Below are 230,686 nucleotides of genomic sequence, written 5' to 3'. Positions count from 1 at the left end.
TCAACAATTTCTTCTATATAAATAGTTGGTCCAAAGCCTTTATGATTTTGTGTGAAGTGACCAAAACCAGCACTGTATTGAATTCTAAATTTAGCCATTTTTTTCTCCTAAAAATTCTTCATAACTTCCGCGAAAATCCAAAAGTTCTCCATCTTTTAATTCCCAAATGCGATTTGCAAATGAGCTTATTAACTCTCTATCATGACTAATGCAAAGTGCCACCCCTTTAAAATTATACAAAGCTTCCCCTAAGGCTATAATACTTTCAAGATCTAAATGGTTATCTGGCTCATCTAAGATTAAAAAATTCGGTTTTTCTAGCATAAGTCGTGAGAGCATTAAGCGATGTTTTTCGCCTCCACTTAAATTAGCTGCCATTTTTTCTTGTTCGCTTCCGCTAAAGAGCATTCTACCTAAGCATTTGCGAATTTCATCTAAATCTTTAAATTTTTCACTCATAAGCCATTCGTAAAGTTTTAAATTTTCATTTATAATATTGCTTGTATCTTGTGGAAAATATCCAAGTTCCATTGTAGCACCCAAATGCACATTGCCGCTATCTGGATTTATTTCATTCATAATAATTTTAGCAAGAGTAGATTTGCCAACCCCATTAGCACCAATTAATGCTATTTTGTCATTTTTTTCTATTTTTAAATTTAAATTTGAAAATAGTTTTTTATCATAAGTTTTAGAGATTTCTTTAAATTCTAAGATTTCATTACCTATTTCTCTGCTAGTCCTAAATACTATACTAGGATCGCGTCTTGTTGAGATTTTAATTTCTTCAAGTTCTAATTTTTCTAAAGCTTTGGCTCTACTTGTAGCTTGTTTTGCTTTTGAAGCATTGGCACTAAAGCGACGAATGAAATTTTCTAATTCTTCTTTTTCTTTTAAGGCTTTATCTCTTTTAAGTTCTGCTTGTTTAGCAAGTAGGGTAGAAGCCATATACCAATCATCATAATTTCCTGCAAAATCTCTAATCTGTTTAAAATCTACATCTAAAATTCGTGTGCAAATTCTATTTAAAAAATGTCTATCATGAGAAATCACAACTAAAGTTCCCTCATGCCTTAAAAGTTCATTTTCAAGCCAAGAAATGGCTTCTAAATCAAGGTTGTTTGTGGGCTCATCTAAAAATAATACATCAGCACCTAAAAATAACACTTGAGCAAGCAAAACCTTAAATTTATCCGCACTTTTTAAAGTGCTCATTAAAGCATCAAAATCTTTTATTTTTAAAGAACTTAAGATTTTTTCACAACGCACTTCACAATCATAGTTTGGATCCTCTTCGGCACATATCATTTCAAGTTCGCTTAAGCGTTCATTGATTTCATCTGTAAATTCTTCGCTCATATAAAGCTTTTCTTTTTCTTTTAAGGCCTCATATAATCTTTTGTTTGCACACATTACTGCATCTTTGATAGTGTAATTTTCAAAGGCAAATTGATCCTGTCCTAAAACAGCGATTCTTAATCCTTCATCAAAAACTACTTCTCCACTACTAGCTTCTATTTCATTTGAAAGAATTTTTAAAAAGGTTGATTTTCCTGCACCATTTGCACCAATTAGCCCATATCTTTGCCCTCGAACAAGCTTTAAATTTACATTTTCAAATAAAAGTTGATTGGCAAAACGCATAGTAAGATTTTTTACTTCAACCATACTTATCCTTTGTTTGCTAAAAAATTTATTTGAAAATTGTAACGAAAGAGACTTGAATTTTAATTTTAAAATTAAATTTTTTGATAGTTAAAAATAAATTCCATAATTTTATTATAATTTTCTTTTTTAATTTTTTTATAAACTAAAAATAAATCAACTCCCCACCAAATAATGCCACATATTAAAAAAATACAAAAAAATACAAAAAAGATTTCAGATAAATCTGTATCTTGTTCATAATTTGTTCCTAAAATAAGAAACAATATACAAGGAAATAAGGATAAAACCAAGCGTAACGATCCTAATATATAATCTTTCATCATAAATCTATCAAGTGCTAAGAAACCTAAACATAAGCAACCACTTATTATACTAGCAATTAAAGGTTTTATAGGATCTTGAAGTTTTAAAAATACTAAATTGGATAAAATCTCTTTTTTATTTTGCAATTGTTCAAATTTCATTCTTATATTAAAGAGATCTTCTTGATTTATTTTATCTTGGATATTTAAAAGAAAAACATTATCATCCATATTTTCTCCTTTTCATGTTTAAAACAAGTAATTTATAAAAGGTAAAACGTAACTCTTTAGTTTTAAAATAATTAAAGAGTTACTACAGGTATCAAGCATTAGTTTTAATAAATGCCAATTTTGTAAAAAAGAAATAAAATTATTTTTTTGATATATTTAATCTCTTTAATTTTTAGGTTTTTGTATTAAAACACCATTTTTAAATTCTTCTTCTTTTATAATCTCTCCATTTCGATAATATCTAAAAATTCCATCTTTTTTGCCATTTTTAAAGTTTCCCTCAAATATTAGAGCACCATCTTGATCATGCTCTTTTTGTTCGCCATTAAGTTCACCATTATCATTATAATTCTCTTCTTTAGCTATTTGTCCATTAGCATAGTATTGTTTATAAATACCACTTAAACCATCTTTTTTTGATTTTGTAATGATATAATTTCCACTTTGATAAACTTGACCATTGTCAAAATAAGTTTTAAATTCTCCAATAGGTTTATTATTTGAGAAGTTATATTCTTCTTGAAGATTACCATTTGGATAAAAACTTTTATATGCCCCTTCTTTTTTACCATCTTTATAATTTGTTTCAGACGCTATTTGTCCATTATCATAGAATTCTCTTTTAACTCCATGAACTCTTGATTCTTTATTATAAGGTGTTTCACTTCTTAAATTTCCATTTGGATAGTTTGTTGATTGCACTTTTACCACTCCACTTGGTTGTCCAGGAAAATCACTTCCACAACCGCTTAATAATACTGCAATTATGCTACAAGCACTTAAAAATTTTGTCATTTTTACTCCTTTTAATTATCTAAAAATTCTACATAAATTTTTGTACCATCATCTGTGTATCTGGCACTATAACGCACACTTTCTTCTACATCACCTCCTTTAAATAAAGCTCCTTTTAAAGATCCATTTTTATATCTTTGAAACATTTCTTTGGGCATTTGGGGATAAGTAATTGTTAGGGTTGCTTGACAATAAGTGATTTTTTTGCTTTCATTTTCTTCTGTGATAAAATCACTAAATTGGGTATAAATAAATTCATTGGCATATTCTTTTAAATCAAATAATGATTTAAAACTAGCTTTTAAAACTCCTAGTGTATCAGTGGATAATAAGGCTTCTAATTCTCTTAAGTCCATGCCATTAAGACTTAAATATAACGCTTTTAAAGACTTTTCATCAAGTCCATATTCAACATAAATCCATTCATCCTTATCTAAAATTTCTTTTAAGGTTTGCAAAACTACTTCATCATTGCATTTTGGTTTAGTATCAAACCAAAATGCATAAGAAAAAGAGCTAAGGCAAAGTAAAATGATTATAATTTTTTTCATTATTATTCCAAATATCCCATACAAGCTTCAAAATTATTTTGATCAAAACTAAATTGAGTTATTCTTAGTATTAGATCTTGTATTTTTTTAATATTTTCTTGTGTTTTAGGCAAAGAGTCAGCTTCTATTAGTTCTTCTTTAAAATGATTAGCTGTTATACTTGCGGCACAATTACAAAAATTTTTCATTTTTGTATTTCCTTGCATACAATTAGTTGTAAAACCTTGCTTAAAGTCTTGCAATGTATTAGCAAAAGCTAAATTTACTAAAAAGATATAAGGGATTAACATTATAATAAGAGCTTTTTTCATTGTATTTCTTTCAATGCTTTTTCAATTTTTTTTAAAAGTTTATTGCTTTGTGTATCTATATAAGGATCAATTTCTTTCTTATTTTCAGGTGCAAACCATTCTTTGTTTTCTAAAACATCATCAAAATTTTCTTTATGATTTTCTTTTAGTATTGCCTCCCAAAATTCAATAGTATTTCCTCTGGTTCTTGTTGTTAGAATTAAAATATCTATATCTTTTTGAGAGAGTTCTAAAAGTATATTATAAGTTTTTTCACTAACTCTTTTGATATCACCACAGCTAATAAAAGCTAAATTTTTATTTTCTATATTAATTAAAGCAATAAAATCACCCGAATCTAAATTTTTAATTTTTTCTAATTTATTTTGTTCTTGCTCTAATATTTTTAAAAAAGTTCTTGTTATGGTGCTAGTTTTACCTGTATCAGCAGAACCTTTTACTTGCAAGAAATACTTAATTTTCATTTTATATTCCTTCAATAATTTTATTTATTTTTTCAAAATTTTGCTTTCTTAGTTTTTTACCTACTAAAAACATATCTACAATCCACCAAATCCAAACAGCATACGTCAATAAATTATAAATATGTAGTAAAATTCCAGTTACACCTACAATTACAACAAAAATACCAAGAATAATTGAAGCAATAACAAGTCCTAAACGCACAAAACCTAAAACCATATCCCCTATCATAAAGCGTCCAACGCCAAGAGAGCCAAAGAAAAAAGTTCCTACCCAAAAAACCAAAGCAGGACTTTGTAGCTTGATCGTCAAAAGCTGTGTTGCTACTTGTTTTTGCTTATCTTCGTTGAGACGTTCGAATTTTTCCTTTAGTGTCACTGCAGATATACCATCTTTTGGCAGTTTATCTCCAATACTAAGTAGTAAAGAGTTAAAATCCATATAAAATCCTTTATAAATATTTAGAGTCGAATTATTGCTAATAAAAACTTAATAAATATTGAAATATTAAATATTTATTTAAAAATTAATTGAATATTTCAATTGTTTTTAATAAAGAAAAATTTTTATAAAATCATTAAATTTTAAATATTAAGGAAAAGTTTTGCCTAAAAAAACCAAACGAGATATGGCGTATGAATTGGATATTGATGTTAGCACTTTGTATAATTGGAGAAAATATAAGCCTAATTTATATCGTATCGTAATGCTTGGTTTTAAATTTGATGAGTTTTTAGAGCAAAGCAAGAAAAACTATGAAGAACTTTTAAAGATAGAGCAAAAGATAAATGAAGAGCTTTTAAAATACAAATGATTTAAGAAATTTATTAAGTTTATTTAAGCTAGAATTAGCTTATGAAAGAAAACAAATATTTTAAATATTTTATTTTATTATTAGGTTTAGATTTATTGGCCCTTTTTTATGGAATTTCAACTTTAAGCATTAGCGCTGATGAAGCTAAGATTTATTTTGATAGCAAAGGCTTGCTTTATTATATAAGCCATTTTGGAACTTTTATTTTTGGACAAAATGATTTTGGCTTGCGTATGCCTTTTGTGATCATTCATATTTTAAGTTGTATTTTATTGTATTTGCTTGCCAAAAAATACAATAAAACAGATAAAGATGTTTTTTTCTCTTTGTTTCTTTTTATTTTATTGCCTGGGAGTGTAGCTAGTGCTTTGCTTGTAAACGAAGCTTCATATGTAATCTTTTTATCTTTAGCTATACTTTGTGCTTATGAATATGAGAAAAAAATTTTATTTTTTTTGCTTTTGCTTTTTGCTTTTTTTGTGGATAAGTCTTTTATTGTTTTGTTTTTGACTTTTTTCTTTTTTGGAATTTATAAGCGCGATATTTTTCTTTTTTCTTTTTCATTTTTTCTTTTTTTATCTTGTGTATTTTTTTATGGCTTTGATGTAGGAGGTAAACCCAAAGGTTATTTTTTGGATACTCTTGGAATTTTTTCTCTTTGTTTTTCACCTTTGATATTTGTTTATTTTTTTTATGTGATTTATAGATTGGCTTTTAAAAAAAATAAAAATCTGCTTTGGTTTTTAATCAGCACAACTTTTATTTTTTGTTCTTTGCTCTCTTTAAGGCAAAAATTATCCTTAGAAGATTTTTTACCTTTTTGTGTGATTTGCACCCCTTTACTCATAAAAGCCTTAATGCAATCTTATCGCGTAAGATTGCCAGAATTTAGAAGTAAATATAAGATTCTTATTAGACTTAGTGTTTTATTTTTGGTTATATTTTATTTGCTTATTTTAGGCAATCATATTTTATATTTTTTTATAAAAGATCCAAAATTACATTTTGCTTATAATTATCATATTGCAAAAGAGTTAAGCATAAAACTTAAAAAAGAAGGTATCAATGAGGTTCATACAACTTCTCCTGCTTTACAAAAAAGATTACGTTTTTATGGTATTAAAAATAGTTCTAAATTGTATTTAAAAGATGGATTAAAAAATAAGAATTTAAAAACCATTGCTATAAAACTTGGAAAACATAAAATCAATTATCAACTAAGTTATGAAAAAAGCTTTTAGTTTATTAGAACTTGTTTTAGTTGTATTTATTATAGGGATTATTTTTGGTTTGGTAAGTTTTTATAAGCCAAAAGATAGATTATTAGAAGGAGCTATACAAATTCTTAATGATATTATTTATACAAGAAATTTGGCTATGCTTCAAGGAAGTTTTAGAATAGGGGAGTTAAATATCGCAAAAAGAGAGTGGTATAAAAATAAATGGCAACTTTATTTTATAAAATCTTTCTCTGCAACAAATAATGAACAAACTTACACGATTTTTTTAGATAAAAATGGAGATGGGAATGCTAATTTAGGCAAAACCGAAATTAATCTTGATAGAGAAATTGCCGTAGACATTTTAAATCCTACAAAACTTATGAATTCAGGACAAAGTGGAGTTATTTCTAAATTTGATAAAAAAGCAAGTAAAAGATTTAATATAGAAGAACAATTTGGTATTTCTTCTGTGGAATTTAAGGGAGCTTGCAGTGGAAGTACAAGAGTAGTTTTTGATCAATTAGGCAGATTATATTCTCCGCTTAAAAATGCAAAAAACGTCTACGATAAGAGCCTTGCTAAGAAGAATGAATCTTGTATTATAAGATTAAGATCAAAAACCAATAAGCAAGTTTGTATAGTTATTGATTCTTTAAGTGGTTATGCTTATATCCCAAAATTTAAAAATCTTAATGAGCAATATGTTTTATTTAAAAACTCTTTAAAACCTTGTTCCAAAATTTAATAAATTAATTAAATAATTTTATTTTGAAAAAGACTTATAAATTTGAATTATTATTTTATTTTTAGTTTCAAAGAATTTTAAAATATATGTTATGTATTTTTTTTGAGTATAATGAGAATTTTATTTCGTATTTGGTTTAGCGTTTTTAAGCATACATTTGCCCATAAGGCTAGTGAAATTTTAGAAAGGAGTTATTAATTTAATAATTTTTATCTTGATTTTTGGATTTAGTTGAATTTAGTTTCTTTAAAATGATTTATGAGTTAAGTTGAGTCTATAAAATTTTTAAATTTTTAAGATTATGATTTATTTATAAAGGAGTTTTTATGTTCTTTAGATCTTTAAATATCGGGTTAAAACTTGTTTTGTCGGTTGCTATAGCAATCATTATAGGTATGATAATTTTAGTAAGCATTGTCTCTGTTGAAGTTGCTTCTAATATGGAAAAAGAAGCCAAAGATTCAATCTTCTTAACTTCAAAAAGATACGTAAATTATATGGAAGGCATTTTAAACGAATCAGTGGTATTAACAAAAGGTATTGCTGCTTCTTTAAATGCAATGTTTGAACAAAATGATCAGGTTGATATAGATGTTATTGAAAGCCTTATGAAAAATACTTTTGATAGTAGCGGTTATGCAGCTTATACTTTTCTTTACTTAGAAGATCCTTCAGTATTAAGTAAAACTCATACATTAGATAGTCATTTTACAAGTGATAATGGTAATACTTTTGCAATGATCTTTTTTGATGAAACTACAGGAAAAGCTGGTGGAATAAAAACAATTAAAACTCCAAATAGTTTTTCTAACTTGGCAATTATAAAAGAAATAAAACAAAAAGCTAGATATGGGGATAAAGATACTTTATTTGTAGGACCTCCAACAAAATTAAATTACAATGGAACTGAGTTTTTAGGTATAAATTTTGGTATGCCTATTTTTAGTAAAAGTGGTAAATTTGTAGGTGTCATGGGATATACTTTAGATTTCTTAGAGGTTTCTCAAACTATACTTGATCCAAAATTAGATTTTTACGAAGGTGATTTAAGATTTTTAATGACAGATAGTGGAGTTATTGTTATACATAAAAATAAAAACGCTATATTAAAAACTTTACCTGATATCAATAAAGATCCTTCTGCAAACTTAGTAGTAGAGGCTGTAAAAGCACATAAAGATACAATATTAGATAATTATATTGCTTCAACAGGAGATCCTAGTTATGCTAGTGTAACAACCTTTACCACAATGGGTGATTCAAGTCGTTGGAGTATGGTTGTCACAGCACCTAAAAAATCCGTTTTAGCGCCTTTATATAAACTACAATTTGTTTTAATTGGTATTACTATACTTATATTAATAGCAATTTTAGTTGTTGTTTATTTTTGTGTACGAAAAATAGTAGGAGCTAGAATTCCAATTATATTAAAATCTTTAGAAAACTTTTTCCGCTTTTTAAACTATGAAAAAATCGAAGTAAAACCTATTGTAATCAGTTCTAATGATGAGCTTGGAAAAATGGGAGCAATGATCAATGAAAACATACTCCAAACTAAACAAGGTTTAGAACAAGATAATCAAGCAGTAAAAGAAAGCGTAGGAACAGTTCAAGTAGTAGAAAAAGGAGATTTAACTGCAAGAATTACTGCAAATCCTAGAAACCCACAATTAATTGAACTTAAAAACGTTCTTAATAAACTCTTAGATGTTTTACAAGAAAAAATAGGTTCTAATATGAATGAAATCCAAAGAGTATTTAATAGTTATAGAGCCTTAGACTTTACAACAGAAGTAAAAGATGCTAAAGGTGCAGTTGAAGTAACTACAAATGCCTTAGGACAAGAAATTATTAAAATGTTAAAACAAAGCTCTGACTTTGCAAATTCTTTAGCAGATGAGAGTGGAAAACTTCAAACTGCAGTTCAATCTTTAACAAATTCTTCTAATTCTCAAGCAGCTTCATTAGAAGAAACAGCAGCAGCATTAGAAGAAATTACTTCTTCTATGCAAAATGTTTCTCAAAAAACAAGTGATGTTATCACTCAAAGTGAAGAGATTAAAAATGTAACAAGTATAATAGGTGATATTGCAGATCAAATCAACCTACTAGCACTTAATGCTGCAATAGAAGCAGCTCGTGCAGGAGAACATGGACGAGGCTTTGCTGTTGTTGCTGATGAAGTTAGAAAACTAGCTGAGAGAACTCAAAAATCTCTAAGTGAGATAGAAGCTAATACTAACTTACTTGTTCAATCTATCAATGATATGGCTGAATCTATAAAAGAACAAACTACAGGTATTACTCAAATCAATGAAAGTGTAGCTCACATAGATCAAACTACTAAAGACAATGTTGAGATTGCAAATGAATCAGCACTTATTTCTAATACAGTAAGTGATATAGCAAGTAATATACTTGATGATATAAAGAAAAAAAGATTTTAATATACCAAAGAGCCTTTAGCTCTTTGGTATTGGATAATTGAACTAATGTTATAGCTAGAGAGAATTTTTACCCAAATAAACCATCTCTTAGCTTTAATTTTGGAGTATTAAAAAATATTAGATTGAATTCAGTATATTAAGTAAAATAAGTATATTAAGTATATTAAGTATATTAAGTATATTAAGTATATTAAGTATATTAAGTATATTAAGTATATTAAGTATATTAAGTATATTAAGTATATTAAGTATATTAAGTATATTAAGTAATAATCTATTTCAAGAGAGTTTATAATTTCATAGATCTTTATAAACCACAACCACAAAATAATAAAATTTTTCTCAAATTAACCCCAAATTCTAAACCTCATTTAATCTCCCCTTAAGCTTATTAGGAATATAATCTCATTTCTTTTTTACATTTTACAAAAAAGCCTTAAAAGCATTTTTTAAAATAATAAAATAGTTGTATTAAATAATACTTTGATAAAAAGTAGTTTTTTATTTTTAAAATAAAAACTATGGATTATATTATTTTTAATTTTTTCACTATTTTATTTTAAGTAAAAAAGTTTTGTTCTTTTAATTTAATATTGTTTTCAAATCTTATAGTCAATCTTTGAAATCTAAATAAGTGATCGATTGAGCCAGATTATAATTATAAAAAATATAAAGATTAAACTAGTTTTTAATCAAATACTTTTTCTTTGAAGAAAAAGATTAAACTATCTATAAATTATTATGGAGAGTTTGATCCTGGCTCAGAGTGAACGCTGGCGGCGTGCCTAATACATGCAAGTCGAACGATGAAGCTTCTAGCTTGCTAGAAGTGGATTAGTGGCGCACGGGTGAGTAAGGTATAGTTAATCTGCCCTACACTGGGGGACAACACTTAGAAATGAGTGCTAATACCCCATACTCCTATTTAACATAAGTTGAATAGGGAAAGTTTTTTCGGTGTAGGATGAGACTATATAGTATCAGCTAGTTGGTAAGGTAATGGCTTACCAAGGCTATGACGCTTAACTGGTCTGAGAGGATGATCAGTCACACTGGAACTGAGACACGGTCCAGACTCCTACGGGAGGCAGCAGTAGGGAATATTGCGCAATGGGGGAAACCCTGACGCAGCAACGCCGCGTGGAGGATGACACTTTTCGGAGCGTAAACTCCTTTTCTTAGGGAAGAATTCTGACGGTACCTAAGGAATAAGCACCGGCTAACTCCGTGCCAGCAGCCGCGGTAATACGGAGGGTGCAAGCGTTACTCGGAATCACTGGGCGTAAAGGGCGCGTAGGCGGATTATCAAGTCTCTTGTGAAATCTAATGGCTTAACCATTAAACTGCTTGGGAAACTGGTAATCTAGAGTGAGGGAGAGGCAGATGGAATTGGTGGTGTAGGGGTAAAATCCGTAGATATCACCAAGAATACCCATTGCGAAGGCGATCTGCTGGAACTTAACTGACGCTAAGGCGCGAAAGCGTGGGGAGCAAACAGGATTAGATACCCTGGTAGTCCACGCCCTAAACGATGTATGCTAGTTGTTGGGGTGCTAGTCATCTCAGTAATGCAGCTAACGCATTAAGCATACCGCCTGGGGAGTACGGTCGCAAGATTAAAACTCAAAGGAATAGACGGGGACCCGCACAAGCGGTGGAGCATGTGGTTTAATTCGAAGATACGCGAAGAACCTTACCTGGGCTTGATATCCTAAGAACCTTATAGAGATATGAGGGTGCTAGCTTGCTAGAACTTAGAGACAGGTGCTGCACGGCTGTCGTCAGCTCGTGTCGTGAGATGTTGGGTTAAGTCCCGCAACGAGCGCAACCCACGTATTTAGTTGCTAACGGTTCGGCCGAGCACTCTAAATAGACTGCCTTCGTAAGGAGGAGGAAGGTGTGGACGACGTCAAGTCATCATGGCCCTTATGCCCAGGGCGACACACGTGCTACAATGGCATATACAATGAGACGCAATACCGCGAGGTGGAGCAAATCTATAAAATATGTCCCAGTTCGGATTGTTCTCTGCAACTCGAGAGCATGAAGCCGGAATCGCTAGTAATCGTAGATCAGCCATGCTACGGTGAATACGTTCCCGGGTCTTGTACTCACCGCCCGTCACACCATGGGAGTTGATTTCACTCGAAGCGAGGATGCTAAAATAGCTACTTTCCACAGTGGAATCAGCGACTGGGGTGAAGTCGTAACAAGGTAACCGTAGGAGAACCTGCGGTTGGATCACCTCCTTTCTAGAGTACTAAAGTAATAAGTCTCACAACTATTACTTCAATCAAACTCAATCATCCTTGTTTAGATTTCAAAGATTGATGAAAAGCTAATTTTGGGGAATTAGCTCAGCTGGGAGAGCGCCTGCTTTGCACGCAGGAGGTCAGCGGTTCGATCCCGCTATTCTCCACCATATAAGGGCCTATAGCTCAGCTGGTTAGAGTGCACCCCTGATAAGGGTGAGGTCACAAGTTCAAGTCTTGTTAGGCCCACCATAGGATTAAGATTTGAAAAAAGGTTTAAATCTAAAGTAAGTATATTTAAATTATATAATTTTTTATATATTTACTTTAGGTTTTACCTAAATGTTCTTTTACTTATCAATGTTAAGAGTCACAAGCAAGTTTTAAAAAACAATTTTACTAAGCTTGTTAAAGAATAAGATTTTATATTTTTCTTTAGTATAAATATTATCTAAAGTTGAGTTTTAATATTTATTTATAAGTATTAAATGCTTTCCGTCTTGAATATAAAAGACTTATTGTAAAACTTTAACAAGGAAGTGATGCGTTTTAGAATAAAAGGTAGAAGTTAGATTCTAGTCTAACTTTTATGCAAACTTCTTTTTTATAAAGAAGTCAAAAGGTAAGCTACTAAGAGCGAATGGTGGATGCCTTGACTGGTAAAGGCGATGAAGGACGTACTAGACTGCGATAAGCTACGGGGAGCTGTCAAGAAGCTTTGATCCGTAGATTTCCGAATGGGGCAACCCAATGTATAGAGATATACATTACCTTAATAGGAGCGAACGAGGGGAATTGAAACATCTTAGTACCCTCAGGAAAAGAAATCAATAGAGATTGCGTAAGTAGCGGCGAGCGAAAGCGTAAGAGGGCAAACCCAATGCTTGCATTGGGGGTTGTAGGACTGCAATATGTATAAAAAAAGCTTAGCAGAACATTCTGGAAAGTATAGCCATAGAGGGTGATAGTCCCGTATGCGAAAAGCTGACTTTAACTAGCAGTATCCTGAGTAGGGCGAAACACGTGGAATTTTGTCTGAAGCTGGGTCGACCACGATCCAACCCTAAATACTACTACCAGATCGATAGTGCACAAGTACCGTGAGGGAAAGGTGAAAAGAACTGAGGTGATCAGAGTGAAATAGAACCTGAAACCATTTGCTTACAATCATTCAGAGCCCTATGTAGCAATACAGGGTGATGGACTGCCTTTTGCATAATGAGCCTGCGAGTTGTGGTGTCTGGCAAGGTTAAGCACACGCGAAGCCGTAGCGAAAGCGAGTCTGAATAGGGCGTTTTAGTCAGATGCTGCAGACCCGAAACGAAGTGATCTATCCATGAGCAAGTTGAAGCTAGTGTAAGAACTAGTGGAGGACTGAACCCATAGGCGTTGAAAAGCCCCGGGATGACTTGTGGATAGGGGTGAAAGGCCAATCAAACTTCGTGATAGCTGGTTCTCTCCGAAATATATTTAGGTATAGCGTTGTGTCGTAATATAAGGGGGTAGAGCACTGAATGGGCTAGGGCATACACCAATGTACCAAACCCTATCAAACTCCGAATACCTTATATGTAATCACAGCAGTCAGGCGGCGAGTGATAAAATCCGTCGTCAAGAGGGAAACAACCCAGACTACCAGCTAAGGTCCCTAAATCTTACTTAAGTGGAAAACGATGTGAAGTTACTTAAACAACCAGGAGGTTGGCTTAGAAGCAGCCATCCTTTAAAGAAAGCGTAATAGCTCACTGGTCTAGTGATTTTGCGCGGAAAATATAACGGGGCTAAAGTAAGTACCGAAGCTGTAGACTTGACTTTGTCAAGTGGTAGGAGAGCGTTCTATTTGCGTCGAAGGTATACCGGTAAGGAGTGCTGGAGCGAATAGAAGTGAGCATGCAGGCATGAGTAGCGATAATTAATGTGAGAATCATTAACGCCGTAAACCCAAGGTTTCCTACGCGATGCTCGTCATCGTAGGGTTAGTCGGGTCCTAAGCCGAGTCCGAAAGGGGTAGGTGATGGCAAATTGGTTAATATTCCAATACCAACATTAGTGTGCGATGGAAGGACGCTTAGGGCTAAGGGGGCTAGCGGATGGAAGTGCTAGTCTAAGGTTGTAGGAGGTTATATAGGCAAATCCGTATAACAATACTCTGAGAACTGAAAGGCTCTTTGAAGTCTTCGGATGGATAGGAGAACCCCTGATGCCGTCGAGCCAAGAAAAGTTTCTAAGTTTAGCTAATGTTGCCCGTACCGTAAACCGACACAGGTGGGTGGGATGAGTATTCTAAGGCGCGTGGAAGAACTCTCTTTAAGGAACTCTGCAAAATAGCACCGTATCTTCGGTATAAGGTGTGGTTCGCTTCGTATTAGGATTTACTCCGAAAGCGAAGAAACTTACAACAAAGAGTCCCTCCCGACTGTTTACCAAAAACACAGCACTCTGCTAACTCGTAAGAGGATGTATAGGGTGTGACGCCTGCCCGGTGCTCGAAGGTTAATTGATGGGGTTAGCATTAGCGAAGCTCTTGATCGAAGCCCGAGTAAACGGCGGCCGTAACTATAACGGTCCTAAGGTAGCGAAATTCCTTGTCGGTTAAATACCGACCTGCATGAATGGCGTAACGAGATGGGAGCTGTCTCAAAGAGGGATCCAGTGAAATTGTAGTGGAGGTGAAAATTCCTCCTACCCGCGGCAAGACGGAAAGACCCCGTGGACCTTTACTACAGCTTGACACTGCTACTTGGATAAGAATGTGCAGGATAGGTGGGAGGCTTTGAGTAATAGACGCCAGTTTATTATGAGCCATTGTTGAGATACCACTCTTTCTTATTTGGGTAGCTAACCAGCTTGAGTTATCCTCAAGTGGGACAATGTCTGGTGGGTAGTTTGACTGGGGCGGTCGCCTCCCAAATAATAACGGAGGCTTACAAAGGTTGGCTCATAGCGGTTGGAAATCGCTAGTAGAGTATAAAGGTATAAGCCAGCTTAACTGCAAGACATACAAGTCAAGCAGAGACGAAAGTCGGTCTTAGTGATCCGGTGGTTCTGTGTGGAAGGGCCATCGCTCAAAGGATAAAAGGTACCCCGGGGATAACAGGCTGATCTCCCCCAAGAGCTCACATCGACGGGGAGGTTTGGCACCTCGATGTCGGCTCATCGCATCCTGGGGCTGGAGCAGGTCCCAAGGGTATGGCTGTTCGCCATTTAAAGCGGTACGCGAGCTGGGTTCAGAACGTCGTGAGACAGTTCGGTCCCTATCTGCCGTGGGCGTAAGAAGATTGAAGAGATTTGACCCTAGTACGAGAGGACCGGGTTGAACAAACCACTGGTGTAGCTGTTGTTCTGCCAAGAGCATCGCAGCGTAGCTAAGTTTGGAAAGGATAAACGCTGAAAGCATCTAAGCGTGAAGCCAACTCTAAGATGAATCTTCTCTAAGCTCTCTAGAAGACTACTAGTTTGATAGGCTGGGTGTGTAATGGATGAAAGTCCTTTAGCTGACCAGTACTAATAGAGCGTTTGGCTTATCTTAAATAAAGCATCACTTCCTTGTTAAGGTTTTACACCTTTAAATGAGTAAGGTTTTAAACTTGCTTTTAACATTGTTTTTTAAGTATTCTTACTTAAATAATAAATGTGTAAATTAATCATTGTCTTTTATAAATAATATTAAAGATAGAATAAAGAATATTTAAATAACAATGTCCGTGATTATACAGATGTGGAAACGCCTTGCTCCATCCCGAACCAAGAAGCTAAGCACATCGTGGGTGATGATACTACGCCTTACTGGCAGGGGGAAAGTAGCTCATTGCGGACTTGTTAATTTACTTCTTATACTACATACTACTAATTATAAATAATAATTTCAATATTAAGGTTTTAAAAAGATTATTTAGGATTGTTTGTTTAATATATTAAGTTGAATGTTTATGATTTAATTTAAATTCTAATTGTTTTTTATATTTTAGTTATTTTAGAATGTTTATTTTTAATGGTTTTTAGAATGGTTAAGATAGGTATTATCTAATGAATGAGAGGGTTAAGATTTAAATTTATTATGTTTAAAATATAATTTATAATTATGTTTTAAAAAGCTGGATAAAAATGAAAAAAGTTATCTAAATTTAATGATTATTGCTTCATTGTATAGTGTTGCTTTAGCTTTAAATCATAGTTATCATAGTAAGAAAATCTTGGTAATTTGCAACAAGAATTTATGGAAGGTAGAAGTATGACTTGTGGGAATATTTTCACAATTGTTAGCAATACATCAATACCAATATCAAGTTCGTTTTAAATTGGGTATTTGTATCGCTAAAGGCTAATTATGGGATTAGTATATTCTCAATGTTGTAATCAAGTTATTGATACAAACTTACGTTATACAGTAAAACCATTATTAAAACTTGAAGAAGTAAAACTTAAACAAGAAAACAAGGAAAAAAATATCGAAGTAAGTAAAGATATTAATATAAATGTGGATAATCAAGTAGATACTAGCAAAAAAGATAAGCTTTTAGACATATTTGTTTAATTCGTTGTAAAAAGATTTTTATAGTTTTATACTTCTTTTACTTTAATTACTCTTTGCTTATTTAAATAAAAAAGTTCTTGGGCTTTATTTTTATTTCTTTAAGCTTTATATGTCTTTGAAGTTTTTGATATTAAAAGGGGTGGATTGATTATCATTCGTTCTTTGATGGTTGAAATTTTATTATTAGCTTCGTTCGTTATAGTTGTAATGAGTTGCTACATTTCGCCAAAGCATTTATTATAAATTGATTATATAATGCTTAGTATTTTTTTAGTCTTGTAAAAAATTTTTCTTGTTCAGCTTTTTCGTGTTATACGTTTATCATTATTTATATTCAAGATAAATTCTAAGTTTGTTATTTTGTATCCTATTTTATAAGTTTTGATTTCTAGTAAAACAATATTTGATTGCTATTTATATCTTATTCGGTTGTTTAACCTTAATTAAAACGCTTGTATTCTAAAAGAGTTTTTGTTCTTTTGTGATGCTACACATTGATTTTAAAGCTTTGTTTTGTTTAAGTTCGCAAACAGGTATATTATAATTTTTATATATAAGTTGATCTCATTTGTTAGATATCGTTAAGTTTTATGGGTAAAATCTTTTTTTTGATCTAGTAAATATTATAAGACTATCATTTAGCCGATATATAGTCTTATTCTTATAAATTTAAAAAGTGGCATAGTTCTAAAAACATTTATTTCTTTCATTGTTTTTAAAATCCTCGACATAAGTTTTTTGCCATATTATCAATTAAATTAATTATATAATTATTAATTAATTTCTTTACTTCTGTTTTCTTTCCGCTACCAAACTTCAAATATTTCACTTAATGTCATTTCATGTACTTGGAATAAAACGTCTTTTAGTTATTGATTAAAAATTAAGTTCAAAATTTTAAAAATGTAAAAAATAAATTTGAAATTATTTTAATTTATAAATTTATGCAATTTTAGTATTTTTAATGAAAAGATTTTTATCAAAAATATTCTATAGATGAATTTTAGCTGGTTATAAAATTTAACAAAATATTATAATCTTGAGATTTATAGAAAATATTTAAGAATTATAAATTTTAAATTAAAAGACTTAGTGGCGGACAGAGAGGGATTTGAACCCTCGAGACCCGTTAAGATCTGCACCCTTAGCAGGGGTGTGGTTTCAGCCACTCACCCATCTGTCCTTTAAAATGGGTATTATATATAAATTTGCTTAAAATTAGCCTTAATTAAAGACTTAAATAAGCTAATAAAAAAGTGATCAAAATACCCAGCAATAGCACATAAATTTGCTTTTTTCTATTTTTTTTACTTGCAAATAAAGTAATAAATAAGCCTGAAAAATAAAGAAAAAATAATGCACATCCAAAGGCAACTGAAAGCACAGAAAAATACCACATTCCTTTATTTTTATGAAGCATTATTAAATCACCTAGCAAACTTCTTGTTTTGGTTGTGATTTTATATTCATTATCGTTTATTTTAGTAATACTTGCTTGATAATGTGCTCCACCCATATTAATACTATTATTTTTCTTATCTTTGAATAATTTTGTATTTGATGGAATGCTTAAGTTATTTTCTTTCAAAAAATTAAGTAAAAAATTTCCTTGCTCTTCATCTTTTATGTTTTGTTTGATTATATAATTTTCTTCTTTTATTCCAATATCTTGCTTAAAGCCAAAAATATATGCTATACCAGAAATAGAAAAAATGAATGCCATAGGTAAGAAAAATAAACTAATATAAATATGGATTTGTCTAAATAGCTGATTTTTGCTCATTGTTTCCCTTTTTTATTTTTTAATTTATTATAAAATAGGAATCTAAAGCAAAAGTGAAATTTAGAAGATAGAAGGGTTAAATCTATCTTCTAAATTTTTATTTTTTATCAATAACTTGATAATTATAAGGTTTAATATTTTTATCATTCTCTAAAAGATCTGATGGAGGATTTCCGTTAATATTGGAATGTTTATAATATCTTTCTCCAGTTTTATGTCCATTAAGATCTGTTTTATAATAAATTTCTCCAGGATTTAATTTTTGAATATCCTCAAAACCTAAATTAGAAATTTTAAAATTGTTTATTTTATTAGCAGTTGCAATTTCTACAAGTTTGGCTTGCCCAAGTCTTGCCATATCTACAGCTTGCAATAGCATTCTTGATGCTTCTCTAGGGTTATGAAATCCTGTTGAATTTTCAGCACCGATAAAATCTGCTCTCATTTGAGCTTTTCTATGAAGTTCTAAAACTTCTTTTAATTCATTGTTGATTTTTTGATTATTATTTTTATATTCTGGCATGTTAGATAAAGTATCTCTTAAAGTTTTGATATCTTGAATAAGACTTACGATAGCATATTCTGCAGTTCTTAGATCATAAGCTACTGAATTTTGAATATCTTTAATTTGTGCCTTTAGATAGCTTTCGCTTTGAGTATGACAAGTTTTACAAGCTGAATTTATATCTTGTAAAGGAGAGGTAATATTATGTTGAGTAAGCTTTTTAGCGCCTTTTCTAATATAAGGCATATGACAATCAGCACAGCTTACTCCATTGGCAGCATGAACTCCACCACTGTATAATTCACTTTCTGGATGTTGAATTTTAAGCATAGGCGCACCAGTTATTTTATGATCCCAATCTTTTGCAAAAATAGAACGAACTTTTTCATAATAATCATCAAACATTTCAATTCTAAATGGTTGTCCTTTTTTCCATTCAGCCCAAGGGAAAACTAACTCTAAACCATCAGCTTCAATTTCAATGGCCTGATTACCATCTCTCCAAGAGTCAAATTCATCATAAGTTTTTTGAGTTCCATCCCACCATTTTTTGGTATTATCATTTGCTATGCTTTCACCAATTACTTTTACTTTTGTTCCTGTTGGTTTAAAGTAGTATTCTACATGGCATTGAGAGCAAACAAGAGTTCTCATTTCTTCTCTAGTTGCTTTAATTCCTTGTATAGGATCTTTTTCATATCCTCTTGCAACTAAAGCATTGATAGCTGCAGGTCTAGTGAGTCTTAAGCTCATGTCATTTGGATTATGACAATCAGCACAAGTTACACCCATTCTTTTTCCGCCATGTATACTTTGATGTTCTGGTATGTTTGTTGGTGTACTCATATTATCAGGAATATTTTTAATCATAGTCCAGTATTTAGTAGTGTTAAAAGCCACCCAATCATTTTTTGCGACATTTTTTATAAGCCAAGGTGTCCATCCACTATGGCAATTCATACAAGCAGTTGGCTGACCTTGAAAAGCTTTATATCCATGTGCATTTAAAAAATCTTTATTATTTCTTGCTGTATCCATTTGATCAACTTGAACCCAAAAATGTCCTCTTTCTTCATTTGCGTCAAGAGCAAAAGGATAGCCAGCCCAAAGTACAGTTAGTTGTGGATAGCGTATAAGTTTAGAATAAGCTAAATTTCCACCATATTCTGTTGGAATTGGTTTTTCTTGTTCAACTTTTAAATACATGTCTAAATGATCTGGAAAATTCTTCCCCCATACATCAAATGTTGGATTATCATCACTTAGTTCAACGAAATTTTTACTATCAATTCCGCCCAAACTTTCTTGTTGTTTTTTGCTTATATCATTATTGAGCCAGAGAACTCCAGCAATTAAAATGACTAAAGCAATTATACCAGGGTATAAAATTTTTTTATTCATAATAATTTCCTCCTAATAGTTAAAATCCAAGTTTGTGTCCTACGCCACTATGGCAAGAAGCACAATTTAAAGCATTATTTGAATGATGATTTGTTGTTGCATTTATTGCACTTGCCGCATAATCTGCATGACAACGGATGCAATTATCTTGAACCATTTTTTTGCTCTTCTCATTAGCACTAAGATTGGTTGGCAATTCATCAAGCTTAAAAGTAAATGCATAAGCATGTCCTAGACCACTTTGAGCTTTTGCGATCCATTTGTTGATAAAATTATGTGGTAAATGACAATCAGAACAAGTCGCTCTAGGTTCACCAGCAATTTTCTTAGAATGAGGCCCTGCAAGATAGTCATTATAAACTTCATTCATAATATGACAATTATTACAAGATTCGCTAGCGTTGCTTAGATAAGAAGTTCCTTTTGCATTATAGAAAGTGTAAAAACCAATAATGAAAAAAGCTATAAGAAGAATTAAAAAAATACTAGAAAGGCTTAAAAAAGGTTTTTTATGTTTCAAAAAAATCTCCTTTAGTAAATTTGTTTAAAGAAAATGAAAATTAAAATTTTAACTAATATATATTTAATATTAATTTAAGGATATATTTACTCTTAATTAGTTTAAAAGGGTATATTATTTAAATTAGTGAAATCTTTACCAATTTATAATATTATTAACAAATTGTTATTTTTTAAATTGCTAGGTTGTAAGGAGTTTTGAATGCAAATTAATCCTAGTATGTTTTTAAACAGGGAACTTTCTTGGCTTAAATTTAATTCCCGCGTTTTAGATCAATGTTCTAAAGATTTACCTTTGCTTGAAAAATTAAAATTTATTGCAATTTATTGTACTAATTTAGATGAATTTTATATGATTAGAGTTGCAGGATTAAAACAACTTTTTTCTGTAGGAATTAATACAAGCAGTAGTGATGAGATGACTCCTTTAAAACAATTAAAAGAAATTCGTAAATATCTTCATCAAGAACAAAAACTTTTAGAAGAATATTTTATTAAAATCACCAAAGAGCTTGAAAAAGAAAATCTATTCATTAAGCCCTATGAAAAACTTGATAAAAATTTAAAAGCAAAATGTGATGAGTATTTTTTTTCTTATATTTTTTCTGTAATTGTTCCTATAGCAGTAGATGCTACACATCCTTTTCCGCATTTAAATAATTTATCCTTTTCTTTAGTAGTTAAAATTTGTGATAAAAGTAATCCTGAGCTTATTAAATTTGGAATGATTAGAATTCCTAGGGTATTACCAAGATTTTATGAAGTAAGTTCAAATATTTATGTTCCTATTGAAAGTATAGTAACCCCTCATATAGAAGATATCTTTCCAGGTTATAAGCTTTTATCTTCAGCAGCTTTTAGAGTTACAAGAAATGCTGATATAGTTATAGAAGAAGAAGAAGCAGATGATTTTATGATGATTTTAGAACAAGGTTTAAAGCTTCGTAGAAAAGGTGCTTTTGTAAGACTTCAGATCCAAAAAAATGCTGATGAACAAATTATGGAATTTTTAAATACTCATATGAAAATTTTTAATAAAGATATTTATGAGTATTCTATACTTTTAAATTTACCAGCACTTTGGCAAATTATTGAAAATAAAACCTTTACTCATCTTTTAAATCCACTTTATACTCCAAAGGTATTGCCTCCTTTTGATGAAAACACTTCGATTTTTAATGCTATAGATAAAGAAGATATAATGATATTGCAACCTTTTGAAAGTTTTGATCCTGTGTATAAATTTATAAAAGAGGCAAGCAAAGATCCAGAGGTTATATCTATAAGAATGACACTTTATAGAGTTGAAAAAAACTCAAATATAGTTCAAGCTTTGATTGATGCTGCAAGCGATGGAAAGCAAGTAACAGTTATGGTTGAACTTAAAGCAAGATTTGATGAGGAAAATAATTTACATTGGGCTAAAGCTTTAGAAGATGCGGGTGCTCATGTGATTTATGGTATTACTGGATTTAAAGTGCATGCTAAAGTTTCGCAAGTAATTAGAAAGCATAACGATAAACTTAAATTCTATGTGCATTTAAGCACGGGAAACTATAATGCAAGTAGTGCTAAGATCTATACAGATGTGAGTTATTTTACTAGTAAGGAAGAATTTGCAAAAGATACAACTAGTTTTTTTCATATTCTTTCAGGATTTAATAAAAATAGAACTTTAAAAACTTTAGCAATGAGTCCTAATCAAATTAAAGAAAAAATTCTTGAAATGATCCGTGTAGAAAGTTTAAAAGAGCAAGAAGGTGTAATTATTGCTAAAATGAATTCTTTAGTTGATCCTGATATTATTAAAGCCCTATACGAAGCTTCTATTAAGGGGGTTAAAATCGATCTTATTGTGCGCGGAATTTGTTGTTTAAGACCAGGTGAGTCTTATAGTAAAAATATTAGAGTTAAAAGTATTATTGGTAAATACTTAGAACATGCAAGAATTTTTTATTTTAAACATAGCGAACCGAATTATTTTATTTCAAGTGCTGATTGGATGCCTAGAAATTTAGAAAGAAGATTGGAATTAATGTCTCCTATTTTTGATGAAAGAAGTAAGGCTAAACTTTCTAAAATTTTACATTTACAACTTGATGATAATACCTTATCTTATGAGTTAAATAATCATGGAGAATACTATAAAATAACCCCTAAAAAAAATGAAAAACGCATAAATTCTCATACTATTTTAGAAGAATATGTGAGTAAAATTTATAAAACCTTAAAAAAAGATACGGATCAAAGTAAGGCAAAATCGTTGGCTATTAAGCTTTTTAAAAATGATTAATTTTTAAAAAGCTTAATAGATTATTACAAGCTAAAGAGATTATTTTATAAGTTTCGTCAAAATTATGCGTAAACCAAGGATCTGGAACTTCGTTGTAGTTTAATTCTTTTGCAAATTGAGTAAGTTTTAAAATTTTATTTTCTATATTTTTAAAATCTTTTAAAACATTATTAAAATTAGAATTATCCATAACTATAATATAATCATTATTATCGCACATGGTTTGCGTTAGTTTTTTACTAATAAATCCATTTGCTTGAATACTTGCTTTTTTAAGCTGTTCTTTTGTTTTTACGTGCATATCTTCTCCATCGTGATAACCAGAAGTTCCAGCGCTTGTAACTTCTATATGTATAGTATTATCTTTTTTGATTAAATCTTTCATAATAAATTCAGCCATAGGGGATCGGCATATATTTCCTAAGCATACAAAACAAATTTTTTTCATTCTTTCCCTTTTTTGATTTATTCTAATATAGCTTGGTATTTTTTAACAAGTTGTTCGAAGCTAAAATTTAAATTTGCAGGTGAGCTTGATGGAAGATTTAGAATTTGAATATCAGGGTAAGCTTCTTTTACAAAAGCTTCTTGATATTTTTTAAATAAAGCAAAAGCCTTTTTGCCTGTTATGGCTATTTTTTCAATTTTAGCTTTATCTAGAATTTGATTTAAATCATTCATCTTTGGAAAACTTATAGTTTTATCATTTGAATTTTTAATTTTACAACTTTGTAAAACGTCCCATAAAGCTATGTGATGTGTTTTTAAAAATTTTTTTTGAGCATTAATATTATTTAGTGATTTTGCTTGATATAATTTTTCTAAAATTCTCCAAAAATGATTTCTTGGATGTTGATAGTAAAATCCACTAATTCTTGATTTTATTGATGGAAAAGAACCTAAGATTAGTATTTTTGAATTTCTATCAAAAAAAGGTTCTAAAGGATGGATTATGATATCATTCATTTGCTAAATCTACAGAAATTTTTCCATTTTTAATTTCATTAATCTTAACTTTTATTTCATCTCCAATATTGAGTGTGCTTTTGATTTTAGAGCTATGAAGCAATCCATCTATGCCATTTTTAAGTTCAATAAAAGCACCAAAAGAGGTAACTTTTTTTACAATACCTGTAAATTCCTGATGAAGTTCAAATTCTGAAATATCTTTTAGGGTTTCTTTTTTCTTTCCTTTAGTGATATTTAAAATGTATTCTTTGGCTAATTTTATACATTCATTATTATTACTTGCAATTTTTATTTCACCTTTTTCTCTATCAATATCAATACAAACATCAAATTTTTCAACAATTTCTTTAATTGTTTTTCCACCTTGTCCTATAATATCAACAATTTTTGAAGGATCGATTTTAAATAATTCTAATTTTGGCAAAATTTCTTCATTGACTATAATATTTTCATTAGCTTTTTGCATGATATTAAGAATATGAATTCTTGCTTCTTTTGCTTGCATAAGAGCTTCTTTTAATATTTCTTTATTTATGCCACCAAGTTTTATATCCATTTGCAAAGCAGTAATACCATCTTTATTTCCAGCTACTTTAAAGTCCATATCCCCATCGTGATCTTCTAAACCCATAATATCGGTTAATATAGCGTATTTGTCTTTTTCAAAAATAAGTCCCATAGCAACACCTGCTATAAGGTCAATGCTTTGTACTCCAGCAGCTCTTAAAGCCAAAGATCCTCCACATACTGAAGCCATAGAACTTGAACCATTGCTTTCTAAAATTTCACTTACTAAACGAATTACATAAGGATAATCTTCATCAATACTTGGATAAAGAGCTCTTTTAGCTAAATTTCCATGGCCTAATTCTCGTCTTCCAGGTGCTTTTATAGGACTTGCTTCACCAACGCTAAATCCTGGAAAATTATAATTAACCATAAAGCGTTCATTGATAGGATTTTTTTCTGTGAGCAAGTCTATCATTTGCGCATCATTGTCATTGCCTAAAGTAGCTACTACAAGTGCTTGAGTTTGGCCTCTTGTAAAAAGGCAAGATCCGTGTGCATTTGGTAAAATATTTGTTTCTATATCGATAGGGCGTACTTCATTTAAAGCTCTTCCATCAGCTCTTTTTCTTTCATAAATAATTTGTTCTCTTATAATTTTTCTTTTAATTAAAAATAGAGTATTTAAAATTTCTTCTTGACTCCATCCTTCGTTAGAATGAAAATTTAGGATTTTTTGAGAAATTTTATCAAGTTCGCTTGCTCGTTCACTTTTTGCCATTTGATTGATAGCATTTTTGATATCATTTAGATAATTTTTTTCTATAAATTCAAAAAGTTCATTATTTTCTATTTGTTCTTTTAGTTCAATATCAATTTCTTTTTTATGTTTAGCGAAAGTTTTTTCATAAATACAAGATGCTTCATAAATTGCTTGTTGAGCCATCTCTAAAGCTTTGATTGTCTCATCTTCGCTTAATTCATTCATTTTTTGAGTATCATTATCCTTACTTGGCAAGGCTCTCATTTCTATCATTAAAAGTTCATCTTTTACCCCAGATACATAAAGATCTAAAGAGCTTTTTTGAAGTTCTTGATTGTTTGGATTAAGAATAAATTCTTCATTAATTTTTGCAATACGCACCCCGCACACTGGAGCTTTAATAGGAATTCCGCTTATATAAAGAGCAATACTTGCAGCATTTAAACTTATTACCTGTAAATCTGTTTCACAATCAGCTGAAAGTATCATTACAGTAATTTGTGTAGGATAAAGATAACCTTTTGGAAATAATGGTCTTAAACTTCTATCAATAATTCTTGCATTTAAGGTTTCTATATCGCTTGGCTTAGTTTCTCTTTTTACATATCCGCCTGGAATTTTACCTGCAGCATATGCTTTTTCTATATATTGAACGGTTAAGGGTAGAAAATCTTCTTCAACTTTTTTATCCTCTTTTGCAATAGTTGCTAAAACAACGCTTTTTCCAACTTGAAGTAAGACAGAACCTAGAGCTTGTCTAGCTACTTTGTCAATATAAAAAGTTTCTAAATTTTTATTAATTTGTATGTTGTATTGCATTTTATTTCCTTTTTCTCCAAAAAAAGTATTTGTTATTTTTTTTAAAAATGAATTAAACAAGATAATCCTTTAAATTTTATTTTCGCTTTCTTGTAAAGAAAAATCATACTTAACTCCTCCAATAGGATAGAAATTAAAGACAAAATAGACCCCGCTTTGATTTTTAGCACTAATTCCTCCGCTTGTAAGTTGAGGATCTATTTTTTCTCTATATACTAAAGAATAATTCCAACATTTTCTTTGATAAGTATATCCAATTTCCCACATATTAGGATGTGATCTTTGGGTATCAAACCAAATTCCACCAAAAACATAATAATTTTGATTAAATTTATAATTAGCCTGTGTGCTTATAAAGCTATACTTTCCATATTCATCATTTTGATAAGCATGAGAAAAATTCCAATTAAATTTTGGAACGATATTGGTTTGTAATTGACTTAAAATTTTACTAAAACGATTTTGTAAATAAGAATATTTGATTTCATTATTGAAGCTAATGTAATCATTATAATAATAAGTAAATAAATTTTCTATTTTTTCAAATTTTTCTTGACGATTTAAATAGTTTATATTAAAACGATGTTTAAATTTTTTATCTCCAAGTTGATTATAAAAATATTGCACAATATATAATTTCGAATTTTCTTCTTCATTTTCTGACTTAAGATAATCTTCTGTAATGAAACCAGATTTTGTTCCAGGCAGTAAATAATTAATTCCAAAATTTAAAGTGTGAAAGAAATTGTCATACGATTTTGATAAATCAGTATATAGATTAAATTCATGAGTATTTTTAAAAAGATGCTCTTTGTTTTTTTGAGGATCTTGAGAATAATTAACAAAAGAGGCATAAAAATTTTCAGTGAAAGTAAAATGCAAAAAATTATCAAAGAAAACATCATGATAAGAAAAAGGTAAAGTTAAATTAAGCTGATTAGCATAAGATCCTACTTGCCTGTAATAATTATGAAAAGATGCATCAAAAGAATAACGAATATTTTCTTTCCATAAAGAATTTAAGAACCTATGATATTGAAAAGAAGGGTATTCTTGTAGGGTATCTTTATTGTTAACTTTTGAAGTATCAATATAGTATTTTGCATAAGCTCCATAGAAATTATTTTCATCTGCTAAAAAATAGTTAATTTTTGATGTAACGAGTGAAGTTAAATCATTGTAAGCACTGGGGCTAAGATTAAAATAATCTATATCATTAAGATAGGTTGCATCTACCCATAAATTTTCTTGAAAATTATCTCCAAGTAATCCTTTTATAAGGTTATTTCTTAAATATTTTAATTCTATACCACCATGAGTTTGATTTTTTAAATTTTCTTTAAAATAATATTGCTTTTTTTCTCTAAAAAGACCGAAATTTAAATTTCCCATAGAGTATAAAGAATCTACAAATCTTAAACTAGAATATAAACCAAATCCTCTTTTTGCTCTAATTTGAGGATTTAATTCTAAATCCCAATTATCCTTATAGGCTATATAAATTGGTTGCTGATAATAAAGTCCTTCATTTTTCTTTAAAACAATTTGAGGGATAAGTAACCCACTTTGTCTATGTGTATCTGCACTAAAACCAAAATAAGGTAAATAAAAAACAGGAACACCTTTAACATATAATTTTGCATTATAAAGATGAACAAAATTATTTTCTCTATTAAGCCATCCGTCACTAAAACGAATTTCCCAATCTGGATTTTCAACATTACAACTTGAAACACTAGAAATCTGACTTTCAAATTTATTGTTACTTAAATAACTATTTTTACTTTGAAACCATACTTCAAGGTTGTTATTAGAAAAAAAGAAATTTTGAAATTTTGCTTCATCTGTATTAAGTTTAATTTTAGCATAGTTTGAATGAAGACGTTCATTTTGTCCTCTTAAAACGTTGACATCGCCAAAAAGTTCAACTTCTTGAGTTGTTTCATTATAAATTGCTTTATTTGCAGTGATAAAATAAAAATCAGAAAAAATCACAACATCTGTATTTGCAGTAATTATATCTTTTTCTTTTTTTACATTTAAGGCATAGATATTAATTTCAACTGCATTAAGAACAAAAGCAGTTCCCAAAAGCAAGAAAATCTTACGCAGCATTGACGACAATTGTCCTTGCTACATAATCTTCCCAAGTTTTACGTAAGTTGTTTCCCAAAGCCCATACAAAACCCAACATAAAGGCTATATCACTTATCTGTCTTATAGCAGATCTAATACAGCTTTGTTTTAATGTTGGCTTATCAAGCAAATCTTCATCTAAAATAATGATTTTACAAACCATTTTTCCTAAACTTGCACCATACATGTAGGTAAATAAGGAGTGGTAAAAAAAATGTAAAAGCATAAAGCCTAAAGAGAAATTTCCTAGGATTTGTGTTACTTCAAAAGCATCCTTTGCCATCGAAAATTGGTTATAAAATATAACAAAAACTATGCAAGATAAAATTAAATTATCTATTAAATAAGCTAAGACTCTTTTATAAAAACTAGCAATTTTTAAATTTTCACGTTCAAGTTTATCGAATAAATCTTCTTTCATTTTTTAAAAACCCAAAATCCAATATCTTTTCTAAATTGTTTTCCTTCAAAATGGATATTATCACATAAATCATAAGCTTTTTGTTTAGCTTCTTTAAGATTTTTTCCCAATCCAACACATACTAAAATACGTCCACCGCTTGCCATAAGTTGATTATTTTCTAAACTAACTCCAGCATATGAAATATGAGAATTTTCAGGAATGCTTTTAATAATAATTTCGCTTTTTTCTGAATTTTTATAAGGATAGTTTTTACTTGCGCAAACTACGCCAACAGCAAATTCATTTTTTAATTCTAATTTTATATCTTTTAAATGCTTTTGTGTTGAGGCTAAAATAAGTTCGAGTGGATTTTTGATCAAAGGCATCAAAACTTCACATTCAGGATCTCCAAAACGAACATTAAATTCTAAAACATAAGGTTCATTTTTTACTATCATTGCACCTATGAAAAGCACTCCATGAAATTCTTTATTTTCTTTTTTCATTCCTTCTAAAGTAGGTATAATGATATCTTTTTTAATTTTTTCTAAAAGTTCTTCACTGGCCAAAGGACTTGGTGCATAAGCGCCCATTCCACCAGTATTTGGCCCCTTATCTTCATCTAAAAGTTTTTTATGATCTTGTGCTACAGGTAAAAGAATAAAATCATCTCCATCACAAATAGCAAAAATACTAAGCTCATATCCTTCTAGAAATTCTTCAATAACTATAGATTTTCCAGCATCACCAAAGCTTTCACCATCAAGCATTTTTTTGCTTTCATATATTGCCTCTTCGTGTGTTAAAGTAATAATTACACCTTTACCAGCACATAAACCATCTGCTTTTACAACAATAGGTGGGGTTAGTTTTTGTATAAAATTTTTAGCTTCGTTTAAATCATTAGTAGTTAAAAATTTTGCTGTTTTGATATTATATTTGTTTAAAAAATTTTTCATAAAAGTTTTTGAACTTTCAAGCATTGCCGCTGCTTTTGTTGGTCCAAAAATAGTTAAGTTATTTTCTTTGAAAATGTCAACAACCCCTTTTGCTAAAAAATCTTCACTTCCAACTATACAAAGATCTATTTTATTTGTTTTTGCATAATTTGCAATTTCATTAATATCTTCAATATTTAAGTTTGTTCCAAGGTTTTGAGTAGCCCCATTTCCAGGGGAAAAATATAAATCTAGATTCTTTGTAGTTTGTTTTAAAGCTAGGGCTATAGAATATTCTCTTGCACCGCTACCTAAAATAAGTATTTTCATATATCTCCTTGAAACCTAAACAGTTAACTTTAAATGACTCCAAGAAGTCAAGAGAACCGCTAGATAATTTTTAAAGGCTGCAACTTCTCGTTTTAATTTAAAAAACTCAAGCGAAGCCACAGACACGGTAAATTATACATTCGCAGTTAAATATTTTTTGTTGAATCTTTAAATGCTATACTGCTTAGGCATTAAAATTATAGCGGTATTTAACTTAAAAATTTATAGTTAAATGAGTTTAAATTTCGTTTTTCCTGTTTTATCAAAATGTTTTCCTTCTAGTATAATATCTGCAACGTTGTCCCAAACGTGTTTTTCATCAATATAAACTATATCAAAAGTATTATCTCTCATTAAAGATTGATAATTAACTTTTTTCGGGGCATATTTCACAAGATAGTAAGGATTTAAAGAAAAAATTTCAATTTTAATTTTGCAAAGTAAATCAAGATCTGAAGTAACAACTAAAAATTTTTTTCTTTGCTCTTTAGAAATTTTTTGAATATAAAGCAAAAGTTTATGATCAAAAGGATTTAGTGCTGATTTATTAAGTCGACTTAAATAATGTTCAGCAAAAGATAAGGAGCAAAAAGAATTTTCTATATTGGTTCTTGTAAAATATGAATTTTTTACCCCAGATGATTTTAAAGAAAGCTTCCAAATTTTCATGTCCATAATAGTAGCACAAAGGTTAAGCCCTGTAATAATTTTAGAAAAGAGTTTTTCTTTAGATAATTTAAAAGCATTTTCAAAAATACTTAAATTCTTTTTATAAAAGTCTTCTTTAATAGCAATAAGACGCTTAAGGGAAGTTTTATAATACTCATTTTCTTTTTGAAGGCTTTCTAATCTCTCCTGTTTTGCTTTGATTTTATCAGGATTGGCATTAGACTTTGAATTAAGTTCAAGATTAAGATTTTTAATTTGAGACTCTAAGGCAGCTGATCGATTTTTTCTTGTATCTATGGTAGCAAGAAGTGCTTGATAGTGACATTGAAGAGATAAAAAGGTTTCATTAAAGATTTTATTAATATTAAACATTTTATGTTTATCTTTCATATCTGTATAAGAATTTTCAAGATGCATTATTATGCTTTTTAAGGAGCTAAATTGTGTTTGATCTATAGAATTATCCATAAAAATTAAAGTATCAAGAGATTTGTTTAAAAAACGTTTTATAATGATATAATCTAAAATGCATGGGATTTCTTTTTGATCTTGGATATTGGATTTTAAAGCTTCAACTGAGAGAATTTCTCCTGAAAAATATTTTTGTATAGCTTGAGGTATGGTAAAAGAAAGAGGAATTTTTTCTATAGTATCATAATCAGTACTACGGTAAAGTTCTGTTATATACGCACTTCTACGTGTATTTTGTAAATCTTCGAGTTCATCATCATTGTCTGTTTTCCAAAAGTCATTTTCTGTGATAAAATCACCTTCTTTAAATTCCTGAAATTTAGAAGGACGAATTCCGGTTATAGTTTTGCCATCTGAACGGAATTCAACAAGCATTCCAACACTTGGCATACTTCTTTTATCATTCCAAATTTGACGATTAAACTCAAAAAATATTTTGGCTGAATTTGTGACAGTTCCACGTCCTGTGGAATCCATATAAATTGCTATTTTTCCATGCATATTTCTTCCTTGAAAACTTTCATAAAATTCTAATTCTAACTTTATTTTTATAAAATTTATATAATAAATAAAAATTTATTTTTAATTTCTTTTAATCAATTTATAATTAATTATTTTTATTTTTAAGGAAGTAAAATGTTTTTTTATTAAAAATCCAAAACAAACAGGAGTTTTATATCTAAGCTCTAAAAAGCCATTTTCTGTAATGATTAAAAGTTTAGATCTAAATCAGGCTAAAATATAATAGAAATAAGTATTTTTACAAAAGATATTCTTAAATATAAACATCAAAATACAAGTTTTTGCAATAGATAACGAATTCAAAAATGGCGATTAAATTAGGTCAAAAATTTGAAAATTTAGATATTGAAATTTAGGTAGTGCTCGCAATATATTATCTTTTTTATCCCAAAGACAAAAGTTTAAAAAATAACAGTTATTTTGCTACTTTCACATATACTTCCAATTCCCGCAAGTATTAGATTTCGTCGCAGGATTTTTGATATTTTTAAAATATCAAAAATTGTTTACAAAAATATTCCTTCTGCTGTAGTGTATTTTTGTAAAAATAGTTATTCCCATTCTATTGTCGCAGGTGGCTTACTAGAAATATCATAAACAACACGGTTGATTCCTTGGACTTCATTGATAATGCGTCTGCTTATATTTTCTAAAATTTCATAAGGCAAATGAGAAAAAGTAGCTGTCATTCCATCGCTTGCATTAACAACTCTTATGCAAATTGCATTATCATAGGTGCGATTATCACCCATAACACCTACACTTTTAACATTTAAAAGCACGCAAAATGCTTGCCAAGTTTTATCATACCAACCAGTACTTTTTAATTCTTCAATCAAGATAACATCTGCTTTACGCAATAAATCTAAACTTTCTTTATTTACTTCACCCATAATGCGTATGGCAAGCCCAGGTCCTGGAAAAGGATGACGAAAGACAATATCTTTATTAAGTCCTAATTCAAGACCCAAAGCACGGACTTCATCTTTAAAAATTTCTTTTAAAGGTTCTATGAGTTTTAAGTTCATTTTTTCTGGAAGTCCTCCTACATTATGATGACTTTTTATAGTTTTACTTGCCCCGATAACTGAACTTTCTATGATATCTGTATAAAGTGTTCCTTGTGCAAGATACTTAACATCACTATGTTTTTTTGCTTCATTTTCAAAAACTTCTATAAAGGTATTGCCTATAATTTTTCTTTTTTGTTCAGGATCAATAACGCCTTTTAGACGACTTAAAAATATTTCACTTGCATCTATACTGATAAGAGGAATATTTAAGGTATTTTTAAACATAAATTCAACTTGTTCTTTTTCTTTGGCTCTTAAAAGACCATTATCTACAAAGACAACAATAAGTTGTTCTTTAATGGCATTTGCAAGTAAAGCTGCTACAACACTACTATCAACTCCTCCACTTACCGCACAAAGAACTTTATTTTTGCCTACTTCTTCTTGAATTTTAAGAATTTGAGATTTTGCAAAAGAGCCCATATTCCAAATGCTTTCACAATTACAAGCATATTTAGCAAAGTTTTTTAAAATACTTTTTCCAAATTCACTGTGTTGAACTTCAGGATGAAATTGTAAGGCGAAGAATTTGCGTTTTTCATCAGCAAAAACACAAAAAGGACTATTTTCACTTGTGGCCAAAACTTCAAAACCTTCTGGGAGATTTTCCACTTTATCAGAATGACTCATCCATACGGTTTGTTTTTTGGGTAAATTTTTAAATAATGCACTATCTTTTTTGATTTCTATATTTGCTTTTCCATACTCTTTGTGTCCTGCTGGCATGACATTGGCTTTAAAATGATGAGCCATAAGTTGCATTCCATAACAAATTCCAAGTATAGGTAAATTTAATTCAAATACACCTTTGTCACAAAAATAAGCATCTGTTGCATAAACACTAGCAGGGCCACCACTTAAAATAATACCTTTAGGCTCTTTTGCTTTTATATCTGCTAAGCTTACATTAAAAGGTAGAATTTCTGTATAAACACCTTGCTCTCTTAATCTTCTTGCTATTAATTGAGTGTATTGAGAGCCAAAATCTAATACTAAAATATAATCTTTTTTCATTTTACCACCTGTTTAAATTTTCATATTTTTTAATACTTTTAACGGATTTATTTTGATCATAACTAATATATGAAGGATTATCTTTATAGCCACAAGCACTTAAAAATATTAAGAAAAAAAATGCTAAAATAATTTTATGAAGAAAATTAAAAGTGTTGATACTGTTATAAATGATATGATAAGCCTTCATCATTATAAACCCTTAAAAAATTTTATCCTCTATAAAGAATTTTTAAAATTAATGAATTTAAAACATCAGCGTTTAATTTCAAAAATTTTTATTCACAATAATATTTTAAATATTGTTACTTTTCATTCTGTTGGATATCAAGATTTAAACAATGATGATACCAAAAATAACATTAAAATTCTTATAAAAATTTTCACAAAAAAATTTTTAAATACCCCGTTTGATAAAGTCGATACTATTAAAATTTTCTCCCAGCGTTATAAAGAGAAAAAAAATTTCATACAAGAAGAAAGAAAAACATCTTATATTGAGCTTTCAAAAGCTAGATTTAACAATCCTTTTAAAAATAAAAAATTATATGTACAATTTGAAGAATTAAGAGCAAAAATCAATGATTTATGATGAGTTAAAAACTTTACCCCAAAGTTCAGGAATTTATCAGTATTTTGATGAAAATGGCAAACTTTTGTATGTAGGCAAGGCTAAAAATTTAAAAAATCGTGTAAGATCTTATTTTATTTTTACACCTTTTTTTGCACCAAATCCAAGAAATTCATTAAGAATTCAAAAAATGATTAAAGAGGCAACTCATTTAGAATTTATTACCACAAATTCAGAAGCTGATGCTCTAATTTTGGAGAATTCTTTTATCAAGCAACTTCATCCAAAATATAATATTTTATTAAGAGATGATAAGACTTATCCTTATATTTATATAGATTTTAATGAAGAATTTCCTAGATTTCAAAGCACAAGAAAGCTTATTAAAAAAAGTAAAATTAAATATTTTGGTCCTTTTTTTAAAGGGGTAAAAGAGCTTTTAAATGCACTTTATTATTATTACCCTTTAAGGCAAAAAAATTCTTGTAAAAGTCCTTGTCTTTTTCATCAAATTAATCGCTGTAAAGCTCCTTGTGCTAATTTGATTTCAAAAAATGAGTATGAAAAAATTTTAAATGAAGCAACTAATGCTCTATTAAATCCTAACATTTTGATTAAAAATTTAGAAAAACAAATGATGCATCTAGCTCAAAATGAAAATTATGAAGAGGCTGCTAAGATTAGAGATCAAATTGCTACTATTAAGGATTTAGAAACCAAGGTGCAAATTGATCTTGCAAAATTGGAAGATTTTGAAGTTTTTGCTATTGCTTATGAGAATAATTTACTTTCTCTTTTACGCTTTGTGATTCAAAATGGCAAGGTGATTGGTTCAAATCATAAGATAATTGTTTTAAAAAATGATGTGTTTGATAAAAATGCAATTTATAAACAGTTTATTTTAGAAAATTTTAATTATGATATTCCTATCGTTTCAAATCAAATTTATGTTTATGAAGAATTTGAAGATTTAAAACTTCTTGAAGAATTGCTTTGTAAAAGGTTTTCAAAAAAAATTATTATTAAAAACCCAAAAATAGGTGAAAAAAGAAAAATTTGTAATTTAGCATATCAAAATGCTTTAATTAACATAAATTCATATAAAAAGAATAATTCTTTTGAAATTTTAAAAGAGCTAAAAACATATTTTGAACTTGAGAATTTCCCAAATTGCATAGAAATATTTGATAATTCTCATTTGCAAGGTTCAGCTACCATTGGTGCTATGGTTTGTTACAGGCAAGATGAGTGGGATAAGCAAAAATATAAAAGATTTCATCTTCATTATAAAAATGATTATGATCAAATGAGAGAAGTTTTAACAAGAAGGGCTAAAGATTTTGACAAAAACCCACCTCCTGATTTATGGGTTATAGATGGCGGGAAGGTTTTACTTGATTTGGCAAAAGCTATCATTGAAAGTAGTGGAGCAAATATTGATATTTTAGCGATTTCAAAAGAAAAAATCGATTTTAAAGCTCATAGAGCAAAAGGTGGAGCAAAAGATAAAATTCATTCTATTAAAGGTGAATTTTCTTTAAGTGTTGATGATAAAAAATTACAATTTTTGCAAAAATTAAGAGATGAAGCTCATCGTTTTGCTATAAAATTTCATCAAAATACTAAAAGAAAACAAGACTTAGAAAGTTCAAAACTTCTTAATTTGGGTCTAAGTGAGGCTAATATACAAAAATTACTTCATTATTTTGGTAATTTTGAAAATATTTATAAAGCAGATTTTAACGAGCTTAGTTTTGTTTGTAATAAAAAAATTGCACAGAAAATTAAAAATATTTAATTTTCAATATTAGTTCTAAAATTTATTGCTTGATGCAATGAAATAAAGTCTACATTTTCTAAATTTACCCCACTTGGGATACCTTGTGCTATTTTACTAAATTTTAAATTTAAATTTTTTAATTTTTCTTCTATAAAGAAAATCATAGTATCTGAATTTATACTATGAGTAAAAGCAAAAATAAGTTCTTTTGTATTGTTTTTTTTTATCATAGAAATAAGTTTTTGAATTTTTTCTTCTTCTAAATTTTCTAAGACAAAGTAAAATCCATTATAACTATTGCTTTCTTCGAGAATTAAAACATCTTTAGGACTTTGTATAATGCAAATTAAATCTTTTTGGCGATTTTCATCTGTGCAAATATCACAAAGCTCATTTTCGCTTAAGGCACCACATTGTGTGCAAGGTTTGATAAAGCGTAAGGCATTTTCTATATTATGTGCAAGCTTCATGCCTTCTAGATGATTGCTTGTGCAAATATAATAAGCCAAGCGAATCGCAGTTTTTTTTCCAATCGTTGGAAGACTCGCAAAGCTTTCTACGAGATTATTGAATTTTTCTATGCCTTTAATTGCCATTTTTATTTTTTTCTCCAAAAAATACCATAAAACAGTGTTTTCCTTTTTCATAATTATAAATTAATTCAAAATTATGAAGTCTGCAGACTTCATAAACTATGTAAAGACCAAGTCCCATTCCTCCAACTTTCTCATATTTTTCTCTTGAAAAAGCTTTAAAATAGTATTCAATGGGTTGACTTAATTCTTTTCCAGGATTTTTAATAACAAAAGAATCTTTATAGCATTCAAGCTTACAAGTTCCATCATCAGAGTATTTAAGCGCATTATCTAGCATATTTTTTAAAATTAAAGAGAAAATTTCAAGATCGACATTTAAAAAAGGATCAGAATATAATTTTATATTAATAACTTTATCTAAGTCATCACGCATTAGATAGACTTTAGCTTCATTTAAAATAACGCTAAATTGATTTTGCGTGATGTTAAGATTGTAGTTTTTAGAAAATAAACTTTCCATTTTTGCAAATTCATTAATTAAAAGATCAAGTCTTATAAAAATATCATTTAAACGATCTTTTTGTTTGAAGTCTTTAATCATTTCAGTAATAATTCTGCCTTTTCCGATAGGGGTTTTAAGCTCGTGCATAATAGTTCTTAAAAAAAGTTGTCTTGACTCTATGAGTTCTTGATTTTTTTTGAAAGCTTTTTCAAATTCAAAAGCTATTTTTCCTACTTCATCATCTTGATAATTTTCAAATTTAGGTTTTTTTCCATTGCTAACTTCTGCAATTTGCATACGAAGTTTTTTTAATGGTTCTAAAGACTTTAAAACAGAAAGATACATAAAAATGACTAGAAAAGAAAAAAAGAAAAATCCTGCTAATAAAAGATTATATACTCTATTGTTTGCACTTTGTTCAAATAGAGCATTAGATGAATTTTTACACTGCATATCCAAATAAAGATTGTTATTATAAAATAAAGAATAAAGATCGCAATAATCTCCATCTTGCATAAAAGCTATTTTCCCTTCTTTTCTAATAAGTTTTATGAGTTGATTGTTTTTTACTATATTAAATCCGCTGTTGATTAAATATTTTTTTAAGTCAGTATCAACTTCATTTTTATAATTATTTAACAAGCTTTTGATTAAATTTTCTTGTTTAAAACTTTCTTCTTTGTTGTAAATATTGCCTTCAATTTTTAAAAGGATAATAAAAAGAACACATACTAAAAAAAAGGTTACAACAAATAAAATAATTAATTTTGTATTAATAGAGTAATTTTTAATCATCCTATAAGTTTATATCCTATTCCTCTAACTGAAAAAATATGTTTAGGAGATTTTGAACTATCTCCTATCTTAACTCTTAATCTTCCTATAATTACATCTAAGCTTTTAGAATCTTTATCTTTTAAATTTTTGCAACGATTAACAAGTTGTTCTCTTGATATTGAATATCCATTTTGTTGTATTAGATATTCTAAGATTTCATATTCTGCTGGTGTTAAAGTTAGAACTTGATTATTATAAGTAATTTCGTGCTTTTTTTCATCAATTTTAAATACAGAATTTAAGTTCTCTGTAGAATTTTGTTTATCAATTCTTTTGGCACGACGAATAAGGCTTATAATTCTTGCATACATTTCTTTTGGATCATAAGGTTTTGGAAGATAATCATCAGCTCCAATTTGAAGTCCCACAACTTTATCACTTAAATCTCCTCTTGCTGAAGATATGATAATAGGAATATGACTTTTTTGCCTTATTTCTTTACAAATTTCTAAACCATCAATTTGCGGTAAAGTCAAATCTAAAATTAAACAATCATAATTTTGAATTCCAGTTTCTAAAGCTAAACGAGGGTTTTCAAAATTTGTAATTTTTATATTGAACTGAGCTAAATATTCAGATAACAATTGTGCAAAGTCAGGATCATCTTCTATCATTAAAACATTAATCATTGCTTTTCCTTAATTTTTTAGTGTAATTTTATTTAAATTATATTAAAAACTTGGTAAATTACTTTTTTATTTTCTAAATTATTTAATAAATAAGCGGAGATGCAATGGAAATTAATTATTATGAAATTTTAGAAATAGAACAAAGTGCTAATAAAGATACGATTAAAAAAGCTTATAGAAAGTTAGCTTTAAAATATCATCCTGATAGAAACCAAGGAGATAAAGAAGCTGAAAATAAATTTAAATTAATCAACGAAGCTTACGAGGTTTTAAGCAATGATGAAAAAAGAGCAATATATGATCGTTATGGAAAAGCAGGACTTGGAGGAAGTTCCTCTGGTTTTGATGGAGGATTTTCTGATTTTGAGGACTTGAGTGATATTTTCTCGAGCTTTTTTGGTGGAGGTTTTGCACGTTCTAATAAAAAAAGAGCAAATAATGAAAAATTCAATTCACAACTAAATATTAATCTTCATTTAAATTTTAAAGAAGCAGTTTTTGGATGTAAAAAAACTATAGATTTTGCTTATAAGAGTTTTTGCAAGAAGTGTGATGGAAGTGGCGCTAAAGATGGTAAAACTCAAACTTGTCCTAAATGTAAAGGAAAGGGTCAAGTTGGAATTCAACAAGGTTTTATTACTTTTGCTCAAACTTGTCCTGATTGTAAAGGAAGCGGGGAAAAGGTAAGTGAACGCTGTCCTGATTGCAAGGGTTTGGGTTATGAAGAGATAAAAGATAAGGTAGAAATTAATATCCCAGAAGGTGTAGATACAGGAATAACTTTAAAAGTTGCAAATAAAGGTAATATTATCAAAAATGGAACAAGAGGCGATTTGTTTGTAAAAATAATAGCAAAAGAAGATGATACCTTTATTCGTGATGGGGAAGATATCTATATAGAATTTCCAGTTTTCTTTACTCAGGCAATTTTAGGAGAAAGTATCAAGGTTCCTACTATAAGAGGGGAAGCTATATTAAAACTTCCAATAGGAGCCAAAGATAAACAAAGATTTATTTTGCAGAATGAAGGTGTAAAAAATATTCATTCTAATGAATTTGGTTCTCAGATTGTTCAAATTGCAATAACTTTTCCAAAAACACTTAACGATGAACAAAGAAAATTGTTAGAACAATTAGGTGAAAGCTTTGGAATAAAAGATGGCATGCATCATGAACAAAAAGGATTTTTTGAGAAAATTACTTCTTGGTTTAAAAGTTAGTTACAAAAAACTATATTGAATCAAGTTCAATATAGTTTTCAAAATCTTCTTCTTTTGGTGGATTTTCTTTATTATCTTGGATAAATAAGTTTATTTTCTTTTCATGAGCATTAACTACTTTTTTAAATTCGTCTAAATCTTTTTTATTTAGTTGAGTTTTAGCAATTTTAATAACAGAGTTTGGATTAATAGCTTTGTTGTTTAAATAAACTCCAAAGTGTAAATGAGGACCTGTACTCATACCCGTAGAACCTACATAAGCAATAACTTGTCCTTGTTTAACCTTTTGTCCTTTTTTAATTTTTGCAAAACGACTAAGATGTGCATATAAGGTCGTATATCCTGATGCGTGTTGTACTTTAACAACATTACCGTAGCCATTTTGTGTTCCAACAAAGATAATTGTTCCATTGCCAGCACTTTTAACTGGAGTTCCTGTAGGTGCTGCATAATCAATTCCTAGATGGGCACGATATCTTTTTAATACAGGATGATATCTTGCTGTGCTAAATTTAGATGAAATTCTTAAATAATTAACAGGTTTATCTAGTAAGAAAGATTCAACTTCTTTGCCATTTTTGTCATAATAATTTTCATTAAAATAAAATATTTCTTGAGAGTTTTTATTGATTTCTATACGAGCCATTTTGATTATAATATCACCAAAAAGCTTTCCCATTCTTCTTTTTTGTTCATAATATAAAATGATTTCATCGCCTTTTTGGATATTGCGAAAATTAATGCTTCCTCTGAAAGCTCTTACCATGGCTCTTGCCAAAGTTGCACTTTTACTTTCTTCATATACATCTTGATAAGCTGATGTTTTTACATTTATACGTAAAATTCTATTTTCTTTGTTATATAATATTGGGGTAAAATTTAGAACATATTGTTTATTGAGATCTTTATAAATATGAATTTGTAAGTCGTCACTAATTGGAATTAAAATTTGTTCTATATTGTTATTATCATCTTTTAAAATTTGATATTTTGTTTTATAAGCAATTTCTGAAGCTAGTTCTTGATCTTCTTTATCTAGGTTGTAATATAAAGACATAGGGATTGAATTTCTTTGTAGGAATTTAAGTAAAGTATCGCCATTTTCCCAAGTTAATTCCTCCATACTTACAGCAGCAAATGCTTGAATGATAGTAAAAAATAAAAATAAAATTTTTTTCATTAAAAACCTTAAAAATTAAACAATAATTATAAATTAAAAGCTATATTTTACTTTATTTTTCTTACAATTACTTAATGAAAAATGATTATAAATATGTTAAAGGAGTATGATTTTGTTAAGAATTGTTATAATGATGTTATTTTTTGCGAACCTTTATGCAGATTTTAATTTAAATCCTGTAAAAACAAATCTTATAAAAGTTGATGGGAACTATGGATATGTTAAAGATAGTTCAGAAATTTCGCTTTACTCATCAGGTATTGTAATGCATAATTTTGCAGATTCTAAAAGTATAGTTGCTAGAGCAAGTGTGATTTCTAAAGAAAATGGTTTAGCTAAATTAGAATTTAAAGTTTTTGATTCTTTAGAACAAAAGGCTCTTCCTTTGCCAAATATTTTGCCAGAGGTAAATGATGAGGTTATTTTAAATTTTCTTTATAATAGAGCTTTAATCATAGCGCCTAATGAAAGTATTTATAATGAGATTGAGCAAAGTTTTCCTCAAATTTATTTTACTCATATAGATATTTTTGGAGCACAATTGATTAGAGACTCTGTAAGCAGTCCTAAAAGATCTGATTTTAGAAAATTTTGTTCTAATAATGCTGTGGGAATTTTAATTTTTGCTCTTGATCAAAAGGCTGTTTTTGTGGATTGTCAAGATTTTAATATTTTAGCTGAAAATTCTATTTCAAAAGCTACAAAAATTCAAACACCTTTTTATTCTAGAGTGGGGAGTTATAAAAATAAATTCTTAGGTTTTTTAACCTCTGATCAAGATATAACAAATTTTTATGGGTATTATAAAGCTTTATTAGGGATTTATAAATAAATCAATGAAGCAAGAATTTAAACAATATTTTAAAGAACTTTTAGGAAATGATAATGCTTGTTTTGATGTTTTGCATCAAAGAGTTTATAGTTATGATGCAACAAAAAAACATTACTTTCCAGATGGAGTGCTTTTTCCAAGAAATGAAAATGATATTGTTCAAATTTTAAGATTTTGCAATGAAAATCATATTATTGTAGTTCCAAGGGGGGCTGGAACTGGTTTTAGCGGGGGAGCTTTAGCGGTTAATGGGGGGATAGTTTTATCTTTTGAAAAACATATGAATAAAATTTTAGAAATTGATCTTGAAAATTTAGTCGCTGTTGTGGAACCTGGAGTTATTAATTTTAATTTACAAGAAGAAGTGCAAAAGTATGGTCTTTTTTATCCACCCGATCCTGCTAGTATGCATTTTTGTTCTTTGGGTGGAAATGTGAGCGAAAATGCAGGTGGAATGAGAGCTGTTAAATATGGAACAACAAAAGATTATGTAATGGCCTTAAGAGCAGTTTTGCCAAATGGTGAAGTTATAAGAGCAGGAAAAAGAACGATCAAAGATGTAGCAGGATATAATTTAGTTGGAACCTTAATTGCGAGTGAGGGAACTTTAGCGGTATTAAGCGAGATTACTTTAAAATTGCTTCCTTTGCCTAAATTTAACAAAACGGCTATTGCACTTTTTGATGATATAAAACAAGCTATTGATTCTGTATGTAAAGCTTTATCAAAAGGTTTAAATCCTGTTTGTATAGAATTTTTAGATCTTTTAACTATAGAAGCATTAAAACAAAAATTTAAACTTAGTTATTTGACTGCTAATACAGCCTTGATCATAGAAATGGATGATAATGAAGAAGAAAATTTGCTTAAAAATATTAATTATATGAGAGATTTCTTTTTGCAGATGGGAGCAAAAGACTTTAAGATAGCAAATAATGAAAAAGAAGCTTCTGATATTTGGTTTGCAAGAAGAAATTGTTCTCAAGCTGTTACTATATATGGAAGTTTAAAGCTTAATGAAGATATAACAGTGCCTAGATCAAAGCTTGCTGAACTTTTAGAAGGAATAAGAAAAATTTCTTTAAAATATAATTTTAAAATTCCTTGTTTTGGTCATATTGGAGATGGTAATGTGCATGTTAATGTTATGCTTGAAAAAAATGATTCATATCAAATTGAACAAGGGTATAAAGCTATAGAAGAAATTTTTAAACTTGCTATTGAATTAGATGGAACATTAAGCGGGGAGCATGGTATAGGAATTTCTAAAGCAGCTTTTATGCAACTTGCTTTTAGTGAGGCTGAAATGAATTTGATGAGAAATATTAAAAAAGCTTTTGATCCAAATAATATACTAAATCCTTTTAAAATGGGAATTTAAAAATGTTCAGTAGAATTTTCAAAATTTTATTTGCACTTAGAGATAAAGAAGTATTAAATTATTCAGCGGCTTTGAGTTTTTATACGATTTTATCTTTAATACCTATTTTGTTTATTTGTTTTTCAGTTTTTACTCGAATTTCTAGTTTTAATACTTATTATGAAAAGGCTAAACAAGTTATTTTTGCTTTTTTAATCCCAGCTCAGCAAGATATAGTTTTTTCTTATTTGGATACTTTTTTAAAAAATAGTGTAAATTTAGGGATATTTGGTTTTGTGGCAATGATTTTTACTTCTTTGGCTTTTTTTTCTGGATATGATTTTGTAATTAATCGTATTACCAAAAATGAACCAAAAGGTCTTTGGCAAAGTATAAGTTCTTATTGGACTTTACTTACTTTAATACCTCTAGGTCTAGGTTTTAGTTTTTATATATCAGGTTATATACAAGGATTTTTAGATAAGTGGAAAATAGGATTTAATTTTTTTGAATTTTTGCCTTTTATTATTATTTGGACTTTGTTTTTTATTGCTTTTTCAAGTTCTTTGCATAATGTAAGAACTAAAATTCTAAGCATAGTTTCCTTTTTGACCTCTATGATTTGGTATGTTATTAAAAATTTATTTGTTTATTATGTGATTTATAGCAAGACCTATCAGAGTGTTTATGGATCTTTTTCTGCTATTTTATTTTTCTTTATCTGGATTTATATTTCTTGGATAATTTATCTTTTTGGGATAAAAATCTGTTATAACCTAAATGAAAATGAAGGGCAAAAAGTTAAGAGAAATACAAAAAAGCGCTAGTATTTTAAAACGCATGCTGAGTAAAGAAAGTAAAATATAAGCTAAAAAAATGAAAAATGGAATTTTAAAATTAATAGCATAAAGTTTAAAATTGAAAAATAAGATTAAATAATCATCTAATAATCCTCCTTCGTTGATAAAATGCAAAAATAAAACCAAAGGATAAAAGATTGCAAAAATAATGCTAATAAAAATGGCCAAAATTTGCTGATAAGAAAGGAGTGGAAAGAAGTATATCACTGGCAAAATCATAGCAAAAAATGTCCATACATTAAGCAATAAAATATTTATAAAAGGTTTGAAATATTTTGAAAAATGATGCAGGTATAAAAAAATATAAAAAACTCCAAGAATAGAAAATAAAAATCCAACACTAAATAAAAGTCTAGGAAATAAAGCTATACAAATACATATACTAAGAAATAAATTTACAAAACTAATAAGTTTGATATTTTTACTAATTAAATAAAATCCCCATAAAAGCATAATCAAAGAGCGTATATAAGAGGGGACAAAACCTATTAAATAAGCATAAATGATTAAAAAAGTAAAAATTACTATACTTAAATCGAATTTTAAATTTCTATAAGGAAAATATTTTTTTTGGAAAAAGCTATAAATAGGACTCAATAAAAAGAATAAAAAAGAAAATATAAGTCCTATATGATAACCACTAATTGCTATTAAATGGGCAATACCATAATAATTAATATCCGTTCTTAGTTCTAAAGATATGGGCAGAGCAAAAAATAAAGCTCCATATAATTCTTTAATTTTTTCGTTTTCATGTTGATTTAAAAAATAATCAATAATTTTAGGATTTTTACTAAATCCTAAACTTTTTATATTATAGCTTGGCGCATAAAAATTTTTTGACAGATAATCTTTAAAATTAAGATTTGTTGTAATTATTCTAAGCTCTATATTTTCATTTTTGCTAAGATTTAAATCTTTAAAACTTGTGGTATAAAATGTAAAATTTTTATTTTTTAATTTTAAAACAAAATAATTTTTGTTTTTTTTATTCTTTTTTTGATAAATTTGAATAATCGTAGCTTGAATTGATGGGTGTTTGTTTTCTTTAAAATTTAAATAATTTTTATATTCTAATAAAATATTAAATATAAAAATACTAATAAAAATAAAAAATACAATAAATAATTCTTTATTTTTTTGTAATAAAGAATTATAAAAAAACATTATTTCTTAGAAAAACTATGAAGATAAAACCAAATTGCTGCAACTAAACAAAGTAAAAATAAAGGTGCTAGATAAGGGTAATTACTAAGATTATTAAAGATAAAGGTGATGCTTTGTCCAAAGAGATAAGCTAAAAATCCAAGCAATAATGCCCAAATAAAACTTGAAATTGTATTGATTATAAGAAATTTCACAAAACTATATTTTGCAATCCCTGCTGCTATAGGAATAAAAGTTTTAATTCCATAGATATACTTTTGTATAAAAAGTAAAAATATCCCGTATTGTTTCACTTTAATTATAGCTAAAGCTAATTTTCGTTTATGTTTTTTAAAATAAGGTAAAATATCTTTTTTGTAATACTTTCCTAAAACAAAAAGCAAAGTAGAGCCAATTGCATTGGCAACGAAGGCAATGCTTATACATAAATACAAATCTAACTTTCCTTGAGAACACAAAACTCCAGCGGCAAGAATTCCTACCATTCCGCCACCTAAAGAATAAAAGAATAAAACAATATAACCATAACGAAGTAAAGTATCAATCATATCTTGCATAAATCTTACCTCGCATATTCAATTGCTCTTAGTTCGCGTATAACATTGACTTTGATTTCGCCAGGATATTGGAGTTTGTCTTTAATTTCATTAGCAATTTCTTTAGCTAAAAGTACAGCTTGATCATCGTTAATTAATTTTGCATTAGCTATAACCCTAATTTCTCTTCCTGCATTGATAGCATAGGCATTTTTAATTCCTTCTTTGTTTTTTGCTATTTCTTCAAGTTCCCTTACTCTTTTTAAAAAGGCCTCTAAAACTTCTCTTCTTGCACCAGGTCTTGCAGCACTTAAAGTATCAGCAGTACAAACTGCAGCCGCTTCTATACTCGTGGCTTCTTCGTGACCATGATGTGCATAAATGGCATTAATTACAACAGGATGCTCTTTGTAGCGTTTACAAAGTTCAGCTCCCAAATCAACATGAGATCCTTCAAAATCATGCGTAAGTGCTTTTCCTATATCGTGTAAAATTCCTGCACGTTTGGCTAGTTTTTCGTCTCCACCACACTCAGCTGCAATAATTCCTGCAAGATGTGCAACTTCTAAAGAATGTGCTAGGGCATTTTGACCATAACTAGCACGATATTTTAACTTGCCAATGAGTTTTATGATTTCAGGGTGAAGTTTATCAAGACCTAAATCCATAGCTATGATTTGTCCTTCTTCTAAAATGGAATTTTCAAATTCTTTACAAACTTTTTCATGAATTTCTTCAATACGAGCTGGTTGAATTCTCCCATCCTCAACCAAAAGCTCTATGACTTTTGTAGCAATGGCACGACGATAAAGATTAAAACAACTAATTATAATAGCACCTGGGGTATCATCTATAATAATATCAACACCTAAAACCATTTCTAAGCTTTTAACATTGCGTCCTTCTTTGCCTATAATGCGCCCTTTAAGTTCATCATTTTTAATATTGACTACATTAATAAGCCTTTCTGCAGCAAATTCTCCAGCAAAACGTGAAGTGGCTTGGGCTATGATGTAATTTGCTTTTCTTTTAGCTTCATTTTTAGCCTCTTCTTCATATTTTCTTACTATATGAGCTATTTCGTTGCGTGATTTTTCTTCAACTTTTTCTAAAATAATTTTTTTAGCTTCATCTTTTGTAAGGCCAGATGAATTTTCTAAAATATTAATCACTTCATCGATTTTATGTTGATATTGGTTTTTTAATCTTATGCTATCATGATGAAGATCTTCTATAATTTTTTGATTTTTATTTAATTCTTCTTCATCTTTTTTTATTTTTTCAGCTTCTAGTTTAATTTGCTGTTCTTTTTTGTGAATTTCTTCAAACTTACATTGTAATTCTTGTTGTAATTTATGAGCTTTATCTTCATATTTTTTTTTGATTTCTAATTCAGCATTTAGTATAGAATTTTTGGCATCTTTTAATATAAGCTCAGCTTCATATTCAATAGCTTTTGCTTTTGCTTTTGCTTGTTCTATAAAAATTTCGTGTTTGGCTTCATTTATTTTTTTAGCAACTAAATATCCTAATCCAAGTCCTATTAAGGTTGTAAAAACTACAATTATTGTTATCATTTATAATTTCTTTCCTATAGTATTTTTTATAAGGATTTATATAAAAATCTCCTTTAATATCATAAAAATCAGTGATATTATTATTATCAAGCATATTAATACTTTGAACAAAAATAGTTAAAGGTTTATATCCTAGATCATAAAAAAATCTATCATAAAAACCTTTTCCATATCCAATTCTTTTTAAATTTTTATCTACAGCTACAACAGGGATAATAGCTAGATCAATTTTTTTTACTTTTAAAAAAGAATTATTTGGTTCAAATACTCCAAAATTTTTCTTTTTTAAAGGTAATCTCAATTTTACTATTTTCAAACTTTTATCTTGCATAAATGGAACAAAAAGTTCACAATTTTTATTTAATAATCTTCTAAATTTAAATAAATTAGGTTCAGATTTTAAGGGAATAAAGAGCAATATTCTTTTTGCTTTATTTTTTTTAATTATTTTTAGACATTCTTTAAAAACTTGAAAATCTTTTTTGAATTTAAATTTTAAATATTCTTTTAAAATTTTTTTTGATTTTTTTCTTAAATTATTTTTTAACATATAATTTACCTAGAGTATTAATTTATGTTATAATTTTATCTTTTATTCTTAACTCAATAAGGAAAAATTTAATGACTTTTAAAAAAATTTTCTTTCTTTTTGTAATTTTTTCTTTATTTTTTACAGCTTGTGATAAAAATTCAAAAGAGAAAGATGAGCAAGGGCTAACACAAAAGAATATATCATCAAACAAAATTGAAAATACAAAAAATTCTTTTGCTTTAACAATGTTAAATGGGAATTCGTTATCAATTAAAACTCAAAATGATAAAATTACTTTTAATAACAATAACAAAATTAGTTTATTTATGTTTTTTACAACTTGGTGTAAACCTTGCATTGCTCAAATTTTAGATCTTAATAGGTTTGAAGAAAAATATAAACAAAATTTACAAATTATAGGTATTTTAATTGAAGAGCAAGATAGGCAAAATATAGAAGCTTTTATGCAAAAAAATAAAATAAAATTTGATGTTGCCATAGGAGATAATAATTATCTTTTTGCTAAAAGTTTAGGAGGTATAAATGGAATGCCGACTTTATTTTTATTTGATAAAAATAATAATCTTATAAGACAATATTTAGGTCTCATTCCTATAGAAATGTTAGAAATTGATATACAAAAGGCTATAGATTAATGTTTGATTTTTTAAAAAAAGGATTAAAAAAGACTCTTGAAAATATTGCTCAAATTAAATCAGGGCATAAGAAAATTACTAAAGATCTTTTAGAAGAAATTTTATTAGAAGCGGATGTAAGTTATGAGATAGTGGAAGAAATCATTTATTATTTACCTCCTTCTAATGAGGTAAGAAAAGAAGATTTAAGACGAGTAATGAAAACATATTTTTTATATGATCAAAAAGAATTATCTCATAGTAAACCATTTGTAGAGCTCATTTTAGGGGTAAATGGAGCAGGCAAAACAACAAGCATTGCAAAATTAGCATATTTATATAAACAACAAAATCAAAAAATTATTTTAGGTGCCTGTGATACATTTAGAGCTGGAGCTATAGAACAGCTTAAGCTTTGGGCTCAAAAATTAGATATAGAAATTGTAGCAAGTTCACAAGGACATGATCCTTCAGCTGTTGCTTTTGATACTATCTCCAAAGCTAAAGCTAAAGATTTTGATCGAGTGATTATTGATACAGCCGGAAGACTTCAAAATCAAAAAAATTTAGCATTAGAGCTTGAAAAGATTATACGTATTTGCGATAAAGCATTTAGCGGAGCTCCTCATAGAAAAATTTTAGTTTTAGATGGAACTCAGGGTAATGCTGGTATTTTACAAGCAAAAGCATTTAATGAATTTGTAAAACTTGATGGAGTCATTATAACAAAACTTGATGGCACAGCTAAAGGTGGAGGATTGTTTAGTATAGCAAGAGAGCTTGAGCTTCCTATATTGTATATTGGTGTAGGAGAGAGTATGCAAGACTTATATGAATTTGACATTGATAAATATCTTGATACGCTTTTAGATCCTATTTATAATTAAAGTCTTTTAAATGTATAGCGCAGAGCAAAAAGATCTTTTTTTTCAAAATGTATCTTCTTTAAAAAATACTTCTCTTTATAAAAAATTAACTACCACTATTTCGAATAATTTTAAAATTTTGCCAAATGGGGGGGGGGGGGATTTATTTTCTTTAAATTTAATCAATATTCACAATAAATTAAGTATTTATCAAGATGCAAAAAAGGAATTAGAGGAAAAATTAAAACTTTTTCAAACACAATATTTGTTTTATCCTGTTCTTTATTTTTATGGTTTTGGAAATGGTATTTTATATAAAATTTTACTTAAAAACACTCATTTAAAGCATCTTATTGTATTTGAGGATGATATTTCTTTGCTTTATGAAATTTTTCATTTAATTGATTTTAGAGAAGAGTTAAGAAATAATAAATTAATTATTTTACAAAGTGATGTTCTATCAAAGGATCTGGAAAATATCTTTACTACTCCGCCTTTTTTTAATTTTTTAAGGGTCTATTTTTTGCATTTGCATAGTGTTTATTATGAAATTTTTCAAGATAAGATTATCAAACTTAATAACAAAATTTCTCAGATTATTAAAACGACAATACTTTATCAAGGCAATGATATAGAAGATGCTTTGCAAGGTTTTACTCAATTTATCTTTAATAGTCCTAAAATGATTTTAAATCCTTCGCTTGATTCTTTATATCAAACACGCAAGAAAAAATCAAAAACAGCCATTATCGTCTCTACTGGCCCTTCTTTAGATAAGCAACTTCTTGTTCTAAAAAAATATCAAAATAAAGCTACGATATTTTGTGCTGATAGTGCTTATTCAATTCTTGCAAAATATGACATTAAACCTGATTACGTTTTAATGTCTGAAAGAACAGAAAAAACGGCAGATCTTTTTAAAAATTCTTATAAAAATATCGATGAAGGAATTATTTTTGTGCTATTAGCTTTAGCTCATCCAAAAGCTATAAAATATCTTGAAGATTCTAAAAGAAATTACATCTTGATTCCTTATCCTTCTTTATTTGTTAAAAAATGCATGCTTGAAGATTTTGGCAATTTTCCTTCAGGTTCTACAGTTGCCTTAAATGCCTTAAAGCTTGCTTATACTTTAGAACATAAAAGTATCATTTTTATAGGTCAAGATTTAGCTTATTCTCAAGATGGAACTTCTCATTCTAAGGATTATATGTATGGGTCAAATTATGAAAGCAGTATAAAACAAGAAAGTGTTTTAGCTTATGGAGGAAAAGGAGAAGTTAAGACCCATTGTATGTGGAATGCCTTTAGGCTTTCTATAGAAAATTTTATATATAAAAATACCAAAAATTGTAAATTTTATAATGCCACAGAAGGTGGAGCAAGCATAGAAGGAGCTATAGAAAAACCTTTTTTAGAATGTTGTCTTAATTTATTAAATGATAATGATAAAAAATTTACACAGCCTAAAATTTTAGATACAGATAAACAAAATGAACTTTTATTAAATATAGATGAAAATCTTTATGAACTTTATATCGATTGTGATAAGTTTCTAAAAGAATTAAATGAATGCTTAAAAGATACCGAAGAAGACAGTAAAAAAATATTTGATAAAAATATTATTAATAAAGTAGTTATTCAAGAAATTATTAAAAAATTAGATTCTCTTAAACTGAGAATAGACTATTATAGTAAATCAGTACTTTACGAATTTATACGATCTTTTTTAATGCAATTTGAATTTAATTTAGCAAGGATTTATGTGTTAAATCCTAAAAACGAACAAGAGTGGCTTGATAAAAATTTAACATGGATTAAAGATCATATTTTTTTAATGCAAGTTTTAATTGCCAATATTAAACTTGTAAAACAAGGGATAAGAGAAAATATTGCTCCTTTAAAACAAATTCTTTTATCAAGAAATTTAAAAAGTCTTTTTTAACTTCAAAAATATTATAATATTTAAAAATTTTTTAGGTTAAAAATGGCTAAAAGTAAAATTTTATTTGAATGTCAATCTTGTGGAAATCAACAAAGAAAATGGCTTGGAAAGTGCCCAGAATGCGGTTCTTGGGATAGTTTTATAGAACTTAAAGCTGAACAAATTAAGATTTTAAAAGAGCTAGAGCATGCAAATTCTAAAGCAAGTGAAGCTATATGTATTGATGAAGTAGAAATAGAAAAATTCAGTAGAATTAGCACTCAAGATGATGAGCTTGATCTTGTTTTAGGCGGAGGTTTGGTTGAGGGGTCTTTAGTTTTAATTGGTGGAAGTCCTGGGGTTGGAAAATCTACTCTTTTACTTAAAATTGCTTCTAATTTGGCAAATAGTGGCAAAAAAGTACTTTATGTAAGCGCAGAAGAAAGTAAAACACAAATTAAACTACGTGCCAATAGACTTGAGGCCAATGGGTCAAATTTATTTTTACTTACAGAATTGTGTTTGGAAAATATCATAGAAGAATTGCATAAAAAAGATTATTCTGTTTTGGTTATAGATTCTATTCAAACTTTGTATTCTGACAAGGTTTCTTCAGCAGCAGGGAGTATTACTCAAGTAAGAGAGATTACTTTTGAATTAATGCGTTTAAGTAAAGCTTATAATATAAGCATTTTTATTATAGGCCATATTACAAAAGATGGAGCAATTGCCGGTCCTAGAGTGCTTGAACATATGGTTGATGTGGTGCTTTATTTTGAAGGTGATGCTACAAAAGAAATAAGATTATTAAGAGGTTTTAAAAATCGCTTTGGCAATATTAGCGAAGTGGGAATTTTTGAAATGGGTCCTAAGGGTTTAATTAGTGCCAAAAATTTGGCCAATCGTTTTTTTACTAGAGGTAGGGCCACTTCAGGAAGTGCTTTAGGTGTAGTAATGGAGGGAAGCAGAGCATTGGTTTTAGAAATTCAAGCTCTTGTTTGCGAGAGTGCTTATCCAAAAAGAAGTGCAACAGGTTATGAAAGAAATCGTTTAGATATGCTTTTAGCTTTATTAGAAAGAAAACTAGAAATACCACTAGGGCATTATGATGTCTTTGTTAATGTAAGCGGTGGTGTAAAGATTGGCGAAACAGCTGCGGATTTAGCTGTGGTTGCTGCCATTATTTCAAGCTTTAAAAATCGTCCTTTAAGTAAAGATAGTGTTTTTATAGGAGAGCTTAGCTTAAATGGAGAAATTAGAGATGTGTTTCATCTTGATATTAGATTAAAAGAAGCTAAAATGCAAAAGTTTAAAAATGCTATTATCCCTTCTAAACCTTTAGAGGATATAGGCTTAAGATATTTTGTTGCTAGAGAACTTTCTCAAGTTTTAGAATGGATGTAATTTCATTAAAATATAAGTAAGATTTAGATATAATAATCCTTTTAAAATATTGTTTGAGGAAAATATGAAAGATTTATTTTTATTTAGCTCTTTTTTTGATTCAAGTCATACTTTTGCTTATTTTTTTCATTTAGGTATAGTAATTGTTATTGCTATGATTATTACTAAATTAGCAACTTCTTCTATGCAACTTGTTCCAAGAGGAATGCAGAATTTAATTGAGGCTTATCTAGAAGGTGTTTTAACTATGGGTAAAGACACTTTAGGAAATGAAAAGGCTGCAAGAAAATATCTTCCTTTGGTTGCTACTTTAGGTGTGATTATTTTTTTAAGCAATATTATAGGAATAATTCCTGGTTTTGAAGCGCCAACAGCAAGTTTAAATTTAACTCTTTCTTTGGCCTTGATTGTTTTTGTATATTATCACTTTGAAGGCATAAAGACTCAAGGCTTTATAAAATATTTTTCTCATTTTATGGGGCCTATAAAAATTTTAGCTCCTTTGATGTTTCCTATAGAAATTATTTCACATCTTTCTCGTGTAATTTCTTTATCATTTCGTTTATTTGGTAATGTAAAGGGTGATGATTTATTTTTAGCGGTTATTTTAGCTTTAGTTCCTTATATTGCCCCTCTTCCAGCTTATGTGCTTTTAACTTTTATGGCATTTTTGCAGACTTTTATTTTTATGATTTTAACTTATGTTTATTTAGCAGGAGCTACTGTAATCGAGGAAGGTCATTGATTTATCTCTTTGATTTTTTAAAAGGTGTTTCTTTAGGTTTTATCTTTTTTGGAACACTTTTTTTATTTTCAAACAATTATTTTATTTGGAATTTCATTCTATTTGGAATTTTATTGTATCTTATATTTACTCTTTTAATAAAAAATTATGAATTAAAACAAAAAATTAAAAATAGTCAAATTTGATTTTGTATACTGTTCTTTAAAGTCTTTTTGAAATAAAAGATGATACAATCGAATACAAAATTTTTAAGGAAAATAAATGTTTGAAGTAGTTATAGGACTTGAAGTTCATGCTCAATTAAATACTAAGACTAAAATTTTTTGCTCTTGTGCCACTTCTTTTGGGGAAAAACCAAATATTAATGTTTGCCCAACTTGTTTAGCTTTGCCCGGTGCTTTGCCTACTTTAAATGAGGAAGCGGTGAAAAAAGCTATTTCTTTTGGAAAAGCTGTTAATGCTACGATTAATAAAAAAAGTGTTTTTAATAGAAAAAATTATTTTTATCCTGATCTCCCTAAGGGATACCAAATTTCTCAATTTGATATTCCTATAGTTGAAAATGGAGAAATTTTTATTAATATTAATGGGAAAAATAAACGCATAGGTATTACTAGAGCGCATTTAGAAGAGGATGCTGGAAAAAACATTCATGAGAGCTCTTTTTCCAAAATAGATTTAAATCGTGCTGGAACGCCCCTTTTAGAAATTGTAAGCGAACCAGAGTTAAGAAGTAGTGACGAAGCTGTAGCTTATCTTAAAAAACTTCATTCTATTATAAGATTTTTGGATATTTCTGATGCCAATATGCAAGAGGGAAGTTTTCGTTGCGATGCTAATGTAAGCATACGTCCAAAAGGAGATACTAAACTTTATACTAGAGTTGAAATTAAAAATCTTAATTCTTTTCGTTTCATACAAAAAGCTATAGAGTATGAGATTAAGCGTCAAAGTATAGCTTGGGAAGATGGAGTATATGAAAAAGAAGTAGTACAAGAAACAAGGTTGTTTGATACAACAAATTTGATAACAAAGAGCATGAGAAATAAAGAAGTGGCTGCTGAATATCGTTATTTTCCAGATCCTGATTTATTGCCGGTTGTATTAACAGATGAATTTTTAAATGTTAAAATTCCAGAATTACCTGATGAAAAAAAGATACGCTATATCAATGAATTTGGGATTAAAGAAAGTGATGCTGAAATTTTGATTTCTTCTTTAGAGTTAAGTCGCTTTTTTGAAGAGCTTCTTTCTTATAAATTAAATCCAAAGCTTTGTGTAACTTGGTTAAATACTGAACTTATGGGTCTTTTAAGGGGCGATTGCACTATAGAAAATTCTCCAGTAAATGCAAAAAAACTTGGTGAGCTTATTGCAAAAATTGAAGAAGGTGTTATTAGTGCAAAAGCGGCTAAAGAAGTTTTATCTTTCATTTTTGAAAATCCTAAAATGCAAATTGATGAGAGCATAGAAAAACTAGGACTTAAACAAGTTAGTGATGATGGAGTTATTGAAAAAGTAATTGATCAAATTTTAAATGCCAATGAAGATAAGGTTCAAGAATATAAAAATGGAAAAGATAAATTATTTGGTTTTTTTGTTGGACAGGTTATGAAAGAAGGTAAAGGTGCTTTTAATCCGGCAAAAGTCAATGAAATTCTAAAATCAAAGCTTGGATAATGAGTATTGCTGTAATTGGTGCAGGTAAATGGGGGAGTGCTTTATATCATGCTTTAAGCATAAATAATAAATGTTATATAACTTCTTTAACTTTTAGAAATATACCAAATTTTGTATCCATTAAAGAAGCTTTAAAATGCAAATATCTTATTTTTGCTCTTAGCGCACAAGGAATTTCTTCTTGGCTTAAAGATAATTTTATCAATGAAGGGCAAAAAATTTTAATTGCGTCTAAGGGTATAGAAAGTTCTACTTGTAAATTTTTAGATGATATTTTCTTAGAATTTGTTAGTAAAGATCAACTTTGTGTTTTAAGTGGTCCTTCTTTTGCTACAGAAGTTATGCAAAAACTTCCTTGTGCTTTGATGATTAATGGTTATAATGAAATAATCTGCAAAGAATTTGCTCAGTTTTTTCCAAATTTTATAAAAACTTATATTGATAATGATGTTAAGGGTGCTGAAATTTGTGGTGCTTATAAAAATGTTTTAGCTATTGCAAGCGGAATTTGTGATGGTTTAAAGCTTGGCAATAATGCCAGAGCCTCTTTAATTGCAAGAGGGCTTATTGAAATGCATCGTTTTGGAAAATTTTTTGAAGCCAAAGAAGAAACATTTTTAGGACTTAGTGGAGCAGGAGATTTATTTTTAACTGCTTCAAGTAGTCTTTCAAGAAATTATCGTGTAGGATTTATGCTGGCGCAAAATAAAAGTTTAAAAGACATTCAAATTGAACTCAAAGAAGTGGCAGAAGGTATAGCTACATCGTATGCTATTAAAAAAATAGCTCAAAAAAAGGAGATTTATACTCCTATAGTAAATGAACTTGTAAATATTTTAGAGGGTAATAAATTAAACGAGTCTGTGCAAAACTTACTTAAACAAAACAATTTTTAATAAGGAAAAATCATGATCATTAAAAATGCTAAGATTTATGGGGAAGTTCTTAAGGACATTAGGATTGAGAAAGGTAAAATAGTAGAAATTGAAGATAATATTAAAAATGATGATCAGATTATAGATGCGCAAAATCTAACACTTTTGCCTTCTTTTGTTGATCTTTGTATCACTTTAAAAGATAATGTGTTTTCTTTAAAACATTTAGATGCGTTAGAAAAGCAATGTTTAAAAAATGGAATTTGTGCTATTGTGTTACGCGATAGTACAAATTTCGATGAACAAGGATTTGAGCTATATTTTCAAAATTTATCCCAAAGAAAAATACATATTTTTCCTAGTGTTAAAGTATTAGATTCTCAAAATAAATTAAGAAATCTTGCTATGTTTATAGATAAAGGGGCTTGTGCTTTAGAGCTTAATAGCGCGATGGATGCAAATATTTTAAAAATAAGTATACAATACGCTTTAATGAAAAATTTACCGATATTTATGCAGTGTTATGAAAAAAATTATGATAATGGGGTAATGAATGAAGGTTTAGTTAATTTTGAGCTAGGATTAAGCGGTATTAGCGAGATATCTGAAATAAGTGAAGTAGCTAAAGTGAAAGAGCTTGAAAAATTTTATCAAGTTAAAGTTCTTTATGATACTTTAAGTCTTGAAAAATCTTTATCCTTGTTAAGTAAGGATAGTTTAACACTTCTTAGCATTCATCATTTAATCAAAGATGATACAAGCTGTAGAGATTTTAATACCTTAGCTAAACTTATACCTCCTTTGCGTTCAAGTGAAAATTTGATTTCTTTAAAAAAGGCTTTAAAGGAGCAAAAAATTAGTTTTTTAAGTTCTATTCATAGTCCTTATACAAAGCATTTAAAAGATACAACTTTTGATGAAGCTGTTTTTGGGATAGATAGTATAGAAGAATTTGTTAGTCTTTGTTATACCTTTTTTATTAAAAATGATTTGTTATCGTGGAAGGAACTTTGCAAATTAACAAGTTTACATCCTGCAGAATTTTTAGGTTTAAATACTGGAGAAATTGCAGTTGGAAAGGAAGCTAATTTTATTCTTTTTGATGAAAATGCTTCTTTTGAAATTCCTTCTAACTCTTTGTATGCACAAGATAAATTATATGGAAAAATAAAGTATCATTTTATCAAAGGGGAGATGGCTTTTTAATCTTCCCCTTTTAGCATTTTGAAATTCTGCATTAAATCGATTCTTAATTGATCATTAAGCATTTGAGAATCTTTTAAAAAATCTTCAATAATTTGCTCTAATTTTTTTAAAAAATTAAAAAGTTCATTCTGCCATAACTCGTCGTTTTTTTTGCTTAAATTCATAGTCTGTATAAAGGTAAGTTCTCTGCTTAAATCCCCAAGATGTTCTAAAAAGTTATCTTTTTTATCCATATCTAAAAGTTCTAATTCATTATTTTGCACTTTATATTTTAGCTCTCTAATCTTTTCATCAATATAATCACAAAATTTGGGATAAATATCAGTTTTAATAGGTTCTAATAAGGTTTTTTCATCAATTTTTAAAGTATATTTTTTAACAGCAAAATAAAGCATTAAAAAAGATAAGGCGGCAATAAGCAAATAAAAGGCCATTTTATTTTTCCTTATAGTATGCCATCATACCACCTTCAAGATTTGTGCTAGAAAGCCCAAGTTCATCTTGAACAATCTGAGCCGCTATTTGACTTCTGTTCCCACTGCGACAAACAAAAGCTAAAGGTTTACCGTTAAGTTTTTCTTTAACTTCTTGTGAAAAATTTGGGTTAATAAATCCTTGATTATCATAAAGATAGACAAGTTCGGCATTTTCTAGAACTCCTTCTTCCCATTCTAAAGGAGTTCTGACATCAAAAATTTGATATTCATTTAATTTGGCTTTTGTGATAGCTATATTTGTAATCAAGATAAAGCCTTTATAATAATTTTATTAAGGGCTTTATTGAATTCATCAGGTTTATTTACTCCCATTCCTTCGCTTAATTTTGCCATATTTAAGATCAAAGTAGCAATATCTGGAGTAAAGGTTTCATTATCTTTTAATTTATCAAATATTTGATGTTTTGGATTTAATTCTAAAATAGGTTTAATATTTTGTTCTTGTCCCATTTGTTTAAGAATTTGTTGCATAGCAAAATCAGGTTTATTTTTATCATAAACTATACAACTTGGACTATCGCTAAGTCTTGAAGTAAGACGCACATCATCTACTTCTTCTTTTAGAAGTTCTTTAAATTTGGCAAGTAAAGAAGCAAAATTTTGTTTATCTTCATCACTAATTTCTTCTTTATTTTCTACTTGATTAATTGCTATAAATTTAAGACCCTCATACTCATCAAGCATCGGCATAACTAAGGAGTCGATTTCATCATCCATTAATAAAACTTCAATATCTTTTTTTCTATATTCTTCTAATAATGGAGAATTTTTAAGTAAGCTTTCGTTATTTCCTGTAATATAATAAATTTCTTTTTGTTCTGCTTTAATATTTTCTTTATATTCATCAAGGGTTCTTAAATTTTCGCTTTTGGTGCTTTTATACATCATAAGTTTTAATAAATTTTGTTTATTATCGCCAAAACCATATAAGCCTTCTTTTAAAACTTTTCCAAAAGTCTTGAAAAAATTTATATATTTTTCCTTATCTTTTTCTTTTAGTTTGGATAATTCGCTAAGAATTTTTTTAACACTAGCTTCTTTAACTGCTTTTAAAATTTGGTTTTCTTGTAGAATTTCACGGCTTACATTTAAAGGAAGATCCTCAACATCAATAATACCTCTTATAAATCTTAAATAAGTCGGCAAAAGTTCTTTGTCGTTATCGCTGATAAATACTCTCTTTACATAAAGCTTTAAGCCACTTTGATAATCAACACGAAAAAGATCAAAAGGTGCATTTTTTGGAATAAAAAATAAAGAATTATATTCAAATTTTCCTTCACTTTTTGTATGAAGATAAAGCAAAGGCTTTTCATTGTCGTGGAAATTTTGTTCATAAAATTTTTCATAATCTTCTTGTTTTAAGGAAGCCTTTGATAGTCTCCATAAAGCATTAGCTTTATTAATTTGAGAAATTTTTAGTTCTGTTTTTCCTTCATTTTCGCCTTCTTTAGCAGGAATATATTCTTCTTTTTCCATAAAGATTGGAAATTGAATATGATTAGAATATTTTTCAATTATACTTTCAATTTTATATGAATTTAAAAATTCATCATCTTTTAAATAAAGCGTTATGATGGTGCCTTGTTCTTGTTTGTTTGCTTCTTCTATTTCATAGCCTTTTGCATCAGAAATCCAAAGATAAGCTTTATCATCTAAGGCTTTTTTACTTAAAACTTCGATTTTTTCTGCCACCATAAAAGCTGAGTAGAATCCAACACCAAATTGTCCAATGAGCTGAGAATCTTTTTTTGCATCTCCGCTTAAATTTTCTAAAAAGCTTTTTGTTCCACTTTTTGCTATGGTTCCTAAATGATTGATTAAATCATCTTTATTCATACCAATACCATTGTCACTAATACTCAAAGTTTTTTTATCTTTATCAAGTTTGATTTCTATTTTTGGTTTAAATTGAAGGTTTTTATATGCATCATCACTAACACTTAAAAAATTTAGTTTATCAAGAGCATCACTTGCATTTGAAATCAACTCTCTTAAAAAAATTTCTTTATTAGAGTATAAAGAATGTATCATAAGTTGTAAAAGCTGATTAACTTCAGTTTGAAATTGCATATCTTTTCTCCTTAATTAATTTTTAAGGGTTATTTTAGCAAAAAAATCAAAATTAAGAGTAAATTTTAAATTTTGAAAAATTTTAAAAATCTGATTGATTTAATTTAAAATAAGGATATTTGTTTTATTATTTTTTAATCTTTATTTACTTAATTTACTATTTTAAATAATTTTGCATTCTAATAAATTTAAATATTATTTAAAAACTAAAAGACCAATCCATACAGCTAGTAGGCAAAAGCTTATACTAAAAAATAAATTAAGCACAAAATAAAAATAAGATCCATTTTGTAAAAGTAATAAACTTTGATATGAGAAACTAGAAAAAGTGGTAAAAGCACCTAAAAATCCAACGTTAATAAAATGATTTAAAAAGGGTGAAAAATGCTTATTTTGCAAGTAAGAATACAAAACTCCCAAAAAAAATGATCCTAAAATATTGACAAAAAGTGTTCCAAGATTGATAGAATGAGGCAAAAATTTATTTATCAAATCTACAAAAACCATTCTAAAAACAGCACCTAAAAATCCACCAAATCCTACAATTAAAATTGTATTTAACATATTTTTCTTTCTTTATCAAGAAGTTCTTGCATTTTCTTGCGTGTATTTTCAAGCCATTTTTCATCACTTGTATCAACTAAATCCATACAAATGATTTTGAGTATTCCGCTTTTTGCACTAAAGCTTTTAGTATCTAAAATTTTGGCCGAATCTACTAGTAAAATAGGTTGAACTTTAAGATTTAATTTATCACTTAAAATTTTAGCTCCACTTTGAAATTTAAGTAATTTTTGAGTTCTTGATCTTGTGCCCTCAGGAAAGATCGCTAACACTCTATCTTCGCTTAATCTCTGCTCTGCTTCTTTTAGTATTTTTATTAAATCTCTTGGATTTTTTCTATCTATACAAAGAAATTTAGGCTTTTTCATTGCAATTTTAAATATAGGAATTTGAGCCAGTTCTTTTTTTGCAATCCAAGCTAAATTTTTAGGATAAAGTTCCTCTAAAGCAATAATATCTAAAGTGCTTTGATGATTCATAAGTATCATAGAGGCTTGTTGGTTAAATGTGCCTTTTAATTCGATTTTATAAGGAATAATATATTTTTGAGTTTTTGCCCAAAATTTACGGATTTTCCAAAGTTTTTTTTGAGATGAAATAAAACAAAAACAGAGTAAAACCAAACTAACGCTAAAGATAAAAAAAATCCAAAAATATAAAGCTCTAATTTTTTGTAAGATCTTCATTTTTTACCCATCCTATTTTTCCATCTTTAAATAAAACTTTGACATAGGGTTTTCTTTCTCCTAAAATTTCAACTTTTTCATTAGTGTTAGCAGTATAAAAATATGTTGATAACTCAGTAGGTAAAATTTTAGCCTTAGCCTTGGCTTTTAAAATTCCTGTTTGAGTTGAAGTGTCTACTAAAAATCCAGAAATAAAACAAATTAAAGCAATGGTTAAAATAATATAATTCTTTTTAAAAATAAAAAAGATTGCCAATAAAAGAGTAATAAGCCAAAGCCCATATTGTTTATAAGTATTAAAATCTTTATTAGTGGGATTTAAATCACTTTGTGTACTAATACTATCTTCGCTAATTTTTATTTTTAAATTATAGTTTTGTAGCTTTTTTTCATCTTTGTTAAAATAAGAAAAAGAAAAAATATTTTTACTTGCAGGAAATACTGCGTAATAATATCCATTAGAAGAGTTAAAGTCTCCTCTTAAATTTTCAACACCTTGTTTTTCTATCCCTTTTAAATAAAAACTTTTAAGATTGGCATTGGTAGCATTTATTTCCATGATCATAATAACATTTTGATTGTCAAAATGATTGGTTTTGACTTTTTTAATTTCAAGTGAACTGGCAACTAGATGAGAAAAGTTATTGCTACTTGGTGTATTTTCAAATTTTATAGGATTTAGGGCAATATTGGCTTTTTGAAAAAAGACATCATTGCGACTTAGTTTAACAATAATTTGTTCTAAATTTGCATTAGAAGTTTTTGCTTCAAACCATAGCGTTGTTTCATAAATATTGTCTTTTTTTATCCATTTTGCATCAGGATTTAAAAATAAAAGATCATTATTTTTTATAAGTTCAATATGAAAATCAAAATTAGTATTTTCTGTAGTTTTGGCATAAACTGTTATAGGGAAAACTTCTCCAACAAAAATTTTATTTGCATAATTACTAGTTATTAAAACAAGCGAACTTTGCGGAATAAAAGGATCTTCGATATTTTTTTGATAGTCTTCACTTTCATCACTAGGGGCGATATTTTCATAAATTTTTTGTTCTTCTTTTGGAAGATTTTTAAATCCTATTTGTAAGTTATTATTTATATTATCTTGTGCTAGGAGTTTTATGACTATAAAAGAAACGAAAAAAAAATATTTTAAGAAGAAAGTCAAATTATAAATCCTTTTAGCATTTTAAGCCCTATATCACTTCCTAGTATATTTTCACAAAATCTTTCAGGATGAGGCATAAGACCAAAAATTTTTTTATTTTCATCACATATTCCTGCTATATCATATAATGATCCATTGGGATTATCTATATATTTTAAAAGAATTAAATCTTTATCTTCAAGCTCTTTTAAATCTTTATCAGAGGCAAAGTAATTCCCTTCTCCATGTGCAATAGGTAAAGTGATAATTTCATCTTTGTTAAAATGACTTAATAAGGCATTTTGGTTTGAAGCGACTTTTAGTTTTTGATTTTTTGAAATAAAATTAAGACTATTATTTGCTTTTAAAGCTCCTTTTAAAAGTTTTAACTCTAAAAGAATTTGAAAACCATTGCAAATTCCTAAGATATAACCACCTTTTTTTGCGTGTTCTAATATGGCTGGTATAATGGGAGCAAATTTTGCAATTGCGCCACATCTTAGATAATCTCCATAAGAAAAGCCGCCAGGTAGTACGACTAAATCTGCATCAAGCTCTTTTTCTTCGTGCCAAATGATTTGCGTTTTTGAAGCTAGTTTTTTAAAAGCATATTGAGTATCTAGGTCACAGTTAGTACCAGGAAATCTTATAATAGCTACTTTCATATAACAATCTCATAATTTTCTATAACATCGTTAACTAAAAGTTCTTCGCACATTTTTTTTACAGTTTCATTTGCTTTTATTTTATCGCTTTCATTGAGTTCAAGAATAATTTGTTTTGCTGTTTTTACATCGTCTATATTATTAAAATTTAAAGAATGTAAAGCTTTTTGTATCGCTTTTCCTTGAGGATCTAAAACACCTTCTTTTAAAAAAATATTTACAATAACTTTCATGCAATTATCCCATAATCCTTTTAAGTATTTCTTCATAAGCTATTTTAACATTTCCTAAATCTTGTCTAAATCTATCTTTATCAAGTTTTTCATTGGTATTTTTATCCCAGAGTCTACAGCTATCAGGGCTGATTTCATCGGCTAAAATAATTTCTTGGTTTTTAGAGAGGCCAAATTCTATTTTAAAATCTACTAATTTTAAATTTCTTTGATCAAAAAAATCTAATAAAATTGTATTAATTTTTCTTGCAAGTTCTTTTATGGTTTGAATTTGATTTTGATCTTTAACTAAATTTAGAAGCAGACAATGTTCATCATTAATAAAAGGATCTCCAAGTTTATCATCTTTTAAGCAAAATTCCACCAAAGCAAAAGGTAGATTTTCCCCTTCTTTTATCCCAAGTCTTTTGCTTAAAGAGCCTGCTGCAATATTTCGAACTAAAACTTCTATAGGAATAATTTGACATCTTTCTATAAGCTGCTCATTGTTGCTAATAGTTTTTACAAGATGAGTTTTAATACCATTTTTTTTCAACAATTCAAAAATTATAGTGCTAATTTTACAGTTTAACTTACCTTTTCCCTCTTCTTTTCCTTTTTTTTCTGCATTAAATGCAGTCAAGTCATCTTTAAATTCTGCAATAAATAAATCATCATCTTGTGTTTTAAAAATTTTTTTTCCTTTTCCTTCATAAAATAGTTCTTTTTTCATTGTTTTACCTTAAGATTTAGAATTTTGATTGTGTCAATCGCTGCTTTTAATTGAGAATCTTCATTGATTTGTTTTAGTGTGATTAAATTTTTATTATCCTTCTTTTGATTCTTTTGAGTTTTTTGTTTATCAAGTTTTTCAAGCTCATTTTCAAGGTGTTGCTTTAATTCACTTTCTTTGATGATAAAATTATTTTTATCGGTATTTACTTTTCCTGGAAAGATTTCAATATCTGGTTTAACTCCTATGGCTTGAATGGTTCTGCCGCTTGGCAAGTAGTATTTTGCTATAGTCAATCTTAAAGCTTCATTTTGGTTGATTGGAATGATTTGCTGAACACTTCCTTTTCCAAAAGTATTTTCTCCAACAATAATAGCTCTTTTTAAATCTTGTAAAGCCCCACTTACTATTTCGCTTGCACTTGCGCTTCCTCCGTTTACAAGTACCACTAAAGAGGCATTAGAAATTTTATTTTTAGCATCTGCTTTATATTCTTGATTTTCTTCTTTTATGCGACCTTTTTGAGAAACTATTACTCCTTGATCAACAAAAAGGTTAACAAGTCCTACTGCTTGATTTAATAATCCGCCAGGGTTATTTCTTAAGTCTAAAATAATTCCATTAATTTTTGGATATTTTTTTAGTTCTTTAGCAGTTTGTTCTACAACATTTTTATCAAAATTTGTTACCCTTATATATAAAATATTTTCATTTTCTATCACTTTAGTATAAACACTTTCAACTTTTATAATATCTCTTGTTAAAGTAACATTAAAAGGCTCACTTGTTCCTTTTCTAAAAATTGTTAAAGTAATTTGAGTTTTTGGTTTTCCTCTCATTTTATCAACAGCATCATTGAGCGAAATTCCTAAAGTAGCTTCATTATTTATTTTTAAAATAATATCTCCTGATTTAATACCTGCTTTATCGGCCGGAGTTCCCTCTAGTGGAGAAACAACGGTTAAAGCTCCATCTTTCATGCCCACTGTAATTCCAAGTCCTCCAAATTCGCCATTGGTTTGAATTTTCATATCATTAAAGTCTTTTTCATTTAGAAAAGAAGAATGTGCATCAAGATTATTTAAAAGCCCTGAAATTGATTTATCTACTAAATCAGTGATATTTACATCATCAATATAATATTGTTCGATAATTGCCAAAGTTTTTGTTAATTTTTCTAAAGATTGAAAACGTTGTTGTATTTGTTCATTTGTATTACTTGTTTTGGCTTCTAAAATATTGGTCATAAAGAAGCAAAATATTAAAGATCCTATAAAACCGCTTGCGAGGGCAAAAATTCTTTTAGTTTTCAAGTTAGACTCCAAATTTATTTATAATTTTAATTTTAATAAACTTAACTTAAAAAATTGTAAATAAATAAACATAATTAAAAAACTTATAATTTATTTTATTCTTTAATTTATACGATTAATATAAATTAAATTAATAAAAATATATAAATAAACTTGACATAATATGACTAAAGTTATATAATAATCCAAAAATAATGAAATATTAAGGATAGATTATGGCAAATATACATGATTATTTAACTGATTCTATGCTTTCAAATCTTGAAAGTGCAGCATCTTTGGCGATATATTCTAAAAATAGCGAAATTGTTCCTTTGCACCTTTTATGGGCTTTGAGTGTTGATCATGGCAATTTATTTAATCAAATTATTAATAAATTTAATATTTCCAAAGAAGCTTTAGAACTTGAAATAAAAAGTAAAATTTCAAATCTTGCAACAAGTTCTAATGTGACAAAGGAAAATATTAAATTTTCAAATGAAATGATTAATTCTTTAGAGAATGCTAAAGGTTTGATGAGTGCTAATGGAGATAGTTATTTATCTATAGATACTTGGCTAATAAGTGAGAGTGAAAAAGAACCTATTAAAGCAATATTATCGAAATTTATAGATATTAAAGAATTTCAAAAAGAATTACAAAATTTAAGATCAGGACGTAGGATAGATAGTAAAACCAGTGATGAAACCTTAGATGCTTTAAATAAATTTGGCATAGATCTAACTCAAAAAGCTATTGAATCTAAGCTCGATCCAGTTATAGGTAGAGAAGAAGAAATTGAGCGTTTGATGCAAATTTTAATTCGTAAAACTAAAAATAATCCTATTTTATTAGGTGAACCTGGAGTTGGAAAAACTGCAATTGTAGAAGCTTTAGCACAAAGAATTGTCAAAAAAGATGTTCCAACTTCTTTACAAAATAAAAAACTAATTGCTCTTGATATGAGTGCATTGATTGCAGGAGCAAAATATCGTGGCGAATTTGAAGATAGATTAAAAGCGGTAGTAAATGAAGTAATAAAAAGTGAAAACATTATACTTTTTATTGATGAAATTCATACCATTGTTGGAGCAGGGGCAAGCGAGGGAAGTATGGATGCCGCAAATATTTTAAAACCAGCTCTTGCAAGAGGAGAACTTCATACTATAGGAGCAACGACTTTAAAGGAGTATCGTAAATATTTTGAAAAAGATGCAGCCTTGCAGCGTCGTTTTCAACCTATAAATGTTCCTGAACCTAGCGTTAATGAAGCTTTAGCTATGCTAAGAGGTATTAAAGAAAAGCTTGAAATTCATCATAATGTCAATATAAATGATAGTGCTTTAGTAGCTGCAGTAAAACTTTCTAAGCGTTATATTGCAGATAGATTTTTACCTGATAAGGCTATTGATTTAATTGATGAAGCTGCGGCTGAGCTTAAAATGCAAATAGAAAGTGAGCCAAGTTCTTTGAGAAAGGTAAGAAAGGATATAGAAACCTTAGAAGTTGAAAATGAAGCCTTAAAAATGGAAAAAAATGAAAAAAATCAAAAAAGACTTGATGAAATTGCAAAAGAGCTTGCTAATTTAAAAGAAAAACAAAATGCTTTAAATTCGAAATTTGAGAATGAAAAGGCTGTTTTTGATGAGATAAGCTCTAAGAAAAAAGAAATTGATATATTTAAAAATGAGGCTAGTTTGGCTAAAAATAAAGGAGATTTTCAAAAGGCTGCTGAACTTGAATATGGAAAAATTCCAAGTTTGGAAAAAGAGCTTTTGGCGCTTGAAGAAAAATGGAAAATGATGAGTGAAAATGGAGTTTTGCTCAAAAATCAAGTAGATGAAGATTTAGTAGCTGGAATTTTGAGTAAATGGACAGGCATTAGTGTGCAAAAAATGCTAACTTCTGAAAAGCTTAAATTCTTAGAAGTAGAAAAGCATTTAAAAGAAAGTGTTATAGGGCAAGATCAAGCTTTAAATGCTTTAGCAAGAGCAATAAAACGTAATAAAGCAGGACTTAATGCAGACAATAAACCTATAGGAAGTTTTTTATTTTTAGGTCCAACAGGAGTTGGAAAAACAGAATCAGCAAAAGCTTTAGCAAAGTTTTTGTTTGATGATGAAAAAGCCATGATTCGCTTTGATATGAGCGAGTTTATGGAAAAACATAGTGTTTCAAGACTTTTAGGAGCACCTCCTGGATATATAGGACACGAAGAGGGTGGAGAGCTTACTGAAGCGGTGCGCAGAAAACCTTATAGTGTAATTTTGTTTGATGAAGTTGAAAAAGCTCATAAAGATGTTTTTAATATACTTTTAGGAATTTTAGATGATGCAAGAGCAACTGATAGCAAAGGGGTTGTGGTTGATTTTAAAAATACTATTATCATTTTAACTTCAAATATCGCCTCTTTGGCTATTATGAATTTAAATGGTGAAGAAAGAGAAAATGCAATTAAAAATGAATTAAAAAATTTCTTTAAACCTGAATTTTTAAATCGTTTAGATGATATTATTACTTTTAATCCTTTAGGTAAAGATGAGGCTTATGAGATAGTAAAACTTCTTTTTAAAGATTTGCAAAAAAGTTTAGCCAATAAAGGTATTAAAGCAGAACTAAGTGAAGAAGGTGCACTTTTAATTGCAAAAGAAGGTTTTGATGTTGAATTTGGAGCAAGACCTTTAAAAAGAGCTATTTATGATATGATAGAAGATAAGTTAAGTGATATGATATTATCTGATGAATTGAATGAAAATGATAGTATTTTAATTGATGCAAGTAATAATGAAATCAAGATTAAAAAAGTATAAAAGCATTTGCTTTTATACTTTCATTAATTAAAGTTTTTTATAATTTGTTTTGGTTTTAATTTTTTAGTCATTCTTTGATTTGTTGCTAGAAATCAAAGAATTTTAATTAAGATTCTAAATAAACTCTAGAGCTTTAAAAAATTTAAAATATTATCTACTTTTTGCTCTAAATTTCCAAATTGATTATTATCTATGATTAAATTTGGCTTTGGTTCGTCATATTTTAAATCAATTCCTACAACATTAATTATTTCTTTATTAATTGCTTTGGTATATAAATTCTTTTTATCACGTCTAATAAGCTCTTCAAGCTCGCATTGGATGTAAATTTCGCAATAATTTTTTAGGGTTTTTCTATTGTAGTCATAAATTTCTTTAAACATTGAAATTGTGCTTACTATAACCATCATTCCTTGAGAACTTAGAAAATGAGCAAATTGAGATCTTTTTAAGGCCATATTAATGCGCCCTTGCTTATCATAATCATAGCTTCCAAGCAAGTCTCTTAGTTCATCTCCATCAAGATAAATAACATTTTTATATTTAAAACGTAATTTTTCGCATAAAGCCTCAGCAATATAGCTTTTTCCACTACCTGCTAGACCTGTTAGCCAAATAACTGAGCCTTTAGAAAAATCGATTTTTTCTTGCATTAAAAATCCTAAATTTAAGTCTTTTGTAAAATTTTATCAAAAAATAATAAAATAAAGTTTTATTAAAAGAAAAAAATATAAAATTAAGCAAAATTACAAAGAAGTTATAAATGCAATATAAAAGATTTAAAACGAGAGAAATTAAAGTAGGTAATGTTGTTATTGGAGGAAATGCTCCAATTTCTGTGCAATCTATGCTATTTAGCAAAACAAGGGATATTGAGTCTTCATTAGAACAAATCAATCGTTTGTATTTTGCAGGAGCTGATATAGTTCGTTTGGCATGTTTGGATATGATTGATGCTAGAGCTTTAAAAGAAATCAAGCAAAAAAGCCCTTTACCTTTAATTGTCGATATACATTTTAATCATAAATTAGCTATTTTTTGTGCCGAATTTATTGATGGTATTAGGATAAATCCAGGCAATATAGGTTCTAAAGAAAATATAAAAGATGTGGTTAAAGCGTGTAAAGAAAGAGGTATTCCAATACGCATAGGTGTAAATCATGGCTCCATTGAAAAACAATTTAGTGATAAATACGGATATAATCTTGATGCAATGCTTGAGAGTGCTCTTTATAATATCAAGCTTTTAGAGGATTTAGACTTTTTTGATATTAAAATTTCTATGAAAACCTCAGATGTGCAAAAAACCATAGAAGCTTATGAGAGATTAAGACCGCTTTGTGATTATCCTTTTCATTTAGGAGTTACTGAAGCAGGGACTAAATTTCATAGTACGATAAAAAGCTCAATAGCTTTGGGAAATTTACTTCTTAAAGGAATAGGTGATACTATAAGAGTTTCTATGACAGGGGAATTAGAAGAAGAAATTCGTGTAGCAAGGGCAATTTTACAAGATAGCGGTGTGCAAAAAAGTGGGATAAACATTGTTTCTTGCCCAACTTGTGGAAGAATTCAAAGTGATCTTGTAAAAGCTATAAAAATAGTTGAAGAAAAAACTAAGCATATTAACAAACCTTTAAACATTAGTGTAATGGGTTGTGTTGTAAATGCTTTAGGTGAGGCAAAAGGAGCTGATGTTGCTATAGCATTTGGTAAAAATCAAGGGCTTATCATAAGGCATGGCGAAGTAGTGGCTAAGCTTAAAGAAGACAAACTTGTAGAGAGATTTTTGCTAGAAGTTGAAGATGAAGCAAAACAAAGGGAATAAATGCTGAATCTTTCAAAAATAAAATTTAAAATTAAAAGAGAGATAAATAATTTTTAATGCTAATTATTTTAAAATCATTAAACGGTGGGGATATAGTAAAAGTATAACTTCAGAATTATAGAAAAAATCTCCAAAAATTTATGTTTTTGAGTTTTTTGGGCAGATTTTTGGTTTTTGTTTATATCCTAAAAACGGATTTTAAACTTTTAAAATTTTATAAAAATTAAATAATAAAAGCAAAAAATCCCTTGCTATCTTGTATCTTTTTAATTGTAATTATTTTATTTGTCAATTTGAAAATATAATTTTTTGGCTTTCATCCTTGGAATTTAAAGAAAAATATCAAAATCATCATTATCCCCCCCCCCGCCACTAAATCCTAAAAAAATAAATTATGAAAAAATCAATGCAAAATTAGCTTGGGATCTTAATCTTCCTTTGTTAAAGATAAAATTCTTTATCTATGGAAGTCATGGAAGTGGCGCTACCGGATTTGGAACTTTTTTAAAAAATGCGGTATTACTATCATCACTACGGCGTTAGGAGATAGCGGAATAGGAAATTATGTTTATTATTATAATTATTTTTTATATTTTAATGAAAATCCTTGCTTTTGGTTTAGAGAATACACAAGTAAAAAATTAGCAAATAAATTTTATTCTCTTTTGCCAGAAATAGATGAGACTCTTTGTCTAGTTAGAGATCCAATTGATAATTTAATTAGTGTTCTTTCTCATAGAACTTTTGGTAAAAATTATAAAAATGAAATTTGTATAAATGATGATATAGAAAATTTTTTAAAAAATCGTGTTGGTTACCGAAAAAAAGAATTTATCGATAAAAAATCATTTATCCAAGAAGATGTATATAAGGGAACTTATATTTTATTTCACGATGCTTTGCTCCATAAAAGATTAAATATTAAAAAAGTTTATTTTTTGGATATGAGTGAAATTATAGGTGATAAAACTTTTGAAACGATGAAAAAATTAGCTCTTAAGTTTCATTTTAAAACTCCAAATTCTAAAGATAAGGAATTTTATACTCAAACAATGAGTAGTTTTAGAATCTTGCTTCCAATCAATATTAATTTAAAAAAATTTTTTAATGAAGATATTTTTATAACACTTAGAACCTCTTCTTTAAATTCTTTGGAAAAAGATATTTCTTGTTTATTTTTTAAAAATACAAAAATACCTTTTTATATTTTAATACAAGAAAAACATTTTAATCAAATTAAAAGTCTTAAAGAAAACAAATTTGAAGAGATACGCCTATATTTAGTTCAATTTTTAGAAGCTTTAAAGGCAAAAGAGAAAGAGGAAAGACAAAAAAGATTAAGTATAGATGAGTTTTTTAAATGTTTTTTAGAAGATAAAGAAAATATTAAAGATTTTAAAGATATTTTAGAAAAAAATCATCTTTTTTATGTGAAAAAAGAAAGACCAGATATAGTAAATCTCTGGGAAAATTATAAAAAATTTGAAAAATTAATAAAATGAAATTTCAACCCCCACCGATAAAATACTTTTCAACATCATCAAGCAATTTTTCACATATTCTAGAATCTGTATTTTTTTCAACAACTAAATTAATATAAGTTTTTGTATCTCTAAAGCTTCCTGCTGATTTTGAATTTTCTCTAGTAAGCTTTTGATTGTCCTTGGTGTATTCTATAGTGATATTAAATTTTAAAGCTGAGCTAGCTTCGCCTAAATTCGTTTTTACCAAAACGTTCATTTGAGAAGCTTTTGCTAAAGTAGCTTGAGTTTTTGAAACAATTTCTTTAAAACGTTGACAAGACCTTATAAGTGTTGAAATAAATTTATTATCAAGTGCTTCATAGGCTACTTTGAGTTTATTTTTTATATCTTTTGTACTTTCTTTTTCTGGGGCAACAAAAACCATATAAAAACCAGTTTTAATTTGCACATTATCCGTTTTAACATCGCGTCCGCTAGACATAACTTTAACATAAATGGCATTATCAAGATAAACACGATCTATCATAGGACCATAAATTTCATATTCTTTTTTACGCACTATAACTTCTCTTGCCAAAACATTAAGTTTTACATTGGCATCGTGGATTACAGGTTCCATTTCTTTTTTGATTTCGAGTAATTCTTTTAACATTAAAATCCCTTAAAATTGTCTACTACGCAAAGGCTTATTATAGCAATATTTTTCTTACAAAAATTTTATTGCACCAAAGTTATGATTCTTTTAAAATTTTTTCATAAGCAAAGAATTTGTCGTTGTAATTTTTTATATTAAATTCACCACAAAATTGATAATTTAATTTTCGAAAAAGAGAATTCATAGGAAAATTTTTGCTTGATGTATCTGCTCTTAGGCTTAATTTATTGTTTTTTATAGCAAATTCTTCGCAAAAATTTAAAAGTTTAAAACCGATTCCTTGTCTTTTAAAATCTTGATTGATTGCTAAACGATGCAAATAAAAGGTTTTATTATTAAATTTAGGATTAAAGTAAATATCTTTATACTCTTGAGGTGAAAAAAGTTCATTAATACAAATAAAACCTAAAATTTGCTCTTTTTCACGACAGACATAAAGATGATTTTTTTCAATATCTTGAGTAAATATTTCAATGTTAGGATAATTTTCATCCCATTGATGAAAGCCTAATTTTTTCATAGTTATTAAAGCTTGTTGGGTTATTTTCAGTATTTCATCTAAATCTTTTAGGGTGGCTTTTTCTATGGTAAATTCTTGCACTTAAATCCTTTTTGAATAAAATATTAGTTATTTTATCCTTAAAAGATTTATGAAATATTTGAAAAAACTAAATTTTTAATAAATCATATATCAATAAAATTGCAGAATTAAATTTTGCAGTGGTGGCTCCGATTGGACTTGAACCAACGACCACTACCATGTCAAGGTAGTGCTCTACCAACTGAGCTACGGAACCATGGTGGAGCATAGCGGGTTCGAACCGCTGACCCCAACGCTGCCAGCGTTGTGCTCTCCCAGCTGAGCTAATGCCCCTTAAAAAGCTTAGATTATATCATAATCTTACTTTTTTTTGGCTGAAAATTGAAATCAAATATACATTTGATATTTTTAAATTAAAAATTATAAAGTATTCATTATAATAATTTATTTTATTTAAAAGAGAAACAGATTTTAAATTATTTAATTAATTCTAAAATTTCTCTTTCATATCCTAGCTTATTAAGATCAAGTTGTTTAGAATAGTAAAAGTATTTGGCTAATACTAAAATTCCTATGTGAAATTCTTTTTTCTTATCTAAAAATTGTTTGATATATTTATGGGCATTATGGATAATTTCTTGTGCTTCTTTGGGATAGGTTCTAAAATGATCAATCACTTGAGCCAAGTTTTCATTATCAATCAGAGCAAAATGATAATTTGGCTTTAAAGTTCCTTCCATAAACCAAGTTTCACAAGTCATTTTTGGAGCTAAAACTAAAGAGTTAGAACTCATTGCCCATTTTAGATTACTTGCTACATCATTACCTTCTAAAGAAATTATAAATTTATATCCCATTTGTTCTTTTTTGCTTAAAAAATTTTTTCTATATTGGTTAGCTTCTTTTGAAGTATCGCCTATATTGCAAAATGTTTTATTGAAATAAGAATGAAAAAATTCTTTTCTGTGTGTTTGATATATAGCTCCTCTAAATACTGCTATATCTTTTTTATTTTCAAAAATTAAATCATCTTTTAAAAAGCAAAAATGTCTATTTTTATCAAGTTTTAATAAAATATTATTTTTATTATTTTCTAGTGGTCGCGATTTGCAAATAGTTGGATCTTTAAAAGTCCATTTTACATCATTAAAATCTTTATTCCATAAAAATTTATCTTTAAAGTATTTACTAATTTCATACGCATCAAAAGCATAAGAGGTTTTTTTAAAAGGAAATTTTCCTATTTTTTCTTTTCCTGTTGGTGTAAAAAATTGATTTATTTTATTATAGTATCTTACTCGAACTTGTATTTCTTCTAGTTCTTTAGTGTTGTATTTTAATATTTCATTGAAAATCTTAGATAAATTTATTTGGAAAAAATATCTTGGCACAAAAGATATTCCTATTCCTTTTAAATTCATAAATAATCTTGATTGAAGCATTATAAAACCATACTTAAAATTTATGGCATTTTATCAAAAAAAAACAAATCAAGTGCCGTAAGGTCAAATAAAAGTAGTTTTAATGAAAATTAAAGCATTGGAATAAATGGCAGACAGGAAGGGATTTGAACCCTCGAAAGCTATTAACTTTACACGCGTTCCAGGCGTGCTCCTTAAACCGCTCGGACACCTGTCTAAAAAAGGAATTATTATAGCTAAAATTTTATAAATAAACAAAATCAGAAAAATTTTAGAAAAAAAAGTTATAATTCTTTTTTGTATTTCAAATTTTGTTTTTTAAAAGTCAGGGTAGCTCAGCTGGTTAGAGCGCTGGTCTCATAAGCCGGAGGTCGGGAGTTCAAGTCTCCCCCTTGACACCATTTTTAGTTAATACTATTTAAATTCTTGTATCAAACTTATTTTTACTTAGATTAAAATCACTTTCTGTTTTAAAAAATTGTTTTTTATATAGAGTGATAAAAATAAATCTATAATTAATCAGATTTACTCATTGTCAAAATAAATTCTAATTTCTAGAATAAATTTATAAGCATTTGTCGTATAAAAATAATTTTACAAGCACTTAAATGAATTATTTTGAATCTTAAATAATTTTCTGTAATATTTAATTTATGTATAAAATTTAAAGTCAAGTAAATATTAAAAATAATTTAAATATTTAAATTTCAAAAGGTTAAATTATGAATAATGATTTAAAAAATTTAGATTTAAAACATATTTGGCACCCTTGCACACAAATGAAGGATCATGAAAACATTCCTTTGATCCCTATAAAAAAAGCAAAAGGAATATGGCTTTATGATTTTGATGATAAGGCTTATATGGATTGTATAAGTTCTTGGTGGGTGAATCTTTTTGGGCATTGTAATGCATATATAAGTAAAGCTATAAAAGAGCAACTTGATACTTTAGAGCATATTATTTTAGCCGGTTTTTCACATGAGCCTATTATAAAATTATCCTCAAGACTTTGTTCGCTTTTGGGAGATAAATTTAACAAATGTTTTTATGCAGATAATGGTTCTTCTGCGGTAGAAATAGCTTTAAAAATGAGTTTTCATTATTTTTTAAATCAAAATAAAAGAAAAAATAAATTTTTATCTTTAAGCAATTCTTATCATGGTGAAACCTTAGGGGCTTTAAGTGTTGGAGATGTGGCACTTTATAAAAAAACTTATACTCCTTTGTTGCTAGAGTGTTTAAGCACCCCTGTGCCTTTGAGTGATGATTTTGAAAAAGAATTAAATGCATTAAAAAATATCTTAGAAAAGCATTCTCATGAACTTTGTGCTTTTATATTAGAGCCTTTGGTTCAATGTGCAGGAAATATGCATATGTATAAGGCTGAATTTATAGATGAGGCTATAAGATTTTGTCATTATTATGGTGTTCAAGTTATTTTTGATGAAATTGCAGTTGGTTTTGGACGCACAGGCACACTTTTTGCTCTTGAACAATGTAAGCAAAAACCTGATTTTGTTTGTCTTTCAAAAGGAATTACAGGAGGGTTTATGCCTTTGTCTGTAGTTGTAACAAAGGATGAAATTTATAATGCCTTTTATGCTCCTTATGAAACTCAAAAAGCTTTTTTGCATTCTCATAGCTATACAGGAAATGCTTTAGCTTGTAGTGCTGCAAATGCTGTATTAGATATTTTTGAAAAAGAGAATATCATAGAAAAAAATAAAGATTTAAGTTTTTTTATTAAAGAAGAATTTGCTAAATTAAAAGAATTTGATTTTTTGTCCAATTTTAGAACTTGTGGGATGATTAGTGCTTTTGATATTGTAAAGAGTAAATACCAAAGAGCTGGGCTTGAAGTATATCAAAGAGCTCTAGTTAAAGGTTTGCTTTTAAGACCACTTGGTAATACTATATATTTTATGCCCCCATATATCGTTACAAAAGAACAAATTTCTTATGTAGTTCAAAGTTTAAGAGAAATTTTTAAAGCTTTTTAAGAAGGGTTTTCATTTGTTTTTGAAATTCTAAATTAATAAGATTTTTTTCGTTTAAAAATTCTAGATTAATAAGAGGGATTTGGGTGTAATTTTGTATAAAACTATCTTGTAAGATATCTTTTTCTCCCATCATTACAAGGGCTATTATATCAATAGATCTTTTCTTTAAAGCTTCTATGCTTAATAAAATATGATTAATACTACCAAGATAGTATTTTGCCACTAAAATAGTAGGAAATTTAAATTTATCCATAAAATCTATCATAGTATAGCACTCATCTATGGGAGAAAAAAGTCCCCCAGCAATTTCTATAAGCAAATTTTCACTTTTTGGAAGTTGAATTTCAAGAGCTTTATAGATAAGATTTTCTTTGATTTTTCCAAGATGAGGAGAAGCGGGAGTTTTTAAAAAAATACCCTCTTTAAAGATTTTAGTTTTAGGGCAAAACTTAGATATTTTTTGACTATCAGTTGGAATTCCTGCTTGGATGAGTTTAAAATAATCGTAATTAAAATTTGCACAAAAAGTTGCACTAAAATGAGTTTTTCCTACATCTGTATGAATGCCGCTTATATAAATTTTCATTAATTTGCCAAGAGTTTTAAACCTATGCTTGAAACTAAGATTAAGCCAAGAAAGAAAAATTTTAAAATATTTTTACTTTCTTTAAAAAGCAAGATCCCAACAACAACTCCACCCCCAGCACCAATACCTGTCCATATAGCATAAGCTATACCCATAGAAATTTCACGCATAGCCAAAGAGAGAAAACTAAAACTAAGGGAAAATTGGACTAAAATAGCCAATAAAAAAATCTTTTTACCTGTATTAATTAATTTTTTCATGGCTATAACACCTATAATCTCCATACAACCTGCTAAAAATAAAAAAAACCAACTCATTATATTTTCTTTAAGTTATATTTTCATTTTCTTTGCTTATAAGTTTAAGTCCTATAACACCACTAAGCAAGATTAAAATAAGTATAATTTTAAGTAAGGAAAAACTTTCTTTAAAAAAAAGCATTTCAAGTAATACCACTCCAGTTGTTCCAATCCCTACAAATACAGAGTAGGCAATACTCACTTCAATCTTTTTCATAGCAATAACAGCACAGGTAAATGAAATACAAATTCCAATACCTGTTAAGATATATAAAGGTAAGGTATTAGCGTATTTTAAGCCACTTACCCAAAAACATTCAATGATTCCTCCTAGAACTATCAAACTCCAAGCGAGATTTAAACTTATTTGTTTTTTCAAAATTATCCTTTTTTGAAAATAAATATTAATTATACTAAAAATATTATTTTAAAATTAGCGTATTTTTCTTTTTCTTTTTTTACTTAGTTTTAAAATTTTTGAGGCATTGCCTTCAAAAAGTTTTTGATCTATAATTTTATCAGCAACATTTTTTGCCCAAATTTCATCAAATTCTTTACCATGTTTGTTGGCTGAGGTAGAAAAAAGCCAATCCCAATTTTTTAAAAAATCTTCGTGTGGATGATCTTTTACAATACGAATAGCTTGTAAATTTGGATAAATAAAAGTGGTTTTTTTACTCTTTCTTACTAGATTTTTAAAATACTTTGGCACTCTTACAAGTTTTTTAAGTTCGCTAAATTTGGTTGTTGTTATCAAGCAGGGTTGATCTTGATTTCTATTTTTTAAAGTATTTAGCTTTTTTAAATTTTTACTTAAAAACCCTGCTGTTGTATCAGTTTGCGCTAGATAAATCATAATCTTTATATTTTAAGCCATTCTTGCAAGCTTTTAACTTCTAAATAACTTTTATCCTGTATAGCCTTTATGCTTTTTGCTCCTGCAAAGGCAGCTCTTAAATTTGTAAAATAAGGAGTTTTAAAACGTATGATATTAGCCCTTATTTTTCTTGTATCTTCTTTAAAGCTATTTTCATCACTTGTGTTGATAACAAGCTCTATTTCTCCATTTTTTAATTTATCTTCAACATTAGGACGTCCTTCTGATATCTTATAGATCAATTCGCACTCAAAACCATTTTTAATGATTTCTTTATAAGTTCCGCTTGTAGCCATAAGTTTAAAACCAAGTCCTAAGTATTCAGTAGCAATTTTTTTGGCATATTTTTTATCTTCATCTTTTAAGGATATAAAAACGCTTCCTTTTTCAGGAAGATTGTTTGATGAGGCAATTTGAATTTTAGCATAAGAATTAGCAAAATCTTTGCTAATCCCCATTACTTCGCCAGTTGATCTCATTTCAGGTCCAAGCTCTAAATCGCTTCCGCCAAGTTTAGAAAAAGGAAATACAACGCCTTTTAAACTCACCCTTTGAGGTTTTTTAGCTCTTAAAATTCCATTTTTTTCTTTGACTACCCCAAAATGATCATAGAAATTTAAAGCTTCTTTTAAATTTCCTTGCCACATTACGCGTGTTGCAACTTTAGCAAGAGAAATACCTGTTGCTTTGCTTACAAAAGGCACGGTTCTACTAGCTCTAGGATTTACCTCTATAATATAAAGTTCATTTTGATAAAGAGCAAATTGAATGTTTAAAAGCCCTATAACTCCTAAATTTAAAGCTATATCTGCTGTTTTTTGTATAATCAGCTCTTGTATCTTTTCATCAATGTTACAAGGCGGCAAAGAACAGGCGCTATCTCCTGAATGAATTCCAGCTTCTTCAATGTGTTCCATAATTCCTGCTACATAAACATTTTTACCATCACAAATTGCATCTACATCAAATTCACTCGCATTTTCTAAAAACTCATCAATTAAAATAGGGCTTTTATTGCTTAATTTAACAGCTTCTTTAACATAAAGCTTTAATTCTTCTTCATTGTGGACAATACGCATAGCTCGTCCGCCTAAAACATAACTTGGACGTACTAAAACAGGATAGCCTATTTCATTTGCTTTTAAAATAGCCTCTTCTATACTATAGGCTGTGCCATTTTTAGGTTGATTAATTTTAAGTTTTGTAATAAATTCAGAGAATTTTTTTCTATCTTCTGCAAGGTCAATTACTCTAGCATTTGTTCCTATAATTTTAGCACCAAAAGCACTTAATTGTTTGGCAAATTTTAAAGGAGTTTGTCCTCCAAAATGCACAATAACACCATCTGGTTTTTCTTTTTCTATTACAGCTCTTAAATGTTCAAAATCAATAGGTTCAAAGTAAAGCGTGTCGCTTATATCATAATCAGTTGAAACGGTTTCTGGATTACAATTATACATTATAGTTTTTATACCCATATCTTTTAAGGCAAAAGAAGCTTGAACACAAGCATAATCAAATTCAATCCCTTGACCGATGCGATTTGGCCCTCCGCCGATAATCATTACTTTTTTCTCTTTTTTCTCTTTTTTATTGTTTATACTTTGGGTTAATTCTGAGACATTAAAACTAGAATAATAATAAGGTGTGATAGCATCAAATTCACCTGAGCAAGTATCAACTTCGTGAAATTCGGTGATAATGTTTTGATTGATTCTTGCATAATAAATATCGTTTTGACTTAATTCTAAATTATCTTTTATGTTTATTAAATGTGCAATTCTTCTATCAGAAAATCCCATAGTTTTGGCTTTTCTTAATGAATTTTTATTGCTTAAAATATCCATATCTATTTTTTTCTCAAAGTCAATGATTTCTTTGATTTGATTTAAAAACCAAATATCTATTTTAGAATACTCATAAATTTCATTAATGCTTAAGCCTTCTCTAAAAGCCTCAGCTATATAAAGAAGTCTTTTTTCGTTAGCATTTCTTATATTAAAAATCAGTTCATTTTTATCTTTGATATTAATTTCATTAAAGCCATCATAATCTTTTTCAAGTGAGCAAAGAGCTTTTTGTATACTTTCTTTAAAAGTGCGTCCTATAGCCATAACTTCACCAACACTTTTCATAGAAGTTCCTAAAATTTTATCTGCTTTAGGAAATTTTTCAAAAGTAAAACGCGGAATTTTGGTTACTATATAATCAATTACAGGTTCAAAAGAAGCTGGAGTACCTGTAATATCGTTTTTAATTTCATCTAAACTAAAGCCTACTGCTAAAAGTGTAGCTACTTTTGCTATAGGATAGCCTGTTGCTTTGCTTGCTAAGGCGCTTGATCTTGAAACTCTAGGATTCATTTCTATTACTATCATTCTGCCATTTTCTGGATTTATCGCAAATTGCACATTTGATCCACCTGTATCAACTCCAATTTCACGTAGAATTTCAAAAGAGGCATTACGCATAGCTTGGTATTCTTTATCTGTTAGGGTGAGAGCTGGGGCTATAGTGATGCTATCTCCTGTATGAACCCCCATAGGATCTAAATTTTCTATGGAGCAAACTATGATGCAATTATCAAATTTATCGCGTATAACTTCCATTTCATATTCTTTCCAGCCTAACAAACTTTCTTCTATTAAGATTTCTCCTATAGGGCTTAAAGATAACGCCTGTTGGGCAAGCTCTTGAAATTCTTCTAAATTATAAACAACTCCACTTCCAGCCCCGCCTAATGTAAAAGAAGAGCGTATCATTAAAGGAAAGCCTATCTCATCTATAGCCTTTAAGGCTTCATTATAGTTATAAGCATACATAGATTTTGGAAGATCCATACCAATTTTTTTCATACTTTCTTTGAAAATTTGACGATCCTCTCCTTTTTTGATTGCTTCAGGATTGGCTCCTAAAAATTTTACATTTCCTAAAAGCCCACTTTCATAAATTTGCATTGCAGCATTTAGGGCAACCTGACCGCCCATAGTGGGTAAGATAGCATCAACTTTTTCTTTTTTAATAATGCTTAAAATGTTTTCTTTGGTTATAGGCTCTATATAAGTTGCATCAGCAAAATCAGGATCTGTCATAATGGTTGCTGGATTTGAGTTTATAAGCACGACACGATAGCCTAACTCTTTTAAGGTTTTAATGGCTTGAGTACCAGAGTAATCAAACTCACAAGCTTGTCCTATAACAATAGGACCACTTCCTATAAGTAAAATAGTATTAATATCGTTTCGTTTTGGCATAAATTTTCCTAATTATTTTTTATAAATTATAGCAAATCTTAGTTTTTTAAAACTTGAAATTTGAATTATTTTTATTTTAAGCTTAAATTTACAGGGGGGGGGTATAATCATTTTTTTAATTAATTTTTCAGGTAGCAAGAGAAAAAATGAAGGATTTAATTGTAGCAGGCAATGGTCCAAGTTTAAAAAATATCGATTATCAAAGATTACCAAGGGACTATGAAGTTTTTCGATGCAATCAATTTTACCTTGAAGATAAATACTATCTAGGTAAAGATGTTAAAATAGCTTTTTTTAATCAAAGTTTTTTCTTAGAGCAAATTTATACTGCTAAAACTCTTATAAAAAATAAAGAATATAAAATTGGTAATTTTGTTTGTTCTAATTTTAAACTTCATAGCATTTATGAAAATCATTTAAATTTTATAAAGTATTTTGATATATTTTTTCCAGATGCTAATTTAGGAAGTAATTTTCTTGAGAAATTAAAAGAATTTAATGCCTATATTTGTTATAACGAACTTTATGAAGATAAACGTATAACCAGTGGAATTTATATGTGCGCTGTTGCAGTAGCTTTGGGTCATAAAAGGATTTATTTAAGCGGAATTGATTTTTATGAGGGTGATATAGATTTTTCAACAGGAAAAAATGTTTATGTCTACAATGCCAACAAACAAAACTATAATAAATTAATAGGGGAAAATAAAATTCCATTTTATTTTCATAGCAAAGATACCGATTTAAAGGCTTTAGAATTTCTTGCTAAAACTTATGATATTTCATTTTTTTCTTTAAATCCAGAATCAATTTTAGCTAAAAATTTTGGTTTAGCTCCTGTAGACAATAATTCTTTTATACTTTTAAAAAAGACACAAAATACCTTAGATGATATTCTTATTCCTAAAGAAACTCCTTTTATAAAGCTTTATTATAATAAAGTTCTTCAGACTAAAAGCCCTAGTCAATTAGAAATTAAGAAGAGAAATAAAATTAACATATTTCCAAATGTTAAAAATAATTTTAATCAACGTTCAGCTAAGGAAAGAATTCAAAATCATCTTTGTTATAAATTAGGAAATATTTTAATTGATTTAAGGAATTTAAGTGATTATATTAAGTTGCCTTTTGTATTATCTTATGTAGTTTATAGACATTTAAAAGATCAAAGACGCTATAAAAAAAGAATAAAACAAAGCCCATCATTAAAATTACCGCCTTTGGAGTTTTATCGTGACTATAAGGAAGCTTTAAAAATAAAACGAACTTTAGCTTATAATTTAGGTAGTAATTTAATTAAACATCCTTTCACCTTTTTATTTAAAATAAAAAAAATTAAAAAAGAATGGAAAGAATAATGCAAATAAAAATCGAAAATTTAACTATATCTGAACAAAATTCTCCTTTAGTTATCCCGGAAATTGGTATTAATCATAATGGTAGTTTAGAGTTGGCAAAGCTTATGGTAGATAGTGCCAAAAGAGCGGGTGCTAAGATCATAAAACATCAAACTCATATTGTTGAAGATGAAATGTGTGCTATAGCCAAAAACGTAATTCCTGGAAATGCGAATGTGAGTATATATGAGATTATGCAAAAGTGTGCTTTAAATTATAAAGATGAGTTGGCTCTTAAGGAATATACTCAAAAACAAGGACTTGTTTATCTTAGCACTCCTTTTTCAAGGGCAGCTGCAAATAGATTAGAAGATATGGGAGTTAGTGCTTTTAAAATAGGATCTGGAGAATGTAATAATTATCCACTAATAAAACATATTGCAAATTTTAAAAAACCTATGATTGTGAGTACTGGAATGAATAGTATTGAAAGTATAAAACCAACTATAGAAATTTTAAGAGCTAGTGAAATTCCTTTTGTATTACTTCACACAACTAATCTTTATCCAACTCCTATGAATCTTGTAAGATTAAACGCTATGCTTGAGCTTAAAAAAGAGTTTTCTTGCTTAGTGGGACTTAGCGATCATACCACTAGCAATCTTGCTTGTTTAGGAGCTGTTGCTTTAGGTGCTTGTGTGCTTGAGAGGCACTTTGTAGATACTATGGATAGAAGTGGTCCTGATATAATTTGCTCTATGGATGAAGGTGCTTTAAAAGAGCTTATAATTCAAAGTGAACAAATGGCAATAATGCGTGGCTTAAATACCAAAAAGAGTGCAGTTAAAGAGGAGCAAGTTACTATTGATTTTGCTTTTGCAAGTGTTGTTAGTATAAAAGAAATTAAAAAAGGTGATATTTTTTCTTTAGAAAATATTTGGGTGAAAAGACCAGGGATTGGCGGGATTGCAGCTAGAGAATTTGAGAGTATTTTAGGGAAAGTTGCTCTAAGAGATATTGCAAAAGATGTGCAGTTAAAATATGAGGATTTTCAATGAAAAAAATCGTTTTTATTACGGGAACTAGAGCTGATTTTTCTAAAATTAAGTCTTTGATGATAGAGATTGAAAAATCAAATGAATTTGAACTTTTCATCTTTGTTACAGGGATGCACATGAGTAAGAATTTCGGATATACTGCAAAAGAAATCTATAAAAGTGGATTTAAAAATATTTATGAATTTATTAACCATGACAAATACTATCAAATGCCAGCAGCTTTAGCTTCAACTATAGACGGTTTTTCTAAATTTGTTAATGAAATAGAACCTGATTTAATTGTAGTACATGGAGATAGGATAGAGCCTTTGGCAGGAGCTTTAGTCGGAGTATTAAATAATATTTTAGTTGCTCATATTGAAGGAGGCGAGTTATCTGGAACTATAGATGATAGTATAAGACATTCTATCTCAAAGTTAGCCCAAATTCATTTAGTTAATGATGAATTAGCTAAAAAACGTTTAATACAACTTGGAGAAGATGAGAATTCGATTTTTATTATAGGTTCTCCTGATTTGGATATTTTATCTGATAATTCTATTAGTATTGAAGAGGCTAAGGCTTATTATGACATTACTTTTAAAAATTATGCTATAGCTACTTTTCATCCTGTGGTGACAGAGCTTGAATTTATTAAAGAGCAAAGTGAAAAATTCGTCAATGCTTTAATTAAAAGCAAGAAAAATTATATAGTGATTTATCCTAATAATGATTTAGGTTTTGAGTTTATTTTAAAAAGTTATGAAAAACTTAAGAATTTATCTTATTTTAAAATTTTCCCATCTTTAAGGTTTGAATATTTTATTACTTTATTAAAAAATGCAGATTTTATTATAGGAAATTCAAGTTGTATTTTAAAAGAAGCTGTTTTTTTAGGAGTTGATGGAATAAATATAGGCTCAAGACAACAAAAAAGAAATGGTTTAAATAAAGTTATACAAAGTTCTTATGAAAGCGATGAGATACTAAAAGCTATACAAAAAGTAAAGAAAAAAGAAAAAACTATTCATAAAAAAATAAAAGAAAAAAGTAGTGCTAAATTTATAAAACTTTTAAAAAGTGGAATATTTTTTAAAATTTCTAAACAAAAAATATTTAAAGATTTAAAAATATAAATATAAAAATTAGATAATACATTGAAATTAAAAAATGTAAAAAATGTAAAATAAATTATTAATTTTTTAAAAACTCAAAGGATAAAAATGTCAAATAAAACCTTGGCTTTAATTCCTGCAAGAGCTGGATCAAAAGGTATTAAAAATAAAAATTTAGCTCTTTTAGCCAACAAGCCATTAGTTTATCATACCATTAAAGCTGCCAAGGAAGCAACCTGTATTGATAAAATTGTTTTAAGTAGCGATGGAGACGAAATTTTAACTTATGCAAGGAGCCAAGGAATTGATATTATTAAGCGTCCTAAAGAATTATCACTTGATAATACTACAAGTGATAAAGTGATTTTGCATACTTTAGAAATATATAAAACTTATGAAAATATAATTTTGCTTCAACCTACATCACCTTTTAGAACAAGCAAACATATAGATGAATCTTTTTATCATTTTATACAAAAAAATGCTAATGCACTCATTAGTGTTTGCAAATGTGATAATAAAATTTTAAAAGCTTTTATAAGTGATGAAAAAGGAAATCTAAAGGGAATAAGTAATGATGATTATCCTTTTTATCCAAGACAAGAACTCCCAAATACTTATATGAGCAATGGGGCGATTTATATTTTAAAGGTAAAGGAATTTTTAAAAAAATCTAATTTTTTGCTTAAAAATACTACTTATTTTGAAATGGATGAGGTATCAAGTTTAGATATAGATACTTTAGAGGATTTGAAAAAGGCTAATGAATTGTTATGTTCAAATTAATCAAATTTTATTAATGTTAAGAAACATTTATTTTATAAAAAAGTATTTTTTATTTGGATTCTTATGAATAAAAATGTAAAATTATTTAAATCTATTTTTATCCTTTAAAAATAGCATCTTAAAGGAGTAAAGCTTAAAATTCTACCCAAATAAATTTTATAGCGCTTTTTATGCAAATATTTTGGCATCTTGTTTAAGCTAAGTTCTGCAATTTTAGCTATATTTTCGTATTTTGCTTTATTGTAAATTTGATAATTTAGAAGTAGTTTATGAAAAGTAGCTTTACCAAGATAAATTTTTTCACTCTCACCAGAAATTAACAAATTAAGAAATTCATTCCCTCTTTCTTTTAAATACTCTCCTAAAAGAGTATTAGCTTCTTTAATTTTACCTCTTCTAAAAAGCGTATTTATGATATAAATTCTATATTTATCATTATCGTAATCTAGTTTTAATGCTTCTTCTAGATAACTTTGAAGTTCTATAAGTTTTTTAGAATTTAAAAAATTTCTTTTGCCTTTATCTCCAAATTCTATTTCTTCTATACCCCCCCCCGTTACAAATAGATAAAATAAAGAATAAGCCTTTTGATCAGGATGTAAATTCAGTAAAGAATAATTTTGTTTTATAATGCTATATCTTTGTTTTTTGGTAAAAAAGCTATGAGGATCAATTTGTTTGCTTTTGCTATTTAAACAAGTTGCTAATCTTGCAACGCTTGAATGAGTCCCATAAATTTTATTTGCAAAAGACATTAAACTTATATCATATAAAAGCATTTGTGTTTGACTTAAAGTGTTAAAATCTCTAAAATCATTGGCTAAATATACATTGGTTAAATTAAGAGCTTTTAGTAAATGCTCAGCTGAACTAATATCATCTGTAAAAATAATAACATTTTGCTTCTTCTTTGATAATATGATAAGCAAGTTCATAAGGAGTTGCATGATAGGTTGTTTCTAAATTTTGTTTTCTAAAAGGAGCATAAGAGTAAACCGTATCTGAATTTCTAATGTGTATAGCACAAAAATCACCCAATTCCTTAGCCTTTAAAGTAGCTTTTTGTATAAGTTCTTTAATCTTTGAATGAAAACCTATATTTTGCCAAATTCGATTGATTTGTGCTAAATAATCTTCTTCATCAATATCCCAAGAATATCTCATTTCAAAAGGAGCTTCAAAATAATCATAACTTTCTTTTTCGAAAAGCTCTTTAAATTTTTCAAGATTATTGATATTAGCTGGATAAGTTTTTATATTTTTCATATTTACGTGAGGATAAAAAGTCATTAAGCTTGTTACTTCATTTTGCAAGATGCAATGTCTATCTAAAAAATCTTTAGCAAACACCTCTTCTTTGGTATCGTTATTACAAGAAATGATTTTTTGTCCTTGAAAACTTTTTTGTGTAGTTAGTGTTTTTACTGCTTTTTCTCTAAATTCATTATCTGACCATATAATATTTTCTTTTTGCTTCTTCAACATCTATCCAAGTAAAAAATGCTTTTGTGTTTAATTTTTTGGCCAAATAAAAAGCGTTTAATATCCCAAGTAATCTTGTGGCATTAGAATCTTCTCTATTAGATAAAATATATTTTTGCACCCTTCCTTCTTCAATTTAAAAGTAAAATTATTTTTTTGATAAAATAGACATTTCAAATTTGTAAATCAACTATAAAGGTTAAATATGCCTAAAGTCTCTATTATACTTCCAACTTTTAATGTAGAAAAATATATAAAAAAAGCTTTAGATAGTTGTATAAATCAAAGTCTTAAAGATATAGAGATTATTGTAGTAGATGATTTAGGAAGTGATAATAGTATTAAAATAGCTAAAGAAGAAGCTTTAAAAGATAAAAGAATTAAAATTATTCATAATGAGAAGAATTTAGGAACCTTTGCAAGTAGAAATATAGGAGTATTAAATTCAAACTCACCTTATATAATGTTTTTAGATTCTGATGATACCTTAGCTTTAAATGCTTGTGAGTTGGCTTTAAAAGAGATTAAAAATTTTGATTTAATTTGTTTTGATGCTTTAGTGCATAGAGTAAATACTAAGCAATTTTATCGTTTTAAGCAAAATGAAGATTTTAATAAAATTGAATTTTTAGATTTTTTGCTTAAACAAAGACATTTTTGTTGGAGTGTTTGGGCTAAGATTTTTAAAAAAGATATGATATTTAAAGTTTTTCAAAAAATAAATCCTTATGAAAGATTAAGTTATAGTGAAGATATGTTTTTTTGTTATATGTATTTTATGCAGTGTGAGAGAATAAAAATTTGCAAAGAGTTTATTTATTATTATGAATTTAATAAAAATGGACGTTATGAAAGTAAAGAATTTTTATATCAAAATTATTTGGACAAACAAAAAAGTCTTGAGCTTATAAAAGAATTTTCTTTAGAGTTTAACAATAATATATTTCATGAGAGTTTATTTAAAATTTTAGAAAAAGAGCTTAATGACTTGAAAAATAGATTAATAGCCAAGTAGTTTTTTAGCCTCTTTTATCACAAGTTCAGGTTTTAGATCTTTCATGCATTTGTGATGTTTTAGGGGACAAGTTTTTTGCATACAAGGCATACAGCTTAAATTTAAATGAACAATTTTAGCATTTTCATTTTGCCAAGGCGATGTTTGATTAAATTTTGTAGGTCCAAAAATGGCTACAGTTTTTATCTTATATACAGCTGCTATGTGCATAGCACCACTATCGTTAGTGATAAATAAATCACAAAATGCTATATTTTTACAAAGACTACTTATACTTGTTTTAGAACATAAATTTTTAACTCTAATGCCATCTTTTTTTAAAATATTTTCTATGTTATTACAAATTTCTTGTTCACTTTTTATTCCAAAGATAAGAATTTTATGTGTTTTAGCAAATTCTTTTGCAACACTAGCAAAATAACTAGCCTCCCATCTTTTTGCATTACCATAATGAGCACCTGGATTTAAGGCTAGAATTTTTTTATCATCTTTTAAGGTGATATTACATTTATATTTTGGTAAAATGGGAAGTTTTAATTGCGTTGAATTTGCTTTAAAATTAAAACTTTTTTCTATAAAATATAGGTATTTTAAAACTTGATGTTCGTTTTCATTTTGTCTTTTATTAAAGTAAAATCTTCTTTTGGATTTAATCAAATTTAAAATAATTTTACTCGAAAATGCAGATCTAAATGAGATCGCAATATCACATTCTCCTATGAGAGATCTTTGTTTTAAGATATTTAAATATCTATGTTTTTTATCTTCTATAATGATTTTAGAATTTTTTATATTTTTAAAAAGCTCTGTACTTACAAAGGATCCATAAAAAATAATTTGAGCTTTAGGAAATTTTTCAAGCAAAGCATAAATAGCCGCGCTAGACATTACAGCATCGCCTAGCCAAGTAGGAAGATTTATAAAAATTTTCACTTTTGTACCTTAAGATAAAGATCTTTATTGAAACTTCTAAATCTTTTGTGAAAGAAAAAATATTCATCAGGTTTAAATTTAATCATTTCTTCGCAACACTTTGCTTGATAAGAGGTTAATTCCTCTAAGCTTTTTATGCTTCCATCAAGAGCTTTAAAACATTTTATATGATATTTGTTATCATTGCCTTGATAAATAAAAGCAGGTAACAATAAAGCTTTAGTTTTTTTTGCAATTAAACTAGCTCCAATTAAAAAATTTACTTTTTTATTAAAAAAATCTATTTTTATCCCTTCATTATCGGAGCAATCTTGATCGGTTAAAATACCTAGAGTTCTTTTTTCTTTAAGAGCTTGAAACATTTTTTTAATCCCGCCTTTTTTATCGATTAATTTTATATCAAATTGAGTACGATTTTGGGCTAAAATTTTATCCATTTTTTCGCTATCTAGTTTTCTTCCTACTATAGACATAGCTCCAAATTTAGCAGAAAATGCTAAAGAACAAAGCTCCCAGTTTCCATAATGAGCCGTTGTTAAAATTAATGCTTTATTTGAATTTAAAGCATTGCATAAAATTTCCTCATCATCAAATACAACTTTTTTAAGAATTTTTTCTTTATTGGTATTTTGATTTTTAATGCAATCAATACCAAATTTAGCAAAATTTTGATAAATCTTTAGAGCTATTTTTTTTCTTTCTTTTGAGCTTTTTTGTGGAAAACAAATTTTTAAATTAATATCAATAATTCTTCTATGTTTTTTATTAAAGCAAAAAACAATAAATGCTATATTTTTAGCAAAAAAGTCTAAAATAAAATTTGGAAAAATAAAAACAATGAATTTTAAAATATAATAAATCATAAGATAAAGATTATCTTTATTTTTCATTTAGCAATTCCTTGGCAATTTTAAAAATATCATTTTCATCAATATTTTCAATGCAAAAATCATTTTTATCAATATGCTTAGCATCTAAAATTTTCTTTTTTGCGTCAATGGTTTTGTTAATTTCTGTTGTAAAAGCATTTCTTTGGCTTGGTGTTGCTCCAAAAATAGTTATAGAAGCTTTATTAAGAGCAAAAGCTAGATGAGTGGGACCACTATCATTTCCTATGATTAAATCTACAGCTTTTGTGAGTGCGATTAATTCTTGTAAATTTAAATTTCTAATTAGAACAATACGATCATTTGGATAAAAATTTTGAATTTCTTTTGCGATTTCGTATTCTTTTAAATTTCCCCAAGCAAGTAAAATTTTTAAATTTGGGAAGTTATTGATAATTTTTTTACAAAGTGATGCAAATTTCTTAGCTGGATAGATTTTATTTTTTGCACTTGAACCAACATGTATGAGTATATTTTGTTTATTTTCTTTTAATTTTAATTCTTGTATAAGTTTCTCTTTTAAAATGTCATCAGTGTAAAAAACATCTTTTTTAAAAAAGATGTTTTTTATGTCAAATTCTTCATTAAATACAAAAGAAATTAAAGCTAAATAACGAACAAAAACATTTTCATTATAGCTGATATTTAGTTTTTGATTATAAAAATTATGCGCAAAACTTTCTTTAAGGCTATTTTTGTTAAAACCAAAATTATTTTGATTTAAAATTCTACTTATAATAGCTGATTTAATAAGCCCTTGAAGATCTATTGATACATTGTAATTATTTTTTCTTGCTTCAAAAAGAATCTTTAGTGTTTTTGTAATTTTTTTATCTTTAAGAGGCAAAGGATAAATTTTATCAATTAAAGGATGATCTTTTAAAATATCTTTAAATCTTTCATCAACAAACCAGTGAATTTCTATATTTTTTTTAAATTTTTTAATAAATTGTAATACTATAGCACTTTGGATAATATCTCCAAGCGCTGATAACCTAACAATCGCTATTTTCATTAAGAACCTAAAATACTAAAATTTTGTTATGATTTTATCAAATTTATTTAAAAAAGGGTTAAAATGAATCAAGAAGGTTATATTTGCATCTTTGATTGCGAAAGTATCCCAGATACTGAACTTATAAGAAAAACTTTAAATTTAAAAGGAGATGACTTAGAGATCTCTAAAAAAGCTTTAGAACTTCAAAAAGAACAAACTTCTAGTGAATTTTTGCCCTTGCCTTATCATAAAATTATAAGTATTTGTGCTGTTATAACAAATAGTTTTGGAAAATTTATTAAAGTCAATAAAATTGATGGTGATGATGAGCAAAGCATGATTGCTAATTTTTTTAAATTTATTGATAAATATGAGCCTAAATTAGTTAGTTTTAATGGTAAAAATTATGATATGCCTTTGCTTGTTTTAAGAGCATTAAAATATAATATTAAAGCAAATACCTATTTAGATACTATTACAGATAAATGGAATAATTATAAAACGCGTTTTTCTGAAAATAAGCATTGTGATTTATTTGAAGCTTTTGGTTCTTATCGAGGTTTAAAACTCGATCTTATCTGTGCTATGGTAAATTTGCCTGGAAAATATGAAATTCATGGCAATGAAGTTCTTGAACTTTTTTATGAAAATAAACTAGAAAAAATTCATGAGTATTGTGAAAGTGATACTTTAAACACTTTTATGTTGTTTTTAAAATATGAATTTATTAAGGGTAATATTAATGAAAATGATTTTATAGATTCTTTGAATGCAATGAAAGAATTTCTTATGCAAAAAAAGCAAAATCGTTCTTATATTGATCTTTTTATTAAAGCAAGCGAAGATGAAATTTCTAAAATAAAACTTAGCATTTAATTAAATATATTAGAATATTGTTTATAAGCAAAAAAAGGAAAAAGATGAAAATTTTAATCACTGGTGGGGCAGGTTATATCGGATCACATACTTTAAGACAGTTTTTAAATACAGATCATGAAATTTGTGTTTTAGATAATTTATCTAAGGGAAGTGAAATTGCAATTAAAGATTTAAAAGAAATTAGAGATTTTAAATTTTTTAAACAAGATTTGAGCGATTTTAATGCAATTAAAGAGCTTTTTAAGCAAGAGAAGTTCGATGCAGTAGTCCATTTTGCTGCGAGTATTGAGGTGTTTGAAAGCATGCAAAATCCTTTAAAATATTATTTAAACAATACGGCCAATACAAGTAATCTTATACAAACTTGTTTGGAAAATAATGTTAAAAATTTTATTTTTTCTTCTACTGCAGCAACTTATGGAGAACCTAAAAATTCTGTGGTAAGCGAAGAAAGCCCATTAAGTCCTATTAACCCTTATGGAAGAAGCAAACTTATGAGTGAAGAAGTTTTAAGAGATGCTAATATGGCTAATCCTTCTTTTAAATATTGTATTTTAAGATATTTTAATGTTGCAGGCGCTTGTATGGATTTTAAACTAGGTCAGCGTTATCCAAAAGCAACTTTACTTATAAAAGTAGCAGCAGAATGTGCGGCTAATAAGCGTGATAAAATATTTATTTTCGGGGATAATTATAATACTAAAGATGGAACTTGTATAAGAGATTATATCCATGTAGATGATATTTCAAGTGCTCATTTGGCCGCTTTAGAATATTTACAAAATAATGAAAGTAATATTTTTAATGTGGGTTATGGTCACGGCTTTAGCGTAAAGGAAGTGATTCAAACTATGAAAAAAGTTAGCGGAGTAGATTTTAAAGTAGAACTTGCCCCGCCTCGTGCAGGAGATCCTAGTGTTTTAATTTCTAATGCAGATAAAATTCGATCTTTAACATCTTGGAAACCAAAATTTGATAATTTAGAAACAATTTGTAAAAGTGCTTTTGATTGGGAAAAACAGTGCTAAAAAAACTTTTTTTTATTTTAGATAAAAAAGACAAGAATTTTTTATTTTCTTTGTTGGTTTTTTCTATTTTTATTTCATTTATGGAAACTTTTGCCATATCTTTAATTATGCCTTTTGTTACCTTGGCTAGTGATTTTTCTTATTTTGATAGAAATGAGTATTTAATTTCTATCAAAGAATATTTAGCCTTGCCTACTTATAAAATTATTGTTTATTTTGGATTAGTTTTAGTTTGTTTTTATGTGTTGCGTGCGTTATTAAATTCTTATTATTTTCATCTTTTAGCAAAATTTTCCAAGGGAAGGTATCATAGTATATCTTATAAGATTTTTTCAAAATATCTTCATATTAATTACGAAGATTTTACCCAAAAAAGTCATTCTGAGTTATTAAAAAATATCACAGGAGAAGTTTATAATCTTAGCACAATGATTTCTTCTTTTTTATTGATGATGAGTGAAATTTTTGTTGTTTTATTGCTTTATATTTTGCTTCTTTTAATTGATTATAAGATTACTCTAGCTTTAAGTGTTTTTTTGTTTTTAAATGCTTTTATTTTAATGCGTATTTTATCTCCACTTGTTAAAAAAGCTGGATTAAGACGCGAAGAAGCAATGAAAAATTTTTTTGAAATTATTAATACAAGTTTAAATAATTTTAAATTTATTAAACTAAAAATTAAAGAAAAATCGATTTTGAAACTTTTTGAACAACAAAGTAAGGATTTTAGCAAGGCAAATATAAGCAATGAAAGTATTGCTGCTTTGCCAAGAATATACCTTGAAGCAATTGGATTTTGTGTTTTAATTTTTATAGTTGTTTTTTTAGTTTTTAAAAATAAAGGTGATATTTCTAATATTTTAGCAACTATTTCTGTCTTTGTTTTGGCACTTTATCGATTAATGCCTAGTGCAAATCGTATTATTACGAGTTATCATGATTTGCTTTATTATAGATCCTCTTTAGATATCATTTATGATATTTTAAATCAAAAAGAAGAAAAGTTGGAAAATAAAAGTATTAGTTTTCAAAAAGAAATTCGTTTAGAAAATATAAGCTTTGCTTATCATAATAAAGATAATTTATTTACTCATTTAAACTTAAGTATAAAAAAAGGTGAAAAAATTGCATTTATTGGAGAAAGTGGATGTGGAAAAAGCACCTTAGTTGATATTATTATGGGTTTATTAAAAGTAAAAGAGGGCAAAATTTATATTGATAATGAAGTGTTAAATGAAGACAATATTAAAAGTTTAAGATCTAAAATAGGTTATATTCCACAACAAATTTATCTTTTTAATGATAGTATAGCTAAAAATATTGCTTTTGGCGATGAGATCGATTTTAACTTGCTTAAAGAGGTTATTAAACAAGCTAATCTTGAAAATTTTATTAAAAGTTTGCCTAATGGAATTCATACAAAAGTAGGAGATGGCGGAAATAATTTAAGCGGGGGACAAAAGCAAAGGATTGCTATTGCAAGAGCTTTGTATTTAAAACCTGAAATTTTAATTCTTGATGAGGCAACTTCTGCTTTAGACAATGAGAGTGAAATGAAAATTATGGACGAGCTTTTTAGAATTTCTAAAGATAAAACAATGATTATTATTGCTCATAGACTTTTGGGCATAGCAAAATGTGATAAAGTTTATAAATTAGAGCATTCAAAGCTTATTTTAGAGAGACAAAAATGAAAATTACTTTTATTATAGCCACTTTAAATTCTGGTGGAGCTGAGAGAGTCTTGGTGACTTTAGCAAATGAGTTTTGTAAAGAACACGAGATAAAAATTATAAAGTTTCATTCTGGAGATTCTTTTTACCCTTTAGATGAAAAAATAAAAGTTAAAACTCTACAACAATTTAGATTTGATAATATTTATCATAAAATTGCTAGCCGTTTTAAAAAATATTTTGCTTTAAGAAAAGCTTTAAAGGAAGAAAAAAGTGATATTTTTATCTCTTTTTTGGATACAACTAATATTGCCTGTATAGTTGCAAAAATAGGTATAAAAACCCCTTTAATAATTTGTGAGCATAGCAATGAAGCTTATTTGAAATCAAAAATCTGGCGTTTTTTAAGAAGAATTACATATCCTTTTTGTGATGCTTTAAGTGTATTGGGAAATAAAGACAAAGAATTTTATGAAAAATTTGTTAAAAAGGTTATTGTTTTAGCAAATCCAACTCATTTTAAGCTCCAAAATGAAAGTTTTGAAAAAGAAAATTTTATTCTTTTTATAGGACGCTTAGATCATAATAAAAATGCTTTGATGTATTTAAAAGCTATAGCAAATTTAGATGAGAATTTAAGAAAAAATTATAATTTCTTAATCTTGGGAGATGGAGAATTAAAACAAGAATTAGAATATAAAGCTAAAAGCTTGAATATTAAAGTAGAATTTTTAGGTCGTATCAAGGATGTAAAAACTTATTATTCTAAAGCTAAGATTTTATGTCTTTGTTCTTTTATGGAAGGTTTACCAACGGTTTTAATAGAAGCTTTATATTTTGATGTGGCTCGTATAGCAACTCGTTATTATAATGGAGCAAGTGATTTAATCAATGATGCTAAAGACGGATTTTTGGTAAATTGTGATGATGAACTAGCTTTAGCTGAAAAAATGACTTTATTAATGCAGGATGAATCTTTAAGAAAAAAATTAGTTTTAGATGCAAGAAAAAGATGCAAAGATTATGATATTTTACAAATTAAAGAAAAATGGATGAAAATAATCAATGAGCTTAGAATTTCCTAAAATTTCTGTTATTATTCCTACTTTTAAACGCCCTTTATTGCTTAAAAAAGCATTAAAAAGTGTGCAAGATCAAGATTTTAAAGATCTAGAAATTATTGTTAGCGATGATGAGCCTAATTCTCAAAGTGAAAAAATTGTTCAAGAATTTATTCTTCGTGATAAACGTATAAAATATGTTAAAAACACCAAGTATAAGCATGGTCCTAATGGCAATAAAAACAATGGCTTAGATCATGCTAGGGGAGAATTTATTACCTTTTTAGATGATGATGATGAGCTCTTGCCTAATGCGCTTAGTGTTTTAATAGAAAAAAGCAAACAGGGTTATTCTCATGTTTTTGGAAATTGTTTAATTGAAGAAAATGGCTCTTTAAAAGAAGAATTTAGCGGTAAAGGTTTTACCAAAGATAGCGAGGTAACAAAAAAAGATTTTTTAATGGCAAAATTTTATGGAGAATTTTTATCAATTTTTAAGAAATCTTTACTTAAGGATCATCGCTTTAATGAAGAATTTTATGGAAATGAAGCAACTCTTTGGGTGCATTTGTATGATGAAAAAAGTTTTTATATTCATCAAGCATTAAGAATATATAAAGTTAACAGAGAGGATAGTGTAACTTTAGGAGCTATTAAAAATTCAAAAAGAGTTTATCTTGGTTATTTGGAGCTTGCTAGGATAGTAGAGAATGAACTTTTAAAAAGTAAGGATAAAGACTATAAAAAACAATGCGCAAGTTACTATAAAATGGCAGCTTATTATGCTAAATTAGCCCATCTTTATAAACAAATGTATTTTTGTCTTTTTAAAAGTTTATGGATTAAATTTAATACTCCTGCTTTAATCTTGCTAAGTTTAAGTATAATTCCAAATAAGATTATTATTTTTTTATCAAAAATTAGAGTGAGTTTATGCAAAAATTAGCTATTTTTATTTATTCTTTGGGTAGTGGCGGAGCAGAAAGGGTTGTGGCAACTTTATTGCCTATTTTAAATATGAAATTTGAAGTACATCTTATTTTAATGAATGATAAAATTTCTTATAAAATTCCAGAATGCAAAATACATTTTCTAGAAAAATCTTATCCTAATGAAAATTCTTTGATGAAATTTTTAAAACTTCCTTTTTTAGCCTTAAGATACAAAAAACTTTGCAAAGAATTAAATATCAATACACAATTTGTTTTTCTTAATCGCCCTAATTATATTGCTTTATTATCAAGAGTGTTTGGATTAAAAACGAAATTAGTTATTAATGAATGTACAACTCCTAGCGTGATGTATGCTAAAAAAAATTTCACCTCTTTTATAAATAAAGCTTTAATTTATTTTTTATATCCTAAAGCTGATTTAATCTTGCCCAATTCTAAAGGAAATTTAGAGGATCTAGTGCAAAATTTTAATATTAAAAAAGAAAAATGTAATATTTTATACAATGCCATTGATATAGAAAATATAGAAAAACAATCTTTAGAGCCTATTGAATTAAAAGATAAATTTATATTAAGCGTGGGAAGATTAGACAAAGGAAAAAATCATGCTTTACTAATTAGAGCTTATGCAAGATTAAAAACAGATTTAAAACTTGTCATTCTTGGAGAAGGGGTTTTAAAAGATGAGCTTGAAAGATTAATTTTTCAATTAAATTTAAAAGGAAAAGTTTTACTTTTAGGTTTTGATAATAATCCTTATAAATATATGTCTAAGTGTGAATTTTTTGCTTTTGCTTCGGTATTTGAAGGTTTTTCTAATGTTTTAATTGAAAGCTTGGCTTGCTCTTGTGCAGTAGTTTGCACAGATCATCAAAGTGGAGCAAGAGAATTATTTGGTGATAATGAATTTGGTCTTTTGGTGGAGGTAGATAATGAAGAGAGTATGTATAAGGGCTTAAAGTTAATGCTTGAAGATACAAATTTAAAAAATACTTATAAAAATAAAGCAAAACAAAGAGCATCAGAATTTGATAAAATTAAGATTGCAAGAGATGCTTTAAAATATTTATTAGGGTAAATAATGCAAAAGATAAACCGTATTTTTAAAAATTATAATTTAATAGTTTTTATTTTAATAGCTTTTATTTTTAGTATTGCGTGTCGTTTTTATTGGATTTTTTGGGCAAGTGAATTTAATGAGTATTTTTTTAATAACGAATTAATGATTATTTCAAATGATGGGTATGCTTTTGCAGAGGGTGCAAGAGATATGATAGCCGGCTTTCATCAGCCTAATGACTTAAGCTATTATGGATCATCACTTTCTACTCTTACTTATTGGCTTTATAAAATTACCCCTTTTTCTTTTGAGAGTATTATTTTATATATGAGTGTATTTTTATCTTCTTTGCTTGTTATACCGCTTGTATTGATTGCTAATGAGTATAAAAATCCTTTAATGGGTTTTATAGCTGCTCTTTTAGCAAGCATAGCAAATAGTTATTATAATCGTACTATGGCAGGATATTATGATACGGATATGCTTGTAATAGTCCTTCCTATGTTTATTTTATTTTTTATGATAAGGCTTATTTTAAAAAAGGATTTATTATCTTTTATTTTCTTACCTTTTTGTGTAATGATTTATCTTTGGTGGTATCCATCAAGTTATACTTTAAATGTTGCTTTGATAGGGTTATTTTTAATTTATACTCTTATCTTTCATAGAAAAGAAACTATATTGTATATGAGTATTATTTTAATGCTTATTACTCTTTCAAATATTGCTTGGTTTTACCAAAGTGCAATTATAGTAATACTTTTTTCTCTATTTGTTTTAAAAAATTATTATTTTAACTTAAAGTTGCTTCTTATTTTGGGTTTTTTCACTCTTATTTTTTTAATTTTAAGTGGCGGTGTTGATCCTATACTTTATCAGCTTAAATTTTATATATTTCGAACTGACTCTAGTGCTAATTTAACTCAAGGTTTTGTTTATTTTAATGTTAATAAAACTATACAAGAAGTTGAAAGTATAGATTTAAGTGTTTTTATGCAAAGAATAAGTTCTAATGAAATTATTTTTTTACTTTCTTTTATAGGTTTTATTTTATTTATCAAACAGCACAAGAGTGTTATTTTAGCTTTACCTATGCTTTTGCTTGGTTTTTTGGCGCTTAAGGGCGGGCTTCGTTTTACTATCTATGCAGTGCCTATTATGGCTTTGGGATTTGGTTTTTTATGTATTAAATTTTTGGAGTATTTGGAAAAAATTAAAATACAAAATATTAAAGATATAAGATTTTTTAGATTTCTTTTAATTATAATTTTTCTTTTTATTATATTATTTATATTCTTTTATTCGATACAAAAAAATTTTGATTCATATGATTTTTTAGGATATTTTGCGTTTTTATTAATATTATTCTTTTTTATTTTTATGGCTTTAAAATTTTTATATAAAAAGAATTTAAAATTAATGCGTGTTTTTCTTATCATAGCCATTTTAATGATAAGTTTATCTTCTGCTTTAACGCATATTTATAATTACAAAGCCCCAACTGTTTTTACTCAAAATGAAGCTATTCTTTTGACAAAGTTTAAAGAATTGGCATCAAGAGAAGATTATGTTGTAACGTGGTGGGATTATGGGTATCCTATTAGATATTATAGTGATGTTAAAACCTTGGTAGATGGTGGCAAACATTTAGGAAAAGATAACTTTTTCCCTTCTTTTGTTTTAAGTAAAGATCAAAGATCAGCTGCAAATATGGCAAGATTAAGTGTGGAATATACTGAAAAAAGTTTTTATAAGCCATATAATGATTTGCTTGATGCTATGATGAGAGATTATAACCAAAGTAATGTTGATTTATTTTTAAATTCTTTAAGTAAAGAAAATTTCAAAATCAATACTCCAAAAACAAGAGATATTTATCTTTATCTCCCATCGCGAATGGTTTCGATTTTTTTAACTGTTGCAAGTTTTTCTTTTATAGATCTTGAAACAGGGGAGCTTAATAAACCATTTACTTTTAGCACTTCTTATATTTTGGGTGAAAATAATGGAGAGATTATTTTAAGTAATGGGATAATTTTAAGTAATGATTTTAGGAATTTTAAGTTAAATGGAGACGTTTTTGCTATTAATAGTTTTATAGAGTTTGATTCTATAGAAAAAAATGAATATAAAATTATCAATGTTGATCCTAGTGCAAATTTTTATATTTTTTATATTAAAGATTCCTCTATGCCTTTTACTCAATTTATTTTGATGGATAAAAATATGTATCAAAGTGCTTTTGTTCAAATGTTTTTTTTAGGTAATTATGATAAAAATTTATTCGATTTGGTTTTAAACACTAAAGAGGCAAAGGTATTTAAATTAAAAATATGAAGATAGGATTTTTAAGTCATTCTGGCATGAGTATTTATCATTTTAGAGCTCCTATTATTAAAGCTTTATTAGAAAGAGGAGATGAGGTATTTATTATAGTTCCAAAGGATAATTACGCTCATAAGCTTCAGGATTTAAAAGCTAATATTATTTTTTATGATCTAAATCGCTCAAGTCTTAATCCTTTGGTTGTTTTTAAAAATTTTTTACATCTTGCAAGAACTTTAAAAAATTTAAATTTAGATTTGATTCAAACAAGTGCTCATAAAAGTAATACTTTTGGAGTAATAGCAGCAAAAGTAGCAAAAATTAAATTAATTTTTGCTCTTGTAGAAGGACTTGGATCGTTTTATATTGATGAAGATCTTAAAAGCAAATTAGTAAGAGCAACGATTAATTTATTATATAAAATATCATTTAGATTTGCTACTAAATTTATTTTTGTAAATGAAAGCAATGCTGAATTCATGAGAAATTTAGGCTTAAAAGAAGAAAAAATTTGCATTATAAAATCTGTAGGAGTTAATCTTAAGAAATTTTTTCCTGTGAAAATTCAAAATGATATTAAGTTAAATTTTCTAAAAAATTATAATATGCCCAATAAACCTTTAATTTTAATGATAGCTAGAGCTTTGTGGCATAAGGGGATTAAAGAATTTTATGAGGCGGCCAGACTTTTAAAAAATAAAGCTAATTTTATTTTGGTAGGCGGTAGAGATGATAATAAATCTTGCGCTCCTTTAGAGTTTTTACAAAAAGGTGAAGTTTTTTATCTTGGATCAAGAGATGATATAGCTTTTTTATTAAATTTATGTGATATTTTTGTTTTACCAAGCTATAAGGAGGGTTTTCCTGCTACAATTTTAGAAGCAAAAGCTTGCGCAAAAGCTTGTATTGTAAGTGATTGTGAAGGTTGCATAGAAGCAATTTCAAACGGTTATGATGGTCTTTTATTTCAGAGTAAAAATATAAATGATTTTGTCGAAAAAATCACTTTATTGATAGAAGATACAAAATTACGAGAAAATTTAGCTCATAATGCATTTAAAGAAGCTCTAAAACTAGATGAAAATTTAATTGCAAAAAATTATTTAAAAATTTATGATGAGAGTATGAAAAATGTATAAAAAGTATATTAAAAGGATTTTGGATTTTATTTTAGCTTTAATTTTATTAAGTTTTTTCTCTCCTTTGATTTTAATTATAGCTATACTTTTAAAAATCACTCAAAAAAGTGTAATTTTTACGCAGATTAGACCTGGGCTTAATGAAAAAGAATTTAAAATTTACAAATTTAAGACAATGAGCGATGAAAAAGATGAGCAAGGAAATTTACTTCCTGATGAAATGCGTTTAAAATCTTTAGGAAAAATTATTAGAAGTTTGAGTTTAGATGAATTATTGCAACTTTTTAATGTTTTAAAAGGAGATATGAGTTTTGTTGGTCCGCGTCCTTTATTATCTGAATATTTAAAACTTTATGATTCAAGACAAAAAATGCGTCATAATGTAAAACCAGGTATTACAGGATGGGCACAAGTTAATGGACGTAATAATATTTCTTGGAAGCAAAAATTTGAACTTGATGTGTATTATGTAGAACACATTTCTTTTGCTCTTGATTTAAAAATTCTTTTTTTAACTTTTTTTAAAGTGCTAAAACGAAGTGGGATAAATAAAACAGGTCAAGCTACAACGGAAAAATTTAATGGAAAGAACTAAAAAAATCTATATTTATGGAGCGGGTGGACACGGTTTAGTTTGTGCAGATGTAGCCAAGTCTTTAGGTTATGAAGAATGTATTTTTTTAGATGATAATAAAGGTGTAAAATTTAGCAAAGATTTGCCAAAATGGGATATATTTGTTGCTATAGGAGATAATAGCATTAGAGAAAAGGTTTTTAATACTATTAAAGAAAATGGTTTTAAAATTGTAAATTTAATTCATCCAAGTGCTATTGTAAGTCCAAGTGCTTTTTTAGAAGAAAGTGGAATTTTAATTATGCCTTGTGTAGTGGTTAATGCTAAAGCTTTTATTGCTAAAGGCGTTATTTTAAATACTTCTTGTGTTGTAGAGCATGAATGTAAAATAGATGCATTTTCTCATATAAGTGTTGGGGCTAAAATGGCTGGGAATGTAAAAATAGGCAAAAAGTGTTTTATGGGAATTAATTCTTGTATTTTGCCTAATTTGATTATGGCGGATAATAGTATTTTAGGTGCAGGTGCGGTTTTAACGCGTGATATAACTGAAAAAGGAACTTATATAGGTGTTCCTGCAAGAAGTATAAAGGATAAGTTATGAAATTTTTTCTTTCAGCTCCACATATGAGCGAAAATGAATTAAAATATATACAAGAAGTTTTTAAAAGTAATTATATAGCTCCTTTAGGAGAATTTGTTAATCGTTTCGAGCAGAGTATCAAAGACTATACAAAAAGTGATTATGCTTTAGCTTTAAATTCTGCAACAGCGGCTTTACATCTTGCTTTAAGAGTGGCTGGAGTAAAAGAAAATGATTTGGTTTTGGCTTCGTCTTTTACTTTTATTGCTTCGGTTGCGCCTATTTATTATCTTAAGGCTAAGCCTGTTTTTATTGATTGTGATGAAACTTTTAATTTAGATATAACTTTATTAAAACAAGCTATTTATGAAAGCGAAAAAAAACCTAAAGCTTTAATTCTAACACATCTTTATGGTAATGCATCAAAAATGGATGAGATTCTTGAAATTTGTAAAGAAAATAATATTATTTTAATTGAAGATGCAGCAGAAGCTTTAGGGAGTTTTTATAAGGGTAAAGCTTTGGGAACTTTTGGAGAGTTTGGGGTTTATTCTTTTAATGGAAATAAAATTATCACAACTTCAGGTGGAGGAATGCTTGTAGGAAAAGACAAGCAAAAAATAGAAAAAGCAAGGTTTTATAGCACTCAAGCTAGAGAAGATTGTTTGCATTATGAGCATTTAGATTATGGATATAATTATAGACTTAGTAATGTTTTGGGTGCTATTGGTGTTGCGCAAATGGAAGTTTTAGAACAAAGAGTGCTTAAAAAAAGAGAAATTTATAAGTGGTATAAAGAATTTTTAGGCGATAGTTTTAGTTTTTTAGACGAACTTGAAAATTCAAGAAGTAATCGTTGGCTAAGCACAGCCTTAATAGATTTTAAGCTAAATGAACTTTTTAAAGAGAAAAAAAGTATTTGTATCACACAAAAAGATCTTCCTTTGCATCCTAAAATTTCAAAATTGATTCAAGATTTAAAAAAAGAACAAATTGAAACAAGACCTCTTTGGAAGGCTATGCATGCTCAAGCAGTTTTTAAAGGTGAAAAAGCTTATGTAAATGGCAATAGTGAATTATTTTTTTATAAAGGAATTTGTTTACCAAGCAGCACTACTATGAGCAAAGATGATGTTAAAGAAATTTCTTATCTTATTTTAAAGAGTATCCGAGGTTAAGATGGATTTTACTTTTTATAAAAGCAAAAGATTAATATTTTTTGTTTGTTTTGATATTTTTTTATTTTTACTTTCTATTTTTTTAGCTTTTTCTTTAAGATTTAGTGGAGATATACCTGATGAGTTTTATAACTCAATGTTTAAATCAGGGCTTATACTCATTATTTTAAAAATTTTCTTTTTATTTGTTTTTAGGATTTATAAAGTTGCTTGGAGATTTTTTTCTTTAAATGAAGCAAGAAAAATTTTTATAGCCCTTATTTTATCTGAAATTATTTTTTTAATAATTTTTTCTTTTTATAGTGATTTTTTTAATCCTTTTCCAAGAAGTGTTATAGGGATAGATTTTGTTTTATCTTATATGTTTATAGGTACTTTAAGAATCAGTAAAAGGATGTTTGTTGATTTTAAATCAAATAATGCTTTTGAAGAAAATCCTTGCATAGTAATAGGAGCTACATCTAAAGCACTTCATTTGCTAAAAGGTGCAAAAGAAGGGCATTTAGGACTTTATCCTGTTGGAGTAATTGATGAAAGAAAAGAACTCATTGGAACTTATTGTGATAAATTTAAGGTTGAATCAAAAGATAAAATTAAAGATTATGTAGATAAAGGCACAAAGACAGCGATTATTGCATTAAAGCTTGAACAAGAAGATTTAAAAAAGCTTTTTGAAGAGCTTGTTGGTTATGGAATCTTAGATGTTAAAATTTTTTCCTTTACAAGGAATGAGGCAAGAGATATTAGTATAGAAGATTTACTTGCTAGAAAACCTAAGGATTTAGATAATAATGCGGTTATAGATTTTTTAAAGGATAAAGTTGTTTTGGTGAGTGGAGCTGGAGGGAGTATAGGTAGCGAACTCTGTAAGCAGTGTATAAAATTTGGCGCAAAACAGCTTATAATGATTGATCATAGTGAATTTAATCTTTATAAAATCAATGAAGATTTAAGTAATCATAAGGATAAAATTATTCCTATTTTGATGAGTATTTTAGAAGAAGATAATCTCAAAGGTGTTTTAAAACAATACAAACCAGAACTTATTTTGCATGCAGCAGCTTATAAACATGTACCACTTTGTGAGCAAAATCCTTATTCTGCAGTATTAAACAATATAATAGGAACTAAAATTTTAATTGATAGTGCAAAAGATAATGGAGTTAAAAAATTTGTTATGATTAGCACTGATAAGGCTGTAAGACCTACAAGTATTATGGGTTGCACTAAAAGAGTTTGCGAGCTTTATACCTTGGCTTTATCAAATAAAGACTTTGAAGTTGCTTGTGTTCGTTTTGGAAATGTTTTAGGTTCAAGTGGAAGTGTTATTCCTAAATTTAAGGAGCAAATTGCAAAGGGTGAGTCTTTAAGTCTTACTCATCCTGATATAGTGAGATATTTTATGCTTGTTGATGAGGCGGTGCAGCTTGTTCTTCAAGCGGGCGCTATAGCAAAAGGCGGAGAGCTTTTTGTTCTTGATATGGGTAAACCTGTAAAAATTATGGATTTAGCTAAAAAAATGCTTTTGCTTTCAAATCGTCCTGATTTAGAAATTAAAATTACTGGACTTAGAAAAGGAGAAAAACTTTTTGAAGAACTTTTAATCGATGAAAATGATGCAAAAACAAAATATGAAAGTATTTTTGTGGTAAAAGATCAAAAAACTGATCTTGTTAAATTGAATTCTCAAATTGATAAGCTTAAGCAAAATAAAGATATAATTAAAACATTGCTTGAAATTGTTCCAGAATTTAAACATAACGCCGGAGGTAATTAATGTTTATTAAGGATATACAAAAATTTGAAGACAATCGCTATAAAGCAAGAGCATATATGACATATATCTTAACAAGAAATTTACCTAATAAACTCCCTAATATACATCTTGATAGTATAAAAATAGCCTTAGATAAAATTGAACATGATATTTCTATTTTTGATGCTTTATATATACTTGATACATCTGGAAGGCAAATTGGCAATACGATAGCTTTAAAAAAAGAATATGAAACAGGAGCTGGGGAAGATAGAAGTTCTAAAGCTTATTTTTATAGAGCCGTTAAATTTAAGCGCTGTATATTAAGCGACCCTTATCCTTCTAGCTTAAATAATGAATTATGTGTTACTGCTTCTATGCCAATTTATAATGATAAAAATGAACTATTATTTGTAGTATGTATAGATGTAAGTTTAATTAATATTTTAAAAGTAATAGAAGCTGGATATTTTGAAACAACTTTTAATTATTTTAGTCGTGTAATTTATTTTTGTTTTGCTGTGGTTTTATTTATCATTACATGTTTTTTGTTTCAAAAAGGATTTTTTAGTTTATTTCATGAGCAAGAAAAAGTTGGAATACAAATCATATTTCAAAGTACTATAGCTATTACTCTAGCCTTAGCTATTTTTGATTTAACAAAAACTATAATAGAAGAAGAAGTTCTAGGAAAAATGAAAAAAGAAGCTCATGGTATACAAAAAACAATGGTGAGGTTTTTAGGATCAATTATTATTGCTTTAGCTATTGAAGCTTTGATGCTAGTGTTTAAACTTGTATCAAGTGATTTATCTCAAATGATTTATGTGATATACCTTATAGCTGGCATTAATCTTCTTTTAATTGGACTTAGTGTATACTTATTTGCAGTAAAATATAAAAATAGTCATATTTATGATAATAATTAACAAAAAGATGTTATAATTATTTTTTGTTTTGGTAGGATAAAATAGTAAAATTAGAATTTGAAAGGACGAAATTGTGAAATTGTTGGTTGTTGATGACAGTTCTACTATGAGAAGGATTATTAAGAATACTCTAACAAGACTTGGGCATAATGATGTTCTTGAAGCTGAGCATGGGGTTGAAGCTTGGGATTTGCTAACTAAAAATGAAGATATAAAAGTTTTAATAACTGATTGGAATATGCCAGAAATGAATGGTTTAGAGTTAGTTAAAAAGGTGAGGGCTGAAAAAAAATATGAAGATATGCCTATTATTATGGTTACAACCGAGGGTGGAAAGGCTGAGGTTATTACAGCTTTAAAAGCAGGTGTTAATAATTACATTGTAAAACCATTTACCCCGCAAGTATTGAAAGAAAAACTTGAAGATGTTTTAGGAACTGGTTCTGAGGTATCTGAATAAAAATTAAGCCTTTTTAGGCAAAATAGTTTCAAAATGCAAAAATTTTACTATGAATTATTTTTTAAAGTTGAAAAGTCTTATGAAAAGATATTTGTTGACTTTATATTTGATTTAGGGATTGACGCTTTAGAAGAAAAAAATGAAGGTTTTTTTATAAGGTCTGAAGATAGTTTAGAAAATTTGGATTTTGCTTTAGATGTTTTTATAGAAAAACTTTCTAACTTGGAAAATAAGAAAATTTTTTTTTATAAAATACTTGAAAAAAAAGAAAATAAAGATTGGATTGAAGAATACAAAAAAAGTATTCATCCTATTTTAATTGAAAATATTTATATTCATACCTCTTGGCAAGAACCAAAAGAAAATTGTTTAAATATCAAAATAAATCCAGCGCTTGCTTTTGGTTCTGGACATCATGAAAGTACTCATTCTTGTATAAAATTTTTACAAAAATACGCCAAAAAGAATATGCTAGCTTTAGATATAGGTTGTGGTAGCGGAATTTTAGCTATTATTCTAGCAAAATATTTATGTAAAGTTGATATTTGTGATACAGATATATTGGCTATTGAAAGTGCCAAAAAAAATGCTAAAATTAATAAAATAAAATTTCAAAATATATGGTGTGGCTCTGTAGATCAAGCTAATAAAAAATATGATTTGGTAGTGGCCAATCTGATTGCTGATATCATTTTAGTTTTAGAAAGCAATATTAAAAAGTGTTTAAATGATAATGCTATACTTATATTATCTGGAATTTTAGATAAATATGAAAGCCGAATAAAGGATAAATTTCAAGATTTAAAATTAATTGACAAGATCCAGTCAAACGAATGGATAAGTTTAGTTTATAAAAAGGAAACTCAATGAATAAACCAAATAATAAAAATAATACTCCAAAAAATAATAATTTTTTTAACAAAAATCCAATCTTTATTTTTGCAATTTTTGCAATTGTAATGATAGTTCTTTTTAAAGGATTTTTTGATGGAAATAATTCTTTTGGAGCTAATTTAAATGGAGGTGAGATAAGTAAAAATATTGCCTATTCTGAACTTAAAAAACTTATACAAAGCGGACAGATTAATCAAGTTAGTATAGGACAAACTACTATTAAAGCTATATCTTCAGCACATAATACTATCTATACAGCTAAAAAAGTTAATGATCCAGAGCTTGTAAATTTACTTGATCAGAAAAATATTGCTTATGGGGCTTATTCTGAAACTAATTGGTTTACTGATATTTTATTCTCATGGGTATTGCCAATTTTTATCTTTTTTGGTATTTGGATGTTTTTAGCAAGTCGTATGCAAAAAAATATGGGAAGTTCTATTTTGGGAATAGGAAGTTCAAAAAAGCTTGTAAATTCTGAAAAACCAAAAGTAAAATTTTCTGATGTAGCGGGAGTTGAAGAAGCAAAAGAAGAAGTAAAAGAGATTGTTGATTTTTTAAAATTTCCTGAACGTTATATTAAATTAGGAGCAAAAATTCCAAAAGGCCTTTTATTGGTTGGACCTCCAGGTACTGGAAAAACTTTATTGGCTAAAGCTGTTGCAGGCGAAGCTGATGTTCCATTTTTTAGTGTTTCTGGGTCAAGTTTTATAGAGATGTTTGTAGGTGTTGGAGCTAGTAGAGTAAGAGATTTATTTGAAAATGCTAAAAAAGAAGCCCCTGCTATTGTATTTATTGATGAAATTGATGCTATTGGTAAAAGTCGTGCGGCAAGTGGTATGATGGGGGGTAATGATGAAAGAGAGCAAACTTTAAATCAGCTTTTAGCTGAGATGGATGGTTTTGGAAGCGAAAGTTCTCCAGTAATTGTTTTAGCAGCTACAAATCGTCCAGAAGTTTTAGATCCAGCTCTTTTAAGACCAGGAAGGTTTGATAGGCAGGTATTAGTAGATAAGCCTGATTTTAAAGGTAGATGTGAAATTTTAAAAGTGCATATGAAAGATGTAAAAATTTCTCCTAGTGTAAAAGTTGAAGATATAGCAAGACTTACAGCAGGTTTAGCAGGAGCGGATTTGGCCAATATTATTAATGAAGCTGCCCTTCTAGCTGGAAGAGATTCTAAAAAATATGTCGAGCAAGATGATTTAGTTGAAGCTGTTGAAAGAGCTATAGCTGGACTTGAGAAAAAATCACGTCGTATTAATGATAAAGAGAAAAAAATTGTTACTTATCATGAATGTGGGCATGCTTTAATTGCAGAAACAACTAAAGGAGCTAAAAAAGTAAGCAAAGTTTCTGTAATTCCTAGAGGTTTAGCAGCTTTAGGATATACTCTAAATACTCCTGAGGAGAATAAATTTTTGATGCAAAAACATGAACTACTTGCAGAAGTTGATGTTCTTTTAGGTGGGCGTGCTGCTGAAGAAGTATTTATTGGCGAGATTTCAACAGGAGCAAGTAATGATCTTGAAAGAGCTACAGATATTATAAAAGCTATGATATCAATGTATGGTATGAGTGAAATTGCAGGACTTATGGTTCTTGAAAAACAAAGAAATACGTTTTTAAATGGTGGACAAACAATTAAAGATTACTCTGAAAAAATGGCAGAGTCTTTGGATACTTATGTTAAAAAAACATTGGATGATAGATATGATGAAGTAAAGAAAACTTTAAATGATTATAAAGGTGCTATTGAAACTATGGTTGAAGCTTTATATGAAGAAGAAACTATTGAAGGTGCTAAAGTTAGAGAGATTATTAAAGAATATGAGATAAAAAATAATTTACCAACACGTTTGCAAGAAGATAAAGATTCTTTGCTTTCAAAAGAAGAGATAAATGAATAAGTATTTTTCAAGGGTTGGATATTTTGCTATAGGGATTAGTCTAAGCTTATTTGTAATCATCTGGATATTTTGGTCTTTTTCATTTTTAGTTTTTTTTATATTTTTATTTTTTTTATTTCTTTTTAGAGTTCCAAAAAGAACTTTGATTTGCGTGGATGAAAAGGCTATATTATCTCCTATTGATGGTAAAATTTTAAAAATACAAAATCTAAATCACCATTTATTGGGAGAATGTATAGAAATAAATATTAAAAATTCTTTTTATCATCCTGGGACATTTTATGCTTGTTTTAAAATGAACATTGATAAGATTAAAACAAAGCATGGACTTTTTTTATGCAATAATTTAAAAGTTGCAAAAAATATGAATGAAAATATATCAATTTTTGCAAATACAGATAATAGAAATATTATTTATAAGATTTATGCAGGATCAATGGATAGAAAATTATATTTGTATGATATTTATTCAGATCTTAATGCAGGAGATGAAATAGGATTTTTTATTAATGGAAATATAAGTTTATTTTTACCAAAAGATAAAATTCGTATTCAAGTAGGACTTGGAGATAAAATAAAAGCAGGAGCTTTGATAGGTTATTTAGAGTAAATTTTTTAAAGGAGAAATTATGAATAATAAACCTCAGCTTATTTATGTGTTGCCCAATCTTTTTACAGCTATTTCGGCATTTTTAGGGATTATTTCAATAATTTCTTCTATACAAGGAAATTATCAAAAAGCTTTATTTTACATTATATTATCTTTAATTTGTGATGGATTAGATGGCCGTGTTGCAAGATTAACAAAAACTACTTCAAAATTTGGCGTTGAATTTGATTCTTTGGCGGATTTAGTTGCTTTTGGCGTCGCTCCAGCAATATTTTTTTATATGAGTATTGGAGTTGATTATGGAAAATTAGGATCTTTAATCACAGCTTTTTTTGTTGTGTTTGGTGCTATTCGTTTGGCAAGATTTAATGTAACAACTGGGACATATGAGCCTTCCGTATTTATAGGTTTGCCTATACCCACTGCAGCTGTTGTAAGTGCAATTTATACTTATGCTTATATAAAATATGAATTTTTAGAATCTTATGGTTTTATTTTTTTAGTTTTGCAAGCAATTCTTGGATTTTTGATGGTGAGTAATATACGTTATCCAAGCTTTAAAAAGGTTGATTTTTCTCGTGCAAATTTTTTAAAAGTTTTGATTATTTTAATGATAATTTTTTCTTTTTTATATCTTTATCCATTAGAAGCTCTAGTTTTTTTGGTAAGCCTTTATGTTTTATATGGAATTACTAGAGCTTTGTATAATTTTATAATTATAATATTTAAGAAGATTTAATTATTATAAAATTTATCAATTTCTTGTAATTCTAAAGGATCAAAACCTGCTTGAATTCTTGCTTCAAAGTTAAGTTGTTTTCCGGCCAAAGAAAAGGTTTTAAATTCTTTACATAAAGATAAAAAATTCTCTTTTTTATCTTTAGAGAATTTCCACCAAAAATCTCCTTTGCTAACGTGTGTAATTTCATCTTTTAAGATAATATGTAAAATTTCTTCTAAAAAAGATTTAATTTCATTATCGCTTGTTTGTATTTTTTTTAAAACAAAAGGATTTGCATCGAGTCCTTTAGCTTCTAATCCTCTATGAACAACTCCCATTCTAGAGGCTAAAGAATCTTTGGTTAGTTTTAAAGCTAAATCTAGATTATCATGAACAAAGAAATCCCCATATTTGTATCCTAACTGTTCTAAAGCTTGATTTAAAAATTGAAAATGTTTTATTTCTTCATCTGCAACTTCTAGCCAATCTTGATAAAAATTTAAAGGAAGATTTTTAAAGCGGTAAGCGCTATCCAAAGCCAAATTAATAGCACTAAATTCAATGTGGGCAATTGAATGTATAATTTGAGCTAGAGATTTTATACTTTTAGTAAATTTAGGTCTTCTTATGCGTGTAGGATGTATAAATTTTACTTTTTCATAGTTACATTCTTTAAGAACGCTTATATTAGAGTGATCAAAAATGATTTTTTTGCTTTTAAAATCATCATAAAAATTATAAAAATCATTAATTTTTTGATTTAGATTTTGATTATATAAAATTTTTTCTAAAGTATTAAAAAATTCTTTTTTCATTTATGAACCTTGATTTAATTGTATATTTTACTATAAATATTTTTATATTGACTATATTTACATATATTATTTTATATGTATTTTCTTAATATTTAGGAGCTATGAAAAATTTGTTATTTTGTGTTGTTTAAATGATACAAATAATAATGAAAAATTTTTAGTATTAATTAAATTTTTAGGATAAAAATGAGATGAATAATGTTATTATAATTATATAGGTTTTTAATGAGGTTTAAATTTATATTATTTAAGAAAACTAATATAGTTAAATTTTAAAAAATATTAAATTTTTTACTTTATAATTTTAAAATTATTTAAGGCAAGTGAAGTGATGTTTAGAATTTTAATATCAATGGTATTTTTTGTGTTTAATCTCTATGCTTATGAGATTAAAGATTATGGTTTTAGTATAAAAAATGGAAATTATGGTTTAATTGAAAATGAAAAAGATAAATGCTTAATAAACAATATCTGTTCAATTAAATATATTAAATTAAAAAAAGAATTAGAAGTAGAAAATTTAACTTCGCAAGGCAAGGTTAAAGCATTAAATTCTTATAACAATAATTTATTTTTTATACCAGATTTAAATATTACTTTAGGCAGTTTTGAAAATCAGAAATTTAATAAAAATTTAGATTTTATAACTTTGGATCAAACTTTGGAAAAAATTTTACAAGATAAGGATAATTTTTTAAAAAAAGATCCTTTTAATATATACGGTAAAGATTTTAATAATACTTTAAAAATTACTTATATAGTTAAAGATATGATATTTTTTGATAATTTTGTAGATTATTCTTATAGTTCTGCAGCACATCCTTCTTTTTATGAAAGCGGTTTTGCGCTCAATCTTAAAGATAAAAAGATAAAAACATATGTTTTAAAAGATGTTGTTAGAAATAATAAAGCTTTTAGAAAACTGATTACAGAAAAGCTTAAAAACTACTTTGAAATTCATAAAAGATATGATTTGGCTAATTTGAATTTTTTTAATAATAAGTATAATTTTAATGTTCTTGAGCAAGATATATCATTTAAAGAAAATTCTCTTTATATCAATTTACGTCTTTTGTTGGCAGAAGTAGGTAGAAATTTGGATTTTTTTGAGATATCGTATAAAGATTTAAAACCTTTTTCAAAAGGGGATTTAATGAAAATTACTAATAATATTAAATAATTTTTTTGATCAAGTTTAAAGAATGTTTGTTGATCTAGAATCAGAATTTCACCTAATATTAGTTTCTGCTATTGCATTGCTCGCTGTGTTAAATCCTTTTGGAAATTTAACTCAGTTTATTGCTATGAGTGAAGGTTTGCCAACTGCTATACGTAAAAAGCTTTTTAGAAATATACTTTACACTGCTTGTTTGATTGTTCTTGTTTTTTTGTTTTCTGGATCTTATTTAATGGTTTATATTTTTAGAATTGATTTAGATCATTTAAGAATAGCTGGCGGTTTAATCCTTATGATCATGGCAGTTAGAAATTTACTTTTTTCTGCTTCAACAGTTGTTGAAGATTTCTCACATTATCAAGATTTAAGCGAAAAAGAGTTCTTAAGAAAAAGTCTTATTCCTATGGCGTTTCCTATGCTTGTTGGGCCTGGAACTTTAGCTGCTGTTATAGTTATTCGTGAAGACAGTGGGTTAGATGTAGCATTAGGTGCTACTGTTTTGGCTTTTATGTTTATGTTTTTTTTATTTCATTTTGCAGCAACGATAGAAAAAATTTTTGGAAAATTAATTTTACATGTATTTTCTAGGATAGTGCAAGTTTTTATAGTTGCTATGGGAATTAAAATGATTTTATTAGGATTAACTAATTTATATAAATTATAGAGATAGTAATTTATAAAATTATTTAAACATAAAAAATAATTTTGATAAAAATTTAACGGCAAACTTAATATTATAACATTATATAAGTTCTTTAAAATTTTTAAATCCACTATTTAGTTGGGTTTTTTTGCTTAATATTTTTAAGAATTGTTCCCTTGTGATATTTTTAGCCCCCATGAATTTTAAGTGTGAATTGTAAATTTGACAATCTATTAAAAAATCATAAGGTCTTAGCAACTCGCAGAGTTTAATCAAGGCTATTTTTGATACATTTTTTTCTATTCCAGCCATACTTTCGCCAAAAAATACCTTTCCTATTATAAGTCCATAAATTCCTCCTACTAAAATATCATCTTTATAAATTTCTAAAGAATGAGCATATCCTAGATTAAAAAGATTGGTGTATGTATATATAAAATCATCATTTATCCAACTTTGTTCTCTAGTATCTTTACAAAGTTTTATTAAATTTAAAAAATCAAAATCAAGCTTAATAGTATATTTTTTACAAAATTTTTTTATATTTTTTTGTATATGAATATCTTTGGGCAAAAGAATACACCTAGGATCTGGACACCACCAAGTCACTGGGTTACTAGTCCAAGGGAATAATCCAAAAGTATAAGCTTTAAGTATAAAATTCTCTTCTAGTGAAGAAGTTAAAAATACAGGAGCATCTTTTGGAGCTTTTAAAAGTTTAGTATATAAATTGAAGTTTTCCATTTTTATCAAGTTTAATCTTTATTTTCCCATTTTTGAGTTTTCCTTGAAGAATTTCATCGCTTATTTTTTCCCCAATTTCTTCAGATATAATGCGTTTTAATAATCGAACACCAAACTCTTTATTGTAGGCCTTTTTAGCTAAATAAACCCTAGCTTTCTCATCAATGTCTAAAGTAATATTTTGTAAATTTTTTGAAATTTCATTAATTTCTTTTTGAACAATTTTGTTTAAAATATCATCATTTAAATCATTAAAATGTAAAATTTTATCAATGCGATTGATAAATTCAGGAGCAAAAAAATCTTTAATAGCTCTATTGTTTTTTTCTTCTTTTTGACTTAAAAAGCCTAATTCATTGTAGTCTTTTAGACCAAGATTTGAGGTCATGATGATAATGGTATTTTGAAAATCGATTTTTATTCCGCTATTATCTGTTAAACTTGCATTATCAAATATTTGTAAAAAAGTATTACTAAGATCAGGATGAGCTTTTTCGATTTCATCAAATAAAATTACGCTAAAAGGATTTTTTCTAACCGCATTACTTAAAAGTCCACCATCTTCATAACCAACATATCCAGCAGGAGATCCTATAAATTTACTTAAAGCATGTTTTTCGGCATATTCACTCATATCAAATCTTTCTAAGTGAAGTCCTAAAAATTTGGCTAAATTTTTACAAAGTTCTGTTTTTCCTACTCCACTTGAACCTGTAAAAAGAAAAACGCCTCTAGGAGAGTTTTGATTTTTAAATCCTACATAACTTTGTTTAAGAGTTTTGCAAATACTATCAATAATTTCATCTTGTCCAAAAATAACTGATTTTAAATTAGAGGCTAGTTTAATTAAAGCACTATTTTGATCAAATTCAAAAATTTTATGAGACTTGGTCATTTTTTCTAGTGTTAATTCTAGGTCTTTTAAGGTTACATTCTTTTTTTGTTTTTTTTCGAGTGCAAATGAGGCACCTAATTCATCAATAAGATCAATAGCACAATCTGGTAAAAATTTGTCATTAAAAAATTTTTTACCCCATTTTATGCTTGATTTAAGTATTTCATCGCTAAATTTTACATTATGAAATTTCTCATATTTAGGTCTTAAACCCTGAAGAATAAGAAAACATTCGGCTTCATTTGGCTCATCAATATCAATTTTAGCAAAACGACGACTTAAAGCTTTATTTTTATCAAAGGTGTTTTTGTATTCTATAAATGTTGTAGCCCCGATGCATTTTAAGCTTCCATTGCTAAGAGCAGGTTTTAAGAGATTGGAAAAGTCAGTATAAGAATCATTACTAGCTCCTGCACCAACAATAGTATGAATTTCATCTATAAATAAAATAGCATTAGGTATGGAACTGAGTTCATTTAAAATATCTTTAATTCTTTTTTCAAAATCTCCTCTATATTTTGTTCCAGATAAAAGATTGGCCAAATCTAGACTGTAAATTTTTGCATCAAGGAGTTGTTTTGGGACTTTTTTTTCATAAATTGCTAAGGCTAGTCCTTCTATAATGGCTGTTTTTCCGACACCAGCTTCTCCTACTAAAATAGGATTATTTTTTTTTCTTCTACAAAGAATCTGCATAATTCTTTGTAATTCGAATTTTCTACCAATTAAAGGATCTATTTTTCCTTCTTGTGCTAAGATTGTTAAATCACTTGCAAAGGTATTAAGATTTTCTGATTTATTGGAATTTCTAATTTGTTGAATTTTATCAAGATTTAAACCATATTTTTGAAGTAAGAAATTAGAATAAGATCTATCATCTTGTAAAAGTTGATTTAAAAAGTCAATAATTGTGATTTCTTGTAAAGGATTTTCTTTTTTGGCCTTAGATAAAATTTCTTCCAATACTAAAGAAAATTCAGGCACAACTTCTTTGCTTAAAATTTGATTTTTTTGACTAATATAATTTTTAAGTTCGTTTTCTAAAAGCGTAAAATTGTCATTATCGTCTAGCTCTTTAAATATTTCTTTAAAATTTTCGCTTAATTTTAAAAGAACAAATAATACGTGTTCGCAAGTAACAAATTCATGGTGGTTTATACTGCTTAGTTGTTTGGCATTTTCTAAAAATTTCTTTAATTCTTCTTGATATTTCATTCTTCTTCTACTCTTGTTTTTAATGGAAAATTAGCCATTAAGGCAGCATTTGAAACTTGCTTTTGTTTAGAAAGGGCTATTTCTTGAGTATAAATCCCACATACTCCAGAACCATTGCAGTGAACTTCAAGCATAATATTATTAGCCACTTCAAAACTATGATGAAAAATATTCATTAAAATTTCTATAACAAAATCCATTGTAGTAATATCATCATTTAAAAGTAAAACTTTAAACATTTTTGGTTCTTTTAGTTTTGTGTGTTCTAAAATTTGTGTCTTTGGCATTATTTTTTTCCATAAATTAAATTTAAGTCTTGTTGCATTAAGCTTGTAGGAACTTTTCCTAAATAAAAATAAGTTTTTTTACCTTCATTCCAATAATCAGTCAATTCTTGATAAATTCCATTTTTTAAAACAACTTTAAAAGGAAGTTGTTCCATGCTTTGATAGTTTATATCTTTTAAAATTTGCGCAATAATTCTACTATTTTCATTAGAGTTGCTCAAAAAATAATAAGCCCCATAATCATCAGCAAATTTTTTAACTTCAGCATCACTTACATCTTCAAAATGTGTTAAACCTATAATAAAAAATTGCTTGGTATTATTTTTCCATAAAGTGCTTAGTTCAAGAGCTTCTTCTTTGCAAGGAGCACAAAATGTTCCAAAAAAGTCAAACATTAGTACTTTATTTTCATCTCCTTCTACAATAAAACCTTTTTGAGTTCTTATTAGTGTTTTACTTCCACCATTTACACTATTTAAAACAATTTTATCGCCTTGATTGTATTCTTTAAATAAAAAATCATTTTGAATTTTTTCTTCATTGTTAGAACAGGCGCTAATAAAATAACCTAGTAATAATAAAATCAATAAAGCATATTTATTTTTCATTCTCTATCCTTTATAATTTTTTATAGCAATTTTTGCTTCCAAATCAGCTTGTTTTTTCTTTAAGCTTTCACGTTTATCGTGTAAATTTTTTCCTTTAGCTAATGCTAATGTCGCCTTAACTTTATTTTTAACATTAAAGTATAGATCCAAAATCACTAAAGTATAGCCTTCCACGCTTACTTTTCCTAAAAGTTTATCTATTTGTTTTCTATGCATTAGAAGTTTTCTTGGAGCCCTTTCTTCATGTTTATAATGAGAATGTGTTGTATTAAGATGAGAAATATGAGCATTGAGTAAATAAAGCTCTCCTTTGATAATGCGAACAAAAGAATCTTTTAAATTGGTTCTAGCTTGTCTTAATGCTACAACTTCGCTTCCTTTTAGAACAATTCCTGCCTCAAAGGTTTCTAAAATGGCATAATCAAATAGAGCTTTTTTATTTCTTGCAATATTTTTTTTCATTTTTCAACCTTAAAAACACTACTACCGCTACCACTTAAAAAAAAACCATTAATTAAATATTCTTCCATTTTAGGATATAAAATTACACAAGGAGTAAATAAATCATTAAGTTTGAGATTATCAAAATTTTCTAAGAGTTCTTTAGTGCTTAATTTCTCATAGTTGTTAGCTTCTTTAAAATTTTTTGAAAAATTAAAAGAAGTTTTATCAAATTGTCCATAAACTTCTTTTGTATGACAATGAATTTCTGGAAAAGTAAATTTTAAATTTGGAATATCATCGTGAAATTCTTCTATGATCTCTCCACAACCACTGACATTGGCACTTTTGCATCCACTTAAGAAAAAGGCTATATCACTGCCTAATTGCAAACTTAAATTTATAAGCTTTTCTTTAGGAATTTTTAAATTCAATTTTTCATTCATCATTAGTAAGAAACTTGCTGCATCTGAGCTTCCTCCTCCAAGTCCTGCACAAGTTGGTATATTTTTGATAAGTTTAAGGCTTTGATTTTTAAAAAATTCTTCTAATTCATTTTTATATCCATAATCACAAAGTAGATTATAGGCTTTTTTGATTATATTATTTTCGCATACAAAGTCACTAATAAGCTCAAATCCTTCTTGTGTTTTTTGATTTATAATCAAAAGTTCATCAAAAAGATCTTCGATTAAAATAAAACGAGATTTTAAAAGATGATAAGATCTTTTATCAAAACCAATGAGTTTTAGAAAAATATTTGCTTTAGCATAAGCTTTCATTTTTTTAATTTCTTACTAAGATCATCAAGTTTAATTTCTTTTTGAACGACTGAATGTAAATTTTCATCTTTAATTTGTGTAATTAGTTCTTTTCTAAGTATCATTAAAGATTTTGGTGCTTCTATACCTATTTTTGCATAACCCTTTCCTGTTTGAACAATTTTAATTTCTATATCTTCACCAATTCTTATACTTTCATTTTCTTTTCGTGATAATATTAACATTTTGCAACCTTATTTAAAATGTAATGAACTTTATTATTTTCTATGTTAATAATTGAAAAAAAATTTTTTTCTTCAAGATAGTAAGTGCCATTTTCCTGATATGTTAATTCTTGAATATCAATTTTTAATCCATTTTGTAATTTACTACTATCTTTAAGGAAATTTTTTTTTAAATTTAGATATTGTAGCACATTTAAACTTTTTTCATTGTTATAAATAAACTCACCCTCTTTAATACGCTCAAGAGAGCTTAGTGTTGCATTTATCCCTAATTTTTTAGCAAAAATTTCACAATAAGATCTAATGTAAGCTCCTTCGCTAACTGAAAGTTCTATACTCAAAAAAGGGTGGATATAATGTAGAATTTTGCATTCATAAATATGCATTTTACATGGTTTAAGTTCTACTTCTTGTCCTTTTTTAGCAAATTCATAAGCTCTTTTGCCTTGAATTCTTTTTGCACTAAATTTAGGAGGTATAAATTCAATTTCTCCTAAAAGCTTATTTTTGATTTCTTCTAAAAAGGCTAAATTATAGGGGTTAATTGTTGTTACTTGAGTGATATTTTTATCATCTAAACTTAAAGATTTAACCCCAAGCCAAAGGGTGGCTTTATAAGTTTTTGGAGTTTTTTTTAGAAAACGAAAAAGTTTACTAAATTGATTAAAAGCTATAATTAAAACTCCCTTGGCAAAAGGATCTAGTGTTCCTGAGTAACCCGCTTTTTTTACTTTGTATTTTTTTTTAATGGTATTTAAAAAAGCGTTTGAGCTTATTCCATTTGGTTTGTAACCGACAAAAAGTTTATTCATATTACTTTTTCCACAAAGGAAGATAAAATATTACGTGTGATACCGCCAAAATTAATGCTGAGTTTTTGTTCATTTTTACTTGTTTGAACATCAATTATCCTTCCTATACCAAAAATTTTATGTTTGATTAAATCCCCTTTTTTAAATCCTACTTCTTTTTTTTGCAAAATATGCTCTTTTTTTGAAGATTTTATATTTAAGCAACTTTCTTCAAGAAATTGACTTTTTTTAAAGGGCATTCTTATACCCTTATGAAATCTTGAATGTGTAAAACTAAGATAGAGATATTTCTTAGCTCTTGTGATAGCAACATAGGCTAAGCGTCTTTCTTCTTCAATATCACTTGTATCATTAAGCAGTGGAAAAATGCCTTGTTCCAACCCCATAATAAAAACATGATCAAATTCAAGTCCCTTACTTGAGTGAATGCTCATAATATTAATACTTTTTTCACTTAAATCATCTTGATCGCTTAAGAGTGCGATTTCATTTAAAATATCATCTAAATTTTCATAATATCCTTCTTTAATTTTATCCTTAAGACTTGCATAAAATTCATCAATATTAGAAATTTTATCTTCAGAATCTGCTTGATTTTGATAAAAATCTTTTAATTTGATTTTTTCTTCTAGTTGATATATAAGTTCTTTTAAATTGTTACATTCTTTTAAGGTTTTTATGTGTTCTAAAAAAAGATGAATTTCTTTTTGAGTTTTTTTTGGAAAAAAATCACTTTGATCAAGATTATTAAGAGCTTCAAATAATGAAATTTTTTCTTTTTGTGCATAATCTTCTAATTTTTTTAAGCTTGTAGAACCAAAATTTCTTCTAGGTCTATTTATAATGCGTTTTAGAGAATAATCATCATTAAGATTAGTTAAAAGTCTAAGATAAGAAATGATATCTTTAATCTCTGCTCTTTCATAGAATTTAATCCCACTTAAAAGTTTAAAAGGAATTTTTTCTTTATTCAGTGCTTCTTCTAGGGCACGAGAGAGAGCATTAATACGAAATAAAACAGCAATTTCGCTAGCATCAACTCCTTGTTGAAGTAATGTTTTTACATGTTTTGCTATTTTAAGACTTTCTTCTTTTTCATCTTGTGCCTCATCAATCTTAATTTGCTCTCCTTGATCTTTGGTGCAAATAAGTTCTTTACCTAATCTTTTATCATTGTTTTTTATAAGTTTATTAGCGGCATTTAAGATATTTCCTACTGATCTATAATTTTGTTCAAGTTTAACAAGTTTTACATTTTTAAATTGGCTTTGAAAGTTTAAAATATTTTCGATTTTTGCACCACGCCATCCATAAATACTTTGATCATCATCGCCTACAACGCAAATATTTTCATGCACCAAACAAAGATTTTTTAGAATTTGATATTGTAAAGCATTGGTATCTTGGTATTCATCTACTGTGATATAGCGATAAAGCTCACTTTGTTCTTTGGCAAAATTATGATCGCTTTCTAAAATTTCATTGCTTAACATTAACAAATCATCAAAATCTACAAAATTATTTTTTAAAAGATAATTTTGATAATTTTTATAGCAAAGAGCTAATTTTTCAAATTTTTTAAATTTTTCTTCGTCGTTTTTATAAAGGTTTAAATCATTAAAAACCATTTCTACATTTTTAGAATGGTTTTTTAAATATGAAATGTAATTAGAAATATTTGAAGCATTTAATTCTTCATCTATAAGTTCTTTGATAATTTTTTTTCTATCTTCAGTATCAATAATAATAAAATTATTTTTACGTCCCAATTTTTCTATATGCATTCTTAAAAATAAAAGACCAAATTTATGAAAAGTGCATAATAAAGGATTTTGGTTATTGGAATTTTTCATCAAATTTAAAGCCCTAATTTTCATAATATTGGCCGCTTTATTTGTAAAGGTTAGAGTTAAAGTATTTTGTGCAGGAATTCCAACTTCGTCGATTAAATAAGCAAGTCTTGTTGTAATAGTTTTTGTTTTTCCACTTCCTGCTCCTGCTAAAATAAGCATAGGACCATCTATGTGCCTTATAGCTTTTTCTTGGCTTTGATTTATATCTTTAAAAATCATTTTTTAAAGATATCTTTATTTTTAGGATTATTTAAAAATAAATCTATTGATTTTTTGGCAAGATTTTCATCTTTTCTTTTATAAAAACTAAAATTAATAAAGATAACATTATTTTCAATTTGAATTTGAGTAATGGCGCCTAAATCAACCCTAACAAAAGTAGCAAAATCATCTGTTCCAAATCCTGCATGAAAATGAATATACTCTTTGTCTAATTTAATAGAAGTAAAAGTATATCCTGCTAATGCAAAAAGCGTATAAGGATTTTCACTCAGATCTAAATGCTTAGGAAGTTCTGGATTAAATTGAGTGTATTTTGTATTGCAAACTATGGAAAATTCTATATTTTTTTTAATTAAAGTTTGAATTATTTCATAACAATGTTGCTGCATTAATTCTACAAATTCATTATCTTGTAAAAGTTTTTCTATCATAATTTTTCCTTAAAGATAAAGACTATTTAAAGTTAACAAAATCATTAATTAATTTTTCAATTTCTTTAATACCTATTTCCCAAAAATTCTTACTTTCTATATCAAATCCAAATGAAGCTATAAGATCCTTAGGACTAATACTACCACCTGAGCTTAACATGCTAAGATATAGTTCTTTAAAATTTGGACATTTATTACTTTTATAAAGCCCATAAAGAGCTAAAACTAGAAGTTGTGCATAAGCATATGCATAACAATAAAATGGTGAGTGTATAAAATGTGGAATATAAGACCACCAACAAGCATAGTTTTTGGTTAAAATAACACTATCTCCAAACATTTTTTGAGATTCTTCAAGCCAAATTCTATCGATCTTATCTTTGCTTAATTCATCTTTTTCTTTATAAATGCGTCTTTCAAAACAAGTAAAATTAATTTGTCTATAAAAAGTAGCAAAAATATCTTCAATTTTAGCAGCATAAAGGGTTAATAATTCTTCTTTATTGAGTTTATCTTTTATATAATCAAAAACAAGCATTTCTGCAAAAACAGAAGCCATTTCAGAGGTTGTTAAAGGTGTATTTTGGTTTAAAAAACTTACCTTGTAAGAAAGTTTTTGATGTATAGTATGGCCTAGCTCGTGTGCAAGTGTAAAAAGATCTCGTCTTTGATCGGTATAATTTAGCAAAATAAAAGGGTGAGAATCAGGTGTTGCTGGATGAGAAAAAGCTCCGCTTTGTTTTTTATTTTTTGGATATACATCAAGCCAACCTTTATCAAAAGCTTCTTGCGCTATATCTTTAAATTCCTTAGAAAAGGCTCCAAAAGCATTTAAAACTATTTTTTTAGCTTCTTTAAAATCAAAGTGAGCTTCTTTTCCAATAGGCGCATATCTGTCATAATCTTTTAATTTATTAAAACCTAAAATTTGTTTTTTTCTTTTATAAAATTTAGAAACAAGATGGAAATTTTTTTGAGCACTAAGAATTAAAGCATCAACACTTTTTTGTGAAATTTGATTGCTTATATGTCTTGGGAGTTCATAATTTTCATAACCTCTTAGATTACAAATTATTTGTCTTTGGGTTTTTATCATATTAAAGATAAAGGTTAAAAGCGAAGAGTTTTTTTCTAGGCTTTTGGTAAATTTTTTAGCAGCTTTTTTGCGAATTTTTCTATCATGATGATAAAGTTTGCTTAAAATTTCTTCTTCACTTAGTTTTTTCCCTTCAAAAGGTATTTTTAAAGCACTCATACTTTCATCAAAGAGTCTTGCAAAAGCATTTGCACCTGTATTTGAAAGTTGCAATAAAATTCTTTCTTCTTTTTTTGATAAGTTATATTGCTTGTTTTTGATTAAATTGCTAAGATAAAAGCTATAATCTTTGCAAAAATCGATAAATTCTTGTGTCTTTTCTTGTTTTAAATCGCAAAATTCTAGTTCAAAAAAAAGTATATTCTCTTCAATTTTTTTGCATTCTTCTTCATATTTTGCGTAAAAAGAACCCTTTGTTGTGTCTTTTGCAAAAGTTAAATAAGCAAAAGTTAGAATTTTTTGCAATGCTAGATTAAGATTTTCGTATTCTTTTAAAGAATTTAAAAATTCTTTAGGATTTAATTTATAAAGATTGTTTTCATATTTTAATCTAAATTCAGAAGATTTTTTTAGGTGTTTTTGCATAAATTCATTAAGATTATTTTCATTTGTAAATAATGCGGTTAAATCCCATTCTAGCATTTATTTCTCCTTAGTTTTCTAAAATAAATTTTTTTAAAACAGCCATACGAATAGCCACTCCGTGTTCAACTTGCTTTAAAACTAAATTTCTTGGATCGTTCATTACTTCATCACTAATATCAATATTTCTATTTACAGGACCAGGATGCAGTAAAATTACTTTTTTATCATTGATTAGGCTTGAATTAATGCAAAAGTCATTAGCATAATCTTTTAATGAAGCATAAACTATTTTTTCATGCCTTTCAACCTGAGTTCTTAAGCTCATTATAATATCAGCTTTTTCTATAGCTTTTTTTATATCATAAGTATAATTTAAATTAGAATTTGGCATAAAATGAGGTGGTGCTACTAGGGTGATTTCAAGTCCAAATCGTGTTAAAAGATCAATATTTGAGTTTGCAACCCGAGAGCTTTTAATATCTCCTATAATAGAGATTTTTTTCCCTTTTATTTCGCCTTTAAAGTGCTCATAAATTGTGAATAAATCAAGTAAAGCTTGTGTTGGGTGAGCATGTTTTCCATCTCCTGCATTAATTAAAGGACAGTGAATATGGTGTGATAAAATTTGAGGAGCCCCTGAGTGTGAATGCCTAATTATTATTGCATTAGGACTCATGGCATCTAAATTAGCAGCTGTATCATAAAGGGTTTCTCCTTTACTAGAACTACTTCTTGCAACATCTAATCGTAAAACTCTAGCACCCAATCTTCTTGCAGCACTTTCAAAACTTGAAAGTGTTCTTGTAGAATTTTCGAAAAATATAGTTGTAATGCTTTTGCCTTCTAAAAGCGTTCTTGGTTTCTTATCTAAAAAATCTTTTGCATCTTTAAAAATATCCAAAACTTCCTGATTACTTAAATTTTTTGTGCTAATAAGATGCCTCATTTTTTTCCTTTTTATAAAAATTGTTTGATTCTAACAAAACTAAACTTAATCTTGCCAATATTTTAACTATAAATTTATTTAATAAGACTATAATGCAAAGTTTAATTATTTTTGAAAGGACTTTTATGTATCTATTCACTTCAGAAGTCGTAAGCCCTGGTCATCCTGACAAGTGTGCTGATATAATCGCTGATACAATAGTGGATATACTCTTGAAAAATGACAAAAATTCAAGGGTGGCGAGTGAGGTTTTTGTCGCAGGAAATAAGGTTGTGATTGGAGGAGAGGTTAAATCAAATCACAAGCTAAGCAAACATGATTATGACAATTTAGTAAAAGATGTTTTAAAAAACATAGGTTATAACGGAGCGGGACATTTTAGCAAAGAGCAGTGTTTGCATCCTGAAGAAGTTGATGTTATGGTATTTTTAAACGAGCAAAGCCCAGATATTAATCAAGGTGTTGATCAAGAAGATGGTGAAACTGGAGCAGGAGATCAAGGCATTATGTTTGGTTTTGCAAGTTGTGAAGCCGATGAGTTTATGCCAGCGGCAATTTCTTATGCAAGAATGCTTTGTGATAAAGTTTATATTTATGCAAAAGATCATCCACATGAGCTTGGTGTGGATATTAAAACTCAAGTAACGATTGATTATGGAACAAAAGAGAATTTTGAAAATTGCAAACCACAAAGTATTCATACTATAGTAGTTTCTGCACCTTGTATTGAAAGTATGAAAATAGAAGATTTAAGAACTTTAATAATGAAGCTTATTTTAGATACAAATTTGCCAAAAGAGCTTTTTGATCCTGAAAAAACAAGAATTTTAATCAATCCAACAGGAAAATATGTTAATCACAGTTCTTTACATGATAGTGGTTTAACTGGGAGAAAGCTCATTGTTGATAGTTTTGGTGGATATGCTCCTATTGGAGGTGGAGCGCAATCTTCTAAAGATTACACTAAAGTTGATAGGAGCGGTCTTTATGCTGCAAGATGGCTTGCTAAAAATATAGTTGCAGCAAAGCTTGCTAAAAAATGTATAGTTCAACTCAGTTATGCTATAGGCGTTGCTAAGCCAATTTCGGTGAGTGTTGATTGTATGGGAACAAATACCAAGATAAGTGATGAGGTATTGAGTGATTTTGTGATGAAAAATTTTGCTTTAACTCCAAATTGGATAAGAGATAAATTTCACCTTGATAAACCAAGCAAAGAAACCTTTTTGTATGCTGATGTAGCTGCACGTGGACAAGTAGGACAAAAAGATTATCCTTGGGAGCAACTTGATGCTTTAGAGCAATTTAAATCTTTGCTTTAATTTTTTATCCAAAATATGATTTGTAGAGAAATATTATCGGTTTTGGATTTATTTTTTTATGATTGAATTTTTGCCTTTCTCATTTAAACTTAATTTAATGGGGGGGGGTAAAATTAGTTTTTTAAATTTAGAAAAAATATAATTTTAATAATTTTTGAGGAGTTTTATTTTATGAAGCAAGGTGATTTTACAAAAGTTGCAAAACATTATCATAATAGACCTGCATATAGTTCTATGTTGATTGAAAAATTGATTCGTTGTATTAATAATAAAAATAAACAAAATTTAAATGTTGTTGAAGTAGGGGCTGGAACAGGAAAACTAACTAAGATTTTAGCTAATGAATTTGGTTTAAATATTGTAGCAGTTGAGCCTAACGATAATATGAGAGAAGAAGGGATAAAATATACCAAAGATTGTTCAAATATCACTTGGAAAAAGGGTAGCGGAGAAGAAACTAACATAGAGAGCAATGTAGCAGATTGGGTTATTATGGCAAGTTCTTTTCATTGGACTGATCCTAAAAAATCACTTCCTGAATTTAATCGTATATTGACAGGGGGGGGGTATTTCACTGCAATTTGGAATCCACGCCATATCGTAAAAGGTTCTATTTTTGATGAGATTGAAACGGAAATTAAGAATATTGTTCCAGAGCTTGATCGTGTGAGCAGTGGAACACAAAATGTTAAAAAATGGGAAGAAATTCTTGTTTCAACAGGAGATTTCACTGATTGCTTTTTTATGGAGTGTGATTACAAAGAGTTTTGGGATAAAGAGCGTTATCTTGGAGCCTGGCATTCTGTAAATGATATACAAGCACAAGCAGGTGAAAAAAGATGGAAAGAAATTTTAGATATGATAGAAGCTAAAATTTCACATATGCAAAGTATAGAGATACCTTATAAAATAAGGGCTTGGACAGCTAGAAAAGCATAAATATAATTTTCCTTTTTTCATCGAGCTTGTTAGAAGATGAAAAAAGGAAATAAAATGGAAAAATTAGTAGAACAAGTATGGGATTATACAAAACACGCAAAATTTTATAGTTATAGACCAAATTATGCACCAAAAACTATAGATATGTTAATTACATTAGCAAAATCAGGAGATGTTAATAAAAATCTAAAAGTTGCTGATATAGGTGCTGGAACTGGGAATTTGAGTATTATGTTGCTTGAGAGATCTTGTGAAGTGGTTTCAGTGGAGCCAAATGATGCTATGAGAGAAATTGGCATAGAAAGAACTAAAGGACAAAATATAAAATGGGTTAGGGCAACAGGAATTGATTCTACTTTAGAAGATGCTCAGTTTGATTGGGTAACTTTTGGAAGTAGTTTTAATGTAATGGATAGAAATGAGGCCTTAGAAGAGAGTTATCGTTTGTTGAAAAGAAACTCTTATTTTTCTTGTATGTGGAATCATAGAGATTTAAATGATCCTATTCAGAAAATTGCCGAAGATACTATTATAGAATTTGTTCCAAATTACACAAGAGGAACTAGAAGAGAAGATCAAAGGCCTATTATTGAAAGTAGAAAAGATCTTTTTGATAATATAGTTTATATAGAAGAAGATTTTTATTTTCATCAAAGCATAGAAAATTATATTAATGCTTGGAAAAGCGTTAAAAATCCTTATTGGGATTTAGAAACCAAAGAAGGAACAGAGCTTTTTGAAAAAATTAGCTTAAAAATGGGCGAAAGGCTTCCAAAAGAATTTGATATTAAATACACTACAAGATGTTGGAGTGCTAAGAAAAAATAAGGATAACAATGAGGCTAGAATTTCAAACTAAAGCAAAAAATTTACTTATTTTACAAGATAAACTAAAAAGCGCAAGAGTTTTACCTCTTGTTATTACTTCTTTAGATGAATTAGAAGATAAAACTCAAGAAGTTCTAGAAAAAATTAAGATTTTAGATTCTAAAAGGTTTATTATCCGTAGTTCATCAAAAAGTGAAGATAGTACGAAAAACTCTAATGCAGGAGCATTTTTATCTCTTGCAAATATTTCAAATGACAAAGAGGAACTTTTAAAAGCCTTAAAAGAAGTTGGGAATTCTATGCCTTCAACCAAAGATGAAATTCTTATCCAGCCTATGCTAGAAGATATCAAAATCTGTGGTGTGGCTTTTAGCGTAGATAAGGATAATTTTGCCCCTTATTATTGTCTTTCTTATGATAAAAGTGGTTCAAACAGTTCAATTACAGATGGTTCAAGCAATAATGCTTATGTTTATTTTCATTATAGAGATTATCTAGAATTTAAGGATCATCATAATCAACAAATCATTACAATGATAAAAGAATTAGAAAAATTATTTGATTGTAATTTTTTAGATGTTGAATTTGCCTTTGCAACGTATAAAGAAAAAAGTGAGCTTTTTTGTTTGCAAGTAAGACCTTTGGTAATGCAAAATAAAATAAATCTTTTTAAAGCTTTGCCAAAAGAATCTTTGGAAAGATTTTATAAAAGATTTATTTCTTTACAAGAAAAACGTCCAAGAATTTTAGGAGATAAAGCACTTTTTGGCGTAATGCCTGATTGGAATCCAGCTGAAATTATAGGTTTAAAACCAAAAAGATTAGCTTTAAGTTTATATAAAGAGATAATAACTGATAATATTTGGGCTTATCAAAGAAATAATTATGGCTATAGAGATTTAAGATCTCATCCTTTGATACATTCTTTTTTAGGAATTCCTTATGTTGATGTGAGACTTTCTTTTAATTCTTTTATTCCGAAAAAATTAGATGAAAAAATTGCAAAAAAATTAATTAATTTCTATCTTAATAAACTTGATAAAAACCATGAACTACATGATAAGGTTGAATTTGATATAGTATTTTCTTGTTATGATTTTAATACCCCTCATAAACTTAAAACTCTTTTAAAAGAAGATTTTAATGAAAATGAGATTAAAAGACTTGAATTTTCTTTACTTGAACTTACAAATGACATTATAGATTCTAAAAAGGGACTCTATTTAAAAGATATTGAAAAATCAAAAAAATTAAAGCAAAGTTATGAAGATATTATTAGTTCTGATTTTTCTTTGATTGATAAGATTTATTGGCTTTTAGAAGAATGTAAGCGTTATGGGACTTTGCCTTTTGCTGGGGTTGCAAGAGCTGGATTTGTAGCGATGCAAATGCTAAATTCTTTAGTTGAAATAAATTTTTTTACTAAAGAAGAGAAAAATGCTTTTTTAAATTCTTTAGAAACTATAAGTAAATCTTTAAGTTTTAAAATAAATTCTTTAAACGAAGACAACAAACAAGAATTTTTAGAAACTTTTGGGCATTTAAGAGCTGGGACTTATAATATTTTATCTCCAAGATATGATGAAAATTTTAAGGCTTATTTTGATATAAAAAATCACAGACAAGAAGAAAATTTAAAATCAGATTTTATTCTTAATGATGATAAAAAAGAAAAGTTACAAGTTATTTTAAAAGAACATGGACTTAATATAAATACGGATGAGTTTTTTTCTTTTTTAAAAAATGCTATTGAAGGAAGAGAACTTGTAAAATTTGATTTTACAAAATTGCTTTCTAAAAGTATTTCTATGATTGAGGAATTAGGAAAGTATTATAAAATAGATAGAGAAGATATGGCACATCTAGATATAAAAAGTATTTTAAATCTTTATTCAAGCCTTTATTCTCAAAATCCTAGAGAACAATTTTTAGAAGAAATTAAACGCCATAAAAAAGAATATGAATTAACCTTAGCTTTAAAACTTCCTTCTCTTTTAAATAAAGCTGATCAAATTTTTGCCTTTTCTTCAAGTTCTGTTATTCCAAATTTTATTACCCAAAAGCGTATTAATGCTAAAACAGCAAAAGAAAATGACACTGATTTAGAAGGTAAAATCATTCTTATTTATGCAGCAGATCCTGGGTATGATTATTTATTTACCAAAAATATTGCTGGTTTTATTACTTGTTATGGAGGAGCTAATTCTCATATGGCTATAAGGGCATCAGAGCTTGCAATGCCTGCTGTTATAGGAGTTGGAGAAGTTGCCTTTGCAGAATATTTAAAAGCAAGCAGACTTATTATAGATTGTGAAAGCGAGCAAATCATTTGTTTATAGGTATTACACAAAGACTAACAGAAGAGAAGAAATATAAAGAATTAAGAGAAACTTTAGCACTTGAATGGGGTGATTTATTTTCAAATTCTATTCTTTTTAAAGATTTTATTCCTCTTGCTTTAAGCTATGGAATAGATTTTAATCATTACACCCCTTATTTAAAAGCTGTTATTTTAAGTGGTGGGAATGATTTAAGTGCATTTAGTGATGATATTTTATCTAAAAAAAGAGACGCCTATGAGATGAAAATCATTGAGTATTGTTTAAAAACAGATACTCCACTTTTAGGAATTTGTCGTGGGGCTCAAATGATAGCTTATTATTTTAATTCCACCTTAGAAAAACTTTCTCACCATATAGGCGATCATCAAGTGATTTTAAATGATGGAAGTTCTTTTATTTGTAACTCTTTTCATAATTATGCCATTATAAATTTAGGCAGGAATTTAGAAATTTTAGCTAGAGCTAAAGATCAAAGCATAGAAGCTTTTAAACATAAAGATAAAAGTATATTTGGCTTGATGTGGCATATAGAGAGAAAAAATGGACTTAATAATACCAAAATTTTAAATGAGTGGCTTAAGTTAGTAAAGGAGAAAAAATGAAAGCTATCATTTTAGCAGCAGGCTTTGGATCAAGACTTATGCCTTTAACAAAAGATAATCCTAAGTGTATGGTCAAATACCAAAATGAAGAGCTCATTTCTTATGAGATTAAAGCTTTAAAAGATGCTGGAATTTCTGATATAGCAGTAGTTGGTGGATATTTATTTGATATTTTAAAAAAATTTATTCAAGAAAGATTTAATCTTTATACTTTTTATGAAAATAAAAATTATGCCAATACAAATATGGTTCAAACTCTTTTTTGTGCAAGAGAATTTTTGCAAAAATGCGTGGAACAAAAAGAAGATTTAATTGTCTCTTATGCAGATATAATTTATTTTAAAGATAGCATAGAAAAACTTATGCAAGCTAAAGATGATTTAGCTATAGTGATAGATAAAGAGTGGAAAAAACTTTGGCAAAAAAGATTTGAAAATCCTTTAGATGATGCTGAAACTTTAAAACTTGATAATAAAGGATTTATCAAAGAGCTAGGAAAAAAGGCTAAAAGCTATGATGAAATAGAAGGACAATACATAGGTCTTTTTAAAATAAGTGCTAATTTTTTACCCTCTTTTTTAAATTTTTATGACAGTCTTGATAAAAATATTCTTTATGATGGAAAGGATTTTAATAATATGTATATGACAAGTTTTTTGCAATCTTTAATCGATACTTTTAATAATGCTAAAGCGATAGAAATTTATGGAAATTGGTGTGAGATAGATTTTAAAAGTGATTTAGGGATCGTTTTATGAAACCATTGTCACAAAGCAAATCTTTTAAACTTATAAAAGAGGAAGGTTTTAAAGCTTGGCTGGAATATAGATATTTTAAAATCTTAAGAACTTATGAAAAACACATAGTTTTAAAATTTGCAAAACAATTTAAACCTTTGCCTAAAAATTATAAATTTATACTTTGTTCTTATAGCGTTTCGGCTCATTGGGCTTTAGGGGAATTTCTACAATTTTGTAATTTAAAAAAAGTTATTGCTTTTGAAGATGGTCTTACTTGCTATTATACCGCAAAACGAAAGCTTAAAAAGGTTAAGAATTCACAAAGTTATTTGGATTTGATTTTTTGGAATAAAGAAAATAAATATATTTCAAATATAACAAGCATTTTTGAACCTACCAAAATCCTTATTTTAACAAGAGATCCTATCTTAAGGTTTAAAACTTTTATCAATCACGGACTTTGTGATAAAAGGACTATTTATCATCTAAATGATCAATTTGATGCTATATATTATATTGGAAAAAATGGCTATGAAATAAATAATACTAAGCCAGATTGTAAGGGTTTATTTTATTGGATGCAACCATCAAAAAAAGTTACAACAAATTTCAACTACTATTCCAACATAAAAGCATTTTTAGAAAGTAAAAAAGAATTTAAAATCTTTTATATAGATTGTAAAGAGCTAGATAGTAAAATAGCTTTTAATACCATGAACAAATTAGCAAAAATTTTAGATTTTAATCCACCTAATATAAAAGATAAAGAAAAATTTGAACATAAATTCTGGAATAAATTTGCTCATTTACTTCCTTTTAATCTTTTACTAGATAAAAAAACTTTTCCTTATTTATCAAAAGATATAAGATTAAACATATGTGAAGCAAAATTATCTAATACCCCCCCCCCTATATGTAGCATAGATATTAAATCTTTTATACTAGATAAAAATTATACTTATTATAAAAACTTAAGTATTTATATAGATGAGAATGATTTTAACATTTTAAAAGAACATAAAAAACTTTTTGAAGAAGTAAAAACTTATCTTTTAAAATTTAGTGTATTTTTAAAAGAGCAAATTGAATTTAAAGAAGAAAATTTTATAAATGAACAAGATATATTAAATTATTTAAAAGAAAACAAAGATTTAAGAGTATATATTAAAAACTTACTTGATTATGAGCTTACTCACATTAAAGAGCATCGTCCTGATATCATAGCTTCTTGGAAATATTATGAGGAATTTGAGAGAATGTGCGAAGAGCTAGATGGGAGAGCTTAAAGATAGTTAATTATTGTTTATAATGATTAATTTGTAAATTTATTGTGTAGAAAATTTATAGGAAATTGGAATTTATTAACTTCAACTATCATACACAAGCTCTTAAAATTATATTTAAGGCTTGTATATTTTTGCAATTATTTTTTTATAAAAAATATACCATTTTTGATTCAAAGGTTTTTTTGGTTTTATTACAGCATTTTCTTTGCCATTAACAGCATGATAAATACTTACATTATATTTATTAGAATAGTATCTCATAAGAAGTTGTTGAAGTTTGTATTCTGTTGAATAATTAAACCAAGCATTATTTGAAATAGCTATAATAATGCTAGAATTTTTGTAAATTTGTTCTTTGGTGACTTCATAACATATGGCATTAGTGATGATTTGGTCATTAAGTTTGTATTGACTTTGTAAAGGTCCTTTGGAAAATTCCTCTATATTGGGTAATAAATATTTATTGATGATATCTTTTAAGAAAGGAATTTCTTCTCCAAAAGGCACTAAAAAATGTTTGTTAAAAATATAAACATTTCCTGCTTTGAAAATATAGGTACTATTATAAATTTTATTCTTTTCTATATTGAAAGCACCTGTAATAATCGTAATTTTATAAGAAAGATTTTTAAGCATTTCCTCATAAGGTGTATTTTTTAAGTTAAAGGCAAAAGCAGTTTCTGGCAAAATAACAAGTTCCTTTTTTTCATCTATGGCTTTAATAATTTCTTTGATTTGATTATTTGAGTTTTTTTCTGCATTTTCTTGTAAAAATTTTTGATCTTGAGAAATATCTGTATTAATTAATTTATAATCAAAATTTAAATTAGAAGATTTTTTTTCTTCGTATTGAAGTCCTATAAAAAATAAAATTAATATAATAGCTATTTTATAGTATCTTGAGATATATTTTTCATAGATAAAATAAGCTATTAAAAATATGCAAATAATACCTAATGTATCTGCTCTAAAAAAACCATAAACACTTAAAATTCCCCAGTTAAACCAATCAAAACCAAGTGGATGTATAAAACTTAAACAAAATATTGCACAAAGTCTTAAAAAATCATATTTAAAAAGATGACAAATTCTAAAAAGTATTCCATAAAAAAAACCAATACCAAGAATGATAATAGGAATAAGATAGCTAAGATCAAAATAAATAGAAGATAGGCCTATCCACCAAAACCAAAATATTCCTACAAAAAATCCTATCCAAAAATATTCTTTTGAATTTTTACTTTTTAAAAGTAAGATTAAGCCCCAAATAGCTAAAAAAGGACTTATAGTTTCAAAAAATAAATTTTCAAAAAAAGATAAATAAATAGGATTTGAAAGCAAAATTGAAATAAAAAAGACTTTTATTATTTTAAAAATGTTAGAATTAGGGTTAAATTTTTTTAAAAAAAAGGAAAAGTATGACAGAAAATTCAATTTTAACTTCATTATTACCTCTTGTATTTCTTTTTGCGATTTTTTATTTTTTAGTTATTAGACCACAACAAAAACAAGCAAAAGCACATAAACAAATGCTTGAGTCCTTACAAAAAGGTGATAAAATCATCACTAGCGGAGGACTGATTTGTGAGGTTGTAAAACCAGAGGATGATTTTATCAAAGTTAAGCTTAATGATGAAAATGTTATTGTAAAAATTTCAAGAGATTTTGTAGCAAAGAAAATTGATGCGTAATTCTAAATTTACTTATCGTTTGATTATTTTTATTGTAATATTTATTTTTGGTATATTTTTTTCACTTCCTTCATTTTTGCAATCTGAAAAGGGAGCAAAAATTAATCTTGGGCTAGATTTACAAGGTGGACTTTATATGCTTTTAGGCGTAGATAATCAAGAAGCATTAAAATCTAAAATAAAATCAATTGCCTCTTCTTTGAGTTACTCTATTGATAAAGAAAATATTCTTATAGATCAATTAATAACTCATAATGATAATATAGAGTTTACCTTGCTTGATAGTGCAGATATTTCAAAAATGGATGCTTTGCTTAAGGAAATTAAAGGACTTAATATAAAAGTTGAAAATTTACACTACACTATAAGTTTTAGCGATGAAGAAATAAAATCTATTGAAAATTATGCGCTTTTACAAGCGGTTGAAACTATAAGAAACCGTCTAGATCAATTTGGTTTAGCTGAACCTACTGTTGCAAAACAAGGCGAAGATAAAATTTTAGTTGAATTAGCTGGGATAAAAACTAAAGAAGATGAATTAAGAGCTAAAGAAAGAATTACCAAAGCAGCACATTTGCAGCTTATGGAAGTTGATGAATCTAAAATTAAGGATGCAGCTTTTATGAGTGAAGATGAAGCCGCAAGTTATGGACTTATTATTCTTCCAGACGCTAAAAATGAAAAAATTAAATATCCTTTAAAAAGTATTCCTATTTTAGATGGATCTATGCTAAGTGATGCTAGAGTGGGTTTTAGTGATAAAAGCAACTATCCTGTAATTAATTTTACTTTAAATTCTGAAGGGGCTAAAAAATTTGCAGATTATACTGGAGCTAATGTTGGAAAGCGCTTAGCTATCGTTTTAGATAATCAGGTTTATTCTGCTCCTTCAATTAATGAAAGAATAGGTGGTGGTAGTGGGCAAATAAGCGGAAGTTTTACCCAAGAAGAAGCTAGAGATATAGCTGTTGCACTAAGAAGTGGAGCCTTGCTTGCACCTGTTAAGCTTTTAGAGCAAAGAAGTATAGGACCATCTTTAGGTGCAGATAGTATTAAAATGAGTATGATGGCTTTAGCGGGTGCTTCTATTTTTATTGTAATTTTTATGATTTTATATTATGGAGTTGCTGGAATTTTTGCCAATATAGCTTTGTTTGTTAATGTTTTAGTTGTTGTTGCTGTTATGGCGATGTTTGGAGCAACTTTAACTTTACCAGGTATGGCTGGACTTGTTTTAACTGTTGGTATGGCAGTAGATGCAAATGTAATTATCAATGAACGTATTCGTGAATTATTAAGAGAAGGAAAAAATATAAAAACTAGTATAGAAAATGGTTATAAAAACGCTATGAGTGCTATTGTTGACTCAAATATTACTTCTTTAATTACTTCTATAGCTTTATATGCCTATGGAACAGGTACAGTTAAGGGTTTTGCTGTTACTTTGGGAATAGGAATTTTAATTTCCATGATCACAGCTATTTGGGGAACACATGGAATGTTTGATTTTTTTATGTCTAAAATTGAAAAAAGCAATAATACGAATTTTTGGTTAGGTTATAGGAGAAAATAATGCAGTTTTTTAGCGAAAAGAAAATTTATGATTTTATGAAAATGCGTTTTGTTGCTATTTCTCTTTCTTTTATTTTATTTTTTGGGTCAATTTATCTGCTTTTTGAAAGAGGTTTGCAATATGGCATTGATTTTAGCGGAGGCACTTTAATACAGTTAAAATATGAGAATTCTGCTCCTATTGCTCAAATAAGAGAAATTTTAAACAAAACAGGACAATTTCAAAATCTTTCTGTAACAGAATTTGGTTCAAAAGAGGAGATTACAATAAGATTTTTAGGAAGCAATGAAAATCTTAGTAATGATATAGGAGAATATATTAATACTCTTTTAAAAGATACTGGAAAATTCGAATTAAGACGTGTTGATGTTGTTGGTCCAAAAGTTGGAGATGAGTTAAGAAATAAAGGATTAATGGCTATTATTATTTCTTTAGTAGCAATATTAATTTATATTGCAATACGTTTTGAGTGGCGTTTTGCTATGGCAGCTATCATAAGTGAAATTCATGATATAGTAATTGTTTTGGGTTTTATATCTTTATTAAGAATTGATGTAAATTTAGATACTCTAGCAGCTGTTTTAACTGTGCTTGGATATTCTTTAAATGATACTATAATTATTTTTGATAGAATCAGAGAGGGAATTAAAACTAGCAAAGAAAATATTTTAAGTCCTATTATCAATGAAAGCGTCTCAGCTACTCTTTCAAGAACAGTTTTGACTTCAGGGCTTACATTGGCTACTGTTGTAATTTTATATTTCTTTGGCGGATCGATGATAGAGGGATTTTCTTTAGCTTTGATTATAGGTATTATTATAGGAACCTTAAGTTCTATTTTTGTTGCGAGTCCTACTTTACTTTGGTTTAAATTTAGTGTCTTAGATTTTAGAAATAAAGAATTAGAAAAATTAAAACAAAAACAAGAAAAAGAGCGCAATCGCGCTTTATATGAAAAAGGTATAGTATAGGAGAATTTATGGCATATAATGCAAGCATTATAGAGAAAAAATGGCAAGAAAATTGGGATAAGGATAATTATTTTGAGCCAAAAAAAGATTTTTCGTTAAAGAAAAAATATATTCTTTCTATGTTTCCTTATCCAAGTGGACGTATTCATATGGGTCATGTAAGAAATTATACTATAGGCGATGCATTAGCTAGATATTATCGAAAAATTGGTTTTAATGTATTGCATCCAATTGGATTTGATAGTTTTGGTATGCCCGCTGAAAATGCAGCGATAAAACATAAAATTCATCCAAAAAAATGGACTTATGATAATATAGCATATATGCAAAAAGAACTTTTTTCTTTAGGTTTTTCATTTTCTAAAAAAAGAATACTTGCTACTTCTGATCCGCTTTATACAAAATTCGAGCAAGAATTTTTTATAAAAATGTTTGAAAAAGGTTTAATTTATACCAAAGAAGCAAATGTAAATTGGTGTGAGCATGATCAAACAGTTTTAGCCAATGAACAAGTAGAAGAAGGTAAATGTTGGCGCTGTGGCAATGAGGTAATTCAGAAAAAAATGCCAGGATATTATATAAAAATTACTTCTTATGCTAATGAACTTTTAAAAGATTTGGAAAAATTAAAAGATAAATGGCCTAATCAAGTTTTAACAATGCAAGAAAATTGGATAGGTAAAAGCGAAGGTTTAGAATTTACTCTTTTTCTAGATGAAGAGAGTGTAAAAAAGGTAAATAAAAAAGATCTTCAAGTATTTACCACAAGAGCAGATACAATATATGGTATAAGCTATATTGCTTTATCTGTTGAACATGATATAGTTAAAGATTTAATTAAAAATTCTAAACTAGATGCCAAAATTATAGATCAAATTAAAATTATGCAAAATCAAAGCCCAAGGGAAAGACAAAGCAATGAAAAAGAGGGATATTTTTTAGGAATTTATGCTTTGCATCCTTTAACAAAAGAAAAAATTCCTATTTGGGTAGCTAATTTTGTTTTGTCTGATTATGGAAGTGGAGCTGTGATGGCTGTTCCTGCTCATGATGAAAGAGATTTTGAATTTGCTAAAAAGTATAATCTTGAATTTAAAGAGGTTATAAGCTCCAAAGAAAAACTTCCTTTTACACAAAAAGTTGGTAAACTTATAAATAGTGATAAATTTAATGATTTAGATTGCAATGAAGCAAGAGAAGAGATTATTAAGGAATTTGAAAAGAATAATTTAGGTAAAAGAGTTATAAATTTTAAAATAAGAGATTGGGGGGTTTCACGTCAAAGATATTGGGGAACTCCAATTCCTATGGTTAAATGTAATGATTGTGGTTTAGTTTGTGAAAAAATTGAAAATCTGCCTATACTTTTACCTGAAGATGTAGAAATTACTGGTGAAGGCAATCCTTTAGATAGGCATTTAGAGTGGAAAAACTGTTTGTGCTCTAAATGCGGAAAGAAAGCTACAAGAGAGAGTGATACTTTGGATACTTTTTTTGAAAGTTCTTGGTATTATGCACGTTTTGCAAGTGATGAGGATACTTGGCAAAATAAAGTTTTTGATGAAAAAAGTGTTAATTACTGGCTTAGCGTTGATGAATACATTGGTGGAATTGAGCATGCTATTTTGCATTTATTATATGCAAGATTTTTTCAAAAAGTATTAAGAGATCTTGGGTATTTAAAAAATGATGAGCCTTTTTTGAAACTTTTAACACAAGGTATGGTTTTAAAAGACGGTTTTAAAATGAGTAAATCAAAGGGCAATGTTGTTGATCCTGATGAAATTATAAAAAAATATGGCGCGGATACTGCTAGACTTTTTATTTTATTTGCTGCTCCTCCAGCAAAAGAATTAGAGTGGAATGATGATGCACTTGAAGGAGCTTATCGTTTTATTTGTAAACTTTATGATAGGGCTTTAAATGTTGAGAGTGGAAATTATATTTTAAAGCATGAAGAATTAAGCAAAGAGGAAAAATATGCAAGATTAAAAGTTTATGAAGCTTTAAAAAAATCAGAAGAAGTTTATAATAAAACTTATGCTTTTAATACTTTAATCGCAGCTTGTATGGAGGCAATCAATGCTTTAAATCAATGTAAAAATAAAGCTCTAGAACAAGAGGCTTTTTATATTATTTTAAATATTTTAGAGCCTATTATTCCTCATGTATGTTTTGAGCTAAGTGATAAACTTTTTAAGTGTAAAAATTTTAAAAAATTAGAAATAAAAGAAGAAGTTTTTAGAAAAGATTCTTTAGTTTTAATTGTGAGTGTTAATGGAAAAAAACGTTCTGAAATTGAAGTTTTAATAAATACTTCACAGGATGAAATTTTAAATATAGCTAAAAAAAGTGTTCAAAAATGGATTCAAGATAAGGTTATTGTAAAAGAAATTTATATTAAAGACAAATTGGTAAATTTGGTGATCAAATGAAAAAATATTTTTTATTCTGTGTCATTTTTTTTCTAAGTGCTTGTGGGTATATACCTACTTCAAAACTTGCAGATAGAATTTTTAATGAAAAAGTTTATGTAAATGTAGAATTAAACGCACAAGATCCTAAAAATAGTATTTTTGTAGCAGATACATTAAAAGAAGTAATTATTAGCAAACTTGGAAGAAAACTTGCTTTAAAACATGAAGCTGATGATATTATTAACGTTAAAATGAATAATTTGACCTTTATTCCTTTAGTTTATGATAAAAATGGCTATGTGGTTAGTTATAAGGCAAAATTAGATTTGGAATTTAATGTAGTCTTTAAGGATGGAAAGACACAATTATTTAACGCGAGCGGAAGTTACGATTTTGATATTTCTCCTAATAGTATTATTAGCGATACAGCAAGATTTGAAGCAATTAGATATGCATCAAGTGAAGCTTTTGATGAGTTTATTTCAATGATTGCTATTAAAGGTTATAAAAATGGCAATTAATGTTAATGAAATTGCTAAAGAAACTTTAATCGCTTTAAAAGAAAGAAAATTAAAAGCTACTCCAGAAAATTATACAGAAGTTTTTGAAGAGTTAAGTCAAAAATATGGTTTTGTTTCAAATAACAAATTAAAACTTGAAAAATACAAAACTTTACTTTTACCTCATTATCAACAAGAGTTAAATGGAAAAATTATTCGTAATTTAGAAGAATTTATTAGTTTTTTAATATCTATATTAAATAGACAAAGTGGAAAACAATTTAATGAATTCTTTGATTTTTTAGCTACTATTAATAGAGTGTTGCAAATTAGTAAAGATAAAAAAATCAAAGAATTAGCCAAAATTACTTCTATAAGAATTTCTAAAACTATGGATAGTGAAAGTATTTATTTGCTTAATAAAAAATGGAAAGAACTTGAGAAAAGTTATGAAGATGAAAGTCTTGATATAGAAGTACGTAAATATGGTGTAAGTAAATATGATGATTTTGATAGTGTTATAAAAAAACTTTTATCTCAATTAGAAGAGAGAAGCTATGAATATTTTGCACATTTACTTTCTTTATGTTTAAGTCCATCTTTAGTGAGTGATTTGAAAATTGAGAATTTTGTCCAAAAATTAAAAGAAAAATCTTTTATTTTATCAGAAAATAATTTTGAAAATGAGCTTTTAGGATATGTAAATAAAAGAATTATAGCTGATAATATGTATGTTCAAAAAAATCTAAATTTTTTTAATGATAATTTAAAAAAAATTCAAACACTTTTTAATTCTTTGGATAAATTTAATCAACAAAATATTGATTTTTTTGAAACCTTAAATCCCGATGAGAGAGGAGAGGTTAAATTAAGCTTTGAAGATTTAAAACGCAAATTTTGTAGTATTGATGAGAAAATTAAAACTTTAAATGCGCAAATTCAGTTTACGCAAAATTTAGAAGAAAGAGAGGCTTGGAGCGTAGTAAAAGAACTTGAAAAGCTAGATGAAAATTATGTAAAATATAAAGTAAATTATTCTTTAGCTCTTTTTTCTATCAGTAATTATAATTTTATTATAGAAAAATATGGTTTAAATAGCTTAAGTGAAATTTTTACTCGTTTTAAAAAAATTTTAAAAGAAAATTGCAAAGAATTAGATGAACTTTGGATGATAGATGAAAAAAGTTATTTAATTATTTCTCCTGGAAAAAATAAAGAACAAATGACTTCTCTTGTAGAAAACAATTTAAAGGCTATAGAAAATTTTAAATTTATTTATAAAAATGATTTAATTTCTCCTAAAATTAGATCTGTTTGTTTGGATAGAGATAGTAACTCTGATGGAAATATTTTAGAAGAACTAATTAAGCAGATTAATACAAATGAGTAAAGTTAGTGAATTTTTACTAAAAAAATCAAGCAACTATGATAAAATTGATCGTTTTGTTGCTTTTAGAATGTATGAGAAATACAAAAAAAAATTAAAGATAAAGCCTATAATCCATATAGTAGGTACAAATGGTAAAGGGAGTACGGGAAGATATTTAACTCAACTTTTATACCAACTAGGTTACAAAGTTGGTCATTATACAAGTCCGCATCTTTTTAGTTTTAATGAAAGGTTTTATTTAAATTCTAAAATTGTAAGTGATCAGAAATTAGAAATAGCTCATCAAAAATTATTAAATATTCTTAAAAACGATTTGGAAGAATTAAGTTATTTTGAATACGCTACATTTTTAGCCACAATACTTTTTAAAGAGTGTGATTATATTATTTTTGAAGCAGGGGTAGGCGGAGAATATGATGCTACTTCTATTTTTGATAAAAAATTAAGTGTTTTTACAAGAATAGGTTTTGATCATAAAGAGCTTTTAGGCAATACGCTTAAAGATATAGCAAGAACAAAATTAAAAGTTATGGCAAAAAAAGCTATTATAACTAAAAAACAAGAAAAAGAGGTTTTAGATCTAGCAAAACACATCGCCTATATCAAAAAATCAAAATTGTATTATAGCGATTCTTTGAATAATATTTTAAAGAAACAATTTGAAAATTATGTTATGAAGTATCAATTACCAGATTTTTTAAAACATAATTTAGATTTAGCTTTAAATACATGTATTCTTTTAGAGGGTAAAAAGAGAACTTCAAGGGCTTTTGAAAAACTTAAAGCTTTAAATTTATTAGGCAGATGTCAAAAGATTAATTCTAAGCTTTATGTGGATGTTGGACATAATCAAATGGCGGCCAAAGCTTTATATGAAAGATTTCAAAATACAAAGATAGATTTGATATATAATTCTTATTTAGATAAAGATATTTTTGAAATTTTAAAAACATTAAAGCCTATAATAGATACAATAAAAATTTACAAATATGAAGATAAATATAGAGAGTTAGCAAATAATAGAATTTTTTTTATAGCTAAAGAATTAAATATAAAATGTGAAGATTTTCAGGGTTTAAATGCAAATAGAATTAGTTTGGTATTTGGATCTTTTGTTTTGGTTGAAAAATTTTTAAAGGAATTGTGTGAGTAAAAATAAATTTACTATAACAATCACGGATATTAATGGTTCAAAACATTTTTATTTAAGTAGGATAATTAAAAAAATTGTATTTTATATTATTGTTTTTATTTTCTTTTTTTTAGTTTTTAGTGGGTTTTATATTAAATATCTTGATGATAAGTTAAGTGATTTAAGTAGAAAAAGAGAGGATTTACTTAGAAAAAATCAAGAGCTTATTCAAAGCAATGAGCAAATGCAAAAGAGCATAGAAGAAAAAACGCAAGAATACGCTGCGATTGAGGATAAAATTATAAGCTTTGAAAGAGCATTAGGGCTTGAAAATGAGCAAAATTTAACCATTAATGATAGATTAGATAATCTTAAGCTTACTAATGAAGATCAAACCAAAATTCTTAGCCAAATTCCTAATGGTTTTCCCATAGCAAATAAAGGAGTTACAGGTAGCTTTGGATGGAGGGAACATCCGCTTTTAAAACGTAGGGAATTTCATCCAGGCATTGATTTAAGAGCCGAAATTGGAACGCCTATTTATGCAACTGCTAATGCGGTTGTGGAATTTGCAGGCTATAGCGACAATGGTTATGGTTATAATGTTATTTTACTTCATAATTTTGGTTTTAAAACAGTTTTTGCTCATATGATGAGAAGAGATGTTGTAAAAGCTGGACAATATGTCAAGAAAGGAGATTTAATAGGATATAGTGGAAATACAGGACTTTCTACAGGCCCTCATTTGCATTATGAAGTAAGATTTATTAATAAAACTTTAGAGCCTTTATACTTTTTAAAATTGCAAAGAAATAATATTAGTAATTTTTTTAATCAAGAAAGGAGAGTACCATGGCAATCTTTGGTAAAAGCAATTACGCAACGACAAATAATTCCGGTTCAGAAACAACAGTCATTTCCTCAGGTGCAAGAATAGAGGGAAAATTTTATTTTGCTTCCATGCTACATGTTGATGGAGAGCTTGTAGGAACAATCCATTCTCAAAGCATAGTAGTTATTGGAAAAAGAGGTGTTTTAAAAGGTGAATTAAAAGCAGATAAAATAGTCGTTAATGGATATTTTGAAGGAGAATTGGAAGCCAATAGTTTAGAAATTTTATCAGGTGGTATAGTAGATGGAAACATTGTTATACAAGAGCTTAGTGTTGAAAATGGTGGAAAGTTTAATGGAAGTAGTAAAATTAAAGAAGAGCCTAAATTAATTGAAAATAATCAAGAAGAATAATGCAAGCAGCTTTTTATGAATTTTTGCAAAATAATATCCATACCAAAGTAATCATTTGCGAAGATGATAAAGAAGCGGATTTATTAGCACAAGTTTCCAATTTTCAATCTTATAAAACTTTTGTTTTGCCAGATTTTAGAGCCGAGTTTGGTGATGATTTAAGATCTTTTTCAAAAGAGCTTTTTGAGATTTGTAGAGTATTGGATTCTTATTATAAAGAAAAAGAGAAAAAAAAGATTTTAATTTCTCCTATTGCAACTTTGCTCCATAAACTACCAGGAGAAAGTAATTTAAAAAATTATTATATTTATAAAAATGAGAAATTTGATTTTTTAAAATTTAAAGAACAAATTGAATATTTAGGTTATGAATTTGTAGATATAGTGCAAGATAAAGCAGAAGTTTCAATACGTGGTGATGTTATTGATATTTTTTGCATTAATAAAGAAAAGCCTATTCGTATTTCATTTTTTGCAGATGAAATTGAAAGTATAAGAGAATTTGATATCAATACTCAAAAATCTATACCCTATGAATTACAAGAACTAGAAATTTGTCCCTTCTTAAATTCTTTTTCAAAAGAAGAATATGAAAATTTTAATAAAAAGCTTGAAAATTTCCAAAGTCAAACTTTAATCAACGATATACATTCTTTAGGTTTTTGGTGTATAGATAATTTTTTTGATTATTTATCTTTAGATTTTATAAGTATTAAGCCTTTATATATAGACGACAAAGATTTAAACTTTATAAATGAAAAAATTATTCCAGAACCTAAAAATTTTAAAGATTTGCAAAGCTCATATACTAAAGATTTTTTTGTTTTTCATCAAAATAAAAAAATAAAAGCTTTAGCAAGAAATGAAGCTTTATTTAAGCAATTAGAATTGGATTTTAAAAATATTGTTTTTGAAAAAAGTGATTTAAGGATTAATATTATTTCAAAAGATGAGATTATTCTTTCTTTAAATAAAAAAGAAAGAAAAGAAGTAAAAAGAAAATCTTCTTTGATTCTTGATGAATTGAAAAATGGAGATTTTGTTGTGCATCAAGACTATGGTGTGGGAAAATTTTTAGGACTTGAAATGATACAGGTAAGTGGAGCAAAAAAGGAATTTGTAGCAATAGCTTATCAAAATCAAGATAAGCTATTATTACCTGTAGAAAATTTGTATTTGATTGATAAATATTTAGGTTCAAGTGGATTTATCCCAACTCTTGATCGTTTAGGTAAAATGAATTTTGCCAAATTAAAAGAAAAATTAAAAGCAAAACTTCTTGTCATTGCGACACAGATTGTAAATTTAGCCGCTAAAAGAGCTTTGATCAAGCCAAAAGATATTAAGGTTGATTTTGCCTTGCAAGCTCAATTTGTATCAAAAGCAGGTTTTTCTTATACTAAGGATCAAAATAAAGTTTGTGCAGAAATTTTAGAAGATTTTGAAAATAATAAAATCATGGATAGATTATTAAGTGCTGATGTAGGTTTTGGAAAAACCGAAGTTGCTATGAATGCTATCTTTGCTGTAGTTAAAAGTGGCTTTAGTGCTTTTTTCTTTGTGCCAACAACGCTTTTATCGTATCAACATTTTAAAACTTTAAAAAAAAGATTTAATGAGTTTAATATAGCTGTTTTTAAACTTGATCGCTTTACAAGCGCTAAAGAAAAAAAAGATATTTTAACCAAACTTAAAGAACAAAAACCTTGTGTTGTGATTGGAACACATACTCTTTTGAATGTAGAATGTGAAAATTTAGCTTTGATTATTGTTGATGAAGAGCATAAATTTGGGGTTAAACAAAAAGAAAAATTAAAAGAAATAAGTAAAAATTCTCACCTTTTATCTATGTCTGCTACTCCAATTCCAAGAAGCTTAAATCAAGCTTTAAGTTCTATAAAATCCTACAGCACTTTACAAACTCCTCCAGAAGAAAGACTTGATGTTAGAACCTTTGTAAAGGAAAAAAATGAGGTTTTGATTAAAGAGGCCATTATGAGAGAGTTAAGGCGTAGAGGGCAAATTTTTTATATTCATAATCATATTGCAAGCATACAAGAGTGTAAAGAATATTTATTGAATATAGTTAAAAATTTAAGAATTTTGATTTTGCATTCAAAGATTGACTCTAAAACCCAAGAAGAGGAAATATTGAAATTTGAAGATAAACAATACGATCTTTTACTTTGTACTTCTATAGTAGAAAGTGGGATTGATTTAGCTAATGTAAATACCATTTTAGTGGAAAAAGCGGATTATTTTGGTATGGCGGATTTACATCAGCTTAGAGGACGCGTAGGAAGAAGTAATAAACAAGGTTATTGTTATTATTTAATTGAAAACAAAGAAAATGTGAGTAAAGATGCATTAAAAAGACTTGTGTCATTGGAGAGCAATTCTTTTTTAGGTTCAGGTTCTATCCTTGCTTATCACGACCTTGAAATTAGAGGAGGGGGAAATTTATTAGGTGTTGATCAAAGCGGGCATATAGAGCAAATTGGTTATAGTTTATATCTTAAAATGCTAGAAGATGAGTTAAATGCTTTGACTAAAAATGAAAGTATAGAAGAAGATAAGCTTGATTTAAGGTTAAGTATTAATGCCTTTTTAAACAATGAACTTATTAGCGAGGATCGTTTAAGATTAGAGCTTTATAGAAGACTTAGTAAATGTCAAAGCGTAAGTGAAGTTTATGAAATTCAAGGAGAAATTGAAGATCGTTTTGGAAAACTAGATATTTATACTAAACAATTTTTAGAACTTATTATGATTAAAATTTTAGCTTATAAAAGATATAAAAGTATTACAAGTTATGAAATGAATATTCAACTTACTAAAAAAGATGGAAGTAAAGAGCTAATTAAAGCATCAAGCAAAGATGATGATGATGTGATTTATGCTCTTTTAAATTATTTAAGAAAGAACGAAAATTGAGCGGGTTTGACATTTTTAAATATCTTTATACATTAGATTTAACTTTTAGTGATTTTGAATGGTTAGAAGAAAAAGAATTTGGGGACTTTGAGCTGCTAGTTTCTGTTGTTTTAACTCAAAATACAAACTGGAAAAATGTTTTAAAAGCTTTAGAAAATCTCAAAAAAGCTAATATTTCTTCTTTAGAGCAATTAAAAAATTTAGAAGATAAAGAACTTGCTTTGCTTATAAAGCCAAGTGGTTTTTATAATACAAAAGCAAAGCGAATAAAAACTCTTGTCAATGCTATCTTAAAAGATTATAAGAATTTAGAATGTTTTAAAGAAAATGTTAGTAGAGAATGGTTATTAGGTATCAAAGGTTTAGGATTTGAAAGTGCTGATAGTATTTTAAATTATCTTTGCAAAAGAGAAATTTTAGTAGTAGATGCTTATACCAATAGATTAGCCTTAGCGTTAAATTATGAATTTTTAGACTATGAAGAATTAAGAGAATTTTTTGAAAGTGGCATAGAGCAAAATCAAGATAAAATTTGCAAAATTCTAGGTAAAAAATGTGAGCTTTATACAATTTATCAAATTTTTCATGCTTTAATTATTTCTTTTGTTAAAACTTATTTTAAAGGCTCGAAAATTACCGAACAAGGTAAGGAAATTTTAAAAAATATTTATTAAGGAAAGAAATGCAAGCAAAAGGTTCAAATTTAATCCCTATTTTAACTATAGCCGGTAGTGATTGTAGTGGAGGGGCTGGAATTCAAGCTGATTTAAAAACTTTTAGCGCTCATAATCTTTTTGGTATGAGTGTAATTTTAAGCGTTGTTGCTGAAAATACAAGTAGAGTAATTTCTGTGCATCATATTCCAGAAGAAATTATCAATGAACAATTTGAAGCTATATTTGAGGATATTGTTCCAAAGGCGATAAAAATAGGAATGATTGGAACAAAAGAATTGATGAATTGCGTTGCTTTTAATTTAGAAAAATATCAAGCCAAAAATATAGTAATTGATCCTGTGATGTTTGCTAAAAATGGTTTTGCTTTGATGAAAATGCAAGATTGTCATCATTTTAAAGAAAATATTTTAAAATTTGCTGATGTTTTAACTCCAAATATACCAGAAGCAGAGTTTCTTTGTGATTTTAAAATTCAAAATGAGCAAGATATGATCAAAGCAGCTAAAAAACTTCATAAACTTGGGGCAAAAAATATTGTTTTAAAAGGTGGACATAGTGAAGATAATGCCAATGATGTGTTATTTGATGGTAATGAAATATATATTTTAAAAGCAGAGCGTATTAAAACAAAAAATACTCACGGCACAGGTTGCACTTTATCTTCTGCAATTGCTAGCAATATTGCTAAAGGATTTAGTATTTATGATGCCATAAAAGAGGCTAAAGAATATGTTAAAAATGCTATTTATTATTCTTTAAATCTTGGCAAAGGTTGTGGTCCTACAAATCACTTTTATAAGTTTTTAAATGATTGATTTAAGTTTATATTTAGTAGCTAGCAAACAAGATAAAAGTGATGAAACTTTTTTAAATACCTTAGAACAGGCTATTAGAGGTGGAGTGGGTATAATCCAACTTAGGGAAAAAGAACTTAGTGCTCGTAAATTTTTTGAGTTAGCCTTTAAGGTAAAAAAACTTTGTGATGCTTATTGCATTCCTTTAATCATTAATGATAGATTAGATATTGCATTGGCTTTAGATGCTAGTGGAGTGCATTTAGGACAAGAGGATTTAGATATAAAACTTGCTAGAAAAATTTTAGGCAAAGATAAAATTATAGGTCTTAGTTTGCAAAAAATAGAACAGCTTAAAAATATTGAAGGTGCAAATTATCTAGGTTGTGGTGCTATAAATTCAACCCCAACAAAAAAAAGCGAAATTTTAAGTCTTGAGATTTTAGAGCAAATTATAACTTTATCAAAATTACCCGTTGTTGCAATAGGTGGCATTGATGAGACAAATGTTTTAAATTTAAAAGGTTTAAAGCTTAGTGGTATAGCTGTTGTAAGAGCTATTATGTGTGCTAAAGATCCTTTTTTAGCGAGTAAAAACCTAAGAAAGCTTTTTAAGAGTTTATAATGCAAATTTATCTTACTAATGAATTAGAATTTAAAGAAGTGCAAAATCTTATTTTAAACGAACTTATTTTTTATGATTTTAAAGTCGATTTAAATCTTTATGATGCCTTGATTATAACCTCAAAAAATGCCATTAAAGCTTTAAAAAAAACTAAAAGTATTTTAAATTTTGATTTAAAAGTTTATGCAGTGGGAGAAAATACAGCAAAAGAAGCTTTTAATTTAGGATTTAAAAATGTAAAATACCCAAAACTTTCTTATGCTAGCAATCTTTATGAAGAATTTAAAGAAGAGTTAAGAGATAAAAAATGTCTTTATTTAAGGGCCAAAGAACTTTCTTCAAATTTGGTTCAAAAACTTTTGGGTCAAAATGTAAATTTAACACAGATCATAGCCTATGAAAATATATATAAAAAACCCAATGTTTGTATCACTCATCCTTGTATTGTTATTTTTACTTCGCCATCTTGTGTAAATTATTTTTTAAAAACTTATGATATTAAAGAAGAAGATTATTTAATAGCCATAGGTGAAAGCACCGCAAAACAACTTTTAAAATATAATAATGTCTTAGTTTGTAAAAATCCAAATTTAGAAGAATGTATTCAAATTGCCAAAAATCTAAAAGCAAATTTATAAATTTCTTATATTTTTTAAATACAATAATTGAAAATTTTAAAAAAGTTAGAAAAATGAAAAGCATAAAAAGTCCTAAAATTAAAGATATTATTACTCTTCCAAGTACGGCTGTATTAAATCCCATTTTAGAGGATAACGTTTTAACGTGTATGCATGGAGGAAAAGTAGAGCTAAAAGCTAAGAAAGCTAAAAAAATGACCGATCAGGGCATTGGCATTGTTTTAAGAAGAGAAATTGAAGGAGCCAGTATTAAAGGATGTTCAAATCCTCCCATACTTGGCGGACCTTGTCAAAAAGTATTAATGCTTTTTCCTTATACATATTCTAAACATAAAATTAATGATGATTTTATAATTTTGCAGTTAGGTCTTATAGGGACAAGTGATAAGGGCTTTCCTATTTTAGCAATCCCTAAGCCTAATAAAATTAAATTTTCTCCTATAAAAACTAAAGCTTCAAAACTTGCAAAAATAACTTATGAACAAATGAAGATATAAATCTTCATTTAGCAAATATTTTTCTAAGAAAAATAAAAGATAAGATAAGCACAAAGATATTTGCCATTAAAGGTGTTAGCCATACTCCATTTAAATTTAAAAACAAAGGAAGTATAAATAAAAAAATAAGAGGTATAAAAAGATTTTGGTTTAAAGAAATAATAAGAGAGGATTTTGGTTTATTAAAAGCTGTGAGAAAAGAGGTGCTTAAAACATTAATCCAAATGATTAAATAATTAAAAGAAAATATCATTAAAGCATGAGATCCAAAATCTAAAAATTCTTTATTTTTATCTTTTGAAAAAAAGCTTATTAAGTTTTCTTTAAAAGTTAAAACTATAAAAAGTATTGTTATGCTAAAAATAAATGCACTTATTAAAATAGGTATAATCAAATTTTTAACGCGTTTTATATCTTTTTTTGCATAATTAAAACTAAGAGCAGGCTGCATCGCATCACACATGCTAATTAGTAAGCTAATAATAAAAGTATTGATATATAAAATAATAGAAAACGCCGCAACACCTTTAGTGCCTGCAAGATTTAGTAAAACTAAATTAGCAAAAATACTAAATAAAGATGTAGAAACATTATTAAAAAATTCAGAGCTTCCATTATAAATAATGTTTTTAAATTCTTTAAAACTTAAGGCAATTTTTGTAAATTTTAATTCTAGATTTTGGATCAAAAAAGGTAAAATTCCAAAAATTCCTCCAAGGCTTAAGCCTATGCAAGTAGCAAGTGAGGCCGAAAAAACTCCCCAACCTAAAACAACAATAAAAAGATAATCAAAAAATAAATTACTTAAAGCAATGATAATATTTATTATCATACTATAAAAAGTTTTGCCACAAATTCTTAAATAATTATCTAAAGCAAAAGAGATCATAGTAATAGGTGCAAATAAGGCAAAAACTATTAAAATTTCTTTACACAGCTCTTTGACTTCTTTGCTAACATTTAACAAATCAATCAACAAAGGCCCTAAAAAATATTCTATAAACCCCATAAGAAAAGAAAAAGCTAAAATAATAACTATACAAGCACTAAACATTGTTTTAGCTTCTTCTTTTTGGTTTTTACCAAGCTTCATAGAAATTTGAACAGCTGATCCAACCCCTATTGTATCGGCAATAGCAAAACTCATAATTATAAAAGGTAAAACAAGTCCAAGAGCAGCAAGGGCATTATTTCCTAGATATTTACCAACAAAAATTCCATCAACAATATAATAAAAAGCTAAAAAACTTGCACTAATCATATTAGGAAAAGCGCATTTAGAGAATAACTTCCACGCTGAAAGTTTTGTAAATATATCTGACATAAAAATTCCTTAAAGATAATAATATTAATTTTTTATCTCTAAAGAAGCTAATATATTGTTTGAAAGCCTAAAATGTAGTGATTAAGTTTTAAAATTCTCATGTATATAATTTAATTTATTTTTTATTTTAAGTATTATAGATAATGCAAATAAATAAGTCAAGATTTTTATACCCTATAAAAGGGTATAAAATTATTTGATAATTCCACATGCCATTCTAGCACCACCACCACCAAGTGCAGCTGGATGATCGCTGTGATTATCTCCGCCAAAATGAATCATTAAAGCGTGATTTTTGATTTCGCTTAATTTTTTAATTTTTGGAGCTAAAACAGGATTAGTAGCATTTCCTTTATCATCAACATAGAGTGCTGGAAGATCGCCTAAGTGCCCTTTATCATCCCATGTAAATGAATGTGTTTTGGTATTTTTAGGATCAAAGTGTCCTCCTGCTTTCATTCCTAAACCTTTTTCAGTCGCCCCACAGTCTGCATTTTCATGAACATGAAAACCATGAATTCCTGGCTGTAAACTATTTAATTGTGGATAAAAAGCTACTCCATATTTTGTTTGAACGGCTACAACTTCTCCTATGGCTTTATTTCCATTTTTATCAAGTAAATCCATTTTAATAGTTATATGATCTTTAACAGATTTAGGATCAAAAGTTTGATTTTCAGCTGCAAAAAGTAAACTTGCCATTGCCAAAGATGCAAAAATAATTTTTTTCATTTTATCTCCTTTTGTAAATTATATAAGAACTATTATATAACAATTTTTGTTATATAATAGCTTAAAAAAATAATTATTAAAATTACTCATTGGTTAATTTTAAGCGTTTTGCAAGTTGGTAATAGTTTAAATTTTTATAATTTTCATAAAAGTTTTTATGATATGTATCAAGCTTAAAGTCTTTATTGTTGTCTTTTAAGCTCTCATTGTTTTCATAAAAATATCCTTTATTACTTCCTTTAGGGTAAATGCCATATTTATCTATCCATACTGCTTCATTAAAACCAAATTCTAATCTTTCGTCATTTATTTTAGCTAAAAGATTACGTCCGCCTAAGCTTAAATATTTTACTTCGCTTAAACTTAGATCATAAAGAGTAGGAAAAATATCTTTATGTGATCCTATACGGTATTTATTATAATAAATATTATTTTGTAATTTTTTTGGGATATAAAGATAAAAAGGCACACCAAAGGCTAAAGCTTTTTGGGTATTATAATCTATACTCAAATCTCTTACTCTGTGATCTCCTGTAGCTGCTATGATGATATTATCCTTAAAAGAACTTTGTTTTACTTTACTAAGAAATTTCCCAAATTCATTATTAGCATAAATATAAGCTTTGATGATATTTTCTTGTTTATCTTTTTTATAAGGTAGTTTATCTAGTAAAGCTTTAGGGATATCATTTAAAATAGGTAATTCATTTGTGGGAATTTTATAAGGAGGGTGATTTGAAATACTTAAAGAAATGATTAGAGTATTTGTAGGATTTTTTTCTAAAATTTCATAAATTTTTCTATACATAAATTCATCAGCTACTCCATAACCATTTTCTGTTTGTGCTGCTTTTGGGTATTCTTTTATCAAATCATTTTCATCAATTATTTCATCGATATCTAAAATATTTAAGTAATTTTTAATATTTTGCCAAGAACCATTTCCCGCATAGATAAAAATTACTTTATATCCGGCTTTCTTATAAATTTGCATAGGAGTAAAATCTAAATGCTGCTTTTGAAAAGAGCTAGTAGAGATATTGCCAAAAGGGCTTAAGAAAAATAAATGTGCAAAGCTATTAATAGTACCATTAGCAGAACTTAAAAATCTTGTAAATACAAAATCTTCTTTAAAGTGTTTATCTAATGCGCCTAAAAAATTATGTTTTTTATCGCTAAATTCTAATAAATTTAGTCCAAAACTCTCCATTAAATTAATATAAACACTAGGTTTTGCGTTTTTAGCTATTTCATTTTTGGTGCTTGTTTTAAACAAAGGAAAAAGTTCTTCTTCCAAGATTTTAGCTTTATTAGTATCAATAAATGAAAATTGATTTTCTTCTTTAAATTGTTTATATGCCCAAGCAAAAGCCATAAGAGGATTTAGCATAATATCATTTAAAACCTCAAACTGCGAAAAGGAATAATTTTGCACATTAATGGCTACATGTTTAAAAGGTCCTCTTAAAGCTAAAACATAAATTAAAATAAGTAATAAATTTGAAAAGATTAGCATAAGGGGTTTTAAACGATATTTTTTAAATTTAAGTTTTAAAATTTTAATATTAATATAAATACAAATTAAAGCACAAAATAAAGCAAAAATAAGTATGGTAAATATAGGATAATCATTTAAAATAATCTTAAAAAGAGCTTGTATATTATCATCTTTAGCGCTAAAGATAAAAATATCAATTTTGCTTTTATAGATTTCATAATAATAGTATTTAATAAAAGAAAAAATTACACAAAGAAAAGCTATAAGGGCTATATAAATACTAGATAAAACAAAATAACTTTTTTAAGAAATTGTGTTATACCCCCCCCCTCCATTAAATTTCATAAAAATCAAACTTAAAAATCCACAAAGCAAAAGAGGTAAAAAAGCCGCACTTAAAAATCTTATATCGTGATAAGCCCCTAATATATACATAAGAAAAAATTCATTTTTATTTTGCACTAAATTATCAGAAATAAAAGTAAAATGCATAAAAATTCTATTTAAGCTAAAAATTAAAATCAAAATAGAACTAAAAATACTAATTTGAAGTAAAATCTTTCTCATTGTTTGCCTTAAATTAAATTTCTTTGTTTTTAATTAATTATAAAAATAAAGATTGAATATAGATGAGATTATATCGTTTTTTTTTTTTTTTGAATTTCAATAAATTTATAAAAAATTTTAAAACGAATTCATCTTTAGAGTGTTAGAAAATATAAAACATTAAAATACAAAATTTAAATGTAATTTTTAAATTGAAAAATATTTTATAAATTTTTCAATTTATTAATCTCATCTCTAATACTAGCGGCTTTTTCAAATTCTAAGGCTTTAGCAGCTTCTAACATCTCTTTTCTAAGCTCTTTGATGATTTTTGCTCTTTCATTTGCTGGCATTTTTTCAAATTTTTTACTTTTGCGATAAATTTCACCTAAATCTTCTTCATTTTTTAAACTTTCTTCTAAATGTCTTTTAACTGAAGTTGGTATAATGCCATGTTTTTTATTGTATGCTTCTTGAAGTTTTCTTCTTTCATTTGTAGTATCTATGGCTTCTTGCATAGATTTTGTGATCTTTTTAGCAAATAATAAAACTTTTCCATTTACATTTCTAGCTGCTCTTCCCATAGTTTGAATCAAACTCGTAGTGCTTCTTAAAAAACCTTCTTTATCTGCATCCATAATCGCTATAAGTGAAACCTCAGGTAAATCAAGTCCTTCTCTAAGTAAATTAATGCCTATTAGCATATCAAAATTTCCACTTCTTAAATTTCTAATTATTTCATTACGCTCAATTGCATCTATGTCAGAATGCATGTATTTAACTTTTATGCCAAGTTCTAAGTAGTATTTTGTAAGTTCTTCGGCTAATTTTTTGGTTAAAACAGTTACTAAAACCCTTTCATTTCTTTCTATAACTTTTTTAGCTTCATCAAATAAGATTTCAACTTGATTGTCGCTATCTTTAATTTCGATTTTTGGATCTAAAAGTCCCGTTGGACGCATAATTTGATGAAAAATATTTTCTTTGCTAAGTTCAAGTTCAAGTGGGGCAGGGGTTGCTGAAACAAATAAAAATTGACAATCTTTGTGAATAAATTCATCAAACATTAAAGGACGGTTATCAAGGGCTGAGGGCAAACGAAAACCATAATCAACCAAGGTTTGCTTTCTGCTTCTATCTCCTGCAAACATTCCACGAAATTGTGGTAAAGAAACGTGACTTTCATCAACAATGACTAGAAATTTTCTATTTTTAATAGCAAAATAATCAAAAAGTGTATAGGGTGTATCTCCTTCTTTAATCCCTGTTAAATGCCTTGCATAATTTTCAACCCCTTTACACATACCTGTACTTTCAAGCATTTCAAGATCAAATTCAACACGCTGTTTAAGGCGTTGATATTCTACAAGTTTGTTTTCATGTTCAAACCAAGCTAAGCGTTCATTTAATTCTGATTTTATATCTTTTATGGCTTTTTTTAAGCGAACTTCACCCACGCTAAATTGACTAGTTGGATAAAGAATAAAACGTTTTAAATCTTTGATTTTTTTATTTTCAAAAATATTAAAATGATACATACATTCAAGCTCATCGCCAAAAAATTCAAGCCTAACTACTTCATCTTCATAATAAGCAGGATAAATATCAATAATATCTCCATTTACTCGAAAATCTGCACGATCAAAAAAATTATCATTTCTTTTATAGCCCATATCTACAAGTTTTTTTAAAAGTTCTTTTTGAGAAATTTGCATTCCTTGTTCAAAGATTAAAACCATACCTATATATTCATTTGGATTTCCAAGTCCATAATTTGCCGAAACACTTGCAATACAAATTACATCTTCATAACTTAAAAGTGAAGCAGTTGCACTAAGTCTTAATCTCTCTAGATCTTCATTTGTTGAGCTATCTTTTTCTATAAAAATATCAGTACGCGGAATATAAGCTTCAGGTTGATAGTAATCATAATAGCTTATAAAATACTCTACATGATTTTTAGAAAAAAAACCTTTAAATTCGCTATAAAGTTGAGCACATAAACTTTTATTGTGACTCATAATAAGAGTTGGCATATTTAGTTTTTTTATGATATTTGCCATACTAAAGGTTTTTCCACTTCCTGTTACCCCTAGTAAAGTTTGATATTTATTACCTTGTTTAATGCTTTTTACTATCCCTTCAATAGCTTGTTTTTGATCAGGGCTTGGTTTTAAATTACTTGTAAGTTCAAACATTTCTTTTACTTTATTTTGTTTTTAAGAAAATATTTTAAAAAAAAATGGCTTAAATTTAAGTTCAAATGAAAACTTAAATTTAAGTTTTTTTGCTACAATTATAGATATTAAATTCATATAAACTTTAAAAGTAAAAAGGCAAGTAATTATGTATGATGAAAAAATTATAAATACTATGACAGATAAAGTAAATGAGCTTTTGGCTAAATACAATGAAGTATGCGAAGCAAATGAGAATTTAAGAAATGAGCTTGTAAGCGTAAAAGCTCAAAATGAAGCAAAAAGCAATCAAATAATGCGCTTAGAAGAAGAGCTTAAAACTAAAAATATAGCTAGCGAAGATATAGTGAAAAAAATAGAGGCTGTTCTTGCAAAGTGACAATTTAAGACGCGTTATAATTAATGTTTCTGCAAAAGATTTTGGCATAAGATGTAGTGAAGAATTTGCCAATTTTTTAGAAGATGAAATTGCACTTATTTCTGGCGGAACTAAAAAAATAGAATTAACACGTTTTGTAGATGCTTTTGTTAAAAAAAGTTATGAAAATTATATTACACAAAGAGAGTTAAAAAAACTTATAAAAACCATTGATGAAGAACTTCCCTTAAAAAATGAAATTTAAAAGAGCTTTTACCTTGCTTGAGCTTATATTTGTTATTTTGATTATAGGAATTTTAGCAAGTTTAGCTCTTCCTTTTTTATCCCAAAATAAAAATGATGCAAAATTACTAAAAGCTAAGATTGAATATCAAATGATTTCTTCAAGTTTGGCTTTAATGAGAAACGAAGCTTCTTTAAAACAGGTAGCTTATACTTCAGTGCTTGATAATGCAAAATTTTTTAAAGAAAATGAAAAATTATTTTTTTGTGAACAAACCATATCATGTGAAGATAAAAATTGTTGTTCTTTTTCGCTTTTTAATCTTCCTTTGTATTCAAGTAAAGATTCTTGGATAAAAATATCTTTTAATTCTTATCGTTTTTTTTTAAATTCAAAACAAAGCATAGATTTTGTTTATGATCCTAAAGAGGGTATTTTAAAATGTGTCGATAATCAATTATGTAAAGAATTTATATGAAATACTATGAAATAGCCATTATAGGTTTTTATTTAGAAAATTTAGTTTTTCATAGTGTTTTAGAGCTTTCGCCTTTAACTCAAGTTATCGTTGATTTAAAAGGAAAAAAAAATTTAAAAGCTATAATTATACAAGAGTGTAAAAAACCAGAGTTTCAAACACAAGAGATTAAAGAAATTTTACCTTATTCTTTAAGCCCTTTTCAATTTGAATTAGCAAATTTTATTTCTTATTATTATGCAACTAAATTAAGTTTTGTTTTGGGATTTTTTGAGTGTTCTAAAAAATATGAAAATAATAGCATTGAAATTTTAAATAAACCATGTTTAAATGATAAACAAGAAAGTGCGTTAAATTTTATAAAAAATCATCAAAGTTCTTTATTGTTTGCAGATACAGGAAGTGGAAAAACTGAGATTTATATTTCTTTAATCAAAGAATACCTAGAAAAAGGTAAACAAGTTTTACTTTTAATGCCTGAGATTTCACTTACACCTCAAATGCAAAAAAGGCTTGAAAAATATTTTAAAGACTATTTTTTTCTTTGGCATTCTAAAATTTCAAAGAAAAAAAAACAAGAGTATTTATTTGCACTTGAAGAAGGTAAAAAGCTCTTAGTTGCAGGTGCAAGATCGGCTCTTTTTCTTCCTTTTAGAAATTTAGGACTTATTATAGTAGATGAAGAACATGATAATTCTTATAAAGCTTCCAATAAGCCCTATATTAATGCAAGAGATTTAGCCCTTTTTATAGGAGCAAAGCAAAACATTAAAGTTGTTTTAGGATCAGCTACACCCTCTTTGGTGAGTTTTTATAAACAAAAAAGTTTTAGACTTAAAGGGACTTTTTTTGAAAGTAAAAAACATTTTATATTTGATGAGAGCGAACTTAATATCACGCCTACTTTATTAAATGAGTTAGAAAAAACTTTAAATCATCAAAAACAAGCTATTGTTTTTTTACCCACTCGTGCAAATTTTCGTCAAATTGTTTGTAGAAATTGTGGCAATACTATAAAATGCCCTTTTTGTTCAATCCCTATGAGTTTACACAAAAATAAAAATTTGCTTAAATGCCACTATTGTAATTTTTCAAAACCAGTTGATCAAACATGCCCTAGTTGCAATGCTTTAATGCTAGAAGCTAAAAAAATGGGCACAGCTGAGTTGTGTGAACTTCTTTTAGGATACTTTCCTAATGCAAATATTAAAAGATTTGATAGCGATGAGGTTAGCACATTAAAAAAACTTAATACTATTTTAAAAGAATTTAATGAAAGAAAAATTGATATTTTAGTTGGCACTTCTATGCTTGCTAAAGGGCATGATTATCATAGCGTTGATTTAAGTGTGATTTTGGGACTTGATGAGTATTTATATAGGCCTAATTATAAAGCGACAGAAGAAACTTTATCTTTGGCTATGCAAGTGGCTGGTAGGGCAGGTCGCAAAGGTGAAGCAAGGGTTCTTTTGCAAACTAAAAATAGAGATTTTTTTGAAAAATATATTCAAGATTATGATGCTTTTTTAAAAGATGAGCTTTGTTTTAGAAAGGATCTTTATCCTCCTTTTAAAAGACTTTTAAGAATTATCATAGAGGATAAAGACTTGTTAAGTGCAAGTAAATTATGTGAAAATTTAGCCCTAAAGATTAAAAAAATATCACAAATTGAGCTTATAGGTTATGGAGCTTGTGGTATAGAAATGATTAATTCTAAGTATCGTTTTTATATTTTATTAAGAAGTGATTCTTATAAAAGTCTTATTGCCATTCAAAATTATATGCTTGATTTTAAAAATATAAGTTCTGATATAGATCCTATCGATTTTTCTTAAAATTTAAATTATTAATTTAATAAAATTTGCAATTATAATTTTAACAATAACTTTGAAATTCTTTATAATACTTCCAAGAATCCACTATATCAGGACGATATTTATTTATATGTTTAAATTCACAATCAAATTTATTTTTGAGATAAATTATAATTTCTTGATTATTTTTAATATGTTCTAAAAGTTCTGTTTCTCTTAACATATCTTTTTCTGTTTGATCAATAACATCTTTAATAGCGTCTAAAAATTCTTTAAGATAATTTTTAACACCTTGATAAAGTTGTTTATTTTGATGAAGTTTTAAAAAGTCATTTTTATGTATAAAGATACCCAGATCATTGCATAAATCATTTTGTATGATATCTTCAATGATATTTAAAAATTCACCATCCATAAAACGATTAAAGATAATCAAAATGCTTTCTTTTGTATTGATATTATAATTTTTTAAATTATTAGTAGAATGAAAAGAATAAATATTTTTTAAGTCATTTTCATTTACATAAAGCTTTAGTGGAAATAAATACCTTAGATAACCTCGAAATTCTTTACTTTTGAATATATTTTTTTTACTGATATGGGGGGGGGTAAGAGATAAATTTTGAGCCAATTTAGTTAAAGTATCAAAGGCTTTTTCTTCGCTAAATTCACTCATATCTATATAAGTGATATTTTTAGGATTTAGTATTTTTATTAGTTTTTGGATGATAAAAACATTATTTTCTAAGTCTTTAAAATCCCATTTAATTTCTGTTTTTTCATGGGTTAAAAAATCTATATAAGAATGCCAATCATAAGTAAGATTGAACATAGGTTCATAATTTCTTTGCACTTTATTCCAGTTCCTGCCAAGACAATGTTTTAAAATTCCTATAGGATCTCTTACTCCTATGATACAAGGAATAGAATCATCAAGTAAATAAAGGAATTTTTCTAGATCTTTTACATTGAGTTCTGAAAGATTAATGCCTTGATTTATAAAATTAGGATTATTAAGATAAGTATGTAAAAAACAATATCTATTTTTTGCGTCATTTTCTAGCATCCAAGAGGGAAAACAAAGAGTATTAAGAGCTTCATTAACATATCTTAAAAAGGCACCGGCTCCAACTCCATGCGGTGAAATATAAATAAATTTATATTTTTTACTCAAAGGAATGTTAAGATTCCAAGATAAATTCGCACAATATTCACTAGCATCTATATCAATCAATTCTGGATTGATTAAAGGAGGATAAGGATGATTTGAGTATTTTTCTTTAAATTCATTAGAACTTAACCAGTTTGCAATTATATCTATATGATTAAGAATAAATTCAAAGAAATTTTCATCATTTGAATTTTTTAAAGCATTAAGGATTAAATTGGCATTTTTTGGATCAAGTTTTTCTTTTAAAGTTTGTAAAATTTGCATGATTAAAATATAATCTCACTTTCATTAAATTTAGTATTTTGCGATGGAAATGGTGATTTTGGGGTATAGTATTCTATATTTTTTTGATATATACCTTTTTTTACATCATTTGGAATACTAAATTTTCTTGTGGTATTAGGAAATTTTTCTAAATATTGAATCATAAATTCTTTAAACACAGGAGCTGCTGTTCTAGCTCCGCCTTCTGTTTTTTTCATAGGATAGTTATTATCATTTCCATACCAAATAATAGCTTCTATTTCAGGGGTTACCCCGCAAAACCAAGCATCAATGCTTTTATTAGTCGTTCCTGTTTTTCCTGCTATTTCTATCCCTTCAACTCTTGCATTGCGTCCTGTTCCTTGTTCTACAACGTTTTTCATCATATCAAGCACTAAAAAAGCTTGAGCTTCATCACTTATTTTTTGTTCTTTAGGTTCAAATTCTGCAATAATATTTCCATTTTTATCTTGAATACTTTTTATGATTTGCAAATCTTTAATTTTTCCATAATTTCCAAACATAGTATAAAATTTTGAGTATTCTAAAGGAGAAATTCCAAAACTTCCAAGAACTATAGAAAGATTAGGGGGTAAATTTTTAAAACCCATTTGAGTTAGTTTTGAATATACAACATCAAGACCAATATTAAGTGCTAAATTTATGGTGGCTAAATTTCTTGATGCGCTTAAAGCTTTTTTAAGTGTGATCAATCCGCTAAAATCTTTGCTATAATTTTTTGGTTTCCAATCTTCATTATTTCCAGCCCCACCTTCAAAAATTCTTGATATATCAGCTACTTCACTCATTGGAGAATAACCTAGATTAATGGCTACTTGATAAACAAAAGGTTTAAAAGAGCTTCCTGGTTGTCGCATGCTTTGAGTAGCTCTGTTATAATTGCTTTTTTCATAATCAACCCCACCCACTAAAGCAAGCACTTCTCCATTTTGATGGTTTGCAACGACCATTGCTCCATTTAGTGTGTCTAAATTCGCATTTTTATCTCTTTTAACAATTTCATCATAACCCCATTTTAAAGATTTTTGTGCCATTTCTTGAACATCTAAATCTATATTTAAAATTATTTTATATCCACCTGTTTTTAGATCTCTAATGCTAGGATTTAGTTGTTTTATGACCTCATCTACAACATAAGGTGCAGCGTTTTGAGTTAATGTATCATCATAAACTTTAGGAATTTCATTTAAAGCTTCTTCGTATTCATTTTTTGATATCCATCCTAAGGTATAAAGTCTTTGGATTACATTATTGGCTCTTGAGATAGAAAGATCAAGATGTTTTGTAGGATCATAGCTACTTGGAGCCTTAGGTAAACCTACTAATATAGCAATTTCTTTAAGACTTAATTCGTTTAAATTTTTATGAAAATATCCAAGAGCAGCAGTCTTAACTCCATAATACCCATGTCCAAAAAAGATAAAATTTAGATATCTTTCTAAAATTTCTTCTTTGCTAAGTATAGTTTCCATTTTATAGGCTAAAAGCGCTTCGCGTATTTTTCTGCTAATAGTTCTTTCAGGGGTAAGTTCGGTATTTTTGATAAATTGTTGCGTAAGAGTTGATGCCCCTTCCATAGTTTTACCGCCACTTTTTATGATTTTTATTAAGGCTCTAAAAATAGCATCAATATTAACTCCATTATGTTCAAAAAAGCTTGTATCTTCAATGGCTACTAAAGCTTCTATAAGTCTTGGAGGAAATTCTTCATATTTAGCATAAAATCTATGTTGCTCAAAAATATTAGCAATGAGTTTTAAATTTTTATCAAAAATTTGAGTTGTTAAAGGTGGATTATATTCTTTAAAAATATAATCTTTTGTATCTAGACTTGAAAAAAGATAAGTGATATAGATAAAAATTAAAATACAAATTAAAGAAAAGAATGAAAAAATATATTTTAAAAATTTCATAAATAAGCCTTTAAAGTATCAGTATTTAATCCCAAAGCCGTATTTAAGTTGCCAATTTGTTTATCAATATACTTTTGATGAAAGCCTTCGCACATGATAGCTCCAGCCTTTCCCTTATAAAGACCACTTTCTATATAATCTTTCATTTCATCTTTATCAAATTCTTTAAAAAATAGACTTGTTTTTGAAAGAGAAAAAATTCTTTTTTGCGGAGTTTTTAAGATAAAGGCACTTAAAATATCTACTTTTTTACCGCTTTGCATAGTAAGCATTTTATAAGCTTGTTCTTTATTTAATGCTTTGGTTAGGATATTATTTTGGATACAAGCAATGCTATCTGCAAAAAGTATCTTATCATAATTAAATTTTTGGCAAAATTGTCTTTCTTTTGCTTTTACAACTTCTTGCACATAAATACTTGGAGTATAAGAAGTTGTAATATTTTCATCATAATTAAAACAAATTTGAGTAAATTTAATTCCAGCCTGTTTTAATAAATTTACCCTAGAAATAGAAGAAGAAGCTAGATAAAGCATTATTTACAAAGCTCTTTTTCTATAAAATCTTTTGACTCTTGTAAAGCTTGATCAATCTTTGCAAAGTCTTTTCCTCCAGCTGTTGCAAAATCATCTCTACCTCCGCCATTTCCGCCTAAAATTATAGCGGCTTGTTTAACCAAAATTCCAGCTTTTAAAGGTGCATTTTTTACACCTGCAGCAAGATTGATTTTTTCATTTTTGCTTTGTATGAGTAAAATCACACTTTTTTCAAATTTATTTTTAAATTCATCGATAAGATTTTTTATATCGATATTTTCATCATTAATTTTTTGAACACAAATTTGTGTTTGATTGATACAAATAGAATCTAGCTTAATTTGACTAGAATTTCTAAGTTCATTTTTAGAATTTTTAAGCTCATTTTTGAGTTTTTTGATGCTACTTAAAGCATCATTATTTTTTAATTCTTCTTTTATATCGTTTAACTCCTCAATAATGCCTTGTGTAAATTCTAATGCCGCTTTAGAAACTACTGCTTCTATTCTTCTGATTCCAGAACTTACACCACTTTCTTTGATGATATAAAAACTTCCAATTTCAGCAGTATTTTCAACATGAGTTCCCCCGCAAAGCTCTTTACTTTCTCCTAGGGTTAAAACCCTAACTTCATTTTGATATTTTTCACTAAATAAAGCTATAGCACCGCTTTTTTTTGCTTCTTCTAAAGTCATAAAATCAATTTTAGTTTTATTTGCACTAATGATCATTTCATTAACACATTTTTCAATTTCTTTGAGTTCTTTTTTGTTTAGAGCCTTAGAATAGCTAAAGTCAAATCTTAATCTATTGTATTCCACCAAAGAACCCGCTTGATTGACTTGATCACCTAAAATCTTTTTTAAAGCATGATGAAGAAGATGAGTAGCGCTGTGATGTCTTGCGGTTTGCATTCTTTTTTCTAGATCAATTTTTGCTTCTATTATTTGATTTGTTTCAAATTTTTCACAAGCTTTTACTTTGCTAAGATTAAGATCAAAGAATTTTTGAGTAGCTAAAACTTCACTTTGATTGATTTTACCACTATCGCCACTTTGTCCCCCGCTTGTTGGGTAAAAAGGAGTTTTTTCAAGCATTATCCAGCCTGTTTGTCCTTGATCTAAATGAGAAAGTTCTTTTAAATTTTCATCTAAAAGAGCTAAAATTTTTGTTTTTTGATTAAAATGTTCATAACCAACAAATTCATTTTTACTAAATTTTTCAATTAAATTTTTAAAATCCCCACTAATGCTTATATCTCCACTACCTTTCCAAGAATTTTTAGCTCTATTTTTTTGTTCTTGCATTAAGGCATTAAATTTTTCTTCATCGATAATAATATTTTTTTCTTTAAGCATATCTTGAGTGAGATCAAAAGGAAAACCATACGTATCATAAAGCTTAAAAGCTACTTCTCCGCTAAAAACTTCTTTGGTGTTTTTAAGCTCTTCATTAAAGATTTCTATACCTTTTTCTATGGTATTTAAAAATCTTTCTTCTTCAAGTTTAATTTGTTCTTTTACATAATCTTTTTTTTCATTAAGATAAGTATAATGCTTACCCATGATATCACAAACCTTATCGACAAGTTTATACATAAAAGGTTTTTTCAGTCCAAGCAAATAGCCATGTCTTAAGGCGCGACGCAATATTCTTCTTAAAACATAACCCCTACCTTCTTTGTCAAAATTTATACCCTGAGCTAGTAAAAATACACTAGATCTTATATGATCAGCTATTACTCTATAGCTAGCTCCTTTTTCATATACATAAGGTTTTTTACAAATTTTTGCTATTTCTTTGATAATAGGCATAAACAAAGAAGTATCAAAATTGCTAAATTTTCCTTCTTTGATGGCTATAACTCTCTCAAGCCCCATTCCTGTATCTATACTAGGTTTAGGCAAAGGAGTAAGAGTTCCATCTGCACTTCTTTCATATTGCATAAAAACAAGATTCCAAATTTCTAAGAAGCGATCTCCATCTCCACCCATATAATCTTCTAAACCATTAAAATGCTCTTCTCCTTGATCGTAAAAAATCTCACTACAAGGCCCACAAGGTCCAGTATCTCCCATTTGCCAGAAATTATCTTTATCTCCAAATTTATAAATTCTCTCTTTTGGAACAAAATTCTGCCAAAGCTCATAAGCCTCATCATCATTTTCATGGGTTGTTACATAAAGTTTTTCTTTTGGGAGTTTTAAAACTTCAGTGACAAATTCCCAAGCATAAGTAATAGCATCTTTTTTAAAATAATCCCCAAAACTAAAATTCCCAAGCATTTCAAAAAAAGTATGATGTCTAGCCGTATAACCAACATTATCAAGATCATTATGTTTTCCACCAGCTCTTATACAAGTTTGACAACTTGTTCTACGAGGCGGATTAGGGCGTGGAATTTCTCCTGTGAAAATACTTTTAAAAGGAACCATACCCGCATTTGTAAAAAGTAGGGTAGGATCTTCAGGAACCAAAGGAGAAGAAAAAACCACTTCATGACCTTTTGATTTAAAAAAATTCAAATATTCGCTTCTAATATCCATAAAAACTTTCCCAAAATTTAAAATTACTATTCAAAAATATATGATATCAAAATTACTTTAAATTAAGTAAAACTAAAATACAATTAATCTTTTAATTAAATACTTAAGGTTTTTTATGGATTTTATCAATCTTAAAGCTCAATATAGCGCCTATAAAAATGAAATAGATTCAGAAATTTTAAAAATTTTAAATAATTCTTCTTTTATCGGTGGAGACAAACTTAAAGAATTTGAGGCAAATTTAGCCAAATATGTAGGCGTTAAAAATGCCATTGGATGTTCAAGTGGAACTAGTGCTTTATATTTGGCTTTAAGGGCTTTAGGTATTTCTTATGATGATGAGGTGATTGTTCCAAGTTTTACTTTTATCGCTACAGCAGAAGTTGTGGCATTAGTTGGTGCAAAGCCTGTTTTTGTAGATATTGATTTAGATGATTTTAATTTAAGCATTGAAGAGGTTAAAAAAGCTATTTCTCCAAAGACAAAAGCTATCATTGCTGTAAGTATTTTTGGACAAATGCCTGATTTATTTGCTTTTAAAAAATTATGCGATGAAAAAAATATCACCTTAATCGAAGATGGAGCCCAAAGTTTTGGGGCAAGCTATAAGGATAAAAAATCATGTTCTATAGCTCACATTTCTTGCACAAGTTTTTTTCCTTCTAAGCCTTTAGGAGCTTATGGAGATGGAGGTGCTATTTTTTGTGATGATGATTTTCTAGCACAAAAAATAAAAATACTTCTAAACCACGGTCAAACTCAAAAATACAATCACGAATTTATAGGGATCAATGCACGACTTGACACCTTACAAGCTGCTATTTTAGATGTAAAGCTCAAATACTTTGATGATGAACTTAAAACAAGAGCAAAATTAGCAGCAAATTATGATAAGAATTTAAAAAATTGCCAAATTCCTAAAATCAAAAAAGATTTTATAAGCGTTTATGCACAATACAGCGTCTTAGTCGAAGATAGGGCTAAAGTGATTGAAAAATTTAAACAAGCAAACATTCCTTATGCTATACATTATCCTATACCACTTCACAAACAACCTTGTTTTAAAGAATTTTCCCATTTAGAACTTAAGAATTCAGAATTTATAAGCGAACATATCTTATCTTTACCTTTTTCTGCGTTTTTAAAAGAAGAAGAACAAGAAAAAATTATTAATTTATTTGCGAATTTATAATTAGGAATTTTTTATGAAAATCGGTATTATAGGCCTTGGCCATATGGGAAAAAATCATTTAAAAGAGCTTAAAAATAATTCCAATTTTAAGCTTAATGCTTTATTTGATATCCAAAAATTTTCAAGCGATATTCCTTTTTTTGATAATCTAGATGATTTTTTAAAACAAGATAATGATATAGTGATCATTGCAACGCCTACATTTACCCACTTAGATATTGCAAAAAAAGTTTTACCAAAAGTAAAAACTGTATTGATAGAAAAGCCACTAGCAATGAATTTAAAAGAAATCAAAGAATTTGAAAAATACTCCAAATCCCACGATAACAACATAGCCGTTGGCTTTTGCGAAAGATTTAATCCCTGCATAAGAGCCTTAAAAAAGATCTTAGACAATGAGCTTTTAATAAGCATAAACATTCAAAGATTTTCAAGTTTTCCTCAAAGAATACAAGATGTTGGAATTTTACAAGATTTAGCCGTGCACGATCTTGATCTTTTACATTTTTTAAGCAATCAAAAAATTTCAGAAGCTAAAATTTTAAAAAACTATACTCAAGAATGCCATCAAGAAAGCGAAAGTATCATATCGTGCAAAATGCAAAATTTTATAGCCTGCTTACATCAAAGCTGGAATAGCACCCAAAAAATAAGAAAAATCCAAATAATCACAAACAAGCATTTTTACGAAGCTGATCTAATCAACCTAGTTTTATTAAAAGACAATGCAAAAATTGAACTTGAAAAGCATTCTACGCTTTTTAAAGAGCATGAGGACTTATTTAAATTTGCTCTAAATCAAAAAAATGATCTAGCTTCCATACAAGATGCATTTTTAGTCCAAGAGATTTTAGAGAAACGCTAATGAAACTTGTTTTATTTTTAAATATGGGTGGCGTAAGCAAGATAGAAGATTGCGAACTTTTTTTAAAAAATATGTTCAATGATCCTTATATTTTAGGAATTAAAAATAAATTTTTAAGAAAAATGATCGCTTTTTTGATCACTAAAATGAGATTAAAGGCTATGCAAAAAAATTATGAAATTTTAGGTGGAAAATCCCCTTTAAATGACATAACCTTAAGTCTTTGTGAAAAACTAAACAAAAATGAAAATTTTAAATTCGATTTTGTCAATTTATACGTCCCGCCCTTTGCCACAGAAGTTTTAAAAAAATACTCCTTAAAAAAAAATGACGAAATTATCCTTTTTCCACTTTATCCCCATCACTCTCAAACAACAGTAACAACCTCGCTTGAAGTCTTAAAAAAAAGTATTGATGCCTTAAATATCGACTCTAAAATTCACATCATTGATATTTTTTACAAAGATGAACTTTACAATCAAATGATTATAAATCACATTTTAAAAGAAAATGAAAATTTTAAAAGAGATCAAAAAAAGACTTTGATTTTTTCAGCTCATTCTTTACCTGTATCTATAATAAAAAAGGGAGATTTATACGAAAAGCATACTGTAGAGCATTTTGAAATTTTAAAGGATAAGCTTAAGGATCATTTTGATGAAATTTTACTTTCTTATCAGTCAAAATTAGGCCCAGTAAAATGGCTTGAGCCAAATACAAGCGATATCTTAAAAAATCTAAAAAACGATGCCTTAATATATCCAATTTCTTTTTGTATTGATTGCTCAGAAACTGTATTTGAGCTTGATATCGAGTATAAAAAACTAAGCAGTAAAGACTATGAAGTCATTTCTTGTCCAAACGATAGCCTAGAATTCCAAACTTTTATCCTTTCTAAACTTTCCCTTTAAATTTAAACTCATCAAAGATAATTGATTCTATCTTTGATTTTTTTCATTTTTAATAATAGAAAATTAATAAAGTTTTTATTTTCAGTAAAATAAATATATTATCAAGTATTTTAAAACTATAACCATTATTCTTTTAATTTTTAGTCTATATCTTTTATCTTAATACAACAATATCAAAAAAAAAAAAAATGAATTAATAATTATTATTAATAAGAATTTAATTAAAAATATTTTATTATTCCGAAAATCTAATTTAGATTTTATTACTCTTTATTTTTATTTCCCTTTTAAAAATTAAAATAAATAAACGCAAGGAGTTTAATTAATGGGTCGACAAAAACATAGTTTATTTAAAAAAGAAATGGGGGGGGGGATTGAAAAAAACCATTCTTGCTCATCTAAAAAACTAGTTCTTTCTTTAGTTACAATTTCTTTTTTAAGTTCTTATTCTTATGCAGATAATTCTAATGTAAAAGCTTATAGTGAAGTAAATTTAAAAAGTAGATCAGCAAGTGTTTATCAAAATACTAACACTACTATAAATCAATCTTTAAATAATACTCATACTGTAACTGGCGCTGGTAACACTCTTGTTATAGGAAGTGGTGGAACTATACAAGTATCTAATAGTCAAGCAGTAAATTTTCAAGCAGGCTCTTCAACTTCTACTTTTTTAAACCAAGGAACACTTCAAGGTGGAAATAATACAGCTAGTGTTCAAGTAGGAGCAAATAAACAAAACGGTGTCACCATAGAAACTTTTACCAATGAAGGTATCATAGGTAATGATTCTTCTAGATATGGAGTTACAGTTTGGGGAACAGATGGTAGCAAATCTACTATAACTAATTTTAGCAATAAAGGAACTATAAGTTCAAGTTCTGGCGAAGCTATTTATCTTGGTAATACTGAGATTACAACTTTTAAAAATGAAGGAACGATTAAAAGTAATAGTGGTGATGGAATACATATAGCTGGTGGAACAACTATCGATAATTTTACTAATAGTGGCATTATAACAACTAGTGGAACAACTGAGCCAACCGGTGCAAATTCTATAAAAGCTTCTTCAGGGGTAAAATTAAGAGGTTATATAAAAACATTTACCAATGAAAGCAATGGAGTCATTTCAGCTATAACTGGAGTAAATGTAGTAGCTTCTACTATAGATAATTTTACCAACAAAGGAACTATAGAATCAACCTCAAGCAATACTCAACTTGGTGCAGCAATAAATTTGGTGCATTTTTATGGTAATTCAGATATTAAAACTTTCACTAATGAAGGTTTAATAAAAAGTGCTCAAGCAAATGGTATAGCTATAGAAGCTGGTAATAAAATAGAAACTTTTATTAATAAAGGTACTATAGATGTTGCTAATAATGGTATGATGTTTTTTGATGCAGGTGGTGCCACAGGTAAAGTTGATATCGGTGAAATCACTATAGAAAGTGGTGGTATCATTAAAGCAGGAAATAATGCAATCAATATCGATGGAAGCAAAAATGGTATCGAAGGAAAAGGCATTAAAGTAGAAAGTGGTGGTATATTAAATGGTGGTAATGCAGGTATTTATATAGGAGCTAATAATAATGTAAATACAAGCATCACTGTATCTGGAACTATCCAAGGTGGTAATGGTGGTATAATTAATACTGGAACCATAGGACAAGAAGGTGTGTCAAATCAACAACATGGTATCACTATTGAAAATGGAGGTACTATTACTTCTACAAACGGTAAAGGTATTTTAAACACAGATAATGGAATTATCTATGGTAATATTATAAATCAAAGTAATAACGATTTAACCTTAAAAAATGATTCTAGTGCTACTATTACAAGTGGTATCACAAATAATGGTAATGGAACTATCTTTATAAATAATCAAGGAACTATAAGTAAAGATGATAAAGGTCATAACTTAACCAACAATGGATCTGGTAGCATAGTTATAGAAGATTGGCTTGTAACTTCTGATAAGGATGGTAATTTAGATACTATAGTTGTAGGTGGAGGCGGTAAAGATAACGTCACTGCAGATAATATAACCATAGATGAAAGTAATCTTGATCTAGATAATCTAGAAGACATAAGTGATGTTATCTCAGGGGTTGATAAAGGTAATATTGGCAACATAACAACCAATGGTAGTGGGGATATTAATTTAGGTTATGATCCTACAACAGGAAAATTCTCTAAAGATATTGATCTTAAAAGATCTATCTCTGGTGCAACCTTTAGAAGCTTAATCTCTACTACTACAAGAAGATCAACCTTTATAGATAATGTTATGGGCAATTCTATGCAAAGCTTTTATTTAGGAAATTCAAGTAGAGCTCAAAGAATGGCTATGTCTGAAAAGGGTAATTTATACTCTGATGCAAGTGATTATATAAAGAGTGATTTTTCTAATGCTTCTTATGGATCTAATAAAGAACACTCCTTATTTATCCTTCCTTATGCTTCTTCACAGAATGTTGAACTTTCTTTAAATGAAGAAAGTAAAGGACATACTAAAGGAACTATCATAGGTTATTCTACCTTAAAAGATAGTGGAATATATGGTGTGTATGCAGGTTATGAAGATACAAAAATGAGTTCAACTTATTTTAATATCAACAATAGAACCTATTATGCAGGTTTAAAATACTTTAATACTTTATTTACTACAAGTAAAGGTCAAGAAGTTTATATCAAAGCTCAAGGTAAAACAGCCTTAATTAAAAATGATTTAACTAAAAGAGTAGGAACTAATGAAGCTAAAGCTGAACCTAATTCTTATGCTTATGGTATGAGTTCTGATATAGGTATGAATTTTATCTATGATAAAGATATATTCTCACCTGAAATTGGCTTAGCCTATGAAGGAGGCTATACAGAGGCTTTTTCTATGCAAGATACTATAGGTCAAGCTACTGTTAAAGGTGGAGAAAGAGTTTATGCAAACTATTTAAATCTATTCTCTACTAAAACAAGTCTTACTTGGTTTAGAGATTGGTTACCTCATTTAAAAACTTCTTTAACCCTTGGAGCTAAATTTAATATCAATCCTAGCGTAAAAGCTAAAGCTAGATTTGGTAGTATTAAAGCAACTGATGAATTTGATTTACCAAGAGTTCAAAGCTATGCAACAGGATCTTTTATCATTCCTCTTAATGAAGCTTTCTATTTTAGCTTAAACTATAATGGTATGTTTGATAGAGATGGTAATACTCATACAGGATATGCTCAATTTAACTATGTATGGTAAGAAATAATTACTTAGTTTACTAGTTTAATCTCCTAAACCCAAATGACTTTAGTTGTTTGGGTTTTATGTTTTTATATTTTTACTTTTATTTTTTTATTTTTATTTTTTATACTTTATTTTTATACTTTATTGCTTTTATGTCTTTGTATAGTTTATAAGTTGTTTTATATATCTTATATATCTTATATATCTTATATATTTATGCTTTTTATGGTTTATGGCTTAATGTTTTATACTTTATATAGTTAATAACTTACTTTTTATACTTTTTATACTTTTTATACTTTTTATACTTTTTATACTTTTTATACTTTTTATACTTTTTATACTTTTTATACTTTTTATACTTTTTATACTTTTTATACTTTTTATACTTTTTATACTTTTTATACTTTTTATACTTTTTATACTTTTTATACTTTTTATACTTTTTATACTTTTTATACTTTTTATACTTTTTATACTTTTTATACTTTTTATACTTTTTATACTTTTTATACTTTTTATGGTTTTTATGGTTTTTATGGTTTTTATGGTTTTTATGGTTTTGCACGCTAATATACTTTTAAAGTTATTAAAAACTTTATGCTTTAACTATATATAGTTTATATGCTTTTAAGTTATAACTTTATCTTTTATGCTTTTAAAAGATATAAATATGTATTTGTGATAAGTGTTTGACATAAGAATGTTTTATAGAATTTTTGATTTGTAAAATTAAAATATTTTTGTAGTGTTTTGTGTTAAATAATCAATGCTTTAAAAAGCATCGATTATTTTATAATAGCTAAGTCCTAAAGCTCTGTATTTTTCATAAAGGGCAAAAGCTTCTTTGAGTTCGCTTTCGCTTACTTTTGGATAATTTTTGATATCTGGAGCAAAGTATTTGTTCATAATAGCGATTTTTTCTTTATCGTTTTTAGCTTTTTATAGTTATAAATATGTATGATAAGTGTTTAACTAAGCATATAAAATAATAAAATAGATATAAATATAATACTAATTTTACTAATTTTGTAAAAAAATGTATTGATTATAATTTAAATTTGTGATTAAAGTTTGAAAGAAAAATACAATTTTATTTTGCGAAAGATAAAAAATTTAAGAATCCAAAATAAATAGATTTGATTTAAGATGATTTAAAAAATATCATAAATAAAAAATTATTTATGATAAATCAATTCTAAACTAAAGCGTATTTTAAAACTTCATCAAAGCTATCAACAGCAACAATTTGCATATTGTCAAGAACTTCTTTAGGTATATCTTTTAAATCTCTTTCATAATTTTTCTTAGGAATTAAGGCTGTTTTAATTTCTGCTTTATAAGCAGCTATTAATTTTTCTTTAAGCCCTCCTATAGGCAAAACTTTTCCGCTAAGATCAATTTCTCCAGTCATAGCAACATCGCATCTAACTTTTTTATCGCTAAATATAGATGCAATCGCTGTGCTAATTGTAATACCAGCACTTGGTCCATCTTTTGGGGTGGCACCATCTGGAACGTGAATATGTAAATTGTATTGATTGTAAATGCTTTCTTTTGTATTGTGAAACATTTTTTGAGGAACTTTTAATTTTTTCTCATCAATTAAAACTTTTATTACGCTAAATGCTATTTTAGCGGATTCTTTCATCACATCTCCTAAGCTTCCTGTTAGGATAAGATCCCCTTTGCCTTTGATTTTAATTATCTCAACCTTTAAAACATCTCCACCTATTGGAGTCCAAGCAAGTCCGTTAACTTGTCCGATCTGATCTTTTTGATCTCGTTTTTGAATTTCATATACCTTTTTATCAAGAAATTCATTGAGATTTTTTTGATTGATATTTATTTTTTTAATATCTTCTAATAAAAGTTTTTTAGCACTTTTTCGGCAAAGCTCTGCTATTTTGCGTCTTAAATTTCTCACACCTGATTCTCTGGTGTATTCGTTAATGATAAGTTCTATTGTAGCATCGTTGATATTTAATTCGCTATTTTTAAGCCCGTGTTTTTTGATTTCACTAGGTATAAGGTATTTTTTAGCAATTTGGAATTTTTCATTAGGCGTGTATGAGCTTAATTCTATAAATTCCATTCTATCTCTTAATGGGCCTGGAATATTGCCAATGTCATTAGCGGTTGCAATAAAAATAATTTTACTTAAATCTATATTGAAATTAAGATAATAATCTCTAAATTTAGTATTTTGCTCAGGATCTAAAATTTCAAGCAAAACAGCACTTGGATCGCCTCTAAAGCTTCTGTTTAGTTTATCGATTTCATCTAAAACAACCACAGGATTTATTTGTTTAGCTTCTATAAGTCCTTGTGTAATACGCCCAGGCATTGCTCCTATATAAGTTCTTCTATGACCTCTTAACTCATTGACATCTTCTAATCCCCCTAGTGCAATACGCACCAATTCTCTTTTTAAAGCCTTGGCGATAGAATTAGCTAAAGAAGTTTTTCCAACTCCTGGAGGGCCATAAAGACAAAGTATGACTTTGGCTCCATCTTTATCGGATATTTTGCGTTTTTCTAAAAGTTCTCTTACGGCAAAATATTCTTCGATTCTCTCTTTGGGTTTGTTAAGAGCATAATGATCTAGATTTAATTGCTTAGAAACTTCTTTGATATCGAGTTTTCTTTTTGATATTTTTTCAAAAGGTATGTCAAGAGCTGTTTCTATGTAGGTTTGTATCATAGAGGCTTCTGAATTATCTTGATGAATTCTTTCAAATTTTTCTATTTGTTTTTTGATCTCTTTATAACTATCTTCATAAATGTATTTCTTTTTAAGTTCTAATTTTTTGTAGTATTCTTTTACTTCATCTTCTTTTTGTGTATCGCTTCCAAGCTCTCTTTGGATTTGTCTTAATTGCTCTTTTAAAAAATACTCTTTATTAACCTTATCAATGCGTGAATGAACTTTGTTTTTGATTTCTTTTTGAATTTTGTTTGCTTCGATTTCTTGAGCTATAAGATCGATTAGTTGTAAAATTTTTTTTTCAAGATCGGTTTGGATAAAAAATTCATACGCTTTTTGCTTTTTGATACGTATGGTATTTAAGATCAAATCACAAATTCTTGATGCGTCCGTTCCTTCTTCTATCGTTCTTAAAAGATCAGGTGAAAAATAATGACTTATATTAGTCAATATTTTAATTTTTTCTTTTAAAACATTTAATAAAGCTTCTTGTTTTGCTTCTTCTAAAAAACTCTCTCGAATAAGATCTATTTTAGCTTCTAAAGGCTTGTTTGAAATTCTTTCTATTATTTTTCCTTTTGCATAGCCTTGAAATAGAATTTTAACACGCCCATCAGGTAGGGGAACTTTTCTCATAATCGTTCCAATTACTCCGCAATCAAAAATTTCATCAAAATTTCTTCCATTATCAAATTTAGATGGAGCAACAAAAAGCATTGTTTCATTTTTTATAGCCAATTCTAAAGCTTTCATATTTTGAGAATCATTGATAAAAATAGGTGTAATCATAAAAGGATATAAAAATAATTCATCTTCAACTAAAATAGGAAGTGTAGCTGGATAATTTTGAATTTCTTCAATTTGCATTTTTTTTCCTTAAAAACTTTCAAATATACTTCTATACCAAGGGAGTTCTGGTTTTATTATACTTTTATTAAAAAATTCAGAATGTTCAATGCGATCTTTGTAAATTTCATAACTTTGTTTTTTATCTAGACGTTTATAGAGATCTTTTATTGTATCATCTAAATAAAAAACGGCAAGATTGAATTTTGTAAGCATAGTTTGCACTAAAGGTTTGTATTCTGTATAAGGATATTTTTTAAGAAAATTATCTATTTCTTTTTGGCTTTCTAACATTAAAGCTTGATTTCTATTTGGTTGTGAGAAAGCATCAAATTTCGCTTTAATTTTTAAATAGTGAATATAATCGATATTTTGAGAAGTTCCGAATTTTTTATTATATTCATCAAGATAAAAATTCGCTAATTGGTATTCTTCTTCGTCAATATGAGCTTGTGCAAGAATAATAAGCACAGTTTCTAATAAAGGATCCGAGATATGCTCACTTGCCATGCTGTTGTAATGAGTATCAGCTTTTTCTAAATCTTTATCTTTTAAATCTTTAATAATTTGATCATACCATTCTTTAGCGTTTAAATTATAAAGATCATTGGAATTTTTCACACTACATGCACTAAAGAAAAAGCTTAAAGTGCAAATTAATAATAAAATATTTTTTTTCATCATCTGTAAAATTCGTATCCTAACTAAATTTTTGATATAATTTTAATCATTTTACAATTATTTTTTTATTAATTATAGTAAAATTTAGATAAATAATTTCAATTTTTTTGGAATTATTATTGCTTATTTATGCTAGAATATCCGAAGTTAAACTTGAGGAGAAAAAATGACCTTAGCTGTTAAATGTCCTATATTAGGTTTTGAAGAAACTAAAAATATGGAATTTTCAACTATTGATGAAGTATTTGTAAGATTAAAAAGTCTTGATGGAAAAGAGTTTTCCTTTGTTCTTATTAATCCTTATTTAATTCGTCCTGATTATGAATTTGATATCCCAACTTATTATCAAGAATTACTTTCATTAAGTCCCCAATCAAATATGAAAGTTTATAATATAGTGGCAATAAGTGATACTATAGAAGATTCGACTGTTAATTTTTTAGCACCAGTTGTTATGAATTTAGATAATAATAGTATGGTTCAAGTTATTTTAGATTCTACAAACTATCCTAGTTTTTTTCAAGCAGAAAAAATTTCTGATTATATTAAAAAAAATAATACCAATCAATAAAGAATGACAGATATTTATATTCTTGGAAATGGAGCTATGGCAAGTGCATTAGCTTGCGGTTTACAAGAAAAATACCAAGTTTATATTGCAGGAAGAGACGAAAAAAAACTTACAGATTTAGAAAAACAAGGTTTTAAAACTTTACTTTATAAAGATTTCAGTTTAGAAAATAAAAACGTTATTTTAGCTTTTAAACCTTATGCTTTAAAGGATATGGCAAATATTTTAAACGCTCAAGCAAGGATTCTTATTTCTGTTTTAGCTAATGTTTCTTTTGATACTTTAAAATGTATTAAAGCACAAAATTATGTCAGAATTATGCCAAATATTGCGGCAAAATATAAAGCTTCTGCTACTCCATATCTAATTCAAAATTCGTATTTTAAGGATGAAATTATTCAGATTTTGCAAACTTTTGGCAATATCTATGAACTAAAAGAAGAAAAACAAATGAATGCTGCAATGGCTATTAGCGGTTGTGCCCCAGCGTTTTTAGCTTTGATAGCTGAAAGTATTGCCGATGGCGGAGTTAATGAAGGATTGGGCAGAGATTTAAGTGTTGAACTTACTCAGGGTCTATTTGAAAGTTTTGCTCAATTGTTGTCGCATAAACATCCAGCTTTAATTAAAGAAAAAATTTGTTCTCCTGCTGGTGTTACTATCAAAGGTGTAAGAACTTTAGAAAAATATGCCATTAGGTCTGCTTTTATAGAAGCGTTAAATTCTAGCTCATCTTAGATGAAAAAAGCATTTTCTTTTATTGAGCTTATATTTTGTATAGTAATTTTATCTTTTGTTTTTTCTACTTTGCATTTAATTTATATGCAAATTTATAAAAATTATAATTTTTTAGGTTTTTTTCAAAGACTTTATGACTTGGAAGAAAGCTTATATAATAATCCAAAATTCAAAGATATAGTAATTAATACTTCAAATTTAGGTTCTTTAGAGTTACTAGAAGAGTATGTAAGTGATGATTTATTTGAATTAAAAAAGTTGAAGATTAAAGATAAGAATTATACTAGTTATTTTAAATGAAAAAAGCTTTTACTTTTTTAGAGATTATTTTGGGATTAATTATTTTTTCTATTTTATCTATAATTATTTCAAAAGTTTTATCTCAGATTTATTTTTATCATTTTGAAACTTTGAAAAACCAAAATACAATTTTAAATTTAAAAAATGCTTTGCTTAGCTTGGAAAAAATAACTCAAAAATGCCTAAATATAAAAATACAAAATAATGCTTTAACTTGTTTATTATTTGATGAAGAAAACCTTTTATTTTTAAAAGATAAACAAGCTTTTATAATAAATTCAACTCTTATTTTAAAAGATAAAGATGAAAAATACTATTCTCCAAAAAGTAATTTTTTGATTCAATATCATAATAATAAAGATTTGTTCAATTTAAATGATAAATTTATTTATATTCTTTTTAAAGATGATATTTATAAGTCTTTGATTATAGATAATGAAAATTTGTTTTTAGAACACAATTTTACAGGACATTTTTTACCTTTGCAAGCAAAATTAAATCTTTTTTTAAAAAATGAAGAATTAAAGTATGAAGTTGATCCTTTTTCTAAAAATCATACCTTAAAAGGAATATTGGCACAAAATATTAGTGATTTTACTATAAATCAGAATAATAAAGGGATTAAAATAAAACTTTGCTCATCGCAAGATAATAAAAATTTATGTTTGGAAAAATTGATATATAATGAAAAAAGCTTATATTTTAATTAGCATTGTTTTTTTAATTACTTTAGTTTCTTTTTTAATCAATTTAAGTTTTAATATTTCAAGTTATATACCAAGGATATTAAGAGATGAGTATTATTATACTGAAGCTAGAATTTTAAGTTTAAATGCAAAAGAGCTTGCTAAATATTTTTTATATAAAGCTAAACAAGAAGGCAAAGAATGTATTAATTTTATAAATTTTAATTATCCAAAAGACGATGATATAGTAAGAATTGATTATTTTTATCCTATTGCAGAGTGTGATAATTTTAAATTTAAAAGTATTAATCAAGATGCTAATTTATCAAAAGATGGAGTTATTATCATAAATATTAGTATACGTTTAAATTCAAATCAAGCAGTTAATGATGAAATTTTTATAAATAAAAAGGATTTAATTTATACAAACCAAGACTTTTGGAAGTCTTGGTGATATTATAGTCCTTCAAAAGGATTTTCTTTAACTTGTTTTCTATCTACTATATAAGGAATGAGAGCCACATGTCTTGCACGTTTAATCGCAACTTCAACCATTTCTTGATATTTTTTGCTTGTTCCTGTTAAACGGCGTGGCATAATTTTAAATCTTTCAGATAAAGCGTGTTTTAACATTGCTGTATCTTTATAATCAATAAATTCAACTTTTGCTTCTGTATATTTACAATATTTGCGTGAATATTTTCTTTTTTCTGCCATAATTTTTTCCTTTAAAATGGTAAATCTGTATCGTCGCTTTCGTAAGCGTCAATATCTATTTCTTTAATTTTTTCTTGGTTTTGGTTAGGATTTTGCTTTTGTGGAGTATTTTGTGAAGGACTTCTTCTAAAATTATCACTCATATAAGGATCATAGCTTTGATTTTCGTAATTGCTATTGAAATTCCCATTTTGTTGTGGAGGATTTCCACCTAGCATTTCCATATTTTCAACTTGAATGCTATGCTTAGAGCGATTTTGCCCATTTTGATCACTCCATTGTTCAAATCTCAAACGCCCTTCTATAAGAATTTTACTTCCTTTAGAGAGATATTGATTAGCTATTTCAGCCATTCTTCCATAAAATGTAATATCAATAAAGCAAGTTTCTTCTCTTTTTTCTCCATTTGTTGTAAATCTTCTAGTTACAGCGATAGCTGAAGCTCCTATAGCATTACCGCTTTGTGCGTAACGCATTTCAATATCCCTAGTAAGATTTCCTACCAAAACAACTTTATTAAACATTTTTTTCCTTATTGAATTTCTGGAGCCTCTATGGGTTTAATTTCTTTTTTTGATTGTTTAATCCCTTGGCTAAGCTTTTCCCAAGCTGCAATTTCTTTTTTATTTTCATATTTTACAATTAAAAATCTTATTACTTCTTCTGTAATTCTTAAAACCCTTTCAAGTTCTTTAATTAAATTTGTAGGTGCTTTAAAATAAATTACAAAATAAGTTCCTCTTTCATATTTTTTAATTTTATATGCAAGTTTTCTAGTTCCCATTGGAACAACTGTCTCAATGCTTGCACCATTTTTTGTAAGGACTTCTTTAATGAATTCCAACTTAGTATTTACTTCTTCTTCTGTTAAAGTAGGTTTTAAAATAAACAAAACCTCGTAATGTTTCATATTTTTCTCCTTGTGGATATTAAGCCTTAAAGATTATCTCTTTTAGGCAAGGAACTTAATATTATATCAAAAAATACTTAATCTATACTTTTTAAGACTATTACAAAAAGTTACAAAATTTAAATGTTTATATTGAATTTTTTAATATATAGTTAATATTGATTTATTTTAAGTTATTATTTAGTTTAAAATAAAACTAAAGGCTTTATTATGTCAAACAATAAACAGCCCATTCGTTGGCTTACTTTTATCGTTTTAGTTCTGGGCGGGGGTACTGTATTTAAACTCTCTTCTTTAAAAGATGCTTTTTATGTGCCCATGCAAGAATTTATGAGTCTTAGTAATACTCAAATTGGTCTTGCGTTATCTGTTTATGGTATAGTTCAGACGATAGGAAATTTTGCTTCTATTTATATCGCTGATAGATTTTCTAAAAAAATTCTTATCCCTTTATCGTTAATTTGTGTTGGATTAACTGGAATTTATATTTCAACTTTTCCGTCTTTTTATGGTATTTTAATCGCTTGGGGTCTTCTTTCTTTATTTGGAGAAGTGATTTATTGGCCTGTCTTATTAAAAGCTATTCGTTTGCTTGGAGATTCTACGCAACAAGGAAGACTTTTTGGATTTTTAGAAGCAGGACGCGGAGTTATTGATACTATAGTTGCTTTTAGTGCTTTGGGAATTTTCTTACTTCTTGGTTCAGGTGCTGGCGGTTTAAGAGCTGCTATACTTTTTTATAGCACTTGTGTAATTGTGGCTGGAGTTTTAGCTTATTTCTTACTTGAAGATGATAAGATAAATACCAAAGATGAAAAAGGAAATGAGATTAGTAAAAATAAAGCCGCTTGGAATGGGGTGTTAAAAGCGGTTAAAACTCCTGAAATTTGGGTGGTTTCATTAACTATTTTTACTATTTATTCAGTTTATTGTGGATTGACTTATTTTATCCCTTTTTTAAAAGATATTTATGGTATGCCAGTAGCTTTAGTAGGCGCTTATGGAATTATCAATCAATATACTTTAAAATTAGTAGGCGGTCCTATTGGGGGATATTTAGCTGATAAGAAATTTCATTCATCTACGAAATATTTGCGTTTTGCTCTTATCTTGGCTGCCATTGCGATTTTAATTTTTATTTTTATGCCTCATCATAGTTTAAATATTTATTTTGGCATGAGTTTAACTTTAGGTTTTGCAGCTTTAGTTTTTACTATGAGAGCGACTTTTTTTGCTCCGGTTGATGAAATTCAAATTCCAAGAGAAATTAGTGGAGCAGCTATGAGTATAGCTTGTATATTTGGGTATTCTCCGCAACTTTTTTGTTTTGCACTTTATGGTTTTATTATTGATAAATTTAAGGGTTTATTTGGATATCAAATTGTTTTTAGTCTTATGGGATTTTTTGCAATTTGTGGAGTTATTGTTACTTCAATTTTACTTAAAATGATAGCTAAGAAAAAATTACAAGGAGTGGTTCAATGAAAATAGGTTTAGAGACAGAAAGCATGCATCTTTGGTTTCAAAATGGCAAAATGGATATATTTTCTTATATAGATTTTGCTAAAAATTTAGGGTGTGATGGCGTTATTATAAACATTATTAAAGATTTTGGATTAGATGAAGAGTGGGGATGTTTGGGAAGTGATGATGAAAAACACCTTCTAAAAATAAAGGCTAAGCTTGATGAATATAAAATGTATTGTGAGATTGATGCTAAAGGTTTTGATTTAAATAAATTTAAAAAAATTAGTAAAGTTTGTAAGATTTTAAATGCAAATATTATAAGATCTTATGTGCCTTTAACTGATAATACTAAAAAAGTAAAAAATGCAAGCGATGGAGCATTTGATGACTCTAAAATTACAGCAAAATTTAATAAAGAAGAATTTTTAAGTGCGGCCAATGAAATAAAAGCTTTAATCCCACTTTTAGAAGAAAATAATCTAAAACTTGCTATTGAAAACCATGAGTATCAAACTTCTATCGAGCTACTTGAGCTTTTAGATTTAATCAATCATCCTAATGTTGGTTTTTTATATGATTTTGGAAATTCGATGATGGCTTATGAAGATCCAATTGTTGCTTGTAAAAATATGGCTAAACATACTTTTAGCACACATTGTAAAGACCATATTGTTTTTATAGAAGATAATATCCCATATGTTTGTGGCGTTCCTTTGGGAGATGGGAGTTTAGATATAAAAACTTGCATTAAGATTTTAAAAGATCAAGGACTAGAAAGGATAAATATAGAGCAATGCTTCCCATATTGTGCTACTTTTAAAAGAGAGAAAGGAACAGGCGGAATAAAAGAATTAGGCAAAGGAGCTTTTAAGATAAAGGATCCTTTATTTAAAGATTTAAAAGCTATGCAGTATTATTATCCTCAAGAGATTTCAAATGAACACTTAGAAAAACTTTTAAATTTCCAAAAACAAGGTTGTGAAAAAAGTGTGGAATATTTAAAAAGCATTATTTAGACAAAATTTGATTTAAATTTTGTCTGATTTCTTCAAGCATAATAAAGCGTTTTTTATACATAGAACGTTTATTGCTTGGAATTTCTTCAAGGCTTTTTTGTTCGTGTAAAAGCTTATAATATTTATGATTGTTTATTTTAATAAGCTTGCCTCCATTTTCTAACCAAATTTTTTTATAATCAACAAAATAGCCTTTATTTTTTCCTTTATGAGATCTGATTTGATTTTTTTCATAGACTCCAAGTGTAATATCAAGTTTTAAATATTTACAAAGCATTTTAACGCATTCTATAAGTAAAGCTATAGGACGCAAACCGTGGCATTTTTTTGTGAAAATTTTATTTATATCTAATGTATTAAAATTAGCATGTTTATAACCTTGAATACAAGAAATTAAAAGATTATTTTCTAAAGTAAAACAAAAACAGCATTGTTCAATAACATGTTTTTGATATCTAAGAGAAAATGCCCAAAGACCTTCTTCGCGAACATGGTGGTTATTTCCTAAATATAGTTCAAAATTCTCATCAAAATTAAAGATGAGTTGATCTTTGGGTAAAAATTTAAAACTTTTAAGCCCTTTATTTGCATCATAAATTAAAGTTTTTACACGTTCATTTGCATTAAAACTTTTATCACAAAATCTTCTTATAGCGTTATAGCAAATATCAGGTTTATTAAAAAAAGATTTAAGATTTTTATTTTCTTCTATGTTAAGTGTTTTTTCAAGAAATCTAATTTGAGGATAGTATAAAATTTTTCTTAGGTAAAATCTTATACAACGTCTAAAACTAATCATTTTACTTTTGTCATCAAATTTTGGAGTAGGGAATTTAAATTGACTCATTGTATTATTCTTGTAATATCATTAAATGTTGCAAAAAGCATTAAAGCTAGTAAAATAGCCATACCTCCGTAGCTTAAATATTCAAAGACTTTTTGTGGAACTTTGCGTTTAAATACCATTTCATATAGATTAAAAAGTATGTGTCCTCCATCGAGCATAGGTATAGGCAAGAGATTTAAAATTCCAAGATTGATAGAAATTAAAGCTGTAATAATCAAAAGCACTGAAATACCACTATCTGCAGCTTTAGAAGTTATATCAACCATAGTGATAATACCGCCTAAATTCTTTGCGTCAATTTCGGTATTTAAAAGTTTTATTATACCTTTTACTATAAGTGTTGAAGCGTTTAAACTTTCATCATAAGCGTATTTTAAGGCACTAAAACCTCTATAGTATATAGTGCTTAATTCGCCATTTGGTGAAATTCCAATTAATGGTTTTTGGATCGGTTGTAAAAATTCATTATAAGAAGATGCAATTTTTGGCGTTAGTTCTATTTGTAATTTTTCATTATTTCTTTGAATTAAAATTTGTAATTTTTCATTTTTAACTAGTTTTGAAATTTCATCAAAACTCTTAATTTTATGATGATTAATCTCTAAAATTATATCATCTTTTTTAATTCCTGCATGAAAAGCAGCAGAATCTAAAGCCACATTTCCTACTATAGGAGAAAATTTTTGTATGCCTAAATTGGCAATTAATATATAGAGTAAAAAGGCCAAGAATATATTAAAAAACGGTCCTGCAAAAAGTATGTAAATTTTTTTTATAGGGCTTAAAATACTATAGCTATCGCTATCTAAGTTTTCAAAGCCTGGTCTCATGTCATCTTGCCCTTTAAGTTTAACATAACCTCCAAGTGGTAAAGTACTTAATCTATAATTTGTTCCTTTAAAATTATATTCTAATAAACTTTTTCCAAAACCTATACTAAAAACTTCGACTTTCACCCCTAAAGATTTTGCTGCCAAAAAATGTCCAAGCTCATGAAAAAAGATTAAGAATGAAATAACTAACAAAGTAATAAGAAAGTTAACAGAGTAAAATTTTAACCCTATAGCAAGAATTAAAGCTAAAAATAATAAAGATTTCATTTTTTTCCTTTTATATAGGCATAAATATATTCATAACCAGAATAAAGAGTAAGAATTAAGGCGATATAAAGTAAAATTTGAGCAAAAGGCCACTCCATAATTAAAAAACCAATGGCTACCATTTGAAAGCCAGTTTTTAATTTTCCTGCAAAAGATGCGCTGATATCTAAATTTTCGCTTATCATAACAACGCGAAAACCTGTAATAAAAAATTCTCTTACTAAAATAATATAAATAATCCATTCATTAACTCTACCCATTATTAAAAGTCCAATAAATGCCGCTAAAATAAGCATTTTATCAGCTAAGGGATCTAGGATTGATCCAAGTTTTGTTATTTGTTCCCATGTTCTAGCGATATATCCATCAAAAAAATCACTTAAAGCAGCTAAAGAAAAGGTTAAGGCTGCAAAATAATTAATCCAACTTTGATGAATACCTTCAAAAGAGTGAGTGAGTAAAAAAAATAATAAAGGAGCAAAAACAATTCTTAAAAACGCTAAAGCATTTGGCAAATTCATAAAAAACCTTAAAATAATAAAATTAATTATATTTTATAAAAATAAGACAAAAACTTGGTAAAAATTTTAAACAATTTAAAAAATAAAATTTTATTTTTCATTGTAACAAGGTAATCTTATATTTTTTAATTTTTATTAACTAAATTTTAATTAATTTTACATAAAAGTTATAATTTAAATTGAAAAAATATTAAAATTCAAAAATTTCTGGCTTTAATTTAAGCATTAAACAAAAGGCTCCTAAAACAGCTTGTTCTTTTATAAATTCTCTATCTCCTTTAAGATAAAGTATTTCTTGTATATATGTACCATCTTTAAACATAGCTCCAATATAAATTGTTCCTGCTTTGTGCTCTTTTATATCTTCTTTATCTGCTATACCACTTATAGCTAAAGCAAAATCTGGTTTAGCGGTTTTAAAGATGCCTTTTAGCATAAAATAAATACATTTTTCACTATATGCACCATTATTTTCTAATATATCCTCGCTTATCCCAAGCCATTCATGTTTAAGACGATTTGAATAACTTACAATAGATCCTTCAAAAATTTGACTAATTCCTGAAAATTGAGTGATTTTTGCCGCACAAAGCCCCCCAGTACAACTTTCAGCAAAAGAAATTTTCATATTTTTATCCAGAAGTTTTTTGCTTATAAATTCAATAGGATCTTTTCCTAAAAAAAACTTTTGCCCAAATAAATTTTGAACACTTTTTAGAAAACTTTCAAGTTTTCCGTATTGAGAGCTTGAAACTTTAACAAGATTGATGTGTTCTAAAAGTTGAGTAACTTTTATTTTTACTTCATAGGATTTTGTTAAAGTCTCAAGGAGTAAAATCGCACTTTCATTATCTATACCAAAAAGACAAAAATGTTTAAAATTTAATGATATATCCCCGATTAAATTCGGGATTGTATGGTTTATTTGAATTTTTAGAACGTTAATTTTACAGGTTGGAAATTCGATCATAAAACTATCTTTTTCATAAAAAGATTTGCTAGGAACTAAAGTATTTTCATCTAAAATAAGATTATCTTCATTTAAAGTTGCAAGGATTTTTGCTACAGTGGGATAGTATTCAAAACTAGAAAATATAGTAATGAAATCATATTTTTGCATTAAATCTTCAAGCAAAAATGGTAAATCTTTATCAGTTTTATTTTGGATTTTTATTTCGTTGATTTCTTTAAATTTTTTTTCATAAGTCCTATAAATGTAATTTTTAAAATTTGAATTAGCAAGAATTTCATCTCCCAAAATAAAAAGCAAATGTTTCATTTTATAATATTTCCTTATATTTATATTAATTTAATATTATATCTAAAAACAAAGGCTAAATTAAAGCTATTTAGAGTAAAATTATATTATTTTTTAGGTGGATTTAAATGGATTATAAGAATACTTTACTTTTGCCAGATACAAGTTTTCCAATGAGGGCTAATTTAAACGAAAATGAAAAACAGCGTTTTGATAAATGGTTTGATAAAAATTATGCTTATGAAAAAATAAAAGAAAAACGTAAAAATACAAATAAAAGCTTCACTTTGCACGATGGTCCTCCTTATGCAAATGGTCATATTCATATAGGACATGCCTTAAATAAAATTTTAAAAGAAACTATTATAAAACTTCACTATTTTCAAGGAGAAAAAGTTCGTTTTACTCCTGGGTGGGATTGTCATGGACTTCCTATTGAGCAACAAGTAGAGATAAAAATTCAAGATAAAAAGCATTTATTAAGTAAAAGTGAAATAAGAAAATTATGTCGCAAACACGCTAAAGAATTTATTGATATTCAAAAAGAAGAATTTAAAAATTTAGGGATTATTGCTGATTGGAATAAACCTTATCTTACAATGGATTTTGCTTTTGAGGCCAATATTTATAGAACTTTATGCGAAATTGCAAAAAAAGGTCTTTTATTGGAAAGATCCAAACCTGTTTTTTGGAGCTGGGCAGCAAAGTCAGCTTTAGCAGAGGCTGAAGTAGAGTATGAAGATAAAGAGGATTATTCTATTTTTGTGAGTTTTGATTTAGATGAGCCTTCTTGTAAAAAATTAGGGGTTCAAAAAGCTAGTGCAGTGATTTGGACTACTACGCCTTGGACTTTGGTAGCAAATCAAGCTATTGCTTTAAATCCTGATGAGATTTATACTCTTACAAAAGAAGGGTTTATTTTTGCAAAAGCTTTACTTAAAAATATGATAGAAAAAAATCTTACAACAGGAGAAATAGAAAAGGAATTTAAAGCTAAAGATTTGGAAAAATTAGAAGCAATCAATCCTTTAAATTCAAGGAAATCTATTTTAATTCTTGCAAATCATGTTGTAATGGAGGGTGGAAGTGGTCTTGTACATACAGCACCAGGGCATGGAGAAGATGATTATTATGCTTGTTTAAAATATGGCATAGAAACTATAATGCCAGTAGATGATGGTGGCTGTTATGATGAAACTTTAAGAGTTAAAAAACTTTTGCCACAAGATTTATTAGATGAATTTATTGGACTTCATATTTTTAAAGCAAATGAAAGAATTTTAGAGCTTTTAGGAGATCATCTTTTGCATTCTTCTAAATTTATACACTCTTATCCATTTTGTTGGAGAACACATAAGCCTGTAATTTATAGAGCAACAAAACAATGGTTTATTGCAATGGACGAGTTAAAAGATGGCAATACTCTAAGAGAATGCGCCAAAGAACAAATTGCTAAGGTAAAATTTTATCCTCAAAGTGGTATTAAAAGAATTGGATCAATGATTGAAAATCGTCCTGATTGGTGTATATCAAGACAAAGGGTTTGGGGAACTCCTATAGCCTTTTTTAGAGATAAAAATTCAAAAGAAGTAATTTTAGATGATGAAATTTTAAAATTTATTGCAGATATTTTTGAAAAACAAGGTTCTGATGTTTGGTGGGAACTTGAGATAAAAGATTTATTACCACCTAACTCAAAATATAAAGCAGAAAATTTAGAAAAAATCAACGACATACTTGATGTTTGGTTTGATAGTGGAAGTACTTGGAATGCTGTTTTAAAATCTCATAATTATGATGCAGGAGAATGGATTGCTGATATGTTCTTAGAAGGAAGTGATCAGCATAGAGGGTGGTTTCAAAGTTCTTTACTTACAAGTGTTGCTATTAATAATCAAAGCCCTTTTAAAAGTATTTTAACACATGGGTTTAGCATTGATGAAAAAGGGCAAAAAATGTCTAAATCTAAGGGCAATGTGATAGCTCCTAGCTATGTTGCTAAAACTTATGGGGTAGAAATTTTAAGATTATGGGTTTTGCTTAGTGATTATTCAAGTGATTTAAAAATTTCAGATAATATTTTAAAGCAAGTTAGTGAACAGTATAGAAAAATTAGAAATACTATAAGATTTTTACTTGCAAATATTAATGATTTAGATGATCTAAATGTTAAAAATTTCTCTTTTATTGATCAATGGATACTTTCTAAGGCTAAAGAGGTATTTAAAAATACTAAAGAATCTTTTAAAAATTATGAGTTCGCAAAAGGTTTTAATCATCTTTTAAATTTTCTAAGCTCTTATTTGAGTGGAATTTATTTGGATATTAGCAAAGATAGGCTTTATTGCGAACAAAAAAATAGCTTAAAAAGAAAAAGTACTCAGGTAGCTATGGCTTTAATCACTAAAGAATTATTTAATATTTTAGCGCCATTTTTTACTTATACCATTGATGAAGCCTTAGAACATAGCAATAAGATCATTAAAGGCAATGATATAGTAGATGTATTTGATCTGAGTTTTAATGAAGAATTAAATATAGATTTTAATATAGATGATAAATTTTTACTTGAAGCAAGAGAAAAATTCTTTGAAAAAATAGACATTTTGAAAAAAGACAAAATTATTAAATCTACTTTAGAGCTTAAACTTTGTAGCACTTCATCTTTTATTTTAGATTTGGATAAAGATGAAATAATTGATTGGTTTATGGTAAGTGATGTAGGTATAGATAATGATGGTGAAATTTTAGGTGAATTTAAAGTAGATAATGAAAAATTTATAATTTTAAAAGCTAAAGAATATAAATGTCCAAGATGTTGGAAATTTAAAGCTATAAAAGAAGAATGTTTATGTGATCGTTGTTCTAAAGTATTGGATTTATAATGTTTTTAGAGCCTATGCCTTTTAGTATTGTAGTTACAACGGTTATTGTTGTTTTGCTTTTAAGTGCCTTAGCTATATTTTTTATAAAATTAACAAAGGATAAAAAATGATTACTTTAAAAGAAGCTTTAACATATTCTAAAGAAGAACTTATAAATCTAAAAAAAGAATTAAATGAGAAAGCAAAAAAACAAAAAAAAATTGGTGCCTATGTAGAGCAATTTTTGGATAAAGATTTAACAGATAGTATAGAAGGTATTCCAGTTGCCATTAAAGATAATATTTGTGTCAAAGATTGGGAGCTTACTTGTGCTTCTAAAATTTTACAAGGCTATGTTTCTCCTTATGATGCAAGTGCTATAAAAAATTTAAAACAAAATGGTTTTTCGCCTTTTGGGCGAGCTAATATGGATGAATTTGCTATGGGTAGTTCTACTGCAAATTCTTGTTATGGTAGGACTTTAAATCCTTTGGATTTTAGCAAAGTTCCAGGTGGAAGTAGTGGCGGAAGTGCGGCTGCAGTTTCTAGTGGTTTAGCTTTGGCAAGTTTGGGAACGGATACTGGTGGATCTGTAAGGCAACCTGCTGCATTTTGCGGATGCGTAGGTTTTAAACCAAGCTATGGACGTATTAGTCGCTATGGTTTGGTGACTTATTCTTCAAGTCTTGATCAAATTGGAGTCTTAACTCAAAATGTAGAAGATGCAGCTTTGCTTTATGATGCAATGGCAGGATATGATGAACTAGATAGCACAAGTGCTAAAATAGAATTTGCTAAAACAGCGCCAAATTTAAATCCTGATAAAAAATTAACTATAGCTGTTATACAAAATTATATTGATGAAGCAAGTGCTGAAGTAAAACAAGCCCTTTTAAAAACTATAGAATTATTAAAATCATATGGACATAATATTGTTTATAAAAATTTACTTGATTCTAAATTTGATATAGCAACGTATTATATTATTGCTGCAGCTGAGGCAAGTACAAATTTAAGTCGATATGATGGAGTAAGATTTGGAAGAAGGAGTGAAAAACAAGATAGCTTAAATGAAATGTATATTAATACAAGAAATGAAGGATTTGGAGATGAAGTTAAACGTCGTATTTTGTTAGGAACCTTTGTTTTAAGTAGCGGGTATTATGATGCTTATTATATAAAAGCTTTAAAAGCGAGAACTTTTATCAAAAATAAATATAAAGATATTTTGCAAGATTGTGATCTTATTTTTATGCCAGTTACTCCAACTACGGCTTTTTCTTTTGATACTAAAAAAACTCCTATGCAAAATTATTTAGAAGATATTTATACGATTTCGGTAAATTTAGCAGGACTTGGAGGCATTAGCATTCCTATAGGAAAAGATGGTAATAATCTTAATATTTCAGCTCAGCTAGTATGTAAGCAATTTGATGAACAAACTCTTTTAGATGGTGCATTAAATTTAGAGAAAATTATAAAAAATAAATAGGGGTTATTATGAAAATTATCAAACGTGCTTTAACATTCGAAGATGTACTTTTATGTCCAGGGTATTCTGAGGTTTTACCTAAAGAGGTAAAAATTTATACAAAATTAACTAAAAATATTACTTTAAATATTCCTTTAGTATCTGCAGCTATGGATACAGTAACCGAGCATAGAGCTGCTATTATGATGGCAAGACTGGGTGGAATTGGTGTGATTCATAAAAATATGGATATAGCCTCACAAGCTAGAGAGGTTAAAAGAGTAAAAAAAAGCGAAAGTGGCGTAATTTATGATCCTATTTACATAGGGGCTAAGGCTAGTGTTAAGGAAGCTTTGGAGCTTATGGCCGAGTATAGAATTTCTGGAGTTCCTGTTGTAGATAATAATAAAAAATTAATAGGAATTTTAACCAATCGTGATTTAAGATTTGAAAATAATTTAGATAATTTAGTTGAAAATGTAATGAGCAAACCCCCTTTAATTACTGCACCAAAAGGTTGCACTCTTGATGATGCTGAAAAAATTTTTAGCACCAATAAGGTTGAAAAACTTCCTATAGTAGACGAACAAGGATACTTAGAAGGGCTTATTACTATAAAAGATCTTAAAAAAAGAAAAGAATATCCTAATGCAAACAAGGATAAATTAGGAAGATTACGCGTAGCAGCTGCAATTGGAGTAGGTCAGATGGATAGAGCAAAAGCTTTGATTGAAGCAGGTGTTGATGCTATAGTTCTTGATTCTGCTCATGGACACTCAAAAGGGATTATGGATACCATAAAAGAGCTTAAAAAAAATTATCCTGATGTAGATTTAATAGCTGGCAATATAGCTACTGCAAAAGCTGCTAAAGCTTTATGTGAGTTAGGTGTTGATGCTATTAAAGTGGGTATAGGACCTGGTAGTATTTGTACAACAAGAATTGTTTCAGGAGTTGGAGTTCCTCAAATTTCAGCTATTGATGAATGTGCTTTGGAGGCAGATAAATTTAATGTTCCTGTTATAGCAGATGGAGGGATTAAATATTCTGGTGATATTGCTAAAGCTTTAGCTGCTGGAGCGAGTTCTGTAATGATAGGTTCTTTACTTGCTGGAACAAATGAGAGTCCAGGCGAGCTTTTTACTTATCAAGGAAGACAATACAAAACTTATAGAGGTATGGGATCTCTTGGCGCTATGCAAAAAGGAAGTTCTGATAGATATTTTCAAGAAGGAACAGCACAAGAAAAATTAGTTCCTGAAGGTATAGAAGGACGTGTACCTTATGTTGGAAGTATTAAAGACGTAGTTCATCAGCTCTTGGGAGGTTTGAGATCTTCTATGGGTTATGTGGGTGCAAAAGATATACAAGAATTTAAAGAAAAAGCTGAATTTGTAGAGATTACTAGTGCGGGATTAAAAGAAAGTCATGTTCATGATGTAACTATTACCCATGAGGCGCCAAATTATAAGGTAAATAATCAATGAGTTTTGAAGAAAAATTAGAAAAAGCAAATGAAGCTTTAGAAAAATTAAATAATAATGAATTAACCCTAAATGAAAGTATTAAAATTTATAAAATGGGTTTAGAAAACATTAAAAAAGCTAGAATGGAATTAGACAAAGCAAAATTAGAAGTGGAAAAAATCAATGAGTAAAATAGCTGCTTTACAATTTCCTACTTTAGCTTTGAGTGAATCAAGACTTGATTATTATTTACAAGCTTCAAAAGAAAGTGGTGCAAATTTAGTTGTACTTGGAGAATATGTTATTAATAGCTTTTTTATAGAATTGCTTTCTATGCCAAAAAGTATGATTAAAGAGCAAAGTGAGGCTAAAAAAGAAAGTCTTATAAGACTTTCTAAAAAATATGATTTAGAGATCATTGCGCCTTTTGTTTGTGTAGAAAATAAAGGATATAAAAAAACTTGTCTTAAAGTTTCGCCTAATATGATAAAAATTTATGAGCAACAAATTTTAATACCTTATTCCCATTGGAATGAAAAGGCTTTTTTTAAAAATAAAGAACAAAATGAACTTAAACTTTTTCATTTTACTTATGAAGGATTAAAGTGTGCATTAATTTTTGGTTTTGAGGCTCATTTTGATATTTTTTGGAAAAAAATTATGACAAAAAAAATTGATCTTGTTATTATTCCTACTGCTTCTACGTTTGAAAGTAAGAAACGTTGGGAAGAACTTTTAAAAGTAAGAGCTTTTTTAAATCATACTAGTATTTTAAGAGTTAATCGTATAGGAACTTCAAAGCATAATGAAGAATGGAAATTTTATGGTGATACTATGTTTATTAACGCTTTTGGAGAGATAGAAGAAAAACTTGGAAATGAAGAGGAAATGCTTATTATAGAGCCAAAAAAGGCTATTGAAGCAAGAAATTTATGGGGATTTGATAAAATTATCAAAAATAAAATTTGATATTTGTTAGGAAAAATGTGGATATTTTTGCAAAAAATATAGAAAGTTTAAAAATCTCAAATTATAATCTTGCTTCAAAAATATTAACTTTTTTAAATCAATCAAAATTAAGCTTTAGAGTAGATGAAAATTTAAATATTTATGATTCTAGAAAAAGATATTTATATGAAAATAAAGAGCAAATTAACCAATTTGCTAGTTCTATTCTTGATGGCAGCAAAAATTATCCTTTTATTTTTATTTATGGTATAGCTAATGGAGAATTGGTTAAAAATTTAAGTTTTAAATTTAAACATATTTTTGTTTTTGAAAGTGAAATAGAGCTTTTAATTTTAGCCTTAAATATCATAGATATTAGCGAAGAATTAAAAAATTACAAAATCATTTTGCTTGATCCTAATGCATTGGATTTTGAAATTCAAGTTGCTATGTTTTTTGATCATCAAGATATACTTGAATATTTAAGTTTATATAAACTTTTTGCTAGTTCTTTGTATTATAAAGATTTTTTTAGCAATGAAATATTAAAAGTTAATGAAATATGTATAAAAACAGCTGATGTTGCTATAAGGAATGCTGATAGAACTTGCTATCTTCCTCTTTTAACTTATAAACAATTTCTTTGCAATATCCCTACCATGCTAGAAAACATTCCTTTTCAAAGACTTCTAAATCAAAGAAAAAATACCTTTGATACAGCCATAGTAGTTTCAGCAGGACCTTCACTTGCTAAGCAACTTCCTTTACTTAAAAAATATCAAAATAAAGCTTTTATTTTTTGCGCAGATGGAGCTTTGAGTATTTTATTAAAAGAGGATATTAAGCCTGATTATGTGACCAATTTAGATTTTTCTGATTGGGCGATTAATTTTTTCAAAAATATACCCAATTTAAATGATGCTTTAATAATGCTTGAATGTGCTACTCATCCTAATGTTGTGCAGTTTTTAAAAGATAAAAATGTATCTTTGGTGCTAAGAAATAAGAATTTGTATATGCGTTATAATTTAAATGATTTTGGTTACATAGATACAGGAACTCATGTAAGTCATTTCTCTTATACCTTAGCTCTTGCTTTAGGATTTAAAAATATTATTATGATAGGACAAGATTTAGCCTATGATGAGAAAGGAAATTCTCATTCAAATGGTTATTATTATACAGAAAAATCTAAAGAAGAATATTTTAGTGATACTTTGGAAGTAGAAGCATATGGTGGAAATAAACAGATTAAAACGCATATATTTTGGAATGATTATCGTATCAAATTAGAATACCTTTTTGCCTGTAATCAAGAAGTAAATTTTTACAATGCCACAGAAGGTGGAGCAAGGATAAATTTTACTAAAGAAATATCTTTTAAAAATGTTTGTGAAAATTTACTTCATAAAGAAAAACCTAAATTTGAAAATTTAAAACCTTTAACTAAAAATAGAAGCTCTAAACTCATTGCTAAATTTTTTGCAAAATTAAAACAAGATAAACAAACTTGCGAAAATTTATTAAATGATGCCAAAGCTTTAAAAGAAGCATTGGATAATATCTTAAGCAAAGATATTATTTTACCTTTAGAATTTTTACAAAATGTTCATAAAAATATAAGTAGTTTTAATGAAATATTAGCAAATAATGAGTTCGTGCAAGATGAAGCCTTAAGGGGTATTTTTGCTTATCGTGGTTATTTGATTTCTTGTGCTATAAGAGATACAAATGATGAAAGAGAGTATTTATTTGCCTATATAAAAGCTTATAAAGAATGGTTGAAAGAATTTCTAGAAAAATTAAATACAAAATATGAAAGTATTTTAGAAGCCTTAAATACTAAATAATTTTTATAATATTGCCGCTAAGTTTTAATTTATCCAAGAATTTTAAAAATTCTAAATAATTTTTATGAAAATATTTTAAGGGTATTTTAGTGAAAAAGTGTTAAAATTTTTGCTTTTGATTTTTTACAATATTTGAGGCAAAGATGCAAAAAATTCATTTTATAGGTATAGGTGGCATAGGTATTTCAGCTTTGGCAAGATTTTTAAAAGAAAAAGGCTTTAAGATTAGTGGAAGTGATTTAAAAGAAAGTAAAATCACTAAAGAGCTTGAAAATGAGGGTGTGTGTGTATCAATCCCGCACAATAAAGAAAATATCATCGGAAAAGATTTAGTAATTTATTCAGCCGCTATAAAAGAAGAAAATCCTGAATTTAAGCACGCTAAAGAATTAGGCATTAAAACTCTTTCGCGTAAAGAAGCTTTACCTTTGATTTTGCAAGATAAACGTGTTTTTGCTGTTGCAGGAGCACATGGAAAAAGCACCACTTCAAGCATTTTAGCTTCTTTGATACCAAATTCATCAGTTATTATTGGTGCTATTTTAAAAGAATTTGGCTCAAATATGATTTATAAAGAAAGCGAAAATCTTATTTTTGAAGCTGATGAAAGCGATAGTTCTTTTTTAAATTCAAATCCCCATTTAGCCATAGTTACAAATGTAGAAGCAGAACATTTGGATCATTATGGTAATGAAATTTCAAAACTCCATCACGCTTATACCAGTTTTTTAGAAAATGCTAAGATTCGTATTATTAATGCAGAAGATGAATTTTTAAAAGATTATAAAGGTGAAGCTTTGCGTCTTTATCCTAGTAAGGATATTAAAAATTGTGTTATGGAGATTGAAAATTTTAGACCTAAAACAAGTTTTGAGCTTAAAAATTTAGGACGTTTTAGTGTGTTTGGTATGGGTTATCATCTAGCTATTGATGCTTCTTTAGCTATTTTAGCTGCATTAAATTATGAAAATATAGAGCAAATTAGATTAAATTTAAAAAAATATCAAGGGATTAAAAAAAGATTTGATATTTTATATGCTGATGAGGATTTAGCTTTAATTGATGATTATGGCCATCATCCAACAGAGATTAAAGCTACTTTAAATGCTGCTAGAGAATATGCAAAATTAGCAGGATATAAAAAAATTACTGCCATTTTTGAACCCCATCGTTATACGCGTTTGGCTGCAAATTTAAAAGAATTTGTTTTAGCATTTGATGATATAGATGAACTTGTGATTTTACCTGTTTATGCCGCAGGAGAAGAAAAAATCGAAATTGACTTAAAAAAGTATTTTGATAAGGCTTTATTTATTAATGATATTAAAAGAGAAGGTAAATTTTTAGTCACAGATAAAGGAAGAGTCTTTGATAAAGGTTTGATTATAGGTTTTGGAGCAGGAGATATTAGCAATAAATTAAGGCAAAATAATGAGTAAAATTTTATTTTATCTTTTAATTATTTTAATTTTACTTTTAATCACTCTTATGTTGCGTAAAAAACTAGGATCTAAAACCAAACCTTTTTTTGTAATTTTACTTTTAGCTACTATTATTTTTTCTGTATTTTTTGAAATACAAAATATTAAAAAAGCAGAAAAAAATCGTGAAGTTCTTACAGCTTTTAATCAAGGCAAAAACATCATTTGTAAAGATTTAAATATTTCTAATGATTATTTTAATTATGAATTTGGCACAGCGAGTTTTATTTCTAAGGATAACAATCTTAGCTTTAAATCTTTAATCATTGATATAAATCATTGCAGGTTAAAAAATGAGTGAAAATAAAGAAGAACTTATATCAAAATTGGATTTAAATGGTTATTTAGAAGAGTTTAAATCTTTTTTTTCAAGGGATAAAGATATATTTTTACAAGGTGATTCTTCGCTTCATTTAAAGCGTATTGATGAGCTTTGTAAGATCAATTTCCCGCAAATTCCAGAAGTTTTAAATTTGGATAAAGCTTTGGCACATTTAAGCAAACAAGGGGTTTTGCATTTAGATGAAATTTATGAGTTTGTGAAAATTTTTTGTTATTTTGAAAAACTTAAAAAAATTAATTTTGGATTTAATCTAGACTCTTGGCTTGAAAAAATTCAGCTTTCAGAAGAAATTTTAGAACTCACTTTAAAATTTGATGATAAAGGAGAACTAAAAGAAAGTTTAGATGAAAGACTTATAAATTTAAATACAGCTTTAAGACTTAAAAATGAAGCCATAAGAGCCGAGTTTAAAAAACTTATTTATACTAAATCGCTTAGTCCTTATTTAATCGATACGCAAATTCATTTTATCAATGGTTTTGAAGCATTGCTTGTAAGAGGAGGGTTTAATCACACTTTAAAAGCTAAGATTATAGCTAGAAGCAGTAGTGGAGGTTTTTATATTATCCCTTTAAATATTGAAAATTTACAAGATGATATAGAAAAAATTAAAAATCAAAAAGAAGAGATTTATTATGAATATGCCAAAAATTTTTCTATTTTTCTAGCTAAAAATCTACCTTTTTTGAAATTTATTAATAGTGCTTTTGATTTATTTGATCATTATAGTGCTAGAGTTTTGCTTGCTAAAAAGAAAGATTATGAATTTATTTTATGTGAAAACTCAAATGAAATTATACTTAAAGATTTTGCTCATCCAGCTCTTGAAAATCCAAAAAGTATTTCTCTTGAATTTAAAAAGCAAGTTTTAATTATTACAGGGGTTAATGCGGGTGGAAAATCCATGCTATTAAAGTCTTTGCTTGCTGCTGCTTTTTTAGCTAAGCATCTTTTGCCTATGAAAATAAAAGCCAATGAAAGCAAAATCAGTTCTTTTAAAGAATTTGATGCCATCATTGAAGATCCGCAAAATGTTAAAAATAATATCTCAACCTTTGCAGGTAGAATGCTTCAAATTTCAAAGCTTTTTACTAAAAAAAATTTATTATTAGGAATTGATGAAATAGAGCTTGGAACAGATTTTGAAGAGGCTGCTTGTTTATATAGTGTTATTATTTCTCATCTTATAAAAAATAAACTTAAAATCATCATTACAACACACCATAAGCGTCTTGCTATGCTTTTAGCACAAAATGAAGAAGTTGAACTTATCGCTGCTTTATATGATGAGGAAATTTCAAAGCCAAAATATGAATTTTTAAAAGGCACCATAGGAAAATCTTATGCTTTTGAAACAGCTTTGCGTTATCAAATTCCAGCTAATTTGGTAAGTGAAGCTAAAAAACTTTATGGTGAAGATAAAGAGAATTTAGAAGTAATGGTGAGTAAAAATATCAATCTTGAACTAGAACTTAAAACTAAGCTTCAAAATATACATAAAAAAGAACAAATTGCTGATGAGATTTTGCAGAATTTAAAAGAACAAAAACAAAAACAAGAAGAAAAATTTAAAAATACTTTAAGAGAATTAGAATTTAAATTTTATAAAGCCATAGAAGAGGCTAAAAAAACTATAAATTTAAAAGATATCAAAGAAAAACAAAGAAGCTTAAATAAAGCCAATGAACTAAAAAAAGAAATTATCTTACCAAGCATAAAACAAAATGAAGAGCTAAGAGTAGGAGATTTTGTAAAATATGAAAAGATTAAAGGGGTGATTAAAGCTATTTCTAAAAATGAAGCTTTGATAGAATGTGAAGGGCTTAATCTAAGAGTAGGACTTAATTTGCTTAAAAAAAGTGTAGAACTTCCTAAAAAAAGTTCTAAAACAAATATAAGCGTTGCTAAACCAAGTAATTTAAACATCACTTTGGATTTACATGGACTTAGAAGCGATGAGGCTATTTCTAGGCTTGATAAATTTATTTCAGATGCCTTGCTTGCTGGATTTGATGAAGTTTTAGTATATCATGGCATAGGAACAGGAAAGCTTGCTTTTGTGGTAAAAGAATTTTTAAAAGCACACAAAAGTGTAAAAAGTTTTAGTGATGCACCGATCAATCAAGGTGGTTTTGGCGCTAAGGTAGTGAGGTTTTAAGGATAGAGATGAATAAAATTTTTTATAAATCCAGCACAAATATGAGTGAGTTAAATGATAAAAGCGTTGATTTAATTATCACTTCACCGCCTTATTTTAATATCAAGGATTATTCTAAAAATGGCTATCAGGATAAAATACATTCTGATAAAAATAAAATGGATCTAGGAGCTATTAATGATTATAAAAATTATATAAAAGCCCTTCTTAAAGTATGGGTTGAGTGTGAAAGAGTGTTAAAACCTAATGGAAAATTATGTATAAATATACCTTTAATGCCTATGCTTAAAAAAGACTTAAACACGCATTATAACCGCCATATATTTGATTTGCAAAGTGATATACAAAATTCCATTTTAAAGCATACAAAGTTATTTTTACTAGATCTGTATATTTGGAATAGAACTAATTCTACTAAAAAGCTTATGTTTGGTTCTTATCCTTATCCTAGAAATTTTTATACACAAAATACTACTGAATTTATAGTTATTTTTGTTAAAGATGGAAAACCTGTACCTGTTTCTAATGAAATTAAGGAAAAATCAAAACTCACACAAGAAGAATGGCTTAGTTATACTAAACAAATTTGGGATATAGCTATACCCAATAAAAGTGATATAGCCTTTGGAAAACATTCTGCTATTATGCCAAGAGAAATTCCTTATCGTTTGATAAAATTATATAGTTTCGTAGACGATGTTATTTTAGACCCTTTTTGTGGAAGCGGAACAACTCTAAGTGTAGCAAAAGAATTAAGTAGAAAATATATAGGATATGAGCTTTATGAGAACTATAAAAGCTTAATTAATGAAAAATTAAATACTATATTTTAAAGGTTTAAAATTTGCAAAATAAAATTTATATTTGTGATGTATTTGAGTTTTTAGAAAAACTTCCTAATGCGTGTATAGATTTAGCCATTGTTGATCCGCCTTATAATTTAAAAATCGCAAAATGGGATAGCTTTAAAAATGAGAATGAATTTTTAGAATTTTCTTATAAATGGATGGAATTAATGCTTTTAAAAATGAAGCCAAATGGAAGTTTTTATATTTTTAATACGCCTTATAACTGTGCTTTATTTATCAATTTTTTAAAAGATAAAAAATTAAATTTTAATAATTTTATCACTTGGTATAAAAAAGACGGACTTAGTTATGCAAAAACAAAATATGTTAATAATCAAGAAAGTATTTTATTTTATGCAATGAGTAAAAAATACTATTTTAACGCTGATGAAATTCGTATTCCTTATGAAAGTGAAAGTAGGATAAAACACGCTGCAAAAAAAGGAATTTTGAAAAATGGCAAAAGATGGTATCCTAATGAAAAAGGTAAACTTTGTCCTGATGTATGGCAAATTTCAAGTCTTAGGCATACAAATAAAATCAATGGAAAAACAATGAAACAAAATCATCCAAGTCCAAAGCCTAAAGAAATGATAGAAAGAATGATTAAAGCAAGCAGTAAGGAAAATGATTTAATCCTTGATTTGTTTGCAGGAACAGGTGTAGTGAGTTTAATGGCAAAAAAATTAAATAGAAATTTTATAGGATGTGAGAGTAATATAGAATATCTGAATAAAAATCTAAGGGATGATTTATGTTTGAAGCTTTAAAAAAAGATTTAAAAAGTATTAATCCTGCTTTATCTTGTTTAGAGTTTTTATCAAGTAGGATTATTAGAGATGATTATAGAGGTATTCATAAGTTACAGCATTATAGATGGAATTTAGGGTATATAAAAATTGTTTTGAAATATTTAAAAAAATATGATTTGCTTTATCATACTGCAGGTGATATAAGAGAAAATTATAGATATAAAGACGATGAGTTGGAATTTTGTAATTTTTTAAAAATGATAAATGATGATTTAGGAAAAATCGGTTTTAGTGTTACAGATATGGCGATGAGAAAAATTATTTTTGTTAATTTACAAAGAATGGGCTTTTTACAAAGATTTGATAAAAATAAAAAATTATGTAAAGTAAACAAAATTTATAGAAATTATCGTTATGTAAAAATTTCTAAAAAAGGCTTAGAATTATTAAATTCTAAAAATATTTTTGAAGAAATTAAAATTTTAGGAGTAGCACTAGATAGGCTTTTTGATGGATTGGTGCAAAGTATTTTTGAACTTATTAATACTTTAGATGAAAATTATTTAAGTATTTATGAGTTTATGTTTTTTGTAAGTTTTTTAGGTAAAACAATAAATGAAGAAATTATAAATAAAGAAAAAATTATCCTTTTTATCAATGAATTTCGCTCTCTTAAAGCAAGAAAAAAGGTGGTTATAGAAACTATAAAAACTTTTTGTGATCCTAAAAAATTTAAGGGTAATAAAATAGATAAAAGAGATTTTCATAATTGGAAAAATCAAGCACAAAGTATTTTTGAAGCCTTGGGTTTTATGAGTATTTTTGAGTATGATGAAAAAAATGAAAAAATTTTCTTAAAAACTACTTTAAATAAAGAAAAAATAAAATTTAAAAGAAGTTCCTTAATTAAAGAGCAGTATTTTAAAGAACATAAGATTAATAAAAATATAAGCTTTGAACTTCATCATATCGTGCCATTTTATTTTGCTAAAAATTTAGATATGCTAAAGGCAATTGATGATTGGCGTAACCTAATTTATATTGATGCAAATTCGCATAAAATTTTAACACTAGATAAAGATATTAAATTTGCTATAAGACTTAGTTTTGATAGTGATGATGTGGTGCTTGATAATTTTAGAGGATTTAAATTTGTTTTAAAAAAAGAACAAAATGTTTTTTACAATAAGGATTTACAAATTATAATGAAAGACTATAATAGATCTTTATTGTAATTTTATTTCAATAGGATACTAAATAATTGTAAAATATGGCTTAAAATAAATTTTATATTTTAAAATTAACAAGTTTAGATAAATATAAAAAATTTATCTAAATACTTTTAATTATCATTGAGCTCAAAAAATTTATGGAAAAATTTAACTGGGGTGAAAATGGTGTAACTCTTACTAGGTTAAAAAGAGGAAAAATACTACTCCCAGTAGATAAAGGTAGTCCCAACTGGCAATTTATGGAATATTATATAAAACATATAGAATATAAAAAGATAAAAGATATTGTAGCTTATTATCAGAGAAAATCATAAATCCACAAAAAATATTTCTTAAAGCATTTTTCGCTAAACTTCATAAATTTTATAAGGTTTAGCGATGAAAAATATTATGATATTAAGTGGAGCTGGGCTTAGTGCTCCAAGTGGGCTTAAAACTTTTAGAGATAATGGTGGGCTTTGGGATGAGTATGATGTGATGGAAATTTGCTCTGCAATAGGCTTTAGAAAAAATCCCAAAAAAGTGCTTGATTTTTATGATGCAAGACGTCTAGAGCTTGCAAATGTAAAGCCAAATTATGCTCATAAACAAATTGCTAAATTAAAAGAAAAATGGGGTAAAAATCTTTTTGTTTTAACCCAAAATGTTGATGATTTACTAGAGCGTGCAGGATGTAAAGAAGTCATTCATTTGCATGGTTTTTTGCCTGAACTTCGTTGTTTAAAATGTGGTAAAATCTTTAATATAGCTTATAATTTAATGGCAAATAAAAAATGCCCTAAATGCAAAAGTGAAAATTTAAGGCATAATATCGTTATGTTTGAAGAAGCAGCCCCAGCTTATAACACACTTTACTCTCTTTTAAGTCAAACTTCACTTTTTATAAGCATAGGCACAAGCGGAGCTGTTTTGCCCGTGGGTGAGTATGCAAGAATGTGTGAAAAAAGCATTTTAAATATCTATGAAAAGGATGAAAATTTAGAGACGTTTTTTGATAAAATTTATATAGAAAATGTCTTAAGTGCTATTGATAAGATAACACAAGATATAGATGAATTTATGAAAGATAGCTAATGTTTGATTCTTTGTTAAATGGGATGATTTTAGGTTTTGGCGTAAGCGTTCCTTTTGGACCTGTAAATATTTTGATTTTAACCTATGCTCTTAGGGTTTTTAAAAATTCTTTAGCTGTAGGCCTTGGTGCTTTTAGTGTTGATATGCTTTATTTCTTTCTTTTAAAATTTGGACTTATTGGCTTTTTGGACAATGCGATATTTATGAAGGTTTTAGCTGTATTTGGATTTGTTTTTTTAAGCTATATGGCTTTTTTGATGCTTGTGAAAAAAAATAAAGATTTAAATTTAAAAAATGTAGAATTCAAAGAAAATTTGTTTAAAAGTTATTTAAAGGGTGTATTTTTAAATGGTTTAAATCCTTTTGTAATAGGATTTTGGCTTAGTGTTGCAGGTATTGCCATAAAAGAAAGTCATCCTAATGCTATGGTAATTGGTCTTATTGTGGCTATACTTTCTTGGATCTTTGCTCTATCTTTTTTTGTAGCAAGATATAAGGATTTTTTTAGTGCAAGGATTATTAAATTTATCAATATTATTTCAGCTCTAATCATAGAGTATTTTGCTATAAATTTACTTTATAAAACTTTTATAGGATAAAAAATGAATGCAAAAGAATTTTTAATAGAACTTTTAAAATTTAAATCTATCACACCAAAAGATGATGGAGCTTTAAATTTTATCGCTTTGGAGTTAAGCGAGTTTGAAGCTTTTTTTATAGAAAAAGAAGGTATCAAAAATCTTTTGCTTACAAAAAAATTTAAAGATGAAGGCGAGCATTTAGCTTTTTGTGGGCATATAGATGTTGTTCCTGCAGGAGAAGGTTGGCAAAATGATCCTTTTAAACCTATAGAAAAAGATGGTTTTATCTATGCAAGAGGAGCGCAAGATATGAAAAGTGGCGTGGCCGCTTTTGTGTATGCTTTAAAAGAAGCTAAATTTAATGGTTCAAGACTTTCTTTAATGCTTACAAGTGATGAAGAAGGCGAGGCAAAATATGGAACTTTGGAGCTTCTTAATTTTATGAAAGAAAAAGATCTTTTGCCTGATTTTGCTTTGGTAGGAGAACCAACCAGTGATAAACATTTTGGCGATACTATTAAAATAGGGCGTCGTGGATCTATTAATGCAACGCTTATTATAAAAGGCAAACAAGGGCATGTAGCTTACCCTGAAAAATGCATTAACCCTATACACGATTTTGCTCCAGTTTTAAAATTTTTAGCTGGATTTGATCTAGATCCTGGAAGTGCTGAATTTGATCCTTCAAAGATTGTTATTACAGATATTAGAGGAGGATTAGAAGTTAGTAATGTAACGCCAAATGATTTAAAAATTATGTTTAATATTAGAAATTCATTAGATACAAATGTAGATGATGTTAAAGCTTATGTAGAAAAAATTTGTGAAGGGTTAAACTATGAGCTTAAGATAAGTCAAAGCTCTAAACCTTTTTTAACTAAAAGTGATAATAAAATTGTTCAAAAAATTAATCAAAGCGTTCAAAAAATCACTTCTCAAGTTCCAAAATTTAATACCAAAGGTGGCACAAGTGATGCAAGATTTTTAGCTGAGTTTGGTGTAAGCGTATGTGAATTTGGTGTGCGTAATGATACAATCCACGCTGTAAATGAAAGAGTAAGCGTAGAAGAATTTGAAAAGCTTTGCTTAATTTATAAAGATTTTGTAGAGAATTTTTAAAAATAATATTTATTTGTTAAGTTAAAGATTATTTATAAGGATTAAAAGAGTTAAAATGATTATCAATGGAGAAAAATTTGATCTTAAAGAGCTTAAATTTATGGATTTTATCAAAGAAAAAGGCTTAAAAACCGAGTTTATTGCCTTAGAATTAAATGGAGAAATCGTGTCTAAAAGCGAATTTGAAAATTTGATTTTAAAAGAAAATGATAAAGCTGAAATCGTAAGTTTTGTAGGGGGAGGTTGATGAGAGTTAAATTCAATGGTGAGTTTTTAGAAACAGAGCATAAAAACACTTTAGATTTTTTTAAAAGTGTGAGTAAAAATGAAAGTGATGTATGGATAGTAAATGGCTTTGCGACAAAGGAAAATTTAAATTTAAATGAAAATGATGAGCTTTTTTGCATAGAAAAAAATGTTATGCCGCCCAAAGATGCCTTAGATGCTATGATGAGATCGCGTCATACGCCAAAACTTCATGATAAACTTAAAAAAGCAAGTGTAGCAGTATGTGGGCTTGGGGGGCTTGGATCGCATATAGCTATAATGCTTGCGCGTAGTGGCATAGGAAGTTTGAAACTTATAGATTTTGATATAGTAGAACCTAGCAATCTTAATCGTCAAGCATATCGTGTGAGTGATTTAGGTAAATTTAAAACTGAAGCTTTAAAAGAACAAATTGGCGAAATCAACCCTTATGTTAATATTGAAATTTGCACACTAAAAATAGATGAGGGTAATTTAGAATATTTATTTAAAGGTATAGATATAGTTTGTGAGGCTTTTGATACTGCACTTGCAAAGGCTATGATAGCGCAAAATTTTCATAGATTTTATAAGGATACTACTTTAATTTGTGCCTCAGGGCTTGCAGGATATGGAGATAGCAATAGCATACAAACAAGAAAGATAGCACAAAATTTCTATGTTTGTGGAGATTTGATAAATGGGGCTAAAGTGGGCAATGGACTTATGGCACCACGTGTAAATATTTGTGCAGCTCATCAAGCTAATTTAGTTTTAGAACTTTTAGCGAGAAATGATCATGAATGATATTTTAAAGATAGGAAAATATGAATTTCAAAGTCGTTTTATACTAGGCTCAGGTAAATTTTCACTCGATCTTATAAAATCAGCCATTGATGAGGCAAAAGCAGAAATTATCACCTTAGCTTTAAGAAGAGCTTATACGGGGAATGTTGAAAATATACTTGATTTTATTCCTAAAAATATCACACTTTTGCCAAATACTTCAGGGGCAAGAAATGCTAATGAAGCTTTGCGTATAGCAAGACTTTCAAGAGAGCTTGGTTGTGGAGAGCTTATAAAGATAGAAGTTATAAGTGATAGTAAGTATTTATTACCTGATAATTATGAAACCACTAAGGCTTGTGAGCTTTTAGCTAAAGAGGGTTTTACGCCTTTACCTTATATGTATGCTGATCTTTATGCGGCTAGAGCTATGAGAGATGCAGGAGCAGCAGCTATTATGCCTTTAGCTGCACCTATTGGGAGTAATAAAGGCCTGTGTGCTAAGGAATTTATACAAATTTTGCTTAATGAAATCAATTTGCCTATCATTGTAGATGCAGGTATTGGAACTCCTGCACAAGCTTGCGAAGCTATGCAAATGGGGGTTAGTGCAGTGATGATAAATACAGCTATAGCTGAGGCAAAAGATATTGCTTTAATGGCAAGAGCTTTTTCACAGGCTATAAAAGCTGGAAGGAGTGCTTTTTTAGCGGGTCTAGCAAGTGTAAGCGAAGCTAAAGCAAGTTCTCCGCTAACAGGCTTTTTAAGGGATTGATGAATGCAAGATTGTATGGAGTATATGCCTCATATGCAGGAAATAAAAAGCGAAATTTTAGACAAAGTTTTAGCTCAAGTTCAAAATTATGATGAGAGTAGATATAGTGCTAAAGATGTTGAAAATACTTTAAATTCCACACATTTAAACATAGAAAATTTAAAGGCTCTGCTTTCAAGTGCGGCAGAAAATTTTATAGAAGAACTTGCTTTAAAATCTGCCAAATTAAAGAAAAAATATTTTGGAAATTCTATTTTTCTTTTTACTCCGCTTTATTTGTCAAATTATTGCAATTCTAAATGTGTTTATTGTGGTTTTCAAAAAGGAAATAAAATCACAAGAGCTAAACTTAATGAAGATGAAATTCATAAAGAAATGCAAGCAATTGCTAAGAGTGGTTTGCAAGAAATTTTAATATTAACCGGCGAAGGGCGTGAATATGCAAGTGTTGAGTATATTGCTAGTGCTTGTAGAATAGCTAGAGAATATTTTAAGGTTGTAGGGGTTGAAATTTATGCTTTAAATGAGGATGAATATAAAATTTTACATGAAAATGGTTGTGATTATGTAACTATTTTTCAAGAAACGTATAATCCTTTAAAATATTCTAAAATTCATTTAGATGGCGAAAAACGCATTTTTTCCTATCGTTTTAACGCACAAGAAAGAGCTTTAAGGGCAGGTATGAGAGGGGTTGCTTTTGGAGCGCTTTTAGGGATTGATGATTTTAGAAAAGATGCTTTAGCTACAGCTCTTCATGCACATTTTTTACAACAAGCTTATCCACACGCTGAAATTTCTATTTCAATTCCACGTTTAAGACCTATAATTAATAATGCTAAAATTAGTTCTAAAGATGTGAGTGAAAAAAGACTTTTTCAAGTTCTTTGTGCTTATAGAATTTTTTTACCTTATGCAACAATTGTTATTTCAAGCCGAGAAAGAAAAGGCTTTAGAGATGAGGTGGTGAAATTTGGAGTCAATAAGATGAGTGCTGGGGTGAGTGTAGGGATAGGAGAACATCAAGGCAATAAAAAAGGAGATGAACAATTTGAAATTTCGGATAAAAGAAGTATAGATGAAATTTTAACTATGCTTAAAAATTCAAATTTACAGGCTGTAATGAGTGATAGTATCTATGTGGGATAAAAAAATTATTGCTATAAGTGATAGAAAATGTGTTGAAGGTGATTTTTTAAAATATATAGAGAGGCTTGCAAAAGCTAAAGTTGATGCTATAGTTTTAAGAGAAAAGGATCTTAGTGAATTTGAATATTATGATTTAGCCAAAGAAGTTTTAGCTATTTGTGCTAAAGAAAAAGTTACTTGTTTTTTGCATTTTTTTGATAGAGAATGTTTAAAATTAGGACATAAATATTTTCATGCTCCGCTTAGTTTATTAAGAAAAGATCCAAAAATTGTTAGATATTTTCATATTTTAGGAACTTCTGTTCATAGTAAAGAAGAGCTTTTAGAAGCTATGAATTTTAAAGTAAATTATGCTTTTGTAGGGCATATTTTTAGAAGTTCTTGCAAAGTAGATCTTGCTCCTAGGGGTTTAGAATTTTTAAAAGACTTGCTTGAATTTAGTAAAATTCCTCTTTATGCTATAGGAGGTATTAATTTAGATAATATTTTTAATTTTAAGAATTTAAATATAGCCGGTATTTGTATGAGAGAGGCTCTTATAAAAGAAGATAATCTTAAAAAATATATAAAAGAATGTAAAGAAAAAATACTAATTTAGATAAATAATTTTATTTAACTTTTAAGTCTAAAAATAAACCAATAAAGATCTTAGCGATTTCATAAAATAAAATTCTTATTAAATATTTAAAAAATATTCAACTTTTATAATTTTTTATTTAAAAATTTATTTTATATTTTTAAATAATTAAATTTTTATAATGAAATAATTTTAGAAATTTAATTTTCTTTAAAGTATTATTATTATAGTATTGATACTAATTATCATTTATCTAGGAAATTGTTATGAATCTTAACGAGTTAGAAGATGGGCAAAAAGCTATTATTAAAGATATTAATGCCAATAAAGAACTTGCAAATAGGCTTTTAAGTTTTGGATTTATAAAAAATAAGGCTCTTACAAAAATACGTTCTTCTTTGAAAAATGCTACTATTATGATAGAACTTGAAACAACTTGTGTGATTTTGCGTTCTAGCGAGGCTGAAACAATAGAGGTGCAACTAGTATGAAAAAGATAAAAGTTGCTTTAGTAGGACAGCCAAATGTTGGAAAAAGTTTGCTTATTAATAAGCTTTGTAAAGCTAATATGAAAGTAGCCAATTTTAGTGGGGTTACTATAGAAAAAGCGAGTGCAAAAACTTTTTATAAAGATTATGAAATTGAAATCATAGATTTGCCAGGTACTTATGCGCTTGATGGTTATAGTGAAGAGGAAAAAATTACACGCTATTTTTTAGATCATGAACAATATGATATTATAATAAATGTTTTAGATGCTACAAATTTAGAAAGAAATCTTATCTTAAGTTCTGAACTTTTATTGTTAAACAAAAAAATGCTTCTTGCATTAAATATGTATGATGAAGCTAAAAAAGAAGGCATTGAGATCGATATTAAAAAGCTTAATTTATTGTTTAAAACTCCAGTTTTACAAGTAAGTGCTAAAACTAAAGAAAATTTAGATCTTTTGCTTGAAAAAGTTGTATTGCTTTATGAGAGTAAATTTAGAGTTAAGAGCGATTTTTATTCTAATTTTTGTCAAAATGGCATACAAAAAGAAAATTTAATACAATATGCAAGTAATACATATTCTCAAGTTATAATAAAATCTTCAAATTTTAGTCCTTTGAGTAAAAAAATAGATAAAATTTTAATTCATCATTTTTTTGGATTGCCTATATTTTTATTTTTAATGTGGCTTTTGTTTCAATTAACATTTACTTTGGGTCAAATTCCAATGGATTATATTGAAGAAGGTTTTGGAATTTTAGGCGAATTTTGTAAAGAACATATACCCAATCCTTTGCTTGCCTCAGCGCTAAGTGATGGAGTCATAAATGGAGTAGGGGCTGTTGTATTATTTTTACCTAATATTATTATTTTATTTTTAGGAATCGCTCTTTTAGAAACAACAGGTTATATGGCTAGAGTTGCTTTTTTGCTTGATGGTATTTTATATAAATTTGGTTTACACGGGAAAAGTTTTATTCCACTTATTACAGGTTTTGGTTGTTCTGTGCCTGCTTTTATGGCAACTAGAACATTAAAAAATAAAAAGGATAGACTTTTAACTCTTTTTGTTATTAATTTTATGAGTTGCGGGGCGCGTTTACCTGTATATGTTTTATTTATAGGAGCCTTTTTCTCAAGTGATAAGGCTGGAAATTATTTATTTGGAATTTATATTTTAGGAGCTATTTTAGGCCTTTTTGCGGCAAAACTTTTAAGAATTACAGCTTTTAAAGGATTGAATGAGCCTTTTGTTATGGAAGTTCCAAAGTATCGTATGCCAAATTGGAGCTTAGTTGCATTTATGGTTATAAATAAGGCAAAAGCTTATCTTAAAAAAGCAGGAACTTTTATACTTTTAGCATCTTTATTTATATGGTTTGCTAGCAATTTCCCAAGAGGAGAAGTTCAAAATTTAGATGAAAATATAAATAAGACAGTTGTTGAGCAAAGCTATCTTGGTCAATTTGGTAAAATAGTAGAGCCAGTTTTTACTCCTTTGGATTTTGATTGGAGATTAAGCGTTGCTTTGATTAGTGGTTTGGCTGCTAAAGAGACTATGATTTCTACTATGGGGGTGCTTTACTCATTGGGTGATGATATTGATGAAAACAGTCAGGATTTAAGAAGTATTATTTCTAAAAGTGTGTCTTTTCCAAGTGCTGTAGCTTTTATTTTATTTGTAATGATTTATAATCCTTGTTTTGCTGCAACTATAGTATTTTCAAAAGAAAGTGGAAAAACAAAATATACAATTTATTTATTTCTTTTTACTTGTATAAGCGCTTATATAGTAGCTTTAATAGGGCTCAATATAGCAAAATTATTATAATAAATTTTTATCTTTGCTTTTTAAGCAAAGATAAGTTAATCAATTTCCTTTAAAATTTTAATATTTATAATTTTATCTCCTTGTTTGATAGAGTCTAAAACTTTTAAGCTTTCTTTATCGTTTTTATCTATTTGCCCAAAGACGGTATGAACTCCATCTAAATGAGGTTGTGAGCTGTGACAAATAAAAAACTGCGATCCACCTGTATCACGCCCTGCATGTGCCATAGACAAACTTCCTCTTTCGTGTTTATGACTTTGATCATCGCATTCACAAATGATCTCATATCCAGGTCCGCCTGTACCTGTTCCATGAGGGCAACCTCCTTGTATAACAAAATTTGGTATTACACGATGAAAGGTTAAGTCTTTATAAAAATTTTCATTAGCCAAATTTGCAAAATTACAAACCGTTTGAGGTGCTTCGTCACCAAAAAGTTTAAGTTTCATTGTTCCTTTTTCGGTTTCTATAAGAGCAATTTTATATTCATCTACTTTACTTGTATCTATTGTTTTAAGCATTTTGATTCCTTATTCTATATTTGTATAAACAGCTTGCACATCATCATCATCATCAAGCTTATCAAGAAGTTTTTCTATGTCCAAAAGCTGTTCTTCGTTAAAAGTTACAGGATTATTTGGAATATATTCAAGTCCAGCTTTTTTAAGGCTTAATCCTTTAGTTTCTATAGCAGCACTTAATTCTCCAAAAGCAGTATAATCTCCACTGATTACCAATTCTTCATCATTTTGTTCAAGTTCTTCAAGTCCAGAATCTATTAAATCAAGTTCAAGTTCTTCTAAATCTCCATTAAATTTTTCAAGATGAAACACTGCTTTTCTAGAAAACATAAACCCCAAAGAACCATTTTGTAAAATTTCTCCTCCATTTTTACTAAAAATTGCTTTAACATTTGCAACTGTTCTAGTAGGATTATCACTCATACATTCAACTATTACTAAGGCTCCATGTGGAGCTTTACCTTCGTAATGAATATTTTTAATATCTGCACTATCTTTACCACTTGCCCTTTTAATAGCTGCATCAATATTATCTTTTGGCATATTATTAGCTTTTGCTGTGGCAATAGCACTTCTTAATTTAGGATTCATATCAGGATCAGCTCCACCTTCTTTTGCAGCAACCTGTATAGCTTTTGCCAATTTAGGAAAAAGTTTACTCATTTTATCCCATCTTGCTTCTTTTGAAGCTCTGCGGTATTCAAATGCTCGTCCCATAATTCTCGCTTTCTTATATTTTTTTAAAGATAAAAGTATAAACTAATATCTCTAAATTTGTTTTTAAAAGGTTAAGAATGATTCGTAAGGCTAAAAAAGAAGAGGCAAAAGAAGTTATAACTTTACTAGCAAAAGCTATGGATGATATGATATATCATTTAAGTGGTTGTAATGCTTATAATGAAGCTATTGATGTTCTTTGTAAATTTTATAAGCAAGAAAATAATCGTTTAAGTTATAACAATATTTATGTATATGAACAAAATCAGAAAATTTTAGCAGCACTTTGTTGTTATGATGGAGCTTTGGCTGATGAACTTGATAAACCTTTAAATGAGAATTTAAACTCTTTAAATAAAAAAGTTTTAAAAGAATGCGAGAATGAATTTTATCTTGATAGTATAAGCGTAGAGGAAAAAGCAAGAGGTAGAGGCATAGCCAAAGAACTTATAGAGTATGCTTACAAAAAAGCTTTAGAAAAAAATAAGAAACTTTCTTTAATTGTTGAAGAATATAATCAAAATGCACAAAATCTTTATAAAAAAATAGGTTTTAAAACCATAAAAACAAAGACTTTGTACGGTCATATTTATAATTATATGGAAAAATAAGGAGAAAAATGAAAGAATATCTTTTACATAAACCACTGTTAAAAACGAATTTTTGTTCTCACGCTCATGATCATACTCACGAGCACAATCATTCTCATTTTGATGCAAGAACTACAGATAAAAAAATTCTAATAGTTTCTTTACTTATGACAAGTTCTATGATGATTGTGCAGTTTGTTTATTCATTGCTTTCAAATTCTTTAGCTCTTTTGAGTGATACTTTGCATATGTTTTCTGATGTTTTTGCTTTATTTCTTAGCTATGTAGCTATTATTGCTGTTCAAAATTTTAAAAATAAACAAAAAACATTTGGATATTTTAGACTTGAAATTTTAGTAGCTTTTATCAATGCTTTAAGTATTATTGTTTCAGCGGTTTTTATTATATATGAAGCTATTAATAAACTTTTAAATCCTGTAGAAATTGATGCAAAAACTATGATGATAGTAGCATTTGCAGGACTTTTGGTTAATGCAATCAATGGTTTTATGATGTTTAAATATGCAAATTTAAATAATATTAATATGAAATCAGCTTTTTTACATATGTTAAGTGACTTGTTTGGCTCTTTGTGTGTTGTAATAGGTGGAGTTATAGTTTATTTTACGGGTATTGTTTATATTGATACGATTTTAGCCATAATTTTATCTTTATTGCTTTTAAAATGGTCTATTTTTTTATTGAAACAAAGTATTAATATTTTACTTGAAAGCTCTCCTGTAGATATAAAAGATGTTGAATCAACTTTATTAGAGCATAATGAAATTTTAGAAGTTGTAGATTTACATATAATAGAAATTACAAATGAAATGTTTGTTGCTTTTATGCATTTAAAACTTTCTATAACCAATTTAGATGAATTTGAAGATTTATATAAGAAAGTATCTCAAATTCTTTTAGAAAAATTTAAAATAGGTCATATTACTATACAGCCATTAAGGAGTCAAAATGAAATTTAAAGTTGCTAATATTAATTGTCAAAATTGTGCAAACCTGATTAAAAATTCTTTAGAAGATGAATTTGGAAAAATAGAGGTTGATTTAAACGTTATGCCAAGAACTGTTGAAATTAATATTACTCAAGAAAAATTAGAAGATTTTAAAAAAGAAATGAGTGATTTGGGCTTTGAAGTTTTAGAGGAGCTTTGATGCAAGAATTAAAAATTAAAATAGGAAAAATGACTTGCGTTAATTGTGCTAATTCTATTGAAAAAATAAGCAAAAAAATTGAAGGTGTTAAAGATGCAAGCATCTCTTATGTAAATTCAAGCGGTGTTTTTTTACTTGAAGATGATAAAGTAAAAAGTGATCTTTTTAAAAAAATTAAAAATTTAGGTTATGAAATTTTAGATGAGGGACAAGATTTAGAAAAATATAAACTCAAACAGTTTTCTAAAATGAAACTTAATTTATTTTTAAGTGTGATTTTGAGCACTTTAATTATGTATTTTGAAATGTTTGTAAAAAATTCTTTTTCTAAAGATATGCAATTATTATTTAGTATTTTTGCTATTTTTTATTGCGGGAGAAGTTTTTTTATTAATGCTATTAAGGGATTAAAATATAAAAATTTGGATATGAATACTTTGGTAGCTTTGGGTTCTTTTATGGCTTTTGTGTATTCTTTGCTTGTCTATTTTAAGGTTTTTGAAAAAGATGAGCATTTATATTTTAGCGGTGCAAGTATGATTATAAGCTTTGTTTTATTTGGAAAACTTTTAGAAGAATATGCAAAATTTAAAGCTCAAGATTATCAAAAAAAAATAAATAATCTCAACACAAAAAAAGCTAATATTTTAGTGAATAATGAATTTAAAGAAATTCCAAGTTCTTTTGTTAAAGTAAATGATATTCTTATAGTAAAAGAAGGTGAGAGTATAGTTGCTGATGGTATTGTTATAGAAGGTAAGGCTGAACTTGATACAAGTTTTTTAACAGGAGAATTTTTACCAGTTTTAAAACAAAAAGATAGTGAAGTTAGTGCAGGAAGTATAGTTTTAAATGGTTTTTTAAAGATTAAGGTAAGTAAAAAATCTATGGATAGCACTTTAGAGCAAATTAAAGATCTTATTTTTAAAGCGGGCAATATCAAAACACCTATTACAACTTTGGTGGATAAAATTTCAGCTTATTTTGTAGGTTTTATTATAATTATTGCAAGTATTGTTTTTATTTTTTGGAGTTTAAAATCCGGCTTTAATGAAGCTTTTTTATATGCTTGTGCTGTTATTTTGATTTCTTGTCCTTGTGCCTTAGGACTTGCAACGCCAATTGCTATAGTGGTAGCTTTAGCAAGTGCAGCAAAAAGATCAATTTTGGTTAAAAATCCCAGCGCTTTAGAAAATTTAAATCAAATTAAAGAAGTAATTTTTGATAAAACAGGCACTTTAACTCAAAACGAACTTAAAATTTATAAACATAATTTAAGTGAGGAAAATTTTAAATTTCTTGCTCAAATAGAAAGCTTTAGTTCCCATCCTATAGCAAAAGCTATTTTTAAAGACTTAAATTTAGATTTTCATTCTTTAAAGGGTGAGGTTAAAATGTATATTGGAAAAGGTTTAGAATACAAAGAACAAGGTGTCACTTATCTTGCTGGAAATGAAAATTTTTTAAAAGAGAAGGGTATTGATACGTCTAAAACTAAGGAATTTTTTAAAAAATTTTTAGATAAAGCACCTGTACATGTATATTTTTCCAAAGATAAAGAATGTTTGGGCGGAGTGTGTTTAAGTAATGCCTTAAAACAAGAAGTAAAAGATCTTATTTTATCCTTAAAGCAGAGAAAAATTCATAGTGTTATTTTAAGCGGGGATAATGAAAAAAGCGTTAGACAAATTGCAAAAGAGCTTAATATTGATGAATTTTATGCAAATTTAAAACCTCATGAAAAGCTTAATTTTATACAAGAAAGACAAAAGAAAAATTCTATAATTTTTGTTGGAGATGGTATAAATGATGCCCCATCTTTAAATTTAGCAAATGTTGGTATTAGCTTTGCTAAAGCAAATGATTTAGCAAAAGAATCAGGAGATTTTATTTTGATAAAAGATGATTTAAGATTAATTGATCTTTGTTTTAAAATTTCGTATAAAACTAGAAGCATAATAAAACTTAATCTTTTTTGGGCATTTTTTTATAATACACTTTGCATTCCTATAGCTGCTGGCTTTGTTCCTTTTATTACTTTAAATCCTCACCTTGCAGCTCTTGCTATGTGTTTTAGCTCCATAGCTGTTGTTTTAAATTCTCTAAGATTAAAAAATTTAGCTTTACAAGAAGCTAAATTATAATTCGCTTATGGCACGATAAGCTTGATCTATAGCAGCGTGCATATAGGCTTGCCAATCAGAATCAGAGTTGGCTATTACGATATTTTTAAAAGGTTTTCTAGCTGTTTTTATGGTCTCTTCTGCTTCTTTGGGATCATCATAAAGGCTATTTTCTGTATATGAATAACAATGTCCCCATCTATTTACTATAATAGCTTCAATATCTTTTTGATGATCAAATCCTGCACTACCTAGCATACCTTGAAGTTGATCGCGTATTATTTTTTCATGCTCTTCAAAGCTCATTGTGATTAATAAATTTCTACCAATTCTTGCTCTATCACGTGCATCCATTCCTTCAAGATCTATTCCTTGTATGTTAGCAAAGACTAAAGGAGAACATACCATGTGAACACATATTGGTTTTTTAGGATCTCTTGGGTGATGATAGTTTCCAATATCAACAGGATAGTCAAGTTTAGTTCTTGCATAAGGCATTCTAGGAGAATAAATTTCATGAACTCCAAGTTTTATAAATGGCTCCCAATTTTTAATAATTACTTTAGTATGTAAAAGAGAAGTTTTAACATTCTTGCTCAACGCTTCTTTTTGTTCTTTTGGTAAAGTAGGGATTATATAAGGAATCATACTATTGTAATTTGCCATAACTACTTTTTTACTTTTTACTCTATAAGTTTTACCTTGTTTTACATAAGTTATTAATGCTCCATTTTTTGTATTCTCAGCATTAATAACTGTGCTATTAAGACGAATTTTAACTTTATTTTGTTTAAGATCTAATTGTGAATAATCAAAATGACTTAAAGTAATATCATCTAAATTTTCATTTTCTTTGCAAATATTAGGAATCAATCTTTTAACTAATAATCTTGCAACACTAGCATTGCCATCTGCGCAGTGATAAATATAAGGTTCTTCCATTTCAGCCAAAGCTTCGCCTTCTATAGGATCAAGCCCTAATTTGTCAAATCCAGGTAAAAAAGAAATTCTTGCATCTTCGCAAGAAATAGCATCAATACCAAGTGCTAAAAAGTCATCACTCATACCTTCAAAAAATTTGATAGCTTCGTTAGAAAGTTTTACTTTTTCTTCTAGGAATTTTTTGTAACTTGTTTTTTGGATATATTTTTCTTTTTCTTCTTTACTCATTCCCTTTAAATAATCTTTTTCACTTTTAAAAAGAGAAATTAAATCTTTTTTATCTTTAGAATTAAAAGGAAATTCATTAATAAATTCTTCTACACTTTTTCCATTTGTTTTATCTGTTGGTATATCATCACATATAACTTTTCTTGGGTTTCCACTAACAATTTTATCTACACCAAATTCACTTTTTGAAAAATAAACGCCTCTACTTAGTTTTAAATCAGAGTAAAAATTTATATCAAAATCTTTAGCTAATTTATCAATGCTAATTCCTAAGGAATTTAGCAAATGAAGAACTTCTTTAGAGTATAAGGCTTTTGGAGATTGAAAGCTTTCGCTTCCTCCATAGCTTAAGATGGTTTGATCCTTTAAATTAAATTCATTACGTCTTGCATGACCACCAAAATCATCGTGATTATCAAGTATTAAAATTTTTTTATCTTTTCCAAATTTTTCTTGGTAAAAAAATGCTGCCGCTAATCCACTAATACCTGCTCCAACTATTACTAAATCATATTCTTCTTTAGGTTTTATAATACTAAAATCAAATTTATCTCCATCTCTTAACATGTGCGCAAATTGATAACTTGCATTATTGCTTCCTCTAAGTCCGAGTAAAGAAGGTGGATAATATTCTTTTGTAAAATCTGTTATCTTTGCTTCATTTCCATAGAGTAATTGCAAAGGAGACATTCCTGCAACAATACTTAAAGCCATTCCATTTAAAAAATCTCTTCTTTGCATTTTATTCCTTTATAAAAAAGTATAAAATAATTTTCTATTATGGTTTATTATAATGGAGTTTTGATTAAATTTAAAATAAAAATATAAAATTTAAGTTATTCAAATTTTATTTTTTTACAGAAGAAAATGATATTTTAATAAATAAACAAGTTATAAAATTTTAGTTTCTTAGCAATAGTTTCAAGAAATTAGTTTTCTATTTTAGGTTCGCCAAAACAATCTTTTAAAGCATTTTTAGTATCTTCTAAAGGATCAAATTTTTTAGCATCTTTTTTAAATTCATCAAATTGTGAATTAATGTCTATTTTTTTATTTTGAGAATTTGATAAATCTTGAGTAATAGATTGAAGTTTGCTTTCATCTATGAAAATTTCTTTTTGTACAGAAATCTTAGCATTAATTCCAAATTTGCTTTTAAAAAGTTCTTGTATAAGTTTAAAACCCTTATTAAGCTTATCTCTATATTCTCCTTGTGCATTTGAAGTGATAGTTAAAATTTCATTTTCATAATTTATAAATTTAGTATTTTTTTTAAAGCATTCACCAAGTTCATAATCTCTATAATAAATAAGATCAGTTAATATTTCATAAGGATTTTTTATGTCATTATTGTCTTGCTTTATTGAGATTTTATTTTCTTGTATAGAATTTTTAAAATAATTATTTTCCTCTTTTTTATTATCAATTTTAAATTCATTGATTTTTTCATCAATTTCTTTTAAATAACTTGCTTCCATCATCATAAAAGCCATAACACAAAGGGTAAATCCATCATCATCACTAGTTATACTTTTGGCACGCGAGAGTATCCTAAAAAATCTTTCATAAATCAAAGTAGAAAATTCGGTACTTTTTGAAAAAAAACTTTCTTTAAGATAAAAAAGCATTTCATCAATAACATTTGAGGCTTCATAATCTTGAAACTCTTTTAAAAATTCAAAAACTCTTTCTTCATCTTTTTTTAAAATGCTATTATAAAATTCTTTTATTTTTAGAGGATCTAAAAGACCTAACATATCAGTAATTTTAGCAACGCTGATATTATTTTCACAAAAAATAATAGCTTGATCAAGTAAAGTTAAGGTATCTCTTAAAGATCCATTACCGCTTCTTGCTATGAATTTTAAAGCCTCTTCTTCATAATTTACATTTTCCTTGATAAGAATTTCTTTAAGATGATTAAAAATATCATTTTGAGAAATTTGTTTAAAACGAAAATGCTGTGTTCTTGAAAGAACGGTTGCAGGTAGTTTTAAAGGATCGGTTGTCGCTAAAATAAATTTTATATAATTTGGAGGTTCTTCTAAAGTCTTTAATAGTGCATTTGCAGCTTGAGGAGTAAGCATATGAACTTCATCAATGATAAAAATTTTAAATCTTGCCATTGATGGGGTATATTTAGTTTGTTCAATCAAAGCTTGAATATCTTCTAGTCCACGATTGCTTGCTGCATCCATTTCTATGATATCTATATGCTTTCCTTCAAGTGCAGCTAAACATTGTTTGCAGGTTCCACAAGGTTTAGAATTTGGTCCTTGATCGCATACTAAGGCGCGTGAAAAAATTCTTGCACTTGAAGTTTTTCCACTTCCTCGAAGTCCAGAAAAAAGGTAAGCATGAGCAAGTCTTTGATTATCAAGTGCGTATTTTAAACTTGTGCTGACAGTCTTTTGTCCCACGAGTTCATCAAAAGTTTTTGGTCGATATTTAATAGCTAAAGCTTGAAGCATTGTTTTTTCTCTCTTTTTATAAAACCTTTTTTGAAATTGTGCGTTTTATTATTAGATTTATAGTAAGACTTTTTAAGCTATTTTTAATAAAATTTTGTATTTTATTTGAGGATAAAAAATTATAATTATACTTTTTTATTGATTTTTGAGAATTTATTCTAATGCCAGATAAAAAGGCAAGATAATGCAATAAAAGACTATTTAGTATTGTAATAAATATTAAAAAAATATATTTTTTCATAATTTATTTTTCTTTTAATTATTCATTCATTATAGATAAAAGCTCTATATTATTTTTAGTTTTTAACATTTTAGAATACAAAAATTTAAGAGCTTCAACATCATCCATTTGCGAAATAGCAGAACGAATTGCCCAAATTTTTTGCAAATCACTTGGATTTTGTAATAACTCTTCTTTTCTTGTTCCTGATTTTATAATATTAATTGCTGGATAAATTCTTCTATCTGAGATATTTCTATCTAATACAATTTCGCTATTTCCAGTTCCTTTAAATTCTTCAAAAATTACATCATCCATTCTTGAGCCTGTATCAATTAAAGCAGTAGCTACTATAGTTAAAGATCCCCCTTTTTCTATATTTCTAGCTGCTCCAAAAAAACGTTTTGGTTTGTGTAGGGCATTAGCATCAACCCCTCCACTTAAAACTTTTCCCGAACTAGGAGTAGCAGTATTATAAGCTCTTGCAAGTCTTGTAATACTATCAAGTAAAATAATCACATCTTTACCCATTTCAACCATTCTTTTAGCTTTTTCTATAACAAGTTCTGCTACACGCACATGATTATAAGCAGGTAAATCAAAAGTAGAACTAAAAACTTCTCCTTTTACACATCTTTGCATATCAGTTACTTCTTCAGGTCTTTCATCAACTAGTAAAACAATTAAATGCATATCAGGATGATTTTTAGCAATAGCTGCTGCTAATTCTTTCATAAGCTCTGTTTTACCTGTTCTAGGAGGTGCTACTATCAGCCCGCGTTGTCCTTTTCCTATAGGGGTAAAAAGATCTAAAACACGCCCTGTTAATTTCATACTATCGTATTCTAGTTTTATTTTTTCTGTTGGAAAAATAGGAGTGAGATTATCAAAAAGAGGTCTTTCTTTGGCTTCTTGTAAAGGCATATAATTTATAGCTTCAATTTTTAATAAAGCATAATATTTTTCTTGATCTTTTGGCTCTCTTACCTGTCCTGTAACTATATCTCCAACACGAAGAGCGAATTTGCGAATTTGCGAATTTGAGACATAAGCATCATTGACACTATCGCTTAAATCTCCATCCATTCCACGTAAAAATCCATAACCCTCAGAAGATATTTCTAAAATACCAGTAAAAAGGATAAAACCACCTTTTTTGGTTTGTGCTTTCAAAATTTCAAACATAAGTTCTTGGCGACGAAATTCACGTGGATTTTCTATTTCACATTCATTAGCAATTTTAACTAGACTTTCAAGATCAAGTAGTTTTAGATCTTCAATTTTATAACCTTCCACAGGAATATGTGTTCTTTGATGCTGTTTTTTTTCTTTTTCCATAAGCCCTCGTAGATTTTAAGAAGAATTTTTGTAAAGTATGATTTTAATAAAAAAATATACTTTTTGTCAAATTTGCTTATAATAATGAAATTAAATTTATGAAAGAAGAGCTATGAAATGTGCACATTGTAGATTAAATTTTAAAGAAAATCAAATGATAAAAAAAAATGATATCTTTTTTTGCTGCAAGGGTTGTCAAAGTGTTTATGAAATTTTACATGAGAATGGCTTGGATGAATTTTATAAAAAATTAGGAGATAAAACTTTAAATCCTATTGCAAATCAAAATAGCTTTAAAAATTATGATGAGTTTATTAATAAAACCAAAGAAGGATTTAGCGAGATTTATCTTATGTTGCATGGAATTGAATGTGCTGCTTGTATTTGGCTTAATGAAAAAATTTTAATCAAGCAACAAGGAATTTTAGAACTTGATATTAATCATTTTGCTCATAAAGCTAGAATTGTTTTTGATGAAGATAGTATTACTTTAAAAGATATTTTAAATTTAATAGAAAGCATAGGATATAAAGCAAGCGCTTATGATCCTGCTAAAACAGAACAAAAAGCAAATTTATTAAAAAGAGGGTTTTATTCTAAGCTCATTGTAGCTATTGCTTGTGTTATGAATATTATGTGGATAGCTATAGCAAAATATGCAGGATTTTTTACAGGAATGGATAAAGATATAAAGGACATTTTAAATTTTGCTGAGTTTATTCTTTGTTTTCCTGTTCTTTTTTATACAGGTTCGAGCTTTTATCAAAATGCTTTTAGGGCAATTAAAAATAAAAAAGTTAATATGGATACTTTAGTAATTAGCGGTGCAACTTTGGCTTTTTTGTATTCGTTATGGGCTATGTTTTCTAGAGTAGGCGAAGTTTATTTTGATTCTGTTGCTATGATTGTTTGTTTTGTTTTTATTGGCAAATATCTTCAAGTATTTAGCAAAAAAATAGCTTTAGATACTATAGACGGTTTAAATGCATTTTTAAAAAATGAAGTTTTGGTTTTTAATGGTAAAGAATTTAAGCCAAAATCAGCCAATGAAGTGAAGATTGATGATATTATTTTACTTAGAAGTGGCGATAAAATTCTAATTGATGGTGTTTGCATTAAAGGAGAAGCAAGTCTTGATACTTCTTCTTTAAATGGTGAAAATACCCCTTTATTAATAAGAGAAAATGATGAGCTAAATTCTGCTTGTATAGTGCTTGATGGTAGTATAGAATATAGAGCAACTAAGCTTTATAAAGACTCTAAACTTTCAATTATTATAAAACTTTTAGAGCTTGCCAGTACAAAAAAAGCTAAACTCGAAAGTTTGGTATCTAAAATTTCTGGATATTTTTCACCTATTATTTTATTTTCTTCTTTTGCTTGTTTTTGTTTTTGGTTTTTCTTTAAGAATTCTAATGTAGAATTAAGTCTTATAAATGCAATATCAGTTTTAATTATAGCTTGTCCTTGTGCTTTAGCTTTAGCAACTCCTGTTAGTGCGCTTGTTGCTTTAGGAAGATCTTTAAAAGATCATATTATTTTTAAGCATTCTAGCACCATTGAAGATCTTAGTAAAATTAATATGATTGTTTTTGATAAAACAGGAACTCTAACAAATAATGAGTTAAAAATTAGCAATTTTTATTTAGATGATAAAATAGATAAAGAAGAATTGTATAGTTTTATAAAACTTTCCAATCATCCTGTATCAAAAAGTATTGCTAAATTTTTTGAAGAACAGGGCATAATTTATAAAAATTTAGATTTTAAAGAACTTATTAATATCCAGGCAAAAGGTTTAAAGGCAAATTTAGATAATGATTTATTTTTAGGAGGAAATTATTATTTTTTAAGAGAAAATGGTATTGAGGTTCAAGATTTTAAAAACACTCATTTTATTTTTGCTAAAAATAAAAAAATACTTGCATTTTTTGAATTTGAAAATATTTTAAGAGAAGGAGCTAAAGAGCTTATAGCTTATTTGTATAACCATAAGATTAAAACGATGATATTAAGCGGAGATAATCATTATGCAGTAGAAAAAATTGCTAAAGAGCTTAAGATTGCTGATTATAAAGCTTCTTGCTTGCCAGAAGATAAAATGAAAATCATTGAAAATTTAAATAAAAGATATAGAGTTTTGTTTATTGGAGATGGCATTAATGATGCTTTGGCATTAAAGTATGCCAGTGTTTCAATCACTTTAAAACAAGGAAGTGATTTAGCAATTCAAAGCAGTGATGTTCTTTTGTTAAAAAATGATTTATTTTCTTTAATAAAAGTTCTAAAACTTTCTAAAAATACTTATAAAATTATAAAACAAAATTTATTCTTTTCTTTATTTTATAATGCTTTGAGCATTCCTTTGGCTTTTTTAGGGCTTATTAATCCATTAATTGCAGCACTTTCTATGTCTTTTAGCAGTATAATAGTTGTATTAAATGCCTTAAGGATTAAATCATGAGTAATGTAATAATAATGATGATAGGGGTTTCTTTATTGACTTTTTTTATAGTTCTTGGTGCTTTTTTGTGGGCGGTAAAAAATAAGCAATTTGATGATGAGTATAAATTTATTACCCTAGATGATGATGAAGAGTCTTTAAATGATATGTTAAATTTGGAAAAAAGAAAAGAAGAGGCTTTAAGAAAGCAAAAAAAGCTTTCTTAAAATTTTGGATTATTTTAAAGTCTCAATATATTTATCAATAGCTTCAAGATCGGCTTCACTCAAGCCTTTTAATTGAAGTTTCATAATAGCACCTTGACCAAATTTATTTCTTGTTCCTGCTTGATATTCTTTTAAAGCTTGTGCTCTCTCTTCATAGCTTAAAGATGCAAGAGCTGGAACTTTTCCTAAATAAACTTTATCAGCTTTTGCTCCATGGCAAACAGCACATTTTTTAAAAAGTGTAGCACCATCAGCTGCATAAGCAGAAACTCCAAGACATACTAAAGCAGAAATTGCTAACAATTTTTTCATTTTAACTCCTTGTTGATTTTAGACGATAAATATTATATCTTTAATTTTTAATAAATTTCTTAAAGATTTTAGAAAATAAATGTTTATTTCAAAAAAGCTATATTATAATGTTTTTTATGAAAAGAAAAGCGTTGTTTTTAGATAGAGATGGTGTTATTAATATAGATAAAAAATATGTTTACAAAATAGAAGATTTTGAATTTTATAATGAAATTTTTGATCTTTGTAAATATTTTATATTAAAAGATTATTTGGTTTTTATAATAACTAATCAATCAGGTATTGCAAGGGGTTATTATAGCGAAGAAGATTTTTTAAAACTTTGTAATTTTGTCTTAAATGAATTTACTAAAAAAGATATAACAATTTCAAAAATTTATTATTGTCCACACTTAGAAAACTGTGAATGCAGGAAGCCAAAACCAGGTATGATTTTAAAGGCTAAAAATGAATTTGATATAGATATAAAAAATTCTATCTTTATAGGAGATAACCTTAGCGATATGCAAGCAGGCAAAAATGCAGGAGTTAAAAATTTATTTCTTGTAAATAAAGACTTGCAAAAACAAGATTATTTTAAAAGCTTTTTTTCTTTAAAAGAACTTTTAATTTTTTTAAAACAAAATTTTTAAGGATAATTAAATGAGAATACTTATTACAGGTGGAGCAGGATTTATTGGTTCAGCATTAGCTCTTTTTTTACAGGAAAATCATGAAGTTTTAGTTGTAGATAAAATGAGAAGTGGCGCTGTTTTTGAAAATGGAAATTTAGAGTGTTTAGGTCATTTTAAAAATTTACTCGGTTTTAAAGGCGAACTTTATGTTGCAGATATAAATGAAGAAAAAACTTTAAAAATAATAAAAGATTTTAAACCAGAAATTATTTTTCATAAAGCAGCTATTTCAGATACTACAATTTATGATCAAAATAAAATATTAACCACTAATTTAAATACTTTTAAAGAATTTATAAAACTTAGTATTGATCTTAATGCAAAACTTATCTATGCAAGTTCTGCTTCTGTTTATGGTGATGCTCCTAGTCCTCAAATTGTAGGGATTAATGAAAATCCTAAAAATCCTTATGCTTTTTCAAAACTTATGATGGATGTTTTGGCTCAAAAATATTATGATAAAGCTCATTTAGTAGGTCTTAGGTATTTTAATGTTTATGGAAAGGGTGAATTTTACAAAGGTAAAACCTCTTCTATGATTGTGCAATTTGCTCATCAAATTTTAGCGGGTAAAAATCCTCGTTTATTTAGAGGAAGTGATAGAATTTATAGAGACTTTGTTTATATAAAAGATTGTCTAGAGGCTAATATTAAAGCTATAGAGGCAAAAAATGGAGTCTATAACGTGGGTAGCGGAAAAGCAAGAACTTTTCAAGATATTGTAGATATTTTACAAAAAGAGTTAAATACAAATTTATCTTGTGAGTATATTAAAAATCCTTATGAAAAATTTTATCAATTTCATACACAAGCAAAATTAGATGAAAGTTTTGCTTATAAGCCAAAGTATAGCCTTGAAGAAGGTATAAAAGATTATTTGCCAGAAATTTTAAGACTTTTTGAAAAGGAAGTAAATGTTTGATTTTTTAGCAAAACAAAAGCCAAAGATTCTTGTTATAGGTGATTTTATGGTAGATTGTTATGTTTGGTGCGATAGTTCGCGTATTAGTCCTGAAGCGCCTGTTATGATAATGAAGTCTAAAAAACAAGAAAAACGTTTAGGGGGCGGTGCTAATGTTTATGCGAATTTAAAAGCTCTAGGAGCAGATGTTTTTGCACTTGGTGTTGTTGGCGATGATGAAAATGGAAATTTTTTAAAAGAAAAACTGAATTCTTATTTTTTGATACAAAAAGGGCGTAAAACATCGCTTAAAAGTCGTATTATTGCCCATAATCAGCAAGTTTTAAGATTAGATGATGAAGATGATGAAGATATTAAACTTGAGCAAGAATTAATCACAGAATTTAAAAAAATTTTTAGGAATTTCAATGCTATTTTGCTAAGTGATTATGCAAAAGGAGTTTTAACTCCAAAAATTTGTCAAAATATTATTCAAAGTGCAAATGAATTTAATATACCTGTTTTAGTGGATCCTAAAGGAGATGATTTTAGTAAGTATAAGGGTGCTACTTTATTAACCCCAAATAAGCAAGAAGCTTTGAAAGCTTTAAAAATAAATAATTTAGAAGGAGAAAATCTCCAATATGGTATCGAAAAGCTTAAAAAGGATTTTGATTTAAAATACTCTATTATCACTCTTTCTGAGGATGGTATAGCACTTTTTGATGAAAAATTACATATTATTCCTGCTAAGGCATTAGAAGTTTATGATGTAACAGGAGCAGGGGATAGCGTAATTGCAACTTTAGCTTTTTCTTTGGCTTGCAATATACCTATTTTAGAGGCTTGTGAATTAGCTAATAAAGCTGCAGCTGTGGTTGTAGGAAAAATAGGAAGCGTAAGTGTTAGCTTAGATGAAATTAGAAATTTTAATAAAAATAATTTTGAAAATAAAATTAAAAACAAAGAAGAGCTTTTAAAGATACTTAAAACGGAGAATAAAAAAATAGTTTTTACTAATGGTTGTTTTGATATAGTGCATTTTGGTCATATAAAGTATCTAGAAAAAGCTAAAAAATTAGGTGATATTTTAATTGTTGGATTAAATTCTGATGCAAGTGTAAAAAGACTTAAAGGTAAAAATCGTCCTATAAATTCAGAATTTCATAGAGCTTGTATGTTGGCAGCTTTTTACTTTGTAGATTTTGTTGTGATTTTTGATGAGGATACTCCTTTAGAATTGATATCATTTTTAAAGCCTGATGTTTTGGTTAAAGGAGCAGATTATCAAAATAAAGAAGTTGTAGGAGAAAAACTGGTTTCAAAAGTTGAATTGATAGATTTTGAAGAAGGTTTTAGCACAAGTAATATTATACATAAAATTAACAATCAAGCTTTAAATTAGTATGCAAAAGTTCTTCTAAGATAGTGGTAGCATAAGATCCTTTTTGAAGAAAAAATTCTAAAACAACATGAGCTTTTTCTTCGTTGTAATGAAATTTTGCGTTTTCCATATAACTCCACATAAAGCGTCTAGTTCCTTGCATTTGTTCTTTAAATTCTAAAAGTTCTTTAAAAGCTTCACTTTCTAGTTCTTTAACAAAACCTAAACTTTCAAAAGCTTTCTTGCCTACCAATAGCCCTAAAGCAGAAATATCTCTTTTAAAAAATCTTTCTTGTTCTTTATTTAAATCTTCGCAAATAAAACATTTTCCATAAGGATAATGCCCTAGCACATCTCCTTTTAAAATTTTAAAAAAGTTTTTTTGTTTTTTAAGAATTTGTAACTCTTCTTTGTGCAAGGGGTAAAGTTGTGTTAATTCTTTGATATTAAAATCTTTAATAAAGTGAGAAATTTCTATTCTTTTGCTAAGATAACGATTAAAAAATTCACTTTGAAGGGCTGAGATTAGAAAATTTTTGAGTTTTGGATTTTTTATTTTTTTGCCTTTTAAAATTTCAATTCCTTCTAGATAATTATCTCCAAATTTTCCAAAGCGTTGATAGCCAAAATAATTTGCAAAACCTTGAGAGTTTAAGGTATTAAAAGCTTCTTTGAGTTTTAAAGCATCACTGGGAGAGACTTTTTTTAAACGTATAAAAAAAGAATTACCTTTTAAATGGCCTATCTTTAATTTATTATGATGAGTGAAATATTCTAAAATTTTTAATTTTGGATGAGAAAAATTATGAAAGCGATCTTTGAATTTCTTAAGCACAGAAATATATTGAAAAGTAAAACCTTGTTTATCTTTAAGACCTGCATAACCAAAATCCCTTATTTTAATCCCGCTTGTTTCGCTTAAAATTTGCAAAGCTTCATTTGTGCTCAAATCTTTTTTGCAAATATGCATAATTAAATGTTCGCCTTGATTGGAAAATTCATAAAGAGCTTTTTCTCTTACAACAAAATCATCACTATTTTTACTAAAATAAACATTAATCGGACTATGTTTTAAGCTATAAAGACGCTTAAAAGTGGTGTTCTTTTCCAACAAATTCATATTTTCCTTTCACAGCTTGACCAAAAATATTAAGCTTAACTTTGTGTTTTTTAGCACTTTGTTTTATAAAATTTTCGTATTTTGGATTAAAAGCAAATAAAATTTCATATTCTTCCCCGCTATATAACTCATAAGAATTAAGATTTTTATACCAAGAAATTCCTAGATTATTGATTTTAAGCAGGCGTGATAAGTCTTTGCTTAATCCATCTGAAATATCCATAGCACAGCTAAGTTTTTGAGCAATTTCGTAAAAAAAATCTTTTCTTATTTTAGGTTTGATGAAACGATGATTAGAATTTAGCTTTTTACCTTGTTGAAGAAGTTCTAAGCCCTTTAAGCTTTGACCTAAATTTCCGCTAAAGGCTAATAAATCTCCTATTTTTAAGCCTTTTCTAAAAACAGGTTTTTTGAAAATTTCAGAAATAAGAGTAATACTAATATCAATTTTATGATTGCTTATTGTATCACCGCCTATAATTTTTATATTAAATTTCTTAGCCGTATTTAAAAATCCTTTTTGCAAAGCTTTGATTTCTGCTTTACTTAAATTTTTTGGTAAAGCAAGTCCTAAAAGAGCGTATTTTGGTTTAGCATTCATCACTATAGCATCAGAAATATTTATAAGCAAAGCTTTGCTTGCAATTTGTTCTAAACTCATCCAAGATCTTTTAAAATGAACATTTTCAAAAAATAAATCTTTACTAAAGCACCAGTTATCGACTATGGCACCATCATCGCCATTTATAGAATTTAAAAAGGCATTGATGATAAATTGTTCTTTATCCATGTTATTTATTTTATAAAAATTCATTTTAAATAACACTTTGTTTTATAGATATTTTAAGAAATTTTTATATAATTTAAAAAAAGGAAACTAGAATGAAAGATTTAGAGCTTAGAATTTTTAGATTTGATAGTAGACAAGATTATGAAGCATATTATAAACCTTATGTTTATAACAATTATGAAAATTTCGCTTCTTTTTATGATTTACTTTTGCAGATTAGTGATGATGATATATATTTTGAATTTGAAAAAAATGAGAATGCTTTTGTATTGATTAATAATAAACCTTTTAAATTAAATACCCCGTTAAATAAAATATTACAAAATGAAGGTTATGAACTTAAAATAGAACCATTAAGCACTAAAAGAGCTGTTAAAGATCTTATTATCAATAAAGATGATTTTTATGATCGCTTTAAACTCATTTCACATCTAGTCAGCGAAGAGGATAGAAAAATTTATGAAAAATATGATTATTTATACTATACAAGTAAGATTTTAAAATATTTACCTAGTTATCTTGGAGATTCTTTTTTTTATTTTGTAGAGCAAATGATAAAAAAATATCCTGATAAAAAAGAGAGTTTTTTAAAAATTATTAAAGATGAAAATAGGGGAATTTTTTATCATGTAAAAACTGAAAATTTAGTTTTAGAGCAAGCGATTGATTTTCTAAAGCAAGAAATTTTAAAAGCAAAACTTTTTGATGAAACCCTTTTGAACAATAAGGAAATAATCTTAGAATCTTTTCGTAGTGAATTTAAAGAGCCAAGTGATATTAAATATAATTTTAAAGATTTTAATATCGGTTTATTTATTCGTAAGGATATTAGATTTAGTACTAAGCTTGAAGCAAAATTTATTTCTTTTTCTAAAAATCCAAAAACTTCAGGTTTTGAATTTTTAAATTTAGATGAAGAGCTTTCTTATAAGATAGCAGCTGATATTATACTCAAAGCTTATGATGCTGGGTGTGATTTTTTAGTTGTTGATACACCAAGTGATTTTTATATGTTTGATTCTTGTTCTAAAAAATTGATGCAAACAAGCGGTAGAGAATTTAATGATTTTTATATTATTAGTCATTATGAATTTTTTGCTCTTATGGCAGGCGTTAAAATAGAGTCGCTAAAAAGCCATTCTTTAAAGGTTACTTTGATATGAAAATTTCTCTTGAATGCAGAGATCTTATCATAGAAAAAGCTTTAGAGCTTTTTTTAAAAGATTATTTGGTTATGAAAAAAGATTGTGATTTTATTATTTGTGATGAAAAAATTCCAAGCTCTAAGCCTTTATTTATTATCAATGAAAACTCCCCTTTTTTAAGCATTCCTTTTAGTAAAGAAGAACTTTTTGCTTCTTTAAAAGAATTCGATCAAGCATTAAAACTTGCTGCACAAAAAATCGCAGATGAACAAAGAAGAATTTTAGAAGCTAAAATTGATACAATAGCTAATGAATTTAAAAAAAGCTATCAATTAGAAATTGATAAATCTATTATAAAATTAAAAAATAAATTAATCCAAGTTCTAAATGACGAGTAAGGCTTATTTGAAAGAAAGAGATTTCAAAAGAAAAAATTCTAAGAAGCTTTATACTAGTATTGAAAGTGGTAAATTTAAAGGTAAAAAACTTCTTTTACCAAGTTTAAGTACTACAAGAAGTACAAAAAGTATAGTAAAAGCTTGTGTGTTTAATGTTTTAAGGGATATCTTAAGAGATAAGATCTTTATAGAAGTTTTTGGCGGGAGTGCTTTAATGGCCGCTGAAGCTTTAAGTAATGAAGCTTTAAAAGCTTATGCCATAGAGCTTGATTATAAAGCTTATCATATAGCTTTAGAAAATGCTAAAAATATAAGTAGTGAAATAATAGCTTTACAAGGAGATAGTTTTAAAATTTTACCAGATTTGGTTTGTGATTTAAATAAAAAAGAATTGATACTTTATTTTGATCCTCCTTTTAATATCAGAGATGGTTTTGATGAAATTTATGAAAGAGTTTATGAGCTAATTAAAAATTTAAATACTTCTCATATTGTTTATATAATAATAGAACACTATTCTTTAGTAAAAACACCACAAAATTTAGGTATTTTTAATTTAATAAAAGTAAAAAAATTCGGATCTACAAGCCTTAGTTTTTATACTATTTGAATTCTGTTTATTAATGGAATTAAGTTTATATGGTGAAATTCATTTAATTTTTAATAAATATATTTATAATTTTAAAAATTTAAAAAAGGTTTAATATGTTTAAAATAATTATTTTTTTAATATTTTTGAGTTTAAATTTGTTAAATGCTTCTAATCAAAGTCCTATCAATATTGATAAAAATTTAAGTAAGAAAATAAATAATTCTTTGAGTATTATTTATAGTGGCGGGATTAAAAATATTATTAATACTAAATATGTTTTAAAAATTTACACCTTAGATTCTAATAAAATTATTTTTAATAGTTTGGAATTTACTTTAAAAGAATTTCATTTTCATATCCCTGCGGAAAATACCATAAATAACGTTAGATATCCTTTGGAACTTCATTTTGTGCATAAAAATTCTTTAAATCAAATTTTAGTAATAGGAGTTTTGTTTAAAGAAGGAAAGGAAAATTTAATTTTAAATCAAATTTTGACTAATGTGGAGAATTCTAAAAAAAATTTGAATTTAGATTTGAAAGATTTATTGCCTAAAAATAAATCCTATTTTAATTTTAAAGGTTCTTTGACAACCAAGCCTTATGCAGAAGGTATAGAATGGATAGTTATGGAGCATCCTTTGGAATTATCAAAATCTCAAATTTTGAAATTTCAAAAATTATTAGAAAACAATGCAAGATCCTTGCAACCTTTAAATAATAGGATAATTAAATACTTCAAGGAATAATCCTTGAAAATAAATTAAAAATTTTTAAAAATAGAATTAAATACTTTTTAAAACTTTCATTTATAAATCTCTTCATCATTCTTAATATTTTTTATAGCTAGGTATTTTTGATGGATAAAATTGATTGAATTAAATGATGCCAAATAATCAAAGATATTTTATCTAATAATTAAACAAAATATTAATATATATTTAAGATATTATTAATATACTTTTATAAATATTAAATAAATTATAAACAATTTGGAGTATATTTCATGAATACTTGTAGAAGAAATTTTATGAAATGTGTGGGTTTGAGTCCTATTGTATTAAATATGCCTGGAGTTTTGGGAGCTTTTGATAAAGAATTAAAATTTCCTAGAAAATTTACTAAAAGTATTTGTGAAATGTGTAGTTCAAGATGTTTTATTGATGTAAGAGTAGATAAAGAAAATAAACTTTTTATACAAGGAAATATTTATTCTAAAGCAACTCAAGGAAAGATTTGCGCTAGGGGTGGATCTGGTGTAAGTCAGCTTTTAGATCCTAAGCGTCTTGTTAAACCTTTATTAAGAATTGGAGAGAGAGGTGAGGGAAAATTTAAAGAAATAAGCTGGG

Annotated in this window: 214 protein-coding genes, 7 tRNA genes, 3 rRNA genes and 1 pseudogene (2 of these 225 only partly in view); 128 read left to right on the top strand and 97 right to left on the bottom strand. The window is 27.6% G+C overall.

Annotated elements, in window-relative coordinates; genetic code table 11:
- The 8 genes from CNZW441b_RS06150 to CNZW441b_RS06115 form a co-directional block, all read right to left on the bottom strand.
- Positions 1-98: the start of a hypothetical protein gene (locus CNZW441b_RS06150; RefSeq protein ID WP_131165865.1), read on the bottom strand. Its footprint begins 235 nt before the window's first position; only the first 98 of its 333 coding nucleotides appear in the window; it begins with the start codon at positions 96-98; its stop codon lies beyond the left edge, outside the window.
- Positions 91-1,668 (bottom strand): ribosomal protection-like ABC-F family protein, encoded by a 1,578-nt coding sequence (abc-f, locus tag CNZW441b_RS06145; protein WP_216681312.1) that lies wholly within the window; start codon positions 1,666-1,668, stop codon positions 91-93. The genes CNZW441b_RS06150 and abc-f overlap by 8 nt, the downstream gene beginning before the upstream one ends.
- 71 nt (positions 1,669-1,739) lie before the next feature.
- The gene (locus tag CNZW441b_RS06140) at positions 1,740-2,201 is read right to left on the bottom strand and encodes a hypothetical protein (RefSeq protein ID WP_216681311.1); all 462 of its coding nucleotides are present in this window, start codon (positions 2,199-2,201) and stop codon (positions 1,740-1,742) included.
- Between the two features lie 165 nt (positions 2,202-2,366).
- The gene (locus CNZW441b_RS06135) at positions 2,367-2,996 is read right to left on the bottom strand and encodes a toxin-antitoxin system YwqK family antitoxin (protein ID WP_216681310.1); all 630 of its coding nucleotides are present in this window, start codon (positions 2,994-2,996) and stop codon (positions 2,367-2,369) included.
- A gap of 11 nt (positions 2,997-3,007) precedes the next feature.
- Positions 3,008-3,547 (bottom strand): hypothetical protein, encoded by a 540-nt coding sequence (locus CNZW441b_RS06130; RefSeq protein ID WP_216681309.1) that lies wholly within the window; start codon positions 3,545-3,547, stop codon positions 3,008-3,010.
- 2 nt (positions 3,548-3,549) lie between these two features.
- Positions 3,550-3,858: a hypothetical protein gene (locus tag CNZW441b_RS06125; RefSeq protein WP_131165860.1), complete on the bottom strand. Its 309-nt coding sequence runs from the start codon at positions 3,856-3,858 to the stop codon at positions 3,550-3,552.
- Positions 3,855-4,322, bottom strand: coding sequence for a hypothetical protein (locus CNZW441b_RS06120; RefSeq protein WP_131165859.1), 468 nt, complete (start codon positions 4,320-4,322; stop codon positions 3,855-3,857). Before CNZW441b_RS06120 ends, CNZW441b_RS06125 begins: the two co-directional genes overlap by 4 nt.
- Before the next feature lies 1 nt (position 4,323).
- Positions 4,324-4,761, bottom strand: a complete 438-nt coding sequence (locus tag CNZW441b_RS06115; protein ID WP_131165858.1) for a hypothetical protein — start codon at positions 4,759-4,761, stop codon at positions 4,324-4,326.
- Positions 4,762-4,924: 163 nt separating this feature from the next.
- On the opposite strand from CNZW441b_RS06115, the gene CNZW441b_RS06110 reads away from it, so the two are divergent.
- The 10 genes from CNZW441b_RS06110 to CNZW441b_RS06065 all read left to right on the top strand — a co-directional run bounded on the left by CNZW441b_RS06110 (position 4,925) and on the right by CNZW441b_RS06065 (position 16,335).
- Positions 4,925-5,134: a transcriptional regulator gene (locus tag CNZW441b_RS06110; RefSeq protein ID WP_131165857.1), complete on the top strand. Its 210-nt coding sequence runs from the start codon at positions 4,925-4,927 to the stop codon at positions 5,132-5,134.
- A gap of 41 nt (positions 5,135-5,175) precedes the next feature.
- Positions 5,176-6,375 carry a glycosyltransferase family protein gene (locus tag CNZW441b_RS06105; protein WP_216681308.1) on the top strand — a complete coding sequence of 400 codons (1,200 nt, stop codon included), beginning with the start codon at positions 5,176-5,178 and terminating at the stop codon, positions 6,373-6,375.
- On the top strand, positions 6,359-7,102 hold the full coding sequence (locus CNZW441b_RS06100) for a pilus assembly FimT family protein (protein ID WP_131165855.1): 744 nt from the start codon (positions 6,359-6,361) through the stop codon (positions 7,100-7,102). The genes CNZW441b_RS06105 and CNZW441b_RS06100 overlap by 17 nt, the downstream gene beginning before the upstream one ends.
- A 326-nt stretch (positions 7,103-7,428) precedes the next feature.
- Positions 7,429-9,549: a methyl-accepting chemotaxis protein gene (locus CNZW441b_RS06095; RefSeq protein ID WP_216681307.1), complete on the top strand. Its 2,121-nt coding sequence runs from the start codon at positions 7,429-7,431 to the stop codon at positions 9,547-9,549.
- 738 nt (positions 9,550-10,287) lie between these two features.
- A 16S ribosomal RNA gene (locus CNZW441b_RS06090) occupies positions 10,288-11,801 on the top strand.
- A gap of 94 nt (positions 11,802-11,895) precedes the next feature.
- Positions 11,896-11,971, top strand: a tRNA-Ala gene (locus CNZW441b_RS06085).
- A 5-nt stretch (positions 11,972-11,976) separates the two neighbouring features.
- Positions 11,977-12,053: transfer RNA gene (locus CNZW441b_RS06080), tRNA-Ile, on the top strand.
- 368 nt (positions 12,054-12,421) lie between these two features.
- Positions 12,422-15,330 (top strand): 23S ribosomal RNA (locus CNZW441b_RS06075).
- Between the two features lie 171 nt (positions 15,331-15,501).
- Positions 15,502-15,618, top strand: a 5S ribosomal RNA gene (gene rrf, locus CNZW441b_RS06070).
- Together the 16S, 23S and 5S rRNA genes with 2 tRNA genes alongside form the textbook arrangement of a ribosomal RNA operon.
- Positions 15,619-16,128: 510 nt before the next feature.
- On the top strand, positions 16,129-16,335 hold the full coding sequence (locus CNZW441b_RS06065) for a hypothetical protein (RefSeq protein WP_131186750.1): 207 nt from the start codon (positions 16,129-16,131) through the stop codon (positions 16,333-16,335).
- Positions 16,336-17,428: 1,093 nt separating this feature from the next.
- Here CNZW441b_RS06065 and CNZW441b_RS06060 read toward each other — a convergent pair.
- The 4 genes from CNZW441b_RS06060 to nrfH form a co-directional block, all read right to left on the bottom strand.
- Positions 17,429-17,518: transfer RNA gene (locus CNZW441b_RS06060), tRNA-Ser, on the bottom strand.
- A 45-nt stretch (positions 17,519-17,563) separates the two neighbouring features.
- Complete coding sequence (locus CNZW441b_RS06055) at positions 17,564-18,118, bottom strand: hypothetical protein (protein ID WP_131166218.1); 555 nt, start codon at positions 18,116-18,118, stop codon at positions 17,564-17,566.
- 97 nt (positions 18,119-18,215) lie between these two features.
- Positions 18,216-20,024 carry an ammonia-forming cytochrome c nitrite reductase subunit c552 gene (locus CNZW441b_RS06050; protein WP_131166217.1) on the bottom strand — a complete coding sequence of 603 codons (1,809 nt, stop codon included), beginning with the start codon at positions 20,022-20,024 and terminating at the stop codon, positions 18,216-18,218.
- 19 nt (positions 20,025-20,043) lie between these two features.
- Positions 20,044-20,550: a cytochrome c nitrite reductase small subunit gene (gene nrfH / locus CNZW441b_RS06045; RefSeq protein WP_243830598.1), complete on the bottom strand. Its 507-nt coding sequence runs from the start codon at positions 20,548-20,550 to the stop codon at positions 20,044-20,046.
- A 195-nt stretch (positions 20,551-20,745) separates the two neighbouring features.
- Between nrfH and CNZW441b_RS06040 the strand changes: the two genes are divergently transcribed.
- The gene (locus tag CNZW441b_RS06040) at positions 20,746-22,836 is read left to right on the top strand and encodes an RNA degradosome polyphosphate kinase (RefSeq protein ID WP_131166215.1); all 2,091 of its coding nucleotides are present in this window, start codon (positions 20,746-20,748) and stop codon (positions 22,834-22,836) included.
- On the opposite strand, the gene CNZW441b_RS06035 is transcribed toward CNZW441b_RS06040, so the two are convergent.
- The 8 genes from CNZW441b_RS06035 to guaA form a co-directional block, all read right to left on the bottom strand.
- Positions 22,823-23,284 (bottom strand): low molecular weight protein-tyrosine-phosphatase, encoded by a 462-nt coding sequence (locus CNZW441b_RS06035; protein WP_216681306.1) that lies wholly within the window; start codon positions 23,282-23,284, stop codon positions 22,823-22,825. The genes CNZW441b_RS06040 and CNZW441b_RS06035 overlap by 14 nt on opposite strands.
- A gap of 17 nt (positions 23,285-23,301) precedes the next feature.
- Positions 23,302-23,802: a DNA-deoxyinosine glycosylase gene (locus CNZW441b_RS06030; protein ID WP_131186752.1), complete on the bottom strand. Its 501-nt coding sequence runs from the start codon at positions 23,800-23,802 to the stop codon at positions 23,302-23,304.
- Complete coding sequence (locus CNZW441b_RS06025; protein ID WP_131186753.1) at positions 23,795-25,894, bottom strand: polyribonucleotide nucleotidyltransferase; 2,100 nt, start codon at positions 25,892-25,894, stop codon at positions 23,795-23,797. Before CNZW441b_RS06025 ends, CNZW441b_RS06030 begins: the two co-directional genes overlap by 8 nt.
- Before the next feature lie 69 nt (positions 25,895-25,963).
- Positions 25,964-28,009: an LPS-assembly protein LptD gene (locus CNZW441b_RS06020; RefSeq protein ID WP_131166213.1), complete on the bottom strand. Its 2,046-nt coding sequence runs from the start codon at positions 28,007-28,009 to the stop codon at positions 25,964-25,966.
- Complete coding sequence (locus CNZW441b_RS06015; RefSeq protein ID WP_131163463.1) at positions 27,999-28,451, bottom strand: RDD family protein; 453 nt, start codon at positions 28,449-28,451, stop codon at positions 27,999-28,001. Before CNZW441b_RS06015 ends, CNZW441b_RS06020 begins: the two co-directional genes overlap by 11 nt.
- Positions 28,448-29,701 (bottom strand): phosphoribosylamine--glycine ligase, encoded by a 1,254-nt coding sequence (gene purD / locus CNZW441b_RS06010; protein WP_216681305.1) that lies wholly within the window; start codon positions 29,699-29,701, stop codon positions 28,448-28,450. Before purD ends, CNZW441b_RS06015 begins: the two co-directional genes overlap by 4 nt.
- Positions 29,702-29,929: 228 nt before the next feature.
- Positions 29,930-31,342: a hypothetical protein gene (locus CNZW441b_RS06005; protein WP_131166211.1), complete on the bottom strand. Its 1,413-nt coding sequence runs from the start codon at positions 31,340-31,342 to the stop codon at positions 29,930-29,932.
- A gap of 572 nt (positions 31,343-31,914) precedes the next feature.
- The gene (guaA, locus tag CNZW441b_RS06000) at positions 31,915-33,450 is read right to left on the bottom strand and encodes a glutamine-hydrolyzing GMP synthase (RefSeq protein WP_131166210.1); all 1,536 of its coding nucleotides are present in this window, start codon (positions 33,448-33,450) and stop codon (positions 31,915-31,917) included.
- A gap of 136 nt (positions 33,451-33,586) precedes the next feature.
- On the opposite strand from guaA, the gene CNZW441b_RS05995 reads away from it, so the two are divergent.
- On the top strand, positions 33,587-34,042 hold the full coding sequence (locus CNZW441b_RS05995) for a hypothetical protein (protein WP_131163468.1): 456 nt from the start codon (positions 33,587-33,589) through the stop codon (positions 34,040-34,042).
- The gene (gene uvrC / locus CNZW441b_RS05990) at positions 34,032-35,819 is read left to right on the top strand and encodes an excinuclease ABC subunit UvrC (protein WP_131166209.1); all 1,788 of its coding nucleotides are present in this window, start codon (positions 34,032-34,034) and stop codon (positions 35,817-35,819) included. The genes CNZW441b_RS05995 and uvrC overlap by 11 nt, the downstream gene beginning before the upstream one ends.
- Here uvrC and recR read toward each other — a convergent pair.
- From recR to CNZW441b_RS05975, 3 genes are read right to left on the bottom strand one after another with little or no spacing between them, the layout of a single operon-like run.
- The gene (gene recR, locus CNZW441b_RS05985) at positions 35,816-36,397 is read right to left on the bottom strand and encodes a recombination mediator RecR (protein WP_131163499.1); all 582 of its coding nucleotides are present in this window, start codon (positions 36,395-36,397) and stop codon (positions 35,816-35,818) included. The two genes, uvrC and recR, sit on opposite strands and share 4 nt — an antisense overlap.
- Entirely contained in the window at positions 36,387-37,634 is a 1,248-nt protein-coding gene (locus tag CNZW441b_RS05980) for an ArsS family sensor histidine kinase (RefSeq protein ID WP_131166208.1), read from the bottom strand. Before CNZW441b_RS05980 ends, recR begins: the two co-directional genes overlap by 11 nt.
- On the bottom strand, positions 37,631-38,305 hold the full coding sequence (locus CNZW441b_RS05975; RefSeq protein WP_131163471.1) for a response regulator transcription factor: 675 nt from the start codon (positions 38,303-38,305) through the stop codon (positions 37,631-37,633). The genes CNZW441b_RS05980 and CNZW441b_RS05975 overlap by 4 nt, the downstream gene beginning before the upstream one ends.
- 104 nt (positions 38,306-38,409) lie before the next feature.
- Between CNZW441b_RS05975 and dnaJ the strand changes: the two genes are divergently transcribed.
- Positions 38,410-39,525, top strand: a complete 1,116-nt coding sequence (gene dnaJ, locus CNZW441b_RS05970; protein ID WP_131166207.1) for a molecular chaperone DnaJ — start codon at positions 38,410-38,412, stop codon at positions 39,523-39,525.
- A gap of 10 nt (positions 39,526-39,535) precedes the next feature.
- Here dnaJ and pgp5 read toward each other — a convergent pair whose 3' ends face one another.
- The gene (pgp5, locus tag CNZW441b_RS05965) at positions 39,536-40,705 is read right to left on the bottom strand and encodes a peptidoglycan metallopeptidase Pgp5 (RefSeq protein ID WP_131186755.1); all 1,170 of its coding nucleotides are present in this window, start codon (positions 40,703-40,705) and stop codon (positions 39,536-39,538) included.
- A 106-nt stretch (positions 40,706-40,811) separates the two neighbouring features.
- On the opposite strand from pgp5, the gene CNZW441b_RS05960 reads away from it, so the two are divergent.
- The 3 genes from CNZW441b_RS05960 to CNZW441b_RS05950 are packed head-to-tail and all read left to right on the top strand — an operon-like array spanning position 40,812 to position 43,724.
- Positions 40,812-41,537 (top strand): plasminogen-binding N-terminal domain-containing protein, encoded by a 726-nt coding sequence (locus CNZW441b_RS05960; RefSeq protein ID WP_424944999.1) that lies wholly within the window; start codon positions 40,812-40,814, stop codon positions 41,535-41,537.
- Between the two features lie 4 nt (positions 41,538-41,541).
- Positions 41,542-42,918, top strand: coding sequence for an FAD-linked oxidase C-terminal domain-containing protein (locus CNZW441b_RS05955; protein WP_131163474.1), 1,377 nt, complete (start codon positions 41,542-41,544; stop codon positions 42,916-42,918).
- 2 nt (positions 42,919-42,920) lie between these two features.
- Positions 42,921-43,724, top strand: coding sequence for a YhjD/YihY/BrkB family envelope integrity protein (locus tag CNZW441b_RS05950; RefSeq protein ID WP_131163475.1), 804 nt, complete (start codon positions 42,921-42,923; stop codon positions 43,722-43,724).
- Here CNZW441b_RS05950 and CNZW441b_RS05945 read toward each other — a convergent pair.
- Genes CNZW441b_RS05945 through CNZW441b_RS05930 form a run of 4 tightly spaced genes read right to left on the bottom strand, consistent with a single transcriptional unit; the run spans position 43,674 to position 47,587 of the window.
- Positions 43,674-44,924: a ComEC/Rec2 family competence protein gene (locus CNZW441b_RS05945; protein WP_216681304.1), complete on the bottom strand. Its 1,251-nt coding sequence runs from the start codon at positions 44,922-44,924 to the stop codon at positions 43,674-43,676. The genes CNZW441b_RS05950 and CNZW441b_RS05945 overlap by 51 nt on opposite strands.
- Positions 44,924-45,481: a DedA family protein gene (locus tag CNZW441b_RS05940; protein WP_131163477.1), complete on the bottom strand. Its 558-nt coding sequence runs from the start codon at positions 45,479-45,481 to the stop codon at positions 44,924-44,926. Before CNZW441b_RS05940 ends, CNZW441b_RS05945 begins: the two co-directional genes overlap by 1 nt.
- 5 nt (positions 45,482-45,486) lie before the next feature.
- Positions 45,487-47,037, bottom strand: coding sequence for a ribonuclease Y (gene rny / locus CNZW441b_RS05935; protein ID WP_131163478.1), 1,551 nt, complete (start codon positions 47,035-47,037; stop codon positions 45,487-45,489).
- A complete protein-coding gene (locus CNZW441b_RS05930; RefSeq protein WP_131163479.1) occupies positions 46,973-47,587 on the bottom strand; it encodes a 5-formyltetrahydrofolate cyclo-ligase in 615 nt (204 codons plus the stop codon). Before CNZW441b_RS05930 ends, rny begins: the two co-directional genes overlap by 65 nt.
- 71 nt (positions 47,588-47,658) lie before the next feature.
- Between CNZW441b_RS05930 and CNZW441b_RS05925 the strand changes: the two genes are divergently transcribed.
- The 8 genes from CNZW441b_RS05925 to CNZW441b_RS05890 all read left to right on the top strand — a co-directional run bounded on the left by CNZW441b_RS05925 (position 47,659) and on the right by CNZW441b_RS05890 (position 56,904).
- On the top strand, positions 47,659-48,225 hold the full coding sequence (locus CNZW441b_RS05925; RefSeq protein WP_131163480.1) for a TlpA family protein disulfide reductase: 567 nt from the start codon (positions 47,659-47,661) through the stop codon (positions 48,223-48,225).
- A complete protein-coding gene (gene ftsY, locus CNZW441b_RS05920; RefSeq protein WP_131166202.1) occupies positions 48,225-49,091 on the top strand; it encodes a signal recognition particle-docking protein FtsY in 867 nt (288 codons plus the stop codon). Before CNZW441b_RS05925 ends, ftsY begins: the two co-directional genes overlap by 1 nt.
- Before the next feature lie 10 nt (positions 49,092-49,101).
- The gene (locus CNZW441b_RS05915; RefSeq protein WP_216681303.1) at positions 49,102-51,015 is read left to right on the top strand and encodes a motility associated factor glycosyltransferase family protein; all 1,914 of its coding nucleotides are present in this window, start codon (positions 49,102-49,104) and stop codon (positions 51,013-51,015) included.
- Positions 51,016-51,057: 42 nt separating this feature from the next.
- Positions 51,058-52,398 carry a DNA repair protein RadA gene (radA, locus tag CNZW441b_RS05910; RefSeq protein ID WP_216681302.1) on the top strand — a complete coding sequence of 447 codons (1,341 nt, stop codon included), beginning with the start codon at positions 51,058-51,060 and terminating at the stop codon, positions 52,396-52,398.
- A 64-nt stretch (positions 52,399-52,462) separates the two neighbouring features.
- Positions 52,463-53,143: a F0F1 ATP synthase subunit A gene (locus CNZW441b_RS05905; protein WP_131163484.1), complete on the top strand. Its 681-nt coding sequence runs from the start codon at positions 52,463-52,465 to the stop codon at positions 53,141-53,143.
- A 261-nt stretch (positions 53,144-53,404) separates the two neighbouring features.
- Positions 53,405-54,823 carry an Asp-tRNA(Asn)/Glu-tRNA(Gln) amidotransferase subunit GatB gene (gatB, locus tag CNZW441b_RS05900; RefSeq protein ID WP_131186761.1) on the top strand — a complete coding sequence of 473 codons (1,419 nt, stop codon included), beginning with the start codon at positions 53,405-53,407 and terminating at the stop codon, positions 54,821-54,823.
- Positions 54,823-55,719, top strand: coding sequence for an NAD(P)H-dependent glycerol-3-phosphate dehydrogenase (locus tag CNZW441b_RS05895; protein WP_131186762.1), 897 nt, complete (start codon positions 54,823-54,825; stop codon positions 55,717-55,719). Before gatB ends, CNZW441b_RS05895 begins: the two co-directional genes overlap by 1 nt.
- A 12-nt stretch (positions 55,720-55,731) precedes the next feature.
- Positions 55,732-56,904: an amidohydrolase family protein gene (locus tag CNZW441b_RS05890; RefSeq protein ID WP_131163487.1), complete on the top strand. Its 1,173-nt coding sequence runs from the start codon at positions 55,732-55,734 to the stop codon at positions 56,902-56,904.
- Here CNZW441b_RS05890 and CNZW441b_RS05885 read toward each other — a convergent pair.
- From CNZW441b_RS05885 to CNZW441b_RS05840, 10 genes are all read right to left on the bottom strand, one after another.
- Complete coding sequence (locus CNZW441b_RS05885; protein WP_131163488.1) at positions 56,901-57,338, bottom strand: hypothetical protein; 438 nt, start codon at positions 57,336-57,338, stop codon at positions 56,901-56,903. The two genes, CNZW441b_RS05890 and CNZW441b_RS05885, sit on opposite strands and share 4 nt — an antisense overlap.
- A gap of 1 nt (position 57,339) precedes the next feature.
- Entirely contained in the window at positions 57,340-57,648 is a 309-nt protein-coding gene (locus tag CNZW441b_RS05880; protein ID WP_131163489.1) for a rhodanese-like domain-containing protein, read from the bottom strand.
- Entirely contained in the window at positions 57,645-59,474 is a 1,830-nt protein-coding gene (htpG, locus tag CNZW441b_RS05875) for a molecular chaperone HtpG (protein WP_131163490.1), read from the bottom strand. Before htpG ends, CNZW441b_RS05880 begins: the two co-directional genes overlap by 4 nt.
- Positions 59,475-59,669: 195 nt before the next feature.
- Positions 59,670-60,038 (bottom strand): fluoride efflux transporter CrcB, encoded by a 369-nt coding sequence (gene crcB / locus CNZW441b_RS05870; protein WP_131163491.1) that lies wholly within the window; start codon positions 60,036-60,038, stop codon positions 59,670-59,672.
- On the bottom strand, positions 60,032-60,724 hold the full coding sequence (locus tag CNZW441b_RS05865; protein ID WP_131163492.1) for a lysophospholipid acyltransferase family protein: 693 nt from the start codon (positions 60,722-60,724) through the stop codon (positions 60,032-60,034). Before CNZW441b_RS05865 ends, crcB begins: the two co-directional genes overlap by 7 nt.
- Complete coding sequence (locus tag CNZW441b_RS05860) at positions 60,702-61,895, bottom strand: SH3 domain-containing protein (RefSeq protein ID WP_424944985.1); 1,194 nt, start codon at positions 61,893-61,895, stop codon at positions 60,702-60,704. The genes CNZW441b_RS05865 and CNZW441b_RS05860 overlap by 23 nt, the downstream gene beginning before the upstream one ends.
- A complete protein-coding gene (gene purQ, locus CNZW441b_RS05855; RefSeq protein ID WP_131163493.1) occupies positions 61,892-62,539 on the bottom strand; it encodes a phosphoribosylformylglycinamidine synthase subunit PurQ in 648 nt (215 codons plus the stop codon). Before purQ ends, CNZW441b_RS05860 begins: the two co-directional genes overlap by 4 nt.
- Positions 62,536-62,772, bottom strand: a complete 237-nt coding sequence (purS, locus tag CNZW441b_RS05850) for a phosphoribosylformylglycinamidine synthase subunit PurS (RefSeq protein WP_131186764.1) — start codon at positions 62,770-62,772, stop codon at positions 62,536-62,538. Before purS ends, purQ begins: the two co-directional genes overlap by 4 nt.
- A gap of 4 nt (positions 62,773-62,776) precedes the next feature.
- Positions 62,777-63,484, bottom strand: a complete 708-nt coding sequence (gene purC, locus CNZW441b_RS05845; RefSeq protein WP_131163495.1) for a phosphoribosylaminoimidazolesuccinocarboxamide synthase — start codon at positions 63,482-63,484, stop codon at positions 62,777-62,779.
- The gene (locus CNZW441b_RS05840; RefSeq protein ID WP_243830444.1) at positions 63,481-64,809 is read right to left on the bottom strand and encodes a S41 family peptidase; all 1,329 of its coding nucleotides are present in this window, start codon (positions 64,807-64,809) and stop codon (positions 63,481-63,483) included. Before CNZW441b_RS05840 ends, purC begins: the two co-directional genes overlap by 4 nt.
- Positions 64,810-65,012: 203 nt before the next feature.
- On the opposite strand from CNZW441b_RS05840, the gene CNZW441b_RS05835 reads away from it, so the two are divergent.
- Entirely contained in the window at positions 65,013-67,586 is a 2,574-nt protein-coding gene (locus CNZW441b_RS05835; protein ID WP_216681301.1) for an ATP-dependent Clp protease ATP-binding subunit, read from the top strand.
- A 125-nt stretch (positions 67,587-67,711) separates the two neighbouring features.
- Here the strand turns inward: CNZW441b_RS05835 and CNZW441b_RS05830 are convergent, their stop codons facing one another.
- Complete coding sequence (locus CNZW441b_RS05830; protein ID WP_131166189.1) at positions 67,712-68,239, bottom strand: adenylyl-sulfate kinase; 528 nt, start codon at positions 68,237-68,239, stop codon at positions 67,712-67,714.
- Positions 68,240-68,349: 110 nt separating this feature from the next.
- On the opposite strand from CNZW441b_RS05830, the gene ispG reads away from it, so the two are divergent.
- Positions 68,350-69,414, top strand: a complete 1,065-nt coding sequence (gene ispG, locus CNZW441b_RS05825) for a flavodoxin-dependent (E)-4-hydroxy-3-methylbut-2-enyl-diphosphate synthase (RefSeq protein WP_131166188.1) — start codon at positions 68,350-68,352, stop codon at positions 69,412-69,414.
- Positions 69,415-70,079: 665 nt separating this feature from the next.
- Positions 70,080-70,916 carry a DUF2972 domain-containing protein gene (locus CNZW441b_RS05820; protein ID WP_131166300.1) on the top strand — a complete coding sequence of 279 codons (837 nt, stop codon included), beginning with the start codon at positions 70,080-70,082 and terminating at the stop codon, positions 70,914-70,916.
- Positions 70,917-70,920: 4 nt separating this feature from the next.
- Here the strand turns inward: CNZW441b_RS05820 and CNZW441b_RS05815 are convergent, their stop codons facing one another.
- The 6 genes from CNZW441b_RS05815 to CNZW441b_RS05790 all read right to left on the bottom strand — a co-directional run bounded on the left by CNZW441b_RS05815 (position 70,921) and on the right by CNZW441b_RS05790 (position 73,732).
- The gene (locus tag CNZW441b_RS05815; RefSeq protein ID WP_131166185.1) at positions 70,921-71,550 is read right to left on the bottom strand and encodes a hypothetical protein; all 630 of its coding nucleotides are present in this window, start codon (positions 71,548-71,550) and stop codon (positions 70,921-70,923) included.
- Positions 71,551-71,629: 79 nt separating this feature from the next.
- A complete protein-coding gene (locus CNZW441b_RS05810; RefSeq protein ID WP_131166184.1) occupies positions 71,630-72,154 on the bottom strand; it encodes a GNAT family N-acetyltransferase in 525 nt (174 codons plus the stop codon).
- A 120-nt stretch (positions 72,155-72,274) separates the two neighbouring features.
- A tRNA-Val gene (locus tag CNZW441b_RS05805) sits at positions 72,275-72,350 on the bottom strand.
- A 1-nt stretch (position 72,351) separates the two neighbouring features.
- Positions 72,352-72,427 (bottom strand) — tRNA-Ala (locus tag CNZW441b_RS05800).
- Positions 72,428-72,570: 143 nt separating this feature from the next.
- Positions 72,571-73,536, bottom strand: a complete 966-nt coding sequence (locus tag CNZW441b_RS05795) for a glycosyl transferase family 90 (RefSeq protein WP_216681300.1) — start codon at positions 73,534-73,536, stop codon at positions 72,571-72,573.
- A 107-nt stretch (positions 73,537-73,643) separates the two neighbouring features.
- Positions 73,644-73,732, bottom strand: a tRNA-Ser gene (locus CNZW441b_RS05790).
- A gap of 107 nt (positions 73,733-73,839) precedes the next feature.
- Here CNZW441b_RS05790 and CNZW441b_RS05785 point away from each other — a divergent pair.
- Together CNZW441b_RS05785 and CNZW441b_RS05780 are read left to right on the top strand one after the other, a co-directional pair.
- Positions 73,840-73,916, top strand: a tRNA-Met gene (locus CNZW441b_RS05785).
- Between the two features lie 318 nt (positions 73,917-74,234).
- On the top strand, positions 74,235-75,518 hold the full coding sequence (locus tag CNZW441b_RS05780; RefSeq protein ID WP_131166182.1) for an adenosylmethionine--8-amino-7-oxononanoate transaminase: 1,284 nt from the start codon (positions 74,235-74,237) through the stop codon (positions 75,516-75,518).
- On the opposite strand, the gene CNZW441b_RS05775 is transcribed toward CNZW441b_RS05780, so the two are convergent.
- From CNZW441b_RS05775 to carB, 5 genes are read right to left on the bottom strand one after another with little or no spacing between them, the layout of a single operon-like run.
- Positions 75,505-76,104, bottom strand: coding sequence for a dethiobiotin synthase (locus CNZW441b_RS05775; RefSeq protein ID WP_131166181.1), 600 nt, complete (start codon positions 76,102-76,104; stop codon positions 75,505-75,507). The genes CNZW441b_RS05780 and CNZW441b_RS05775 overlap by 14 nt on opposite strands.
- The gene (locus CNZW441b_RS05770; protein ID WP_131166180.1) at positions 76,104-76,421 is read right to left on the bottom strand and encodes a DMT family transporter; all 318 of its coding nucleotides are present in this window, start codon (positions 76,419-76,421) and stop codon (positions 76,104-76,106) included. The genes CNZW441b_RS05775 and CNZW441b_RS05770 overlap by 1 nt, the downstream gene beginning before the upstream one ends.
- 10 nt (positions 76,422-76,431) lie before the next feature.
- Complete coding sequence (locus tag CNZW441b_RS05765; protein WP_131186664.1) at positions 76,432-76,782, bottom strand: DMT family transporter; 351 nt, start codon at positions 76,780-76,782, stop codon at positions 76,432-76,434.
- A 54-nt stretch (positions 76,783-76,836) separates the two neighbouring features.
- Positions 76,837-77,259, bottom strand: a complete 423-nt coding sequence (locus tag CNZW441b_RS05760; RefSeq protein WP_216681299.1) for a Sua5/YciO/YrdC/YwlC family protein — start codon at positions 77,257-77,259, stop codon at positions 76,837-76,839.
- A 5-nt stretch (positions 77,260-77,264) separates the two neighbouring features.
- On the bottom strand, positions 77,265-80,534 hold the full coding sequence (carB, locus tag CNZW441b_RS05755) for a carbamoyl-phosphate synthase large subunit (RefSeq protein WP_216681298.1): 3,270 nt from the start codon (positions 80,532-80,534) through the stop codon (positions 77,265-77,267).
- Positions 80,535-80,680: 146 nt separating this feature from the next.
- Between carB and CNZW441b_RS05750 the strand changes: the two genes are divergently transcribed.
- The 4 genes from CNZW441b_RS05750 to CNZW441b_RS05735 all read left to right on the top strand — a co-directional run bounded on the left by CNZW441b_RS05750 (position 80,681) and on the right by CNZW441b_RS05735 (position 84,809).
- Positions 80,681-81,892, top strand: coding sequence for an alpha-2,3-sialyltransferase (locus CNZW441b_RS05750; RefSeq protein WP_131186669.1), 1,212 nt, complete (start codon positions 80,681-80,683; stop codon positions 81,890-81,892).
- Positions 81,892-82,929: an N-acetylneuraminate synthase family protein gene (locus CNZW441b_RS05745; RefSeq protein ID WP_216681297.1), complete on the top strand. Its 1,038-nt coding sequence runs from the start codon at positions 81,892-81,894 to the stop codon at positions 82,927-82,929. Before CNZW441b_RS05750 ends, CNZW441b_RS05745 begins: the two co-directional genes overlap by 1 nt.
- A complete protein-coding gene (gene neuC / locus CNZW441b_RS05740; RefSeq protein ID WP_216681296.1) occupies positions 82,926-84,044 on the top strand; it encodes a UDP-N-acetylglucosamine 2-epimerase in 1,119 nt (372 codons plus the stop codon). The genes CNZW441b_RS05745 and neuC overlap by 4 nt, the downstream gene beginning before the upstream one ends.
- A gap of 87 nt (positions 84,045-84,131) precedes the next feature.
- Positions 84,132-84,809 (top strand): acylneuraminate cytidylyltransferase family protein, encoded by a 678-nt coding sequence (locus CNZW441b_RS05735; RefSeq protein ID WP_131186672.1) that lies wholly within the window; start codon positions 84,132-84,134, stop codon positions 84,807-84,809.
- Between the two features lie 104 nt (positions 84,810-84,913).
- Here the strand turns inward: CNZW441b_RS05735 and CNZW441b_RS05730 are convergent, their stop codons facing one another.
- Genes CNZW441b_RS05730 through CNZW441b_RS05720 form a run of 3 tightly spaced genes read right to left on the bottom strand, consistent with a single transcriptional unit; the run spans position 84,914 to position 86,412 of the window.
- Positions 84,914-85,744 carry a hypothetical protein gene (locus tag CNZW441b_RS05730; RefSeq protein WP_216681295.1) on the bottom strand — a complete coding sequence of 277 codons (831 nt, stop codon included), beginning with the start codon at positions 85,742-85,744 and terminating at the stop codon, positions 84,914-84,916.
- Positions 85,686-86,291 (bottom strand): hypothetical protein, encoded by a 606-nt coding sequence (locus CNZW441b_RS05725; RefSeq protein WP_216681294.1) that lies wholly within the window; start codon positions 86,289-86,291, stop codon positions 85,686-85,688. The genes CNZW441b_RS05730 and CNZW441b_RS05725 overlap by 59 nt, the downstream gene beginning before the upstream one ends.
- The gene (locus CNZW441b_RS05720) at positions 86,254-86,412 is read right to left on the bottom strand and encodes a hypothetical protein (protein WP_216681293.1); all 159 of its coding nucleotides are present in this window, start codon (positions 86,410-86,412) and stop codon (positions 86,254-86,256) included. The genes CNZW441b_RS05725 and CNZW441b_RS05720 overlap by 38 nt, the downstream gene beginning before the upstream one ends.
- A gap of 84 nt (positions 86,413-86,496) precedes the next feature.
- Between CNZW441b_RS05720 and CNZW441b_RS05715 the strand changes: the two genes are divergently transcribed.
- Entirely contained in the window at positions 86,497-87,306 is an 810-nt protein-coding gene (locus CNZW441b_RS05715) for a glycosyltransferase family 2 protein (RefSeq protein WP_216681292.1), read from the top strand.
- Here CNZW441b_RS05715 and waaF read toward each other — a convergent pair.
- From waaF to waaC, 3 genes are read right to left on the bottom strand one after another with little or no spacing between them, the layout of a single operon-like run.
- Positions 87,292-88,239, bottom strand: coding sequence for a lipopolysaccharide heptosyltransferase II (gene waaF, locus CNZW441b_RS05710; protein ID WP_216681291.1), 948 nt, complete (start codon positions 88,237-88,239; stop codon positions 87,292-87,294). The genes CNZW441b_RS05715 and waaF overlap by 15 nt on opposite strands.
- Complete coding sequence (locus CNZW441b_RS05705; protein ID WP_216681290.1) at positions 88,236-89,129, bottom strand: lipid A biosynthesis lauroyl acyltransferase; 894 nt, start codon at positions 89,127-89,129, stop codon at positions 88,236-88,238. Before CNZW441b_RS05705 ends, waaF begins: the two co-directional genes overlap by 4 nt.
- Entirely contained in the window at positions 89,119-90,141 is a 1,023-nt protein-coding gene (waaC, locus tag CNZW441b_RS05700; protein WP_131165689.1) for a lipopolysaccharide heptosyltransferase I, read from the bottom strand. Before waaC ends, CNZW441b_RS05705 begins: the two co-directional genes overlap by 11 nt.
- 63 nt (positions 90,142-90,204) lie before the next feature.
- On the opposite strand from waaC, the gene CNZW441b_RS05695 reads away from it, so the two are divergent.
- The 18 genes from CNZW441b_RS05695 (at position 90,205) to pssA (ending at position 109,874) form a co-directional block, all read left to right on the top strand.
- Positions 90,205-90,999, top strand: coding sequence for a 3'-5' exonuclease (locus CNZW441b_RS05695; protein ID WP_131164128.1), 795 nt, complete (start codon positions 90,205-90,207; stop codon positions 90,997-90,999).
- A gap of 44 nt (positions 91,000-91,043) precedes the next feature.
- Complete coding sequence (gene galE / locus CNZW441b_RS05690; RefSeq protein ID WP_131164127.1) at positions 91,044-92,030, top strand: UDP-glucose 4-epimerase GalE; 987 nt, start codon at positions 91,044-91,046, stop codon at positions 92,028-92,030.
- The gene (pglK, locus tag CNZW441b_RS05685; protein WP_131164126.1) at positions 92,024-93,724 is read left to right on the top strand and encodes a BC-type lipopolysaccharide transporter PglK; all 1,701 of its coding nucleotides are present in this window, start codon (positions 92,024-92,026) and stop codon (positions 93,722-93,724) included. The genes galE and pglK overlap by 7 nt, the downstream gene beginning before the upstream one ends.
- Positions 93,721-94,788, top strand: a complete 1,068-nt coding sequence (gene pglH, locus CNZW441b_RS05680) for a GalNAc-alpha-(1->4)-GalNAc-alpha-(1->3)-diNAcBac-PP-undecaprenol alpha-1,4-N-acetyl-D-galactosaminyltransferase (protein WP_131186675.1) — start codon at positions 93,721-93,723, stop codon at positions 94,786-94,788. The genes pglK and pglH overlap by 4 nt, the downstream gene beginning before the upstream one ends.
- The gene (gene pglI, locus CNZW441b_RS05675) at positions 94,769-95,710 is read left to right on the top strand and encodes a GalNAc(5)-diNAcBac-PP-undecaprenol beta-1,3-glucosyltransferase (protein WP_131186676.1); all 942 of its coding nucleotides are present in this window, start codon (positions 94,769-94,771) and stop codon (positions 95,708-95,710) included. Before pglH ends, pglI begins: the two co-directional genes overlap by 20 nt.
- Positions 95,698-96,795: an N-acetylgalactosamine-N,N'-diacetylbacillosaminyl-diphospho-undecaprenol 4-alpha-N-acetylgalactosaminyltransferase gene (pglJ, locus tag CNZW441b_RS05670; RefSeq protein WP_131186677.1), complete on the top strand. Its 1,098-nt coding sequence runs from the start codon at positions 95,698-95,700 to the stop codon at positions 96,793-96,795. The genes pglI and pglJ overlap by 13 nt, the downstream gene beginning before the upstream one ends.
- Before the next feature lie 3 nt (positions 96,796-96,798).
- The gene (locus tag CNZW441b_RS05665; RefSeq protein WP_216681289.1) at positions 96,799-99,114 is read left to right on the top strand and encodes an STT3 domain-containing protein; all 2,316 of its coding nucleotides are present in this window, start codon (positions 96,799-96,801) and stop codon (positions 99,112-99,114) included.
- Positions 99,111-100,241 carry a glycosyltransferase family 4 protein gene (locus CNZW441b_RS05660; protein ID WP_131165684.1) on the top strand — a complete coding sequence of 377 codons (1,131 nt, stop codon included), beginning with the start codon at positions 99,111-99,113 and terminating at the stop codon, positions 100,239-100,241. Before CNZW441b_RS05665 ends, CNZW441b_RS05660 begins: the two co-directional genes overlap by 4 nt.
- On the top strand, positions 100,234-100,836 hold the full coding sequence (pglC, locus tag CNZW441b_RS05655) for an undecaprenyl phosphate N,N'-diacetylbacillosamine 1-phosphate transferase (RefSeq protein WP_131165683.1): 603 nt from the start codon (positions 100,234-100,236) through the stop codon (positions 100,834-100,836). The genes CNZW441b_RS05660 and pglC overlap by 8 nt, the downstream gene beginning before the upstream one ends.
- Positions 100,823-101,419 carry an acetyltransferase gene (locus tag CNZW441b_RS05650; RefSeq protein WP_131165682.1) on the top strand — a complete coding sequence of 199 codons (597 nt, stop codon included), beginning with the start codon at positions 100,823-100,825 and terminating at the stop codon, positions 101,417-101,419. Before pglC ends, CNZW441b_RS05650 begins: the two co-directional genes overlap by 14 nt.
- Positions 101,416-102,576, top strand: coding sequence for a UDP-N-acetylbacillosamine transaminase (gene pglE, locus CNZW441b_RS05645; protein WP_131165681.1), 1,161 nt, complete (start codon positions 101,416-101,418; stop codon positions 102,574-102,576). The genes CNZW441b_RS05650 and pglE overlap by 4 nt, the downstream gene beginning before the upstream one ends.
- Before the next feature lies 1 nt (position 102,577).
- A complete protein-coding gene (locus CNZW441b_RS05640; RefSeq protein ID WP_131164117.1) occupies positions 102,578-104,353 on the top strand; it encodes a nucleoside-diphosphate sugar epimerase/dehydratase in 1,776 nt (591 codons plus the stop codon).
- Positions 104,353-105,261 carry a PDC sensor domain-containing protein gene (locus CNZW441b_RS05635; protein ID WP_131164116.1) on the top strand — a complete coding sequence of 303 codons (909 nt, stop codon included), beginning with the start codon at positions 104,353-104,355 and terminating at the stop codon, positions 105,259-105,261. The genes CNZW441b_RS05640 and CNZW441b_RS05635 overlap by 1 nt, the downstream gene beginning before the upstream one ends.
- A gap of 73 nt (positions 105,262-105,334) precedes the next feature.
- Complete coding sequence (locus tag CNZW441b_RS05630) at positions 105,335-105,721, top strand: chemotaxis response regulator CheY (protein ID WP_131164115.1); 387 nt, start codon at positions 105,335-105,337, stop codon at positions 105,719-105,721.
- A 33-nt stretch (positions 105,722-105,754) separates the two neighbouring features.
- Positions 105,755-106,591, top strand: coding sequence for a 50S ribosomal protein L11 methyltransferase (locus CNZW441b_RS05625; RefSeq protein WP_131165680.1), 837 nt, complete (start codon positions 105,755-105,757; stop codon positions 106,589-106,591).
- The gene (gene ftsH, locus CNZW441b_RS05620) at positions 106,588-108,525 is read left to right on the top strand and encodes an ATP-dependent zinc metalloprotease FtsH (protein ID WP_131165679.1); all 1,938 of its coding nucleotides are present in this window, start codon (positions 106,588-106,590) and stop codon (positions 108,523-108,525) included. The genes CNZW441b_RS05625 and ftsH overlap by 4 nt, the downstream gene beginning before the upstream one ends.
- On the top strand, positions 108,518-109,135 hold the full coding sequence (locus tag CNZW441b_RS05615) for a phosphatidylserine decarboxylase (protein ID WP_131165678.1): 618 nt from the start codon (positions 108,518-108,520) through the stop codon (positions 109,133-109,135). Before ftsH ends, CNZW441b_RS05615 begins: the two co-directional genes overlap by 8 nt.
- Positions 109,136-109,154: 19 nt before the next feature.
- Positions 109,155-109,874: a CDP-diacylglycerol--serine O-phosphatidyltransferase gene (pssA, locus tag CNZW441b_RS05610; RefSeq protein ID WP_131164111.1), complete on the top strand. Its 720-nt coding sequence runs from the start codon at positions 109,155-109,157 to the stop codon at positions 109,872-109,874.
- Here the strand turns inward: pssA and CNZW441b_RS05605 are convergent.
- On the bottom strand, positions 109,871-110,671 hold the full coding sequence (locus CNZW441b_RS05605) for a ferritin-like domain-containing protein (protein WP_200287207.1): 801 nt from the start codon (positions 110,669-110,671) through the stop codon (positions 109,871-109,873). The two genes, pssA and CNZW441b_RS05605, sit on opposite strands and share 4 nt — an antisense overlap.
- Before the next feature lie 331 nt (positions 110,672-111,002).
- On the opposite strand from CNZW441b_RS05605, the gene CNZW441b_RS05600 reads away from it, so the two are divergent.
- Both CNZW441b_RS05600 and CNZW441b_RS05595 read left to right on the top strand, forming a co-directional pair.
- Complete coding sequence (locus tag CNZW441b_RS05600; RefSeq protein ID WP_131165675.1) at positions 111,003-111,851, top strand: hypothetical protein; 849 nt, start codon at positions 111,003-111,005, stop codon at positions 111,849-111,851.
- Between the two features lie 22 nt (positions 111,852-111,873).
- On the top strand, positions 111,874-112,512 hold the full coding sequence (locus tag CNZW441b_RS05595) for a MarC family protein (RefSeq protein WP_131165674.1): 639 nt from the start codon (positions 111,874-111,876) through the stop codon (positions 112,510-112,512).
- 78 nt (positions 112,513-112,590) lie between these two features.
- Here CNZW441b_RS05595 and aat read toward each other — a convergent pair whose 3' ends face one another.
- Genes aat through CNZW441b_RS05535 form a run of 12 tightly spaced genes read right to left on the bottom strand, consistent with a single transcriptional unit; the run spans position 112,591 to position 123,632 of the window.
- Positions 112,591-113,235: a leucyl/phenylalanyl-tRNA--protein transferase gene (gene aat / locus CNZW441b_RS05590; protein ID WP_131165673.1), complete on the bottom strand. Its 645-nt coding sequence runs from the start codon at positions 113,233-113,235 to the stop codon at positions 112,591-112,593.
- Positions 113,210-115,345 carry an AAA family ATPase gene (locus CNZW441b_RS05585; protein ID WP_131165672.1) on the bottom strand — a complete coding sequence of 712 codons (2,136 nt, stop codon included), beginning with the start codon at positions 115,343-115,345 and terminating at the stop codon, positions 113,210-113,212. Before CNZW441b_RS05585 ends, aat begins: the two co-directional genes overlap by 26 nt.
- The gene (locus CNZW441b_RS05580) at positions 115,342-115,632 is read right to left on the bottom strand and encodes an ATP-dependent Clp protease adaptor ClpS (protein ID WP_131165671.1); all 291 of its coding nucleotides are present in this window, start codon (positions 115,630-115,632) and stop codon (positions 115,342-115,344) included. Before CNZW441b_RS05580 ends, CNZW441b_RS05585 begins: the two co-directional genes overlap by 4 nt.
- Positions 115,632-116,240 (bottom strand): thioredoxin domain-containing protein, encoded by a 609-nt coding sequence (locus tag CNZW441b_RS05575; RefSeq protein WP_131164104.1) that lies wholly within the window; start codon positions 116,238-116,240, stop codon positions 115,632-115,634. The genes CNZW441b_RS05580 and CNZW441b_RS05575 overlap by 1 nt, the downstream gene beginning before the upstream one ends.
- A gap of 3 nt (positions 116,241-116,243) precedes the next feature.
- Positions 116,244-116,702 (bottom strand): SsrA-binding protein SmpB, encoded by a 459-nt coding sequence (smpB, locus tag CNZW441b_RS05570; RefSeq protein WP_131165670.1) that lies wholly within the window; start codon positions 116,700-116,702, stop codon positions 116,244-116,246.
- A complete protein-coding gene (locus CNZW441b_RS05565; protein ID WP_131165669.1) occupies positions 116,699-117,463 on the bottom strand; it encodes a 4-(cytidine 5'-diphospho)-2-C-methyl-D-erythritol kinase in 765 nt (254 codons plus the stop codon). Before CNZW441b_RS05565 ends, smpB begins: the two co-directional genes overlap by 4 nt.
- Positions 117,460-117,687: a carbon storage regulator CsrA gene (gene csrA, locus CNZW441b_RS05560; protein WP_131164101.1), complete on the bottom strand. Its 228-nt coding sequence runs from the start codon at positions 117,685-117,687 to the stop codon at positions 117,460-117,462. The genes CNZW441b_RS05565 and csrA overlap by 4 nt, the downstream gene beginning before the upstream one ends.
- Complete coding sequence (truB, locus tag CNZW441b_RS05555; RefSeq protein WP_131165668.1) at positions 117,681-118,499, bottom strand: tRNA pseudouridine(55) synthase TruB; 819 nt, start codon at positions 118,497-118,499, stop codon at positions 117,681-117,683. Before truB ends, csrA begins: the two co-directional genes overlap by 7 nt.
- A complete protein-coding gene (locus CNZW441b_RS05550; protein WP_131165667.1) occupies positions 118,496-120,571 on the bottom strand; it encodes an ATP-dependent helicase in 2,076 nt (691 codons plus the stop codon). The genes truB and CNZW441b_RS05550 overlap by 4 nt, the downstream gene beginning before the upstream one ends.
- The gene (locus CNZW441b_RS05545; RefSeq protein ID WP_131164098.1) at positions 120,568-121,005 is read right to left on the bottom strand and encodes a hypothetical protein; all 438 of its coding nucleotides are present in this window, start codon (positions 121,003-121,005) and stop codon (positions 120,568-120,570) included. Before CNZW441b_RS05545 ends, CNZW441b_RS05550 begins: the two co-directional genes overlap by 4 nt.
- Positions 121,006-121,027: 22 nt before the next feature.
- The gene (locus CNZW441b_RS05540) at positions 121,028-122,743 is read right to left on the bottom strand and encodes a M3 family oligoendopeptidase (RefSeq protein ID WP_131165666.1); all 1,716 of its coding nucleotides are present in this window, start codon (positions 122,741-122,743) and stop codon (positions 121,028-121,030) included.
- Between the two features lie 10 nt (positions 122,744-122,753).
- On the bottom strand, positions 122,754-123,632 hold the full coding sequence (locus CNZW441b_RS05535; RefSeq protein WP_131165665.1) for an aspartate carbamoyltransferase catalytic subunit: 879 nt from the start codon (positions 123,630-123,632) through the stop codon (positions 122,754-122,756).
- A gap of 125 nt (positions 123,633-123,757) precedes the next feature.
- Between CNZW441b_RS05535 and metK the strand changes: the two genes are divergently transcribed.
- The 7 genes from metK to CNZW441b_RS05500 all read left to right on the top strand — a co-directional run bounded on the left by metK (position 123,758) and on the right by CNZW441b_RS05500 (position 131,691).
- Positions 123,758-124,954 carry a methionine adenosyltransferase gene (gene metK / locus CNZW441b_RS05530; protein WP_131165664.1) on the top strand — a complete coding sequence of 399 codons (1,197 nt, stop codon included), beginning with the start codon at positions 123,758-123,760 and terminating at the stop codon, positions 124,952-124,954.
- Between the two features lie 171 nt (positions 124,955-125,125).
- Entirely contained in the window at positions 125,126-125,893 is a 768-nt protein-coding gene (locus CNZW441b_RS05525; RefSeq protein WP_216681288.1) for a class I SAM-dependent methyltransferase, read from the top strand.
- Positions 125,894-125,947: 54 nt separating this feature from the next.
- Complete coding sequence (locus tag CNZW441b_RS05520) at positions 125,948-126,721, top strand: class I SAM-dependent methyltransferase (RefSeq protein WP_216681287.1); 774 nt, start codon at positions 125,948-125,950, stop codon at positions 126,719-126,721.
- A gap of 8 nt (positions 126,722-126,729) precedes the next feature.
- The gene (locus CNZW441b_RS05515; protein WP_216681286.1) at positions 126,730-129,060 is read left to right on the top strand and encodes a PEP-utilizing enzyme; all 2,331 of its coding nucleotides are present in this window, start codon (positions 126,730-126,732) and stop codon (positions 129,058-129,060) included.
- Entirely contained in the window at positions 129,051-129,665 is a 615-nt protein-coding gene (locus CNZW441b_RS05510; RefSeq protein WP_216681285.1) for a gamma-glutamyl-CDP-amidate hydrolase, read from the top strand. The genes CNZW441b_RS05515 and CNZW441b_RS05510 overlap by 10 nt, the downstream gene beginning before the upstream one ends.
- Positions 129,662-130,423 carry a phosphocholine cytidylyltransferase family protein gene (locus CNZW441b_RS05505; RefSeq protein WP_131165660.1) on the top strand — a complete coding sequence of 254 codons (762 nt, stop codon included), beginning with the start codon at positions 129,662-129,664 and terminating at the stop codon, positions 130,421-130,423. Before CNZW441b_RS05510 ends, CNZW441b_RS05505 begins: the two co-directional genes overlap by 4 nt.
- Positions 130,420-131,691 (top strand): DUF2972 domain-containing protein, encoded by a 1,272-nt coding sequence (locus CNZW441b_RS05500; RefSeq protein WP_216681284.1) that lies wholly within the window; start codon positions 130,420-130,422, stop codon positions 131,689-131,691. The genes CNZW441b_RS05505 and CNZW441b_RS05500 overlap by 4 nt, the downstream gene beginning before the upstream one ends.
- 114 nt (positions 131,692-131,805) lie before the next feature.
- On the opposite strand, the gene CNZW441b_RS05495 is transcribed toward CNZW441b_RS05500, so the two are convergent.
- Positions 131,806-133,137, bottom strand: a complete 1,332-nt coding sequence (locus CNZW441b_RS05495) for an apolipoprotein N-acyltransferase (protein ID WP_131166293.1) — start codon at positions 133,135-133,137, stop codon at positions 131,806-131,808.
- On the opposite strand from CNZW441b_RS05495, the gene yajC reads away from it, so the two are divergent.
- Genes yajC through CNZW441b_RS05420 form a run of 15 tightly spaced genes read left to right on the top strand, consistent with a single transcriptional unit; the run spans position 133,110 to position 148,774 of the window.
- Positions 133,110-133,382: a preprotein translocase subunit YajC gene (gene yajC, locus CNZW441b_RS05490; RefSeq protein WP_131163530.1), complete on the top strand. Its 273-nt coding sequence runs from the start codon at positions 133,110-133,112 to the stop codon at positions 133,380-133,382. The genes CNZW441b_RS05495 and yajC overlap by 28 nt on opposite strands.
- Entirely contained in the window at positions 133,375-134,955 is a 1,581-nt protein-coding gene (gene secD / locus CNZW441b_RS05485; RefSeq protein ID WP_131166292.1) for a protein translocase subunit SecD, read from the top strand. Before yajC ends, secD begins: the two co-directional genes overlap by 8 nt.
- Positions 134,955-135,926 (top strand): protein translocase subunit SecF, encoded by a 972-nt coding sequence (gene secF, locus CNZW441b_RS05480; protein WP_131166291.1) that lies wholly within the window; start codon positions 134,955-134,957, stop codon positions 135,924-135,926. The genes secD and secF overlap by 1 nt, the downstream gene beginning before the upstream one ends.
- A gap of 8 nt (positions 135,927-135,934) precedes the next feature.
- Entirely contained in the window at positions 135,935-138,361 is a 2,427-nt protein-coding gene (leuS, locus tag CNZW441b_RS05475; protein ID WP_131166290.1) for a leucine--tRNA ligase, read from the top strand.
- Complete coding sequence (lptE, locus tag CNZW441b_RS05470; RefSeq protein ID WP_131166289.1) at positions 138,358-138,864, top strand: LPS assembly lipoprotein LptE; 507 nt, start codon at positions 138,358-138,360, stop codon at positions 138,862-138,864. Before leuS ends, lptE begins: the two co-directional genes overlap by 4 nt.
- Entirely contained in the window at positions 138,854-140,233 is a 1,380-nt protein-coding gene (locus CNZW441b_RS05465) for a hypothetical protein (RefSeq protein ID WP_131166288.1), read from the top strand. The genes lptE and CNZW441b_RS05465 overlap by 11 nt, the downstream gene beginning before the upstream one ends.
- Positions 140,226-141,386, top strand: coding sequence for a Mur ligase family protein (locus tag CNZW441b_RS05460; RefSeq protein WP_131166287.1), 1,161 nt, complete (start codon positions 140,226-140,228; stop codon positions 141,384-141,386). Before CNZW441b_RS05465 ends, CNZW441b_RS05460 begins: the two co-directional genes overlap by 8 nt.
- On the top strand, positions 141,379-142,302 hold the full coding sequence (gene pgp4, locus CNZW441b_RS05455) for a peptidoglycan metallopeptidase Pgp4 (protein ID WP_131163523.1): 924 nt from the start codon (positions 141,379-141,381) through the stop codon (positions 142,300-142,302). The genes CNZW441b_RS05460 and pgp4 overlap by 8 nt, the downstream gene beginning before the upstream one ends.
- Positions 142,218-142,610: a bactofilin family protein gene (locus CNZW441b_RS05450; RefSeq protein WP_131163522.1), complete on the top strand. Its 393-nt coding sequence runs from the start codon at positions 142,218-142,220 to the stop codon at positions 142,608-142,610. Before pgp4 ends, CNZW441b_RS05450 begins: the two co-directional genes overlap by 85 nt.
- The gene (mfd, locus tag CNZW441b_RS05445; RefSeq protein WP_131166286.1) at positions 142,610-145,543 is read left to right on the top strand and encodes a transcription-repair coupling factor; all 2,934 of its coding nucleotides are present in this window, start codon (positions 142,610-142,612) and stop codon (positions 145,541-145,543) included. Before CNZW441b_RS05450 ends, mfd begins: the two co-directional genes overlap by 1 nt.
- Positions 145,540-146,217: a 3-methyladenine DNA glycosylase gene (locus CNZW441b_RS05440; protein WP_131163520.1), complete on the top strand. Its 678-nt coding sequence runs from the start codon at positions 145,540-145,542 to the stop codon at positions 146,215-146,217. The genes mfd and CNZW441b_RS05440 overlap by 4 nt, the downstream gene beginning before the upstream one ends.
- 8 nt (positions 146,218-146,225) lie before the next feature.
- A complete protein-coding gene (gene thiD / locus CNZW441b_RS05435) occupies positions 146,226-147,035 on the top strand; it encodes a bifunctional hydroxymethylpyrimidine kinase/phosphomethylpyrimidine kinase (RefSeq protein WP_131163519.1) in 810 nt (269 codons plus the stop codon).
- Positions 147,028-147,639 (top strand): thiamine phosphate synthase, encoded by a 612-nt coding sequence (thiE, locus tag CNZW441b_RS05430; protein ID WP_131163518.1) that lies wholly within the window; start codon positions 147,028-147,030, stop codon positions 147,637-147,639. The genes thiD and thiE overlap by 8 nt, the downstream gene beginning before the upstream one ends.
- Positions 147,639-148,277, top strand: a complete 639-nt coding sequence (locus CNZW441b_RS05425) for a uroporphyrinogen-III synthase (RefSeq protein WP_131166285.1) — start codon at positions 147,639-147,641, stop codon at positions 148,275-148,277. The genes thiE and CNZW441b_RS05425 overlap by 1 nt, the downstream gene beginning before the upstream one ends.
- A gap of 53 nt (positions 148,278-148,330) precedes the next feature.
- The gene (locus CNZW441b_RS05420) at positions 148,331-148,774 is read left to right on the top strand and encodes a hypothetical protein (RefSeq protein ID WP_131163516.1); all 444 of its coding nucleotides are present in this window, start codon (positions 148,331-148,333) and stop codon (positions 148,772-148,774) included.
- Between the two features lie 4 nt (positions 148,775-148,778).
- Here CNZW441b_RS05420 and CNZW441b_RS05415 read toward each other — a convergent pair whose 3' ends face one another.
- The 5 genes from CNZW441b_RS05415 to uvrB all read right to left on the bottom strand — a co-directional run bounded on the left by CNZW441b_RS05415 (position 148,779) and on the right by uvrB (position 155,072).
- Positions 148,779-150,098 (bottom strand): MATE family efflux transporter, encoded by a 1,320-nt coding sequence (locus CNZW441b_RS05415; protein ID WP_216681283.1) that lies wholly within the window; start codon positions 150,096-150,098, stop codon positions 148,779-148,781.
- 192 nt (positions 150,099-150,290) lie between these two features.
- Positions 150,291-150,830, bottom strand: coding sequence for a superoxide dismutase family protein (locus CNZW441b_RS05410; protein WP_131186821.1), 540 nt, complete (start codon positions 150,828-150,830; stop codon positions 150,291-150,293).
- 82 nt (positions 150,831-150,912) lie between these two features.
- Positions 150,913-152,436 (bottom strand): LTA synthase family protein, encoded by a 1,524-nt coding sequence (locus CNZW441b_RS05405; protein ID WP_244985449.1) that lies wholly within the window; start codon positions 152,434-152,436, stop codon positions 150,913-150,915.
- Between the two features lie 195 nt (positions 152,437-152,631).
- Positions 152,632-152,895 (bottom strand): hypothetical protein, encoded by a 264-nt coding sequence (locus CNZW441b_RS08150; protein ID WP_244985433.1) that lies wholly within the window; start codon positions 152,893-152,895, stop codon positions 152,632-152,634.
- Between the two features lie 203 nt (positions 152,896-153,098).
- Positions 153,099-155,072, bottom strand: coding sequence for an excinuclease ABC subunit UvrB (uvrB, locus tag CNZW441b_RS05400; RefSeq protein WP_216681282.1), 1,974 nt, complete (start codon positions 155,070-155,072; stop codon positions 153,099-153,101).
- 148 nt (positions 155,073-155,220) lie between these two features.
- On the opposite strand from uvrB, the gene CNZW441b_RS05395 reads away from it, so the two are divergent.
- The 4 genes from CNZW441b_RS05395 to CNZW441b_RS05380 are packed head-to-tail and all read left to right on the top strand — an operon-like array spanning position 155,221 to position 157,987.
- Positions 155,221-155,451 carry a hypothetical protein gene (locus CNZW441b_RS05395; RefSeq protein ID WP_131163512.1) on the top strand — a complete coding sequence of 77 codons (231 nt, stop codon included), beginning with the start codon at positions 155,221-155,223 and terminating at the stop codon, positions 155,449-155,451.
- The gene (locus CNZW441b_RS05390; protein ID WP_131163511.1) at positions 155,441-155,695 is read left to right on the top strand and encodes a hypothetical protein; all 255 of its coding nucleotides are present in this window, start codon (positions 155,441-155,443) and stop codon (positions 155,693-155,695) included. Before CNZW441b_RS05395 ends, CNZW441b_RS05390 begins: the two co-directional genes overlap by 11 nt.
- Positions 155,685-156,152, top strand: a complete 468-nt coding sequence (locus CNZW441b_RS05385) for a type II secretion system protein (RefSeq protein ID WP_131163510.1) — start codon at positions 155,685-155,687, stop codon at positions 156,150-156,152. Before CNZW441b_RS05390 ends, CNZW441b_RS05385 begins: the two co-directional genes overlap by 11 nt.
- Positions 156,149-157,987 carry a primosomal protein N' gene (locus CNZW441b_RS05380; RefSeq protein ID WP_131186823.1) on the top strand — a complete coding sequence of 613 codons (1,839 nt, stop codon included), beginning with the start codon at positions 156,149-156,151 and terminating at the stop codon, positions 157,985-157,987. Before CNZW441b_RS05385 ends, CNZW441b_RS05380 begins: the two co-directional genes overlap by 4 nt.
- Positions 157,988-158,027: 40 nt before the next feature.
- Here the strand turns inward: CNZW441b_RS05380 and CNZW441b_RS05375 are convergent, their stop codons facing one another.
- The 4 genes from CNZW441b_RS05375 to alaS are packed head-to-tail and all read right to left on the bottom strand — an operon-like array spanning position 158,028 to position 164,417.
- Positions 158,028-159,404 carry a DUF2972 domain-containing protein gene (locus tag CNZW441b_RS05375; RefSeq protein WP_424945001.1) on the bottom strand — a complete coding sequence of 459 codons (1,377 nt, stop codon included), beginning with the start codon at positions 159,402-159,404 and terminating at the stop codon, positions 158,028-158,030.
- Positions 159,404-161,335: a penicillin-binding protein 1A gene (locus tag CNZW441b_RS05370; protein WP_131163507.1), complete on the bottom strand. Its 1,932-nt coding sequence runs from the start codon at positions 161,333-161,335 to the stop codon at positions 159,404-159,406. The genes CNZW441b_RS05375 and CNZW441b_RS05370 overlap by 1 nt, the downstream gene beginning before the upstream one ends.
- Positions 161,332-161,871, bottom strand: coding sequence for a septum formation inhibitor Maf (maf, locus tag CNZW441b_RS05365; protein ID WP_131166281.1), 540 nt, complete (start codon positions 161,869-161,871; stop codon positions 161,332-161,334). The genes CNZW441b_RS05370 and maf overlap by 4 nt, the downstream gene beginning before the upstream one ends.
- Complete coding sequence (gene alaS / locus CNZW441b_RS05360) at positions 161,871-164,417, bottom strand: alanine--tRNA ligase (RefSeq protein ID WP_216681281.1); 2,547 nt, start codon at positions 164,415-164,417, stop codon at positions 161,871-161,873. Before alaS ends, maf begins: the two co-directional genes overlap by 1 nt.
- Before the next feature lie 115 nt (positions 164,418-164,532).
- Between alaS and CNZW441b_RS05355 the strand changes: the two genes are divergently transcribed.
- The 4 genes from CNZW441b_RS05355 to CNZW441b_RS05340 all read left to right on the top strand — a co-directional run bounded on the left by CNZW441b_RS05355 (position 164,533) and on the right by CNZW441b_RS05340 (position 170,638).
- A complete protein-coding gene (locus tag CNZW441b_RS05355) occupies positions 164,533-165,609 on the top strand; it encodes a DegT/DnrJ/EryC1/StrS family aminotransferase (protein WP_131163504.1) in 1,077 nt (358 codons plus the stop codon).
- 13 nt (positions 165,610-165,622) lie between these two features.
- Complete coding sequence (locus tag CNZW441b_RS05350; protein WP_131163503.1) at positions 165,623-166,474, top strand: Gfo/Idh/MocA family protein; 852 nt, start codon at positions 165,623-165,625, stop codon at positions 166,472-166,474.
- Positions 166,474-167,385, top strand: coding sequence for a ferrochelatase (gene hemH / locus CNZW441b_RS05345; RefSeq protein WP_131163502.1), 912 nt, complete (start codon positions 166,474-166,476; stop codon positions 167,383-167,385). The genes CNZW441b_RS05350 and hemH overlap by 1 nt, the downstream gene beginning before the upstream one ends.
- A 325-nt stretch (positions 167,386-167,710) precedes the next feature.
- The gene (locus tag CNZW441b_RS05340) at positions 167,711-170,638 is read left to right on the top strand and encodes an autotransporter outer membrane beta-barrel domain-containing protein (RefSeq protein WP_425331624.1); all 2,928 of its coding nucleotides are present in this window, start codon (positions 167,711-167,713) and stop codon (positions 170,636-170,638) included.
- A 759-nt stretch (positions 170,639-171,397) separates the two neighbouring features.
- On the opposite strand, the pseudogene CNZW441b_RS08145 reads toward CNZW441b_RS05340, so the two are convergent.
- The 3 genes and pseudogenes from CNZW441b_RS08145 to bamD form a co-directional block, all read right to left on the bottom strand.
- Positions 171,398-171,565 (bottom strand): annotated as a pseudogene (locus tag CNZW441b_RS08145) (bifunctional thiol oxidoreductase); the annotation flags it as partial.
- Positions 171,566-171,821: 256 nt separating this feature from the next.
- Positions 171,822-174,197: an endopeptidase La gene (lon, locus tag CNZW441b_RS05335; RefSeq protein ID WP_131165849.1), complete on the bottom strand. Its 2,376-nt coding sequence runs from the start codon at positions 174,195-174,197 to the stop codon at positions 171,822-171,824.
- 9 nt (positions 174,198-174,206) lie between these two features.
- On the bottom strand, positions 174,207-174,857 hold the full coding sequence (gene bamD / locus CNZW441b_RS05330; protein WP_131165854.1) for an outer membrane protein assembly factor BamD: 651 nt from the start codon (positions 174,855-174,857) through the stop codon (positions 174,207-174,209).
- Between the two features lie 166 nt (positions 174,858-175,023).
- Between bamD and fliW the strand changes: the two genes are divergently transcribed.
- From fliW to CNZW441b_RS05305, 5 genes are read left to right on the top strand one after another with little or no spacing between them, the layout of a single operon-like run.
- Positions 175,024-175,428, top strand: a complete 405-nt coding sequence (gene fliW, locus CNZW441b_RS05325; RefSeq protein WP_131165848.1) for a flagellar assembly protein FliW — start codon at positions 175,024-175,026, stop codon at positions 175,426-175,428.
- A gap of 3 nt (positions 175,429-175,431) precedes the next feature.
- Positions 175,432-176,166 (top strand): pyrroline-5-carboxylate reductase, encoded by a 735-nt coding sequence (locus CNZW441b_RS05320; protein WP_131165847.1) that lies wholly within the window; start codon positions 175,432-175,434, stop codon positions 176,164-176,166.
- Positions 176,167-176,466 (top strand): type II secretion system protein, encoded by a 300-nt coding sequence (locus tag CNZW441b_RS05315; protein ID WP_131162954.1) that lies wholly within the window; start codon positions 176,167-176,169, stop codon positions 176,464-176,466. It begins immediately after the preceding gene.
- Complete coding sequence (locus CNZW441b_RS05310; RefSeq protein WP_131162953.1) at positions 176,463-177,176, top strand: hypothetical protein; 714 nt, start codon at positions 176,463-176,465, stop codon at positions 177,174-177,176. The genes CNZW441b_RS05315 and CNZW441b_RS05310 overlap by 4 nt, the downstream gene beginning before the upstream one ends.
- Positions 177,151-177,606, top strand: a complete 456-nt coding sequence (locus tag CNZW441b_RS05305) for a hypothetical protein (RefSeq protein WP_131165846.1) — start codon at positions 177,151-177,153, stop codon at positions 177,604-177,606. The genes CNZW441b_RS05310 and CNZW441b_RS05305 overlap by 26 nt, the downstream gene beginning before the upstream one ends.
- Positions 177,607-177,608: 2 nt before the next feature.
- On the opposite strand, the gene rpsR is transcribed toward CNZW441b_RS05305, so the two are convergent.
- The 3 genes from rpsR to rpsF are packed head-to-tail and all read right to left on the bottom strand — an operon-like array spanning position 177,609 to position 178,779.
- Positions 177,609-177,869 (bottom strand): 30S ribosomal protein S18, encoded by a 261-nt coding sequence (gene rpsR / locus CNZW441b_RS05300; RefSeq protein ID WP_131162951.1) that lies wholly within the window; start codon positions 177,867-177,869, stop codon positions 177,609-177,611.
- Positions 177,870-177,880: 11 nt separating this feature from the next.
- The gene (locus tag CNZW441b_RS05295) at positions 177,881-178,393 is read right to left on the bottom strand and encodes a single-stranded DNA-binding protein (RefSeq protein ID WP_131165845.1); all 513 of its coding nucleotides are present in this window, start codon (positions 178,391-178,393) and stop codon (positions 177,881-177,883) included.
- An 8-nt stretch (positions 178,394-178,401) separates the two neighbouring features.
- Positions 178,402-178,779, bottom strand: a complete 378-nt coding sequence (gene rpsF / locus CNZW441b_RS05290) for a 30S ribosomal protein S6 (RefSeq protein WP_131162949.1) — start codon at positions 178,777-178,779, stop codon at positions 178,402-178,404.
- A gap of 210 nt (positions 178,780-178,989) precedes the next feature.
- On the opposite strand from rpsF, the gene CNZW441b_RS05285 reads away from it, so the two are divergent.
- Positions 178,990-180,264, top strand: a complete 1,275-nt coding sequence (locus CNZW441b_RS05285) for an MFS transporter (protein ID WP_131165844.1) — start codon at positions 178,990-178,992, stop codon at positions 180,262-180,264.
- Positions 180,261-181,262, top strand: a complete 1,002-nt coding sequence (locus CNZW441b_RS05280) for a sugar phosphate isomerase/epimerase family protein (RefSeq protein WP_131162948.1) — start codon at positions 180,261-180,263, stop codon at positions 181,260-181,262. Before CNZW441b_RS05285 ends, CNZW441b_RS05280 begins: the two co-directional genes overlap by 4 nt.
- Here CNZW441b_RS05280 and CNZW441b_RS05275 read toward each other — a convergent pair.
- The 4 genes from CNZW441b_RS05275 to CNZW441b_RS05260 all read right to left on the bottom strand — a co-directional run bounded on the left by CNZW441b_RS05275 (position 181,255) and on the right by CNZW441b_RS05260 (position 185,009).
- Entirely contained in the window at positions 181,255-182,109 is an 855-nt protein-coding gene (locus tag CNZW441b_RS05275; RefSeq protein ID WP_131162947.1) for a VirK family antimicrobial peptide resistance protein, read from the bottom strand. The genes CNZW441b_RS05280 and CNZW441b_RS05275 overlap by 8 nt on opposite strands.
- Positions 182,106-183,209, bottom strand: coding sequence for an RIP metalloprotease RseP (gene rseP / locus CNZW441b_RS05270; protein ID WP_216681280.1), 1,104 nt, complete (start codon positions 183,207-183,209; stop codon positions 182,106-182,108). The genes CNZW441b_RS05275 and rseP overlap by 4 nt, the downstream gene beginning before the upstream one ends.
- Complete coding sequence (gene pgsA, locus CNZW441b_RS05265; protein WP_131162945.1) at positions 183,206-183,730, bottom strand: CDP-diacylglycerol--glycerol-3-phosphate 3-phosphatidyltransferase; 525 nt, start codon at positions 183,728-183,730, stop codon at positions 183,206-183,208. Before pgsA ends, rseP begins: the two co-directional genes overlap by 4 nt.
- 190 nt (positions 183,731-183,920) lie before the next feature.
- Positions 183,921-185,009: a CinA family protein gene (locus CNZW441b_RS05260; RefSeq protein WP_216681279.1), complete on the bottom strand. Its 1,089-nt coding sequence runs from the start codon at positions 185,007-185,009 to the stop codon at positions 183,921-183,923.
- A gap of 107 nt (positions 185,010-185,116) precedes the next feature.
- Between CNZW441b_RS05260 and ileS the strand changes: the two genes are divergently transcribed.
- The 22 genes from ileS (at position 185,117) to feoB (ending at position 209,031) form a co-directional block, all read left to right on the top strand.
- Positions 185,117-187,873 carry an isoleucine--tRNA ligase gene (ileS, locus tag CNZW441b_RS05255; protein WP_216681278.1) on the top strand — a complete coding sequence of 919 codons (2,757 nt, stop codon included), beginning with the start codon at positions 185,117-185,119 and terminating at the stop codon, positions 187,871-187,873.
- A 106-nt stretch (positions 187,874-187,979) separates the two neighbouring features.
- Complete coding sequence (gene gatA / locus CNZW441b_RS05250; RefSeq protein ID WP_131186628.1) at positions 187,980-189,344, top strand: Asp-tRNA(Asn)/Glu-tRNA(Gln) amidotransferase subunit GatA; 1,365 nt, start codon at positions 187,980-187,982, stop codon at positions 189,342-189,344.
- A gap of 8 nt (positions 189,345-189,352) precedes the next feature.
- On the top strand, positions 189,353-190,810 hold the full coding sequence (guaB, locus tag CNZW441b_RS05245; protein ID WP_131186627.1) for an IMP dehydrogenase: 1,458 nt from the start codon (positions 189,353-189,355) through the stop codon (positions 190,808-190,810).
- On the top strand, positions 190,807-190,980 hold the full coding sequence (gene xseB, locus CNZW441b_RS05240; protein ID WP_131162940.1) for an exodeoxyribonuclease VII small subunit: 174 nt from the start codon (positions 190,807-190,809) through the stop codon (positions 190,978-190,980). The genes guaB and xseB overlap by 4 nt, the downstream gene beginning before the upstream one ends.
- Positions 190,973-191,758 (top strand): carbon-nitrogen hydrolase family protein, encoded by a 786-nt coding sequence (locus tag CNZW441b_RS05235; protein WP_131165837.1) that lies wholly within the window; start codon positions 190,973-190,975, stop codon positions 191,756-191,758. Before xseB ends, CNZW441b_RS05235 begins: the two co-directional genes overlap by 8 nt.
- A gap of 17 nt (positions 191,759-191,775) precedes the next feature.
- On the top strand, positions 191,776-193,587 hold the full coding sequence (locus CNZW441b_RS05230; protein WP_131162938.1) for a motility associated factor glycosyltransferase family protein: 1,812 nt from the start codon (positions 191,776-191,778) through the stop codon (positions 193,585-193,587).
- A gap of 143 nt (positions 193,588-193,730) precedes the next feature.
- Complete coding sequence (gene murC / locus CNZW441b_RS05225; protein ID WP_131165836.1) at positions 193,731-195,026, top strand: UDP-N-acetylmuramate--L-alanine ligase; 1,296 nt, start codon at positions 193,731-193,733, stop codon at positions 195,024-195,026.
- Positions 195,019-195,369 (top strand): hypothetical protein, encoded by a 351-nt coding sequence (locus CNZW441b_RS05220; protein WP_131165835.1) that lies wholly within the window; start codon positions 195,019-195,021, stop codon positions 195,367-195,369. The genes murC and CNZW441b_RS05220 overlap by 8 nt, the downstream gene beginning before the upstream one ends.
- The gene (locus CNZW441b_RS05215) at positions 195,362-197,569 is read left to right on the top strand and encodes an endonuclease MutS2 (RefSeq protein WP_216681277.1); all 2,208 of its coding nucleotides are present in this window, start codon (positions 195,362-195,364) and stop codon (positions 197,567-197,569) included. The genes CNZW441b_RS05220 and CNZW441b_RS05215 overlap by 8 nt, the downstream gene beginning before the upstream one ends.
- A gap of 2 nt (positions 197,570-197,571) precedes the next feature.
- Positions 197,572-198,402 (top strand): DNA-methyltransferase, encoded by an 831-nt coding sequence (locus tag CNZW441b_RS05210; protein ID WP_166683061.1) that lies wholly within the window; start codon positions 197,572-197,574, stop codon positions 198,400-198,402.
- 11 nt (positions 198,403-198,413) lie between these two features.
- Positions 198,414-199,187, top strand: coding sequence for a DNA-methyltransferase (locus CNZW441b_RS05205; RefSeq protein ID WP_131165833.1), 774 nt, complete (start codon positions 198,414-198,416; stop codon positions 199,185-199,187).
- The gene (locus tag CNZW441b_RS05200) at positions 199,172-200,404 is read left to right on the top strand and encodes a hypothetical protein (protein ID WP_131165832.1); all 1,233 of its coding nucleotides are present in this window, start codon (positions 199,172-199,174) and stop codon (positions 200,402-200,404) included. Before CNZW441b_RS05205 ends, CNZW441b_RS05200 begins: the two co-directional genes overlap by 16 nt.
- Before the next feature lie 375 nt (positions 200,405-200,779).
- Positions 200,780-201,475 (top strand): SIR2 family NAD-dependent protein deacylase, encoded by a 696-nt coding sequence (locus CNZW441b_RS05195; protein WP_216681276.1) that lies wholly within the window; start codon positions 200,780-200,782, stop codon positions 201,473-201,475.
- Positions 201,475-202,074 carry a LysE family transporter gene (locus CNZW441b_RS05190; RefSeq protein ID WP_131162932.1) on the top strand — a complete coding sequence of 200 codons (600 nt, stop codon included), beginning with the start codon at positions 201,475-201,477 and terminating at the stop codon, positions 202,072-202,074. Before CNZW441b_RS05195 ends, CNZW441b_RS05190 begins: the two co-directional genes overlap by 1 nt.
- A 3-nt stretch (positions 202,075-202,077) precedes the next feature.
- Positions 202,078-203,175 (top strand): succinyl-diaminopimelate desuccinylase, encoded by a 1,098-nt coding sequence (dapE, locus tag CNZW441b_RS05185; protein WP_216681275.1) that lies wholly within the window; start codon positions 202,078-202,080, stop codon positions 203,173-203,175.
- Between the two features lie 55 nt (positions 203,176-203,230).
- Positions 203,231-203,422 carry a sulfur carrier protein ThiS gene (gene thiS, locus CNZW441b_RS05180; protein ID WP_216681274.1) on the top strand — a complete coding sequence of 64 codons (192 nt, stop codon included), beginning with the start codon at positions 203,231-203,233 and terminating at the stop codon, positions 203,420-203,422.
- Positions 203,419-204,228, top strand: coding sequence for a thiamine biosynthesis protein ThiF (gene thiF / locus CNZW441b_RS05175; protein WP_216681273.1), 810 nt, complete (start codon positions 203,419-203,421; stop codon positions 204,226-204,228). The genes thiS and thiF overlap by 4 nt, the downstream gene beginning before the upstream one ends.
- Positions 204,215-204,982 (top strand): thiazole synthase, encoded by a 768-nt coding sequence (locus CNZW441b_RS05170; RefSeq protein ID WP_216681272.1) that lies wholly within the window; start codon positions 204,215-204,217, stop codon positions 204,980-204,982. Before thiF ends, CNZW441b_RS05170 begins: the two co-directional genes overlap by 14 nt.
- A 3-nt stretch (positions 204,983-204,985) precedes the next feature.
- On the top strand, positions 204,986-206,131 hold the full coding sequence (gene thiH / locus CNZW441b_RS05165; protein WP_131165828.1) for a 2-iminoacetate synthase ThiH: 1,146 nt from the start codon (positions 204,986-204,988) through the stop codon (positions 206,129-206,131).
- Positions 206,121-206,729, top strand: coding sequence for a thiamine phosphate synthase (locus tag CNZW441b_RS05160; protein WP_131165852.1), 609 nt, complete (start codon positions 206,121-206,123; stop codon positions 206,727-206,729). The genes thiH and CNZW441b_RS05160 overlap by 11 nt, the downstream gene beginning before the upstream one ends.
- A gap of 245 nt (positions 206,730-206,974) precedes the next feature.
- Entirely contained in the window at positions 206,975-207,199 is a 225-nt protein-coding gene (locus CNZW441b_RS05155) for a FeoA family protein (RefSeq protein WP_131162925.1), read from the top strand.
- The gene (feoB, locus tag CNZW441b_RS05150; protein WP_131165827.1) at positions 207,196-209,031 is read left to right on the top strand and encodes a ferrous iron transport protein B; all 1,836 of its coding nucleotides are present in this window, start codon (positions 207,196-207,198) and stop codon (positions 209,029-209,031) included. Before CNZW441b_RS05155 ends, feoB begins: the two co-directional genes overlap by 4 nt.
- A 35-nt stretch (positions 209,032-209,066) precedes the next feature.
- On the opposite strand, the gene CNZW441b_RS05145 is transcribed toward feoB, so the two are convergent.
- A complete protein-coding gene (locus tag CNZW441b_RS05145; protein ID WP_131162923.1) occupies positions 209,067-209,552 on the bottom strand; it encodes a peptidylprolyl isomerase in 486 nt (161 codons plus the stop codon).
- Between the two features lie 9 nt (positions 209,553-209,561).
- The gene (locus tag CNZW441b_RS05140; protein WP_131162922.1) at positions 209,562-210,269 is read right to left on the bottom strand and encodes a YebC/PmpR family DNA-binding transcriptional regulator; all 708 of its coding nucleotides are present in this window, start codon (positions 210,267-210,269) and stop codon (positions 209,562-209,564) included.
- Between the two features lie 77 nt (positions 210,270-210,346).
- On the opposite strand from CNZW441b_RS05140, the gene CNZW441b_RS05135 reads away from it, so the two are divergent.
- Genes CNZW441b_RS05135 through CNZW441b_RS05120 form a run of 4 tightly spaced genes read left to right on the top strand, consistent with a single transcriptional unit; the run spans position 210,347 to position 214,173 of the window.
- The gene (locus CNZW441b_RS05135; RefSeq protein WP_131162921.1) at positions 210,347-210,880 is read left to right on the top strand and encodes a GNAT family N-acetyltransferase; all 534 of its coding nucleotides are present in this window, start codon (positions 210,347-210,349) and stop codon (positions 210,878-210,880) included.
- Between the two features lie 8 nt (positions 210,881-210,888).
- Positions 210,889-211,839: a cation diffusion facilitator family transporter gene (locus CNZW441b_RS05130; RefSeq protein WP_131162920.1), complete on the top strand. Its 951-nt coding sequence runs from the start codon at positions 210,889-210,891 to the stop codon at positions 211,837-211,839.
- On the top strand, positions 211,829-212,029 hold the full coding sequence (locus CNZW441b_RS05125; RefSeq protein ID WP_131162919.1) for a heavy-metal-associated domain-containing protein: 201 nt from the start codon (positions 211,829-211,831) through the stop codon (positions 212,027-212,029). Before CNZW441b_RS05130 ends, CNZW441b_RS05125 begins: the two co-directional genes overlap by 11 nt.
- Positions 212,029-214,173 carry a heavy metal translocating P-type ATPase gene (locus CNZW441b_RS05120; protein WP_131165826.1) on the top strand — a complete coding sequence of 715 codons (2,145 nt, stop codon included), beginning with the start codon at positions 212,029-212,031 and terminating at the stop codon, positions 214,171-214,173. Before CNZW441b_RS05125 ends, CNZW441b_RS05120 begins: the two co-directional genes overlap by 1 nt.
- Here the strand turns inward: CNZW441b_RS05120 and CNZW441b_RS05115 are convergent.
- The 3 genes from CNZW441b_RS05115 to rho all read right to left on the bottom strand — a co-directional run bounded on the left by CNZW441b_RS05115 (position 214,168) and on the right by rho (position 219,351).
- The gene (locus CNZW441b_RS05115) at positions 214,168-216,063 is read right to left on the bottom strand and encodes an NAD(P)/FAD-dependent oxidoreductase (RefSeq protein WP_216681271.1); all 1,896 of its coding nucleotides are present in this window, start codon (positions 216,061-216,063) and stop codon (positions 214,168-214,170) included. The genes CNZW441b_RS05120 and CNZW441b_RS05115 overlap by 6 nt on opposite strands.
- Before the next feature lie 188 nt (positions 216,064-216,251).
- On the bottom strand, positions 216,252-217,793 hold the full coding sequence (locus CNZW441b_RS05110; RefSeq protein ID WP_216681270.1) for a DNA polymerase III subunit gamma/tau: 1,542 nt from the start codon (positions 217,791-217,793) through the stop codon (positions 216,252-216,254).
- 259 nt (positions 217,794-218,052) lie between these two features.
- On the bottom strand, positions 218,053-219,351 hold the full coding sequence (gene rho / locus CNZW441b_RS05105) for a transcription termination factor Rho (RefSeq protein ID WP_131162915.1): 1,299 nt from the start codon (positions 219,349-219,351) through the stop codon (positions 218,053-218,055).
- A gap of 112 nt (positions 219,352-219,463) precedes the next feature.
- On the opposite strand from rho, the gene CNZW441b_RS05100 reads away from it, so the two are divergent.
- Positions 219,464-221,815 (top strand): heavy metal translocating P-type ATPase, encoded by a 2,352-nt coding sequence (locus tag CNZW441b_RS05100; protein ID WP_216681269.1) that lies wholly within the window; start codon positions 219,464-219,466, stop codon positions 221,813-221,815.
- Positions 221,812-222,021 (top strand): cbb3-type cytochrome oxidase assembly protein CcoS, encoded by a 210-nt coding sequence (gene ccoS, locus CNZW441b_RS05095; protein WP_131186621.1) that lies wholly within the window; start codon positions 221,812-221,814, stop codon positions 222,019-222,021. Before CNZW441b_RS05100 ends, ccoS begins: the two co-directional genes overlap by 4 nt.
- Positions 222,022-222,030: 9 nt before the next feature.
- Here ccoS and CNZW441b_RS05090 read toward each other — a convergent pair whose 3' ends face one another.
- Positions 222,031-222,333 (bottom strand): c-type cytochrome, encoded by a 303-nt coding sequence (locus CNZW441b_RS05090; protein WP_131162912.1) that lies wholly within the window; start codon positions 222,331-222,333, stop codon positions 222,031-222,033.
- Positions 222,334-222,440: 107 nt separating this feature from the next.
- On the opposite strand from CNZW441b_RS05090, the gene CNZW441b_RS05085 reads away from it, so the two are divergent.
- Genes CNZW441b_RS05085 through rfaE1 form a run of 3 tightly spaced genes read left to right on the top strand, consistent with a single transcriptional unit; the run spans position 222,441 to position 225,313 of the window.
- Positions 222,441-222,965 (top strand): D-glycero-alpha-D-manno-heptose-1,7-bisphosphate 7-phosphatase, encoded by a 525-nt coding sequence (locus CNZW441b_RS05085; protein WP_316328900.1) that lies wholly within the window; start codon positions 222,441-222,443, stop codon positions 222,963-222,965.
- Between the two features lie 10 nt (positions 222,966-222,975).
- A complete protein-coding gene (gene rfaD, locus CNZW441b_RS05080) occupies positions 222,976-223,929 on the top strand; it encodes an ADP-glyceromanno-heptose 6-epimerase (protein ID WP_131162910.1) in 954 nt (317 codons plus the stop codon).
- Positions 223,922-225,313 (top strand): D-glycero-beta-D-manno-heptose-7-phosphate kinase, encoded by a 1,392-nt coding sequence (gene rfaE1, locus CNZW441b_RS05075; protein WP_131165822.1) that lies wholly within the window; start codon positions 223,922-223,924, stop codon positions 225,311-225,313. Before rfaD ends, rfaE1 begins: the two co-directional genes overlap by 8 nt.
- Here the strand turns inward: rfaE1 and truD are convergent.
- On the bottom strand, positions 225,291-226,412 hold the full coding sequence (truD, locus tag CNZW441b_RS05070; protein WP_131165821.1) for a tRNA pseudouridine(13) synthase TruD: 1,122 nt from the start codon (positions 226,410-226,412) through the stop codon (positions 225,291-225,293). The genes rfaE1 and truD overlap by 23 nt on opposite strands.
- Positions 226,381-227,202 carry a thiamine-phosphate kinase gene (locus tag CNZW441b_RS05065; protein ID WP_131165851.1) on the bottom strand — a complete coding sequence of 274 codons (822 nt, stop codon included), beginning with the start codon at positions 227,200-227,202 and terminating at the stop codon, positions 226,381-226,383. Before CNZW441b_RS05065 ends, truD begins: the two co-directional genes overlap by 32 nt.
- Positions 227,203-227,294: 92 nt before the next feature.
- Here CNZW441b_RS05065 and CNZW441b_RS05060 point away from each other — a divergent pair, with 92 nt between their 5' ends.
- From CNZW441b_RS05060 to phsA, 5 genes are all read left to right on the top strand, one after another.
- A complete protein-coding gene (locus CNZW441b_RS05060; protein ID WP_131165820.1) occupies positions 227,295-228,365 on the top strand; it encodes a DUF5644 domain-containing protein in 1,071 nt (356 codons plus the stop codon).
- The gene (locus CNZW441b_RS05055; RefSeq protein WP_131165819.1) at positions 228,362-228,745 is read left to right on the top strand and encodes an ornithine carbamoyltransferase; all 384 of its coding nucleotides are present in this window, start codon (positions 228,362-228,364) and stop codon (positions 228,743-228,745) included. The genes CNZW441b_RS05060 and CNZW441b_RS05055 overlap by 4 nt, the downstream gene beginning before the upstream one ends.
- Positions 228,746-228,752: 7 nt before the next feature.
- Entirely contained in the window at positions 228,753-229,355 is a 603-nt protein-coding gene (locus CNZW441b_RS05050) for an RsmD family RNA methyltransferase (RefSeq protein ID WP_243830586.1), read from the top strand.
- 95 nt (positions 229,356-229,450) lie between these two features.
- Entirely contained in the window at positions 229,451-230,086 is a 636-nt protein-coding gene (locus tag CNZW441b_RS05045) for a carbonic anhydrase family protein (protein ID WP_131165817.1), read from the top strand.
- Positions 230,087-230,343: 257 nt separating this feature from the next.
- Positions 230,344-230,686, top strand: the 5' portion of a protein-coding gene (gene phsA, locus CNZW441b_RS05040; RefSeq protein WP_131165816.1) for a thiosulfate reductase PhsA. Its footprint extends 1,907 nt past the window's final position; only the first 343 of its 2,250 coding nucleotides appear in the window; it begins with the start codon at positions 230,344-230,346; its stop codon lies beyond the right edge, outside the window.

Source organism: Campylobacter novaezeelandiae (genome assembly GCF_018968685.1).
GTDB lineage: Bacteria > Campylobacterota > Campylobacteria > Campylobacterales > Campylobacteraceae > Campylobacter_D > Campylobacter_D novaezeelandiae.
Note: the sequence above shows the minus strand (reverse complement) of the source record. Positions and strands in the feature narration are given on the sequence as shown.

What these genes read in the sequence shown, in the direction of transcription:
- lptE (WP_131166289.1), top strand. Translation starts at nt 138,358, where the DNA reads ATGAAAAAATATTTTTTATTCTGTGTCATTTTTTTTCTAAGTGCTTGT.
- CNZW441b_RS05310 (WP_131162953.1), top strand. Translation starts at nt 176,463, where the DNA reads ATGAAAAAAGCTTTTACTTTTTTAGAGATTATTTTGGGATTAATTATT.
- aat (WP_131165673.1), bottom strand. Translation starts at nt 113,235, where the DNA reads ATGGAAAACTTCAATTTATATACTAAACTTTTAAAAGCTCCAAAAGAT.
- CNZW441b_RS05575 (WP_131164104.1), bottom strand. Translation starts at nt 116,240, where the DNA reads ATGAAAAATAAATATGCTTTATTGATTTTATTATTACTAGGTTATTTT.
- guaA (WP_131166210.1), bottom strand. Translation starts at nt 33,450, where the DNA reads ATGAAAAAAGATTATATTTTAGTATTAGATTTTGGCTCTCAATACACT.
- CNZW441b_RS05815 (WP_131166185.1), bottom strand. Translation starts at nt 71,550, where the DNA reads ATGTTAAAAGAATTACTCGAAATCAAAAAAGAAATGGAACCTGTAATC.
- pglJ (WP_131186677.1), top strand. Translation starts at nt 95,698, where the DNA reads ATGCAAAAATTAGCTATTTTTATTTATTCTTTGGGTAGTGGCGGAGCA.
- CNZW441b_RS05885 (WP_131163488.1), bottom strand. Translation starts at nt 57,338, where the DNA reads ATGGCCTTTTATTTGCTTATTGCCGCCTTATCTTTTTTAATGCTTTAT.
- CNZW441b_RS05410 (WP_131186821.1), bottom strand. Translation starts at nt 150,830, where the DNA reads ATGAAAAAAATTATTTTTGCATCTTTGGCAATGGCAAGTTTACTTTTT.
- CNZW441b_RS05830 (WP_131166189.1), bottom strand. Translation starts at nt 68,239, where the DNA reads ATGCAAGAAAAAATCGATTTTTCTAAAGGCTCAGTTATTTGGCTAACA.
- CNZW441b_RS05540 (WP_131165666.1), bottom strand. Translation starts at nt 122,743, where the DNA reads ATGCTAGAATGGGATTTAACCGCATTATTTACAAATGAAAATAATCTT.
- xseB (WP_131162940.1), top strand. Translation starts at nt 190,807, where the DNA reads ATGAGTTTTGAAGAAAAATTAGAAAAAGCAAATGAAGCTTTAGAAAAA.
- CNZW441b_RS05350 (WP_131163503.1), top strand. Translation starts at nt 165,623, where the DNA reads ATGAAAATCGGTATTATAGGCCTTGGCCATATGGGAAAAAATCATTTA.
- CNZW441b_RS05415 (WP_216681283.1), bottom strand. Translation starts at nt 150,098, where the DNA reads ATGTCAGATATATTTACAAAACTTTCAGCGTGGAAGTTATTCTCTAAA.
- dapE (WP_216681275.1), top strand. Translation starts at nt 202,078, where the DNA reads ATGAATGCAAAAGAATTTTTAATAGAACTTTTAAAATTTAAATCTATC.
- pglH (WP_131186675.1), top strand. Translation starts at nt 93,721, where the DNA reads ATGAAAATTACTTTTATTATAGCCACTTTAAATTCTGGTGGAGCTGAG.
- csrA (WP_131164101.1), bottom strand. Translation starts at nt 117,687, where the DNA reads ATGTTAATATTATCACGAAAAGAAAATGAAAGTATAAGAATTGGTGAA.
- truB (WP_131165668.1), bottom strand. Translation starts at nt 118,499, where the DNA reads ATGAATAAACTTTTTGTCGGTTACAAACCAAATGGAATAAGCTCAAAC.
- CNZW441b_RS05055 (WP_131165819.1), top strand. Translation starts at nt 228,362, where the DNA reads ATGAAAATTTCTCTTGAATGCAGAGATCTTATCATAGAAAAAGCTTTA.
- CNZW441b_RS05770 (WP_131166180.1), bottom strand. Translation starts at nt 76,421, where the DNA reads ATGAGTTGGTTTTTTTTATTTTTAGCAGGTTGTATGGAGATTATAGGT.
- CNZW441b_RS06130 (WP_216681309.1), bottom strand. Translation starts at nt 3,547, where the DNA reads ATGAAAAAAATTATAATCATTTTACTTTGCCTTAGCTCTTTTTCTTAT.
- CNZW441b_RS05865 (WP_131163492.1), bottom strand. Translation starts at nt 60,724, where the DNA reads ATGAAGATCTTACAAAAAATTAGAGCTTTATATTTTTGGATTTTTTTT.
- thiH (WP_131165828.1), top strand. Translation starts at nt 204,986, where the DNA reads ATGCAAGATTGTATGGAGTATATGCCTCATATGCAGGAAATAAAAAGC.
- CNZW441b_RS06065 (WP_131186750.1), top strand. Translation starts at nt 16,129, where the DNA reads ATGGGATTAGTATATTCTCAATGTTGTAATCAAGTTATTGATACAAAC.
- murC (WP_131165836.1), top strand. Translation starts at nt 193,731, where the DNA reads ATGCAAAAAATTCATTTTATAGGTATAGGTGGCATAGGTATTTCAGCT.
- waaC (WP_131165689.1), bottom strand. Translation starts at nt 90,141, where the DNA reads ATGAAAATAGCGATTGTTAGGTTATCAGCGCTTGGAGATATTATCCAA.
- pgp5 (WP_131186755.1), bottom strand. Translation starts at nt 40,705, where the DNA reads ATGAAAAAAATTTTATTTTTATTTTTTACTATCATTCAAGCATTTGCT.
- CNZW441b_RS05045 (WP_131165817.1), top strand. Translation starts at nt 229,451, where the DNA reads ATGTTTAAAATAATTATTTTTTTAATATTTTTGAGTTTAAATTTGTTA.
- CNZW441b_RS05505 (WP_131165660.1), top strand. Translation starts at nt 129,662, where the DNA reads ATGAAAGCTATCATTTTAGCAGCAGGCTTTGGATCAAGACTTATGCCT.
- CNZW441b_RS05385 (WP_131163510.1), top strand. Translation starts at nt 155,685, where the DNA reads ATGAAATTTAAAAGAGCTTTTACCTTGCTTGAGCTTATATTTGTTATT.
- CNZW441b_RS05215 (WP_216681277.1), top strand. Translation starts at nt 195,362, where the DNA reads ATGAGTGAAAATAAAGAAGAACTTATATCAAAATTGGATTTAAATGGT.
- bamD (WP_131165854.1), bottom strand. Translation starts at nt 174,857, where the DNA reads ATGAAAAAAAATATTTTATTATTAATTTGCACTTTAAGCTTTTTCTTT.
- crcB (WP_131163491.1), bottom strand. Translation starts at nt 60,038, where the DNA reads ATGTTAAATACAATTTTAATTGTAGGATTTGGTGGATTTTTAGGTGCT.
- thiS (WP_216681274.1), top strand. Translation starts at nt 203,231, where the DNA reads ATGATTATCAATGGAGAAAAATTTGATCTTAAAGAGCTTAAATTTATG.
- thiE (WP_131163518.1), top strand. Translation starts at nt 147,028, where the DNA reads ATGATTGATTTAAGTTTATATTTAGTAGCTAGCAAACAAGATAAAAGT.
- CNZW441b_RS06115 (WP_131165858.1), bottom strand. Translation starts at nt 4,761, where the DNA reads ATGGATTTTAACTCTTTACTACTTAGTATTGGAGATAAACTGCCAAAA.
- CNZW441b_RS05295 (WP_131165845.1), bottom strand. Translation starts at nt 178,393, where the DNA reads ATGTTTAATAAAGTTGTTTTGGTAGGAAATCTTACTAGGGATATTGAA.
- CNZW441b_RS05915 (WP_216681303.1), top strand. Translation starts at nt 49,102, where the DNA reads ATGTATAGCGCAGAGCAAAAAGATCTTTTTTTTCAAAATGTATCTTCT.
- uvrC (WP_131166209.1), top strand. Translation starts at nt 34,032, where the DNA reads ATGATTTATGATGAGTTAAAAACTTTACCCCAAAGTTCAGGAATTTAT.
- hemH (WP_131163502.1), top strand. Translation starts at nt 166,474, where the DNA reads ATGAAACTTGTTTTATTTTTAAATATGGGTGGCGTAAGCAAGATAGAA.
- CNZW441b_RS05625 (WP_131165680.1), top strand. Translation starts at nt 105,755, where the DNA reads ATGCAAAAATTTTACTATGAATTATTTTTTAAAGTTGAAAAGTCTTAT.
- rseP (WP_216681280.1), bottom strand. Translation starts at nt 183,209, where the DNA reads ATGAAATCTTTATTATTTTTAGCTTTAATTCTTGCTATAGGGTTAAAA.
- CNZW441b_RS05950 (WP_131163475.1), top strand. Translation starts at nt 42,921, where the DNA reads ATGTTCAGTAGAATTTTCAAAATTTTATTTGCACTTAGAGATAAAGAA.
- CNZW441b_RS05465 (WP_131166288.1), top strand. Translation starts at nt 138,854, where the DNA reads ATGGCAATTAATGTTAATGAAATTGCTAAAGAAACTTTAATCGCTTTA.
- fliW (WP_131165848.1), top strand. Translation starts at nt 175,024, where the DNA reads ATGACCTTAGCTGTTAAATGTCCTATATTAGGTTTTGAAGAAACTAAA.
- CNZW441b_RS05100 (WP_216681269.1), top strand. Translation starts at nt 219,464, where the DNA reads ATGAAATGTGCACATTGTAGATTAAATTTTAAAGAAAATCAAATGATA.
- CNZW441b_RS06125 (WP_131165860.1), bottom strand. Translation starts at nt 3,858, where the DNA reads ATGAAAAAAGCTCTTATTATAATGTTAATCCCTTATATCTTTTTAGTA.
- CNZW441b_RS05635 (WP_131164116.1), top strand. Translation starts at nt 104,353, where the DNA reads ATGTTTATTAAGGATATACAAAAATTTGAAGACAATCGCTATAAAGCA.
- CNZW441b_RS05750 (WP_131186669.1), top strand. Translation starts at nt 80,681, where the DNA reads ATGAAGGATTTAATTGTAGCAGGCAATGGTCCAAGTTTAAAAAATATC.
- feoB (WP_131165827.1), top strand. Translation starts at nt 207,196, where the DNA reads ATGAAAAAGATAAAAGTTGCTTTAGTAGGACAGCCAAATGTTGGAAAA.
- truD (WP_131165821.1), bottom strand. Translation starts at nt 226,412, where the DNA reads ATGAATTTGTTGGAAAAGAACACCACTTTTAAGCGTCTTTATAGCTTA.
- CNZW441b_RS05190 (WP_131162932.1), top strand. Translation starts at nt 201,475, where the DNA reads ATGTTTGATTCTTTGTTAAATGGGATGATTTTAGGTTTTGGCGTAAGC.
- CNZW441b_RS05595 (WP_131165674.1), top strand. Translation starts at nt 111,874, where the DNA reads ATGTTTGTTGATCTAGAATCAGAATTTCACCTAATATTAGTTTCTGCT.
- CNZW441b_RS05890 (WP_131163487.1), top strand. Translation starts at nt 55,732, where the DNA reads ATGATCATTAAAAATGCTAAGATTTATGGGGAAGTTCTTAAGGACATT.
- pglI (WP_131186676.1), top strand. Translation starts at nt 94,769, where the DNA reads ATGAGCTTAGAATTTCCTAAAATTTCTGTTATTATTCCTACTTTTAAA.
- rfaE1 (WP_131165822.1), top strand. Translation starts at nt 223,922, where the DNA reads ATGTTTGATTTTTTAGCAAAACAAAAGCCAAAGATTCTTGTTATAGGT.
- uvrB (WP_216681282.1), bottom strand. Translation starts at nt 155,072, where the DNA reads ATGTTTGAACTTACAAGTAATTTAAAACCAAGCCCTGATCAAAAACAA.
- CNZW441b_RS05565 (WP_131165669.1), bottom strand. Translation starts at nt 117,463, where the DNA reads ATGAAAGCTTATGCTAAAGCAAATATTTTTCTAAAACTCATTGGTTTT.
- ftsH (WP_131165679.1), top strand. Translation starts at nt 106,588, where the DNA reads ATGAATAAACCAAATAATAAAAATAATACTCCAAAAAATAATAATTTT.
- CNZW441b_RS06120 (WP_131165859.1), bottom strand. Translation starts at nt 4,322, where the DNA reads ATGAAAATTAAGTATTTCTTGCAAGTAAAAGGTTCTGCTGATACAGGT.
- CNZW441b_RS05895 (WP_131186762.1), top strand. Translation starts at nt 54,823, where the DNA reads ATGAGTATTGCTGTAATTGGTGCAGGTAAATGGGGGAGTGCTTTATAT.
- CNZW441b_RS05085 (WP_316328900.1), top strand. Translation starts at nt 222,441, where the DNA reads ATGTTTTTTATGAAAAGAAAAGCGTTGTTTTTAGATAGAGATGGTGTT.
- CNZW441b_RS05640 (WP_131164117.1), top strand. Translation starts at nt 102,578, where the DNA reads ATGGATTTTACTTTTTATAAAAGCAAAAGATTAATATTTTTTGTTTGT.
- CNZW441b_RS05525 (WP_216681288.1), top strand. Translation starts at nt 125,126, where the DNA reads ATGAAGCAAGGTGATTTTACAAAAGTTGCAAAACATTATCATAATAGA.
- CNZW441b_RS08150 (WP_244985433.1), bottom strand. Translation starts at nt 152,895, where the DNA reads ATGAGAAAGATTTTACTTCAAATTAGTATTTTTAGTTCTATTTTGATT.
- gatA (WP_131186628.1), top strand. Translation starts at nt 187,980, where the DNA reads ATGATTACTTTAAAAGAAGCTTTAACATATTCTAAAGAAGAACTTATA.
- purS (WP_131186764.1), bottom strand. Translation starts at nt 62,772, where the DNA reads ATGAAAGTTATTGTAAATATTTTTTTAAAAGAAGGTGTTTTAGATCCT.
- rpsF (WP_131162949.1), bottom strand. Translation starts at nt 178,779, where the DNA reads ATGAAACATTACGAGGTTTTGTTTATTTTAAAACCTACTTTAACAGAA.
- CNZW441b_RS05125 (WP_131162919.1), top strand. Translation starts at nt 211,829, where the DNA reads ATGAAATTTAAAGTTGCTAATATTAATTGTCAAAATTGTGCAAACCTG.
- CNZW441b_RS05995 (WP_131163468.1), top strand. Translation starts at nt 33,587, where the DNA reads ATGAAGAAAATTAAAAGTGTTGATACTGTTATAAATGATATGATAAGC.
- CNZW441b_RS05420 (WP_131163516.1), top strand. Translation starts at nt 148,331, where the DNA reads ATGAAAAGCATAAAAAGTCCTAAAATTAAAGATATTATTACTCTTCCA.
- gatB (WP_131186761.1), top strand. Translation starts at nt 53,405, where the DNA reads ATGTTTGAAGTAGTTATAGGACTTGAAGTTCATGCTCAATTAAATACT.
- yajC (WP_131163530.1), top strand. Translation starts at nt 133,110, where the DNA reads ATGACAGAAAATTCAATTTTAACTTCATTATTACCTCTTGTATTTCTT.
- CNZW441b_RS05495 (WP_131166293.1), bottom strand. Translation starts at nt 133,137, where the DNA reads ATGAAGTTAAAATTGAATTTTCTGTCATACTTTTCCTTTTTTTTAAAA.
- CNZW441b_RS05235 (WP_131165837.1), top strand. Translation starts at nt 190,973, where the DNA reads ATGAGTAAAATAGCTGCTTTACAATTTCCTACTTTAGCTTTGAGTGAA.
- secF (WP_131166291.1), top strand. Translation starts at nt 134,955, where the DNA reads ATGCAGTTTTTTAGCGAAAAGAAAATTTATGATTTTATGAAAATGCGT.
- CNZW441b_RS06135 (WP_216681310.1), bottom strand. Translation starts at nt 2,996, where the DNA reads ATGACAAAATTTTTAAGTGCTTGTAGCATAATTGCAGTATTATTAAGC.
- rho (WP_131162915.1), bottom strand. Translation starts at nt 219,351, where the DNA reads ATGGAAAAAGAAAAAAAACAGCATCAAAGAACACATATTCCTGTGGAA.
- CNZW441b_RS05115 (WP_216681271.1), bottom strand. Translation starts at nt 216,063, where the DNA reads ATGCAAAGAAGAGATTTTTTAAATGGAATGGCTTTAAGTATTGTTGCA.
- CNZW441b_RS05395 (WP_131163512.1), top strand. Translation starts at nt 155,221, where the DNA reads ATGTATGATGAAAAAATTATAAATACTATGACAGATAAAGTAAATGAG.
- CNZW441b_RS05760 (WP_216681299.1), bottom strand. Translation starts at nt 77,259, where the DNA reads ATGATTTATCTAGCGCAAACTGATACAACAGCAGGGTTTTTAAGTAAA.
- lon (WP_131165849.1), bottom strand. Translation starts at nt 174,197, where the DNA reads ATGCAAATTGAAGAAATTCAAAATTATCCAGCTACACTTCCTATTTTA.
- CNZW441b_RS06105 (WP_216681308.1), top strand. Translation starts at nt 5,176, where the DNA reads ATGAAAGAAAACAAATATTTTAAATATTTTATTTTATTATTAGGTTTA.
- CNZW441b_RS05285 (WP_131165844.1), top strand. Translation starts at nt 178,990, where the DNA reads ATGTCAAACAATAAACAGCCCATTCGTTGGCTTACTTTTATCGTTTTA.
- CNZW441b_RS05315 (WP_131162954.1), top strand. Translation starts at nt 176,167, where the DNA reads ATGAAAAAAGCATTTTCTTTTATTGAGCTTATATTTTGTATAGTAATT.
- CNZW441b_RS05220 (WP_131165835.1), top strand. Translation starts at nt 195,019, where the DNA reads ATGAGTAAAATTTTATTTTATCTTTTAATTATTTTAATTTTACTTTTA.
- CNZW441b_RS05355 (WP_131163504.1), top strand. Translation starts at nt 164,533, where the DNA reads ATGGATTTTATCAATCTTAAAGCTCAATATAGCGCCTATAAAAATGAA.
- secD (WP_131166292.1), top strand. Translation starts at nt 133,375, where the DNA reads ATGCGTAATTCTAAATTTACTTATCGTTTGATTATTTTTATTGTAATA.
- CNZW441b_RS05425 (WP_131166285.1), top strand. Translation starts at nt 147,639, where the DNA reads ATGCAAATTTATCTTACTAATGAATTAGAATTTAAAGAAGTGCAAAAT.
- purQ (WP_131163493.1), bottom strand. Translation starts at nt 62,539, where the DNA reads ATGAAAGTAGCTATTATAAGATTTCCTGGTACTAACTGTGACCTAGAT.
- CNZW441b_RS05665 (WP_216681289.1), top strand. Translation starts at nt 96,799, where the DNA reads ATGCAAAAGATAAACCGTATTTTTAAAAATTATAATTTAATAGTTTTT.
- CNZW441b_RS06020 (WP_131166213.1), bottom strand. Translation starts at nt 28,009, where the DNA reads ATGCTGCGTAAGATTTTCTTGCTTTTGGGAACTGCTTTTGTTCTTAAT.
- pgsA (WP_131162945.1), bottom strand. Translation starts at nt 183,730, where the DNA reads ATGAATTTGCCAAATGCTTTAGCGTTTTTAAGAATTGTTTTTGCTCCT.
- CNZW441b_RS06025 (WP_131186753.1), bottom strand. Translation starts at nt 25,894, where the DNA reads ATGCAATACAACATACAAATTAATAAAAATTTAGAAACTTTTTATATT.
- CNZW441b_RS05905 (WP_131163484.1), top strand. Translation starts at nt 52,463, where the DNA reads ATGAAAGATTTATTTTTATTTAGCTCTTTTTTTGATTCAAGTCATACT.
- CNZW441b_RS05275 (WP_131162947.1), bottom strand. Translation starts at nt 182,109, where the DNA reads ATGAGTCAATTTAAATTCCCTACTCCAAAATTTGATGACAAAAGTAAA.
- CNZW441b_RS06095 (WP_216681307.1), top strand. Translation starts at nt 7,429, where the DNA reads ATGTTCTTTAGATCTTTAAATATCGGGTTAAAACTTGTTTTGTCGGTT.
- CNZW441b_RS05735 (WP_131186672.1), top strand. Translation starts at nt 84,132, where the DNA reads ATGTCAAATAAAACCTTGGCTTTAATTCCTGCAAGAGCTGGATCAAAA.
- ftsY (WP_131166202.1), top strand. Translation starts at nt 48,225, where the DNA reads ATGTTTGATTTTTTAAAAAAAGGATTAAAAAAGACTCTTGAAAATATT.
- CNZW441b_RS05500 (WP_216681284.1), top strand. Translation starts at nt 130,420, where the DNA reads ATGAAACCATTGTCACAAAGCAAATCTTTTAAACTTATAAAAGAGGAA.
- CNZW441b_RS05940 (WP_131163477.1), bottom strand. Translation starts at nt 45,481, where the DNA reads ATGCAAGATATGATTGATACTTTACTTCGTTATGGTTATATTGTTTTA.
- CNZW441b_RS06030 (WP_131186752.1), bottom strand. Translation starts at nt 23,802, where the DNA reads ATGAATGATATCATAATCCATCCTTTAGAACCTTTTTTTGATAGAAAT.
- CNZW441b_RS05955 (WP_131163474.1), top strand. Translation starts at nt 41,542, where the DNA reads ATGAAGCAAGAATTTAAACAATATTTTAAAGAACTTTTAGGAAATGAT.
- pglC (WP_131165683.1), top strand. Translation starts at nt 100,234, where the DNA reads ATGTATAAAAAGTATATTAAAAGGATTTTGGATTTTATTTTAGCTTTA.
- pglE (WP_131165681.1), top strand. Translation starts at nt 101,416, where the DNA reads ATGAAATTTTTTCTTTCAGCTCCACATATGAGCGAAAATGAATTAAAA.
- CNZW441b_RS05535 (WP_131165665.1), bottom strand. Translation starts at nt 123,632, where the DNA reads ATGAGGCATCTTATTAGCACAAAAAATTTAAGTAATCAGGAAGTTTTG.
- ileS (WP_216681278.1), top strand. Translation starts at nt 185,117, where the DNA reads ATGGATTATAAGAATACTTTACTTTTGCCAGATACAAGTTTTCCAATG.
- CNZW441b_RS05120 (WP_131165826.1), top strand. Translation starts at nt 212,029, where the DNA reads ATGCAAGAATTAAAAATTAAAATAGGAAAAATGACTTGCGTTAATTGT.
- CNZW441b_RS05930 (WP_131163479.1), bottom strand. Translation starts at nt 47,587, where the DNA reads ATGTTAAAAAATAATTTAAGAAAAAAATCAAAAAAAATTTTAAAAGAA.
- CNZW441b_RS06040 (WP_131166215.1), top strand. Translation starts at nt 20,746, where the DNA reads ATGCAAATTAATCCTAGTATGTTTTTAAACAGGGAACTTTCTTGGCTT.
- CNZW441b_RS05110 (WP_216681270.1), bottom strand. Translation starts at nt 217,793, where the DNA reads ATGCTTCAAGCTTTAGCTATTAAATATCGACCAAAAACTTTTGATGAA.
- CNZW441b_RS05975 (WP_131163471.1), bottom strand. Translation starts at nt 38,305, where the DNA reads ATGATTAATGTTTTAATGATAGAAGATGATCCTGACTTTGCACAATTG.
- CNZW441b_RS06005 (WP_131166211.1), bottom strand. Translation starts at nt 31,342, where the DNA reads ATGCATGGAAAAATAGCAATTTATATGGATTCCACAGGACGTGGAACT.
- CNZW441b_RS05130 (WP_131162920.1), top strand. Translation starts at nt 210,889, where the DNA reads ATGAAAGAATATCTTTTACATAAACCACTGTTAAAAACGAATTTTTGT.
- CNZW441b_RS05260 (WP_216681279.1), bottom strand. Translation starts at nt 185,009, where the DNA reads ATGAAACATTTGCTTTTTATTTTGGGAGATGAAATTCTTGCTAATTCA.
- CNZW441b_RS05615 (WP_131165678.1), top strand. Translation starts at nt 108,518, where the DNA reads ATGAATAAGTATTTTTCAAGGGTTGGATATTTTGCTATAGGGATTAGT.
- CNZW441b_RS05550 (WP_131165667.1), bottom strand. Translation starts at nt 120,571, where the DNA reads ATGATTTTTAAAGATATAAATCAAAGCCAAGAAAAAGCTATAAGGCAC.
- CNZW441b_RS05200 (WP_131165832.1), top strand. Translation starts at nt 199,172, where the DNA reads ATGTTTGAAGCTTTAAAAAAAGATTTAAAAAGTATTAATCCTGCTTTA.
- ccoS (WP_131186621.1), top strand. Translation starts at nt 221,812, where the DNA reads ATGAGTAATGTAATAATAATGATGATAGGGGTTTCTTTATTGACTTTT.
- CNZW441b_RS05835 (WP_216681301.1), top strand. Translation starts at nt 65,013, where the DNA reads ATGGCAAATATACATGATTATTTAACTGATTCTATGCTTTCAAATCTT.
- galE (WP_131164127.1), top strand. Translation starts at nt 91,044, where the DNA reads ATGAAAATTTTAATCACTGGTGGGGCAGGTTATATCGGATCACATACT.
- radA (WP_216681302.1), top strand. Translation starts at nt 51,058, where the DNA reads ATGGCTAAAAGTAAAATTTTATTTGAATGTCAATCTTGTGGAAATCAA.
- purD (WP_216681305.1), bottom strand. Translation starts at nt 29,701, where the DNA reads ATGAAAATACTTATTTTAGGTAGCGGTGCAAGAGAATATTCTATAGCC.
- CNZW441b_RS05580 (WP_131165671.1), bottom strand. Translation starts at nt 115,632, where the DNA reads ATGCCAAAGACACAAATTTTAGAACACACAAAACTAAAAGAACCAAAA.
- CNZW441b_RS05980 (WP_131166208.1), bottom strand. Translation starts at nt 37,634, where the DNA reads ATGATTAAAAATTACTCTATTAATACAAAATTAATTATTTTATTTGTT.
- CNZW441b_RS05605 (WP_200287207.1), bottom strand. Translation starts at nt 110,671, where the DNA reads ATGAAAAAAGAATTTTTTAATACTTTAGAAAAAATTTTATATAATCAA.
- CNZW441b_RS05545 (WP_131164098.1), bottom strand. Translation starts at nt 121,005, where the DNA reads ATGATAGAAAAACTTTTACAAGATAATGAATTTGTAGAATTAATGCAG.
- dnaJ (WP_131166207.1), top strand. Translation starts at nt 38,410, where the DNA reads ATGGAAATTAATTATTATGAAATTTTAGAAATAGAACAAAGTGCTAAT.
- CNZW441b_RS05585 (WP_131165672.1), bottom strand. Translation starts at nt 115,345, where the DNA reads ATGAAATATCAAGAAGAATTAAAGAAATTTTTAGAAAATGCCAAACAA.
- CNZW441b_RS05960 (WP_424944999.1), top strand. Translation starts at nt 40,812, where the DNA reads ATGATTTTGTTAAGAATTGTTATAATGATGTTATTTTTTGCGAACCTT.
- recR (WP_131163499.1), bottom strand. Translation starts at nt 36,397, where the DNA reads ATGGCAATTAAAGGCATAGAAAAATTCAATAATCTCGTAGAAAGCTTT.
- CNZW441b_RS05340 (WP_425331624.1), top strand. Translation starts at nt 167,711, where the DNA reads ATGGGTCGACAAAAACATAGTTTATTTAAAAAAGAAATGGGGGGGGGG.
- CNZW441b_RS05320 (WP_131165847.1), top strand. Translation starts at nt 175,432, where the DNA reads ATGACAGATATTTATATTCTTGGAAATGGAGCTATGGCAAGTGCATTA.
- metK (WP_131165664.1), top strand. Translation starts at nt 123,758, where the DNA reads ATGTATCTATTCACTTCAGAAGTCGTAAGCCCTGGTCATCCTGACAAG.
- CNZW441b_RS05160 (WP_131165852.1), top strand. Translation starts at nt 206,121, where the DNA reads ATGTGGGATAAAAAAATTATTGCTATAAGTGATAGAAAATGTGTTGAA.
- neuC (WP_216681296.1), top strand. Translation starts at nt 82,926, where the DNA reads ATGAAAAAAATCGTTTTTATTACGGGAACTAGAGCTGATTTTTCTAAA.
- CNZW441b_RS05660 (WP_131165684.1), top strand. Translation starts at nt 99,111, where the DNA reads ATGAAGATAGGATTTTTAAGTCATTCTGGCATGAGTATTTATCATTTT.
- CNZW441b_RS05090 (WP_131162912.1), bottom strand. Translation starts at nt 222,333, where the DNA reads ATGAAAAAATTGTTAGCAATTTCTGCTTTAGTATGTCTTGGAGTTTCT.
- mfd (WP_131166286.1), top strand. Translation starts at nt 142,610, where the DNA reads ATGCAAGCAGCTTTTTATGAATTTTTGCAAAATAATATCCATACCAAA.
- carB (WP_216681298.1), bottom strand. Translation starts at nt 80,534, where the DNA reads ATGCCAAAACGAAACGATATTAATACTATTTTACTTATAGGAAGTGGT.
- alaS (WP_216681281.1), bottom strand. Translation starts at nt 164,417, where the DNA reads ATGGATATTAGAAGCGAATATTTGAATTTTTTTAAATCAAAAGGTCAT.
- CNZW441b_RS05280 (WP_131162948.1), top strand. Translation starts at nt 180,261, where the DNA reads ATGAAAATAGGTTTAGAGACAGAAAGCATGCATCTTTGGTTTCAAAAT.
- htpG (WP_131163490.1), bottom strand. Translation starts at nt 59,474, where the DNA reads ATGCAATTTCAAACTGAAGTTAATCAGCTTTTACAACTTATGATACAT.
- CNZW441b_RS05140 (WP_131162922.1), bottom strand. Translation starts at nt 210,269, where the DNA reads ATGGGACGAGCATTTGAATACCGCAGAGCTTCAAAAGAAGCAAGATGG.
- pssA (WP_131164111.1), top strand. Translation starts at nt 109,155, where the DNA reads ATGAATAATAAACCTCAGCTTATTTATGTGTTGCCCAATCTTTTTACA.
- CNZW441b_RS05925 (WP_131163480.1), top strand. Translation starts at nt 47,659, where the DNA reads ATGACTTTTAAAAAAATTTTCTTTCTTTTTGTAATTTTTTCTTTATTT.
- CNZW441b_RS05155 (WP_131162925.1), top strand. Translation starts at nt 206,975, where the DNA reads ATGAATCTTAACGAGTTAGAAGATGGGCAAAAAGCTATTATTAAAGAT.
- rny (WP_131163478.1), bottom strand. Translation starts at nt 47,037, where the DNA reads ATGATAACAATAATTGTAGTTTTTACAACCTTAATAGGACTTGGATTA.
- CNZW441b_RS05380 (WP_131186823.1), top strand. Translation starts at nt 156,149, where the DNA reads ATGAAATACTATGAAATAGCCATTATAGGTTTTTATTTAGAAAATTTA.
- abc-f (WP_216681312.1), bottom strand. Translation starts at nt 1,668, where the DNA reads ATGGTTGAAGTAAAAAATCTTACTATGCGTTTTGCCAATCAACTTTTA.
- smpB (WP_131165670.1), bottom strand. Translation starts at nt 116,702, where the DNA reads ATGAAAAAAAATATTGCAAGAAATAAAAAAGCTCTATTTGATTATGCC.
- CNZW441b_RS05745 (WP_216681297.1), top strand. Translation starts at nt 81,892, where the DNA reads ATGCAAATAAAAATCGAAAATTTAACTATATCTGAACAAAATTCTCCT.
- CNZW441b_RS05460 (WP_131166287.1), top strand. Translation starts at nt 140,226, where the DNA reads ATGAGTAAAGTTAGTGAATTTTTACTAAAAAAATCAAGCAACTATGAT.
- rpsR (WP_131162951.1), bottom strand. Translation starts at nt 177,869, where the DNA reads ATGGCAGAAAAAAGAAAATATTCACGCAAATATTGTAAATATACAGAA.
- CNZW441b_RS05170 (WP_216681272.1), top strand. Translation starts at nt 204,215, where the DNA reads ATGATCATGAATGATATTTTAAAGATAGGAAAATATGAATTTCAAAGT.
- CNZW441b_RS05600 (WP_131165675.1), top strand. Translation starts at nt 111,003, where the DNA reads ATGTTTAGAATTTTAATATCAATGGTATTTTTTGTGTTTAATCTCTAT.
- CNZW441b_RS05060 (WP_131165820.1), top strand. Translation starts at nt 227,295, where the DNA reads ATGAAAGATTTAGAGCTTAGAATTTTTAGATTTGATAGTAGACAAGAT.
- CNZW441b_RS05705 (WP_216681290.1), bottom strand. Translation starts at nt 89,129, where the DNA reads ATGAAAAATAAAGATAATCTTTATCTTATGATTTATTATATTTTAAAA.
- CNZW441b_RS05065 (WP_131165851.1), bottom strand. Translation starts at nt 227,202, where the DNA reads ATGGATAAAGAACAATTTATCATCAATGCCTTTTTAAATTCTATAAAT.
- rfaD (WP_131162910.1), top strand. Translation starts at nt 222,976, where the DNA reads ATGAGAATACTTATTACAGGTGGAGCAGGATTTATTGGTTCAGCATTA.
- CNZW441b_RS05515 (WP_216681286.1), top strand. Translation starts at nt 126,730, where the DNA reads ATGAGGCTAGAATTTCAAACTAAAGCAAAAAATTTACTTATTTTACAA.
- CNZW441b_RS05945 (WP_216681304.1), bottom strand. Translation starts at nt 44,924, where the DNA reads ATGTTTTTTTATAATTCTTTATTACAAAAAAATAAAGAATTATTTATT.
- CNZW441b_RS06140 (WP_216681311.1), bottom strand. Translation starts at nt 2,201, where the DNA reads ATGGATGATAATGTTTTTCTTTTAAATATCCAAGATAAAATAAATCAA.
- CNZW441b_RS05305 (WP_131165846.1), top strand. Translation starts at nt 177,151, where the DNA reads ATGAAAAAAGCTTATATTTTAATTAGCATTGTTTTTTTAATTACTTTA.
- CNZW441b_RS05450 (WP_131163522.1), top strand. Translation starts at nt 142,218, where the DNA reads ATGGCAATCTTTGGTAAAAGCAATTACGCAACGACAAATAATTCCGGT.
- CNZW441b_RS06050 (WP_131166217.1), bottom strand. Translation starts at nt 20,024, where the DNA reads ATGAATAAAAAAATTTTATACCCTGGTATAATTGCTTTAGTCATTTTA.
- CNZW441b_RS05520 (WP_216681287.1), top strand. Translation starts at nt 125,948, where the DNA reads ATGGAAAAATTAGTAGAACAAGTATGGGATTATACAAAACACGCAAAA.
- CNZW441b_RS05195 (WP_216681276.1), top strand. Translation starts at nt 200,780, where the DNA reads ATGAAAAATATTATGATATTAAGTGGAGCTGGGCTTAGTGCTCCAAGT.
- CNZW441b_RS06100 (WP_131165855.1), top strand. Translation starts at nt 6,359, where the DNA reads ATGAAAAAAGCTTTTAGTTTATTAGAACTTGTTTTAGTTGTATTTATT.
- thiD (WP_131163519.1), top strand. Translation starts at nt 146,226, where the DNA reads ATGCAAGCAAAAGGTTCAAATTTAATCCCTATTTTAACTATAGCCGGT.
- ispG (WP_131166188.1), top strand. Translation starts at nt 68,350, where the DNA reads ATGCAATATAAAAGATTTAAAACGAGAGAAATTAAAGTAGGTAATGTT.
- CNZW441b_RS05775 (WP_131166181.1), bottom strand. Translation starts at nt 76,104, where the DNA reads ATGAAAATTTATATAAGCGGCATTCATACAGATGTAGGAAAAACTCAT.
- CNZW441b_RS06035 (WP_216681306.1), bottom strand. Translation starts at nt 23,284, where the DNA reads ATGAAAAAAATTTGTTTTGTATGCTTAGGAAATATATGCCGATCCCCT.
- CNZW441b_RS05135 (WP_131162921.1), top strand. Translation starts at nt 210,347, where the DNA reads ATGATTCGTAAGGCTAAAAAAGAAGAGGCAAAAGAAGTTATAACTTTA.
- CNZW441b_RS05795 (WP_216681300.1), bottom strand. Translation starts at nt 73,536, where the DNA reads ATGCTTCAATCAAGATTATTTATGAATTTAAAAGGAATAGGAATATCT.
- leuS (WP_131166290.1), top strand. Translation starts at nt 135,935, where the DNA reads ATGGCATATAATGCAAGCATTATAGAGAAAAAATGGCAAGAAAATTGG.
- CNZW441b_RS05730 (WP_216681295.1), bottom strand. Translation starts at nt 85,744, where the DNA reads ATGAACTTGCTTATCATATTATCAAAGAAGAAGCAAAATGTTATTATT.
- maf (WP_131166281.1), bottom strand. Translation starts at nt 161,871, where the DNA reads ATGCTTTATCTAGCTTCTTCTTCTATTTCTAGGGTAAATTTATTAAAA.
- CNZW441b_RS05695 (WP_131164128.1), top strand. Translation starts at nt 90,205, where the DNA reads ATGAATCAAGAAGGTTATATTTGCATCTTTGATTGCGAAAGTATCCCA.
- CNZW441b_RS05370 (WP_131163507.1), bottom strand. Translation starts at nt 161,335, where the DNA reads ATGAAATTTTTAAAATATATTTTTTCATTCTTTTCTTTAATTTGTATT.
- guaB (WP_131186627.1), top strand. Translation starts at nt 189,353, where the DNA reads ATGAAAATTATCAAACGTGCTTTAACATTCGAAGATGTACTTTTATGT.
- CNZW441b_RS06015 (WP_131163463.1), bottom strand. Translation starts at nt 28,451, where the DNA reads ATGAAAGAAGATTTATTCGATAAACTTGAACGTGAAAATTTAAAAATT.
- CNZW441b_RS05650 (WP_131165682.1), top strand. Translation starts at nt 100,823, where the DNA reads ATGGAAAGAACTAAAAAAATCTATATTTATGGAGCGGGTGGACACGGT.
- CNZW441b_RS05715 (WP_216681292.1), top strand. Translation starts at nt 86,497, where the DNA reads ATGCCTAAAGTCTCTATTATACTTCCAACTTTTAATGTAGAAAAATAT.
- CNZW441b_RS06055 (WP_131166218.1), bottom strand. Translation starts at nt 18,118, where the DNA reads ATGAGCAAAAATCAGCTATTTAGACAAATCCATATTTATATTAGTTTA.
- CNZW441b_RS05145 (WP_131162923.1), bottom strand. Translation starts at nt 209,552, where the DNA reads ATGCTTAAAACAATAGATACAAGTAAAGTAGATGAATATAAAATTGCT.
- purC (WP_131163495.1), bottom strand. Translation starts at nt 63,484, where the DNA reads ATGAAAAAAGAACTATTTTATGAAGGAAAAGGAAAAAAAATTTTTAAA.